The organism is Streptomyces sp. NBC_00285, assembly GCF_036174265.1.
Lineage (GTDB): Bacteria > Actinomycetota > Actinomycetes > Streptomycetales > Streptomycetaceae > Streptomyces.
Genome location: NZ_CP108055.1, coordinates 6,157,261 through 6,385,325, shown reverse-complemented (window position 1 = coordinate 6,385,325; position 228,065 = coordinate 6,157,261). Strand labels below are relative to the sequence as shown.

The window sequence follows — 228,065 nt, the reverse complement described above, 5'->3', positions numbered from 1 at the left end:
TGCGGCCCGCCGGGGCCACCAGGAGGTAGCGGAGGGTGCCGGCGTTGGCCTCGCCCGCGATCGCGTCGCCCGCGATGACGCCGATGGCCATCGGGAGGAAGAAGGGCAGGGTCGCTGCGAGGGCGGTGAAGACCAGGAACAGGCCGTTGTTGGTGATCTGGGAGATGAAGGCGGGGCCACCACCGCCTCCGGCGCCGGAGGAGCCGTCGTCGGTCTCGATCTTGACCGCGAACCCTACGAGGACGGGGACGGCCGCCAGCACGCCGAGCAGAGCCAGGGTGCGCCAGCGGCGGAACGTGGTGAGCAGTTCGTTGCGCAGGAGGGTGGCTCGGAAGGTCGTACGACGGCTGCGGGCCGTTTGTTGGGGCCGGTCGGGCCCGCACCCCTTGAACGTCTTCAGCTCAGCCTGCGACATCGAAGCCCTCCCCTGTCAGGGCCACGAAAGCGTCCTCCAGGGACGGGCGCTGCACCGCGAAGCCTCTTACTCGCACTCCTGCCTTCACCAATGCCGTGTTGATGTCGGCCAGTTCGCGGTCCGGGGGCTCGGCGGTCACTCGGTCCTCCGACACCACCACGTCTGCGAGGCCCTGCTCCTTCAGAATGCGGGCCGCGTCCGACGGATCCGGTGTCGTCACGACCAGCCGCCCCCTGGCGCCCGCCGCCAGGTCCGCCACCGGGCCCTGGGTGATCAGACGGCCCTGGGTCATGACCGCGGCGTGGGTGCAGACCTGTTCGATCTCGTCCAGGAGGTGGGAGGAGAGGAAGACGGTGGTGCCCTCGGAGGCCAACTCCCTCACCAGGGAACGGATTTCCCGCATGCCCTGAGGGTCGAGGCCGTTGGTCGGTTCGTCCAGGACCAGGAGTTCACGGGGCTGGAGCAGGGCCGCCGCCAGGCCCAGCCGCTGTTTCATGCCCAGCGAGTACGCCTTCGCCTTCTTGGCCGCGGCGGCCGCCAGACCGACCCTCTCCAGTGCCGCCGCCACCCGGACGCGCCGGGTGCGTGGGTCGGCGGTCGGGTCCGCCGCGTCGTAGCGGACGAGGTTGTCGCGGCCGGAGAGGAAGCCGTACAGGGCGGGGCCCTCGATGAGCGCGCCGACGTGCGGGAGTACGGTCCGGGCGGCGCGCGGCATCGGGCGGCCGAGCACTCGGGCCGAGCCGGAGGTCGGCTCGATGAGGCCCATCAGCATGCGGATGGTGGTGGTCTTGCCCGAGCCGTTCGGCCCGAGGAAGCCGAAGACGCTGCCCGCCGGGACGGTCAGGTCGAGACCGTCCACAGCGAGCTGTCCGCCGCGGTACCGCTTGGTGAGGGCGCGAGTGTGGATGACACTGTCACCCGCCTCGCTCGGCTCCGGCTCCTCGGCGGACCCTTCGTCCATCGGCTCCCTCAATTCGTGCTCACGCGACGACTACGTACAGTTACTACGTGCGGCCGCCGCGCAAGGTTCCCGGTTCAGCCCGCGTTCGCCGCCTTCACCAGAACGTCCTTGGTGACCGCACCGACGTAGACCTTGCCGTCGTCCGTGATCAGGGCGTTGATCAGACGGGTCTTGAAGACGGTGCCCGTGCCGAACTTGCCGGAGACCTTGTCGCCGAGCGAGTCCAGGAAGCCGCCGATGTCACCGCCGGCCTCGGCGCCGGACGGGACGCCCTTGCCGCCGGTGTCGAAGGTGGCGACGGAGTCCCAGCCGTCCCCGATGACGTTCAGTCCGTCGAGGCCGCCGGAGCCGCCGGGGCCCTTCGTGCCGCGCTCATGGGTGGAGCCCTTGCCGAGGTCCTTGGAGTCCTTGAAGTCCTTGGAGTGGTCGGGTGCCTCGGCGGCGTCCTTCTCCGTGACCTTCGCGCCCTTCGGCGGGGTGAAGTCGAAGGTCGAGGCGGCCGGCTTGGCGAAGGTGACCTGGGTGAAGCCGGCGTCCACGACAGCGGCACCGCCGCTCGCGGGCGTCAGCGTGAACTTCAGCGGCAGTCCGGTCTTCGAGTCCACGGCCACGGTGATCTGGCCGACCGTCGATCCCTCGTCCTTGGGCTTGATGACGAGCCGGTACGCGTCCCGCCCCGCGACCTGCGCGGTGCCCTCGACCGTCACCGATGTGGTCTTGTCGGCGGCCTTGAGGGCGTCCTCTGCGAGGTCCTTGGGCGTGGCCGGGAGCTCTTCCTTCTGCTTGCCGTCGCTCTCGGAAGCCGTGCTGTGGAAGACCGAGTTGGACTTGCTGTCGTAGCCCCAGACGTCCTTGCCGTCGTGGATGAGGCTGTACTCGGCGGCGTCCTCCAGGAGGGAGACCTTCTGCTTGTTCTCACCGTCGGCCGCGACGCGCAGCGTGTGCGTGCCGGAGGCGAGTTCGGTGAGCTTGGTGGTCGGGTCGGCGGACGAGCCGTCGCCCGAGCCGGAGGAACCGGCGGCGGAGCCCAGCGAGCTCTCCAGACCCCCGAGGTCCGGCAGTCCCAGGTCCGTGGTGATCTTCACCGTGCCGGACAGCTGCTCCACGTCGGACGCGGCGATCTTCTCGATGAGTTGCTGTGCGCTGATCTTCGGCAGGTCCGGGTCGCCGGAGTCGGCGAGCGCCGGGACGAGCCCGATGGTCGCCGCCGCGATTCCCACCACCGTGGCCGGCACGACGTACCTAGCGGCCTTGCGTCGGCGCGCCGCGCGCAGTTCCTCGGCGTCGGCGGTCGCGCTGTCGTCGGATTCGTACGGTGCCATGTGTGCCTTACCTCCGTCGTCGGCGGCGGCCGTCAACTCCCCCTGCGTCCACCCCGTAGCCGCCATTCTCACCCGAATCGGTGAGGAGTGGTGTTTTCCGTGGTGTCCATCTGACCAAATCGGCCATGACCATGCGTCAACCCTCGGGGCCAACTCCGCGTACACCTGGGGTATGACACGACACGGCCGCACCCCCTACGACCCGTAGGGGATGCGGCTCCGGGAGACCGTCAGCTGCACAAGAAAAGGCAGTCGGCACGGGACGGTGACGGCCCTGGACGGCGCAGGAGCCGACGGTCGTGCCGCGTTGCCGGAGCCGACCGGGGCCCACGGATCCCGCTCGTGACCTGCGTCACGCGGGAGGGCGCGGTTCAGCCCGCGCGGTGGACCACCGCGTCGCACAGCTCCATCAGTGCCGCCCTCGCGTCGCACTCCCGCAGCGGGGCCAGCGCCGCGCGCGCGTCCTTCGCGTAGCGCACGGTGTCGCGGCGGGCCTGTTCCAGCGCCGGATGCTCCCGCAGCGCGGCCAGTGCCTCGGCGTGCCGGGCGTCGTCCGTGAGGTCGGAGTCGAGCAGCTCGCACAGGGCGATGTCCTCGGCCAGGCCGAGCCGGGCGGCCCGCTCGCGCAGCCGCAGCACCGGCATCGTGGGGATGCCCTCACGCAGGTCGGTGCCGGGGGTCTTGCCGGACTCATGAGAGTCGGAGGCGATGTCCAGGACGTCGTCCGCGAGCTGGAAGGCGACGCCCAGGCGCTCGCCGTACTGGGTCAGGACGTCCACGACCGTCTCGTCGGCGCCGGACATCATCGCCCCGAAACGGCACGACACCGCCACCAGAGAGCCGGTCTTGCCGCCGAGCACGTCGAGGTAGTGCTCGACCGGGTCCCGGCCGTCCATCGGACCGGCCGTCTCCAGGATCTGCCCGGTGACCAGGCGCTCGAACGCCTCCGCCTGTACCCGGACGGCCTCGGGACCGAGGTCGGCCAGGATGTGCGAGGCGCGGGCGAACAGGAAGTCGCCGGTGAGTACGGCCACCGAGTTGCCCCAGCGGGTGTTGGCGCTGTCGACACCGCGGCGTACTGCGGCCTCGTCCATGACGTCGTCGTGGTACAGCGTCGCGAGGTGGGTCAGCTCCACCACGACGGCCGACGGCACGACGCCCGGCGCATAGGGATCCCCGAACTGGGCGGCGAGCATCACGAGGAGTGGACGGAAGCGCTTTCCGCCCGCGCGCACAAGGTGTTGGGCGGCCTCCGTGATGAAGGGGACCTCGCTTTTGGTGGCCTCGAGCAGTCCCTCCTCGACAGCCGTCATTCCGGCCTGGACATCGGCTTCCAGAGCCTGGTCCCGCACGCTCAGCCCGAACGGCCCGACGACGGTCACGAGGGGTCTCCTGTCTGCTGGTGTCTACTGGCGGTTACACGGAATGTCGATAGGTCGCTGCCCTCACTCAAGTCAGCGTATCCGGTCACCTTTGGATCACCGATAGCGCCCGCCCTGTCCATGCCGGGCGGTATCGGATCACGGCCGGTATGTTTTTGATCATGCGAAAAGAATAGATATCTATCGACTTGTAGGGAATTAGCCGTCGGTGCCCTGATTCGTCGACCCCCTCCGGCCCCCGGCCTCAGCAACGCTGCTCGTTCAACACGTGCCCTGCGCGACTCCACCCACGCGTGAGCGCGCGAGCTTCCTGCGAGGCCGACCCGGCCCACTCGGTGACCGGACAGCGGCGGTCCGCCGAGCTCGACGGAGACGGATCCCACGAGCGGTCGGTTGACTACGAGTTGGGCATACATGACCGTTTCACCCCTCTTGCGTACCGGCGTGACTTGGCTCACTCGATCCGGCGGTCCGTCAGATATCCGGAATGCATGGATCCACCTTTTCCCGCGCGCCAGTTGAGGCTTGCTGCCGCAAAGGATCAAGTGCCTCAAATACCCCAGACCAAGGTCAATAGGCACGGCATGTGAATTCGCCACTTGTTCCGGACATGTGCTCTCGCATACGTTCCCGGCCTGTCGGGCGGACGCCGAATCCTGCCACCGCCCGTACACCCACCGAGAACCGCGGCAGGAGCGGGGGACCCAGGTAAGTCGCCGGATCGGGATGTCTTCGGACATACCGGTACGGCTAGGGGTTAAGTCATGCCTTTTGCGGGCGTGACCGGGCAACTCCCCGCCCGAACCCGACAGCTCACCTCGCAGGCGAAGGAGAGGACTTCACCATGCCTGCTGCCGCTCAGCACCGCGCCCCCCGTAAGAGCCGTCTCGTCCGCAAGCTCGCCGTACTCGGCACCGGAGCCGCCGTACTGGCGCTCCCCCTCGTCGGCGCGACCAGCGCGTCCGCGGCCACCCCGACCGTGCAGACCGCGACCACGCTCGGGTACGCCAACACCCTCGACGGCTGGATCCGGGCCTCCCTGGCCGTCATGGCGGAGCACGGGATCCCCGGCTCCTACGACGGCATCTACCGCAACGTCATCCGCGAGTCCTCCGGCAACCCCTGGGCCATCAACAACTGGGACTCCAACGCGGCGGCCGGCACCCCGTCCAAGGGCCTGCTCCAGGTGATCGACCCGACGTTCAACGCCTACCACGTGTCCAACACGCTGTGGGACCCGTACGACCCGGTCGCGAACATCACCGCGGCCTGCAACTACGCGGCCCAGCGGTACGGATCCATCGACAACGTGTGGGGCGCGTACTAGGAACTACGCCTCACTGAACAGTCTTTCGAGGACGACGGCGATGCCGTCGTCCTCGTTCGACATGGTCACCTCGTCGGCCACGGCCTTGAGTTCGGGGTGGGCGTTGGCCATCGCGACCCCGTGGGCCGCCCAGTCGAACATGGGGATGTCGTTGGGCATGTCCCCGAAGGCGATCGTCACCTCGGGCCCCAGGCCCAGGTGTTCGGCGGCCAGCGCGAGGCCGGTCGCCTTGGTGATGCCGCATGGCTGGAGTTCGACGGTCCCGGGCCCCGACATGGTGACGGTGGCCAGCGAGCCCACCACCGAGCGCGCCGTCAGCGCCAACTCGTCGTCGGACAGGTAGGGGTGTCGCAGCAGCACCTTGCTGATCGGCTCGCACCAAAGGTCGTCGCGCCGCTCCACCCGCACGGCGGGCAGCGTCGGATGGGGCATCAGATATCCCGGCTCGATGAGCGTCAGCCCGTCCACGCCGTCCTGGTCCACGGCCGCGTACACCTGCCCGACCTCGGCCTCGATCTTCCCGAGGGCGGTCTCGGCCAGCTCCCGGTCCAGGGTCACCGACCACAGCAGACGGTCCGCGCCGGCGTCGTACACCTGCGCGCCCTGCCCGCACACCGCGAGCCCCGTACTGCCCAGGTCGTCGAGGAGCGGCCGCACTCTGGGCGCCGGCCGTCCCGTCACGACGAGATGCCTGGCCCCGCCCGCCGCCACCCGCGCGAGCGCGGCCAACGACCGGTCCGAGAGGGTGTCGTCGGCGCGGAGCAGCGTGCCGTCCAGGTCGGTGGCGACGAGTGAATATGCGGTGGAGGCGGCCATGATCAGAGAATACGGATGGTTGGCCCCTGCGACTCGACGCGAACCGGACGGCTGCTGCTTTCACATACGTTGACGGCAGTTCCGGTTCCGGGGGCACGGCACGGCCCATGGAGCGCCACCGCCCCATGCAGCGCTACGCCGAGTCCCGGACGACCAGTTCCGTCGGGAGGATCACGCCGGCCGTGTCCTCGCCGGCGATCTGGGCGAGGAGCATGCGGACCATCTCGGCGCTGATGCGGTCGAAGGGCTGGCGCATGGTGGTGAGGGCGGGGGCGGCGGCGGTGGCCGCCGGGGAGTCGTCGAAGCCGCCGACAGCGATGTCACCGGGGACCGAGCGCCCGGACTGCTGCAGCACACCCACGACACCGAGGGCCATGAGGTCGGAGGCGACGAACACGGCGTCCATGTCGGGGGCTTGGGCCAGCAGCCGCCGGGCCGCCCGCTCACCGCCGCTGCGCCGGAAGTCGCCCTCCACCACGAGCGCCGGGTCGTAGGGCAGGCCCGCCTCGGCGAGCACGTCCCGGTAGCCGGCCAGCCGGTCGGGACCGCCCGGCATGTCCAGGGGCCCGGTGACCATGCCGACGCGGCGCCGGCCGCCCTCGATCAGATGGCGGACCATCTCCTGCGCGCCGTCGCGGTCGGCGGCGGCCACGTAGCTCACCTTGGAGCCGAGCCCTATCGGCTTGCCGCAGACCACCAACGGGATCCCGGCCTCGTGCAGTTCGGCGGCGACCGGGTCCCCGCTGTGGTTGGAGAGCAGCAGGACGCCGTCGACGTGGCCCGACGTGATGTACCGGGTCAGCCGGCGCCGGTCGTCGTCGCTCTCGGCCAGCATCAGCAGCAGCGGGATGTCGAACTGGGCGAGCCGTTCGGTGCAACCGCGCAGCAGGACGTTGAAGTTGGGGTCCTCGAAGAACTTCTCCTGCGGTTCCGTCAGCAGGAACGCCACCGAGTCCGACCGGCCCGTACTCAGGCTGCGCGCATGCCGGTTGACCACGTACCCGGTCTTCCTGATGGCGGCCTCCACGGCCCGCCGGGCGGTCGGCGAGACGTAGTGGCCGCCGTTCAGGAAGCGGGAGACGGTGCCCCGCGACACGCCTGCCTCCCTGGCCACGTCGTGGATGGTGGGAGGCCTGCGGCGGCCGTTCGCACTGGTGGTCATGTTCCTCGTCAGTTGGAGAAGGGTCGTTCAGGCCTTGACCGAGCCGCTCAGCAGGTCCAGGGACCAGAACCGCTGGATCACCAGAAAGAGCCCGATCAACGGCAGGATCGCCAGCAGACACCCGGTGATGACCAGGGTGTACAGGGCGGGCTGCGAGGCGCCCTGGGCGAGCAGCGTGTAGAGGCCGAGGGTGATCGGGAACTTCTCGTCGTCGGCCAACATCACGTACGGCAGCAGGAAGTTGTTCCAGATGCCGACGAACTGGAAGAGGAACACCGTGATCAGGCCCGGCATCATCATCGGTACGGCGATCCGCGAGAAGATCCTCCACTCGCTCGCGCCGTCCATGCGGGCCGCCTCCATCAGCTCGGTGGGTACCGAGGCGGCCGCGTAGATGCGGACCAGGTAGACGCCGTACGGCGAGAGGATCGACGGCAGCAGCATCGACCAGTACGAGTCGGCCATGCCCAGCTTCGACAGCAGTAGGTACTGCGGTACGGCGAGCACGATGGACGGCACCAGGACGCCGGCCAGGATCATCTTGAAGACGGCCTCACGGCCGCGGAAGGCGAACCGGCCGAGCGCGTAGCCGCCGGCTGCGGAGACCGCGGCGGACAGCAGGGCGCCGAAACCGGCGTAGAAGGCGGAGTTGGCCATCCAGCGCCAGAAGATGCCGTCCCGGTAGTCGGTCAGGTCCCTGATGTTGTCGAGGAAGCCGGAGCCGGGCGCGAAGGTGAAGGTGGAGAAGAGCTCCGACCGGTCCTTGGTCGCCGCGATGACCACCCAGGCGATGGGGATCAGGCAGTACAGGGCGCCGAGGAGCAGCACGATCGTCGGCACCCAGGCCGTACGCCGCGCCTTGGCGGTCCTGCCGGTGGTGTCGGCGGTGAGGGTGAGGGGGGTCATGCCCGGTCCTCCCGGGTGTAGCGGTCGGAGATGCGCAGCAGGGTGAAGGAGAGGACGAACGTGGCCAGGGCCAGGACGACCGCGGTGGCGGAGGCGCCGTAGATGTCGGACTGCAGGAAGGCCTTGTCGTAGATGGCCATCAGGGGGCTCCACGAGCTGGGCAGGCCGTTGGTGAGCGGCTTGAGGGCCATCGGCTCGGTGAAGACCTGGAGGGTGGCGATCACCGAGAAGAAGAAGGTGAGCACGAGGGAGGGCATCACGATCGGGATCTTGATCCTGAGGGCGATGTGCAGGTCGCTCGCGCCGTCGATCCTGGCCGCCTCGTAGATGTCCGGCGGGATCGCCCTGAGCGCGGTGTAGATGACGATCATGTTGAAGCCGGTGCCGCCCCAGACCGCGATGTTCGCGAAGGAGAGGTAGAGGTTGCCGCCGTCGAACAGGTCGGGCTGCGGGAGGCCGAACTTGTCGAGCAGGTAGTAGAAGGGGCTGACGTCCGGCAGGTAGAGGAAGCCCCACATGAGGGCGGCGATGATGCCGGGGACCGCGTACGGCAGGAAGATCATCAGCCGCGCGAAGGGCGCGCTGCGCGCCTTCGGGGTGTCCAGCATCAGCGCGAACAGCAGTGCGAGGCCCAGCATGGTCGGGATGACGATGAGGCCGTAGCCGGAGGCGCGCAGCACGCTGTCGCCGAACTCGGAGTCCTTCAGGACGTCGGTGTAGTTGCCGATGCCGTTCCAGACCTGTGAGCGGGCGCCCTTGCCGAGGCCGATGCCCTTGACCTGGACCCTGTGCAGGCTCAGCCAGATCGCGTACCCGATGGGCACCACGGTGAAGGCGGCGAAGAGGGTCAGGGTGGGCGCCAGGAACCAGTACGGTGCGCTGCGGCCACGACCACGGCGGCGGGGGCGGCTGGGGCGGACGGACTGGGCGGTGCCGGTGCCGTCCGCCAAGGGCCCGACCTCGGTGAGGTCGGAGCCCTTGAGCGGAGCGCTGGTCATGCCTCGGTCACCTCGAAGCCCTGCTTCTTCATGTCGGCGAAGGCCTTCGACTGCACGGTGGCGAGGGCGGAGTCGAACTGGGACTCCTTCTTCGCCTTGCTGGCCTTGCCGAACGCGTCCTGGAAGGTGGTGTACGCCGTGTTGACGTTGGGGCCCCAGGCCGCGGTGGCCGTGGTCGCGGCGATCTGGCCGGCCGTCGTGTAGAAGTCCGCCTGGTTGGAGAAGAACTCCGGCGTGGTCAGGACGTTCCCGGACTGGCCCTTCGTCGCGGCCGGGTAGATCGCGACCTCCTTGACCAGGGCGGCCAGCGCCTCCGGGTCGGTGTTCAGCCAGGTGGCGAACTTGGCGGCGGCCTCGGCGTGCTTGGAGTCGGTGGAGACTCCGGTGGAGGAACCGCCCCAGCTGCCGGTGACGTTCTCGCCGGACTTCCACTGCGGCAGCGGGGCCATGCGCCACTTGCCCTTGGTGTCGGGGGCGGAGGAGACCAGCACACCGGGCGCCCAGACGGCGGAGACCCAGGCCAGGTGGGTGCCCTTGTTGAGGGCGTTGTTCCAGGCCGGGGTGTACATCGGCTGGTTGTCGATGACGCCCTCCTGCACCAGGCCGCCCCAGAACTCGGCGACCTGCTTGGTGGCCGCGTCGTCGATGCCGACGGTCCACTTGCCGGCCGAGTCGACGGTCCACCACTTGCCGCCGGCCTGCTGGGCGAGGCCCGCGAACAGACCGGGGTCGTTGGAGGAGAACGTGGTCAAGTAGGCGTCCGGGACGGCCTTCTTGGCGGCACGGGCGGTCTCGGCGAACTCCGTCCAGGTCTTCGGGACGCTGAGTCCGTGCTTCTTGAAGAGGTCCTCGCGGTAGTAGAACATCAGCGGCCCGGCGTCCTGCGGGATCGCGTAGAGCGCGTCCGTGCCGAGGGTGACCATGCCCCACAGGCCCTCGGCGAACTCCGACTTGGTGTCGCCCGCGTACTTGGTGATGTCGGCCAGGACATCGTTGGAGACCAGGGTCGGCAGGGACTGGTACTCGACCTGGATGAGGTCGGGGGCGTTGCCGGCCTTCTTCGCGGTGATCAGCTTGGAGACGATCTCGCCGCCGCTGGCCTGCTTGGACACGGTCACCGTGATGTCCGGGTTCTTCTTGTTCCAGATCGCGGCGACCTTCTCCATGTTCGGCGCCCACGACCAGTAGGTCAGCTTGACCGGCCCGCTGCTCGCGCCCGAGTCCTTGTCGTCGGAACCGCCGCAGGCGGCGAGGGTGCCCGTGAGACCGAGGGCCGTGGCCCCGGCAAGAATGCTGCGCCTGCTGATCTGGCGGCGGTTGAGCGACATCTTCATCTCCCCTGACTTTGAACCAGCCCACCCCGGATATCCCGCTGTCCCGCACGTCCCGCGTACGCGGCAACCGCCGTGGGGGGAGGTTCTGCGGACGTGACCGAGAGGCTGTGCGCGAGGGCCGCGCGGCTCTGTGATCGTGCACAGTAGAGAATTGTTTCAGCCCCTTGTCAATGGCGAGAGCGTGGGGTTATCTACTTGTTGCCCGCCGATGACAGGGGTGAGGGGCACTGTGCACGATCACAGAAAATGAGGGTTTTCTTGGTCGTCAGGCGTTACGCCGGCTCCCCTCACCCCGCTCTCCGGCCCTCCCTCGGGCCTCCTCCGGGCCTGCCCCCCGGCCGCAGCCCGGCCGCCGAAGTCACCGCAGAGCCGGTATCCCCGTGACCGTCCGCGAAAGGACCCTTTGAGATGCGCAGACGCAGTGTTCTCACCGCTGCCGGAGCCGCCGCGCTGGCCGTTCCCGTACTGGGGGCGGCGCCGGCCGCTGCTTCGGCGGGTGCCTCTTCGGCGGGCGGCCGGAGCCGGCTGGAGATCCGTGGCGTGGACATCTCCTCGCTGCCGAAGAACGAGGACCACGGCGCCGTGTACCGCACCGCCGACGGCCGGCGTGCCGACCCGATCCGCCTGATCGCGCAGGCCGGCGTCACCCACGCCCGCCTCAAGGTGTGGGTGAACCCGGCCGACGGCTACAACAACAAGGCGCACGTCCTGCCGCTCGCCCGGCGCCTGAAGCGGGCCGGGGTCGGCATCTGGATCGACTTCCACTACTCCGACAGCTGGGCCGACCCCGCCCACCAGACCAAGCCGGCCGCCTGGGCGGAGCTGGACGTGGCGGGCCTGACGCGCGCGGTGTACGACCACACGGCCGACGTCCTCGGAGCACTGAAGCGGCAGGGCACCCCGGCTCAACTCGTGCAGATCGGCAATGAGTTGAACGGCGGGCTGATCTGGCCCGAGGGCAACTGGGAGCACTTCGACACCATGACCGCCTTCCTCAAGGCCGGTCTGAGCGCGGCACGTGACACCACCCCGCGCGTCCGCACGATCCTGCACCTGGCGAACGGCGGCGACAACGGGCTGTACCGCTGGTGGTTCGACAACGTCGTGTCGTACGGCGTCGACTTCGACATCATCGGGCTGTCCTACTACCCGTTCTGGCACGGGCCGATCGCGAACGCCGCCGCCAACATGGCGGACATCACGGCGCGTTACGGCAAGCCGTGCGTGATCGCCGAGACGGCGTACCCGTTCACGCTGGAGAGCGAGGACGACGTCAACGACATCATGAACAGCCCTTCACAGCTGACCGACGGCTTCCCCGCCACGCCCGCGGGCCAGGCCGCATGGCTGCGCACGGTGGCCGACCTCGCCGCCGGCGTCCCGGGCGGGCAGGGGCTGGGCTACTGCTACTGGGAAGGCCTGTGGACCTACCGCGCGGGCAGCGGCTGGGACTCGACGGACCCCGCCTCGGGTAACGCCTGGGAGAACCTCGCCCTGTTCGACTTCGAGGACAGGGCGCTGCCGGGGTTGCGGACGTTGGGGTGTTATCGGGGGTAGGTGTTGTCGGGGGGTGGGCGTTGTCGGGGGCTGCGGGGTGCGTTGGCGTGGGTGGCGTGCGTTGGAGTGCTCGGGGTGGGGATGCGGGCACCTGCTGACACCCGCGCCCCCGGACTCACGGGCGGGCACAGCTAGCCATGCGCCGCCGCGAGGTGCCTGGCCAGCCTCGGGGAGGCGAACTCCGTGCCGCACACGAAGCGCATCACCGGGCCGTAGGACGCCGCCGCCGGGAGACCCGTGAAGTACAGGCCCGGTACGGAGGAGACGTATCCGGCGCCGAGCCTGGGCGTGCCACGGCTGACCGCGAGCGTGGTGCGCAGTTCGTGGCCGAGGAAGTCCATCGCGGCGAGGTCGACGCGGTAGCCGGTGGCCGCGATGACGTGGTCGGCCGGCAGACGGTCCGTGCCTCCCGTGTGCGTGCGGACCGTGAGCGCCGGGTACCCGTCCGAGATGTTCGCGGTGAGGACGCGTTCCACCTCGCTGACCTGCACCTTGCCCTCGAAGCGGTCGCGCAGCCACCACGCGCCGAGGGGGCCGAGGACGCGCCGGACCAGGTAGTGGCGGGCACCGACCGGGAGACGGCGGTACGGGTGCGGGTAGTAGCTCAGGGCCCACAGCGACCAGGCGCGGCCGAAGGGCGACTCGGGGCGCAGCCTCGGCTGCTTCCACGGCGGCGCGCCGAAGGCCACGCTGCCCCGGCCGCGCGCGACCACCCGGACCTGCGCACCCGCCTCCGCCGCGAGGGCGGCCGTCTCCAGCGCGGACTGGCCGGCGCCGACGACGATCAGCTCCTTGCCGGAGTAGCGGGAGAGGTCGTGGTGCTGGGAGCTGTGGGAGAACGCACCGGTGGGGGCGGGACCGTCGGGTGCGGCGGCGGCCAGTTCCGGGGGCAGGTGGGCCAGCCCGGACAGCCCGGTGGCGACCACCACCGCCCGCGCGGTGAACGTCTCCCCCGAGTCGAGCTTGAGCTGGAAGCCGCCCCGCTCGCTGCGGTCCACGGACACCACCCGCACCTGCTCCAGTTCGGGCACCAGCTTCTCCTGGAACCACTGGCCGTAGGCGATGAAGGTCTCCACGGGGATGATGTCCTCGTCGGTCACCAGCCGGGCGATCCCCGCCGCGTCGCAGTAGTCGGCGAGCGTGTGCCCGCGCTGTGGCGCGTCGAGGCTGGAGGCGGCCGGGGTCGACTTGAGGAGCATGCCGACGGGCATGTGGTCGCGCCAGCTGATCATGGGGTCGCCGAAGACGCGCACGGGTATGCCGCGCGCCCGCAGATGGGCCGCGGTCGACAGGCCGAAGGGCCCGGCACCGATGACTGCTACCGGATGGATCACGAAGTCCCTCCCCAGGACGTCACTTCGTCACTTCGTGGTGGTGCCGCTGTTCAACTGGTCGAATTGCCACGTCGGTTGGTCTGCCACAGCTGGTACAGATGCTTGGCGCCGGGTCGCACGAAACGCCCGAGCATCGTGAGGAACGGCAGCGGGTCGTCACCCGCGAGCCAGGCCAGCTCGGTCCCGCTGGGCCGCTCGGGCGCGTGCGGGGTCGTATAGCCACTGCGGCGGTAGGCGAGCAGGGCGGGCAGGTCGATGTTCTCGACCACATAGCGGTGGCCGGCCCGCTGTTCGCCCTCCGGCACGGCACGCCCCGTGAGATCCAGGTGCATGGCCCGGACGACGTCCACCCCCGACTCGCTCTCGAAGAGCCGGAACTGGGCGCCCATGCGTGGGTTGAAGTCGAGCAGTTTGTACTGACCGTCGCGCCGGTCGAAGCGCAGGTCGAGGTCGATGATGCCGGTGTAGCCGATCTGTTTGATGAAACGTGCGGCGAGGTCCGCGAGTTCCGGGTTGTCGACGACGTACGCGTTCGCCGTCATGCCCGCGTGCGGCGGCCAGGAACGCACCTTGACGCCGGTGAACAGGGCCAGCGGCGTGGAGTTGGCGTCGAAGTAGGCGTGCACGATCCAGTCCTCGGCCTCCTCTCGTGGCAGGTACTCCTGGAGGATCACCCCGGGCCGCTCGCCCCAGTCACGGGCGAGAGCGAGCAGCCCTTCGCGGGTGGTGATGCGGGTGGTCCCGTTGACCGCGGGCCGCCGACGCCGTACGAACGCCTCGCGGTTCTTGGCCACCACCGGGAAGCGGGCCTTCTCGGCGAAGGTCACGATGTCGTCGTACGACTGTGGGAAGACGGCTTCCGGGCTCGCTATCCCGTGCTCCACGCACAGTTCGTGCAGGCCCTGTTTGCTGGCCAGGCGCCGCGGCAGCGCGGGCTCCACGCGCGGGAAGAGGAAACGGCCCAGAAGGTCGCTCTGATACTCCGCGATCAGCACCGCCGCTTCCTCGTCGGTCGGTACGAGGACGGTGGGGCGGCCGATGCGGCGCCCGATCCGGATGAGCCCCTCGACCAGCCGGCCCGGGTCCTCGGTGCCGGTCGTCGGCCAGACGAACGCGCGCGTGAGGTACCGGGAGGCGGCCGCGGGTGTGTAACGGTCCTCCGTGATGGCGTACATGGGCACACCGAGGCGGCCCAGACTGCGGATCGCGCCCACACCGCCGTGGTGCAGCGGGTAGTCGCCGAACTTGACGATCAAGGCCGGTACGTCCTGGTCCGCCCTGAATGGCACACTGCTCGCACTCCTGGCCACGGTCCCCCCACGCGTCCCCCAACGGACGCGGTCCCACCCACCCCGTCCGTGCTCGCAAAGGACGCTAAGCCGGAATGGAAGCCTCCGACTATCCCGTAACAGGACATTGCGAACTCTTTAGTCGCATTGCCGTCCCTTCAGGCACTCCCGCGACGGACGGCTCAGACGTAACGTGTGGCGCGACCACCTGCACCGCACGGCATGCGTGAGAGCGAGGCAGCACCCCATGCCCCCCTTCGATGTCCCCTTCGACGTGCCCGAGGGCGACCCCTTCGGTCCGCACAACCTTCCGTACGGAGTCTTCTCCACCGCGTCCTCCGGGCGGACCGTCGGCGTCCGTCTCGGCGACCACGTCCTCGACGCGGGCGCGGCGGCCGCCGCCCTCGGCTCCCCCTACGTCTCCCTGCTCGCCCAGCCCTCGCTCGGGCCGTTGCTGGCCGCGGGCCGCACGGCCTGGTCGGACGTCCGGCGCGCGCTGACCGCGTGGGTGACGGTGCCGGCGCACCAGGAGACGATCGCGGGCTTCTTCCACCCGCTGTCCTCCGTAGCCCTCCATCTCCCCTTCGAGGTCGCGGACTACGTCGACTTCTACGCCTCCGAGAATCATGCGCGCAACGTCGGCCAGATCTTCCGCCCCGACGCCGCCGACTCCCTGACCCCCAACTGGAAGCACCTCCCGATCGGTTACCACGGCCGCGCGGGAACGGTGGTGGTGTCGGGGACCGATGTCGTACGACCGTCAGGGCAGCGCAAGGCCCCCTCCGACGCCGTTCCCGTCTTCGGCCCGTCCGTGCGGCTCGACATCGAGGCCGAGGTCGGATTCGTCGTCGGCGTGCCGTCGCAGCTCGGGCGGCCCGTCGGGCTCGGGGACTTCCGGGAGCACGTCTTCGGGCTGTGCCTGCTCAACGACTGGTCGGCGCGGGACGTCCAGGCCTGGGAGTACGTCCCCCTCGGCCCGTTCCTCGGCAAGTCCTTCGCCACGTCGGTGTCGGCGTGGATCACCCCGCTGGACGCGCTGGACGAGGCCCGGGTGGCGCCGCCGGAGCGGACGCACGAACTGCTGCCGTATCTGGACGACACCGCGTCCGATGTGGAGCCGGGCGGGTACGACCTGCGGATCTCCGTCGCGGTCAACGGCCACGTGGTGTCGGAGCCGCCCTTCTCCACCATGTACTGGACGGCGGCCCAGCAACTGGCGCACATGACGGTGAACGGCGCGTCCCTCAGGACCGGTGACCTGTACGGGTCGGGGACGGTGAGCGGGCCCTCCGCCGGCGAGCGGGGGTCGCTGCTGGAGCTGACCTGGAACGGACGGGACGCGCTGGAACTCCCCGACGGGAAGCGGACGTTCCTTGAGGACGGGGACGTGGTGACGATGTCGGCGTGGGCTCCCGGGCCGGACGGGGTCCGGGTGGGGCTCGGGGAGGTGGCGGGCCGGGTGGTTTCCGGGGGTGCCTGAGCGGCGCCGGGGGCATGTGAGAGCTCCGGGGTTGTCCGAGTCCTGCCGCAATCCGTCCGCTCCCGGCATACTGGCGGCGGGCGGCATGCGTGGGACGACGTAACGCCGCCGCTTCGAAGCCGCCCCACCCCTGTACGCCTCCTCCCCTTCCTTCGACCAGGATCCGGAGCCCATGGCATGATCCTCTGCCTGCTCCTGCTCAGCACCGTCGCCGCAGCGGCCGCCGTGCCGGTTCCGCGTGCGCTCACGCGGTCCGCATGGCCCGAACGGGAACCGGTGGTCGGCCTGTGGGTGTGGCAGTGCCTGGTCGCCACAGTTCTGCTGTGCTGCCTCACGGCCCTTGTCCTCGGGGCGGCGGCGGTCTTCCATACGGTCCGCGACCATGTGTTCGCCCCGGCGCCGCCGGCCGTGACCGCGGCGTACGACCTCTCGGCCGCGCCGGTCTGGGCCGCCGCGCTGACCCTGCTGCTGGCGAGCGGGGCCGCGTGGACCACGGCGATGCTGGGCCGTGAACTGGCCGAGGCCCGTCGGCGGCACGGTGTCGCCCGCGCGCATCTGCGCGAGCGTGCGCCGGACCTGCCCGCCGGGCTGGGTGCGGGGCCCCGCGGTCCGCTGCTCGTCCTGGAGGACGAGTACCCGGACGCCTGGTGGATGCCGGGCAACCCGCCGCAGCTGATCGTGACGACCGGTGCGCTGCACCGCCTCACCGACCACCAGCTGGACGCGGTCCTCGCCCACGAGCGCGGACATGCGCGCGCCCGCCACGACTGGCTGCTGTATCTCTCCACAGCGTTGGCCACGGGGTTCCCGCGGGTGCCGCTCTTCGCGCACTTCTGCGACCAGACGCACCGCCTGGTGGAACTGGCGGCGGACGACACGGCGTCCCGCCGGTGCGGCCATCTGACCACCGCGCTGGCCTTGATCGAGCTGAACCAGCACCGGGGGGTGCTGTCGTGTGCGTCCAGCCATCGGCTGCTGGGTGAGCGGGTGGACCGGCTGCTGGAGCCTCCGCCGCGGTTGCTGCGCCGACAGCGGGCGCTGACCACGGCGACGGCTGCGCTGGTGCCGTTGCTGCCGCTGCTGATCGTCTTCGGACCGGGGTTGTCGGCGCTGGCGTAGGGGGGCGGGGTTCGGCGCTGGCGTAGACGGTCGGATTCCAACGCGGGACCAGGCGGTCGGATTCCAGCGCCGGCCCAGACGGTCGGATCTCGGCTGCGAGCCGGTGAGGGCTGGGCGCGCAGTTCCCCGCGCCCCTGAGTGGGTGACGGTCGGATTCCGCTGCCGGCCCAGACGGTCGGATCTCGGCTGCGGGCCGGTGGGGGCTGGGCGCGCAGTTCCCCGCGCCCCTGAGTGGGTGACGGTCGCGACTGTCCTGCTCGCCAGGTGGGTGCGGTCACGTGGCTGGTTCCTTCGCCAGGTGGCACATGTCACGCATCTGCTGCAGAAACTGCAGGTCAGCAGCGGATCTGGCGCTGCGTCAGGTGGCGCAACAATCCCGCAACACTGGTATTCCTACCATCTCGGTATGGTTCCAGCCATGCCATCCACCGACCGCATCCGGGACCACGCCGGGCAAGGCGCGACCACCGTCGCCGCCCGTGCCCGGCGCCGGCTGCGCGCGGACCAGGCACGGCAGCTCGCCGACCTCCTCCGTCACCAGCTCCTCACCGACGGCTTCCCGGACGGCGCCCTGCCCCACGAGACTACCCTCGCCGTCGACTACCGCGCCTCGCGCAACACGGTCCGCCAAGCCCTGGACCTGCTCCGCGCCGAAGGCCTGGTCGAACGCCTCCCCGGCGTCGGCACCGTGGTCGTGGGCCACAAGTACCCCCACGGCCTGGACCGTCTGATGGGCCTCGCGGAAACCCTCCACGAACACGGCACGGTCACCAACGAGGTCCGCACCATGGGCCCCGCCCCCGCACCGCACCCGGTGGCCCGGCGCCTCCAGGTCGACCCCGGCACCGACGTCCTCTACATAGAGCGCCTGCGCCGCCTGAACGGCCTTCCCCTCTCCCTCGACCTCACCTACGTCCCCCTCGACATCGGCACCGCCCTGCTCGGCGCCGACCTGGAGAACACCGATGTCTTCCGGCTCCTGGAGACGATCACCGGCCAGGGCCTGGGCCACGCCGAGATCACCCTGGAGGCGGTGAACGCGGACGCCCACTCCGCCGCCGTACTGGAAGCCCCGCGCGGCGCGGCCGTCCTGATGCTGGAACGCCTCACCCACCTCTCCGACGGCCGCCCGGTGGATCTGGAGTTCATCCGCTTCCGCGGCGACCGCATCACGATGAGCGGCCTGCTGCACCGCTCGCTCTGACCTCCTCCTTTTCCTTTCCGCCCCGTTTCCCGGAGACAACCATGCCCTTGGTGCCCCAGCGGACCGACGTGCCCGTGACCATCGACGAGTCGAAGTGCATCGACGGCTGCACGCTCTGCGTGGACATGTGCCCGCTGGATTCCCTGGCCATCGACACCAGCAGCGGCAAGGCCTACATGCACGTCGACGAGTGCTGGTACTGCGGCCCGTGCGCGGCCCGCTGTCCCACCGGAGCCGTCACGGTCAACATGCCCTATCTGCTCCGGTGAGAGGCCCCGAACTCCCATGAGACACAAACCAGTTGCCGTCCTTGCCGCCGTCCTTCTGTTCCCCCTGTCCGGCTGCGGCGGCAGCGCCCGGGCGGGCGACGACCCCACGGTCACCGTCACCGTCGGCTACCAGTCCAAGACCATCAACACGGTCACCGCCGGCACCCTGCTGCGCTCCCTCGGCTACTTCGAGAAGGAGCTGAACTCGCTGCACGACGGCAAGACCTACAAGGTCGACTGGCAGGACTACGCCACCGGCGCCCCGATCACCGCCCAGATGACCGCAGGGAAGATCGACATCGGCTCGATGGGCGACTTCCCGCTCCTCATCAACGCGGCCCGCGGCAGGCAGCTCGGCAAGCCCACCCGCCTGGTCTCGGTCACCGGCTACAACCTCCGCGGCGGTCTGAACACCATCGTCACCGCCCCCGGCTCGAAGCTCTCCTCCCTGACCGACCTCAAGGGCAGGAAGGTCTCGACGAGCATCGGCTCCGCCGCCGACGGCACCCTCGTACGGGCCCTCCAACGCGCCGGCATCGATCCCGACAAGGGCATCGAGAAGCTCAACCAGCAGCCCGCGGTGGGCGCTTCGGCCCTGTCGGCGGGCAGCACGGACGCGCTGTCGCAGTTCGTCGCCTGGCCGGGTCTGCTCGCCTACCAGGGCAAGGCGAAGGCCCTGTACGACGGAGCCGAGCTCAACCTCCCCACCTTCCACGGTGTCACCGCCCGCGAGGACTTCGCCAAGGAGCGCCCCGCTGTCCTGGAGGCCTTCCTCAAGGCCCAGGCCGAGGCCACGGACTATCTGAACGACCACCCCGTCGCCGCCGCCGAGAAGGTCGCGAAGGCCACCTCCCTGCCCGCCGAGGTCGTCTACCTCTACAACGGCGCACACGGCATCGCCACCTTCGACCCGGCGATCAAGCCCCAGTTGGTCTCCGCCCTGAAGGAGGACGTCTCGGTCCTGAAGGCGGCCCAGCTGACCGGTGACGTGGATGTGGACTCCTTCGTCGACGACCAGTACGTCAGGAAGGCCCTCGGCGCGGACTACGCCAAGCGCCTGTCCGCCTCGCCCGCCGCCCCGGCGAGCGAGGTCTGGCCCAAGGGTGCCTCCGAGACCCGGAGCTTCGGTACTCCCGCCGAGCTCCTGGCGTACGTCTCCGCACACCGGGACGGCATCCGTGCCGCCTACGTCCCCGACGCCACCACCGGCACCCTGTGGTTCGCGGACAAGGCGGTCTGGGTGTCCGACGGCGGCCGGCTCCTCCCCTTCGTCGCCCCGGAGACCGCGAAGACCTACGTCTCCGCACACGCCGGCGCCCGGATCGTCCCGTACGCCGACGCCCTGGAGCAGGCCTCGTGAACGGGCCGACGCCACGGGCCGGCGGGTTCCTGCCCCGGTATCCGCGACGCGCGGGCCGGTTCGTGATCCGGCTGGCCGCGCTCGCCGCCGCCCTCGGCCTGTGGCAGCTGCTGACCAGCCTGGACATCGATCTGTGGCTGCGCTTCTCGCAGTTCCCGACGGTCGCCGACGTGGCCCGCACCTTCGCCGACCGGCTGTCCGGGCCCGACTACTGGACGGACCTCACCGACAGCCTCACCCGCATCCTCACCGGCTTCCTCCTCGCCGCGGTGCTCGGCGTGGCCACGGGCGTGCTCGTGGCGCGCTCGCGTCTCGCCGAGGACCTGCTCGGTCCGGTGCTGGAGGTGATCCGCCCGATCCCGGCGATCGCCCTGGTCCCGGTCGCGATCCTGCTGTTCCCCTCCAACGAGCAGGGGATCGTCTTCATCACCTTCACCGCCGCCTTCTTCCCCGTCCTGGTCTCCACCCGGCACGCGGTCCGCGCGCTGACCCCCGTGTGGGAGGAGGCCGTGCAGACGATGGGCGGCGGCCGGTGGCGGGTCCTCGCCTCGGTCGTCCTGCCGGGCGCCCTTCCCGGCATCTTCGGCGGCCTGTCCGTCGGCATCGGCGTCTCGTGGATCTGTGTGATCTCCGCCGAGATGATCTCCGGCCAGTACGGCGTCGGCTACCGCACCTGGCAGGACTACACCGTCGTCAACTACGCGGGTGTCTTCGTCGGCATGGTCACCATCGGCGTCCTCGGCTGGCTCACCTCCACGGCCGTGGAGCTCCTGGGCCGCCGGCTGACGCGCTGGCTGCCGCGGACGTCGTACGACGGCACCGGCCGCTCCCGGCCCGGCGCGGCCGGCCCGGCCGGCGCCGTCACGCGGGTGCCCGCCACCGCCGCGCGCGCCGAGTCGCCCCCGCCCGCTTCCAGGACCGAGGAGGCACACGATGAGCACCTCGTCTGACACGTCCGAAGCGATCGGCACGTCACCGGAGGTGTCCGGTACCCGTGGCGTCGGCCGCGTGGACCGGGCGGCTCCGGGAGCGGGCACCCCCGTCCGCGGTACCCGCCTCACCCTCACCGCCGCCGACCTGGGCCGTCCCGACGCGCCCGTGCTGACCGGTGTCGACCTGGACATCGCCGCCGGTGAGATCGTCACCGTCGTCGGCTCCTCCGGCTGCGGCAAGTCGACGCTGCTGCGCACCCTCGCCGGCCTCCTCCCGCTGCTCGGTGGCGAGGTCGCCCAGGACGGCCGGCCTCTCACCGGTCCCGGCGCCGAGCGCGCCCTGGTCTTCCAGGAGGACGCCCTCCTGCCCTGGCGCACCCTGCGCGCCAACGTCGAACTCCCGCTGGCCATCAAGGGGTTGCCGCGCACCGAACGGCGCTCGCAGGCCGGGTCCTGGCTCGACCGGGTCGGACTCGCCGACCGCGCCCAGCAGTTGCCGCACCGGGTCTCCGGCGGCCAGCGCCAGCGCGCCCAGCTGGCCCGCGCGCTGGCCGGCCGGCCCCGTGCCGTCCTGATGGACGAACCCTTCGGCGCGCTCGACGCCCAGACCCGCGCCGGCATGCAGGACCTGCTGGTGGAGGTGCTGCGCGGCACGGGCGCGACCGTCGTCTTCGTCACCCACGACGTGGACGAGGCCCTGTTCCTCGGCGACCGCGTGGCGCTCCTCGGCAACGGCCGGCTGACCGCCGTACGCGATGTCCCGCGCCCGCGCGACCGTACGGCGCACGACGATCCCGCGCGCGTGGCGCTGCGGCGCGACGTCCTCTCCTCGCTCGGCACGTGAAAGGCACCCTGGTGGACACCCCTCTGCAGATTCCGGCCCTCGACGAGGCCGAGGAACTCACCTGCGACGTCCTCGTCATCGGCGGCGGCACCGCCGGCACCATGGCCGCCCTGACCGCCGCCGAGCACGGCGCGAACGTCATCCTGCTGGAGAAGGCCCACGTCCGGCACTCCGGCGCCCTCGCCATGGGCATGGACGGCGTCAACAACGCGGTCATCCCCGGCCGCGCCGAGCCCGACGACTACGTCGCCGAGATCACCCGGGCCAACGACGGCATCGTCGACCAGTCCACCGTCCGCCAGACCGCCACCCGCGGCTTCGGCATGGTGCAGCGCCTCGAGTCGTACGGCGTGAAGTTCGAGAAGGACGAGCACGGCGACTACGCGGTCCGTCAGGTCCACCGCTCCGGCTCCTATGTGCTGCCGATGCCGGAGGGCAAGGACGTCAAGAAGGTCCTGTACCGGCAGCTGCGGCGGCGCGAGATGCGGGAGCGGATCCGCATCGAGAACCGGGTGATGCCGGTCCGGGTGCTCACCGCCGAAGGGCAGGCAGTGGGGGCGGTCGGCCTCAACACCCGTACGGGCGCCTTCGTGACGGTCCGCGCGGGTGCGGTCATCCTGGCGACCGGTGCCTGCGGCCGCCTCGGCCTGCCCGCCTCCGGCTACCTGTACGGCACGTACGAGAACCCGACCAACGCGGGCGACGGTTACGCCATGGCCTACCACGCGGGCGCCGAACTCACCGGCATCGAGTGCTTCCAGATCAATCCGCTGATCAAGGACTACAACGGCCCCGCCTGCGCCTACGTCGCCAATCCCTTCGGCGGCTACCAGGTCAACCGGCACGGCGAGCGCTTCGTCGACTCCGACTACTGGTCCGGCCAGATGATGGCCGAGTTCGCGGCGGAGGTCGCCTCCGACCGGGGGCCGGTGTACCTGAAGCTGAGCCACCTCCCCGAGGAGTCGATCTCCTCCCTGGAGTCGATCCTGCACTCCACGGAGCGGCCCACCCGGGGGACGTTCCACGAGGGCCGCGGTCATGACTACCGCACCCATGACATCGAGATGCACATCTCCGAGATCGGCCTGTGCGGCGGCCACTCGGCCTCCGGCGTACGGGTCGACGACCACGCCCGTACGACCGTCCCCCGCCTCTACGCCGCCGGCGACCTGGCCTGCGTCCCGCACAACTACATGATCGGCGCGTTCGTCTTCGGCGACCTCGCGGGCGCGGACGCGTCCCAGTACACCCCGTACGAAGGGGAGTTGCCGCTCGACCAGCTCCGCGAGGCGCACGAACTGATCTACCGCCCGCTGCACAACCCCGACGGCCCGCCGCAGCCCCAGGTCGAGTACAAGCTCCGCCGCTTCGTGAACGACTACGTGGCCCCGCCGAAGTCGGGCGCGCGACTGTCGCTCGCCCTGGAGGCCTTCGAGCGCATGCACACCGACATCGCAGCGATGGGTGCGCAGACCCCGCACGAGCTGATGCGCTGCGCCGAGGTCTCCTTCATCCGTGACTGCGCGGAGATGGCCGCGCGCGCGTCCCTGGCCCGCACGGAGTCCCGCTGGGGTCTCTACCACGACCGTCTCGACCATCCTCATCGCGACGACGCCTCCTGGTTCCACCACCTCGATCTGCACAAGTCCCCCTCCGGAGCGATGGAGTTCACGGCTCGTCCCGTGGCTCCCTATCTGGTCCCGATCGACGAGTTCACGCCGGTCGGCGGTCCCTCCCGGCACATCGGCGAGGTGCACGCGGAGGATGTGGCGACGGCAGGCTCCCGGGACCTGGCCCCGGTCGCGACCGGACTTCCCGACGCCGGGGCGGACGGCACCGGACCGGCCGGACCCGAGCCGCTCGGTGACCCCGGCCCTTCGGCGGCCTCGGCCGAGCAGGTCTCCGGCCGGATCCTCGAACTCGTCGCCCTCGCCGAGGAGGAGCCCGAACTCGACGCCCTGCGGCCCTACTTGACCGACCCGGCGGCAGCGGTGCGCCGTGAGGCCGTCGCCGTCCTCACCGAGACGGTGCCGCCGGGAACGGGCCCCGCTCTCGCTGACGCGCTCCGCGACTCCGCCCCCGAGGTCCGGGCCGCCGCGGCCGCTTCCCTGCGGGAACTGGTCGAGACGCTCGTCCCGGAGCCCACCCTGCGCGACGGCCTCGCCGCCGCCCTCGCCGAGTCCGATCCGGTCGTCCGTGCCGCTGCCCTGGACGTCCTGCGTGCCCTGCGGCTCGGGGACGCCGCGCTGTTCGCCGGCTCCCTGACCGACTCGGACATCCCCGTCCGCATCGAGGCCGTCCGTGCCCTCGTCTCGGTGGACGCCGCCGCAGAGCTGGCCCGCGCGGCGGTCACCGATCCGTCCCGCGAGGTCCGGGTGACGATCGCCAAAGCGCTGGCGACGGTTTCGGCGGAACGCCCGCTCGATGTCGTCCTCGACGCGCTGGCCCGGCTCACCGAGGACCCCGACGCGCTGGTTCAGGGCGCCGCCTACGGAGCGCTGGGCACCACCGGCTGCCCCGCACCGCTCGCCACCCGTGCCGTGACCGCCCTGTCGGCCTCCGCGTGGCAGGTCCGCTCGGGCGCGGCGACGGCGCTGTCCGCCGCCGGCCCGGACGTGGCCGTCCCCGCCCTCGCCAAGGCTCTCGCCGACCCGAACGCCGACGTCCGCAAGGCGGCCGTCCTCGCGCTGACCCGGCACACCGGAACCGAGGACGCCCGCGCGGCCCTGGCCACGGCGACGACGGACTCGGACGCGGACGTCAGGGCGTACGCGACGAGGGGCCTGCAGTACCACTCGTAAAGGGCACCCGCATCAACGGCCCGGGGTGCCGGGGAACGCCGGCACCACCCGCGCCCGGGGCGCTATATCCAGTCCTCCGGCTCGGGCTCGGCGTCCATCTCGGGCCAGTGATCGTCCGCCGCGTCGGTCGCCGTGCCGGTCACCGCGTCGGTCGCCGTGCCGGTCACCGCGTCGGTCGCGGCCGGTGCGGTGCTCTGTGCCGGGCCGTCCTGGGAGGCCAGCACCCCGATCACGCCCTCCCCGTACGTCGCGAGCTTCTTCTCGCCGACCCCGCCGATGCTCCCGAGCTGCGTCACCGACGTGGGCCACACCGTGACGATCTCCCTGAGCGTGGCGTCGTGGAAGATGACGTACGCCGGGACGCCCTGCTCACGGGCCTGCTCGGCGCGCCAGGCCCGCAGGGCCTCGAACGCCGGGACCAGTGCCTCGGGCAGCTCGGCCACCGGGGCCTTGGCCTTGCCCCGCCCGGACGAGGAGGCCGACTTGGCGGTCGCCTGCTTCTTCGGCTCCTTGCGCAGCGGCACCTCACGCTCTCGCCGCAGCACCTCGCCGCTCGCCTCGGTGAGCACCAGCGTGCCGTACTCCCCCTCGACCGCGAGCAGCCCCTGGGCCAGCAACTGCCGTACGACGCCCCTCCATTCGCCCTCGGAGTGGTCCTCGCCGATACCGAAGACGGACAACTGGTCGTGGTCGAACTGGATCACCTTGCCGGTGCGCTTGCCGAGCAGGATGTCGACGATCTGCACCGCCCCGAACTTCTGCCCCCGCTCCCGCTGCAGCCGCACCACCGTCGACAGCACCTTCTGGGCCGCGACCGTGCCGTCCCAGGTCTCGGGCGGTACGAGGCAGGTGTCGCAGTTGCCGCAGCCCGCCCGGCCCGGCTCCTGACCGAAGTAGATGAGCAGCTGCTCGCGCCGGCACTGAGCCGTCTCGCACAGCGCCAGCATCGACTCCAGGTGGGCGGCGGCCCGGCGCTGGAACGCCTCGTCGCCGTCACTGGACTGGATCATCTTTCGCTGCTGTATGACGTCGTTGAGGCCGTACGCCATCCATGCCGTCGAGGGCAGTCCGTCGCGGCCCGCGCGGCCCGTCTCCTGGTAGTAGCCCTCGACCGACTTGGGCAGGTCGAGGTGGGCGACGAAGCGGACGTCCGGCTTGTCGATGCCCATGCCGAAGGCGATGGTCGCCACCACGACCAGGCCGTCCTCCCGCAGGAACCGGGACTGGTGGGCGGCGCGGGTGCCGGAGTCCAGACCGGCGTGGTACGGGACGGCCTCGATGCCGTTGCGGGAGAGGAACTCGGCCGTGGCCTCCACGGACTTGCGCGAGAGGCAGTACACGATGCCCGCGTCGCCCTCGTGCTCCTCCCGCAGGAAGGCGAGCAGCTGCTTCTTGGGGTCTGCCTTCGGCACGATCCGGTACTGGATGTTGGGCCGGTCGAAGCTCGCCACGAAGTGCCGGGCCGTCGGCATGCCCAGCCGCTGGGTGATCTCCTGGTGCGTCGCATGGGTGGCCGTCGCCGTCAGCGCGATCCGCGGCACGTCCGGCCAGCGCTCGCCGAGCAGGGACAGGGCCAGGTAGTCGGGCCGGAAGTCGTGGCCCCACTGGGAGACGCAGTGCGCCTCGTCGATGGCGAAGGCGGCGATCTTGCCGCGGGACAGAAGGTCCAGCGTGGAGTCGAGCCGCAGCCGCTCCGGCGCCAGGTAGAGCAGGTCCAGCTCTCCGGCCAGGAACTCGGCCTCCACCGCGCGGCGCTGGTCGAAGTCCTGCGTGGAGTTCATGAACCCGGCGCTCACGCCGAGCGCCCTGAGCGCGTCCACCTGGTCCTGCATCAGTGCGATGAGGGGTGAGACGACGATGCCCGTGCCGGGTCTCACCAGGGACGGAATCTGGTAGCACAGCGACTTGCCGCCGCCGGTCGGCATGAGGACGACGGCGTCCCCGCCGGCGACCACATGCTCGATGATCTCTTCCTGCTCGCCGCGGAAGGCCTCGTATCCGAAGACCCGGTGGAGCGTGGCCAGTGCCTCGCTGTCGGTCACCCCTGGCATCTCGCTGATCCCGCCCATCCCGCCCATTGTTCCGTCCCCCGTACGTCGTCCCTCGATCACTGCCTCCACGATAGGCGTCCCGACTGACAGCGTCGGAGTTATCCACAGGCCGGGGTGGTGCGCGGCTCCCGGCCGAACGCGCCGGGCCCCGGCTCCCTCGCGGGGAAACCGGGGCCCGGTACACACGCACCGCAGGTCAGCGCACGAACACTCCCGCCTGGTTCGCCAGGTCGAGGAAGTACTGCGGCGCCACACCCAGCACCAGCGTGACGGCCACGCCGACTCCGATCGCCGTCATCGTCAGGGGCGACGGCACGGCGACCGTCGGTCCGTCCGGCTGCGGCTCGCTGAAGAACATCAGCACGATCACGCGGATGTAGAAGAACGCCGCGATCGCCGACGAGATCACACCGACCACGACCAGCGGCGCGGCGCCGCCCTCGGCCGCCGCCTTGAACACGGCGAACTTCCCGGCGAACCCGGAGGTCAGCGGGATGCCCGCGAAGGCCAGCAGGAACACCGCGAACACGGCGGCCACCAGGGGTGAACGACGGCCCAGCCCCGCCCACTTGGACAGGTGCGTCGCCTCGCCGCCGGCGTCACGGACCAGCGTCACCACCGCGAACGCGCCGATCGTCACGAACGAGTACGCGGCGAGGTAGAAGAGGACGGACGACACCCCGTCCGGCGTGGTCGCGATGACACCCGCGAGGATGAAGCCGGCATGCGCGATCGAGGAGTACGCCAGCAGCCGCTTGATGTCGGTCTGCGTGATCGCGACGATCGCTCCGCCCAGCATGGTGACGATCGCGACGGCCCACATGACCGGCCGCCAGTCCCAGCGCAGGCCGGGCAGCACCACGTACAGGATCCTCAGCAGCGCGCCGAACGCGGCCACCTTGGTCGCCGCCGCCATGAAGCCGGTGACCGGGGTCGGTGCGCCCTGGTAGACGTCCGGCGTCCACATGTGGAACGGCACCGCGCCCACCTTGAACAGCAGGCCCATGACGATCATCGCGGCGCCGATCAGCAGCAGTGCGTCGTTGCCCATGGTGTCCGCGAGCGCCGGGTTAACCGTGGTGATCGTGCCGTCGACGACCTTCGCGATCGTGCCGTACGACACCGAGCCCGCGTAGCCGTACAGCAGGGCGATGCCGAACAGGGTGAAGGCGGAGGCGAACGAGCCGAGCAGGAAGTACTTGACCGCGGCCTCCTGCGACATGAGCCGCTTGCGGCGGGCCAGCGCGCACAGCAGGTACAGCGGGAGCGAGAAGACCTCCAGCGCCACGAAGAGCGTCAGCAGGTCGTTGGCCGCCGGGAAGATCAGCATGCCGGCGACCGCGAAGAGCAGCAGCGGGAACACCTCGGTGGTGGTGAACCCGGCCTTCACCGCGGCCTTCTCGCTGTCGCTGCCCGGCACGGAGGCGCCCTGGGCCGCGAACGAGTCGGTGTGGTTGCCGTGTGTCTCGGGGTCCAGCCGCCGCTCGGCGAAGGTGAACAGGCCGACGAGGCCCGCCAGCAGGATCGTGCCCTGGAGGAACAGGGCCGGTCCGTCGACGGCGATGGCACCCATGGCCGCGATGCCGGACTTCGTCGTGGCGTATCCGTTCGCGGCGAGTACGACGACGGCCGCGAAGGCCCCGCACAGCGCCAGGGCGGACATGATCCACTGGACGTGGTAGCGGGCTCTGCGCGGGACGAACGCCTCGACCAGCACCCCGATGAGTGCCGCGCCCAGGACGATCAGGGTGGGCGACAACTGCCCGTATTCGATCTTCGGCGCGTCGATCTTCGTGATCGGGTCGGCCGCGGTTGTCCACAGGCTGTGGACGACTGTCGCGCTCACTTGGCCGCCTCCGCCTCGGGCTGGGGGTCCTTCTTGTGTACGTCGGACATGGTCGACTTCACCGCCGGGTTGACGATGTCCGTGACGGGCTTCGGGTAGACGCCCAGGAAGATCAGCAGCGCGATCAGCGGGGCCACGACCAGGAGCTCACGCACCCTGAGGTCGGGCATCGCGGAGACCTCCGGTTTCACCGGGCCCGTCATCGTCCGCTGGTAGAGGACGAGGGTGTAGAGCGCGGCGAGCACGATGCCGAAGGTCGCGATGATGCCGATCGCCGGGTAGCGCGCGAACGTGCCGACCAGGACCAGGAACTCACTGACGAACGGTGCCAGTCCGGGCAGCGACAGGGTGGCCAGGCCGCCGATCAGGAAGGTGCCGGCGAGTACCGGGGCGACCTTCTGCACCCCGCCGTAGTCGGCGATGAGCCGCGAGCCGCGCCGCGAGATCAGGAAGCCGGCCACCAGCATCAGCACGGCCGTCGAGATCCCGTGGTTGACCATGTAGAGCGTCGCCCCGGACTGGCCCTGGCTGGTCATCGCGAAGATGCCCATGATGATGAAGCCGAAGTGTGAGATCGACGCGTACGCCACCAGCCGCTTGATGTCCCGCTGGCCGACCGCGAGCAGCGCCCCGTAGATGATGCTGATCACCGACAGGACCAGGATCGCGGGCGTCGCCCACTTGCTGGCCTCCGGGAAGAGCTGGAGGCAGAAGCGGAGCATCGCGAAGGTGCCCACCTTGTCGACGACCGCCGTGATGAGCACGGCGACCGGGGTGGTGGCCTCCCCCATCGCGTTGGGCAGCCAGGTGTGCAGCGGCCACAGGGGTGCCTTCACCGCGAAGGCGAAGAAGAAGCCGAGGAACAGCCAGCGTTCGGTGTTGGTCGCCATGTCGAGCGTGCCGTTGGCCCGCGCTTCGGCAATCTGCTGGAGGCTGAAGTTCCCGGCGACCACGTAGAGGCCGATGACCGCGGCCAGCATGATCAGGCCGCCGACCAGGTTGTACAGGAGGAACTTCACGGCGGCGTACGAGCGTTGGGTCGCCGCGTTCTCGTCGGAGCCGGCGTGGGCCCGGTCCCCGAAGCCGCCGATGAGGAAGTACATCGGGATCAGCATGGCTTCGAAGAAGATGTAGAAGAGGAAGACGTCGGTGGCCTCGAAGGAGATGATCACCATCGCCTCGACGCCCAGGATCAGGGCGAAGAAGCCCTGCGTCGGCCGCCACCGCTTGTTGCCGGTCTCCAGCGGGTCGGCGTCGTGCCAGCCCGCCAGGATGATGAACGGGATCAGCAGCGCGGTCAGCGCGACGAGCGCCACCCCGATACCGTCCACGCCCAGTTCGTACCGGACCCCGAAGTCCTTGATCCAGGCATGGGACTCGGTGAGCTGGTAACGGTCGCCGTCCGGGTCGAAGCGCACCAGGACGACGGCGGCCAGCGCGAGGGTGGCGAGCGAGACGAGCAGCGCCAGCCATTTCGCGGCGGTGCGCCGCGCGGCCGGCACGGCGGCCGTGGCGATCGCCCCGATCGCCGGGAGCGCCGCCGTCGCTGTCAGCAGAGGAAAGGACATCGGTATCAGACCGCCCTCATCAGCAGGGTCGCGGCCACGAGGATCGCCGCGCCGCCGAACATCGAGACCGCGTACGACCGCGCGTAGCCGTTCTGGAGCTTGCGCAGCCGGCCGGAGAGACCGCCGACCGAGGCCGCCGAGCCGTTGACCACGCCGTCGACCAGGGTGTGGTCGACGTAGACCAGGGACCGGGTGAGGTGCTCTCCGCCACGCACCAGGACCACGTGGTTGAAGTCGTCCTGGAGCAGGTCGCGCCGGGCGGCCCGGGTGAGCAGCGACCCGCGCGGGGCGACGACCGGGACCGGGCGCCTGCCGTACTGCAGGTAGGCGAGCCCGACACCGATGACCATCACGGCCACCGTGGATGCCGTGACCGTCGTGGCGCTGATCGGCGCGTTTCCGTGGTCGTGCCCGGTGATGGGCTCCAGCCAGTGCAGGAAGCGGTCGCCGATGCTGAACAGTCCGCCCGCGAAGACCGATCCGAAGGCCAGCACGATCATCGGGATCGTCATGGACCTGGGGGACTCGTGCGGGTGGGGCTCATGGCCCTCCGCGTCGGGCTGCCAGCGCTTCTCGCCGAAGAACGTCATCAGCATCACGCGCGTCATGTAGAAGGCGGTGATGGCCGCGCCCAGCAGGGCGCAGGCGCCGAGGATCCAGCCCTCGGTGCCGCCCTTGGCGAAGGCGGCCTCGATGATCTTGTCCTTGGAGAAGAAGCCGGACAGGCCCGGGAAGCCGATGATGGCGAGGTAGCCGAGGCCGAAGGTGACGAAGGTGACCGGCATGTACGTGCGGAGGCCGCCGTACTTGCGCATGTCGACCTCGTCGTTCATGCCGTGCATGACCGAACCGGCGCCGAGGAACAGCCCGGCCTTGAAGAAGCCGTGCGTCACCAGGTGCATGATCGCGAAGACGTAGCCGATGGGGCCGAGGCCCGCGGCGAGGACCATGTAGCCGATCTGCGACATGGTCGAGCCGGCCAGTGCCTTCTTGATGTCGTCCTTCGCGCAACCGACGATCGCACCGAACAGGAGCGTGACGGCACCGACGATGGTGACGACGAGCTGTGCGTCGGGCGCCGCGTTGAAGATGGCTCCGGAGCGGACGATCAGGTAGACGCCCGCGGTCACCATCGTCGCCGCGTGGATGAGGGCCGAGACCGGGGTCGGGCCCTCCATGGCGTCCCCGAGCCAGGACTGCAGCGGCACCTGGGCGGACTTGCCACAGGCGGCGAGCAGCAGCATCAGGGCGATGCCCGTCAGCGTGGCCTCGGATGTGCCGTCGACGAGTCCGGGCTTGTCGTGGGTGCCGAGCACCGGGCCGAAGGCGAAGGTGCCGAACGTCGTGAACATCAGCATGATCGCGATCGACAGGCCGATGTCGCCGACGCGGTTGACCAGGAAGGCCTTCTTCGCCGCGGTGGCCGCGCTGGGCTTGTGCTGCCAGAAGCCGATCAGCAGGTAGGAGGCGAGTCCGACGCCCTCCCAGCCGACGTACAGCAGAAGGTAGTTGTCGGCGAGGACGAGCAGCAGCATCGCCGCGAGGAACAGGTTCAGATAGCCGAAGAAGCGGCGGCGCCGCTCGTCGTGCTCCATGTACCCGATCGAGTACAGGTGGATCAGCGATCCGACGCCGGTGATCAGCAGCACGAACGTCATCGACAGCTGGTCGAGGCGGAAGGCGGCGTCCGCCTGGAAGCCCTCGACCGGCACCCAGCTGAACAGGTGCTGGGTGAGCGTGCGGTGTTCGGCGTCCTTGCCGAGCAGGTCGGCGAAGAGGACGGCGCCGAACACGAAGGAGGCGCCGGCCAGGGCCGTGCCGATCCAGTGGCCGACGGCGTCCAGTCTCCGGCCGCCGGTGAGCAGGACCGCCGCTCCGAGCAGAGGCGCCGCGATGAGCAGCGCAATCAGGTTCTCCACGATTCAGCGACCCCTTACAGCTTCATCAGGCTGGCGTCGTCGACCGAGGCCGAGTGGCGGGAACGGAACAACGACACGATGATCGCGAGCCCGACCACGACCTCCGCGGCGGCGACGACCATCGTGAAGAAGGCGATGATCTGGCCGTCGAGGTTGCCGTGCATCCGGGAGAAGGCGACGAACGCGAGGTTGCAGGCGTTGAGCATGAGCTCGATGCACATGAACACGACGATCGCGTTGCGCCTGATCAGTACGCCGGTGGCGCCGATCGTGAACAACAGAGCGGCGAGATAGAGGTAGTTGACCGGGTTCACTTCGACGCCTCCTCGGTCCGCCGGGCGTTGCGCTTGAGGTGGGGCGGTTCGATCGCGTCCCTCTCCAGGCGCTCCTCGGAGCGCTGCTCCAGTGCCTTGAGGTCGTTCATCGCCTCGGTGGACACGTCGCGCATCTGGCCTCGGTCGCGCAGTGTCTTGCTGACGGTGAGCTCGGAGGGGGTCCCGTCGGGCAGCAGGCCCGCGATGTCCACCGCGTTGTGCCGGGCGTACACGCCCGGGGCCGGCAGCGGCGGGAGGTGCTTGCCCTCGCGCACCCGCTCCTCGGCCAGCTCACGCTGCGTCTTGGCGCGCTCGGTGCGCTCGCGGTGCGTGAGCACCATGGCGCCGACGGCGGCCGTGATCAGCAGGGCGCCGGTGATCTCGAAGGCGAAGACGTACTTGGTGAAGATGAGGGTCGCCAGGCCCTCCACGTTGCCGCCGGCGTTCGCCTGGGTGAGGCCGTTGAAGTGGGTGAGCGAGGCGTTGCCGATGCCCGCGAACAGCAGGATGCCGAAGCCGAGCCCGCAGGCGAGGGCGAGCCAGCGCTGGCCCCTGATGGTCTCCTGCAGGGAGTCCGCCGCGGTCACGCCGACGAGCATCACCACGAACAGGAACAGCATCATGATCGCGCCGGTGTAGACGACGATCTGGACGACGCCGAGGAAGTAGGCGCCGTTGGCGAGGTAGAACACCGCCAGGATGATCATGGTGCCGGCGAGACAGAGCGCGCTGTGCACGGCCTTCTTCATGAACACGGTGCACAGGGCGCCGATCACGGCGACGGTGCCGAGGACCCAGAACTGGAAGGCCTCGCCGGTGGAGGTGGGGGTGCCGGCAGCCAGGGTGGCGGCGAGCTCCAGGGGTGCGGTCATCGCCCGATCACCTTCTCCGCCGCCGGTTCGTCCGCACCGGAGGTGGTGGCGGCCTCCTGGACGACCTCGCCCTTGGAGACGGCGACCTGGGGCACGGTGCCGGGAGCGGCCTCCGTCACCAGGCCCCGGTAGTAGTCCTGCTCGTCGGTGCCGGGGTAGATGGCGTGCGGCGCGTCGACCATGCCGTCCTCAAGTCCGGCGAGCAGCTGTTCCTTGGTGAAGATGAGGTTGGCGCGGCTGGTGTCCGCGAGCTCGAACTCGTTGGTCATCGTCAGCGCGCGCGTGGGGCACGCCTCGATGCACAGGCCGCACAGGATGCAGCGGGCGTAGTTGATCTGGTAGACGCGGCCGTACCGCTCGCCCGGCGAGTAGCGCTCCTCGTCGGTGTTGTCGGCGCCCTCCACATAGATGGCGTCGGCTGGGCAGGCCCAGGCGCACAGCTCGCAGCCGACGCACTTCTCCAGGCCGTCCGGATGGCGGTTGAGCTGGTGCCGTCCGTGGAACCGGGGAGCGGTGGTCTTCGCCTGCTCCGGGTACTGCTCGGTCAGCCGCTTCTTGAACATGGCCTTGAAGGTCACGCCGAAGCCGGCCACGGGGTTCATGAAGCCGGGCTTCAACTGCTCGGTCTCCTTGGGCTCCTCAGCCATCGGACGCCTCCTTTCCATCCGTAGAACCCGAAGATCCGTCACTCCGAGTATCGGGTCCGCCACTGACAATCAGCTCCCGCTCCTGGCGCGAGCGGCGTCGCGGCACCGGCGACAACTCCTGTCCGGGCAGTGGCGGTACGGGGAATCCGCCCGCCATCGGGTCGAATCCGACCGGCTGTTCGTCACTCTGCGCCGCTGTCTTCGACTTCTCCCGGAACATGTCGGCGACGAACGAGAGCAGCAGCAGGGCCAGGACACCGCCGCCCACGTAGAGGGCGATGTCGGCGAAGTCGTAGCCCTCGTTGCGCAGGGTCCGCATGGTCGCGACGAGCATCAGCCACACCACGGAGACCGGGATGAGCACCTTCCAGCCGAGCTTCATCAGCTGGTCGTAGCGCACGCGGGGAAGCGTGCCGCGCAGCCAGATGAAGAAGAACAGCAGCAACTGCACCTTGATCACGAACCAGAGGAGCGGCCACCAGCCGTGGTTGGCGCCCTCCCAGAAGGTGCTGATGGGCCAGGGGGCGCGCCAGCCGCCGAGGAAGAGCGTGGTCGTCACGGCCGAGACCGTCACCATGTTCACGTACTCGGCGAGCATGAACAGCGCGAACTTGATCGACGAGTACTCGGTGTTGAAGCCGCCGACCAGGTCGCCCTCGGACTCCGGCATGTCGAAGGGCGCGCGGTTGGTCTCCCCGACCATGGTGATCACGTAGATGATGAAGGAGACCGGCAACAGGACGATGTACCAGCGGTCGTGCTGGGCCTCGACGATCGCCGAGGTCGACATCGACCCGGAGTAGAGGAACACCGAGGCGAAGGCGGCGCCCATGGCGATCTCGTACGAGATCATCTGCGCGCAGGAGCGCAGGCCCCCGAGCAGCGGATAGGTGGAGCCGGAACTCCAGCCCGCGAGGACGATGCCGTAGATACCGACCGAGGCGACCGCGAGGATGTAGATCATCGCGATCGGGAGGTCGGTGAGCTGCATCGCGGTGCGGTGGCCGAAGATCGAGACCTCGTTGCCGGACGGGCCGAAGGGGATCACCGCGATCGCCATGAAGGCCGGGATGGCCGCGATGATCGGCGCGAGGACGTAGACGACCTTGTCCGCGCGTTTGACGATGACGTCTTCCTTGAGCATCAGCTTGATGCCGTCGGCGAGCGACTGGAGCATGCCCCAGGGCCCGTGCCGGTTGGGGCCGACGCGCAGCTGCATCCAGGCGACGACCTTGCGCTCCCACACGATGGAGAACAGCACGGTCACCATCAGGAAGGCGAAGCAGAAGACGGCCTTGATGACGACGAGCCACCAGGGGTCGTTGCCGAACACCGACAGGTCTTCTGCGGCGAGGTACGGGCTCATGCCTCCACCTCCTTGGGAGCTTCGGCGGCGAGTGTGGCGGGGCCGATGCGGACGAGGGAGCCAGGCAGCACTCCGGCGTCGGAGGCGACGCCCCCGCCGGTGGAGTTCAGCGGGAGCCAGACCACGCGGTCGGGCATCTCGGTGATCTGAAGCGGCAGTTCGGTGACTCCCGAGGAGCCGGTCACGGCGAGGAGGTCGCCCTCCTTGACGCCGACCTCGGCGGCCGTCGCGGCCGACACGCGTGCGCGTGCCGCGTGCCGCGTCCCGGCGAGCGCCTCGTCGCCCTGCTGGAGCAGACCCTGGTCGAGGAGCAGCCGGTGCCCGGCCAGTACGGCCTCGCCGGCGGCCGGTCGCGGCAACTGGACCGCGGTCTCCACGGGTTCACCGGCCCGGGGGCCGTCCCAGGGACCGAGCCGGTCGATCTCCGCGCGCGTGGTGCGCAGATCCGGCAGGCCCAGGTGCACGTCCATGGCGTCGGCCAGCATCTGCAGCACCCGTGCGTCGCTGGGTGCGAGGCGGCGGGTCATCTGCTCGGGCTTGAGCGCGGTCTCGAAGAACCGCACCCTGCCTTCCCAGTTGAGGAAGGTGCCTGCCTTCTCGGCGACCGCGGCCACCGGCAGGACGACGTCCGCGTGTTCGGTGACCTCACCCGGCCGCAGTTCCAGCGACACCACGAACCCGACCTCGCGCAGCGCGGCACGCGCGCGTGCCGGATCGGGCAGGTCGGCGATCTCGACTCCCGCGACCAGCAGGGCCTGGAGCTCTCCGGAGGTCGCCGCCTCGACGATCTGGCCGGTGTCCCGCCCGTAGCGGTGCGGGAGTTCGGCCACACCCCAGACCGAGGCGACCTCCTCACGCGCGCGCGGGTCGGTGGCCGGGCGCCCGCCCGGCAGGAGCGCCGGCAGCGCGCCCGCCTCGACGGCACCGCGCTCTCCGGCCCGCCGCGGGATCCACACCAGCTGTGCGCCGGTCGCGGAGGCGGCCCGTACGGCGGCGGTCAGTCCGCCCGCGACGGCGGCCAGCCGTTCGCCGACGACGATCACCGCGCCGTTGACGCGCAGCGCCTCTGCGGCCCTGCTGCCGTCGCCCTCCAGGCCGGCTCCGTCGGCGAGCGCGTCCAGCCACTCGGTCTCGGTGCCGGGAGCGGCGGGCAGCAGCGTGCCGCCTGCCTTCTCCAGGCCGCGCGTCGCGTGGGTGGCGAGCGAGAAGACCTTCTGGCCGTGCGCCCGCCAGGCCTTGCGCAGCCTCAGGAAGACGCCGGGCGCCTCCTCCTCGGCCTCGAACCCGACCAGCAGGACGGCGGGCGCCTTCTCCAGAGCGGAGTACGTGACGCCCGTACCGTCGAGGTCGCGGCCGCGGCCCGCGACCCGCGCGGCCAGGAAGTCGGTCTCCTCACTGCTGTGCACGCGCGCGCGGAAGTCGATGTCGTTGGTGTCGAGCGCCACGCGCGCGAACTTGCTGTACGCGTAGGCGTCCTCGATGGTGAGGCGGCCGCCCGTGAGGACGCCGGCCCGGCTGCGTGAGGCGAGCAGTCCCTGGGCCGCGATCTGGAGTGCCTCCGGCCAGGAAGCCGGCACCAGTTCGCCCTCGGGGTTGCGCACGAGGGGGGTCTGGAGCCGGTCGCGCTGCTGCGCGTACCGGAAGCCGAACCGTCCCTTGTCGCAGATCCACTCCTCGTTGACCTCGGGGTCGTTCGCCGCGAGCTTGCGCATGACCTTGCCGCGCCGGTGGTCGGTACGGGTGGCGCAGCCTCCGGAGCAGTGCTCGCACACGCTCGGGGAGGACACCAGGTCGAAGGGGCGGGAGCGGAATCGGTACGCCGCAGAGGTGAGCGCGCCGACCGGGCAGATCTGGATGGTGTTGCCGGAGAAGTACGACTCGAAGGGGTCGCCCTCACCGGTGCCGACCTGCTGGAGCGCGCCCCGCTCGATCAGTTCGATCATCGGGTCGCCCGCGATCTGGTTGGAGAAGCGGGTGCAGCGGGCGCACAGCACGCACCGCTCGCGGTCGAGCAGCACCTGGGTGGAGATCGGCACGGGCTTCTCGTAGGTCCGCTTCTTGCCCTCGAAGCGGGACTCCGACTGGCCGTGCGACATGGCCTGGTTCTGCAGGGGGCACTCGCCGCCCTTGTCGCAGACGGGACAGTCCAGCGGGTGGTTGATGAGGAGGAGCTCCATCACCCCGTGCTGGGCCTTCTCGGCGGCCGGCGAGGTGAGGTGCGTCTTCACCACCATGCCGTCGGTGCAGGTGATGGTGCAGGACGCCATCGGCTTGCGCTGGCCCTCGACGTCGACGATGCACTGGCGGCAGGCGCCGGCCGGGTCGAGGAGGGGGTGGTCGCAGAACCGGGGGATCTCGATGCCGAGTTGCTCGGCGGCCCGGATGACCAGGGTGCCCTTGGGCACGCTGATCTCGGCGCCGTCGATCGTCAGCGAGACGAGATCCTCCGGCGGGACCGCCGCCTCTCCCCCGCCCGAGGGAGTGCTGGTGGTCACGGTCATGCGTTCACCTCCGTGCGGTCGGCCCAGGCCGTCGACTTGGCCGGGTCGAAGGGGCAGCCGCGGCCCGTGATGTGCTCCTCGTACTCCTCGCGGAAGTACTTGAGCGAGGAGAAGATCGGCGAGGCGGCGCCGTCGCCGAGAGCGCAGAAGGACTTGCCGTTGATGTTGTCGGCGATGTCGTTCAGCTTGTCGAGGTCGGACATGACGCCCTTGCCGGCCTCGATGTCGCGCAGCAACTGCACGAGCCAGTACGTCCCTTCGCGGCACGGGGTGCACTTGCCGCAGGACTCGTGGGCGTAGAACTCGGTCCAGCGGGTCACGGCGCGCACGACGCAGGTCGTCTCGTCGAAGCACTGCAGGGCCTTGGTGCCGAGCATGGAACCGGCGGCGCCGACTCCCTCGTAGTCGAGGGGGACGTCGAGGTGCTCGTCGGTGAACATCGGGGTGGAGGAGCCGCCCGGCGTCCAGAACTTGAGCCGGTGACCGGGCCGCATGCCGCCGCTCATCTCCAGGAGCTGGCGCAGGGTGATGCCGAGCGGGGCCTCGAACTGGCCGGGGCTCGCGACGTGGCCGCTGAGCGAGTAGAGCGTGAAGCCCGGGGACTTCTCGCTGCCCATCGACCGGAACCATTCCTTGCCCCGGGTCAGAATCGCGGGAACCGACGCGATCGACTCCACGTTGTTCACAACAGTCGGGCATGCGTAGAGGCCCGCGACCGCGGGGAAGGGGGGACGGAGCCGCGGTTGGCCACGGCGGCCTTCGAGCGAGTCGAGCAGTGCGGTCTCCTCACCGCAGATGTACGCGCCGGCGCCCGCGTGCACGGTGATGTCGAGATCGAGGCCGCTGCCCTGGATGTTCTGTCCGAGGTAACCGGCCGCGTAGGCCTCGTTCACGGCCGAGTGCAACCGCCGCAGCACGGGGACGACTTCACCGCGCAGATAGATGAACGCATGCGAAGACCTGATGGCGTAACACGCGATGATCATGCCCTCGATGAGGCTGTGCGGGTTCGCGAAGAGGAGCGGGATGTCCTTGCAGGTTCCCGGTTCCGACTCGTCGGCGTTGACAACCAGATAGTGCGGCTTTCCATCTCCCTGCGGAATGAACTGCCATTTCATTCCGGTGGGGAATCCGGCGCCGCCGCGGCCGCGCAGACCTGAGTCCTTGACGTAGGCGATCAGGTCGTCCGGCGACATGGCGAGCGCCTTGCGGAGCCCCTCGTACCCTTCGTGCCTCTTGTAGACGTCCAGCGTCCAGGACTTGTCCTCGTCCCAGAAGGCCGACAGCACGGGTGCGAGCAGCTTCTCGGGGCTGGTGTCCTTCAGTTCGGGTGCCAAGGTCATCACTCCCCCTCCTCGGCAGCGGGCCCGGCCGGGTGGGCCGGGTCGGAGGCCGACGTGTCCTGTGGCGCGTCGTGCGAGCTGAGGTGCTCCGACGGGGACGGCTCGTGGACGTCCTTGTTCTGCGGTGCGCCGTGGCGCGGATGGACCACGCGCGCGGGTGCGGTCTCTCCCTTGGCCAGGCGGAGGCCCACCAGCGACGCGGGTCCCGCTGCGCCGCTCGCCTCGACGGCCCCTGCCCGCTCGTCGGGGAAGCCGGCGAGGATCCGCGCGGTCTCCTTGAAGGTGCACATCGGCGCCCCGCGCGTGGGCTCGACCTCGCGGCCCGCACGCAGGTCGTCGACGAGCCGCTTGGCGCCGGCCGGGGTCTGGTTGTCGAAGAACTCCCAGTTGACCATCACCACCGGCGCGAAGTCACAGGCCGCGTTGCACTCGATGTGCTCCAGGGTGATCTTGCCGTCGTCGGTGGTCTCGCCGTTGCCGACGCCCAGGTGCTCCTGGAGGGACTCGAAGATCTCGTCACCGCCCATCACCGCGCAGAGGGTGTTCGTGCAGACACCCACCTGGTAGTCGCCCGACGGCCTGCGCCGGTACATGGTGTAGAAGGTGGCCACCGCGGTGACCTCGGCCGTGGTGAGGCCGAGGACGTCGGCGCAGAACCGCATCCCGGTGCGCGTGACATGGCCCTCCTCCGACTGCACGAGGTGCAGCAGCGGCAGGAGCGCCGAGCGGGAGTCCGGGTAGCGGGCGATGATCTCGCGCGCGTCCGTCTCCAGCCGGGCCCTCACGTCGTCCGGGTAAGCGGGTGCGGGCAGTTCGGGCATGCCCAGGCTGACGCCCCGCTCGGAAGAACTGGTGGTCACCGGTCGACGCCTCCCATCACGGGGTCGATGGACGCGACGGCGACGATGACGTCAGCGACCTGGCCGCCCTCGCACATCGCCGCCATGGCCTGAAGGTTGGTGAAGGACGGGTCGCGGAAGTGGACCCGGAAGGGGCGGGTGCCGCCGTCGGACACGGCGTGCACCCCGAGTTCGCCCTTGGGCGACTCGACGGCCGCGTAGGCCTGTCCCGGCGGGACGCGGAAACCCTCGGTCACCAGCTTGAAGTGGTGGATCAGGGCCTCCATGGAGGTGCCCATGATCTTCTTGATGTGGTCGAGGGAGTTGCCGAGCCCGTCGGGTCCCAGGGCGAGCTGGGCCGGCCAGGCGATCTTCTTGTCGGTGACCATGACCGGGCCGGGCTGGAGCCGGTCCAGGCACTGCTCGACGATCCTGAGCGACTGGCGCATCTCCTCCAGGCGGATCAGGAAGCGGCCGTAGGAGTCGCAGGTGTCGGCGGTCGGGACGTCGAAGTCGAACGTCTCGTAGCCGCAGTACGGCTGGCTCTTGCGCAGGTCGTGCGGCAGGCCGGTGGAGCGCAGGATCGGGCCGGTGGCGCCGAGCGCCATGCAGCCGGACAGGTCGAGGTAGCCGACGTCCTGCATACGGGCCTTGAAGATGGGGTTCCCGGTGGCGAGCTTGTCGTACTCCGGGAGGTTCTTCTTCATCTTCTTCACGAACTCGCGGATGTGGTCCACCGCACCGGGCGGCAGGTCCTGGGCGAGTCCGCCGGGGCGGATGTACGCGTGGTTCATCCTGAGGCCCGTGATGAGCTCGTAGATGTCGAGAATCATTTCACGATCACGGAATCCGTAGATCATGATCGTGGTGGCGCCGAGTTCCATACCGCCGGTGGCGATGCACACGAGGTGCGAGGACAGCCGGTTGAGCTCCATCAGGAGCACGCGGATGAGCGTGGCGCGGTCGGGAATCTGGTCCTCGATACCGAGAAGCTTCTCGACGGCGAGGCAGTAAGCGGTCTCGTTGAAGAACGACGTCAGGTAGTCCATGCGCGTCACGAACGTGGTGCCCTGCGTCCACGTGCGGAACTCGAGGTTCTTCTCGATGCCGGTGTGCAGGTAGCCGATGCCGCAGCGGGCCTCGGTGACCCTCTCGCCGTCGATCTCCAGGATCAGGCGGAGCACACCGTGCGTGGAGGGGTGCTGCGGGCCCATGTTGAGGACGATGCGTTCGTCGTCGGCGCGGGCCGCGGCCTGGACGATCTCGTCCCAGTCGCCGCCGGTGACCGTGTAGACGGTGCCCTCTGTGGTCTCCCGAGGGGAGGCATGGGAAGTGCTCACGAGTACGACCTCCGCTGGTCCGGAGCCGGGATCTGGGCGCCCTTGTACTCGACGGGGATGCCGCCGAGGGGGTAGTCCTTGCGCTGCGGGTGGCCCTGCCAGTCGTCCGGCATCATGATCCGCGTCAGGGCCGGGTGATCGTCGAAGACGATCCCGAAGAAGTCGTAGGTCTCGCGCTCGTGCCAGTCGTTGGTCGGATAGACGGAGACCAGGGACGGGATGTGCGGGTCGGCGTCGGGGGCGCTGACCTCCAGGCGGATCAGCCGGTTGTGGGTGATCGAGCGCAGGTGGTAGACGGCGTGCAGCTCGCGGCCCTTGTCGTGGAGGTAGTGGACTCCACTGACGCCGGTGCACAGTTCGAAGCGCAGGGCCGGGTCGTCGCGCAGGGTGCGGGCGACGCGGAGCAGGTGCTCGCGCTCGATGTGGAAGGTGATCTCGCCGCGGTCGACGACCGTCTTCTCGATCGCGTTGTCGGGCAGGAGACCCTGCTCCTCCAGGGCGCCTTCGAGTTCGTCGGCGACCTCGTCGAACCAGCCCCCATAGGGGCGGCCCGTCGGTCCCGGGAGGCGGATCGAGCGCACCAGGCCGCCGTAACCGGAGGTGTCGCCGCCGTTGTCGGCGCCGAACATGCCGCGCTGGACGCGGATCTCCTCGCCGCCCTCGCCGCGCTGACCGGGGAGGTTGGAGGCGCCGAGGTCCTTCTCGGGATTGACGCCGTTGCTCGCGCCGTTCGCGTCGCTCACCGCAGCAGCCCCTTCATCTCGATCGTGGGCAGGGCCTTGAGCGCCGCTTCCTCCGCCTCACGGGCCGCTTCCTCGGCGTTCACGCCGAGCTTGGAGGTCTGGATCTTGTGGTGGAGCTTGAGAATGGCGTCGATCAGCATCTCGGGCCGCGGCGGGCAGCCGGGCAGATAGATGTCGACCGGCACGATGTGGTCGACGCCCTGCACGATCGCGTAGTTGTTGAACATGCCGCCCGAGGAGGCGCAGACCCCCATGGAGATGACCCACTTGGGGTTCGGCATCTGGTCGTAGACCTGCCGCAGCACCGGCGCCATCTTCTGGCTGACCCGGCCGGCGACGATCATGAGGTCCGCCTGGCGGGGTGAGCCGCGGAAGACCTCCATGCCGAAGCGGGCCAGGTCGTAGCGTCCGGCACCCGTGGTCATCATCTCGATGGCACAGCAGGCAAGGCCGAAGGTGGCCGGGAAGACGGACGCCTTGCGCACCCAGCCCGCGGCCTGCTCGACGGTGGTCAGCAGGAAACCGCTCGGCAGCTTTTCTTCGAGTCCCATGAGTTAAAGGCCCCTCAGTCCCATTCCAGACCGCCCCGCCGCCATACGTACGCGTAGGCGACGAAGACGGTGAGCACGAAGAGCAGCATCTCCACGAGCCCGAAAACACCCAGGGCGTCGAAGGTGACGGCCCAGGGGTAGAGGAAGACGATCTCGATGTCGAAGACGATGAAGAGCATCGCCGTCAGGTAGTACTTGATGGGGAATCGTCCGCCGCCGGCCGGCGTGGGGGTCGGCTCGATCCCGCACTCGTAGGCCTCGAGCTTGGCCCGGTTGTAGCGCTTCGGACCGATCAGCGTGGCCATGACCACGGAGAAGATCGCAAAGCCTGCCCCGAGTGCTCCCAGTACGAGGATGGGCGCATAAGCGTTCACCGCTCCTCGCTCCTCTCAGTCGGCACTGACTGCTGGCGATGGCATCGGACTCACACCCGACTCTCACGTCCTTCTGACCTCCGCCCGTTCCGACGAAGATCGCGAACATGTGAAGCAGGTCACAAGCCCAACTGACCCGCATCTTATGCCCGCCGGTCTGTGATCTGCGACACGGGGTATTGCACAAGCTTTGTGATCTCCACCACCCGACGAAGGATCATGAAGCCGGATCAGCGGTGATCTTCACACGTGAAGCGTCCGAGTGATCACCAGAGGTGACATTTTCGCCAGTCGGCGCAGGTAAGAGAGGCGTCTCAATATCAAGAGGCTTCCTCTGCATGCAAATTGGTGCTGGACGCATGCGCTTGGTAGTGGACCGCGTTCACACATCAGGGCGAGACGTGAGGACGGATGTGGACGCGTGCACACATTCACGAGCGCCGGCCGCGTCGGACGCAGCCGCTGCCGTAACCGTTGCGTGACCTCCGCCACATGCGTGAGGGCTCCCTAAGAGCGGGGCTTGGCCATCCGTCTCAACCGATGGTAGGTGCCGGGCAATTCGGGCGTAACAGCGAAAGACCATGATCACGGGCTTGATCACCCGCGTCCGCAATGTCCGTTACGGCGTCAATAAAGAGACACACACCGGAGATTGGGGCCACCCGTTGAACAATTGTGGCGCAGCACACGTTTCTTGAAGGTATGGAGGAGCCCCTGATACCGCTTGTTCTCATGTCCCACACCGCTCACATACGCAGCCACCGGAAACCCCGCCGCAGCGCGACGACTTCCATCGCCGTGCGCGCCGGCGTCGCCGGTGGCGTACTCAGCATGGCGGCGGCGGGCGCGTCGGCTTCGGCGTTCGCCGCCGAGTCGACGACGCAGACCCTCGAACTGCCCGCCCTGTCGGCCGATCTGGGAAGCCAGGTCGCCGAGTCCGCCGACGCGATGCAGCAGGCAGCCGCCAACTACCAGCTGCAGGCCGAGCGCGACACGGCTGCCGCGAATGCCGCGAAGCAGGCCAAGGCGGACCTCGCCCAGGCCAAGAAGAAGGCTGAGGCCAAGAAGAAGGCCGAGGCGGCACGCAAGGCCGCCGCCGAGGAAGCCGCCTCGCGCAGCTCCGCCCGGTCCACCCTGTCCGCCTCGGCGAGCACCAGTGTCTCCACGAGCTCGTCCACGGCCACCGGTTCGGCCGCGGCCGTCCTCGCCTTCGTGAAGGCACAGGTCGGTGACGCCTACGTCTCCGGCGGCACGGGCCCCAACTCGTGGGACTGCTCCGGGCTCGTCCAGGCCGCGTTCGCCCAGATCGGGGTCGACCTGCCCCGCGTCTCGCAGGACCAGTCGACCGCCGGCACCCAGGTCTCGCTGAGCAACCTGCAGCCGGGCGACATCCTGTACTGGGGCAGCGCGGGCAGCGCGTACCACGTGGCGGTGTACGTCGGTGACGGCATGTTCGTCGGCGCGCAGAACCCCTCGACGGGTGTCGCCGAGAAGCCGCTGTCCTACGACCCGCCGACCGGCGCGGTGCGGGTGCTCTGACACCGGTAGTCCAGCTCGGTAAGGGCCGCAGCCGCTCGGGGGCAGCGGCCCTTCCGGCACATACCGGCCGAAACCAACCCCGGTTCGGCCGTGTTGGGCGAAGCCGGCCCGCGAACCGGCCCGCGCCGAGCCGGGATCGCTGTGCGCGCCGTGGAGCGGTTGTGGAGTGACGCGCGGGGTGGACGAGGCGGTAGGCCGCGGTCGCGCGGAGCGGGGCCGCCCAGGCCCCTCGTCGCCGGGCCCATGAGCCGGCCGGGGCGATTCCTCGCCCCGCGAGGGCGTCCCGCCGTACGTAATGCCGGACTTGCCCCCTTCGGGGTCGGTCACGAAGAGGCCACACCGGGCGCACCCGTCGCCGTCGCCGCGCGGGAGATCCCCCGTGCCCCCGGAACTGCGCCTGCGCAACGCCGCCGCGCACGGCCGGGCTTCACTCCCCGACCCCACCTGGCGGAGCCGTCCGCGAGTGTGGTCTGTCTGTCGCCGGGGTTGTTGGATGTGTTCTGTTGTCATGGGCGGCGGAGGGCAGGGAGGGGCCCGGTGGCCGGAAGCGTCACGGGCCCGGCGTCCTGCTCGCCGCGCCCATGTTCCCCGGCAGACAGGAGAAGTCACCATGCCCAGTGTGTTCGTCCAGGGCAGGCCCACCGACTCGTATCCGCGGCTCGCGCCCGAGGCCCGGCGTGGGCGGGTCCGGCGTGTCACCGAGGTCGGCGAGGAGGTCCTGCACAAGCCGTGCCGGGACGTGACCGAGTTCGGGCCCGATCTCGCCGCGCTGATCGACGACATGTTCCTGACGATGTACATCGCGGAAGGGGCGGGCCTCGCGGCCAACCAAGTCGACGTCGGCCTGCGGCTGTTCGTCTACGACTGCCCGGACGACGACGGCGTCCGGCATGTCGGGCATGTCGTGAACCCGGTGCTGGAACAGCTCGCCCCGGCCGGGCGCAGGCTGCTCGACGAGAGCGAGGGGTGCCTGTCGGTGCCGGGCGCCGTGATGGACGTACCGCGTCCGGACCGGGCCGTGGTGCGCGGGGTCGACAGGGACGGCGAGCCGCTCGTGATCGAGGGGACCGGGTATTTCGCGCGCTGTCTGGCGCACGAGACCGACCATGTGAACGGGCACGTGTATCTGGACCGGCTGTCCAAGCGCGAGCGGAAGGAGGCGCTGCGGCAGGTGGCGGACCGGCGGGACGAGGTGTTCGCCCGCCGGGCGGCCAACATCGAGGCGCTGAACGGCAGTCAGGGCAGCCAGGGCACCGTCAGCGCCTGAGGGAGCGGACCAGCGCCCACACGGACACCGCGATGAGGATGACGAAGACGGGTAGAGCGACCCCTGCGTCCATCTCTCCAGGGTGCTCCCGCGCAGGGGCTCACGTCACGCCTTCGGCGCCACCTTGCTCAGCCCGTTGATGATCCGGTCCATCGCGTCGCCGCCCGTGGGGTCGGTGAGGTTGGCGAGCATCTTCAGCGTGAACTTCATGAGCAGCGGGTGGGTCAGGCCGCGCTGGGCCGCGATCTTCATGACCTTCGGGTTGCCGATGAGCTTCACGAAGGCGCGGCCCAGCGTGTAGTAACCGCCGTAGGTGTCCTTCAGCACGCGCGGATAGCGCTGCAGGGCCATCTCACGCCCCGCGGGAGTGGACCGCGCCTGGGCCTGGACGATGACGTCGGCGGCGATCTGGCCGGACTCCATGGCGTAGGCGATGCCCTCGCCGTTGAAGGGGTTCACCAGGCCGCCGGCGTCGCCGACCAACAACAACCCCTTCGTGTAGTGGGGCTGGCGGTTGAAGGCCATCGGCAGGGCGGCACCGCGGATCGGTCCTGTCATGTTCTCGGGGGTGTAGCCCCAGTCCTCCGGCATGGACGCGCACCAGGCCTTCAGCACCTCGCGCCAGTCGAGCTCCTTGAAGGAGCCGGAGGTGTTCAGCACGCCGAGGCCGACGTTGGACGTGCCGTCGCCCATACCGAAGATCCAGCCGTAGCCGGGCAGGAGGCGGTCCTCGCCAGGGCCGCGGCGGTCCCACAGCTCCAGCCAGGACTCCAGGTAGTCGTCCTCGTGGCGGGGGCTCTCGAAGTACGTCCGTACGGCGACGCCCATCGGGCGGTCCTCGCGGCGGTGCAGGCCCATCGCGAGGGAGAGCCGGGTCGAGTTGCCGTCGGCGGCGACCACGAGGGGCGCGGTGAAGGTGACTTCGCGCTTGTCCTCGCCCAGTTTCGCGTGGACGCCCGTGATGCGGCCGGTGCGGTCGTCGATGATCGGGGCACCGACGTTGCAGCGCTCGAACAGCCTGGCCCCCGCCTTCTGGGCCTGGCGGGCGAGCTGCTCGTCGAAGTCGTCGCGCTTGCGGACGAGGCCGTAGTCGGGGAAGGAGGCGAGAACCGGCCAGTCGAGCTGGAGGCGCACCCCTCCGCCGATGATGCGAAGGCCCTTGTTCCGGAGCCAGCCGGCCTCTTCCGAGATGTCGATGCCCATGGCCACGAGCTGTTTGGTGGCGCGCGGGGTGAGGCCGTCGCCGCAGACCTTCTCGCGCGGGAACTCGGTCTTCTCCAGCAGGAGTACGTCGAGTCCGGCCTTGGCGAGGTAGTACGCGGTCGTGGAGCCGGCCGGCCCCGCGCCGACGACGATGACATCGGCGGTGTTCTCGGACAGGGGCTCGGTCACGACGGGATCTCCCCAAGCTCGGAATCAAGTTCGGAATCAAGTTCGGAATCTGCGTGCCGACCGGCACTGGACATGGGCAGTCTATTCAGCAGAATTGATCACCCGGCTGAAGGGCTGCCCCAGTGAACCGAGCTCTGCCCGTGGTACGGCTGCGTGTCCCCACCGACGAGGACGCGATCGCCTGGCACCGGCTCTTCGACGACCCGGACGTCATGGAGTTCCACGGCGGCCGGTCCGCGGAGCTGTCCGTCTACGAGGAGCTCACCGCGCGGCAGCGCCGGCACGACGCCGAGCGGGGTTTCTGTCTGTGGAGCATGGTCGACGAGACCGGACGGGTCATCGGCTTCACCGGTGCCCAGCCGTGGCCGCGGGACTGGGGACCCACGGGCGAGATCGAGATCGGCTGGCGGCTCGGGCGGGAGTACTGGGGCAGGGGGTACGCCACCACGGCCGCGCAGATGACGCTGGAACGGGTCAGGGCGGCCGGGGTGCCGGAGGTGGTGGCGATGGTCCTCGCCGGCAACGCACGGTCGATCGCGGTGACCGAACGGCTGGGGATGCGGCTCGCGGAGGTGTTCACGACGCCCGGCGGTGCGCGGGACGGCCACTGCTACCGGCTCGATCTCCGAAGAGGTCACGCACGGTAGCCGTCTGCTACAGAAGAGCACCCGGCGCTTCCGGCCGGTACGGAGCCGGAGTTACCCTGCCAGTACCGCTGGGGGTGACATCTGTGCGCATAACACCCAAGAAGCCCGAGGTGCGCGTACCTCGTCTGGTCGGTCTGATGGCCATGGACGCGCGCGAGGCGGCCCAGGCGCAGGGTCTGTTCGTCAGCGCGCCGGATCGCAAGGACTTCCACCTGGCCGTCGTCGACTATGTCGTACGCCAGTACCCGCAGGCCGGTGCGGAGGTGCCGCGGGACTCGGTGGTGTACGTCTGGTTCGAGCTCGGTCCCGGTGAGGGCGGCGGAGGCATCCGCGAGCCGCGCGTTCCGAGGCCTCCGAGCGGCGGCTTCCAGCGCGAACTGGACGAGCCGGGCGACCCGTACGCCGTACGCTGCACGACGGGCTTCGGCTGACGCGGACGGCTGACACCGACCGGACCGCGGCGGGGGCTCAGCTGTCCTTGACGCCCCGGTGCAGCGCCACGATTCCGCCCGTCAGGTTCCGCCACGCCACCTTCGACCAGCCCGCCTTCTGGAGTCGCTCCGCCAGGGCCGGCTGGTTCGGCCAGGCGCGGATGGACTCGGCGAGGTAGACGTACGCGTCGGGGTTGGAGGACACGCTCCGGGCGACCGGCGGCAGGGCGCGCATCAGGTACTCGGTGTAGACGGTCCTGAAGGGCGCCCAGGTCGGGTGCGAGAACTCGCAGATCACGACGCGGCCGCCGGGCTTGGTCACCCGGTACATCTCGCGCAGCGCGGCGTCGGTGTCCTGGACGTTGCGCAGCCCGAAGGAGATCGTGACCGCGTCGAAGACGTCGTTCCGGAAGGGCAGCCGTGTCGCGTCGCCCGCGGTGAACGGCAGCCAGGTCTGCTTCCGCTTGCCGACCTGGAGCATGCCGAGGGAGAAGTCGCAGGGCACGACGTAGGCGCCGGTGCGGGCGAAGGGCAGCGACGAGGTGGCCGTGCCCGCCGCCAGGTCCAGGATCTTCTGGGCGGGGCGGGCGTCGACGGCACGGGCGACCTCCTTGCGCCACACCCGGTCCTGGCCGAGCGAGAGCACGTCGTTCGTCAGGTCGTACCGTTCCGCCACGTCGTCGAACATCGAGGCGACTTCGTGCGGCTGCTTGTTCAGGGAGGCGCGGGTCACGGGCCCATTCTTGCAGGCCGCCCTCCCGGAAGAAGCTGCGGCTTCTTCTTCCCGGCCACGTCCTCCACCCACCCGCACACCAGCACGAACACGGCGATCAGGATCCAGCCGATCCCGAACATGAACCACTGGCTCTCCAGCGGCAGCCACTTCTCGAACGCGGGCACGTTCCAGAACTGGTCGATCAGCGGCACGGCGAGGATCAGCGCGATCTCGTGCCACAGGTAGATCGTCACCGCGCGGGAGTTGAAGACCGTGACGACCCGGTCGGTCCGCCGGAAGCGGGTGAGCCACGCGAAGTCGATCCCGAAGTACGACTTGGCCCACATCAGGAGCGTCACGTACCCGGCCGACCAGAAGGCCTGCGCGAGCGGGATGTCGTCGAGGTCGTACGACCCGGTCTCGGCCTGGTGCGTGAAGGCGTACCAGCCGCCGTACCCGATCGCGGCGAGCGAGAGCACGACGATCGCCGCCGGTTTCAGCCGCTCCAGGACCCCGTCGCGGTGGGCGAAGCCGAGGATCCAGCAGAACAGGAAGGTGGCGAGGTCGGTCAGCGCGCTGCCGAGGCGGCCCTCCGGCGGCTCCCAGAGGAAGTGGAAGGCCACGATCGGGGCCAGGGACAGCAGCAGGACCGGTACCGGGGCGAGCCGGAACACCTTCAGCAGGAGCGGCGAGAGCAGGACGAACCAGAGGTACGTCCGCAGGTACCAGAGGATCTCCCAGGCCTGCATGCCCCACTGGTTGCCCGGCGGATCGCCGAGCGGCACGACCCAGAAGACGATCTGCCAGCCCGGCATCCAGTCGTGGACCAGCATCGCGAGGACCACGAAGACGCCCCAGAACCAGAACGGCGGCAGCAGCCTGCGCATCCGGCTCCTGACCACCGTGAGCGCCGGCCGCTCCAGGGACTTCGCCATCAGCGAGCCGGCCAGGCCGAACATGACCCCCATGGAGGGGAACACCATGCCGGCCCAGGCCCACCCGAAGGTGTGATAGCCGACGACCCTGATCAGGGCGACGGCCCGCAGGGTGTCGAAGTAGCGGTCACGGCCCGGGGGCCGAGGCGGAGGCTTCTCCTCCTCCACCTCGGCGTCAGCGGGGGCAACGGGAACCGGTGGCTCCGGCTCCGGCTCCACCACCGGCAGGGGGTGCACGTAGGAGCCGTGGTCTACGTACTCCTGCGGATACGGCTCTTGCGGATACAGCTCCTGCGGATACGGCTGGGGTGCGTACGGCTGCGGTGCGTACCCCGGGTACCCGTACTCCTGGGCGTACCCCTGGTGCCGATGGCCCTGCTCCTCCCAGCTCATCGGCCGGCCCCCGCCGGGGTGCCGACCTCGCCGGTCCGCTTCAGTTTCTGCCAGCGCAGCCGGCCGCCGGTGAGGGCGGTGATGCAGGAGTGGATGAGGACGAGGTACATCATCTGGCGGTAGGCCAGCTGCTGGAGCGGCATCATCAGCAGATAGCGGTACTTCTCCTTGTCCAGCTTGAAGGCGTACGCCGCGCACACGAGCTGGATTCCGAGGACCGCCAGCCACGCGTACAGCGCCGCCTGGAAGTCGACGAAGATCATCGAGTAGGCGGTGAACACGTCGATCAGCGGTGCGAAGACCGGCGTGACGATCTGGAAGATCACCACCAGCGGCATGCCGACCCGCCCGAAGCGGCCCGAAGGACCCTTGTCGGTGAGGGACTTGCGGTGCTTCCACAGCGCCTGCATGGTGCCGTACGACCACCGGTACCGCTGTGACCACAGCTGCTTGAGGGAGCCGGGCGCCTCGGTCCACGCGCGCGCGTGCTCCTGGTAGACGACCCGCCAGCCCGCGCGGTGCATCGCGATGGTGATGTCGGTGTCCTCGGCGAGGGTGTCCTCGCTCATGCCGCCGACCTGGAGGACCGCCTCGCGGCGGAACGCGCCGATCGCGCCCGGGATGGTGGGCATGCAGCGCAGCAGGTCGTACATCCGGCGGTCGAGGTTGAAGCCCATCACGTACTCGATGTGCTGCCAGGCCCCGATGACCGTGTCGCGGTTGCCGACCTTGGCGTTGCCGGCGACCGCGCCGATCCCGGGGTCGGCGAAGGGCTGCACCAGCTGGTGCACGGCGTCCGGTTCGAAGACGGTGTCGCCGTCCATCATGATGACGATGTCGTAACTGGCGTTGCGGACACCGTTGTTGAGGGCGGCCGGCTTGCCCGCGTTCTCCTGGCGGATGACCCGCACGTTCGTCATGCCGAGGGCCCGGGCCGCCTCACGCGAGATCTCGGAGGTGCCGTCCGAGGAGCCGTCGTCGACGACGATGATCTCGATCGGGTGGGTGCTCCTCGACAACGACTCCAGGGTGTTGGCGATGCACTCCTTCTCGTTGTACGCCGGGACGATCACCGTCACCGGCCGGGTGACCGTGGGCCCCCAGCTGAAGCGGCGTCTGTTGCGCTGTCCGTAGTGACGGCGGGCGAGGATCAGCATCATCCCGAACCGGCCCATGACGGCCACGCCCACGATCACGAGTCCGACCGACAGCGCGGGCACCGTCCACTCGGCCACGGCGACGGCGGCGACGAGCGCCTTGCCCTCGTAGAGGGTCGTGCCGGTGGCCTCGCGGTGCGCGGCCTGGAGGCGGTCGGTGCCGTTCTGGTTCACGCCCTGGAGCTGCCCGCCTGTGGCGCCGGCCGGGGCGTTCGCCTGCCGTCCCGCCCGCGCGGCCGTGTTCTGCGTTTCCAGGACACCGCTGACGGTGGTGAAGGTGTAGCCCTTCGCCTTCATCTTCTCGATGTACGCGGGCAGCGCCTTCATCGTCTGGTCGCGGTTGCCTCCGGCGTCGTGCATCAGCACGGCGGCCCCCGAAGTCCCGGACGGCGTGGCCCACTTGACGATCTTCGAGACGCCCGGCTTCTTCCAGTCGTCGCTGTCGGTGTCGACGAAAACGCTGATGTAGCCCTCCTCGCCGAGCTTCTCGTAGACGGGCCAGCTGTAGTTGTCGATGGCGTCCGTCTCCGAGGAGTACGGCGCCCGGAACAGCGTGGTGGTGATGCCGGCCGCGCCCGCGAGGGCGAGCTGCGTCTGGGTCATCTCCCGCCGGATACGGGCGTCGCTCTGGTAGGAGAGGTCGACGTGGGTGAAGGTGTGGATGCCCACCTCGTTGCCCTGGTCGACCATGTCGGCCACGATCGACGGGTAGCGCGAGACCATCGAGCCCACCACGAAGAAGGTGGCCGGGACGTCGTACTTCTCCAGGATCTTCAGGACCTGGGGGGTGTACGTCGGGTTCGGGCCGTCGTCGAAGGTGAGGGCGATCGTCTTGGCCGGGACGGAGGTCGTGGTGGCCTGACCGCCGCGGAAGCTGATGATCGGCCCGCCGTTGAGGATCTTGTCGGGGACCTTGCTGCCGCTGGCGCCGTCGCGCACGCGCTGGTCGCCGCCGACCTCGGCGCGCAGATAACCGTCGAGCAGCATGACGCTGGTCAGCCCGAGCAGGAGAAGCAGGGCGAGGATGACCCGCGGTTTCTGCAGCGCCGCGGCTTTGCCCGCGGCCCGCTCCATGCGGGTGGGGGCGCGCCGGCGGCCGCGTGAGGACGTCGTCGTGGACATGAGGTGGCCTTCGGTCAGTTGGAGGCCGCGGAGGCGGTCGGGGAAGCGGTCGGGGCGGCGCCCGTGGGCGGAGTACCGGTGGGCAGGGCCCGGGGGGTGCCGATCCCGCCCTGCGGCCGGATGCCGCGGGGGCCGGAGTCCGAGGACCCGCCGGGCCCGCCGGGCCCTCCGTTGCCGAAGGGCACCAGCGACGTGGTGGACACGCCGATGCCCATGAAGGCCAGGCCCAGCACGACGGCGTAGCCGAGGGACAGGACGCCGAGGAGAAGGCCGATCCGGCGCAGCGTCCTGGAGCGGCGCCCGGAGTTGTCAACGAACACGGGACCGTCGGCGGACTCGTTACCGCGTTTGCGGCGGCGACCGCGCACGTCGGCGCGGCTTTCGATGGCAGGCTCGGAATGCATTCCGCAGACGTTAAGGAGTCTTTATGTGACCGAAACCGTTCTTCTTGTGAGAGGCATATGAGAAACGCCTTAACCTGTCATTTCCCTGAGAGATTTTCCGAACACCTGCGCAGGTCACCATGGAGGGAAGTGTGCCGAATACCCTATTCAGTTCGCCCGGTTGGCCGGATTCGCGCGATGCCTCCCATGGATTCGCTATGTATCGACTGTCGCTTTGAACACCGGCCTTGTATGAGACGTTCTCCCTTTGAATGAGGCCTTGTTTCCGTCCTGAGACGAACATCACGAGAGCTGGTGCATGAGCAATGCGGCGTTTCCTGAGGCCGACGTTCGGGCTCATTTGTCTGTTTGCCCTGGCCACCACGGGGTGTTCCGCGAAGTCCGAGCCCGAACGGCAAAGCGGCGCGAGTCCCTCCGGGCAGGCGTCGGCGACCGCCTCGCAGGAGGCGTCGTCCAGCACCTCGTACGCCCCGTACGTGAGCGCCGACGAGGCCTCCGGCAACGACTCCGCCGGCTCACCCTCGGTGTACAACCTCGCGTTCGTGATCGCCAAGGGCAGCGCCTGCACGCCCCAGTGGAACGACTCGAACGCCATCGGCGACTCCTCCGTCGCGTCCCGCATCAGCGCGCTGAAGAAGGACGGCGCGCAGGTCCGGGTCTCCTTCGGCGGGGCCTCGGGGAAGGAACTGGCCGAGACGTGCTCCAGTGTGACGAAGCTGGCCGCGGCGTACGGCACCGCCCTGGACGCGGCCGGGTCCTCCCTCGCCGACTTCGACATCGAGGGGGACACGCTCACCGACTCCGACTCGGTGGAGCTGCGGTCCGAGGCGATCGCGCTGCTGCAGAAGCAACGCACCGACCTCACCGTCTCGTTCACGCTGCCCGTGATGCCCTCCGGGCTCGACGACGACAGCGTGGCGCTGCTGGAGTCCGCGAACGACAAGTCGGTCCAGGTGTCGACCGTCAACATCATGACGATGAACTACGGGGAGTCGTACGACGGGGACATGGGGGACTACGCGATCACCTCCGCGAAGGCGGCGCAGGCTCAGCTGAAATCGGTCTTCGGCACGTCGGACGCCGTCGCGTGGCGGGCTCTGGCGCTCACCTCGATGATCGGGACGAACGACGTGGCCGGGGAGACGTTCACGTTGTCCGACGCGGCGCAGATGCGGGAGTTCGCGGAGTCGAAGGAGGTGGCGTGGGTGTCGATGTGGTCGACGTTCCGGGATCAGCAGTGCCAGAAGGGAGACGCCGACGAGGACGACGCGCTGACCAACTGCAGCGGGGTCTCTCAGGACGCCGGGGCGTTCGGGGTGGCATTGTCCGGTTGAGTTCCGGACACCTACTTGCGCCGGTGCACCAGGCGACCCTTGATCACCGTGGCCACGCAGGCCTTCGTCTCCGCAGTTTCGAAGACCGCGAACGTCGCCTCGGTCCGGGGCTGCAGAGCGATTGCGAAGGCCCCCGGGGCAGCGAGTGAAGGCGGGCCCGCCGGATCCGCGAACCGCTGCTCGACAGTCAGGCCCGACCGGCGTACGGCGTCGATCACCATGGGGCGCCACAGCGCACCCGCCACCGCGACGCACCCGTGCGCCAGCATCCGCTGCACGCCCCGCCGCGCACTCGCGCCCCACCTGACGTCGGTCATGCCGAGAGCCGCGAGGGCTTCGCCCGAGATCGGCTCGCTGCCCAGCTCCTCGCGCGGGTCCGGGTGGTAGGCCTGTTCGAGGAGTTCGGGGCCGTAGGGGTTCACCAGGCCCGGGGTGAGAACTCCCGGCCAGCGACGCACCCGTGCCGTCGGGTGGGCGGCCGCCAGGTCCTCGTACGCCGCGACGGCCGCGATCTCGCGCCCCTCGACCAGGACCGCCCCGCCGGGCAGCGACGGCTGTCCGCCTCCCGGGATCAGGAGGTCGGCGGCGTGAATGGTGGTCAAGGCGGGCCTAGTTGGAGGCGAGGATCTTCAGCTCGGGGTGGGCCGTGCCGCCCGCGATCGCCGTGGAGGAGATGTGGGACATGACCCGCTCGTCCACCGGGTCGTTCGCCGGGTCGTCGTGCACGACGATGTGCTCGTACGTCGTGGTCCGCTGGGCCGGGACACGGTCCGCCTTGCGGATGAGGTCGATGATCTCCATACGGTTGGAGCGGTGCTTGGCACCCGCGCTGGAGACGACGTTCTCCTCCAGCATGATCGAGCCGAGGTCGTCCGCGCCGTAGTGCAGGGAGAGTTGGCCGACCTCCTTGCCGGTGGTCAGCCAGGAGCCCTGGATGTGGGCGATGTTGTCCATGAACAGACGGGCGATCGCGATCATCCGGAGGTACTCGAAGAGCGTGGCCTGGGTGCGGCCCTTCAGGTGGTTGTTCTCCGGCTGGTAGGTGTACGGGATGAACGCGCGGAAGCCGCCCGTCCGGTCCTGTACGTCGCGGATCATCCGCAGGTGTTCGATGCGCTCGGCGTTGGTCTCGCCGGTGCCCATCAGCATGGTGGAGGTCGATTCCACGCCCAGGTTGTGCGCGGCCTCCATGATCTCCAGCCAGCGCTCGCCGGACTCCTTCAGCGGGGCGATGGCCTTGCGGGGGCGCGCGGGAAGGAGCTCCGCGCCGGCGCCCGCGAAGGAGTCCAGGCCGGCGGCGTGGATCCGCTGGATCGCCTCCTCGACCGAGACCTTCGAGATCCTCGCCATGTGCTCGACCTCGGACGCGCCCAGCGAGTGGATCACCAGCTGCGGGAAGTCCTTCTTGATGGCGGAGAAGTGCTGTTCGTAGTACTCGACGCCGAAGTCCGGGTGGTGTCCGCCCTGGAACATGATCTGCGTGCCGCCGAGTTCGACGGTCTCCGCGCACCGGCGCAGGATGTCGTCGAGCTCGCGGGTCCAGCCCTTGGCCTTATCCTTGGGCGCGGCGTAGAAGGCACAGAACTTGCACGCCGTGACGCATACGTTCGTGTAGTTGATGTTCCGCTCGATGATGTACGTCGCGATGTGCTCCGTACCCGCGTACCGACGGCGGCGCACGGCGTCGGCTGCGGCGCCCAGCGCGTGCAGCGGGGCGTCGCGGTAGAGGTCGAGCGCCTCCTCCGCCGTGATGCGCCCGCCCTCGGCGGCACGGTCGAGGACGGACTGAAGGTCGGCCTTCTCGGTCACCGGGGCGTGCCTTTCGTCAAGGGTTCGGACGGACCACGCCAGCCTACGCCAGCGCTCCGACAACCCCGCCGTCAGGCCGTGTACGCGCCGACCAGCAGCCCCGCGTACGCCCCCGCGATCAGGAACGGCCCGAACGGGATCGCCGTCTTGCGGCCAGCCTTCCCCACGAGGACGAGGACACCGCCGCAGAGCGCGCCGAGCAGGAACCCGGCGAAGGTCCCCAACAGCAGGGTGTCCCAGCCGTACCACCCCAGGACCGCCCCTGCCCCGAGGGCCAGTTTCACGTCGCCGAAGCCCATTCCGCCGGGGTTCAGCCGCCACAGCACGTAGTAGAAGGCGCCGAGCACGAGTGCGGCCCACAGTGCTCTCGGCCAGTCCCCCGTGTGCTCGGGGACCAGCGCGACCGCCCCGAGCAGTGCGAGGGCGGCACCCGCGAGGGGCAGCGTCAGCAGGTCCGGCAACCGGCGCACCCGCAGGTCGACGAGGGCGAGCAGCACACCGACAGGGGTGAGCAGCAGCCAGACGGCGAGCTCGGGCCGGGTGTCCGTGGCGAGGGCGAGCACCGCGCAGAGGAGGGCGGTGGCGAGGGAGACCAGGGGGGTGCGAGGGCCGTACACCGGGGGCGGCGGCACTTCGGCGTCTTCGGTCACGACCGCCCCCGCCGTCCGTGCCGCGCATCGCGCGCACCGCCCCCGTCCGAGCCACCCGGGCAGGGGATGCCCACCGGGGCAGAGGGCGCGCCAGTCCTCCTCCTGCGGAACGGAGAACCGGTACGCCGCCCTCGGCAGAAGCGCCCCCGCGCCCGCACCCCACACCGCGGCCAGGGCGACGAGCAGCGCGGTCACGTGTGCGCGGTACGGCGTCGGGGTCGCGGCATGGCGAGAGCGTACCCAGCCACGGCTCCACGCGGGTTCGCGCGCTATCCCACCTTGGACATCCGCGCCTCGGGATACCCCTCCGCCTCGCTCTCCGACGTGTACTTCAGGTCGTCGCCGGCCGCGGTGAGGCGGACGGTGTGGGCGGTGGGGTTGCAGCCCGCGTGGTTGTCCTTCGCACCGACGGCCGTGGTGACGAGCTCGGTGTCCGTGACCTTCTTCAGCGTGAGGACGTCGGTGCAGATCGCGCCGATCACGTCGGTCTGCCGCAGTCGGCCCAACTCCTCACCGACACCGACCTGTTTGACGGTGATCCGGAAGGTCCCCATGGGCAGGGCTCCGTCGAGGCCGCTGCCCTGGCCCTCCCAGGTGCCGAGATAGCGGGCGGGAACCGCGGCGGGCCCGCCCGCCGACGCGCTGGACGGGACGGTCGAGGGGACGGGCACCGAAGTGGAGGAATCCGAGGGCGCGGAGGCCGTGGACGAGGAGGTCGGCGCCGAGGAGTAGGAGTCGTTGCCGGGTGCGGAACTCGCCGAGTCGTCGTCCCCCCGGCCCGGCAGCAGATCGAACACGAACACCGACCCCACGGTCACCGCGGCCAGCGCCCCCGCGACCGCGAGCGCCACGGTGCAACTCAGCCGACGGCCACGGCCGTTGTCACCGGCAGTGGAGGTGGCGGCCACGGACACGGAGAGCTTTCCGGGACCGGAGCCGAGACCGGAGCCGGAGCCGGAGCCGGGGTGCCGGTCGGAGGGCACCACCGTCTCGTGCGCCACGCCTTCCTGCGGCGCCGCGTCCCTGGGCTCGGGCACGAAGGACCCAGCCGTGAAGGCCGGCGGCGTGACCGGATACGCCGGAGGCCCGGCGGCCGGGGCCGGAGGCGCCCCCGCGGACACCACCGGCATCACGGGCGGCGGCCCGAACGCGCCGGACGACCCGAACGAACCGGACGCCCCGAACGCGTCCGAGGTTCCCGCCGAACCCCCGCCCACCGAGGGACTGCTGAACCCCACCGGCCCCGAAGGCTGTTCGCCCACCGCCTCCAGATTCAGCAGCTGTACGGCACTGCGTCCCACCTGCTCGACCAGCGCCCCCGGCAGCCACCCCGCCGCCACCAGACGTGCCGCCCCCTCCGGAGCGAGCCGCCGGGCCACCTCGCCCGGAGTCGGCCGGTCCTGCGGCGACTTGACCAGGCAGGCCTCCACGACCTCCCGCAACTCCCCGCTCAGCGATCCGAGTTCGGGCTCCTCGTGCACCACCTTGTAGAGGAGGGAGGCCGAGGAGTCCCCCGGGAAGGGCGGTGTCCCCGCCGCCGCGAACGCCAGTACCGCACCCAGCGAGAAGACGTCCGCCGCGCCCGACACACCCCGGCTCAGGATCTGCTCGGGGGACATGTAGCCGGGCGAGCCGATGGAGACGCCGGTCGAGGTCAGGGACGCGGTGCCGTCCGTGGCGCGGGCGATGCCGAAGTCGATGAGGAGGGGGCCGTCGACCGTGAGCAGGACGTTGGAGGGCTTGACGTCCCGGTGGACGAGTCCCAGGTCGTGGACGGCCGTCAGCGCCTCGGCGAGGCCGGCCCCCAGGACCCGTACGGAATGCTCGGGCAGCGGTCCCCCGTCCGCGACCGCGGCTGCCAGCGAGGGCCCCGCCGCGTACCCCGTGGCGACCCAGGGCACCGCCGCCTCCGGGTCCGCGTCCAGGACGGGCGCCGTCCACGCGCCGCCCACCCTGCGTGCCGCGTCGACCTCGCGCCGGAAACGGGCGCGGAACTCCTCGTCGAGCGCGAAGTGCGGGTGCACGATCTTGACGGCGACCGTGCGGCCCCCGGCGCTGCGGCCGAGGTAGACCCGGCCCATGCCGCCGGAACCCAGCCGGCCGAGCAGCCGGTAGGGCCCCACGACGGTGGGCTCGTCGATGCCCAGCGGCTGCATGCTGCCTCCCCCATCATCAGTTTCAGATGCAGGTTAGGGCCGGAGCAGTTCCACCTTCACGTCCCCGGGGAAACCCGTCGTCGGCCCGACCCGCCGCGCGAACTCGGTGACGGCGGCCAGCTGCGGCTCACCGAAGCGGAAGTCCAGCGTCGTGAAGTACTTCTCCAGGACCTTCTCGTCGAAGGCCTCCCAGCGGGCCGCCTGCTCGGCGACCTTGCCGACCTCCTCCAGGGAGAGGTTGCGGGAGGCGAGGAAGGCCTCGTGGACGCGTCGGGTGATCACCGGTTCGCGTTCCAGGTAGTCCCGCCGGGCCGCCCACACCGCGAAGACGAACGGCAACCCGGTCCACTCCTTCCAGAGCGAGCCGAGGTCGTGCACCTCCAGGCCGAAGCGCGGGCCGTCGAGCAGGTTCGCCCGCAGGGCCGCGTCTCCGATGAGTACGGCCGCCTCCGCCTCCTGCATCATCAGGCTGAGGTCGGGCGGGCACGCGTAGTAGTCGGGCCGGACGCCGTAGCGGTCGGCGAGGAGGAGCTGGGCGAGGCGGACCGAGGTGCGCGAGGTCGACCCGAGGGCCACCCTGGCGCCGTCCAGCTCGTCCAGCGGGACCTTCGAGACGATGACGCAGGACATGACCGGCCCGTCGCAGCCGACGGCGATGTCGGGGAATGCGACCAGGTCGTCCGCGTTCTTGAGGAACTCGACGAGGGTGATGGGCCCGATGTCGAGATCTCCCTGCACCAGCTTCTCGCTGAGCTTCTCCGGGGTGTCCTTCGTGAGCTCGAAGTCGAGGAGCGTGCCCGTCCTCGCGAGCCCCCAGTACAGGGGCAGGCAGTTCAGGAACTGGATGTGGCCGACGCGCGGCCGGGTGCGAGAATTGTCCACATCGCGACACTAGCCCCCTTGGGGTAGGCTTCGAACTTCGACCCCGGAGTCACCTCTTCCCGATCTTCAAACATCCGGTTGACGTGATCTTGGCCTCTATTGCTTTCGGCTGCCTGCGTGCTACGCTCGCCGCAAGTTGCAGTTTGGTTTCCCTTGCAGTACAGAGCCTGCGGAGCATGTAACCGCGGGCTCTAGTCGTTTTCAGACGAATGCAGTTGTGCGGCACTGTTTTCACACTTGCAGGTTCTGGAGCAGGGCAACCCTTTTGGGCCCAAGGAGGGCTTATGGCTACCGGAACCGTGAAGTGGTTCAACGCCGAAAAGGGCTTTGGCTTCATCGCCCAGGAGGGCGGAGGACCCGACGTCTTCGTCCACTACTCCGCGATCAACGCGAGCGGCTTCCGCTCGCTGGAGGAGAACCAGGCGGTCTCCTTCGACGTGACCCAGGGGCCGAAGGGCCCGCAGGCGGAGAACGTCACCCCCGTCTGAGCGATCCCGTCTCATCGTGATCCCGACTCACAGGCGATCCTGCCTCTGATCCGGACCTGACGCAGTACCCAAGGAGCCCCGCGGCCGCACGGCAGCGGGGCTCCTGCCTTTTCCTACGCCGGACCCGTTGTCAGTGGCCCCCGCTAGGGTCCCCCGCCATGACCGACACCGACTTCGTGACCGCCACCCGCACCTTCTACGACGCCATCGCCGAGGACTACGCCGAGCGCTTCAGCGACGAGATCGCGAGCAAGCCGCTGGACCGGGCGGTGTTCGCCGGATTCGCCGGCCTCGTGGGCGAGGGCGGGGCGGTAGCCGACCTGGGCTGCGGGCCAGGGCGGGTCACCGCGCACCTCGCCTCCCTCGGGCTGTCCGTCTTCGGGCTCGACCTGTCGGAGTCGATGCTGGCGATCGCGCGGCGGGAGAACCCGGGGCTGCGGTTCGAGCGGGGGTCGATGCTGGAGCTCGACCTGCCCGACGGCGCACTGGCGGGCGTGGTGTCCTGGTACTCCTCCATCCACACGCCTGTGGATGAACTCCCTTCCCTCTTCGCCGAGTTCAGGCGGGTCCTGGCACCCGGCGGGCATCTGCTCCTCGCCTTCCAGATCGGCGACGAGCCGCGCCGCCACGAGAACCCATGGGGGCACCAGGTGACCCTGGACTTCCTGCGGCGGCAGCCGGAGGACATGGGTGGGCTGCTGACGGCGGCCGGGTTCGCGCCCGTCTCCCGGACGGTACGCGAACCCCACGCCAACGAGACGACCCGGCAGGCCGCACTGATCGTCCGCCGGGACCAAAGCGTTCCCGACTAGAGCACCCCGGCGATGTCCCGGGCCGCGATGTACCCGAACGTCATCGCCGGGCCGATCGTCGAGCCGGCGCCCGCGTAGCTGGAACCCATGACGGCGGCACTGGCGTTCCCGGCGGCGTACAGGCCGGGGATGACGGAGCCGTCGGGCCGTAGGACGCGGGCGCGGGCGTCGGTGACCAGGCCGCCCTTGGTGCCCAGGTCTCCCGGCACGAGCCGGAAGGCGTAGTAGGGCGGCAGCCACAGGGGTGCCAGGCAGGAGTTGGGGAGGACGGACGGGTCCGTGTAGTAGTGGTCGTAGGCGCTGTCGCCCCGCCCGAAGTCCGTGTCGTCGCCCTTCAGTGCGAGGGAGTTGAAGCGGTCGACGGTGGAGCGCAGGGCGGCGGCGGGGACGCCGATGGAGGTGGCGAGGGCGTCGACCGTCCAGGCCTTGTGGGCGGCACCCGAGCTGTACCAGTCGTCGGGGAGGACGAAGGTCGGCGCGACGTCCTTGAAGAGGTACCGGTTGCGGTAGTTCTGGTCGACGACCAGCCAGGACGGGATGTCGGGGTCGGTCGGGTTGCGGTCGTACATCGTGTGGACGACGTCGCTGTAGGGGGCGGCCTCGTTGACGAAGCGCCGCCCGGCCGCGTTCACGACGAGCCCGCCGGGCAGGGTGCGTTCGGCGAGGCAGAAGTACGGCTCGTCGGGCAGCGGGATGGCCGGGCCCCACCACGCGTCGTCCATCAACGCCAGGTCGCCGCCGACGTGTTGGCCCGCCCGGATGCCGTCGCCCGTGTTCTCCTTCGCGCCGACGGTCCACTCCGTGCCGATGGGCTGCCGCTGGTACTGGGCCCGCATCGCCGCGTTGTGCTCGAAGCCGCCGGACCCGACGATCACGCCTCGCCGCGCGCGGTAGAGGCCGCCAGGGGTCACCGCACCGGTGACGGTCCCGCTCTCGACGTACAGCTCGGTGAGCGGGGTGTTGAGCCGGACGGGCACGCCGGCGTCCAGGAGCCCCTTGCGCAGCCCGGCTGCCAGCGACTGTCCCATGGTGAGCGGCTTCTGCCCGAGTACGGCCGCCTTCGTGCCCCGCGCCAGGCACTCGGCGGCGACGGCGGCGCCCTTGACGCTCACGGCGGACAGGGCGAGCCACTTGTAGTCGGTGCTGAACACGACGAGCCCTGCGGGGACTGCGAGGTACGGCGGGTTCAGGTGGGCGAGTTCGGCGCCGAGGATGTTGCCGTCGAGCTGGTCGGGCTCGATGGAGCGGCCGTTGGGGAGGCCGCCGGGCAGCTCGGGGTAGTAGTCGCTGTACCCCTCCATCCAGCGGAACCGGAGCGGGCTGTTGGCGAGGACGAAGGAGATCATCGCGGGGCCGTGCGCGAGGAAGGACTGCCGACGGGCGGCGGGGACGCCCGGTCCGACGACGGCGGTGAGATAGGCGGCCGCCTTGGCCGGGGTGTCCGGGACTCCGGCGGCCAGGATGACGGGGTTGTTGGGGATCCAGATCCCGGCGCCGGATCGGGCGGCGGACCCCCCGAAGGTGGGCGCCTTCTCCAGGACCACGACGCTGAGCCCCTGCTTGGCCGCGGTGAGCGCGGCGGTCATGCCGGCGGCACCGGAGCCTATGACGACGACGTCGTAGGTGCCGAGCAACGGCAAGTCGGCGGCACTGACGCCCTGTTGGACTCCGGCGGCGACTGCCAGTCCGGCGCCGGTCGCCAGCAGGTGTCTTCGGGTCACGCTCATGGTCGGGTCCCCCCTGCGGTTGGTATGGACGAAGGGTCCGGAACGTCGCGCGGGGGTCTTGAGAAGTCAATATGCGTGCAGGACGACAAGGGTGTCCCGCCAGGCGAGTTGACTGAGGAACGGTCTGAACCGGGTGAGTAAAGCGAGGAGTTCGGGTCCCCACCGCTCCCGGAAGGCGGGGTCCCGGCGGGCGAGGTCGAGCTCGTTGGCGGCGGTGAGCTCGGCGAAGTCCCTGCACAGGAGGGGGTCGGGGGCGTACGTCCGTCCGGTGAACCGGTCCCGGAATCGCGGCTCCAGGAAATGGGGGTACGTCGCCTTGCGGTCGCAGCTCGCGTAGAAGTGCACGATCGCTTCGGCGTCCGGGCCGATCACGGCCGCGAGTTCGGAGCGCCGATCGAGCGGGAGTAAGCCGGCGGGGAAGCCGTCGGTGCCGTAGAAGGCATGGCAGAGGCCGGCGACCTGGAGGTCGAAGCGGGCGTCCCAGAGGGCGAGTTGGACGCGGACGCGTTCGAGGTGGGCGAGGAGGGTGCCGCCGGGGTGGGGAGTGCGGTCGGCGCCGAGCCGCCGTAACAGGGCTCTGGCTTCGTCGGTGGTGATCGCCTGCACGGGCACCGAACTCCTCGGCAGAAGGGGTGGGTTGGGTCGGCACCCGCTCCTCCCGGGTTGGGAGCGGGTTGCCGCCCGGGCCCTGAGGAGATCGTCGTACGGGCGCTCACCCCAGTCAATCCTAAAGATTTGCCGCAGGACCCAAGTGTTAGCTTGGGTGTCATGACCCTCGACGACCTGCGTGTCTTCGTGGCCGTGTGCCGCGCCGGAAGCCTCAGTGCGGTGGCCCGTGAGCTGGACTGCACGCAGTCCGCGGTGAGCCAGCACGTGAAGCGGCTGGAGCGGGAGACGGGGGTCGGTCTGCTAGAGCGGCAGCCTCGGGGAGTCGTACCGACGCAGGCAGGGCGGGTGTTGGAGGCGGCCGCGGCGGACGGCATCGCGGGTCTTGATCTCGCCCTGCGCCGTCTGCGTGAGTTGGTCGACGGCGAGAGCGGGTCGGTCCGGGTGGCGACGGGCGCGACGACCGTACGGCACTTCATGTCGGACGCGGTGGTGGCCTTCCGGCGGCAACGCCCCGACGTCAGGCTGGAGTTCAGGACCGAGAGCTCCAGCCGGGCCTGCTTCGACGCGCTGGCCGACAGCAGCCTCGACCTGGCGTGGATCACGCTGGGCCCGTCGGTGCGGGGCATCGAGCAGCGGCCGGTCATGGAGCTGCCGTGGGTCCTGGCGGTGCGGGCCGACGACCCTCTCGCGTCCCGGACGTGCGTCGAGGCGGCCGAGTTGGGGGACGTACGCCTGATCCGTCTTCCCCCGGACTCCACCTCCGCGGCCCATCTGGACTCGGCCTGCGCGGAGTTGGGGGTACAGCTCGCTTTCGACACCAGCGTGGCCGACTGGGACACAGCACTGTTGCTGGCCGAACTGGGGCTGGGGCGGGCGGTGGTGCCCGCGTTGCCGGGGCTGGACGTACCGGGCCGGGGTGACCTGCGTCTGGTTCCCGTCCCCGCCCTGCGTCCGCTCTCCGTCGGCTGGGCGGTACGCCGTTGGGACGCGCTGTCGCCGCCGGCGCGCGCGTTCGCGGACACCGTGGCGGAATCTCGCTGAACCACCGGTCGACGTTTCGGTGGCGTGGATGATGAAGGCGATGCCCAAGAGCACAGCCGCCGCGAAAGCCGACATCAGTTCTGTTCCATCGGTCGTGGGCGGCCCACGACCGATCGCGGTGGCTGGGCCGTTGCCGGGCGCCTTGCCTGTCGGCGACCGACTGTTCGTACGGAGGCCCGGGGCCGGCTGCCCGGACGGGTTCAGACAGGCCCTTGTCAGCAATCTGACAGGACCCTCATATCGTTCGGCGACAGTGGCCGCCATGACGAACCCCTCTCATCACAGCCGGCCGGTTCCCGGCCTCTCCGCGCGGGCAGCCCTGTTCACCGCCATCGGCGCAACGGGCCTCGTCGTCCTCACCGCGTGCGGTGGCGGCGGCTCGGGCAGCGGGAGTGACACAGGCATTGCCGGCGACAGCGATGTCGCCTCGATCGCGAGCCCGGGCAAGGCAGTTGGGACACCGACGCGGACAACGGACCCCGACGCCGGCCGCCCCGTCATCCGGCTGGACAGCTCCACCGAGGACACCAACCGGATGTGGGACAGCTGGAACGCCTGCCTGAGGGCGAAGGGCGGGCCGCTGAAGGGGGCGCCGACCACCCCGGCCGAGAAGGCCGGAGCGAAGGCCTGCGCGTCGAAGCAGCCGATTACGCCGCCGGAGCTGGACCCGGCCCAGAATCCGGACTACTCCGACGACCTGCGGGTCATGGTGAAGTGCCTCAACGCCCACGGCATCAGGGCCACCATGGTCGGCGGCTCCGACTACTCCTACGACCAGAGCCAGCCGAATCCTCCGCACTTCAATGAGATCGAAACCGCCTGCCAGGTGAAGGCCTTCCAGAAGTAGGCGCATACGCAAGGGCGTTGGGCCGTCCGACGGCCCAACGCCCTTCTTCCATGTGGGTCGGTTCGTTCATGCTGACGCGAGGGCCTCGGTGGGGGTGAGGCGGGCGGCCCTGATGGACGGGTAGACACCGGCGATCATGCCGACGAGTACGGCGCCACCGAACCCTTCCGCCACCGAGGTGAGCGGGACGACCGGCGGCCAGTGCTGGTAGGTGGCGTAGCCGACGGTGGCCAGGACGCCGAGGACCGTACCGGCCACGCCGCCGAGCGCGGACAGTACGACGGACTCGGTGAGGAACTGGCCGCGGATCTGGCCCCGGTTGGCGCCCAGCGCGCGGCGCAGGCCGATCTCACGGCGGCGTTCGAGGACCGAGATGACCATGGTGTTGGCCACTCCGATACCGCCGACCAGCAGCGCGACTCCGGCGAGTCCCAGGAAGAGGGCGGAGAAGGTGGTCTGGGTGGCGCGCTTCGCGGCCAGCGCGTCGGACGGGCGGCTGATCTGGACCATGCCGGGCAGTTCCGGGTAGACCGTGGCGGGCAGCACGCCCCGGACCGCCTCCATGGCGGATTCCCTGGCCTTGATGTAGATCACCGTGGGGTGTCCGTCGAACTTCAACTGGGTGCGGGCGGCGTCCCATCCGACGAGTACCGAGCGGTCGATGTCGGGGGAGAGCGGGGTCCGGGCAAGGATGCCGACGACCGTGAACCAGCGATCGTTGATGTAGATCTGCGGGGTGGGTCCCCGGTCGTTCAGCTTCGCGAAGCCGAGCCGGGTGGCGGCGACCGAACCGAGCACCGCGGTGGGGAACCTCTCGGTGGCGGCGTTGAGGAAGCGGCCCGACCGCACCTCGGCGTTGATGGCCGGGAGCAGGTTGACCTCGCTGGCCAGGATGGTGAGTCCGGCGTAGTCGCTGGGGTCGACACGGTCCGAACGGTGCACGGTGGCATGGGTGTTGGCGACGGCACTGGCCATGGTGACCGGACCGATACGGCGGACCATGTCCACCGATTCCGGCGGGAGCAGCACCGGTGAGTTCGGATTGGGGACCGGCTGCGCCTGGAGCATGTTGGTGCCCATCGCCGAGAGCTCGTTCAGCAGCGCCTTCTGGCTGGAGGCCGGGATCCCGGTGACGACGATCATGGTGGCGATGCCGATCGAGATGCCCAGGGCCGACAGCGCGGCCCGCATCTTCCGGGTACGGATGCCGAGCAGACCCAGCCCCAGAAGATCCAGCGGGGCCAGCCGTACCGGCCTGCTGTTCGCTTCGGTGACGGTGGTGTTCCCGGTGGTGTTCATGGCCCCTCATACGTGTCGGCGACGAGGCGCCCGTCGAGGATCTCCACCCGGCGGGGCAGCCGCTCGGCGATGTCCCGGTCGTGGGTGATGATCGCGATGGTGGTGCCCTCGTCGTTCAGCTCGGTCAGCAGTTCGAGGACGGCCCGTCCGTTGGCGGTGTCCAGCGCGCCGGTGGGCTCGTCGGCGAGCACCAGCGCGGGGTTGTTGACCAGAGCCCGGGCGATGGCGACGCGCTGGCGTTCACCGCCGGAGAGCTGGTGCGAGAGGTGTCCGGCCCGGTGGCCCAGGCCGACCCGGGCCAGCGCCTCCAGCGCCAGCGGACGGCGCCGGCCGCGTGGCACACCCGCGTAGAGCAGACCGGTGGCGACGTTCTCGGCTGCGGTCAGCCCCTCGGTGAGATGGAACTGCTGGAAGACGAAGCCGAGCCAGCGGCCACGCAGCGCGGACAACCGCCGGTCGGAGAGCGAGGAGACGTCCCGGCCGCCGATCTCCACGGTGCCGCTCGTCGGCCGGTCCAGGGTGCCCATGATGTTCAGCAGAGTGGACTTGCCGGACCCGGAAGGTCCGACGATGGCCAGCAGTTCACCGGTCCCGATGGCCAGCGAGACATCGTCCAGCGCGTTGACCCCGCCGGGATACGCCATGCTCGCGTTGCGGACGGTGAGTACCGGAGGTGTGCGGTCGGTCATGAGGCCGTTGCCACCTTGGTGCCCGCGGTGATGCCGGTGCCGCTCACTTCCACCAGTCCCTTGGCGAACATCCCCGTCTCGACGGCCAGCAGACGGCCGCCGGGGAGCTGGAGCGCGTAACCGCCGCCGCTCAGCGCGAGCAGTGCGCCGACCGGCACGGCCAGTACGCCCTTCTTGGTCTCCCCGGTGAACTGCACTTGTACGGGTGCGGAGTTGAGGCGGCGCAGCGCCGCCGTACTGTCCAGCGAGACGGTCACCACCAGCTGCGCTGTGCCGCCGGAGTCACCACCTGCCTGGTCGGAGGCCTGGGCATCCGTGCTGATGGCGGAGACGGCGCCATGGGCCTCGGAGTTGTCGGGCAGCGTCACGGTCGCCTTGTCACCCTGCTGGATGGAGTCGACGTCGGTCGCGGCCATCGGCACCGACACCGACTTGGCGGTACCGGTGACCGACATCAGCGTTCCGGTGGCCGGGTCGCCGGGCTGCGCCTGTACGGCACCGACCCGTACCTCGCCCGGCAGCACCGCCACGTCGCCGGCGCCGAGGACCCCGGTGGAGGGCATACCGACCTGGGTCTGCCACCGCCCGACCGCCGCGATCAGGGAGGCGGTGAGCACCCCCTCGCCGGGCTTGACCCGGACATAGGACGGCGACGGGGAGGGGGAGGGGGACGCCGAGGGCGACGGGGACGGCGAGGCGCTCGCGGCGCCGGTCGGCTCCGGCCGCTGCGCGACCCAACTGCCCGACGCCGGCTGGGCGCCGATGTCGTAGCCGAGCGCCCTGAGGTTGTCCGCGACCACCTTGACGTCCCTGCCCATGAGACCCCTGGTGTCCAGGGGGCGGAACAGCGGTGTGGTCCCGTAGAACACCGGCACCGGACGATCGTCCAGCCGGTACAGCGACCTGCCCCTGGACACCTTGGCCCCCACCGCCGGCAGCTGGGTGACCAGGCCCTCCTTGCCGCCCTTCACCGATACGGCCCTGCCGTAGCCCAGGGTTCCGTGCAGCGAGAGGGTGCTGGACAGGTCGGTCCTGACCACCGCGACGGTGCTCACCCGGGGCGCACCGCTCGCCGCGGCGCCCGACGGCTTCCCAGCACTCCTCACCCCGGCCAGGCTGACCCCCACCACGCCTGCCGTGAGCAGTGCGGCCACCGCGATGACGACCCGTTTCCGCGCTTTCCCCGGCGTCGCGCTGCCGGGCGGCTCGTCGGCCTGAGCGTGCTCACTTCCTCGCACTGCATGCCTCCAGCCGGCAACTGCTCTCGATTTCATCCGAATTGATCGGCTGGTCGTTGGACGCGTAGTTCCAGCCCGCATTGTCGGGCAGCCCGACAACCTTGAGCCCCTCGGAGTTCATGCACCTGATCCATTCGCGGAAGTCATCCGCGCAATGCGGGTTCTTCAAGGCCTGGCCGGTCATTGATGTTCGGCATGGCGGCCACCATGGCCGAGCGATATGAGGATCCCGTCAGGCTGCCATCAAAAACCTGTCTGAATCGCAGCGCCCCGCCCTATGGTCGGCAGCATGTGCGCACATGTCCTGGTGGCCGAGGACGACGTCAGACAGGCCACGGTGATCCGGCGCTATCTGGAACGCGAGGGCCACACCGCCCTGGTGGTGCACGACGGACGTGCCGCGATCGACGAGGCCCGCCGCCGACCGCCCGATCTGCTCGTCCTCGACGTGATGATGCCGGTGGTCGACGGCCTGGACGTCTGCCGCATTCTGCGGGGGGAGTCGTCCGGCCTCCCGGTGCTGATGCTGACCGCCCGCGCCACCGAGGAGGACCTGCTGCTCGGCCTCGACCTCGGCGCCGACGACTACATGACCAAGCCCTACAGCCCCCGTGAGCTGATGGCCCGTATCCGCACCCTGCTGAGGCGCAGTCGGCGTACCGGCGACAGCGCCGCCGTACCGGACGACCGCCGGCAGACCGACCCGGTCCTGCGGGCCGGCGCCCTCTCGGTGGATCCGGTCCGGCACACCGTCCACCTCGGCGGGCGGCAGGTGGAATGCACCCCCGGGGAGTTCGAGGTCCTGGCGGCCATGGCCGCCGAGCCCGAACGGGTCTTCACCCGGCGGCAGTTGCTGACCCGGACCCGCGGGTCCGACCGCTTCATCACCGAGCGCTCCATCGACGTGCACATCCTGAACCTGCGCAAGAAGCTCGAAGCCGACCCGAAGCAGCCGGTCCTCCTGCTGACCGTCTTCGGGGTCGGCTACAAGATCGCTGACGGCCCCGAGAGCCACCGTGCGCACTGAGCCCGCGGTGTACGCCGAGACCCCCGAGACCAGGGTGCCGCTGCGCAGGAGTCTGCTGGTCAGGCTGCTGGCTTCCTCGCTTCTCATCGCCCTCTGCGCGATCACCGCCACCGCCTGGCTCGCGGTACGGACCACCACCAGCGCGATCCGCCAGGAGCAGGGGCAGGTCCTCTCCGACGACACGGACATCTACAAGGTGCTCACCGACTACGCCGCCGTCCACCCGAGTTGGGACGGAGTCACACGGACGGTCAGCCGGCTCGCCGACCGGACCAACCGGCGTATCACCCTCACCGCCCAGGACCACGGCCGCCGGACGATCGCGGACTCCGCGCCCGGCACATCGCCGCTGCCCGACCGTGCGTTCGCGGTCATCGACCCGCTCCAGGTCGACCCCGCGCTGTTCCCCGACGCCGGCGCCGACCGTATCGACCCCCGTGTCCTCGGCCCGTTCCGGCTTTCCGCCGCACAGCGCCAGGATCTCCTCAGGAACGCGAACACGCTCAGGGACTGCGTGATCAAATACGGCTTCCCCGCCAAGGTCTCCGTCTCGCTCAGCGGTCACCCCAGCATCGAGACCGGCGACGACACCAAGCAGGCCTACGCCCTGGGCAGGTGCGAATCCACGCTCCAGCTCGCACTCGCGACACCGGGCGAGCTGAAGGCTCTCGACAGCCTCAACAAGCTGATCAAGACCTGTCTGGCGCATCAGGGCCGGCCGACCGTGGTGCTCGATCTGACGCTCTCCCCCAAGCCGGGCGCCGCCGAGGCCCCGGCCGCGCAGAACTGTGTCAACTCCAGCCGCCGGGAACAGCTCGCCTCCTACGTCGCCCCGGCGGCACAGCTGTTCGTCAGTGAACCGGCCGGATCGGCGGTTCCGGGCTTCGACCTGTCGCAGGCCAACACCATCCGCATCGTCGGGGTCGTCGCCCTCGTCCTCGTGCTCACCATGACGGTGACCGTGGTGATCGGCGTCCGCCTGGTCAGACCGCTGCGCGCGCTCACCAGCGCCGTACGGAACCCGGGCCGCCCGCAGCTCCGCGTCCCGGTGACCACCGGCGACGAGATCGGCCACCTCACCGCCGCCTTCAACGACCTCTTCGAGCACCGGGAACGCACCGAGGAGCAGCGCAAGGCCATGGTCAGCGACATCGCCCACGAACTGCGGACACCGCTCAGCACCATCCGCAGCTGGCTGGAAGCCACCCAGGACGGTGTGCTCACCCCGGACGACGACGTGACCTCGGTACTGCTGGAGGAGACCCTGCTGCTCCAGCACATCATCGACGACCTCCGGGACCTGGCGGCGGCCGAGGCCGGCACGCTCCAGCTGCACCGTGAGCTCCTGGACGCGGGCGACCTCCTGCACCACGTCGCCACCGCCCACGGCGGCCAGGCCCAGAGCGCGCGCATCACCCTGGACGTCCGCACCGACGGTGACACCGAGCTGTACGCCGACCCCATGCGGCTGCGCCAGGCCGTCGGCAACCTGGTGTCCAACGCCGTACGCCACACTCCCCCCGGCGGCAGTGTCACCGTGCGGTCCCGCCGGACCGGGAACACCGTCCTGATCCAGGTCAGCGACACCGGTTCCGGCATCGGCCCGGAGGATCTGCCGCATGTCTTCGACCGGTTCTGGCGCGCCGAGAAGTCCCGCAACCGGCACACCGGCGGCAGCGGCCTCGGCCTCTCCATCGCCCGCCGGTTCACCGAGGCCCACGGCGGCAGCCTCAGCGTCACCAGCTCCCCCGGAACCGAGACGGTCTTCACTCTCCAACTGCCCGGCTGAACAAGGCGGTTCAGGGCGTCAGTACTCTTCCGGACTAAGGAATCGATCACCGGGTGGGAGGCCATGTAGCTGCAACAGTTGACCCTGACGCAGGGGCAACCTCTCAGCATGGTCGGCATGACGACAAGAACCAGTGCGATCGAGGTCGCCGGGCTGCGCAAGTCGTACGGCGACCACGAGGTGGTCGCCGGGGTCGACCTCACCGTCCCCGCAGGCACCGTCTACGCCCTGCTCGGACCCAACGGGGCCGGCAAGACCACCACAGTCCGGATCCTGTCCACGTTGCTCCCTGCGGACGCCGGTGAAACTCGGGTCGCCGGGTACGACTTGCGCCGCGAGGCAGACCAGGTTCGTGCGTCGATCGGAGTGACCGGGCAGTTCTCCGCCGTGGACGAGTTACTGACCGGGCGGGAAAATCTGCGGCTGATGGCCGACCTCGGTCACCTCGAACGGCGCCATGCGGAAAGCGTGGCGGAGCAACTGCTGGAGCGGTTCCACCTGGTTGATGCCGCCGACCGGCGCGCGGTGACGTACTCCGGCGGTATGAAGCGGCGGCTGGACCTGGCCATGACCCTGGTGGGCGGGCCTCGGCTGATCTTTCTCGACGAGCCGACCACCGGCCTCGACCCGCGCAGCCGCCGTGACCTGTGGGGGATCGTGCGGGAGCTGGTGGCCGACGGGGTGACCGTCTTTCTCACCACCCAGTACCTGGAGGAGGCCGACCAGCTTGCCGACCGGATCGGTGTGCTCGACGGGGGCCGACTGGTCGCCGAGGGCACCGCGGCCGAGCTGAAGCGGCTGGTCCCCGGCGGTCATGTCGCGCTTCAGGCCACCGACAGTGAGCGGCTGGCCGAGTTGGCGCGCCAGTTCCCCGGGGCGAACGCGAACGCCGCGGGGCTCACCCTGACCCTGCCGCACGACGGCCGCCTCACCACTTTGCGACGGCTGTTGGCCGGGATCGACGACGACGCCGTCACCGGGCTCGCTGTGCACACCGCGGACCTGGATGACGTATTCCTGGCTCTGACCGACCACTCCACCGCCGACGAGTCTCCCGAGGAGGTGTCGGCATGAATAGCGCGACGTATGCCGTCCGCGATTCGGCGACCATGCTGCGCCGCAACCTGAAGCACATGGCCCGGTACCCATCGCAGACGCTGATGCTGATCGGCCTGCCGCTGTTGTTCCTGCTGCTGTTCGTCTACGTCTTCGGAGGCGCCATGGGCGCCGGTCTGCCCGGAGCCCCGGCGGGGGACCGCGGCGACTACCTGACGTTCATCACTCCGGGGATCTTGGTGATGGCGGTGGCGAGCGTGTCCATCAGCACCGCGGTCTCGGTCGCCACCGACATGACAGGCGGAATCATCGACCGGTTCCGAACCATGGCCATCGCCAAGGTCTCGGTGCTCACCGGCCATGTGCTGGGCGCGATGGTCCAGACTGCGCTGGCACTCGCAACGGTCTTCGGGGTGGCGTTCCTGCTGGGTCTGGAGACAGCCGCCTCGGCGATGCAGTGGTTGGGCCTTGTCGGGCTGCTTGCGCTGCTGTCGTTCGCGATGACCTGGTTCACCGTGGCGTTGGGGCTGGTCAGCCCGAACCCGGAGGCCGCGAGTAACTGGCCGATGATCTTCATCATTCTGCCGTTCGTGGGCAGCGGGTTCGTGCCGGTGGAGTCGATGCCGACCGGGCTGCGGTGGTTCGCCGAGTACCAGCCGTTCACGCCGATCATGAACGCTTTCCGCGGTCTGCTGGCCGGATCGCCCGATGGTTCGGACGTGCTCTGGGCCATCGGCTGGTGTGTGGTGATCGGGCTGGTCGGCTACCTCTGGTCGCGGCGTCTCTACCGGACCCGGGCTGCGAGCTAGGAGACTGGTCTGATGCTGACTATCGGCGAGCTGGCGACGTATGCCGGAGTGACGGTGCGCGCGGTGCGGCACTATCACGCCAAGGGGCTGCGGGCGGAACCGGAGCGGGACCACTCCGGCTATCGGAGGTACGGCGCCGACGCCGTGGTCGAGTTGGTCAAGATCCGGACCCTCGCCGAGGCCGGGGTCCCTCTGGCGCGCGTGCGGGAGCTGCTCCAGGCAAACGAGGAGGAGTTCGCCGCGGCAGTCGCAGATATCGACAAGCGGCTGCGGGCGGAGATCAGGGAACGGCAGCGACACCGCGAGCGGATCGCCCGTCTCGCCGCCGGGGACAGCCTGGCACTGCCCCAGGAGGTGGTCGACTACCTTGACCGGCTGCGGGCGCTCGGAGTCGACGAACGGATTGTCCAAGTCGAGCGCGACGGCTGGATCCCGCTGGCCGCGCGCTCACCCGAGCGAGTCCCGGAGTGGATGGCACGCAAGCGGGAGCAGATAGCCAACCCGCAGATCATCGACTTCTATCTCACCCTGGGCAAAGCTCTCGACGGCACCGACGACGACCCACGGCTCGTCGAACTGGCCGACAAGCTGGCCGCCTACATCACCCAGATGGCCAACGCGCAGGGCGAGTTCTACGTCGACGACACCGGCATCGAGCCACCGTTCGCCGAGCTGCTGGATACACATGTGTTTGACACCCTGCCGCCGGCCCGTCGGCTGATCGAGCTGCTGACGAAGCGAGGCTGGACCGGCTGGACCAAGCTTGAGCGCGTGAACCCAACCCAGGGTGCGGCCGGAACACGGTAGGAAGACGCTGCGGTGCGGCGTTCTTACCGAGTGGGCCCTGCGGGTGTTCACCGCCCCAGCTGGCATCTGCGACGTCCCAACGCCACGTGCACCTGAGGTTCAGTGTGCTGAACCTCAGGGCCCGTACGTCGCATACGTCACGGACTTGGAGTGTCGGTGAAGATGGGCATGCCGAGGTCGACCAGTTGGGGGCGGCCGTCGGTGGGGGTCCGGTTGAGGCTCGTGAGCTTGGCCATGGCGGCGTTGAGGCTGACCTGGAGTCCTTCGACCTCGCCGAGCCAGCCGTTGGCGCGGGCCTCGGTGATGCGCTCACGGAGGTTGCGGATGATCTCGATTAGGCGGGGCCGCTGCTGCGGATCGAGCGGATTGTGGTGGGCGTGGGGACGGCGACGCTCGGAGCGCGCCAGCGGCACCGGGCTGATCAGCGGGCCTTCGCCGGTCTCGATCCAGAAGGTGTAAAAGCTGCGGATCACCTCGTTGCTGTGCCGGATGGTGCGGGGCTTGTAGCGGTCGTCCAGGTAGGGCTTCTTGGTGATCGGATTGATGGTGCCCGCTGTCGCGGTGGAAATCGTCCGCGCAGGGTTGGGGACCTTGACCGTCGCCCCCAGCCACAACGCGAAGTCCCGCCCTTCAGCAGGAGTGGCCTGGTCCCACGGAACATCAACCACCCGCAGCCACCGCCACCGCCACCGCCACCGCAGCAGGTCGAATGCGTAGCTGCGGACGCTGCCGGGCCGGTTGTACCGGGCGACGAAATCGATCAGGTACCGACGCTCGACAGCCCGCCCCTCCTCATCGAAGACCAGCCACGGCACCACGCCCGGGTTCGCGGACACATGCCCCCACCGTGGCAGGCGAATCGATCGGACATCGCGCGAGAACTCGTCCAACTTTGCTGCGCTCCTTGCTCGTTCGGATGCGCAACATCTACCGACTAGACCAACCGGGGGATGCGCCGTGGCCCGGAGCGTCGCTCGGTAGTCCGGTCAACACCTCGGTGATACGCCGCCCCGCATCCCCGAGCTACCCATGGGCGGCTCGTAGCAGTGCTCCCCGAGCCACCGCAGACCGTCGTTCATCGTCGGCCTCCGGCCATGAAGGGTCCCGAGCTCCATCGGACGCGGAGGGTGGCGTACGGAGTGTCATACCTCTGCCCTACGCTTCACTCTCCGGCCAGGGGGCCGGTACGGGCCGCTGACAGCGGCCACAGTCTTGGGGGGTTTCCATCACCGTGCGCATCCGCACACTTCCTGCTGCCGTCGCGACGGCAGCTCTCTTCGGTTCGCTGCTGCTCGCCGCCTCACCCGCGGTCGCCGACACGAACGTGCCGATCGGCGTCGGCAACGTCAATGACACCGTCGTCGACGGCGCCCACCAGCACCTGTACATGAGCACCGGCGACGGAATAGCCGTCGTCGACTACGTCGGCAAGGTCGTCACCACACTCACCGGCCTGCCCCAGGTCTCGGATCTTCAGCTGAGCGCGGACGGCAGCACCCTGTACGCCGCCGTGACCGGCGCCGACAAGATCGTCGCCTTCGACACAGCGACGCTCGGCCAGACCGCCGCATACCCGACCGGCGCGGGCACGGCACCGCGTCACATCGCCCTGACACAGGGCCGGATCTGGTTCGGCTACGGCGACCAGTGGGACTCCGGGCTCGGCGAGATCGACCTGACCGCCGACCCGGCCACCGTGCGGCTCGACCTCGCGGGCGACCACGACTTCGCCAGCACGCCCATGCTGTACGCCGACCCGGCCAACCCCGACACCCTGGTCGCGCTGGACGGCGGTATCAGCTCCGGGCCGATCGTCGTCTACGACATCGCCTCCGGCACCCCGGTCATCCGCGTCACCGCGGACGAGGGCGGCTTCTACAGCGACGCCGCGTTCACTCCCGGCGGACAGTCGATCGTCGTGGTCGGGCAGGGCCGCCGGGCCGCCGAGGAATACCGGCTCTCCGACCTCGCCAAGGTGCACGACTACCCGGTCAACGACCAGACCGAGACCGTCACCGTCGCGCCGGACGGCACGATCGCGGCCACCTCGCTGGACACCGACAACACCGGCGACACCTACGTCTTCCCCGGCGGCGCCGACGCCCCGGCCAGCGTCCGCAACCTGTCGGACTCCTGGATGCCGTGGGGCGGCCACACGACGGCCTGGTCGGCGGACGGCACGAAGCTGTACGTGCTGACCGGATCGTCCGGCTCCATGCAGTTCCAGACGGTGAGCGAGCCACGCAAGTACGTCGCGAAGCTCGCCGTCAACGCCCCGGCCACCGCCACCCGCGCCAAGACGCTCACCGTCAAGGGCACCCTCACCACCGGTCTCAAGCCGCCCGCCGGGACCCCGGTGAACATCGTCCGCACCGACATGCTCTCCCCGTCGGGCAAGTCCCTGGGCACCACGAAGCTGGGCGCGAACGGCGCGTTCTCCTTCACCGACGCACCCCCGGCCGGCGGCAAGGTCCGCTACACGGTCACGTATCCCGGGGACGCCGCACACACCTCGGCGTCCGCCTCGGACACCGTCGCCGTCTCCCGGGCCACGCCCGCCCTGACCCTCACCAACAACAAGAAGACCTACGCCTACGGCAAGAAGGTCACCTTCACCGCCCACCTCGGCACCACCTACAGCAACCGCACGGTGGAGATCTGGGCCGACCCCTACGGCGCGGACAAGCCGAACAAGCTGCTGAAGTCCGCCAAGGTCGACGCGCACGGCAACCTGTCGACGAGCGTCACCATGTCCCGTGACACCGCCGTGAAGGCCGTCTACAAGGGCGACTCCCGCTACGCCCCGCGGACCGTCAAGTCCAACGCGTACGCACACGTGAAGATCGCCGCCTCGCTGTCCAAGTACTACAAGACCGGCACGATCGGCTCCACCCGCTACCGCTACTTCCACAAGAACACCGACGCCATCCTGACCACCACGATGACGTACTACACGGGCCGCAAGCAGCGCCTGGACCTCCAGGTCTACTCCGAGGGCAGGTGGTACACCACCGGCTCCGAGTACTTCGCCCTCGGCACGAACGGCAAATCCGTCGTCAACCTCGGCCACGCCGGAACGTCGGGTATCCGCGCCCGGGTACGCGCCGTGTACGTGGACCCGTCCTCGGGCGACAGCGTCAACACCAACACCATCGGCGCCTGGCAGTACTTCTACTTCAGCAACTGACGCCGGTAACGGCTCGGGAGAACGGCGGCACGGGCAGACCGTGCCGCCGTTCTCATGCCCTCCCGAGCCCGATCTCGGCCCATACCGTCTTGCCTACGTCCCGCTCCGTGACGCCCCAGGTACGGGCGAGCAGCGCGACGAGGATCAGGCCTCTCCCCCGCTCCCCGTCCTCGTCGTTGACGAACCGGAGCGGGCGATCGCCCCTCGGGTCGCTCACCTCACCCTCTCCCCTACTGCGGGAACACGGGCGCCACGTTCAGTTCGCGGGCACCGGTCGCCGTGATGCCGGAACCCGTGCCGGGAAGCAGCAGGCTCGGGCCGTAGTAGTCGTTCGACACCACCAGGTCCTTGTCGCCGTCGCGGTCGATGTCGCGCAGGCGGACGAGGGAACCGAAGTTCTCGTACTGGGTGGGGCTCCCGGGGACGCCCGCGCTCGCACGGGTGAACCACTGGGAGTTCTTGCCGGTCAGGCCGGACTTTCCGCCGCGCAGGATGTGGACGCCACCCGCGTCCTCCACCGAGCCGACGTTCTCGTACGGCACGCCGACCGCCAGGTCCGGGTAGCCGTCGCCGTTGGTGTCCCCGGCGGAGAGGTCGGAGCCGAAGTACTCGCGCGCCGCGGCGGCCGTGGCCACGCCCGAAGTGGACTGCGTGAGGCGGTACTTCGTCGTCGGGCCGGTGCTGCCGCCGCGCCAGACGACCACCGAGCCCGCCTTGTTGTTGGACCGGGTGTCGCTGACCGCGAGGTCACCGTAGCCGTCCTTGTCGAAGTCGGCGACGACACCGGTGGGGCTGTAGTCGGGGGTCGAGCTGTTGACGACCGTGACCTTGCCGGGCTTGATCGTGGAGCCGCCCCGCAGGAACCACGCGTCCTGGGTCATCTTGTCGCTGTGGTAGCCCTGGCCCAGGACGTAGAGGTCGGTCGCCTTGTCCTTGGTGACCTTGCCGGCGACCATGCCGGTGTTCTCGAACGTGGCGTCGAGGGTGTGCTTGGTGACCTTGCCCGTCGTACCGGACTTGGCGAAGCCGCCGCGGTAGACGTAGACGGACGAGAAGGCGTCGGCGATGGCGAGATCGGCCTTGCCGTCGCCGTTGAAGTCGCCGGTCTCGATCTCCTTGCCGAAGCCCTGGTCGGAGCGGGCGGTGACCTTGAGACGGGTGGCGTCGGTGCCGGTGAGGCCGGTCTTCCTGCCCCACAGGATGGTGACCGCGCCGGAGCTCACCTTGCCGCTCACCTTCTCGGTGAAGTCGGCGACGGCGAGGTCGGCGTACCCGTCGCGGTTGAGGTCGGCGGCGGCGACGTCCAGTCCGAACATGTCGCCGTACCCGCCCGCGTCACCGGCGGTTCCCGGGATACCCGCACTGGACTGGGTGAACGTCTTCGTGGTGGTTCCGGTGCCGGTGGCCGTCCCGTACGTGACGGTGAAGTCACCGCCGAGGCCGGCGACGGCGTAGTCGCGGAAACCGTCCCCGTTGAAGTCGTCGGCGTACTTCGCCGGGGTGGCCGCACTCGCGGCGCCGACGGAGAGGGTGAGCAGTCCGCCGGTCAGGGACACGGCGGTGGCCGTGGCCAGTGCCAGGCGGAAGCTGGTGCGCGTGGACATGTGTCTCCTGCGATGATCATGGGTCGGGCAAGAAGGAGACTCGCCGCGGCGGGTAATGGTTGCACCAAGTCGGCGCTCTCCTCGCCGGTCCCGGCAATGACCGCGATGGTCAGCAAACTGGCTGGAATTGGTCAAGACCTCTTATGGCCCCCTGGTCACACGCGCGGTAGCCGGGTTCACTGCGCCGCATGAGACGAACTCTCCCCCACTCCCTACGGCGCACCGCCGCCGTCCTCACCGCCGTTCTCGCCTCGCTGGCCCTCGCGGCGAGCACGGCGTCCGCCACCACGGTCCCCGTCGAGTTCGGCACCGACTACCACGACCCCGTCACCGCGGCCCCGCCGATCAGCACCCCGCACACCAAGGCCTGCGAAGTCACCGTCGCCGAGGCGAAGTTCAAGGACTTCACGCCGTACACGGGGACGTACACACCGCCGACCGGGTGCGGGACACCCGGGCGCTGGTCGAAGGTCGTGCTGCGGATGGACGGGAACGTGAAGGGGCGGCAGTACGACCGGCTCGGGTATCTGGACATCGGTGGCGTGCAGGTCCTCCGGACCTCGACGCCCGAGCCCTCGCAGGACGGGATCAACTGGTCCGTCGAGAAGGACGTCACCGAGTACACGAAGACGCTGAGCAGCGCGCAGTCCGTCGACATGCTCATCAGCAACGTTGTCAACGACACCTACACGGGCATCCTCGACGTCAAGGTGACGCTCACCTTCTACGCGCCCGAGCGCCGGCGACCCGCGGATGCTCCCGACCAGGTCATCCCCCTCAGCTCCGGCAACGGCGTGACCGCCGGCGCCTCCCTCACCACCCCGCGCAACTCCGAGCGCATCCTCGCCGAGGTGTACGCGACCGGGTCGGGCGGCGGCTGCGAGGAGTTCTGGTACTCGGCCACGACGCCGTCCGCGTCGTACTCCTGCCAGGCCGGGGACGACGGGCCGTACCGCGAGGTGCAGGTGAGCGTCGACGGGAAGGTCGCGGGGATAGCGTCCCCGTACCCGAACGTGTGGACCGGCGGCTGGTCGCCCTATCTGTGGTCGGTGATTCCCTCCCCCACCGCCTTCGACGTACGGCCGTTGACCTTCGACCTGACGCCGTTCGCGGGGCTCCTCAACGACGGCAAGGCGCACACCGTGGACGTGTCGGTGCTCGGGGTGCCGGCCGGGCAGACCGGGTGGAGCGCGCCGACCAACATCCTGGTGTGGCAGGACGCGCACAAGTCGGTGGTGACGGGGGCTGTCACGTCGTACCGGAAGGCAGACCCGGCCGTCGGCAACACCTTCACGGACGGCTCGCTGCGGCACCTGGTGACCGGCGGCAAGGACCGGCTCAAGGTCTCCGGCTATCTGAACACCTCGCACGGCCGCGTCACCACGACCGTCGAGCGGACGCTCACCGCGGCCGTCGACCATCAGTGGACGCCCGACGAGAACACCGACAACCTGACCGGTAAGTGGACCGATCACCAAGTCGTCGCCACCGACGGGCACTTGTCCCGCACCGACCGCGACTACACCCTGGACGGCCGGGCCACCGTCGACAGCGCCAACCGGCTGCGGGTCGTCATGTCCCTTGGTGACCACGCCGTAGCGGGCGCCACCCGCGTCGACGACACCTACCGCGGCGACGCCACCTTCACCCTCGGGGTGGCCCGCGAGGAGCGGCACGCGGTCGCGACGACGAGTGAGCGGTACCGGCTGTACGGGCCCGGCGAGTGCTACGACCACACGCTCGCGACCGAGCAGGGGGTGCTGACGAAGGACGTACGCCGCTGCTGAGGCGTCACTTCTTCACGTACAGTCCCTCGATCTCCGCCGCGAAGTCCCGCATCACGGCTTCGCGGCGGAGTTTGAGAGACGGGGTCAGGTGCCCGGCCGCCTCGGTGAGGTCGGTCGGCAGGACGGTGAAGCGGCGGATGGACTCGGGGCGGGAGACCAGCTTGTTCGCGTCGTCCACCGCTCTCTGGAGGATCTGGTGCAACTCCTCGTCGCTCAGCAGGAGTTCGGCGGGAACCGGGTGCTTGCCGTTCATCTGGCGCCAGTGGTTGACGCCGTCCATGTCGAGGGTGATCAGCGCCGAGATGTAGGGGCGGCGGTCGCCGAGGACCATGCACTGGGAGATCAGGGGGTGCGAGCGGAGCCAGTTCTCCAGGGGGGCCGGGGCGACGTTCTTGCCGCCCGCCGTGATCAGGATCTCCTTCTTGCGGCCCGTGATCGTCAGATAGCCCTCGTCGTCCAGCTTGCCGATGTCGCCCGTCGGGAACCAGCCGTCGGCGGAGGCGGGGGCCACCCCCTCGCCGTAGGGGTCCCAGTAGCCGCGGAAGACCTGGCCGCCGGCCAGCAGGATCTCGCCGTCCGCCGCTATGCGGACCCTCGTGCCGGGCATGGGCCAGCCGACCGTGTCCAGGCGGGGTTTGAGGGGCGGGGTGACCGTCGCGGCTCCCGTGGACTCCGTCAGGCCGTAGCCCTCGTAGATCTCCATGCCCGCGCCCGCGTAGAACGCGGCGAGGCGGCGGCCGAGGGGGGAGCCGCCGGAGATGATGTGGCGGATGCGGCCGCCCATGGCGTTGCGGATGCGCTTGTAGACCAGCTGGTCGTAGAAGGTGCGGGACGTCTTGAGGGCCGCGCCCGGGCCGGATCCGGTGCCCGCGTGGCGGGTCTCCATGGCCTCGCCGTAGCGGACGGCGACGCTCACCGCGCGGTCGAACGCGCCGACCCGGCCGCCGCTCTCCGCCTTGGCGCGGGCGTTGTTGAAGACCTTCTCCAGCATGTAGGGGATGACGAGGAGAAAGGTCGGCTTGAAGCTGCCGAGCGCCTCCAGCAGGTCCTCCGCCTGGAGGCTCGGCGCGTGCCCGAGGCGGACGCCGGAGCGGACGCAGGCGATGGCGACCATCCGGCCGAAGACGTGCGAGATGGGCAGGAAGAGGAGCGTTGCCGGGTCCTCGTCCGACTTCGCCTTGAAGACGGGGTAGAGGAGCTCGATCGCGTTGTCGACCTCGGCGAGGAAGTTGCCGTGGCTCAGCACACAGCCCTTGGGGCGGCCGGTGGTGCCGGACGTGTAGACGATGGTGGCGACCGTGGCCGGGCCGAGCATCCCGCGCCGTACGCCGATCTCCTGCTCGGGGACCGACTGGCCGAGCTCGCCCAGCCGCGCCACATGCCCCTTCTCCATGATCCACATGTGGCGGAGGTCGGGCAGCCGGCTCAGCTCGGGGCCGAGGGCGGTGGCCTGGCCCGCGGTCTCCGTGATCAGGGCGACCGCGCCGGAGTCCTGGAGGATGAAGCGGGTCTGGAAGACGGAGGACGTGGGGTAGACGGGCACGGTGACCAGGCCCGCGGCCCAGGCGGCGAAGTCGAGGAGGGTCCACTCGTACGTCGTACGCGCCATGATCGCGATACGGTCGCCCGGCATCAGCCCCTCGGAGATCAGGCCCTTCGCAGTCGCGAGCACCTGCTGCGCGAACTCCGCCGCCGTCAGGTCGATCCAGTCGCCGTCCTGGGTCCGGCGGCTCATCACACGCTGGTCCGGCGCCGTCTCCGCGTTGTCGAAGGGCAGGTCGGCGAGCGAACCGTGGGTCACCGGCGGGGCGAGCAGCGGGACCGACACCTCCCGGACCTCTCCGTCCAGCCGCACGATCTCGGGCTCGACAAGCACCGGTGCACCGTCGTAATCGGTACCGGAGGTGTAGGAGAGGGACATGAGCGACTCCTGGGGCGTGCAGCTGGATTCCGCACTTACTGCATGATGTACGTGCGATGCGTGCCTGGGCGTTCACGGGGGGTGCCCGAACCAGGGGTTACCGCCGGTTAACATGGCGATCCTAGGGTCCCCACATGGGGGGTACGTGCGGATTCCGGGATGTTCCGGAGACGGGCCTGTGCAGTATCGACCCCGAAGTGAACCCCTGTCAGCTCCTGCGCCGGTCTTTGTGGACCGGGATCAGCTCCTCGCGCGGTGGTGCGTGCCGAAGGCCGGGCCGGCGTACATCTCTTCGATCCACGACCCGAACTCTTCGGCGATCACGTCCCGCTTGAGCTTCATCGACGGGGTCAGGTGGCCCGCCTCCTCCGTGAGGTCCACGGGCAGGACGGTGAAGCGGCGGATCGACTCCGGGCGCGAGACCAGCTTGTTGGCCTCGTCCACCGCCCGCTGCAACGTGCTCCTCAAGTCCTCGTCGTCCAGCAGAAGTCCGGCCGGAACCGGGTGCTTGCCCCGCATTCGGCGCCAGTGCCCCACACCCTCCATGTCGAGGGTGATCAGCGCCGAGATGTAGGGGCGGGTGTCTCCGACGACCATGACCTGGGAGATCAGGGGGTGGGCGCGGAGCCAGTTCTCCAGCGGGGCCGGGGCGACGCTCTTGCCGCCCGCGGTGATCAGCATCTCCTTCTTGCGGCCGGTGATGTACAGGTACCCCTCGTCGTCCAGGTGCCCGAGGTCTCCGGTGGCGAGCCAGCCGTCACCGGCCGCGGGGGCGAGCCCGTGGCCGTGCGGGTCCCAGTAGCCGCGCAGGACGTGGGCACCGGCCAGCAGGATCTCGCCGTCCGCCGCGATCCGGACCCGGGTGCCGGGCAGGGGCCAGCCCACCGACCCCATCCGGGGCTTGAGCGGAGGCGTGACGGTGGACGCGCCGGTCGTCTCCGTCAGGCCGTAGCCCTCGTAGATCTCGATGCCCGCACCGGCGTAGAACGAGGAGAGCCGCCGGCCCAGCGGGGAGCCGCCGCAGATCATGTAACGGACCCTGCCGCCCATGGCGTTGCGGATACGGCGGTAGACCAGCGGATCGTAGAAGGTGCGGGCCGCCTTCAGCGCGGCGCCCGGGCCGGGGCCGGTGCCCGCGTGGCGGGACTCCAGCGCCTCGCCGTAGCGGCGGGCCACGCCCACCGCGCGGTCGAAGGCGGTCACCCGGCCGCCGGTCTCGGCCCGCGCGCGGGCGACGTTGAACACCTTCTCCAGCATGTACGGGATGGTGATCAGGCAGGTCGGACGGAAACTCGCCAGGTCGGGCAGGAGCTCCTCCGACTTCAGACTCGGCGCGTGCCCGAGGCGGACCCGGGCGCGGATACAGGCGACGGCGACCATCCGGCCGAAGATGTGCGACATCGGCAGGAAGTGCAGGATCGCGGCCTCCTCGTTCGTCCGCGACCGGAAGACGGGGTAGAGGAGTTCGATCGCGTTGTCGACCTCGGCGAGGAAGTTGCCGTGGGTGAGGGCGCAGCCCTTGGGGCGGCCGGTGGTGCCCGAGGTGTAGACGACGGTGGCCAGCGTGTCGGGGCTCAACATGCCCCGGCGTACGGCGACTTCCTGGTCGCCCACGTCCGTGCCGTGCTCCGCCAGCCGCTCCACATGGCCCCGCTCGATGACCCACATGTGCCGCAGGTCGGGCAGCCGGCTGAGTTCCGGGCCGAGGGACGACGCCTGTTCCGCGGTCTCCGTGACGAGGGCGACCGCGCCGGAGTTCTGGAGGATCCAACGGGCCTGGAAGACCGAGGAGGTGGGGTAGATCGGGACGGTGACCAGACCGGCGGCCCAGGCCGCGAAGTCGAGGACGGTCCACTCGTAGACCGTCCGCGCCATGACGGCGAGCCGGTCTCCGGCTGCCAGCCCGGTGGCGATCAGCCCCTTCGCCACCGCCAGTACCTCCTCGGCGAACCGGGCCGCGGTCACGTCCACCCAACGGCCGTCCCCGGTACGGCGGCTGAGGACGCGGTCCTCGGGGGCGACGCGCGCGTTGTCGAAGGGCAGCTCGGCGAGCGAGCCATGTGTCGACCACGGGACGAACGGCGGCACGGACACCTCGCGCGCCGCCCCGTCCGCGTACCGGATCTCGGGCTCCACGAGCACCGGTGTGCCGTCGTACGTCGTGGAGTGGACCGTCGCGGAGGCCGACGGGTGCGAGGTGGACACGGACGACTCCAGAGGTTCACCAAGAACGACCTGTGAAGAGTTTCCGCAGGTCAGGCAGGAGATCGTATTGCGCCCGCGTGATGGCAGGGTGAGGGTACGGCGATGGTTTGACGGGGGAGATGTGCAGCCTCGTCGGATTTCTTGCGTCCCGGACCCTACCGGACGGTATCCTGAACAATTTTCATCTTCGTCCCGGCCTGACCGTCTCGCCCGCGCCCTCTCGATATACGGGGCTTACCTCGGGTAACCTTACTTTGGAGTAAGCAAGGTGCCCAATGAGGGAGTTGGACATGGCCGACCGCTGTCTGCGCTTCACCGGCACCGCGCCCGGCCGCCTTCTCATCCGGGGGGCGTAGCGGGGATGCACTCCGACGACATGCGGGCCGAGGACGCGTGCGACGACAGCACGCGGGACGAGGGTGCGGGTGTCTCCGGTCCGGGGCGCCGTGGCCCGCGGCCGGGTGGTCTGCCGGTCGTGCTCGCCCGGCCTCCCTCCCTCGCCCCCCTCCTCGCCGCGGGCGCCCTGCGGTCCCCCTTCAAACGGCCCTCCGCCACCGCGGACTGTCCCCGGACCCGGCTGGTGCTGCCCCGGCTGCGGGTCGATCTGGCGCGGCTGGCCGCGTACGAGCGGGTGTGCGGGTTCCCGACCGGGGAGGACGCGCTGCCGGTGACGTATCCGCATGTGCTGGGCTTTCCGCTGACCATGCGGCTGATGAGCGCGCGGGACTTCCCGCTGCCGCTGCTCGGGCTCGTCCACACCTCGGTCGAGATCACCCGCTACCGGGAGCTGGCGGCGACCGGGGAGTACGAACTCACGGTGTACGTCGACGGGTTGGCACCGCACCGACGCGGTACGGAGGCCACCGTGGTCACCGAACTGCGGGCGGGCGAGGACGTCGTATGGGAGTCGGTCAGCACGTATCTGGCACGGCACCGCACGGAGACCGGGGCCGGGGCTGGGGACGGGGGCCAGGAGCAACCTCGTGAGAGGCACGGTCCGTTGCCCGGGGTCGACGAGTGGCGGCTGGCCGGGGACATCGGCAGGCGTTACGCCGCCGCGTCCGGCGACCGCAACCCGATCCACCTGTACCCGCTCACGGCCCGCCTCTTCGGCTTCCCGAGAGCCATCGCCCACGGCATGTGGACGGCGGCCCGCTGCCTGGCCGCCCACGGGACACCTCAAGCGGTGCTGATCCGGGCGGAGTTCAGGGCCCCGGTACTGCTGCCGGGGACAGTGACGTACGCGTCGGACGGGGAGCGGTTCGAACTGTGCGGCGGGGACCGCGTGCATGTGAGCGGGGGCGTGTATCCGTTCAGGCCACGGTGACCGGGGGCTCGGGGGTGTCCTGGAGGGTCCATGGCCGGCCGAGCATCAGGTTGCCCAGCCCGGCCCAGGCGAAGTTCATGAGGGTCGCGGCGGACTGCTTCGCGGTGACGCCCGGGGTGGCGTTGGCCCAGGCGGCGAGGGACTCGGCGGCGCCGACGAGGGCCTCGCCGAGGCCGGCGACCTCGCGCTCCGGCAGGTCGGGGTCACGGTGTGCCTCGCGGGCGGCGACCACGATCAGATGGGTCACGAACGCCACGATCTCCTCCCGCATCGCGGTCACCTCGGCGACGAACGCCTCACCGTGGATACGGGCCTGGAGGTGCAGCACGGACCAGCCGTGCGGGTTCTGCGCGGTGTGCGTGAAGAACGCCAGCAGCCCGTCCCAGAGTTGACGGTCGGCGGGCAGATCGGTCCGCACGCCCGTCCGGACGGCCTCGGTGAGCCTGGCCGCCTCCCGGCGGATGCACGCGGTGAACAGGTCTTCCTTGGAGTTCAGGTACAGGTAGACCAACGGTTTGGACACACCGGCGAGTTCGGCGATCTCGTCCATCGAGGCGGCCATGTACCCACGCTGCCCGAAGATCTCCACAGCGGCGTCCAGCATCTGCTGTTCCCGCACGGCACGCGGCATCCGCTTGCTCTTCACGACACCCATGCCCAAAGCGTACGGTCCGGCCCGGGGTAGGGCGCCGCACCCGGGTCAGGAGGCCTGCGGGGCCTGGCCCTGCGCGCGGGCGGCCTCGTCGACCGCCTCGTCCTCCTGGCTGCGGTTCGCCTCCAGGTTGGCCTTCATCCGGTCGACCCGCTGCACGACCTTGACGGAGGCGCGGTCACGCTCCTTGCGGAGGACCACGAAGCTGATGGGGGCCGAGATCAGCAGCGAGAGCAGGACGATCCACATGCCGTTGGAGGCGCCGAGGCCGCGGGGCGCGATGCCGGAGTAGACGAGGCCCCAGACGACCACGAGGCAGCCCACCAAGATCCCGAGGCGCATCAGCGTGTAGCGGAGCATGTCAATCCACTCTTCCGGTTCCAAAAAGGGGCACCGTCCAGTGAAGCACGCCGGACACCCGATCTTCGAAGGGGGTCAGCCCAACGGCAGCAGCATGATGACGTCGTCGCGGTCGTCACCGGGAGCGACACGGATCGCGCCGGGGATGCGGCCGACCTCCTTGTAGCCGCAGGAGCCGTAGAAACGCTCCAGGCCGAGTCCGCCGCGGCAGGTGAGCCGTACCGCCTCGATGCCCTCGAAGGTCCGGGCCTCGTCGGCCGCCGCAGCCAGCAGGTCGCGGCCGTAGCCCAGGCCCTGATGGCGGGGGTGCACCATCACCCTGTACAGCCACACCCAGTGGGTCATCAGACGGTGGGTGTTGAAGGTGAGGAACGCGGCCGCGGCGACCTGCCCGTCCTCGTCGTGGCCGACCAGGAGCCGGGCGCGGCCGTCCGCCATCGCCGCGAGGTGCTTCACCAGCTCGGGCCGGATCGCCTCCCGCTCCACCGGCGCCACGAACCCGACGGCACCGCCCGCGTTGGACACGTCCGTCCACAGGTCGAGGATCCCGTCGCGGAGCTCGGGGCCCACGGCCGGGTCGATGGTGAACGTAAGGGGCATGAATCGAGGCTAGCCATTACAACCCGGCCGCCTCAAGTCCCACCCGGCGTCACGTACGTCACCCCGACGCAGACACCTCCGAGCACCCACCCCCAGGGGCGCGGGCAACTGCGCGACCGGGCCGCAGCCGACGAACGACCACAGGCCCGTCGGCACAGACATCCTCGGCGATCTCACAGCCAACGGCCTCAGCACCCCAGGGGCACGGGGAACTGCGCACGCACCGGCCCCCGCGGCGCCGCGGCCGGCGAACGGCCTCAGAGCCGCATCGGCTGCGGCGCCTCCCGACGCCCCGCGTCCGGACCGTCGTACTCGCGGATGATCTCGTACCGCGTGTTCCGCTCCACCGGCTGGAACCCCGCGTCGCGGATCAGGTCCAGAAGGTCCTCGCGGGTCAGCTTGTTCGGGGTGCCGTAGTTGTCGGCGTCGTGGGTGATCTTGTACTCCACGACCGAGCCGTCCATGTCGTCCGCCCCGTGCTGGAGGGCCAGCTGCGCGGTCTGGACTCCGTGCATGACCCAGAAGACCTTGACGTGGGGGACGTTGTCGAACAGCAGCCTCGACACCGCGAAGGTCTTCAGGGCCTCCGCGCCCGTCGCCATCTGGGTACGCGCCTGGAGGCGGTTGCGCACCTTGCCGTCCTTCATGTCCACGAAGTCGTGCTGGTAGCGCAGCGGGATGAAGACCTGGAAGCCGCCGGTCTCGTCCTGGAGTTCACGCAGGCGCAGGACGTGGTCGACCCGGTGCCGCGGTTCCTCGATGTGGCCGTACAGCATGGTGCTCGGGGTCTTGAGCCCCTTCTCGTGCGCGAGGCGGTGGATCCGGGACCAGTCCTCCCAGTGGGTGCGGTGGTCCACGATGTGCTGCCGGATCTCCCAGTCGAAGATCTCCGCGCCGCCGCCGGTGAGGGACTCCAGGCCCGCGTCGATCAGCTCGTCGAGGATCTCCGACGCCGACATCCCGGAGATCGTCTCGAAGTGGTGGATCTCCGTCGCCGTGAACGCCTTCAGGGAGACGTCCGGGAGCGCGGCCTTCAGCTCGCGCAGCGACCGCGGGTAGTAGCGCCACGGCAGGTTCGGGTGCAGGCCGTTGACGATGTGCAGCTCGGTGAGGTTCTCGCCCTCCATCGCCTTGGCGAGCTTCACCGCCTCCTCGATGCGCATCGTGTACGCGTCCTTCTCGCCCGGTTTGCGCTGGAAGGAGCAGTAGGCGCAGGACGCCGTGCACACGTTGGTCATGTTGAGGTGGCGGTTGACGTTGAAGTGGACGACGTCGCCGTTCTTCCGCGTCCGCACCTCGTGTGCGAGACCGCCGAGCCAGGCCAGGTCGTCCGACTCGTACAGCGCGATGCCGTCCTCGCGGGTCAGGCGAACGCCCTCCCGTACCTTGTCCTCCAGCTCGCGCTTGAGCCCGACGTCCATGCCCACACCTTTCCTCGACGATCTGTCCAACCGTACGTCTACGCTTCTTCGGGCAGCTCTCCGACCCGGTTCTCCCACTTCGTGGAGAGCACGATCGTGGTACGGGTCCGGGAGACACCCTTGGTCCCGGACAGCCGCCGGATGATCTTCTCCAGGCCGTCCACGTTGTCCGCCCGCACCTTGAGCATGTACGAGTCGTCGCCCGCGATGAACCAGCAGTCCTCGATCTCGCCGAGGTCCTTCATACGGGCCGCCACGTCCTCGTGGTCGGCCGCGTCGGAGAGCGAGATGCCGATCAGCGCGGTGACGCCGAGGCCGAGCGAGGCGGCGTCGACGGTGGCACGGTAGCCGGTGATGACCCCGGCCGCCTCCAGCCGGTTGATGCGGTCGGTGACGCTGGGTCCCGACAGACCGACGAGGCGTCCCAGCTCCGCGTAGGAGGCCCGGCCGTTCTCCCTCAAGGCCTGGATGAGCTGCCTGTCCACCGCGTCCATGGGATCGAGCCTTCCGCTGAAAAAGTTCCTGAAGTGACAAGAGGTGCTGAAGTGCTGAAGTGCTGAGGTGTTGAGAGGTACTGCCGCGTGCCCTACTGACCCGCCGTGCCGCCGCCCAGTTCGCCCTGCCAGCGCCGGTACAGGCCGTGTTCGACACCCGCCGCGTCCAGCACCCGCCCGGCGACGAAGTCCACCAGGTCCTGGATGTGGGTGGCGCCCGCGTAGAAGCCGGGCGAGGCCGGGACCACGCTCGCGCCGGCGTCGTCGAGCGCGACGAGGTGCCGGAGGGTCTGGCCGTTCAGGGGGGTCTCCCGTACGGCCACGACCAGCCTGCGGCGCTCCTTGAGCGTGACGCTCGCCGCTCGCTGGAGCAGGTCCTTGGAGAGACCGAGGGCCACACCGGCGACGCAGGCGGTGGAGGCGGGGACGATCAGCATCCCCTTGCTCGGATACGACCCCGAGGACGGCCCCGCGGCCAGATCCCCGGCGTTCCAGTACCGCACGGCGTCGATGTCGACGTCGACGTCGAAGGTCGCGGGCTTGCCGTCGGCCCCCCGGGCCAGCCATTCCCGCAGGTCATCGCGCCAGTGCGCGTCCCTGAAGGAGATCCCCGTCTCGTCGAGCAGGGTGAGCCGCGAGGCACGGGAGACCACCAGGTCGACGCTCTCGCCGACGGCGAGGAGAGCGCGCAGCACGGATGCGGCATACGGGGTGCCGGAGGCGCCGGACACCCCTACGATCCAAGGCGTACGCCGCGTCTCTCCTGGCTTGGCTGGGTTCACACCCCCGAGCCTATCCGGCGTCGCAGGGCGGGAACCGGCCAAGGGGGTCCGGGCGTTCCTTGAAGGGGAAGAGTGAGTGGTGGGGGGGTGCCATGACGGGCAGGGAACTCGAGTGGTCGCACGGTGACCGTGCGAAGGCCGCGGCCAAGCTGATGGTGGGCTGGGTCGCGCTGCTGTGGCTGCTGGAAGTGGTGGACGTGGCGAGCGGTCACGCGCTCGACGGCCTCGGCATCACCCCGCGCGTCCCGTCCGAGCTGGTCGACGTCGTCCCGGCCGCCTTCATCCACTTCGGCTTCGCCCACGTGGCCGCGAACAGCGTCCCGCTGCTGGTCATGGGCTTCCTCGCGGCCCTCGGCGGCCTGCGCCGGTTCGCCGCCGTGTCCGCCCTGATCATCGTGGCCGACGGCCTGGGCGTCTGGCTCATAGCTCCGGCCCACACCAACACGGCGGGCGCGTCGGGCCTGATCTTCGGCCTGTTCGGCTACCTGCTGGTGAGCGGCTTCGTGGAGCGCCGCCCGCTGGGCGTCCTGGTCGGCCTCCTGATGGCCGCGGTCTGGGGCACATCGATCCTGGTCGGCCTGGCCCCCACCCAGACGGGCGTCAGCTGGCAGGGCCACCTGCTCGGCCTGGTGGCCGGCGTGGCGGCAGCCTTCCTATTCAAACGCCGCCCGGCCTGACCCACCCAGGGGCGCGGAACCTTCAAACACCGGTCACCCCAACCCACCCAGAGACACGGCAACCCTTCAAACACCGGTCAGCCCAACTCACCCAGGGGCGCGGGGAACTGCGCGACCAGCCACAACCCACCCGCACCCCACAACGGCCCTGCGGACCCCACGGACCCACCGGACCTCACGGTCAGACCGTCAGCCCCCGCACCAACAGATCAAGCAGCGCACACCCGAACAGGGCAATGCCGATGAACCCGTTGACACTGAAGAACGCCCTGTTCAACCGGGACAGATCATGCGGCCGCACGATCGAGTGCTCGTACACGAACGCACCCGCGACGATCATCAGGCCCACCCAGAAGAACCCCCCCGCGTCCGTCGCGACGGCGTACCAGACGAGGAGGGACATCGTCAGGAAGTGACAGACCCTGGCGCCCCAGATCGCTCCCGGGATACCGAAGCGCGCCGGGACCGACATCACCCCGACCTCCCGGTCCGCCTCCACGTCCTGGCAGGCGTAGATCAGATCGAACCCGCCGATCCAGATGCCGACCGCGAGACCGAGAATCACCGCGTCCCAGGACCAGGAACCCGTGATCGCGAGCCAGCCGCCCACCGGTCCCATCGCCTGGGCGAGACCGAGGATGGCCTGGGGGAAGTTCGTGAACCTCTTGCCGTACGGATAGACCACCATCGGGATCACCGCGACGGGGGCGAGGGCCAGGCACAGCGGGTTCAGCAGGGCCGCCGAGCCCAGGAAGACCACGACCGCGACCAGCGCGCCGGTCCACGCGTGCTTCACCGACATCGCCCCGGTGACGAGTTCACGCTGAGCCGTCCGCGGGTTCCGCGCGTCGATCTCCCGGTCGATGATCCGGTTCACGGCCATCGCGAAGGTCCGCAGACCCACCATGCAGACGGTGACCAGGAGCAGCCGCCCCCAGTGGATGTTCCCGTCCCACTCGAACATCGCGGTCAGCGCGGCGATGTAGGCGAAGGGCAGCGCGAAGACCGAGTGCTCGATCATCACCAGCCGCAGGAAGGCTTTCGTGCGTCCGGGTTGCGGGAGTGCCGCAGAGGCGCTGCTCACAGTCCGTACTCCTTCCACCGGCGGTCGACCTTCGCCGCCGTCTCCGGGTCCGGGAGGACCATGTCGGGCCAGCCGCCGTCCCGTGTGTAGCCCTCCTCGGGCCACTTCTTCGTCGCGTCGATGCCCGCCTTGCCGCCCCAGAACTGCTGGTAGGAGGCGTGGTCGAGGTGATCGACGGGTCCCTCGACCACCGAGAGGTCGCGGGCGTAGTCGGTGTTGCCCAGAGCCCGCCAGGCCACCTCGTGCAGATCGTGGACGTCGCAGTCGGAGTCGACGACCACGATCAGTTTGGTCAGGGACATCATGTGTGCCCCCCAGACCGCGTGCATCACCTTCTGCGCGTGCTTCGGGTACTTCTTGTCGATCGAGACGATCGCGCAGTTGTGGAAGCCGCCCGCCTCCGGCAGGTGGTAGTCCACGATGTCCGGCACGATGATCTTCAGCAGCGGGAGGAAGAACCGCTCCGTCGCCCGGCCGAGGGGCCCGTCCTCCGTCGGGGGGCGGCCCACGACGATCGACTGGAGCAGCGGCCGCTTGCGCATCGTCACGCAGTCGATCTTCAGCGCGGGGAACGGCTCCTGCGGGGTGTAGAACCCGGTGTGGTCGCCGAAGGGACCCTCCGGCAGCATCTCCCCCGGCTCCAGCCAGCCCTCGATCACCACCTCCGCCTGCGCCGGGACCTGGAGCGGAACCGTCTTGCAGTCCACCATCTCGATCCGCTTGCCCGCGATGAACCCGGCGAAGAGGTACTCGTCGATGTCCCCGGGGAGGGGCGCGGTGGAGGCGTACGTCACGGCGGGCGGACAGCCGAAGGCAATCGCGACCGGCAGGCGTTCGCCCCGCCGGGCCGCCACCTGGTAGTGGTTGCGGCTGTCCTTGTGGATCTGCCAGTGCATGCCGATGGTGCGCTTGTCGTGGCGCTGCAGCCGGTACAGGCCGAGGTTGCGGATCCCGCTCTCCGGGTCCCTGGTGTGGGTGAGCCCCAGGTTGAAGAAGGAGCCGCCGTCCTGCGGCCAGGTGAACAGGGCGGGCAGCTGGTCGAGGTCTACGTCGTCGCCGTGCAGCACGACTTCCTGGACCGGGGCGTTGTCGGACTTCACCTTCTTCGGCGGGACGTGCACCATCGAGCCGAGCTTCCCGAAGGCCTCGCGCACGCCCACGAAGCCGTGCGGCAGTTCGGGGCGCAGCAGCCCGCCGATCTTCTCGGAGATCTCGCCGTACGACTTCAGGCCCAGGGCCTTCAGCAGCCGCCGGTCGGTCCCGAAGACGTTCATCGCGAGCGGCATGGCGGCCCCGCGGACGTTCTCGAAGAGCAGCGCGGGACCACCCGCCTTCTGCACCCGGTCGACGATCTCCCCGACCTCCAGGTACGGGTCCACCTCGGCCTTGATCCGCTTGAGGTCTCCCTCGCGTTCCAGTGCCCTGAGCAGGGAGCGAAGATCGTCGTAAGCCATGCCCCCCAGTATCGCCGAGGCGCACCGGGGCCCGACGCCCGCCCCACCGCCCGCGCTCAGCTCCGGGCCCGCTCCAGCTCCGACTCCCGTCGCCGCAGACGGTCGCCTGCCAGGCCCGTGGCGAGGAGCGCGCCGCCGGCGGTGGCGAGGGGGACAGCGAGCACGAGGGCGGTCACGGGGCGCGGCCAGTCGCGGGCGGCAGCGCAGTGCCGCGCGTCGGCGTCGCGGTCGACGTACACGTCGTCCCGGTCGGCGAAGGCCGGGGCGGTGCAGTCCGCCTTGCCGTACTTCCCGTAGTGCACCTCGTACGGCGTGAACAGCTGCCAGGCGGCGTAGCCCCACAGGAGTACGGCCAGGCCGAGCAGCCCGATCCCCCAGCCCCGGAGCCGGTCGGTGCCTGCGCGGAAGCGTTCTTCGACGATGGCCGGATGCAAGGAGTCCTCCCCCCGTGAGTTCGCCGACGACGACCGCCGGCGATGTGTCGTGGGTATTTTGCCAAGCCGCTACCCTGACCCGTCAGGGGGCGGTCACAGGCTCCCCACAACGTTCCCAGGGGGATTTCGCGCATGCTCAGGCTGTTGATGTACCTGGTGCCGCTGGCGCTGACGATCTACGCGTTCATCGACTGTCTGAACACCCCCGAGGACGAGGCGAAGCACCTTCCCAAGATCGCCTGGGTCTTCATCATCCTGCTGTTCTGGATCGTGGGACCGATCGCCTGGCTCGCCGCGGGCAGACTGCGCACCCCGCCGGGCGGCGGCCGCACCCCGTCCGAGTGGCACCGCAACCACCGCATGGAGTACGTCGCCCCCGACGACAACCCCGAGTTCCTGAACTCCCTCAAGGCCGACAACAAGAAGGACGAGGCCCTGCTGAAGGACTGGGAGGCGGACCTGCGCCGCCGCGAGGAGGAGCTGAAGCGCCGGGAGCAGGGCGAGGGCTCCGAGGACAAGTGACCCGGACGCCATACACCTTGTAAGCCGCCGAGCCGCCCGAAGCGGACAATGCGCCCCTGGGCGGATCGGGACGCGGGCCGGACACTTACCTCGCATGACGACAGTTCCCGCCGACTCCACGACCGGCGCCCTCGCCCCCGCTTACGGTGACAAGGTCATCGCCGTCGAGACGGCGGGCTCGGAGCCCATCCCCGAGGCCGAACGCCACGGCACCCCGCTCCAGCTCCTGTGGACCTGGGCCTCCCCGAACATCGAGTTCGCGACCGTTTTCATCGGCGTGATCGCGGTCCTCTTCTTCGGCCTGAGCTTCTGGCAGGCCACGGCCGCCATCGTGCTCGGCACCGCGCTCGGCGCGCTCACCCAGGGTGTGCTGTCCCTGGACGGGCCGCGGTTCGGGGTGCCGCAGATGGTGATCGGCCGGCTCTCCTTCGGCCATCGCGGCAACATCCTGCCCGCCGCGGCCAACGGCCTGGTGGCGGGCGTCGGCTGGTTCGCGGTGAACAGCGTGAGCGCGGCCTTCGCGCTGAACACCCTGACGGGTCTGCGGCCGCTGCCGTCCCTGCTCCTCGTGGTGGCCGCCGAGATCGTGATCGGCTTCATCGGCCACAACTTCGTCCACGTCTTCGAGAAGTACGCCTTCCCGGCCCTCGCTCTGGTCTTCCTGCTGGCCGGGGTGTGGACCTTCAAGGACGCGGACCTCGGCAGCGGCGGTTCGGGCGGCGGCATCGGCGGCTTCCTGCTGGCGTTCAGCGCGGCCTGGGGCTACGCGGCGGGCTGGAACCCGTACGCCACGGACTACTCGCGCTATCTCCCCCGCACGGCGAACAGGGTCCGGACCATCGTCTACCCCGCCCTCGGTCTGTTCCTGTCCGTGTCGGTGGTCGCCGTGATCGGCGCGGCCTCGGCGACGATCGTGTCCCCGAAGGACGCCACCCCGACGGCGGCCTTCACCGGCCATCTCCCTGGCTGGCTGGGCGACTTGGTGCTGCTCGCGATCATCCTGGGCGCGGTGTCGGCGAACGCCCTCAACGTGTACTCCGGTGCGATCTCGATCGCGTCCTTCGGCCTGAACCTTCCCGCGTGGCTGAGCCGCAGCGTGCTGGTCGTGGTGTCCGGGGTCGCGGGTACGGCGGCGGCGTGGGCGTCACTCTCGGACGCGGGGGCGGCCTACGAGGCGTTCCTGCTGGTGATCGCGTACTGGGTGGCGCCGTGGCTGGGCGTGGTCCTGGTCGAACGCCTCCTGCGCTCCCGCACCCCCGACGACACCGTCGCCGCCCGCCTCACCGACCGCACCTTCACCAACTGGACCGGTCTCGCGGCCCTGTTGATCGGCGTGGCGGTCTCGGTCCCGCTCTTCTCCAACCAGGAGGACTACGTCGGCTATGTGCCGAAGCACTGGCCGTCGTTCGGCGACATCACGCCGGTGGTCGGCTTCGTGGTGAGCGCGGCGCTGTACGCGGCGCTGCGGTGGCGTTCGCCGGCGCGGAGGCCGTGACGGCCTGCTGCGCGTCGCAGGTCCCCGGCCGGGGCGAGGATTCCCTCGCCCCGGCCCTGGTCGCCTCAGTCCACCGTGATGGAGTCCAGCTTCTCCCTCAGGTACAGGTGGGAGTCGACGGGTTCGTGTGCCACCCGGCCGATCGGTGCCGGGACGGACTCGACGGTCGTGCCCGGGGTGCACTCGCCGAAGTAGACCAGGGACATCAGTTCCTCGGCGGGTGCGTCGGCCGGGGGCGGGAGTACCCGGTGTCGTCCGGAGCGCCACCGGTCTCCGGTCCAACGGGCCATCAGGTCACCGATGTTGATGGTGAAGGCGTCGGGGTCGAAGGGTGCGTCCTCCCAGCCGCCCTCGTCGGTGAAGACCTGGAGGCCGCCCTTGCCGGCCTGCCGGTCGAGGATGGTGACGGTCCCGAAGTCGGTGTGCGGGCCGATGCGGAACTGCCCCGGCTGCGGCTCGCCGACGACCTCGGTGCCCGGATACCAGTTGATGTTGAAGCCGTACGTCGGATGGTCCATGTGCCGGGAGAAGAAGTCGGGTTCGAGCCCGAGCGCCTCGCCGAGGAGGGACAGCAGCCCCTTCTCCAGCTCGCCCATCCGCTCCAGGTACTCCTCGCACAGCGACCGGAGTTCCGGCACCTCGGCAGGCCAGACGTTCGGCGCGTACCACTCGGCGTTGACGACCGGGTCCTCGAAGGGCTCGTGCGTGGCGAAGGTCAGGGACTCCTTGAGGTCGGGCGGGGTCTCCGTGCCCTCCGAGTAGCCGTTGGCCTCCGCCCCGGGGCCGAGCCAGCCGCGGCCTCCGACCTTCGCGGTGTACGGCTGCTTGACGTCCGCCGGCATCCGGAAGAAGGTCCGCGCGGCCTCCCGGATGCGGGAGCGCAGGGCGGGGTCGACGCCGTGCCCGGTGACCAGGAAGAACCCGGCCGTCTGGAGGGCCTCGTCGAGGGTGCGGGCGATGCCGGCGCGGGCCTCGGGGTCCCCGGAGAGCCAGGGGCGCAGATCGATGGTGGGGATGCGGGGCTTACTCACCAATGTCCTCATTCCACAGTTCCGGCTTCTTCTCGATGAAGTCGGTCATCATCCGGACGCACTCGGGATCGTCGAGGAGCACGATCTCCACCCCGTGCCCGGCCAGCCAGTCGTGCCCGCCGTGGAAGGTGGCGGCCTCTCCGACCACGACCCGCCCGATCCCGAACTGGCGGACCAGCCCGGAGCAGTACCAGCACGGGGAGAGGGTGGTCACCATCGTCGTACCGCGATACGACCGCTGTCGTCCCGCCGCCCGGAAGGCGGCCGTCTCCGCGTGCATGGAGGGGTCGTCGTCCTGGACGCGCCGGTTGTGGCCGCGTCCGAGGAGGGTGCCGTCGGCGCCGTAGAGCGCGGCCCCGATCGGGATGCCGCCCTCGGCGAGCCCGGTGCGGGCCTCCGCGACGGCGGTGGCGAGCCACCGCTGAGCCTGTGCCTGATCCATGTCTCCCACTCTCCTGTGGCCGAAACACGAGGGCAACGTGCGGAAAGTACTCTCCCGGCAGCCCACATCCGGACGAACTGTCGGGAGGCACGCGTGCCCGCACTCACCCTTCGCGAGATCCTTGCCCTCGATCCGGTCCGCGCCTGTGAGCCCGAGCTGCTGGCCGGACACACCGCCCTGGACCGCCCGGTCCGCTGGGTGCACTCCAGCGAGGTGTACGAGGGCGCGAACTTCCTGGACGGCGGCGAGCTGCTGCTCACCAATGGTTTCGGGCTGATGGACGCCGCCGAGGAGGTCCGCCGCCGTTACGTCCGCGAGCTGGCCGCACGGGGCGCCACCGGGCTCGCGGTGGAGGTCGGCCGGTCGCTGCCGGCGATGCCCCCCGAGGTCGTCGACGAGGCCCGCCGCCGTGAGCTGCCGCTGCTGGCCCTGCACCGGGTCGTGCCCTTCGTACGGATCACGGAGGCCGCCAACCGGGCGATCGTGGCCCGCGGTCTGTCGGGGCGTGCGGTCGTACGGCCCTGGGGCGACGACCATACGGCGGCCCTGCTCGCCGACCTCGCCGACCGGGCGGCGCTGAACCAGCCGGAGGTGGAGGCGCGGGCCGCGCTCGCGGGCTTCCACCCCGGCCCCGGCGCCCGGCTGATCGGGGTCTCCCTGCACGGCACCCGGGACGTGAGCACGGTCGACCGCGCGGTACGGCTGCTGGGCGGGGCGGGTGTGCTGCGGGCCGCGTTCCCCGGGGACGTCCTGGCGCTGCTGTCGCTGCCGGGCGCGCGCCCCGGCGACCCCGTGAAAGCGGTGCGGGAAGTCTTCCGCGAGGCCGCCGACCCCGGCCTCACGGTGGCGGTGGGTCATGCCGTCTCCGCGACCGACGGCGGCTGGCTGCGCTGGAGCGACACGCTGCGGGCGGCCCGTACGACTCTGGAACTGGCGTTGACCGTCCCGACCGCCGAGCCGGCCGTCCCCGACGGCCCCGTGGTGACCTCGTCACGGGCGCTGGCGCTGGAGCGGGAGCTGACCAGGGGTGGCCTGGACGCCAACCGGGAACGCCTGTCGGCCCTGGTCCACCACACTCTGGGCCCCCTCCTGGCCTGGGAGGCGGCCCACCCCAGCGACCTGGTCCGCACCCTGGAGACCCACCTCCGCAACGGCTGCTCCCCCACCCGCACGGCGGCCCTGCTCCACATCGGCCGCCAGTCCCTGTACCAGCGCCTGGAGCGCATCGAGTCGCTGCTGGACCTGGACATCGACGACCCGGACCTGCTCGGCGAACTCCTGACGGCGACCTGCGCCCACCGGGTGGTCCGGGGCACGGGAACCGTCGTACGGGGCGGGCTGCGGACGGTGGCGTAGGGCCCTTCTGGTCGATCTCGGTAGGAGGAGGAGCGGCGTTCGGGGTCGCGACGCCACGGAGATCCAACACAAGGGCTCTAGCGAAGGGTGACGTCGCTCGGTCCGTTGAAGGGCGCGTAGGACGTCACCGTCCTCGGGGTGCGCAGGACGTCCTCCTCGTCGAACAGCCTGCGCGCGGCCTCGAAGGACACCTCGCCGCTGACGACCGGGGCGACACGGTCGTAGAACAGGCGCGAAGGCTCCGGCAGGGGATCCCCGGGCTCGCCCTCGTCCTCGCCCCACACGTCCCACAACAACGTCTCCACCTTGTTGAGCGCGGCCAGGTCGAGCCGGATGTTCCCGGCCACGAACCGCTCCCCGTGGAAGGGGCCTTCCTGCGGTGGATGCAGGCCGAAGGTCCTCTCGTCGGCCCCGTCCTCCCGGATCGCCCGCCAGGCCTCGCCCGCGACCAGGAAGCGTGAGCGCGGGACGTCCATCGGGTCGAAGTCCGCCGGCCAGTGGGCGGTGATCCCGGGATCGGCCAGCTGGGCGTCCGCCAGCGTCCAGCCGCGTTCCTCGTCCCAGTACTCGGTGACGACGTGGTCGTGGTGGAAGCCGGTGGATCCGAAGTAGTCGGCGAAGCCGGACCGCAGCCGCGCCGGGATGCCGACGTGCCGCAGGAACGAGACGTGCAGCAGCGCGAAGTCGCGGCAGATCCCGACGAACCGGTCGCCGGGCTCGCGCCGCACGGTCAGCGGGGCGGCGTTCCGGTCGACGACGATCCGAAGGATGTCGTCGACGTAGCGGGACTCGGCGTCGTGGTGGAGGCGGTCGGCCGGATGGGTGTGGCCGAAGAGTTCGCCCTCGCCACGATGGATCATCACATCCCTTACGACGCGGGCGAGTCGGGCGGGGTCGCGTGGCAAGTCGTCGTAGAGGTGGGCGAGTTCACCGGGGTTGGAGAACGTGCTCTGGACGGCGTGGAAAGAACGGGACACGGGGGCCTCCCCAAGGCCTCAATCGACCGCGCGTTCGATTACGGGCCGGTGCGTCCCACCGTGTCAAAATTCACGGCCCCGTGTCCAGAAGGCGGCCCGTCCGGTCAGGCGTTGACCCTCAGCAGGAGCTTTCCCGTGCTCGTCCGTGCCCCCATCAGCCGGTGTGCCTCCGCCGCCTCCTCCAGGGTGAACTCGGCGGTGACCGGCAGGGTCACCGTCCCGTCGGCCACCGTCGCGAAGGCGCGCTCGGACAGGGAGCGCAGTTCGGCGGGGGCGGCCTGGGCGAGGGTGAGGATGGAGAAGCCTCCGACGGAGAGGCCCCGCGGGTAGAGCTCGGGCTGACCCACCTGCCACGGCGGGGCCCCGCTCGCGTTGCCGAAGGAGATCAGGCGGCCGTACACCGCGAGGGAGGCCAGGGAGGAGCGGAGGGTGTCGCCGCCGACCGGGTCCAGGGCGAGGTCGACCCCGCGGCCGCCGGTCGCCGCCCGCACCGGCTCCTCGAAGTCGCCGACGAACACCTCGTCGTAGCCGTGCTCGCGCGCGTGCGCCACCTTGGCCTCGCCGGACACCACGCCGTACACCGTGGCCCCGGCCCGCTTCGCCAACTGGCCCACCGCCGTGCCGATCCCGCCCGCCGCGCCCTGCACCAGGACCGTCTCCCCCGGCTGGAGCCGGCCGACGGTGTGCACGAGGGCGTACGCCGTCGGGAGAACCGACGGCAGGGTGGCCGCCGTGCGCAGGCCGAGGCCGGCCGGGAGCGCGAAGACGTTGTCCGTGCCGGCGACGACCACGTCCGCGTAGCCGCCGCCCTCGGTCAGTACGGCGCTCACCTCCTGGCCGACGCTCAGCCCGGTCACGCCCTCGCCGAGCGCCCGCACCCGCCCGGACACCTCCAGACCGGGTACGAACGGCAGCGCCGGCACCCGGTAGCCCTCCGCACGCGCCTTGAGGTCGGCGAAGTTCACCCCGGTGTACGCGACGTCGATGCTCACCCGGCCGGGGCCGGGCTCGGGCACGTCGGCCTCGACCATCTTCAGTACTTCCGGGCCGCCGTACTCCTGGATCTCGATCGCGCGCATGTCCCCACCTCAATTGTTCAACGAAAACCGAACACTCGCCAGTGTATGGTTTTCATCGAACACTCGGCAAGTGGACCAGCGGAACAGAAGGCATCCATGAGCACCCCCCGGCACCGAGCCGCCCCCGAGCACGCCCACCCGGACGATGTCCCGGTGCTCACCGCGCTCGCCGCGCTCGCCGACCCCGTCCGCCTCGCGATCGTGCGCGAGCTGGCGGCCCGGCCCGAGTGGGCCCTGGCCTGCGGCAGCTTCGACGTACCCGTGGGCAAGGCGGGCCTCAGCCATCACCTGGCGGTGCTGCGCGCGGCCGGACTCCTGGAGCAGCGGGACGAGGGGCCGAGGCGCGTCAACCGGCTCCGGCGTCCGGAGTTCGACGACCGCTTTCCAGGACTGCTGGAACTCGTGCTGCGAACAGACTCCTGACCGCTCACCTATCAACATTTTCGTAACCGAACGGACATCACGCGATCTAGTCCGAACCAACTCCCCCTCCTTACCCTGGTCTTGATACACAGCGCGCATGGGGGGAATGCGGGTGCACAGACAGCTGCACGGGCGCGGGGCACTGTTCGACACGGATCCGGCGGGGCTCGCGCCCCGGCTCGTGGGGTTACGGCCCCACCGGCACCGGGCCACGGCGGTGGAGCATCCGCAGGAGCTCCCCTTCGTCGTCCTCACCGGCAGCCGCGGCCGCGGCAAGAGCGCGGTGCTCGGCGAACTGCGGGACGCCTACAAGGGGCACACCCCGGTCGCCCTGATCGACTGCGAGGCCGCCGAGTTCACGGCACCGCCCGCGGGCCGGGACACCGAGGCCTGGTCGCCGGTGTCACAGGCACTGCTGGTGATCGCCGAGCAGCTCGCGGAACCGGTGACCGGCGCGGGCCGGATCACCTTCCCCCGGCTGATGTCGGGCCTGGTCGCGGTCGCCGCGGGCGGCTGGCGGGACGCCGACTCGGAGCGGATCCGGCGCGAGGTCGAGCGGATCCTGCTGCTGAACGAGAGCGGGTCGTGGATCGCCGGGTTCGCCGGACGCTGGGCCGGGCGGGTCGCCGCCAACGTGGCGGCGGCGGCCACCGGGACCGGGCCGCTGCTGTCCTCCGCCATCGAGGCCACCCTGGAGTCCATCTCCGACAGCTTCGTGCACCGGCGTCAGCAGCGGGCCGCGACCTGGTGGCGGGACTACCCCAACGCGAGCCGCAACGCCCGGCGCGGACTCATGCTGCTGTCCGGGCACTTCAGGGCCGGCGGCACCTCACGCGAGCACGCCGAGCGCCATCTGGTCCGCGCCCTGCTCGCCGACCTCACCGACGCCTACACCGGCATGATGCCCCGCATGCAGCGCCTGGGCCGCCCGCTCGTCCTCGTCGACAACGCGCAGTGCGCGCCGGGACCCGGCCTCACCGACCCCGTCCTCAGAGACCGCTCCGAGGGCATCGCCGACCAGGTCGTCTTCATCACCGCGCTGCGCGGCTCCGGCCGGCCCGCCCTGCGCAACGCCGTACGGCACACCCTTCCCGAGGTCGCCCGGCGCAGCGACTGGACGCCCGACCCCGCGTCCCCCTCCTCCCGCGCCCTGCTGGTCTCGCTGCCGCCCCTGACCGCCGACGACACCCTGCACATCGTCGACGAGCACCAGGTGCCGCCTCAACTCCCGTACGCCATCCACCGGTTGACCGGCGGCAACCCGCTGGGCATCGTGCTGCTCACCGAGTCCGCCGCGCAGAACAGCACAGCGTCCCTCGGGGAGCTGCTCACCTCGGACGTACGGCTGCACGAGGACCGCGACGGGCGGTCCGCCTACGTCGAACTCCTGGACCGGCTGGTGCCCGCCGACCGGCTGGAGGAGCTGACGGTGCTGGCCGCCGCCCACGACCACGACTCCGCCACCGCGCTCGCCGAGGCTCTCCTGCCCGACGACTTCGGCCCGGCGGACGTACGGGCCCTGCAGACCCGGCTCGTCCAGGAGGGGCTGCCCGAGGAGCCGGGCCGGTTCGTCGGCGACCCCTTCGTGCGGACGCTGCTGCTGCTCCGGCTGCACCACCGGGCCGCCGACCACGGACAGTGGCGCGAGGCGCACGAGACACTGATCGCGCACTACGCTCCCACGGACCCCGCCGGGGCCCGCTACCGCCTGCACCACGAACTCGCCCTGGGCACCACGGAGTCGGCCGTCTCCCACCTGCGCGACACGTTCACCGACCTGGACACCCGCAGCTGGCTGCGCACCCTGCGGTTCATCGCCTCGGCGCCCTACTTCCACGCGCACGACGCCGACGGCCACGACTTCGACGCCCGCGACGACCGGCGCGCGGCGATCGCGCTCGGCCGCACGGACGCCGCGCAGCGGGTGCCGGACGGCGTGAACCCCGTACTGCATCTGCGGATACGGCGGCTGCTGCACGCCGTGTGGCAGCTGACCGATCCGCTGGCGCTGCCCGACCCGAAGGTCTGCGACCGGCTGCGTTTCGAGCTGGAGCAGCTGTCCAACCTGCGCCCGGCCGGCAACGCGCTGCTGTGGCGGGCCTCCCGGGACTGGCCCGAGGACGCGCTCGCCGGGCGCGCGCTCAGGGTCCCGGACGACGACGAGGGGGAGGCGTGATGGCCGGCAGGGGCTTCGGAACGTGGCTGCGTGAGGGCGTGTGGGAGATTCCGCTGCGCCGCTACCTCGCGATCGTGCTCGGCGTGGCGGTGCTGGCGGGCCTGGTCGTCGGCGTCCGCACCCTCGCCCACGACGACCGCTCCTGCGCGGCCGGCGTCGTGCGGCCCGAGGGCAGCGACGAGTGCGTGGGCGTCTCGGCCACCGCCTACGACTGGGGCCGGGCCCCGCTTCGGCCGGTGGCGCGGGCGATCGACCGCGAGAACAGGTCCATCAAGGGCCCCTACGTCACGGTCGCGCTCCTGGAGCCCTTCACCGCGACCGACGCCGACAACCTCGGTGACGTCCTGCACGAGATGCAGGGCGCGTACCTGGCGCAGTACCAGGCCAACCACCAGTCCAACGGCACCGTCCCGGCGATCCGGCTGGTGCTCGCCAACCCCGGTGCCACAGGCGCCCATTGGGAGCACACGGTCGACCAGCTGGAGGGCATGACCGGGGCGAAGGACCGGCTGCGGGCGGTCGCCGGCGTCGGCCTGAGCACCGCCAACAACAAGCGGGCCGTGACCGCCCTGACCGCCCGCGGCATCGCGGTCGTCGGCACCTCCATCACCGCCGACAACCTCGCCAACGGGCAGAACGGCAAGGACCCCTTCCCCGGACTCGCCCGGGTCTCCCCCACCAACACCGACGAGGCCCGCGCGCTGACCTCCTTCGCCCAGGTCGCGGCCGACAAGGCGGTCCTGGTCCACGACGAGAAGGCCGACGACCAGGACAACGGCGACCCCTACTCGCTGACCCTGCAGCGCTCGTTCGAGAAAATGCTCAAGGGGTCGCCGTACGCCCCCTGGTCGTTCAACCCGCCCGACGACCGCAGCCAGGACGGTTCCACCGCCAACGACTTCGAGCAGATCACGCACCTGGTCTGCGACACGGACGCCGGCACCGACACCATCCTGTTCGCCGGACGGCACACCCAGCTGCGCCAGTTCATCAACGCGCTCGGCGAACGCGGCTGCCAGAAACGGAAGTTCACCCTGCTCACCGGCGACGAGGCGTCCTACCTCACCGGCGACAAGGACCTGCACCGGGACGCCCTGAACCGCAACCTCACCGTCCGCTACACCGCCCTCGCCCACCCGGACGCCTTGGTCAAGTCACCGCCCGCGACCGGGGGTTCGGCCGCCGACGCGAAGGTCCTGCAGGAACTGGTGCGCGCGGGCCAGGGCAACAAGGTGGGCCCGATCGGCACGGTCGACCTGGAGGACGGCCAGCTGATCATCGCCTACGACGCGATGCGCCTGACGTACCAGGGCATCCGGTTCGCGAAGGGCACCAAGGACATCCCCACGCTCGAAGAGGTCCGCAACGAGTGGCGGCTCATCAAGGGCACCCAGCAGCGGGTCGACGGAGCGAGCGGCTGGATCTGCCTCGACAACCACGGCAACCCGTACGACAAGGCCGTACCGGTCGTGGAACTGACCCCGCAGGGCACCGCCCGCTTCGTGAAGATCGCCTGGCCCGAGAAGAAGCCGCCTGCGAAGGAGTGCCTGCCGCCGTCGTAGCGCATGACGCGCGCGCGTACGGCGAAGGCCGGTTCCGGCGACGAGCGTCGCCGGAACCGGCCTTCGGCGGTACGGGGCTCAGACGCCCGCGTAGGAGTGCTTGCCGGTGACGAAGATGTTGACGCCGTAGTAGTTGAACAGCCAGCAGCCGAAGGCGATCATCGCCAGGTAGGCGGCCTTGCGGCCCTTCCAGCCGGCGGTGGCACGGGCGTGCAGGTAGCAGGCGTAGGCGACCCAGGTGATGAACGCCCAGGTCTCCTTCGGGTCCCAGCCCCAGTAGCGGCCCCAGGCCGACTCGGCCCAGATCGCGCCCGCGATGATCGTGAACGTCCACAGCGGGAAGACGGCCGCGTTGACCCGGTAGGAGAACTTGTCCAGGGTCGCGGAGGCGGGCAGCCGCTCCAGGAACGAGGTGGCGAACCGGCCCGGTGTGCCACCACTCGCCAGCTTGCTCTCGTACGAGTCCTTGAACAGGTACAGGATCGTGCCGACGGCGCCCACGTAGAAGACCGCGCCGCACAGGATCGCGGTCGAGACGTGGATGTACAGCCAGTACGAGTGAAGAGCGGGAACCAACTGGTCACTGGCGGTGTACAAGACAGTGACGGCGATGCCGAGATCGAGGAGGACCGTCGTGATCAGGAACAGGCCGAGCCAGCGGACGTTCTTCTTCAGCGCGAGCAGCGCGAGGTACACGCCGACGGCGACCGTGGAGAAGGTGATGTTGAACTCGTACATGTTGCCCCAGGGGGCCCGCTCCACCGAGGCCGCACGGGCGACGACCCCGGCGAGCTCGACGAGAAAGGCGAGCACGGTGAGGGACACGGCGATACGGCCGTAGAGATCGCCCTGCTCGTCCCCGCCGTGCGCCCCGGGCCCGTCGGGCACGTCCCGCGCCCCGGCCGCCGCCCGCACCACGACCTGCGGCCGCTCCAGTACGGCGGTGCTGCCGCCCTGGCTCACGGTGACGGCCGGCGCCTTGGCCTTGCCGGCGGTGCCGGTGAGCGCGGCGGCGGTCCGGGCGACCTTGCTGCGGCTGCCGAGGAGCCATTCGGCGATGTACGTGAAGAAGGCCAGGGTGTAGACGGCCATCGAGGAGTAGATCAGCGTGTTGCTGATGTTGGCGAGGTGTTCGTTGGTCGCGGTGGCCAACTCGGTTGCGGCGGCGAGAGTCACTTCGTCTCAGCCCCTTCGGAAGGTACGACTCGGGGTTCGGGGGTGGTGTCGTCGTGCGGTGGGTCTTCGTCGGGGCCGGGCGCACCCGGTGCCTGGTCGTACAGGATTGCAGCGAGGTCGCCCAGCTCCTCGGGGAGCTTGGCCGACTCGCTGCGGCCGAGGCCCGCCATCTCGACGACCGTGACGCCGTCGGCGCCGCGCACCGCGCGGACCCAGACCCGGCGGCGCTGGATGAAGAGGGAGGCGGCGAGGCCGAAGATCGCGGTGAGGGACCCGGCGAGGGCCCAGTCGGTGCCGGGCTGCTGGACGACCTGGAAGTTCGCCCACTGCTTGGTGCTCTCGTAGGTGACCGACCCGGCGCCGTCGGGAAGCTGCATGGTCTGGCCGGGCTTCAGGTTCTCCCTGAGCTGGGCGCCCTTGGAGTCCTTGAACCCCTTCACATGCGACTTGTCGAGCTGGTACACGCTCTGCGGGATGCCCGAGTCCACACCTAGGTCACCGTGGTACGGCGTCAGGTTGAGCACCGGGTTGTTCAGCGCGGGAAAGGTGGACGCCGTCTCGCTGCCCTTGGTGTAGGTCGGCAGGAAGAAGGCCGAGATGCCCAGCTGTTCGCTGAGGCCCTTGGCGTTCTTGTAGCCGTCGAGGACCTTGACCACACCGGTGGAGGTGACGTTGGAGTCGAGCGGCAGCATCGCCACGGCGTCGCTGTAGACGACGTTGCCCTTGCCGTCTCGGACCGTGATGACGGGCGCGTAGCCGTGGGCGGTGAGGTAGACCTTCGCGTCGCCGATCTCCAGCGGCTCGTTGACCTTGACGAGGGTCTTGCGGTCCTTGCCGTAGGCGCCGTCGCTGTAGGTGAGGGCGGCCTGGTAGAGGCGCGGGGTGCCCGTGTTGGGGCCGCTGGTCTCGTAGGTGCCGGTGAACTTGTTCAGGGTGAAGCTGAACGGCACCAGGTCGTCGGTGCTGAAGAGGTTCCCGGACTTGAAGTCGTCGTACTGGGTGAGGGTGTTGGCGAAGCCGTCGCCCTCGACGACGAGTTTGTTGCCCTCGGACTTGAAGAGCTGGCCCCAGGCGAAGGCGGTCAGCATCACGATGAGCGCGATGTGGAAGGCGAGGTTGCCGATCTCGCGGAGGTAGCCCTTCTCGGCGGCGACGTTGTCACCGGCGAGGTGGGCGCGGAAGCGGCGCTTCGTCAGCAGGGTGAGCGCGGCCTCGCGGACCTGCTCGGGCTCGGCCCCGGTGCGCCAGGTGGTGTAGGCGGGCAGCCGGGTCAGCCGCTTGGGGGCGCCCGGCGGGCGGCTGCGGATCTGGCCGACGAACTGCCAGGTGCGGGGGATGATGCAGCCGATGAGGGAGACGAACAGCAGGATGTAGATCGCGCCGAACCACACCGAGCTGTAGACGTGGAAGAGGCCGAGCTTGTCGTAGACGTCCCCGAGGGTGGGGTTGTTCTTGACGAAGTCGGCGACCTTCGTGGCGTCGGTGCCGCTCTGCGGGATCAGCGAGCCGGGGATCGCGCCGAGCGCCACCAGCAGGAGCAGCAGCAGCGCGACCCGCATCGAGGTCAGCTGGCGCCAGAACCAGCGGGCCCAGCCGATCACCCCGAGGGCGGGCATGTTCAGGGACTCCGCGGGCGCGGTGGACAGCTGGGAGCCGGCGGCACCGAGGTCCTGGTCACCGACGGGAGCGTCAGGGGCGTCGGGTGTGGTCTTGCTCATGGATCAGATCCCCACAATGAAGCCGGCGGACCAGGACTGGACGTCCTGCACGAGGCGGTCCCAGACGCCGGTCAGCAGCAGCAGCCCGGTCACGATCATCATGGTGCCGCCGATGCGCATGACCCAGACGTAGTGGCGCTTGACCCAGCCGAAGGCGCCGAGCGCCTTGCGGAAGGCGACCGCGGCGAGCACGAAGGGCAAGCCGAGGCCGAGGCAGTAGGCGACGGTCAGTATGGCACCGCGGCCCGCGCTCGACTGCTGGGCGGACAGGGTCAGCACCGAGGCGAGGGTCGGGCCGATGCAGGGGGTCCAGCCGATGCCGAACAGGGCGCCGAGCAGCGGGGCGCCGATCAGGCCGGTGGCGGGCTTGCGGTGGAAGCGGAACTCCCGCTGGGTCATCCAGGGCATCAGGCCCATGAAGAAGACGCCCATGAGGATCATGAGCACGCCGAGCACCTTGGACAGCACGCTCTGGTTCTCCTGGAGCGTCTGGCCGAAGTAGCCGAACAGCGCGCCGCTGGAGACGAACACCGCGGTGAAGCCGAGCACGAACAGCGAGGCACCGGCGACCATCCGGCCGCGCCGGGCCTCGGCCAGGTCGGTGCCGGTGACGCCGGTGACGTACGACAGATAACCGGGGACCAGGGGCAGGACGCAGGGGGAGAAGAAGGAGACGAGGCCGCCGAGGACCGCGACGGGCAGGGCGACCAGCAACGCGCCGTTGAGGACGGTGCCGTTGTAGCCGGTGTCGGCGGCGAGCGTGATGACTGCGCTCACGTCACTTCTCCGCGAGGACCGGGTCGATCATCTTGCGCAGCTTGCTCTCGCTGAGCGCGGCCAGGGAGCGGGCGGCGATCTTGCCGTCCCGGTCGATGACGAGCGTGGAGGGGACGGCCTGCGGGTTGAGCGTGCCCTTCTTGAAGCGGAGCATCAGCTTGCCCGTCGGGTCGTAGAGGCTGGGGAAGGTGATGCCCATGTCCTTCTCGAAGGCGCGGGCGTTCTGGATGCTGGTGTCGCGGGTGTTGACCCCGACGAACTGCACGTCCTTGGCCTTGAGGTCCTTGGAGACGGCTTCCAGGTTGGGTGCCTCGGCCCGGCAGGGGGCGCACCAGGAGCCCCACATGTTCAGGACGACGACCTTGCCCTTGTAGTCGGCGACGTCGAGCTGTCCTCCGTCGACGGTCTTGCCCGACAGGTCGGGGGCGGTGCCCCGCTCGCCCTTGTCGGCGGTGGAGATGCCGTCCGTCCCCATGACGAAGTTGGTGTCACCGCCACCCCCGGAGGTGCCCCCCGAACCGCACGCGGAAAGGGTCAGCGCGGCTGCCGCGGTACCTGCGACGAGCAGGGCGGCACGGATTCGGGAGCGGCTACGCCTGGCGGCACTCATGTGAAAAGTTTCGCATGCCCGTTCTGGGGATCTTGCGCACCCCCCTTGCGGGCGGAAATCCGCATTTCAGGCGGCGTTCGAGGACGGCGAGGCGGTGTTCGCGGAGGGGGCCTTGAGGAACCCGTTCCAGCCACCCGCGGGCTGCTGGCCGACATCGAGTGTGCGGAGTTTGGCGAGCACCTCCGGCTTCTGTACGTCCATCCAGTCGACGTACTGCCGGAAGGAGACCATCCGCACGTCGGCGCCCTTCTCCTTCTCCCGCGCGATGTGCGTGAAGGCCCGCTCGACGGCGTCCATGTAGATACCGCCGTTCCAGTGCTCGAAGTGGTTGCCGACGAAGAAGGGCGCGCGGTTGGTCTCGTAGGCCCGCTTGAAGCCGTCGATGTAGGCGCCCGCGGACTGCTCGCGCCAGGCCGGGTAGTTGTACGCGGGCGCGTTGGTCGAGTTGATCGACTGGTTGGCGAGCATGTTGTAGTCCATCGACAGGACCTCGAAGCTGCGGCCGGGGAAAGGTATCGCCTGCAGGGGCAGGTCCCATACGCCGTTCTTCTTGTCGGGCCAGACCTGGCGGCCGCCGGGCGAGGAGGCGTCGTAGCGCCAGCCGAGTTCGCGGGCGGTGGGCAGCAGGTTGTCCTGGCCCAGGAGGCAGGGGGTGCGGCCGCCGACGAGTTCCTTCTCGTAGTCGAAGGGGAGAGCGGGCAGATCGGTCCACCCGGTGTTGGTCCGCCACTCCTTGACGAAGGACTTGGCCTGTGTGATCTCCGAGCGCCACTGGGCGGGCGTCCAGTTGCCGACGGTGCCGTGGCCGGAGCAGAAGTGGCCGTTGAAGTGGGTGCCTATCTCGTGGCCCTCCAGCCAGGCGCGGCGCACGTTGGTCAGGGTCGCCTTGACGTGCTCGTCGGTGAGGTAGCCGATGTCGGAGGCGCCGCGGGGGTTGTTCGGGGGGTCGTAGAGCCGCTTCTTCGACTCGGGCAGCAGATACAGCCCGGAGAGGAAGAAGGTCATGTGCGCGTCGTGCTTCCTGGCGAGGTCGAGGAAGCGCGGGAAGAGTCCGTTGCCGACCTCCCCGGCCCCGTCCCAGGAGAAGATGACGAACTGCGGCGGGGTCTGACCGGGCTCCAGCGGCACGGGCCTGCCGGGCTGGCGGGGCTGCTTGCCGGTGAAGGAGGTCGACCCGTCACCGATGGGGCGGACGAGGGGCGGGCTCTTCGACGCGCTCGGCCCGGAACCGGCGGCGTGCGTCGTCCCGTGCGACGGGGTGGAGGTTGCGCACCCCGCGAGTCCTGCGGCGGCCGCGGCGCCCGCGCCGATTCCTATTGCTCCCCTGCGGGTGAGATCGCGCATGGCATCCCCGTTCGTCACGTTCCTTGGGTGGTCACCCAGTCAGAGGTGGCGACGAACGGGGAGGTTCCTCGGGTACTTCCTGATTCCGTAACAGGCGCCCCTGGAGGGGACTTACGCCCCGAAGGCCTTGCTCTTGCCCTTCGCCGGCTTGGCGCCGGCCCGCAGATGCGCGGGCACGAGGTCGATCGCGGGCTCGCTGTAGCCGACGGAGACGATCCTGTCGCCCCGGTAGGTGAAGGACGTGAGGGACGCGAGCGTGCACTGCCGCTTGCGCGGGTCGTGCCACAGCCGCCGCTTCTCGACCCAGGACCGCACGATCCAGATCGGCAGCTGATGGCTGACGAGTACGGCCTCGTGCCCGCGCGCCCGGTCCCTGGCCGCGTCGAGCGCGCCCTTCATCCGGACGACCTGGTCGACGTACGGCTCGCCCCACGACGGCTTGAACGGGTTGACGAGGTGCTTCCAGTTGTCCGGGTTCTTCAGCGCCCCGTCGCCCACGCCGAAGGTCTTGCCCTGGAAGACGTTCTCGGCCTCGATGAGCCGCTCGTCGGTCGCGATGTCGAGGCCGTGCGCCTTGGCGATCGGCGTGGCGGTCTCCTGCGCCCGCTCCAGCGGGGAGGCGACGACATGCGTGACGTCCCGCGGGGCGAGGTGCTCGGCGACCCGGTCGGCCATCTGCCGCCCGAGCTCGGAGAGGTGATAGCCCGCGAGCCGGCCGTAGAGCACCCCGTCGGGGTTGGCGACCTCGCCGTGCCGCATGAGGTGGACGACGGTGATGTCGCTGTCGTTGTCGGAGGTGCTGGGGATGCTGCTCATGCTGCCGTGGCCTCCGCCGCCGCTCGGGCCGCCGCCGGAAGGGCGTCGGCGATCCGCTGAACCGCCTGCTCGTCATGGGCCGTGGACACGAACCACGACTCGAAGGAGGACGGCGGCAGGTAGACGCCGTTCTCCAGAAGGGAGTGGAAGAACGCCGTGAACCGGAAGGACTCCTGCGCCCTGGCGTCCTCGTAGGTGCGCACCGGCCGGTCGGTGAAGAACACGGAGAACATGTTGGAGGCGTTCTGGATCGTGTGCGCGACGCCCTCCTTGCCGAGCGCCTCGGCGACCAGCGACCGGATCTGCTCGGACACGGCGTCGATCCTGTCGTAGGCCGCGTCGTCGAGCAGCCGCAGCTGGGCGAGCCCGGCGGCGGTGGCGACGGGGTTACCGGAGAGGGTGCCGGCCTGGTAGACGGGCCCGGCGGGCGCGAGGTGCGCCATCACGTCGGCGCGTCCCCCGAAGGCAGCGGCGGGGAACCCGCCTCCCATGACCTTCCCGAAGGTCATCAGGTCGGGCCGGACGCCGTCGATGCCGTACCAACCGCTCTTGCTGGTACGGAAGCCGGTCATGACCTCGTCGGAGACGTAGAGGGCGCCGTTCTGCGCGCAGGCGTCCTTGAGTCCCTGGTTGAAGCCGGGCAGGGGCGGTACGACGCCCATGTTGCCGGGCGAGGCCTCGGTGATCAGACAGGCGATTTCACCGGGGTGCCGGTGGAACGCCTCGTGGACCGCTTCGAGGTCGTTGTACGGCAGCACGATGGTGTCGCCGGCCTGGGCGCCGGTGACGCCCGGGGTGTCGGGAAGGGCGAAGGTGGCCACACCGCTGCCCGCGGCGGCGAGCAGCGAGTCGACGTGACCGTGGTAACACCCGGCGAACTTGATGACCTTGGTGCGCCGGGTGAAGCCGCGGGCCAGCCGGATCGCGGACATGGTGGCCTCGGTGCCACTGGAGACGAGCCGGACCTGGTCGACGGGCTCGACCCGGGAGACGATCTCCTCGGCGAGCGCCACTTCGCCCTCACCGGGGGTGCCGAAGGAGGTGCCTTTCGACACCGCCTCCTGGACGGCGGCGATCACCTCGGGGTGCGAGTGCCCGAGGATCATGGGGCCCCAGGAGCAGACCAGGTCGACGTACTCGCGCCCGTCGGCGTCCGTCAGATACGGTCCGGTGCCCGACACCATGAAACGGGGGGTGCCGCCCACGGCACGGAAGGCGCGCACCGGGGAGTTCACGCCGCCGGGCGTGACAACTGAGGCGCGGTCGAACAGGGCCTGCGAGACAGGCGCGTCGTATGAATAGGGCAATTCACTCATGTCCTGCGACTTCTCCGACCTTCTGCGACGTTCTCTGGCGTTCTGCGACGTTCTCTGACTTCGTTGCCTGTGACTACCTCAGGGTAGGCCAGGCCTCGGAACCCCCCGGCGCCCGACGATCTGCGAAACTGGATGCAGATACACACAGCTCACGGAGACGATGGCACGGAGCCGTTCGTTCAGAGGCTGCGAAGATCCTGCGGACAGGTGTTTCAGCGCACGTTTCGGCGGGCGGCCGTGGGGGAGGTCACTGACACGATGATCGGGTTGCGCGGCGGGGGCCACGCGTCCTAGAAAAGCAGTCGGGTGGAGATATGCATCGCGGTGGCGGACTGGGCGAGGGGACCGATGACCTGGGTCCTCGACGTTCCCAACGGGGGAAGCACCGGCGCGAGGCGGAAGAGGCCAACGAAACCCGACAGGGACATGGCGCACCCGGTGCGCCGAGCACAGCCGGTGAGTCGGAACGCGACGAGCGACGTATCGAACGTCGGATCGATCGGTTGAGGGCGGGAAGCAGGAATGGTGGTCGGGTGGGGGTGACGTACAAGTACTTCGGCGCGCCCGACGGCGCGACCGCAGCCCGCGTCCCGATCTCGATGCGCCCCGAGGAACTCGGCGGCGACGAGCTCGGCATGAACGGCATGTTCACGAAGATCAAGCCGGAGACCATGGCGGCGATGGTCCTCACCGGCATAGAAGGCGTCCCCCTCAGCAAGGTCCCCCCGCTCGAACTGGTCGTCCTCCACCCCGACTACGCGGTGGTCAAACTCCCCATGACGGTCGTGGACCCGCTGCGCGGGATAGGCGAGGAAGCGGTCGGCGCGGCGGCCTTCATCTGGTCGACGGTCCCGGACCGGGGCGGCCCCCGGGACGCGTTCAATGTGTACCAACTGCTGCACGAGTGGCAGGACTTCAGCCATCGGCTGCATGAGGCGGGGCATCAGCCGTATTGCCTTGTGTGGCCCTGACTTGGGGTTCTGGTGACAGCGGGCGGGGTCTTCGGGCCTCGCCCTTTTCAGTGCCGGGGAAGGGCCGTCCGACGGTCAGCGCAGCAGCCGGTCGACCAGGCCGTCCACATACTCCGGGGTGAGCGGGCCCGCGCCGAACAGGACGCGGATGTACATCGGGGCCATGACGTGGTCGACGACGGCCAGCGCGTCGAGGGTCTGCTCCCCGCGCTCGCTCGCCCGGTCGAGCATGGACTGCAACTGCCGGGCGCGTTCGGCGAGGAAGCCGTCGCGCAGGCGCAGGCCCTCGGGTCCGGAGCCGGACAGGACGACGGCCAGGCGGAGCACGGCCAGACCGTCGGGTCCGGTGATCTCGCGGGCCACGGCGGCCGCGTAGGTGCGCAGGTCGCCGACCAGGTCCCCGGTGTCGGGCATCGGTGACCGCGCGTTGAGGCGGGTCAGTGTCACGTCGGTGAGCAGCGCTTCGAGGCTGCCCCAGCGCCGGTAGACGGTGGTGTCGGCGACGCCCGCGCGGGCCGCGACCTCGCTGATGGTGAATCCGCCGTAGCCGCGTTCGCCCACCAGGTCGGTGACGGCCTGATGCACCGCGGCGCCGACCCGGGCGCTGCGTCCGCCGGGCCGCCGGGTCCGCTGTTGCTCGTCCATGCCTCCCACCTTAAAGCAGCCAGCACTTGCGTTTGCATGCCAAGCCGCTCTACGGTCTCCCCTAATGCAGCTTCTGGCTGCTTTAGGGGAGAGGGAGGGGACGTCATGCTCGTGGTGACCTGCCTGGGGCAGTTCATGGTGCTGCTCGACAACACGATCGTCGGCGCGGCACTGCCCGACATGCAGCACCGCCTGGACGCGGGGCTGACCGGCCTGCAGTGGATCGTCGACGCCTATGTCCTGCTGGTCGCCATGCTGCTGCTGTCCGGCGGAGTCTTCGCCGACCGTTTCGGCCGCAAGCGCGTGTACCTGAGCGGTGTCGCGGTGTTCACCGCCGCGTCCGTGCTGTGCAGCGTCGCCCCCTCGGTCGGCTGGCTGGTGGCCGGGCGGGTGCTGCAGGGGGTCGGGGCCGCGGCCCTGAGCCCCGCCTCGCTCGCCCTGCTGGTGGCCGCGTATCCCGCCCCGCAGGAACGGGTCAGGGCGATCGGGCTGTGGGCAGGGCTCAGCGGCATCGGCCTGGCCGCCGGACCCGTGGCCGGAGGCGTCCTGGCGCAGGCGTTCGGCTGGCCCGCGATCTTCCTGGTCAACGTGCCCATCGGTGTGGTCCTGCTGGTGGTCGGCCGGCGCGTCCTCAAGGAGTCCCGCAACCCGGATGCCCGCGCCCTCGACATCCCGGGCACGATCCTGTCCGTCCTCGGGGTCGGCACCCTCGCCTACGCCCTGATCGAAGGCGGCTCGCGCGGCTGGACCTCACCGGTGATCCTCGGTGGCTTCGCCGTGGCGGCCGTCCTCCTCGCCGTGTTCGTCGCCGTCGAGCGGCGTCACCCCGCACCGATGCTGCCCCTGGGCCTGTTCCGCCGGCGGCTGTTCACCGTCTCCAACTCCGCCATGGTCGTGGTGGGGTTCGCGCTCATGGGCTCGTCGTTCTTCTTCTCGCAGTTCTTCGTGTACGTCCAGGGCAGCTCGATCCTGCGGGCCGGACTGCAGACCCTGCCCGCGACCCTCGCCATGGTCGTCGTCAGCCCCTTCGCGGGCCGCCTCGCCGCCGCATACGGCTACCGGTCCGTCGTCACCGGCGGCCTGGCGCTGGCCGGGCTCGGGCTCCTCGCGCTGGGCGGGGTGCACGCCGACACCGGTTACGCCAACGTGTGGTGGCGGCTCACCGTGGTCGGCGTCGGCTTCGCCCTGACCATGTCCCCGCTGACCGGCGCCGCCATCCAGGCGGTCGACCCTCAGGAGGGCGGCCTCGCTTCGGGCATCAGCAGCACCACGCGGCAGATCGGCGCGGTGCTCGGTGTGGCGGTGCTCGGAGCCGTGGTCCGCGCCCGGCAGTCCGGCGGCGCCTCCTTCGAGACCGGTCTCGACAACGCCTTCGCCGTGGCCGGAGCCGTCACCCTGGCCGCCGCGGTGTGCACCGGCCTGTGGCTGGCGGGGTCCCGGCCGACGTCCGCGCCCCCACCCGCGCCGCAGCAGCGCCCCGACCTCAGGGCGCGGCGAACTCCGTGAACTGCCTCAAGACGTCCGCCGACAACGCCGACGGCGCGCTCGCCGGGCGCCTCGAACCGCGTGACGTCCCGGTCCGGCGACTGCGGCCCGCTGCGCCGGCACGACCCACTTCAGCAAGTCCGTCCACCACCGCGCCGGCCGGACCCCGCCTTCGTCATGTCCCGGAGGCGGGCGGGGCGCCGATGCCGATCCGGAGAGTGGCCGGGGCGGCGCAGCAGCCGCCGTTGTCGCCGTCGTCCTGGAGAGTGTCGGGGGTGTCGAACAGCCCTGCGCCGCCGCAGACTCCGGTCTCCGGGAGGGTCAACTCCACGCGTTCCGCGGCCTCCTGGTCGCCGGCGATCGCGGCGGCGACGGAGCGGACCTGCTCGTAGCCGGTCATCGCGAGGAACGTGGGCGCGCGGCCGTAGGACTTCATACCGACCAGGTAGACGTCCTTCTCCGGGTGGGAGAGCTCCTTCACACCGTGCGGGTAGACCGTGCCGCAGGAGTGCACGTTCGGGTCGATCAGCGGGGCGAGGGCGGTCGCGGCCTGGAGTCGCTCGTCCAGGCCGAGGCGGAGCTCGGCGAGGAAGGAGAGGTCGGGGCGGAAACCGGTCAGGACGATGATCTCGTCGACCGGGTCCAGTCGGCGGCCGTCCTCCGCGACGAGCACGAGCCGGTTGCCGTCACGTTCCACAGCCTGTGTACGGAATCCGGTGACCGCGCTCGCGTGACCCGCCTCGACGGCCGCCTTGGCACGCAGGCCGAGGGCGCCCCGGGCAGGGAGTTGATCGGCCTCGCCTCCGCCGTACGTCGAACCGGTGATCCCCCGGCGCAGGACCCACACTGCGTGCGTGGCACCGCCTTCGCCCTCGGCGAGGTCGGCGAGAGACGCGAGTGCCGTGAAGGCGGAGGCGCCGGAGCCCACGACCGCGGTGCGCCTGCCCTCGTAGCGGGCGCGGACGGACGGGTCCCTGAGATCCGGGACCCGGTAGGCGATGTGGTCGGCGACGGCCCGCTCGCCGAGCGCGGGCAGGCCGTTCGCGCCCGCCGGGCCGGGTGTGGACCAGGTGCCGGAGGCGTCGACGACCGCGCGGGCGGTGATCCGTTCCTCGTGGCCGTCCGCGGTGGCGAGGTGCACGGTGAAGGGCTGCTCGTCGCGGCCGGCGTCCACGATCCGGTCGCGGCCCGCACGGGCGACGCCGGTCACCGTGACGCCGTAGCGGACCCTGTCGCCGAGGACGTCGGCGAGCGGCTGGAGATACCGCTCGGCCCAGTCGCCCCCGGTCGGGTAGGCGGACCCGTCAGGGCGTGCCCAGCCGGTGGGCGCCAGGAGCTTTTCGGCGGCCGGGTCGGTGACCTCGGACCAGGGGGAGAACAGCCGGACGTGCGCCCAGGCGCGTACGGCGGTCGCGGCCGACGGTCCGGCTTCGAGGACCAGCGGTTCCAGGTCGCGCTCGATGAGGTGGGCGGCTGCGGCGAGGCCGATCGGGCCTGCTCCGATGACGACGACGGGCAACTGGTCGGTGGTGGACTCGCTCACTGGATTCCCCTTTGTTTCGACGCCTGTCGATGGTCCGCCCGACCAGAATGGCATCTGATTCGGTGAGCGTCAATATAGACATTTATCAAATCAACGATCGGGCAACCCTTCCTTGCTGATTCGACGCATGTCAACATAGGCGCATGCCGAACACCCAGGTGCTGCCCCTGCTGGACTCCGCCCCCGGCGAGGCCGTGACGCCGTGCTGCCCGCCGCTCACCGAGCGCCCGTTCACCGCGGAGGAGGCCGAGACGGCCGCGCGGATGTTCAAAGCACTGGGCGATCCGGTACGGCTGCGGCTGTTCTCGGCGGTCGCCTCGCACGAGGGCGGCGAGGCGTGCGTGTGCGACATCTCCGACGTGGGCGTCTCCCAGCCGACCGTCTCGCACCACCTGAAGAAGCTGAAGGACGCCGGTCTGCTGACCTCGCAGCGGCGCGGGACCTGGGTGTACTACCGGGTCGAGCCGTCCGTCCTCACGGCCATGGGACACCTGCTGACCACGGCGCCGACCACCGGCTGAGACGGGACGCCGGACAGGGGCAGAGGCGGCGCCTGTGCCGGGGGCGGGGTCGGATCGGTACCGGATCGAGGTCGGCACCGATGCCGGCGTCGGTCTCAGCCCGTGGGCTTGCGGACCGCCGGGAAGATGAGGCCCACCAGCGCCAACCCGGCCGCCGCACCGACCAGTTGCATGCCGACGAACCCCGCGACCGAGCCGGGCGCGATGCCCGCGAACGTGTCGGTGAAGGCGCGGCCGACCGTCACCGCCGGGTTGGCGAAGGACGTGGACGACGTGAACCAGTAGGCGGCACCGATGTACGAGGCGACCGCGACGGGGGCGAACCGCAGACGGTCGGTGCGGGCCAGGCCGAAGATCAGCAGGATCAGCCCGGCCGTGGCGACGACCTCGCCCAGGAGCAGGTGCCCGTCGGAGCGGTCGTGGGTCGACCACTTCACCAACGGTTCACCGAACATCGCGTCCGCCAGGATCGCGCCCAGGATCGCGCCGACGGTCTGCGCGGGGACGTAGACCGCCACCTCACGTGCGGTGACACCCGATCCCCCGCGGCGGGCGGTCCACCATTCGGCCAGGGTGACGGCCGGGTTGAAGTGCGCACCGGAGACCGGACCGAGCAGCAGGATGAGGACGCCGAGGCCGAAGACGGTCGCGGTGGAGTTGGCGAGCAGCTGCAGGCCGACGTCCTTGGTCAGGTCGGTGGCCTGGATGCCGGAGCCGACCACGACGGTCACCAGGGCGGCGGTGCCGACCAGTTCGGCCGCGGCCCTGGCGAGCAGCGGGGGCGTCCGGGGCGAGGTGGCACCCGGCGCGGGCTGCGGCTCGACACCGACAGGGATGGGGGCGGTGGGCACCCCGACTCGGACGTGCCCGATGGCTTCGTTCGCCTCGGTGGCGGTCAACAGGACTCCTTGGTGCGGGTCTCCGTGGGGGCGGTGATCAGGGGCAGGACCGCTTGACGTTGCCCTCGGCGGTGGCGCGTGCGATCTGGGCGAGGGCTGCGAACCCGTCCGCGAGCGAGGCGATGACGTCGGGCCTGAGCCGGTAGTAGGTGAACCGGCCGCACGGCTCCGTCTCCACGATCCCGGCCTCGCGCAGCACCTTCAGATGGTTGGAGAGGTTGGTCTGCCTGGCCCCCGTCTCCTCGATCAGGTGCGTGGTGCAGAGCGTCTCCTCGGCGAGGAGGGTGACGATCCGGAGGCGGAGCGGATCGGCCAGGACCCGCAACAGATCAGTGTCGACTGACGTCAGCATGGGCTGATACTTTCACATCAGCGGCGACTGACACCATCAGACGCTGATACGTCATCCCCGTCGCGAGACAGGAGAGACCCCTGATGCCCGACAAGCCCTCCGTGCTGTTCGTCTGCGTCCACAACGCGGGCCGTTCCCAGATGGCCGCCGCGTGGCTGACCCACCTGGCCGGGGACCGTGTCGAGGTCCGTTCCGCCGGCTCCGCCCCGGGCGACCGTGTCAACCCGGCCGCCGTGCAGGCCATGCGCGAGGTCGGCATCGACATCTCCGCTGAGGTCCCGAAGACGCTCACCGTGGACGCGGTACGGGAGTCGGACGTCTGCATCACCATGGGCTGCGGCGACACCTGCCCCGTCTTCCCCGGCAAGCGGTACCTGGACTGGCAGCTCGACGACCCGGCGGGCCAGGGCGTCGAGGCCGTCCGGCCGATCCGGGACGAGATCAGGACGCTCGTCGAGGGTCTGATCGAGGAGATCGCCCCGGCGAAGTCGGCGTGAGCACCTGGACGGTCCCACCGGATCCCGCGTCGCCCTCGCCCCCCCGTCACGCCACTCCGGCAGCACCCGGCCCACCTCCCCGCCCCGGCGGACGCCGCCGTGGAACCGTGAGAGATGGGCCGGCCGTGCGCGATGGGCGGTCCGTGCGCGATGGGCGGTCCGTGCGCGATGGGCGGTCCGTCAGCCCACCCGCCCCGGAACCTCCTTCATCTCGTCCACCACCGCCCGCCGCGTGATCGCGATGGTGAAGGGCACCATGCCCTTCTTGTAGGTCTCGTTCGATTCGACCTGGACACTGCGCTCACCGAGGAACGCGTACGTCTTCTTGTCGAAGATCCACTCCGTGCGCTGCCCGCTCTGCTCGTCCAGCCGTGCGATGGCGACCCCGTGGCGGCCGACGGCGTCGACCGCGTCGTCCACCGCGACCACTCCGGGGATGCCGGCGGCGGCCTTGTAGAGCGCGGCGGTGAGGTTCGCGGGCGGGTAGCTCTCGACCAGGAGATCGCCGATCGCGACGAAGGCGGCCTGGTCGCGGGGGACTTCGGGGTCCCGGACGGCGTCCGACTCCTTGTAGATCTGTCGCAGCAGGACCTTGGGGTCGGTGGGCAGTTGGGTCAGCCTGTTGTAGGCCGAGCTGACCGGATTCGGCCCGGCCAGGGTCATGCCGCCCTCGTCGGTGTTGCCGGGCTCGATCAGCCAGCCGTCCTTGCCGTCGGGGGACTCCCAGACCTGGCGGGAGTGCAGCTCCTGGCTGACCATCGTGGTCTTGTCGTCGATGGTCCTGGGGTGGGTGCTGGCGACCTTCGAGGCGATGTAGAGGAACTGGTCGTCGCGCACGGTCGGTTCGGAGGTGTCCGCGGCGGCCAGGGAGATGTGGTCGAGCAGCTGTCCGGCGCCCTGGGTGTCGGCGGTGCCGATCCGGGTCGTCAGCGCGGGGCCGGTGGCCAGGGATGTCGTGCCGTCACCGCCGCCGGTCAGGGCGAGGCCGCCCACCACCGCGCCGGCCAGGGCGCAGGCCATCGCGGGCAGCAGGATCACCCGGCGCAGGAACGGGTTCCGACGGCGCGGCTCGACAGCCGCACGCGGGTGCTCGTTCGTACGCAGGCCGTCAGTCGAACGCAGGTCTTCGCGGATCTGGACCATCATCTGCTCCTTGTGGAACTGGTGGCGGCCCGCCGGCAGATCCCGTTCAACGGAGGGCAGGAGACTCCGGGTCTCCGTCCACTCGGCCGGGTGCGGCTGGGAGGGGGTGGCGTTCATCGGTTTCCTTCCTGTGCGGACCGGATCACGAACTCGCGATCACCTGTTATCTGCCGGTTCGTGTGGGTGAGTTCCCTTTTTTTCGGAGCCGGTCGAGTTTTTTTCGGATCCTGTTGAGCCAGCTCCGCTTCCGCGAGCCTGCGCAGCCTCCCGCGGGCCCGGGACAGCCGGGAGCGGACGGTTCCGACGGGGATGCCGAGGGCGCGGGCGGCGTCGGCGTACTCCAGGCCCTCCCACAGGCACAGGACGAGCACCTCGCGTTCGGGGCGTCTCAGGGAGCCGAGCGCGGTCAGCGTGGCGGCGATCCGGCGCCGGTCGTCCACCCGTCCGGCCGTCTCCTCGGCATGGTCGGCGACCTCCACCACCCCGGCCGCGGCCGCCGCACCCGCCGCCGCCCGGTAGCGCCGGTTGCCGCGGCAGTGGGAGCGGGCGACGTTCGTGGCGATGCCGAGGAGCCACGGCCGCAGCGAGCCGCCGTCGGCCTCGATCGATGTCCGGCGCCGCCAGGCCTCCATGAACGTCGCCGACATGACGTCCTCGGCCACGGACCAGTCGGCGGTCAGCCGGAAGGCGTGGTTGTACACCGAGCGGGCGCACGCGTCGTAGAGCTCCGCGAAGGCGTCCGGATCCCCGGCCCGTATCCGGGTTCGCATATCTGTGGTCACGTTCTCAACTGCCCGACTGGATCGCCGAGTTCCAGTGACGCGCGTCACACACCCCTGTCGCGACGCTATCAATGTTGTGCACTTTATTGACGGCAGTCACCAGACAGCCTAATTTCGCGGTGTCCTTCCTCCGCTCAAGGGAGACCGCGATGCCCCCGTCCCCCCATGTGTCCGAACGCGTCCGCCAACTCCGCCGGGTCGCCCTCTCCGGCCTACTCGGCACCGCCGTGGAGTTCTACGACTTCCTCGTCTACGGCACCGTCGCCGCGCTCGTCTTCGGCGAACTGTTCTTCCCCGGCGCCGACCCCGCCGTCGGCACGATCGCCGCGTTCGGCACCTTCGCCGCCGGTTACGTCGCCCGCCCCATCGGCGGCATCGTCTTCGGACACTTCGGCGACCGTCTCGGCCGCAAGAACATGCTGCTGCTCACCATGGGCCTGATGGGCGGCGCCAGCTTCCTCATCGGCCTGCTGCCCACCTACGACACCATCGGCGTCTGGGCGCCGGTCCTGCTGATCACCCTGCGCGTGGTGCAGGGCATCGCCATCGGCGGTGAGTGGGGCGGCGCGACCCTGATGGTCGTGGAACACGCGGGCGAACACCGCCGTGGCCTCTGGTCGAGCTTCACGCAGATGGGCGCCCCGCTCGGCTCCCTGATCTCCGCCACCGTCGTCGCCCTGGTCTCCACCCTCCCCAAGGACCAGTTCGCGGCGTGGGGCTGGCGCGTGCCGTTCCTGCTGAGCGTGCTACTGCTCGGCGTCGGCCTGTTCGTCCGCCTCAAGGTGGTCGAGAGCCCGCTGTTCGCCGAGGTGAAGAAGGACCGCGCCGAGTCGAGGCTCCCCGTCCTCGACGTCCTGCGCCGCCCGAAGCCTGTGCTGCTGGCCTGCTGTGTCGGCATCGGCGCCTTCACCGCCCAGTCCCTGCTGACCAGTTACCTGATCGCGTACGCCACCGGCATCGGCTACGCCCGCCCGCAGGTGCTCACCGCGCTCAGCGTCTCCGCCGCCGTGGCCCTGGTGGTGCTGCCCTGCGCCTCCGCGCTCTCCGACCGGGTCGGCCGCCGCCCGGTCGTCCTCACCGGCGCCCTCCTCTCGGCCGCCACCGCCTTCCCGGTCCTCGCCCTGATCGACTCCAAGTCCCCAGGAGCCCTGATCCTGGCCGTCGTCATCGGCCACGGCATCGCCCAGTCGCTGATGTACGGCCCCCTGGGCGCCCTGTTCAGCGAGATGTTCGGCACCAAGGTCCGCTACACCGGCGCCTCCCTCGGCTACCAGGGCGCCACCCTCGTCGGCGCCGGCTTCTCCCCCATGATCGCCGGCAGCCTGGTCGCGAGCAGCGGCAACGGCACCCCCGTCGCCCTCCTGCTGTGCGGCGGCTCGCTGATCACCGCGCTGACGGTGTGGTTCGTCCGCGAGACGAACCGCACCTCGCTCGGCGACGACAGCACCGAACAGCCCACCGCCCCCCACACCGAGGAGATCACCGCATGAGGCACGGCACCCGCATCGCCTGCACGGCGGCCTTCCTGCTCACCCTCACCGCCGCACCCGCCGCCACTGCGGCCGACGCGGACACCACCCACGTGGACGGTCAACTCCCCTCCGGCGCCACGTACATGATGGACGTCCCCACCAACTGGAACGGCACCGTCCTCCTGTTCAGCCACGGCTACAACGCGGGCCCCGCCAACCCCGCCCAGGACGCTCCGGACGCGGCCACCAAGCCCCTCCTCCTCCAGCAGGGTTACGCCCTCATCGGCTCCTCGTACGCGTCCACCGGCTGGGCCGTCACCGACGCGGTCCCCGACCAGATGGCCACCCTGAAGGCCTTCACCACCCGCTTCGGCCAGGCCTCCCTCACCCTCGCCTGGGGACGGTCGTACGGCGGCCTGGTCACCACGGCGATAGCCGAACGCCACCCGGACGCGATCGACGGCTCGCTGTCCATGTGCGGCCTGGTCCACGGCGGCGTCGCCAACTGGAACAACACCCTCGACCCGGTGTTCGCCCTCAAGACGCTCCTCGGCTCCGACGTCCCGCTGGTGAACCTCCCGACCCAGCAGGCAGCCACCGACGCGGCGAACACCCTGACCGCCACGGTCGACTCCGCCCAGTCGACGGCCCAGGGCCGGGCCCGTGTCGCCCTCGCCGCCGCCCTCCACAACATCCCCGTCTGGAACGCGCCGACCCAGACCCGCCCCGCCGCGACCGACTGGGACGCACAGCAGGCCAACCAGTACGACGCCGTCAAGGGCCTGCTGAAGATCGCCGCCTTCAACCGGCGCCAGGAGGCCGAGGTCCGCGCGGGCGGCAACATGTCCTGGAACACCGGCGTCGACTACGCGCGGCTGCTCGGGAAGTCCTCCGTCCGCAAGGAGGTCACCGAGCTGTACAAGAAGGCCGGCCTGTCCCTCGGCAAGGACCTCGCCGCGCTGAACAAGGCCCCCCGCATCAGCGCCGACCCGGCCGCCGTCGCCTGGATGAGCAGCACCAGCAGCTTCACCGGCAAGCTCGCCAAGCCCCAGCTCTCCATCCACACGATCGGCGACCCCCTGGTCCCCGTCCAGACGGAGAGCGCCCTGCGCCGCGCGGTCACCGCCGCCGGTTCCGCTCCCCTGCTCCGCCAGGCCTACGTCGACAACGCCGGCCACTGCACCTTCAGCCCCGCCGAACAACTCGCCGCCCTCCACACCCTGGAGGACCGCGTGGCCACCGGCGGCTGGCACGGCACCGACCCGGCGTCCCTCAACACCCGCGCCACCGAGGCCGACCCCACCACCCCCACCCGCTACGTCACGTACCACCCGACCCCCTACCTGCGGCCGTACGACCTTGCCCACCCCGCCGACCGCCGGTGACCTCGGACGACCGCCCGCCGCACGACCGGCGGGCGGTCGTACCCTTGCCCCCGTGGACGACGACATCCTGGACACCGCGGACGGGCCGCAGCCGCGCCCGCAGTCGCTCATGCTCGCCTTCTTCGGCAACCACGTCCTCGAAGAGGGCGAACTGGGCGTCTACTCGGGCAGCATCATCGACGTACTGGGCCGCGTCGGCGTCGGCGAACAGGCCGTGCGTTCCACGCTGACCCGCATGGTCAACCGGGGTCTGCTGCAGCGTCAGCGCGAGGGCCGCAAGATGTTCTTCGGCCTGACCCCGCAGGCCACCCGCGTCCTGATCGACGGCCGTACCCGCATCTGGGAGCAGGGCGCCGTCAACGACGACTGGGACGGTTCCTGGACCCTGCTCGGCTTCTCCCTGCCCGACTCCTGGAAGCGCCAGCGCCACGACCTGCGCTCACGGCTCGCCTGGTCGGGATTCGGCGCGCTGTACAGCGGGCTGTGGATCGCCCCGGGTCATGTCGACGTCTCCGCGGTCGTGGCCGAACTGAGCCTCACCGCCCACGTGAAGATCTTCCACGCGCAGGCCGCCGAGGTGACCGACATCGCGCAGATGATCCGCGACACCTGGGACCTGGAGTCCATCGCCGCCCGCTACGTCGCCTTCGACAAGCGCTGGAGCGCCCACCTGGGCAACGGCCCCGACACCGACCCGATCGGCACCCGCCTGCGCCTGGTCAGCGAGTGGCTGTGGACCATCCGCACGGACCCGCGACTGCCCGCCCGCCATCTGCCACCGGCCTGGCCGGCCCGCACCGCGCAGGAGACCTTCCGCCGGGTCGCGCAACAGACCCACCCGGCCCTGACGGCGGCACGCGCGGCGCTGGAGACGAGGCCCCTGCACCTGCGGCCCGAACCCGACCCGGCCGCCACGGACCCGGCTCCCACGGACCCGGTTCCCACGGCCGCTTCACGCCCGTAGGCGATGAACACCCGGGTGCCGCCCCACGGTCATCCGTCGTTCACGTCCCCCGCAAACGATGCGCACATGATGAGACGTGTCACCCCCGCCCTGGCCACCGCAGGGCTCGCCGCCCTCCTCGCGACCGCCGCGTTCCCCGCCCAGGCCGTGTCCGAGCACCGCAGCGACAGCGACAGCTACGGGACGAAGGCTCCCTACGAGCCCGGCCAGAACCCCCGCACCTACCAGAAGGCGCCCGCCGGTTTCGTCCCCGTGTTCACGGAGAACGTCTCCCGGCACGGCTCCCGCGCCGCGACCGACAGCGACGACGGCGACCTGGTCCTCGCCCTGCTGGAGAAGGCGCGGGCGGCCGACGGACTCACCGCGAAGGGCCGGGAGTTCGGCCCGAAGGTGCAGGCGCTCCAGAGCGCCATGAGCGCGGTCGGCTACGGCGACCTCAGCGGCCGCGGCAAGCAGGAACTCCGCGACACCGCCACCCGCCTGGCACAGCGACTGCCCGGCCTCTTCGCCACGATCGCGAAGACGGGCGAGAAGATCGACGTCGTCAGCTCCGGCCAGGGCCGGGCCGTGGACAGCGCGAACATCTACGCCGGGACCCTCGCCGAGAAGGACCCGGAGCTCAAGCCGCTCATCGGCGCAACCCGCACGGACGTCGACCTGCTGTACTTCCACAAGGCCGCCGGCGGCAAGGCGTACCGCGACTACATAGCGAACGACCAGCGCCTCGCGGACACCCTGAAGAGCGTCACCGACCAGCCGAGGACCCACAGCGCGGCCCGCGGCGTACTGAAGAAGCTCTTCCGTACGTCCTTCGTCGACACCCTCGCCCCCGACGACCAGGTGGCAGCGGCCCAGGCCGTCTACAACCTGTACGCCATCGCCCCGGCCATGCGCGAGGAGAGCCCCGGCGGCAGGGGCTGGGGCCTGGAGAAGTTCATCGCGAAGCGGGACGCCGACTGGTTCGGCTACCTCAGTGACGCCGAGGACTTCTACGAGAAGGGCCCCGGATTCGCCGACAGCGACATCACGTACAAGATGGCGGGCGTCCTGCTCGACGACCTGTTCAAGCAGGTGGAGGCCAAGCGCGCCGGCACCGGCGACCTGGGCGCCGAACTCCGCTTCACCCACGCCGAGGAGATCATCCCGCTGGCCGCGCTGATGGGCCTGCCGGGCAGCACGCAGGGCGTCACGACGGCCACGCCGTACACGTACGCCACCAACCCCTGGCGGGGCGCCGCCGTGGCCCCGCTCGGCGCGAACATCCAGTGGGACCTGTACCGCAAGGGCAACGCCTTCCTGGTCCGCATGCTCTACAACGAGAAGGAGACGGCCTTCAAGGCGGCCTGCAGGCCCGTCTCGAAGGGCAGCAAGTTCTACGACCTGAACGAGCTGGAACGCTGCTTCGGCAGGACGGCGAACTGACCGGGCGAGCTTGCAGAGGCCCGACGAGGAACGGCAGCGCCCTGAAGAGGCGCTGCCGTACGGGCGGGTGGATCGGCCGCGGGTCCACGTCGAGCCGCCGCCGGCGGCGGGAGGCTCAGCGGCCGGGGGCGTCCCCGCCGACCGTGAATCCGATGACCGTGCCGCCCCCGTCGCGGGGGAACGCGAACGGTGCTCCCCCGTGGGACAACGCCACCTCCCGCACGATCGAAAGGCCGAGCCCCGACCCCGGCAACGACCGAGCGTCCGCCGCCCGGTAGAAGCGGTCGAAGACCCGCACCAGGTCGACGTCGGTGATACCCGGCCCCCGGTCCAGCACCTCCACCCGCACCGGCCCGGCCGCAGTGATCCCGGAGACGGAGATCTCGATCGGCGCGGTGCCGTCCCGGTCGAACTTCGCCGCGTTCTCCACGAGGTTCGAGATCGCCCGCTGAAGCATCCCCGGCCGCCCGTCGGTGGTCGTGAAATCACCGGCGTGCACCACGACCTCCCGGCCGGTGCGCCGCCGGGCCAGCCCTGCCACCTCCTCGGCGACGTCGGCGAGGTCCACCCGCTGGGGCGGCTCGTTGTCCGCCTGCCCCGCCGCGAGGTCGACCAGCTCGTTCACCAGATCGGTCAACTCCCTGGCTTCCTGGGTGAGATCGGCGACCAGGTCGTCACGGGTGGCGGGCGGCAGCTCGTCGATCCGGCGCAGCAGCGAGATGTTCGTGCGCAGCGACGTCAACGGCGTCCGCAGCTCGTGCCCCGCGTCCTGCACGAGCCTGCGCTGGTCCTCCTCGGACTGCGCGAGCCGGCCCAGCATCCGGTCGAACGCACGCCCGAGCCGCCCCACCTCGTCGTAGCCGGTGACCGGCACCTCGATACCGAGCCGCCGGGTCCGCGCGACATCCTCGGCGGCGGACGTCAGGATCACCAGCCGCCGCGTGATCCGCCGGGCCAGCCACCATCCGAACAGCCCGGCCCCCACCACCACCGCGACCATGAGCAGAAACGTCCGCTGCTGCAGCGCCCGCAGCAGATCCTCGGTGTCACTGAACTCCTGGGCCACCTGCACGGCCCCCCGCCCGCCGCCGAGCGAGACGGTGGCGATCCGGTAGGCGTCGCTGCCGACCGAGACCTCCTTGTGCAGCGCCATCCGCCCCGCGGAGCCGTCGGCCGCGATCCGCCGGTCGGCGGAGATCACCGGCAGCGCGGGACGCCCCGGGTCGGCGACGGCCCCGGAGGGCCCCAGCACCTGCACGTCCGTACGGGCGGGCCGCACGAGGTCATGGCCCGGTGCCGAGGACGAGAAGTCCTCCGGCGTCATCCGGTGCTGGCTCACCTCGTCCCGCAGATCCTGCACGACCTGGTCGAACACGGACTCCTGGTCCACCCGCACCAGCCGGGCGGCGGCGCTGTAGGACAGCACACCGACGAGGACGGTCACCGCGGCCGTCACCGCGGCGAAGGACACGGCGAACGTGGTCCGCAGGGACAGCAGCCGGGGCCGGGGCCGGGCCCACAGCCGGTCCAGCCGCCCCACTCAGTCCTCCCGGAGCACGTAACCCACGCCACGCACCGTGTGGATCAGCTGGGGCGCGCCGGGGTCGTCGAGCTTGCGGCGCAGGTAGCCGACGTACACGGCGAGGTTCTTGGAGCCGGGCCCGAAGTCGTAGCCCCAGATCCGGTCGTAGATGGTCGAGTGGTCCAGCACGATGCCCGCGTTGCGCACGAGCAACTCCAGCAGCTCGAACTCGGTACGGGTCAGTTCCAGCTCGCGCGTCCCGCGCCAGGCCCGCCTGGCCTGGATGTCCATGCGCAGTCCCGCCGCCTCGATCCGGCCCTGGGGCAGCTCGGGAAGGGCCGTCTTCGGCGCGGCGCCGGCCGGGGCCATTCCCTCCGCGCTGGTACGCCGCAGCAGGGCGCGCAGCCGGGCGAAGACCTCCTCGACGTCGAACGGCTTGACCACGTAGTCGTCGGCGCCCGCGTCCAGGCCGGCGATCCGGTCCTGGGTCTCCACGAGCGCCGTCAGCATGAGGATCGGCGTCCGGTCGCCCTCGGCGCGCAGCACCCTGCAGACCTGGAGTCCGTCGATCCCGGGCATCATCACGTCGAGGACGAGCACGTCCGGCGGCGTCTTGTGGGCCTGCGCCAGCGCCTCGACGCCGTCGGCGACCGCGGTGACCTGGTAGCCCTCCAGGGTCAGGGCGCGTTCCAGGGCGTGACGGATGGCGCGGTCGTCTTCGGCGAGCAGCAGATTTGGGGGCACGGACCCAGTCTGCCAAGGCCTGTGGCAGTTGGCCGAGGTGAGCAGTCCCGCAGTCGTCCTTCTTACTGGCCTCTCACCGTGTCGGCCCGGTACCGGGGGGTGTTTTCCCTCAGTACCGGGCCGCCGCGCGAAGAGCCTGTGCCCAGTCGCCGGACAGGCCGGTCGGCGTGGGTCCCGTCGGGCTCAGACCCGCAGCGCCGCCAGCCGCTCCTCGAACGGCACCACCCCGGCGAACCCGCCGACCGCGCCGGTCTCCGGACCTCGCCCGGCGGACGGCCGCCCTGCCGACAGCCCGGACATCAGCCTCGCCAGTTCCCCCGCGGCCCGCTCGATCCGCCCGTCCAGCCCCTCGGCGCCCCAGTCCTCCGACGCGGCGTACACACCGGTCGGCACGACGACGGCCTTCAGGTGGGCGAAGAGCGGCCGCAGCGCGTGCTCCAGCACGAGAGAGTGCCGGGCCGTGCCGCCGGTCGCCGCGATCAGCACGGGCTTCCCGGCCAGCGCCTCCGGCTCCAGCACGTCGAAGAACGACTTGAACAGTCCGCTGTACGACGCCGAGAACACGGGCGTGACGACGATCAGCCCGTCGGCCCCGGTCACCGCCTCCTGAGCGGCGGCCAGCGCACGGCCCGCGAACCCGTTGGTGAAGTGGTGCGCGATGTCCACGGCGAGTTCCCGCAGCTCCACGACACGCACCTCCACCGGGCCCTCGGCCGTCCGGCCCACGGCCGCGGCCAGCCGGTCCCCCAGCAGCCGCGTGGACGAGGGCACGCTCAGCCCCGCGGAAACGACGACGAGCTTCATACGGCGGCCTCCTTGCGGGCGGTGGTGAGCAGCGACGCGTGCGTGGGAGCGTCCGGCACCCCGGCCGGCCGGCCCACCGCGAACTCCTTGCGCAGCACCGGCACGACCTCCTCGCCGAGCATGTCGAGCTGCTCCAGGACGGTCTTCAGGGGCAGCCCGGCGTGGTCCACGAGGAACAGCTGGCGCTGGTAGTCCCCGGCGTACTCGCGGAACTTCAGCGTCTTCTCGATGACCTGCTCGGGGGAGCCCACGGTCAGCGGGGTCTGGTCGGTGAAGTCCTCAAGGGAGGGTCCGTGTCCGTACACGGGGGCAACGTCGAAGTAGGGGCGGAACTCACGCACGGCGTCCTGCGAGTTCCGGCGCATGAACACCTGCCCACCCAGCCCCACGATCGCCTGCTCGGCCGTCCCGTGCCCGTAGTGGGCGTACCGGGCGCGGTACAGCTCGACCATCTGCTTGGTGTGGTCGGCCGGCCAGAAGATGTTGTTGTGGAAGAACCCGTCGCCGTAGTAGGCGGCCTGCTCGGCGATCTCGGGAGACCGGATCGACCCGTGCCAGACGAACGGCGCGACCCCGTCCAGCGGCCGGGGCGTGGACGTGAAGCCCTGGAGCGGCGTCCGGAACTTCCCCTCCCAGTTCACGACGTCCTCGCGCCACAGCCGCCGCAGCAGGGCGTAGTTCTCGATGGCGAGGTTGATGCCCTCGCGGATGTCCTTGCCGAACCACGGATACACCGGCCCGGTGTTGCCGCGGCCCATCATCAGGTCGACGCGCCCGTCGGCCAGGTGCTGGAGCATCGCGAAGTCCTCGGCGATCTTCACCGGGTCGTTGGTGGTGATCAGCGTGGTGGAGGTGGAGAGGATCAGCTTCTCGGTCCGCGCCGCGATGTACCCGAGCATGGTCGTCGGCGACGACGGCACGAAGGGCGGGTTGTGGTGCTCACCGGTCGCGAAGACGTCGAGCCCGACCTCCTCGGCCTTCAGCGCGATGGCGACCATGGCCTTGATCCGCTCGCGCTCGGTCGGCGTACGGCCCGTCGTCGGGTCCGGCGTGACATCGCCGACGCTGAAGATCCCGAACTGCATGGTCTCTCACCCTCCAGGTTGTTGACGGTTAAACTATAACCGCACGCCTGGAGAACGACGACCTGCCCGCCCCTATTCCCACGGCCCCAGGTCCCCCCACCCAGGGACACGGGACAGCGCCAACCCACGGCGCCACCCCCCACCCACGGACACGGGACAACCTCGACCCACGGCTCCACCACCCACCCAGGGGCGCGGGGAACTGCGCGACCAGCCCCCACCGGCCCGCACCCGACGAACGACCGCATTCACCCCCACCCAGGATCCCTCCCGGTCCGCCCCAACAGCCGCTCAAAAGCCGACGCATCCCCCGCCACCCCCACCGGCTCCCCGAACACCCCCATCTTCCGAGCCGTCGGCTCCAGCTGAGCCACCGCACCCGCCAGCTCCTCCACGACCACCGCGTCGGCCTCCCCGTACCCCCGCCCCGTCGCCCGCGCCAAGTCCCACACATGCACGGTCAGATCGAGCAGCGCCATCGAGCCGACCAGCCGCGCCGGCATGTCCATCGCCCCGGTCACCCCCTCCTCCGCACCGGGCGCGGACCACGCCACCACCAACCGGTCCGCCTCGGCCACGAACCGCTCCCGCCAGTCCGAGCCCTCCGCCACCCGGTCGGGAGCGCTCGCACCGAAGTCCGACGCCTCCTTCGCAGCCAGCCGCTGGAACTGCACCACCACCTGGAAGAGATGGTTGACCAGCGCCTTCACGTCGTACTCCGCACAGGGCGTGGGGGCGTCGAGGGCCGTGTCCGGGATCCCCCGGACCACCGGAACCGCCCGCTCGCGCGCCAGATCCAGCAGCTCACCGATGCCGTACGTCTTCGCCTCGTTCGTGTCCATGCTCCGACCGTACGAAGACCGCCCCCGTCCTTCTTGAAGAAACGCGACGCCTGGGCGAGACGTACGATCCGCTCATGGCCCAGGCCGAACCGCGCCGCGACACCCGAGGGATCGTCGACCCCGCCGGACTGCTGACCCGGGTGCGGTTCCGCCGCCACGACCCCGCCGAACCGCTGCGCCGGTACGTCGAGCACTACTGGCTGATCGACTGGGACCTGCCCGAGCCCTACGTCTCCCACGTGGTCCCGCACCCGTCCGTGCACCTCACCTTCCAGTGGGACGAGGAGGAGGGCCCGCCCTACGCCGAGCTCACCGGCATCCCGGGCGGCCTCTACATCAGGAAGCTCGCCGGCCGGGGTCGGGTCTGCGGGGTGAAGTTCCGCCCCGGCGGCTTCCGGCCGTACGCCCCCGAGCACCCGGTGTCGCACTGGACGGGCGAGACGCACCCCGCCCAGGACGTGTTCCCGCAGGCCGGCGCCGAGAGCGCACGCACCGTGGTGAGCCCCGCCGCCGACACGGCCCGCGTCGCCGCACTCGACGCCTTCCTCAGGCCCCTCGCCCCGACCGCCGACCCGCAGGCCGACCTGGCCGTGCACCTCGTCGACTGTGCCCGCACCGACCGCACCCTGCGCCGCGTCGACGACTTCGCCGAGGCGGCCGGACTCTCGGTACGGGCGCTGCAACGTCTCTTCTCCGCATACGTCGGCGTCAGCCCGAAGTGGGTCATCCTCCGCTACCGCATCCACGAGGCCCTCGAACTCGCCGGCACCCGCAGCGAGGTCGACTGGGCCGCCCTCGCCGCCGACCTCGGCTACGCCGACCAGGCCCACCTGGTCCGGGACTTCACGGCGACGGTGGGGGTACCGCCGACGGCGTACGCCCAGGCGGCGACAGGCTGACCGCCCCGCCAGGACCCCTCTCCGGAGCACCAGGAATCACGGCACCAGCACGAGCCGCCCCCGCACCCCGCCTTCCTCCAGCCGGGCGTGCGCCTTGGACGCGGCGTCCAGCGGGTACGTCTCGGCCACCCGGAGCGTCAGTACGCCCTCGTCCACCAGTGCGGCCAGCTCGGCGAGGCGCGCCCCGTCGGCGGCCACCGCGACCGACGTGGTCCGCACCCCGCGCACCGACTCGGGGTGCGCCCCCGGCTGTACCCCGGCATAGGTGCCGCCGTCCCGCACCCACTCCAGGGCCGCCTCCCCGAGCACCGCCGTGTCCAGCACCGCGTCGAAGGCACCGGCAGCACCGGTGGTCGTGAACTCCGCGGCCCCCAGCGACCGTACGAACTCCTCGTCGCCCTCCCGGGCCAGCCCGGTCACCGACACCCCCCGGCGCGCGGCGAGCTGGACGGCGAACCCGCCGACCGCACCCGCCGCCCCGGTGACCAGAAGGGTCTGCCCGGGGGCCAACTCCAGCAGATCCAGGGCCTGTACGGCGGTCAGCGCGTTGAGCGGCAGGGTCGCCGCGTGCACCGCGTCGACCGTGGCCGGCGCCTTGGCGACCGCGTCCGTGCCGACGACGACGTACTCGGCGTGCGCGCCCAGCGGCTTCACCAGACCCTCGTGGAGCGCCACCACCTCGTCCCCGACCTCCCAGGCGCTCGCCACGCCCACCGCGTCCACGGTCCCCGCGACATCCCAGCCGAGACCGATCTGCTTGCCCGCCCCGCCGAAGAAACCGGCCCGGACCCCGAGGTCCACCGGATTCAGCGCGGCACCGGCGGTCTTGATCCGCACCTGCCGGGCCCCCGGCCGGGGAAGCTCGCTCTCCACCAGCTCCACGGCCTCGGGCCCGCCGAACGTCCTCACCACAGCAGCACGCATGACTGTGTACTCCCTATTCGTCACTGTTCGCGTCGGTATCCCCGCCGCCGACAGCAACCCTAGGAAGAGTTACTATCTATTGGTAAGTAGTTACCCACAGGTGCGTACCTACCCCGGAGGTGAGCCATGCCGACCACGACGGCGGCCCAGCGGCGCGAGCAGGCCCGCGTGGAGTACGACGCGTTCATCCGGGGCTGCCCCACCAACCAGCTCCTGGAGCGGCTCAGCGACAAGTGGGTCAGCCTCGTCGTCGCGGCCCTCTCCACCGGACCGATGCGCTACAGCGACCTCGGCCGCAAGATCGCCGGCGTCAGCCCCAAGATGCTCACCCAGACCCTGCGCAGCCTGGAACGCGACGGCATCCTCACCCGCACGGTCACCCCGTCCGTCCCCGTGCGCGTCGACTACGACCTCACGCTCCTCGGCCGCAGCCTGGCCGGTCTGCTCACCGCGGTGAAGGACTGGGCGGAGACCCACATCGAGGAGGTCCACGAGGCCCGGGACCGCTACGACACCTCGACCGACTGACGCCAGAAGAACCGACGCGCGTCAGAAGCACCGCGACGCACGTCAGAAGCGGCAACGGACGTCAGAAGTAGTACTCGTCGCCGCTGTCCAGGACCAGCACCCGCTGCCGGTCGTTCTCCCGGTTCCGGTCCACCGTGCCGCCGTTCCACACCGTGTCGATCTCCAGCAGCACCTCCGACGGCACCCCCAGCAACCGCACCCGCATCTCCACCCGCTCCCCCACCTCGTCCGCGGCCAGCGCCCCCACCCGGCACAGCACCACCCGCTCCTCCGCCCGCGCACACCCGTCCGGCAGCGTCTGCCGGTCCACGAGCGGCTCGGACCACCGCAACCTCACGGTCGCGTCCGGAACGGCGGCGGGCCCGTGGTTGCGCGGCGTGAACCGTACGTCCACCCGCCCGCCGGACATGGACGCGGCCCCGTGATACGCCAGATCCGCCTCGGGCCCACCGACGGCGACCGCCGTACCCCCACCCGCCAGCCCCACAACCACCGCACCCCACACCGCAAGCACCCGCAGACCCCGCATGCCACCCACTCCTCGTTCCAGCCGCCCGAACCGCCGTGGTCGCATGGATGTATCCCACGTACGGCGAACGACAGGCGCCCTCCATCAGGTGACACACGACCCGGCGAGCCGCCGTGCCAAGCTGACCGGCATGTTCGTCGCCCGCTCCGCCGCCCTCTTCGTCGTAGCCGCCCTCTTCGAGATCGGCGGCGCCTGGCTGGTCTGGCAGGGCGTCCGGGAACACCGCGGCTGGTTGTGGACCGCGGGCGGCGTCCTCGCCCTCGGCGCCTACGGCTTCGTCGCCACCTTCCAGCCCGACGCCCACTTCGGCCGCATCCTCGCCGCGTACGGCGGCATCTTCGTGGCCGGCTCGATCCTCTGGGGCATGGCGGCCGACGGCTACCGCCCGGACCGCTGGGACATCGCGGGCGCGCTGATCTGCCTCGCGGGCATGGCCGTGATCATGTACGCCCCGAGGGGCGACTGACGAGCCCGCCGGGCCCGCGCCACGGACCGCCTCGGAGCGCGGCCACAAGCCCGCCTATCCTGGCGGGGAGCCCGTCACCCGAACGTCCGAGGAGCAGTCCATGGCCCCCGCCGCACCCTCCGCCGCCTCCCGCATCGCCGTCGTCACCGGTGCGAGCAGCGGGATCGGCGCGGCGACCGCCCGGCAGCTCGCCGCGGCCGGCTACCGCGTCGTCCTGACCGCCCGCCGCAAGGACCGTATCGAGGCGCTCGCCGAGGAGATCAACACGGCGGGCCACCAGGCGACGGCCTACCCGCTGGACGTGACGGACCGGGCCGCGGTCGACGAGTTCGCCTCCGCCTTCAAGACGATCGGCGTCCTCGTCAACAACGCCGGCGGAGCCCTCGGCGCCGACCCGGTCGCCACCGGCGACCCGGCCGACTGGCGCACGATGTACGAGACGAACGTCATCGGCACCCTGAACCTCACCCAGGCCCTGCTCCCCAAGCTCGACGCGAGCGGCGACGGCACGATCGTCGTCGTCTCCTCCACCGCCGGCCACGGCACCTACGAGGGCGGCGGCGGCTATGTCGCCGCCAAGCACGGCACCCACGTCCTCGCCGAGACCCTCCGCCTGGAGATCGTCGGCCGCCCGGTCCGCGTCATCGAGATCGCACCCGGCATGGTCAGGACCGACGAGTTCGCCCTCACCCGCTTCGGCGGCGACCAGGAGAAGGCGGACAAGGTCTACCAGGGGGTCGCCGAACCCCTCACCGCCGACGACGTGGCCGACACCATCACCTGGGCGATCACCCGCCCCAGCCACGTCAACGTCGACCTCCTGGTCCTGCGCCCCCGCGCCCAGGCCTCCAACACGAAGGTCCACCGCGAACTGTGACCCCCGACCGCAAAGATCCCCACGACGAACGCCACATGTGGTGGTGGCTCGCCTACTTCCTCTTCGGCATCCACATCGTGGCGTTCGTGATGATCTACGCGGTGATGCACGCCCCCAAGTGAGCGGAAAAAGAAGGGCGTTGCAACGCCCTCGCTGCTAACTTACGAGCGAGACCGTGACGACACCGCGAGGAGGTGAGACCCATGAACGCTGTATCCCTGTGGGTGCTCCCCCCGGCTTCACGGTCCGGCGACTGACATCAGGTGTCGCCGGGAGCGCCTCGACAAAGGCACTCCCGAAAGGCCACACCAATGAACAACGACATCCGCGAACGCGACTTCACCGTAGGTGAGGTCCCCGGCGTTCTCTGGTCCCCCGCATCCGCCCCCGAAGGCGCCCCCCTGATCCTGATGGGCCACGGCGGCGGCAACCACAAGAAGTCCCCGGCGATGACGGGCCGAGCCGGCCTCCTGGTGACCGCCGGCTTCCACGTCGCCGTCATCGACGCCCCCGGCCACGGCGACCGCCCCCGCAGCGCACACGACGACCAGGAAATCGCCGAGCTCTACCGGGCCCGCGAGGCGGGCGAACCGGAAGGCCCGATCGTCGTCCGCTACAACGCCCACCTGGCGGAACTCGCCGTACCGGAATGGCAGTCGACCCTGGACACACTGCAGAAGTTCCCGGAGATCGACCCCGGGGCCCCGGTCGGCTACTACGGCATCAACATGGCCACGGCGATCGGAGTCCCCTTCGTCGCGGCCGAACCCCGCATCAAGGCAGCGGTCTTCGGCCAGCACTGGCCCGACGCCCTGACCGAACACGCGCGACGGATCACCGTCCCGGTCGAGTTCGCCATGCAATGGCACGACGAACACATCCCCCGCGAATCCGCCCTCGCCCTGTTCGACGCCTTCGCCTCAAAGGAGAAAACCCTCCACGCCAACGCAGGCACCCACAAGGAACTCCCCCGCTTCGAGGCGGACAGCGCGGTCCGCTTCTTCGTCCGCCATCTCTGTCCGAAGTAACCCACAGGGATGAACCTCATCGATCACCCGAACGGCCCCTGAACTGGCGATCTAGGCTCACGCCACAACATCAACACGACGGCCCTCGGCTGGGAGGCAACCCGGCCGAGGGCCTGACCGACAAGGAAGTAGAGCCTTCCCTGTGGCTGACCCCGACACTAACCTGCGTCCATACGCGTCGATCGAACGACGTGCAAAGACAAAACCCCCGGCCCACGAAGTAGAGCTCCTACTGAACGAGCTCCGTGGTGTCCCACACGACACACCCTCGCTGCTCGAGTCACTGGCCCTCCGAGACATCGGTTGGCGCCTGATCGTCGTCTACTGCCGCATCTCCAACGACAGGCACAGGAGAGACGGGCATGGCGTCGAAGACCAGGCGAAGCACTGCGCACGCATCGCAGCGCAGCGTCGCATGATCGTCGTTCACCGCTACGTCGACAACGACAGGACCGCTTCCAAAGTCGGCGTCAAGCGCCCAGGGTTCGACGCGATGCTTGACGATCTCAAGCGCGGAACCACCGCAGTCGGATTCCCGATCGACGGTGTGGTGTGCGTCTCCGATGACCGGCTCTACCGGGACGTGCACACATATCAGCAATTCCTCAAGTGCTTCACCGCGCACCCCTCCCGGGTGTACGCCGACGGGCTCGGCTCGTACGACCTCTACAACGAAGAAGCGGCACGACGCGGCCTCATCGGCGCAGCCGCCGCACACGCTGAGAGCAGGAAGCAAGAGCACCGGGCGACACTCAACCATCGCGCCCGCGCGGAGCGGGGTGAACCAGTAGCTGTGCGCCGTCCGTTCGGCTGGAATGCCGACCTGCTCACGCTGCATCCCGGTGAATCGGAAGTGGTTCGGCGTGGACTACAGAGCTTCCTGGAGGGAAAGACACTGACTGCCGTCACTCAGGATTTCGTCACCTCTGGCTTCACGACCACCCTTGGAAACTCTTGGCAACGTCAGACAGTCAAACAGATCCTGCGCAACCCACGGATCTGCGGGTACCGCAAGCTCAACGGCACACTCGTCCTCGACACTGACGGAAATCCTGTAGTCGGCCGTTGGGAATCCATCGCGTCACCGGAGGAGTGGCGACTGGCCGCAGAGTCGTTGGAGAGGAAGCGCCATCCCGGAGGCTGGCAGAAAAACGGTGCAGCCTCGCCAGAGGGCACGTATCTGCTCACCGGGCTGGTGCGCTGCGGGCGCCCCCTTACCGGCGGACGACAGTGTGGCGCTGCCCTGCATGGGTGTCCTACCGGTGACTCGTTTCTGTACCGCTGTCGTACCGCGTTGGACGGAGGCTGTGGCCGAATCAGCCGCCAAGGCCCCGCAGTGGACGATCTGATCACTCGGTACGTCCTCGCCGCGCTGGACCGCCAGGGCTCACTCAACGCGTGGTCGGCAATCCCATGGCCCAACACGTACAGGCTGGAGATCGCCAAGCATCACAAGGCCGCCCTCCAGGAGCAGTGGTACGCAGCAGAGATCAGCGATTCCGACTACTTCTCACAGCTGAGGCGAGAGGAGACCGAAATCAAACGGCTTGTGAATGAGCAGCAAGCGTGGTTGATCAGGCATCGCCCTGGCATGCCCCAGCATGCCGATGCACGCGCCTATTGGGACGGGCTGAGCGTGATCGAGAAACGTGAGATCCTCTTCGGCCTGTTGGGGTCCGTGACAATTCTCCCCGGCACCAAAGGATCGCACCATTTCGAGCCCTCCACGATCATTGCGACGTGGCGCACGCAGCTGAAAGCCCCGGCTGCGTAGCCGTACCGCATAGGGAGATCCGTGAAAAGGGAGTCCTGACCTGCTTTAGGCCAGGGCCCCCTTTCACACGTCCATGGGTCAACCCTTCACACACACGACCTGCTTCAGCTTCGCCACGACCTCCACCAGGTCCCGCTGCTGGTCGATGACCTGGTCGATCGACTTGTAGGCACCCGGGATCTCGTCCACGACGCCGGAGTCCTTACGGCACTCCACGCCCCGCGTCTGCTCCTCCAGGTCCCGCGTCGAGAACCGCCTCTTGGCCGCGCTGCGGCTCATGCGCCGGCCCGCGCCGTGGGAGGCCGAGTTGAAGGCCTTCTCGTTGCCGAGGCCCTTCACGATGTACGACCCCGTGCCCATGGAACCCGGGATGACGCCGTACTCCCCGGCCCGGGCGCTGATCGCCCCCTTGCGGGTGACGAGCAGGTCCATGCCCTCGTACCGCTCGCGGCTCACGTAGTTGTGATGGCAGCTCACCTCGGGCTCGAAGGCCACCTTCGCCTTCTTGAACTCCTTGCGGAGCACGTCCTTGAAGAGGGCCATCATGATCGACCGGTTGTACCTGGCGTACTCCTGAGCCCAGTAGAGGTCGTTCTGGTACGCCGCCATCTGCGGGGTCTCCGCGATGAAGACGGCGAGGTCCCGGTCGACCAGTCCCTGATTGTGCGAAAGCTTCTGGGCCACACCGATGTGGAACTCGGCGAGTTCCTTGCCGATGTTCCGAGAACCGGAGTGCAGCATCAACCAAACAGAACCGGTCGTATCCGTGCAGACTTCGACAAAGTGGTTGCCGGATCCCAGCGTCCCCATCTGCTTGGCCGCCCGCTCCTCACGGAACTTCACCGCCTCCGCCACCCCGTCGAACCGCCCCCAGAAGTCGTCCCACCCCCCGGTAGCGAACCCGTGGAACCGTCCCGGCTCGACGGGACTGTCGTGCATGCCCCGCCCCACGGGAATCGCCTGCTCGATCTTCGACCTGAGCCGGGACAGATCCCCCGGCAGGTCGTTCGCCGTGAGGGACGTCTTCACCGCCGACATCCCGCAGCCGATGTCCACGCCCACCGCCGCCGGGCACACCGCACCCTGCATCGCGATGACGGACCCGACCGTCGCACCCTTGCCGTAGTGGACGTCCGGCATCACGGCGAGACCCTTGATCCACGGCAGGGTCGCGACGTTGCGCAGCTGCTGCAGGGCGCCGTCCTCGACGGTGGCCGGGTCGGCCCACATCCTGATCGGAACCTGGGCGCCCGACATCTCCACGTACGACATTTCGTCCTCGATCCCCCGAAAAGCAAACAGAAGTATCAGATCGCAAAACCGGCACCAAGATCGACGTATGGGACGACGGACCGGCGTTCACGGCAGTGCGTGCGATACACATTGTCCTCAGGGGACGCCCCCATGCGGCAAGCGAATAACCTGCGGGGACACTGTGATCCCCACGAGTCGGAGATATTTCCGAGAGGAGCCCCACCGTGCAGCGGAAGGCCTACGTACCCGGCGTCGCCGCCCTCCTCGCGGCGCTGTTGGCCGGCTGCACCGGCAGTTCGGGCGGCGACGGGACGACGGACGACGCGAACCCGGGCGACGCGGGCACAGCCACCGTGGCCGCCCAGCCCGGCAAGTACCGCACACTCCCGGAAGCCTGCGGTGCGGTCGGTCAGAGCAGCCTTGACGTGCTGCTGCCCGGCATCAAGGAGATCACCGACGCGAACCAGCGCACCCTGGCCTACGAGGGCGACGCGACGCTGACCTACGACACGGACCGCAAGGTCGGCTGCCGTTGGAAGGTCGAGGCCGCGGACGCCACCGAGTACCTGTCGGTCGACTTCGAGCGTGTGGTGTCGTACGACAACGCGGTCAGCGACGACAGTCAGGCGCAGCAGCTGTTCGCGCAGGCCGAGGAGAAGGCGGACCTGCCGGTGGCGGCGACGTCGAGTGCGGCGTCGGATGTGGCGAGCGGTACGAGCAGTGCCTCGGCGAGCCCGACGGCCTCCTCGTCGCCCACGGCCGGTGGGTCGGTTTCAGCTTCTCCGAGTGGTTCGTCCTCGGTGACTCCGTCCGATCTGCAGCCCCGTCTGCTGGACGATCTCGGCGACGAGGCGTTTCTTGACGACGCGTTGAGCGGCTCCGGTTCGACGGCTCAGCAGCGCAAGGTGACTGTGGCGTTCCGCACGTCCAACGTGATCGTGACGATCGAGTACGAGGAGCAGCCGACGTCGGTCGGCGTCACGCCGGACAGCAAGGAAATGCAGGACAACGCCCGGAAACTGGCCTCTCAGCTGGCCGGGTCGCTGTCCGGTTGAGGGCTTTCCATGCTCCTTTCACCCGTGTGCGCAAAGGATTCGAAGCTGGACCGCACAGGTTCCTCACCGCGTACGGTGGCCCCTCGGACCCGATCCGACGGCAGGAACCACAAGCGTCATGAGTGAAGGAACCATGCAGCGACGAGCAGAGCGTGACCAAGGTGTGCAGCAAGCGAAGCGTCTTCACCGCGTCCTTGTTGGCGTGGCCGCAGTCCCCGTGATGCTGATCGCCTCTGGCTGCTCCTCCGACTCCGGCAGCGACAGCGGCAGCGGCAGTTCCGCGGCCGGCAAGGGCGCGGACGGTGGTGCTTCGGCGTCGGCTTCCGTGAGTGCGGCGCCCACGGTGCAGGCGGCGGCGTACGACTCGCTTCCCGAGTCGTGCGGGGTGTTGTCGGCGAAGACTCTGAAGTCGCTGGTCCCGGAGGCTCCGAAGTCGGGCAAGAAGGGCACGTCGGAGGCGGGGACGCGCGGGAGTTGTTCCTGGAGCAGCCTCGACAACAACGGTGTGAAGGGTTCCCAGTTCCGCTGGCTGAACGTGTCGTTGCTGCGCTTCGAGTCGGACACCTCGCGCGGCACGGGTGAGGCGCAGGCGCAGAAGTACTACGAGCAACAGATCCAGGATGCCCAGTCGGTGGCCGGTGCGAAGAACACCAAGTCGCAGGCGGTCTCGGGCAAGGGTGATGCGGCGACGCTGGTGCGCTACGACCTGAAGAAGAAGGAAGGCGCCTTCAAGCAGCAGACGGTCGTCACGCGCGTGGAGAACGTCGTCGTGACCGTCGACTACAACGGCGCGGGTCTGGCGGGCGAGAAGGCGCCGGGTGCGGATGCTCTGGCGAAGCTCGCGGAGAAGGCCTCGAACGAGGTGGTGGCCTCGGTGTCGGCGGCGAACGGCGAGGGTGCGGTGAGTCCTGCGCCGTCCACGTCGCCTTCCAAGTCGGCGCCCACGTCCCCTTCGGCGGCCCCGTCGAAGTCGGCTTCGAAGTCCGCGTCTCCGTCCAAGTCGGTCGCGAAGACGAGCTGAAGCAGAGCTGACGGCCCGTACCGGCCACCCGTGCGCAGCACACATGTGCCAGTCTGTTGCGCGCAACAACACGTACAGCGAGGGGAGTACGGGTGTCCGCGCCCATGCAGCTGACTCGAACACACCGCTTGCTCATCGGCGTGGTCGTGTTCGGTGCCGTGATCATCGCCGGCATCGGCTTCGCGGGGTCCTATGCGGCCGTCCGTGAGCTCGCCCTCAAGAAGGGCTTCGGGAACTTCAGTTACGTCTTCCCGATCGGTATCGACGCGGGTATCTGTGTCCTGCTGGCCCTGGACCTTCTCCTGACGTGGATCCGCATACCGTTCCCGCTGCTGCGTCAGACGGCCTGGCTGCTGACGGCGGCGACGATCGCCTTCAACGGTGCGGCGGCCTGGCCGGATCCGCTGGGTACGGGCATGCACGCGGTGATCCCGGTGCTGTTCGTGGTGGCGGTGGAGGCGGCTCGCCACGCGATCGGCCGGATGGCGGACATCACGGCGGACAAGCACATGGAGGGGGTCCGGCTCACTCGCTGGCTCCTGTCTCCCGTCCCCACGTTTCTGCTGTGGCGCCGGATGAAGCTGTGGGAGCTGCGTTCCTACGAGCAGGTCATCAAGCTGGAGCAGGAGCGTCTGGTCTACCGGGCCCGTCTGCACTCCCGCTTCGGCCGTGCCTGGCGCCGCAAGGCTCCGGTGGAGAGCCTGATGCCGCTCCGTCTGGCCCGCTACGGAGTCCCGCTGGCGGAGACGGCGCCCGCGGGTCTGGCGGCGGCGGGTATCGAGCCGGCGCTGTTGCCTCCGGTGTCCCGGGTCGCCGTGGACGCGTCCGGAAACGCGGGTCAGCGGGCCGTGGAGGCGTCGCCCGTCCCTCGGAGGGTGGCGCCCTCCGACGAGCAGCGCCCCGGGTTCGACCACGCGCCCGAGGCGTTCGACCCGGAGCAGAGCCCCTGGTTCGAGGCTCCCAAGCAGGTCGAGTACCAGGGGGGCTACAACCCCAACTACGACCCGCAGGAGCAGTACGAGAGCTGGTACGAGGAGCAGCTGGAGGCGGAGCAGTACGAGCTCCAGCAGATCCAGTACGAGGAGCCGCCCCGGCAGCCGGAGCCGAACCCGATTCCCTCCATGGAGGAGACGGGCAGTTTCCGCATCCCGGTGGCCGGTGGCCGTACCCGCGAGATGGGTGAGGGCGGCGGCCCTCCGGAGCCGACCGAGGAGGACTTCTACCAGGTCTTCAAGAAGTCGATAGACGGCAGCTATCCCTCTCCCGGCCAGCTCAGGGGTGACGTGGAGGCGACGTTCGGCACGGCGCTTCCCCAGCGTGAGGCCGAGCGCATGGTCAAGCGGTTCACCAACCGTCACACGGCGGAACTGCAGGAGGACCACATCGCCTGAGGCAGGCGCAGCAGACAGCCGAGAGGGGCCCCCGTCCGCGGACGGGGGCCCCTCTCACATGCGGTCCGTCACTCCCCGAGCAGGGCCCGGACCCGCTCCTGTCCCACGGCGAGCAGCAGCGTGGGCAGTCGCGGTCCGGTGTCCCGCGAGACCAGCAGCTGGTAGAGCAGGGCGAAGAACGTCCGCTGGGCGGTCTTGATCTCGGCCGGCAGTTCCTTGGGTGTGGCGTCGGCGGGGAACCCGGCCTGCACCTTGGGCACGCCGTAGACGAGGTGGGTCAGCCCGTCGAGCGACCAGTTCGGGGCGAGCCCGTCCAGCAGCAGCCGCAGTGACTGCTGGGAGGCCTCGTCCAGGGACTTCAACAGCTCGGCGTCGGCCTCTTCGCGCACAATGGTCCGCTGGTCGGCGGGTACCTGCGTGTTGATCCACGCCTCGGCCTTGTCGTACCGCGGCCGGACCTCGTCCAGTGCGCCCAGCGGGTGCGAGGGGTCCAGCTCGCTGAGGATCCGCAGCGCCTGGTCGCCGTGCCCTGCGGTGATGTCGGCGACGGAGGCGAGGGTCCGGTACGGCAGGGGGCGGGCCGTGGTCGGCAGCTCGCCGCCCGCGGTCCGTACCGCGCGGGCGTGCGCGGCGATGTCGGCGGGCAGCGCGGATCCGTCAGCGACCTTGACGTCGAGCTTGTCCCACTCGTCGTAGAGGCGCTGGATCTCCTGGTCGAAGGCGATCTTGAAGGACTGGTTGGGCCTGCGGCGGGCGTAGAGCCAGCGCAGCAGCTGCGGTTCCATGATCTTCAGGGCATCGCCGGGGGTGGGCACACCGCCCTTCGACGACGACATCTTCGCCATCCCGGAGATGCCGACGAAGGCGTACATCGGGCCGATGGGCTGCTTCCCGCCGAAGATCCCGACGATCTGCCCGCCGACCTGGAACGAGGACCCGGGTGAGGAGTGGTCGACACCGGAGGGCTCGAAGACGACGCCCTCGTAGGCCCACCGCATGGGCCAGTCGACCTTCCAGACGAGCTTGCCGCGGTTGAACTCGTTCAGCCGGACGGTCTCGGCGTACCCGCAGGCGTTGCAGGTGTACGACAGCTCGGTCGTGGCGTCGTCGTAGGAGGTGACGGTGGTGAGGTCCTTCTCGCAGTTGCCGCAGTAGGGCTTGTACGGGAAGTACCCGGCGGAACCGGAGGACCCGTCGTCCTCGGCGGCCGCGCCGGACCCCTCGGCGGCCTCGACCTCGGCGTCGTCCTGGGGCTTCTGCTGCTGCTTCTTGGCCGGGGCCTTCTTGGTCCGGTACTGGTCGAGGATCGCGTCGATGTCCCCGCGGTGCGTCATGGCGTGCAGGATCTGCTCGCGGTAGACGCCCGAGGTGTACTGCGCGGTCTGACTGATCCCGTCGAACTCGACGCCGAGTTCGGCGAGCGCGTCGACCATGGCGGCCTTGAAGTGCTCGGCCCAGTTCGGATACGGCGATCCCTCGGGCGCGGGCACGGAGGTGAGGGGCTTGCCGATGTGCTCGGCCCACGAGTCGTCGATCCCGGCGATCCCGGCGGGCACCTTGCGGTACCGGTCGTAGTCGTCCCAGGAGATGAGGTGCCGCACCTGGAGTCCCCGGCGCCGGATCTCGTCGGCGACGAGGTGGGGCGTCATGACCTCGCGCAGGTTGCCCAGGTGGATCGGGCCGGACGGGGACAGCCCGGAGGCGACGACCACGGGTTTGCCGGGGGCCCGACGCTCCGACTCCTCGATGACCTCATCCGCGAAACGGGAGACCCAGTCGGTGGTCTCGGTGCTCTGACCCACGATCGGCACGTCCTTCTTTCTGGCTTGGGCAGCGTGAAAGGGCTGCGCCCTCAGTCTAGGCGGCGCAGCCGCCTGCCTGGGGGCGCGGGGAACTGCGCGACCGGCCCCCACCGGCCCGCGGCCAAAAAACCGCTACACCCCCCATGGGATACTGACCGTGTCCATCTGATCCCCCGAGGAGAACGGCACCCTTTCCCATGGCCCCGGTCACGCCCCTCAGCGACAACGTCAACCAGCAGCTCGCCTCCGCCATCTCCGCCACCCTGCCGGAGGCATCCGCGGACCCCCTGCTGCGACGTAGCGACCGGGCCGACTTCCAGGCGAACGGCATCCTGGCGCTCGCGAAGAAGGCCAAGGCGAACCCGAGGGAGCTTGCGGCGCAGGTCGTCTCCCGGATCACCACCGGTGACGTGATCAAGGACATCGAGGTCTCCGGCCCCGGCTTCCTGAACGTGACGCTGACCGACAAGGCGATCACGGAGAACCTGGCCGCCCGGTACGCCGACGAGGCGGGCCGCCTGGGCGTGCCGCTCGCCGAGCAGCCCGGCACCACGGTCGTCGACTACGCCCAGCCGAACGTGGCGAAGGAGATGCACGTCGGCCATCTGCGGTCCGCCGTGATCGGGGACGCGCTGCGGGCGATGCTCGACTTCACCGGTGAGAAGACGATCGGCCGGCATCACATCGGCGACTGGGGCACCCAGTTCGGCATGCTGATCCAGTACCTGTTCGAGAACCCCGGCGAGCTGGCCCCGGCGCAGGACGTCGACGGCGAGCAGGCCATGTCGAACCTGAACCGGGTCTACAAGGCGTCCCGCACGGTCTTCGACTCGGACGAGGAGTTCAAGGAGCGGGCGCGGAAGAGGGTCGTCGCCCTCCAGTCCGGGGACAAGGAGACGCTCGAACTCTGGCAGCAGTTCGTGGACGAGTCGAAGGTCTACTTCTACTCCGTCTTCGAGAAGCTGGACATGGAGATCCGTGACGAGGAGATCGTCGGCGAGTCCGCGTACAACGAGGGCATGCCCGAGACCGCCCGCCTCCTGGAGGAGATGGGCGTCGCGGTCCGCTCCGAGGGCGCGCTGGTCGTCTTCTTCGACGAGATCCGCGGCAAGGACGACCAGCCGGTCCCGCTGATCGTGCAGAAGGCCGACGGCGGCTTCGGCTACGCGGCCTCCGACCTGACGGCGATCCGCAACCGTGTCACCGACCTGCACGCGACGACGCTGCTGTACGTCGTGGACGTACGCCAGTCGCTCCACTTCAAGATGGTCTTCGAGGCGGCTCGCCGGGCCGGCTGGCTGACCGACGGCGTCACCGCGCACAACATGGGTTACGGCACGGTGCTCGGCGCGGACGGCAAGCCGTTCAAGACGCGTGAGGGCGCGACGGTACGGCTTGAGGACCTGCTGGACGAGGCCGTGCAGCGGGCCGCCGAGGTCGTACGGGAGAAGGCGCGGGACCTCACCGAGGACGAGATCCAGGAGCGGGCCACGCAGGTGGGCATCGGCGCGGTGAAGTACGCCGACCTGTCGACGTCCCCGAGCCGCGACTACAAGTTCGACCTGGACCAGATGGTCTCGCTGAACGGCGACACGTCCGTGTACCTGCAGTACGCGTACGCGCGTATCCAGTCGATCCTGCGCAAGGCGGGAGAGGTACGGCCGGCCGCCCACCCGGAGCTGGAACTGGCCGAGGCGGAGCGGGCGTTGGGCATGCACCTGGACGCGTTCGGCGCCACGGTCTTCGAGGCGTCCGCGGAGTACGCCCCGCACAAGCTGGCGGCGTACCTCTACCAGCTGGCCTCCCTCTTCACGTCGTTCTACGACAAGTGCCCGGTGATCAAGCCGGCACCGCCGAAGGACATCGCGGAGAACCGCCTGCTCCTGTGCGACCTCACGGCCCGGACCCTGCACCAGGGAATGGCCCTGCTGGGAATCAGGACGCCGGCGAAGCTCTGACCGAGGTGATCCTCCGAAGGCGCCGCACTCACGAGTACGGCGCCTTCAGGGTCCGTTCGAGCTGCCCGAGCTGCCGTACGACCCACCCGCCGAGCGCCGCAGCCGTCGTTCCTCCTCCTCCACGCGGCCGGCGACTTCTCCGATGCCTGTGCTCTCCTCCAGGCCGCTGGCGCGGAGTTGGGCTGCGAGGCCGGTGAGGTAGTGGGCGGTGGTGAGGAGGTAGTCGTCCACGTCGACGCCGACCGATGACGCGGCGCCGGGCGGGATGCCGTTGACCTCGTCCAGCAGTCGGCTGATCTGGACGGTGATCTCGTCGCGGATGTCCCGCGTCAGCCCGACCGCCCGTCCCACCTGCGCGAGGATCGAGTGGCAGGAGCGGGCGAGCTGCATGAGCAGCCGGTCGTCGCGGTTGAGGGAGGACGAACCCGCGGCGCCGGAGCCGAAGTTGCCCGAGGAGACGCGTGCGTCCACATACTGGGGCTCGTAGCGCCGCAGGTCGAAGGCGGTGGTCGCGCCGAGCGCCGCCCGGAAGCAGGGGTGGACCTGGAACTCCGTCTCGTGCGGCTGGACCGGCAGCCTGTCCTCGCCCGCGTAGACCACGTCGTTGCCGCGCCGTACCCCGAGGAACCCGGCCCCGAACAACACGTCGATGACTCCGGGGAGCGTCAAGGCGTTGGCGTACGCCGGGAAGTCGTGGTGGAGCGTCTCCGCGGCCGCCTCGAAGCGGCGGGTGAGCGCGGCGCGTGTGACGACGTACCCGGTGTTCTGGAAGAGCGGGAAGAGGTTGCGCAGGAAGGGGTGCGCGACCAGGTACTCCGAGGTCAGGTCCTTGAGTTTCCACTCCGAGAACTGCCGGCCCGCCTGCGTCACGTCCGCCTCGGTGATCCGGTCCCGCTCATGGTCCAGCCAGGCCTTCTCCTGGCACAGGTTGAGGAACTGGATGGCGTCACGGGGCCTCGGCAGACAGCGGCCGAAGAGATGCCCGGTGATCTCCTCCCCGCCCACCGTCTGCGGGAACAGCTCCTTCCACAGCTGTTCCTCGGTCAGCTCCTCGCCGACCGACGCCTGGGCCCGCGCCAACGCGAGGTCCCGCAGGGCCTGTTCCGTCCAGGCGATCCTGAGCTCGTCGCCGTGGAACTTGTCGCCCTCCCCGAAAGACAGCGAGTCGTAGATGTCGGCGCGCAGGAACAACAGGAACCGCAGCGAACGGCCGTACAGGCTCGCCGCGTGCTTGGCCGCCAGCAGCAGCCCGATCACCATGGAGTTGCTGTCGGGCTCGGCGGACCACACCTGTTCGAGCTGGTCGACCATGAGGAGAAGCGGCGGGTGGACGACGCCGTCGCACCCCAGGTCGGCGAAGGCCTGCGCCACGCCCAGCTCGACGATCTCCAACTGCCGTGCCGCGCGCGCCCCTTCCGACGGCGACTGGGCGAGATCCACGCTCGCCTTGACCCCGAACGCCTCAAGGGACAGGGAGGTCTGCAATCCGCGTGCCCCCTGCGCGAGCCGCTCCACGAGCCGGCCGCCCCCGCCGGGCGCCTCGCCGTTCTGCTTGAGGAACCGCCCGAGCGCCTTCACCGAGTCGGTCCTGTGGCCGCCGTCGTGCGCACCCTTTGCGTGGTCGACGAGGTACCTGGCCGCGTGCACAGCGAACACGTACCGCCAGATCAGCGCCTTCGCCGAGTCTCCCGGCAGCCCCTGCAACTCGAACCGCCGGATCTCCTCCCCGGCGGCCTCGTCGGGCGTGACGAGCACCTTCCCGCCCGCGTGCCCCGCATCCGACATCAACCGCATGCAGATGGCGCTCTTCCCGGACCCCTTGCGCCCGATGATCAGCATCTTGCGCCCGCTGAGCGCGCCCCGGTAAGCGGCGTTCGACAGGAACCCCCCGCGCAGCAACAGCCCCTCGGTCACGTCCCGTTCGGCGTCCTCACGTCCGAAGTGCAAGCGTGCGAGCAGCGGCTCGTCGACCATGCCGTCCCCCTGTGTCGAGCGAACACCCACGTTAGCGGGAGCGACTGACACCGAGGCCGGGAACGCTGTCAGGTACCACGTTCAGGATCTCGGCACGGTGAGCCGGAGGGCAGGATCCCGCCATGCCCCGGCGACCGGGCCGCCTTCGACATGCGCATGCCACAGAAGCGCAGAGTGACCAGGAAGGAAGCCACTCGCTTCTCAGGGCTCCCAGGTGTGACCGGTCGTCCGCTGCCACCCCGGCTGCGATCGGATACCGGTTGCCACGCCCTCGGGGAACTCCCCTGCTCAGATGCCCGCGACGCCGTTGCCGACCATGCGTAGCGGAACGCCATCTCCCAGTACGGCATTGGCGAGTACATGCCTAACTAGGCCGACTGGTGCCGGTTAGCGTCTCTTTCACGCTGGATATCCCAGCAGACCGATTTCAGCAGGGGGATTCTTTTCATGCACATGAGAGCCAAGGTCATAACGACGATCGCGGCAGGGCTGCTGGCCGCCGCGGGAATGTCCGCACCGACCGCCGCGGCGGCGACGTCCACCGACCGGGACGCCCGCACAGCCGCATCCGACCGGATCGCCGCCAACACGTGGGTCTACACGTGGACCAGCGCGAACATCCGCAGCTGTGCCTCGACCAACTGCAGCATCAACTACTCGGTCCCCGCCAACTACCAGCTCAGCGCCATCTGCTGGGCACACGGTCAGTATGTGAACCAGAACGGCGTCGCCCACGACAAGTGGGTCCTGCTCGGCTCGGGCTCGAGCTGGATCTGGGGCGGCCTGCTGAAGGGGAACCAGACGGGCAACGTGCCCAACGAGTGCTGAACCCCGTCTGAACCAGCAGGCGCCGAACAGGCACTTCGACACCCGGGACAAGCGACTCGTCGCATCACGTCGCATCACGAAGGCCACCAGCTGCGTCCGCACCCGACCGGGGCTCCGCTGGTGGCCTTTTCGTGTGCTCGCAGTGCTCGCACCAGGTGTCGAACCGTGCGCCGATCAAGGCGAAAGCTGACCGAACTCGCACCACACGGCCTTCCCGAGCGCCCGCTCCCGCACCCCCCACGTGTCACTCAGCGCGGCGACGAGCAGCAGCCCCCGCCCGCCCTCGTCCGCGTCGTGGACGATGCGCGGCACACCGGGCCCGCTGTCGTGCACCTCCACGACCAGCGTCCGCCCGTCGAACCGAAGACATCGCCCCCACCCTCCAGGTCACCCCCGCCACCTGGGCCGCCTTCACCGCCGCCCTGAAGTAAGGGACGTCGCCCAACTCGCCCTCGCCGACCACGTGCCCCACGCCGACGTCGACCTGTACGCCGTCGGTCTCCCCCTCGTGCCCGGCACCCAACGCCCCGCGCGGGCGGCCCTGGTGGACGGGATCGCCGTATGGCAGGACCCCGCCGGCGGGCCGTGGACGTGTCCGGTGGGCCGGTGCCCCGGCTGAACACCTGTTGTCAGTGGCGGCACTTACAGTCACTGGCATGGCGACTCTTCCCAACTCGCTGCCCACGCTGGCGACAGACCCGAGCGGGCGTTCCCTCGGACTCGGGCTCCCGCTCGGGAGACTGATCGACGCGACCGACGACGGCCCGTGGCACGAACCGCTGCTGTGGCACGCCGAGTACGGCGCGTCATCCGGCGCGTGGACCGCGCTGGGCACACCGGCCGCGCGAACCGGGCTGCTGCCCGTGCTGATAGACGTCGGCGGCACCCAGGGCGGGCCCGCGGAGTGGGAGTTGATGCCCGGGGAGATGTCGTATCCCGGGGACCACGACCCTGAGGAGGTGCTGGCGGGCTTCTGGGAGGAGTACGCCGCCGACGAGCTCGACGCCGACGAGGAGTTCCCCGGCGAGACCTGGCCCGGCCTGGCCGACGCCCCCGCCTCCCTCCCCGCCGACCCCGACACCCGGGCCGCGGAGACCGCCAACGCGCTCCTCGACGAGGGGACCTGGTTCAAGGACCCACGCCTCGCCCTGGTCCCGGCCCGGCGCAGCGCGGACATCCCGGCGGCGATCGGCTGGACGGGCCCGCTGAACCACGAGAACGACGTGGCGCGCCTGTGCGCGGTGCTCCGCTCCTGGGAGGACCGTTTCGGCATACGGGTCGTCGCCCTCGGTTTCGACCGTCTGGTGGTGTCGGTCGCCGCCCCGCCGACCACGAGGGAGGTCGCGGAGGCCGTCGCCGCCGAACACTTCGCGTTCTGCCCGGACAACATGACCGCGAGCCTGCGCGAGTACGCCGAACACCAGGTGCTGGGCCAACGCTTCTGGTCCTTCTGGTGGGACTGACCGGCCCGGGGAAGCACCCGAGGCAAGCAAGGCAAACCAGAGGTCTCCCATAAGCAAATTCCCTTTCAAGTCACGCCCTCCCGTATCGACTGACTGAATTCGCCACTAAACTCCCTTCTCGTTTGCGGTCTTTAACAGGGGGAGGGCGCTCAGCATGCCGGACGGTTTCTCCGTGGACCTCGGCGCACTGCGCAAGGCCGCCTCCGGGATCAGCACCACTCTGGACGCGATGGCCACCAAGAAGGTGAGCGACATCGACGCTCCCAAGGACGCCTTCGGACACGATGACCTGGCCTCGGCGATCGTCGACTTCACCGACCGGTGGAACATCGGCGTCTCCCACCTGGCCACCGACGGCGCCGAGGTCTCCGACCGGCTGAACCACTGCGTCCAGAACTACGAGGCGGCCGAGCAGCACATCCAGCTCTCCACCGAGGGCGTTCTACGGTCCTCGTCCGGCACCGACCCGGGGGCGTCCTGATGGCCGCCGGGCTCGGCGGGACGTCGGATCCCCGAGAGCTCGTCCCCGGTTCACCGGACGCGCTGACCACGACCGCCCAGTCCCTGCTGGCCTACGGTGACGTCCTCATCGAGGCCGGCGAAGGGCTCGCGAAGATCGACACCGAGAACGGCTGGAGCGGCCCTGCCGGCGACGCCTTCCGCGACCGTTTCCACGGCCAGCCGACCCGCTGGGTCGAGGCGGGCAACAACTTCCACGCCGCCGCGAACGCCCTGTACGACTACATCGCCACCCTGCGCGCGGCCCAGCAACACGCGGGCGATGCCATCACCCAGTACGCGCGCGGCGATTCGGCGACCGCGACCGCCAAGAACGCCCATGGCCAGCACCCCGACACCCCCTTCACGGACCCCGGCGAAGCCGACCGTGGCGCCGCCCAGGGCACCCTCGACACGGCCCGCGGCACCGTGGACACCGCCGGGCACACCGCGGCCGCGCTGGTGAAGAAGGCCACCGAGTCCGCCCCGGAGCGCCCGGGATTCTGGTCCAAGGTCGGCGACGTCCTCGGCGACGTGGGCGAGGGCCTGCTGGACGGCGGCAAGACCGTCGTCAACGACCTCGCCTCGTTCGGGAACGCCATGGTCCAGCACCCGGGCGACAGCGCGGCGATGCTCGGCGGCATGCTCCTGGCCGGGGTCAGCGCGGGCGGTGAAGGTCTCGGCGTGGCCCTGGACGCCACCGGGGTCGGTGCCATCGCCGGCGTACCCCTCAACGTCGTGTCCGCCGCCGGGATCGCCACGGGCGTCGGCCTGGCGGGCGCCGGCGCGGTGGACCTGGCCCAGCACGCGGGAAGCGACTCCGCGGTCGAACCACTGCGGATGAACAGCGAAGGGTCCGGTGCCGGCGGCTCCTCGCAGCAGCAGGCGTCCGAGCTGATCAAGAACGGCCAGAAGTACGAGGGCACGGGTACCGGCTCCGGCCGCGGCGGCCTCAAGCTTCCGAAGGACAACGGTCCCAAGAACGGGACCATGTACAAGACCGATCCGCAGACAGGCGAGGTGACCAGCTACTCCACCTACGATTCCGAAGGCCGCGCCTTGAAGCGGGTGGACTTGGAGGGGGCCTCGCACAACGGGGTGGAGACACCGCATGTCGTAGAAATGGTGCACAATACCAACCCCAAGACCGGTCAAGTCTTCGTGGGTGAGTCGAAGGACGTGCGCACCGCGTTCCCCTGGGAGATCCCGTGAGCAGCATCAAACCGTCGTGGTCCGAGCGTGTGCTGCCGGCTTTCTTCAAGAAATGGCGGACCGACTGGAAGAACGAGGATCTCGACCCGGACAACTACCTCGACTTCGAGGGCGGCCTTCGGTTCGTGCTGGCCGCGGCCTGGCTGTTCTGCCCCGAAACGGTCGAGTACCGCGGCTGCGTGTTCCTCAAGGAACGCTTCCGCCAGAGCACTGTCGACGACTGGTTCACGAAGCTGGGTGACGATCGAAATCGCATTGAAGTCGTCGTCAATCATGTCGAGTTGTGGGGCACCTTCAACAACACCGACCTGACGGACGACGACAATCTCGGTGAGGAACTGCCCCAACTCGCCTTGGCGCTCGGAGAGTGCTGGCAGGGAATCCTCTCCTCGCGCTACCCGGATCTCGAGATCACCGTCGAGGTGAGTGACGAGGAGGACGGCGCCTACGGTCCGACCGTGACCTTCTGGACCTCCCCGGCCGAATCGCCCTTCGGCTAGTACGACAGGCAAGGACAGGTAAGTCACCACCGTGGAAATGCTGCATCTGCGCTATTTCGTGGCCGTCGCCGAGGAACTGAACTTCACCGCCGCAGCGCGCAGACTGCACATGTCGACGCCGCCACTGAGCCAGCGGATCAAGGACCTCGAGCACGAGGTCGGGCACCGGCTCTTCGACCGCAGCACCCACCACGTCCGGCTCACCCCGGCCGGTACGACCCTGCTGCCGATCGCCCGGGATGTACTGGAACAGGTCAACTCCATCCCGTGGCGGCTGGGCGAGGCGACGCGGCCGCAGCGCATGACGGCGTTCCTGGGCATGCCCGAGGGCGTCCACCCCGACCTGCGGGAGCGGGTCAACGCCCTCACCGAGCGGGTGCGGGAGCGGTTCGAGATCAAGCGCTGGCCCGGCGCCACCGCCGACCTGGTCACCGCGGTGCGCGACGGCCGCCTCGCGCTGACGCTGGCCCGGCTCCCGGTGGCCGGTCCCGCGCTGGAGCAGCTGACGGTGATGTCGGAGCGGCTCGGCGCGGTCGTACCGGCGGACCGGTTCGCCGGGCGGGAGGCGATCGCGCTGGCCGAGCTGACCGACCTCCCCTACGCCGCCTCGCCCTCGGAGATCACTCCCGCGTATTTCGACCAGCTCGACCGTCAGCTGGCGGAGCTCGGGGTGAAGAAACGCATAAAGCTCACCAACACGGGATTCGGGGCGTCCGCCGAGGTGATTTCCTCCGGTCTCGCGTTCTCCATTTCGATGCTGGACGCGAAAAGCCCGATAAACGGTTATCGAATGGAGAACGTGGCCGTTCTGCCCTTCACGGATTTCCACCCGCGTCTGGAGACCGCGCTGCTCTGGAACCGTGAGCGTGCCGACGCGGACTCCGGTGACCTGGCAGAACTCGTCGATGCCGCCCGCGAGATCTTCGCTGAGCCCCTGCATAATTAGCGTCCACAAACGGTATGACCGCTGTGGTCATACCGTCGTTCGCATCATGATCATTCCGTTTCTTTCCCTTCGCTACTAGCTTCGTATTCAGGCAACGAAGCAAGTCCCGAAAGGACGAACGATGACGGACACCAACACCCCCACCGGCCCCCTGGACGGTGTGCGCGTGATCGACCTCTCGACCGTCGTGATGGGCCCCTACGCCGCCCAGATCCTCGGAGACCTCGGCGCCGACGTGATCAAGATCGAGTCGCCCGCGGACACCGTCCGCGTCGGCCAGTACCGCACCACGCCCGGCATGACCCCGCTCAACCTCAACGTCAACCGCAACAAGCGCAGCGTCTCGCTCAACCTCAAGGACGACGCCGAGCGCGCTCAGGCCCTGGACCTGATCGACACCGCGGACGTGCTCATCACCAACATGCGCCCGAACGCCCTCGGCCGCCTGGGCCTGACGTACGACGACGTCGCCTCGCGCAACCCGGGCCTGGTCTACGCACACGCCCAGGGTTTCCGCAGCGACTCCGACCGGGCCGGTGACGCCGCCTACGACGAGACCGTGCAGGCCTCCTCCGGCCTCGTCGACATCGCCGACCGCGCCCTGGGCGAGCCGGTGTACCTGCCGACCATCCTCGGCGACAAGGTGTCCTCCCTGACCATCGCCTACAGCGTGCTCGCCGCGCTGCTGCACCGGAACACCACAGGTCAGGGCCAGCACGTCGAGATCCCGATGACGGACACGCTCATCGCGTTCAACCTGGTCGAGCACCTCTCCGGGCACGTCTACGAGCCGGCGCAGGGCACCACGGGCTTCCCCCTGTCGATGACGAAGGGCCACCGGGCCGTCCGTACGAAGGACGGTCTCGCCTGTGTGATTCCCTACAACCCGCAGAACTTCCGCGACTTCTTCGCCGCCGCGGGCCGTGCCGACCTGGCCGACGACCCGCGCGTCAACGGCGAGGCCATCGCCACCGGCGACCACGAAGGCCTGGCCGCCCTGATCGAGGAGTGCGCCCCGGCGCTGACCACCGCCGAGTGGACCGAGGTGTGCTCCAAGCACAGCATCCCGATGGCCCCGGTGCTGGAGCTGGACCGCGCGCACGAGGACGAGTACGTCCGCGACGGCCATCTCCTCGACACCGTCGAGCACCCGACCGAGGGCGCGATCCGGACCGTGGGCATCCCGGTGCGCTTCTCCGCCACGCCCGGCTCGATCCGCCGTCTGGCGCCCGTCGCGGGCCAGGACACCGCCGACGTCCTCGCCGAACTGGCCACCCGATAACGGAAGACGGAAGCACCCCATGAGCACCACCGACGCACGCGCCGAAGTCCGCACCGAACGCATCGGCTCGACCCTCCTGATCACCATCGACCGCCCCAGGGCGCGCAACGCCGTGAACGCCGCCGTCGCCGCGGGCCTCGCCGCCGCCCTGGACGATCTGGAAGCCGACCCCGCACTCCGCGTGGGCGTCCTGACCGGCGCGGAGGGCACCTTCAGCGCCGGCATGGACCTCAAGGCCGCCCTGCGCGGCGAGTCCCCCGAGATCGAGGGCCGGGGCTTCGGCGGCCTCACCGAGACCACGCTGACCAAGCCGCTGATCGCCGCCGTGGAGGGCTGGGCCATGGGCGGCGGGTTCGAACTCGCCCTGGGCTGCGACCTGATCGTGGCCGCCGAGGACGCGCGGTTCGGCCTCCCCGAGGTCAAGCGCGGCCTGATCGCCGCGGGCGGCGGAGTGATCCGGCTGCCGGGACGCATCCCGTACCACCTGGCGATGGAGTTCCTGCTGACCGGCGAACCGGTCGACGGCCGCCGGGCCGGCGAACTGGGCCTGGCCAACCGGGTCACCGGCACGGGCGAGGCCGCTGCCGTGGCCCTCCGGCTCGCCGAGCAGCTCGCGCTGAACGCCCCGCTCGCACTGGCCGCGGTCAAGCAGATCGTGCGCGCCGCCGACGGTGTGCCCGAGGCCGACGCCTTCGCCGTACAGCGCGAGGAGATGGCCGACCTGACGGCCTCGGCGGACGTCCGCGAGGGCATGACCGCCTTCGCCGAGCGCCGCGCACCGCGGTGGACGGGCAAATGACATGAGGATCGAAGACGTACGGCAGCACGTGGTCACCCCGCTGACCGGCCCGGCGTTCCCGCCGGTGGTCCCGAGGTTCACCGACCGCGAGTACCTCAACATCGTCTACCGCACCGACGCCGACGCGCTGCGCGCCGTGGTCCCCGAACCCCTGCGCGTCGACGAGCCGTTGGTCCGCTTCGAGGTCATGAAGATGGGCGACGTCAGCGGCTACGGCCCCTACACCGAGTCCGGCCAGGCCATCCCGGTGACCCTCGACGGCGAACGCGGCGAGTATCTGCACGCCATGTACCTCGACAACTTCCCGGCGACCGCGTCGGGCCGCGAGGTCAGCGCGTATCCGAAGACGATCGCCGCGCCGAGCCTGTACGTCGACCACGGCACGCTGGTCGGCACCCTCGACCACGGTTCGCTGCGGGTCGCCACCGCGACCATGGGCTACAAGCACCACGAGCTGGACCGCCGCGAGGCCGAGGCGCAGATCACCGTGCCGACCTTCATGCTCAAGACGATCGTCGGCTACGACGGTTCGCCCCGGGTACAGGAACTCGTCCGCACCGAGATCACCGACATCGCGGTCAAGTGGGCCTACACCGGCCCCGCGAGGCTCCAGCTCTTCCAGCACGTCCTCGCCCCGCTGGCCGACCTGCCGGTCCTGGAGATCGTCTCCGCGAGCCACATCCTCACCGACCTGACCCTCGCCCCGGTCAAGCCGGTCTACGACTACCTGGAAGGAAGGGCGTCATGACACACGACTTCCGTACGGCCGCCGTGATCGGCGCCGGCACCATCGGCCTCTCCTGGACGACCCTCTTCGCCGCCCACGGCCTCACCGTCCACGTGACCGACCCCCGCCCCGACCTCGCCGAAGCCGTCGACGCGGCCCTGGCCGACTTCGCCCCGCACCTCGCGGCCCGGGGCCTGGACGTCGAGGGTCTCGCCGAGCGGGTGCACATCGCGGCCGACGTGAGCGAGGCGGTCCGGGACGCGGACGTCGTCCAGGAGAACGGCCCGGAGCGGGTCGAGTTCAAGAAGGACCTGTTCGCCACGCTGGTCCGCGAGGCGCCGAAGCACGCACTCCTCCTGAGCTCGTCCTCGGCGATCCCCTCGACCGACTTCACCACGGACCTGGCCCGGGAGGACGCCGGCCGGATCCTCATCGGCCACCCCTTCAACCCGCCGCACCTGATCCCCCTGGTCGAGGTCGTCCCCGGCGAACGCACCACCGAGCAAGCCGTCCAGGCCGCCGTCGACTTCTACACCCGCCTCGGCCGCACCCCGGTCGTCGAGCGCAAGGAGATCCCCGGCTTCGTCGGCAACCGCCTCCAGAACGCCCTCAACCGCGAGGCGATCTACCTCGTCGAGCAGGGCGTGGTGACCCCCGAGGGCCTCGACAAGGTGATGACGAACTCCCTCGGCATCCGCTGGTCGACGGTGGGCCCGTTCCTCGGCTCGCACCTGGGCGGCGGCCCCGGCGGCTACCGGCACCTCGTCGAGCACATCGGCGCGGCGATGGGACAGGTGTGGGCGACCCTCGGCACCCCGTCCCAGACCCCCGAGGAGAAGGAACGGCTCATCACGGCCGTAGAAGACGCCTACGGCTCCTCCACGTACTCGGAACTCACCGAGACGCGCGACCGCAGGCAACTGGCCGTCCTGGCCGCACTGGACACCGCGAACAAGGAGGAGAACTGAGATGACCACCACCGTCGAACCCCTCGAAGACCAGCTGATCTCCGACTTCTACGACTACGAGGCCCTGCTCCCCGACGAGGAGCGCAAGATCCTCCTCAAGGCCCGCACCCTCATGCGGGACGAGGTCAAGCCGCTGGTGAACGAGAACTGGGGCAACGGCACCTTCCCCAGGGAGCTCATCGGCATCTTCCGCGAGAGCGGCCTGGCCGGACTGCCCTACGAGGGCTACGGCGAACACCGCCCCGCCGTCAGCAACCTGCTCAACGGGATGCTGGCGATGGAGATGAGCCGTACCGACGCCTCGGTGGCCACCTTCTTCGGCGTCCACAACGGACTGGCGATGTACTCGATCCACTCCGGCGGCGACCAGGAGCAGCGCGACCGCTGGCTGCCCGGGATGGCCGCGATGGACAAGATCGGCGCGTTCGCCATGACCGAACCGCTCGGCGGCTCCGACGTCGCCGGCGGTATGCGCACCACCGCCGAGCGCGACGGCGACACCTGGATCCTCAACGGCGCCAAGAAGTGGATCGGCAACGCGACCTTCGCGGATTACGTCGTCGTGTGGGCCCGGGACGTCGACGACAACCACGTCAAGGGCTTCGTCGTCGAGAAGGGCACGCCGGGCTTCGTACCGACGAAGATCGAGGGCCAGGTCGCCTTCCGGATCGTGGAGAACGCCGAGATCACCCTGACCGACGTCCGCGTCCCGGAGGCGAACCGCCTCCAGAACATCAACTCGTTCCGTGACGTCGCCGAGATCCTGCGCGCCACCCGCGGCGGAGTCGCCTGGCAGGCGCTGGGCGTGATGATCGGCGCCTACGAACTCGCCCTGGACTACGCCAAGGAGCGCAGGCAGTTCGGCCGCCCGATCGCCCGGTTCCAGCTGGTGCAGGACCTGCTGGTGAAGAGCCTCGGCAACATCACCGCCTCCTGGGGCATGCTGGTCCAGCTGGCCCGCCTCCAGGACGCCGGGATCTTCCGCGACGAGCACTCCTCGCTGGCCAAGGCGTTCGTCACCTCGCGGATGCGGGAGGTCGTCGCCTGGAGCCGGGAGATCTTCGGCGGCAACGGCATCGTTCTGGACTACGACATCGCCCGCTTCTTCACCGACGCCGAGGCGATCTACTCCTTCGAGGGCACCCGCGAGATGAACACCCTGATCGTCGGCAAGGCGATCACCGGGGAGAGCGCCTTCGTCTGAGCCCCCTCGCCGCCTCCCGCACGGGCCGTGCCTCTCAGCGAGGCACGGCCCCGCCCCGCAGCCCCTCCCCCAGCCTGCGCAGTCCCTCCCCGATCTCCGGCGGCGTCTGCGTCACGAAGCACAGCCGCAGGGTCGAGCGGTCGGGCTCACCGGCGTAGAAGGGGGCGCCCGGCACGTAGGCGACATCCCGGCGCACGACCTGTGCGAGCAGCGCGGTCGTGTCGTACGACGACGGAAGGCGCGCCCAGAGGAACATGCCGCCCTCGGGCCGGGTCCAGGCCGACCCCTCGGGCAGGGCGTCGGCCAGCCCCGCGAGCATGGCGTCCCGGCGCTCCCGGTACACGGCCGCGACCCCTGCCACGTGCGCGTCGAGGTCCCGGTCCGCCAAGTACCGTGCGGCGGCGAGCTGGTTGACGGTCGGGGTGTGCAGATCGGCGGCCTGCTTGGCGACCGCGCAGGCCCGCCGCAGCTCGCCCGGGGCCCGCAGCCAGCCGAGCCGCAGCCCGGGAGCCATGACCTTGGAGAAGGACCCGAGCAGGACGACCCGGTCGTGGGCCTCCTCGTGGGAGGCGATCCACGGCACCCGCTCGCCCTCGAAGCGGAGTTCGCCGTACGGGTCGTCCTCGACGATCCACAGGCCGCACCGCGCGGCCACGGAGGCGACGGCGCTCCGGCGCTCGGCGGACATGGTCCGTCCGGTCGGGTTCTGGAAGGTGGGCACGGTGTAGAGCAGCTTGGGCCGCTCCCGCACGACGAGTTCCTCCAGTGCCTCGGGGTCCGGCCCCTCCTCGTCCCCCGGCACGGCCACCACCCGCGCCCCGGCGAACCCGAAGGCCTGAAGTGCGGCCAGATAGCAGGGGCTCTCGACGAGGACCGTGTCCCCGGGCTCCAGCAGCGCGGTGGCGAGCAGCGAAAGGGCCTGCTGCGAGCCGGTGGTGACGAGGACGTCGTCGGCGCCCGTGCTCAGCCCACGAGCGGACATCCTGGCCGCCAGGGCCGTCAGCAGCACGGGCTCGCCCTCGGTCGTCGAGTACTGGAGCGCCCGCGAGGGCGTCTCCTGCAGCACCGCCCGAAAGGCGTCCGCGATGCCCTGCGCGTCGAACAGCTCCGGCGCCGGCAGCCCGCCCGCGAAGTTGATGACCTCGGGGCGGGCGGTGACGGCGAGGATGTCCCGTACGGGCGACCCTCCGACCGCTCGGGCCCGGGCGGCGAGCGGCGGCACGGAGGCGAACGCGGGCACGGTCATGGACACGGCTCCTTCAACTGCGACGACGGGACGACTGGATGCCGCGCAGCCTAGGGAACCGAGTGCCGCCTACAAGTACCTTTCCGCGATACGGACCCCGGGCGCCCGCTCCTCAGCTCTTCGTGCCGGTGGCCGCGTAGACGTTGATGTCGTCGTCCGTGACGTCGTTGATGTCGCGGTAGCGGATCTTCTCGATGTCGTCGAGGGACTCGAAGTCCTCCGCGTCGATGGCGGGCGGCTCGGGCGCCGGGCCGGGGTGCCACAGATGGGCGGGGACGACCCCGGGCTCGTCCAGCGTGACACCGGGCGCCTCGGCGAAGAACCGCTCCACCTCCGCCCTGGACCGGAACACGAAGGTGAACCCGCGCTCGGTGTACGTCCGCTGGACCGCGCGGGTCGGCTCGGGGTGCATCTCGTCGGTCAGGTGGCTGAGCACGAGCCGGCTCCCGGCCGGCAGCGCCTCCACCAGTTCCCGCACGATCGGGAAGGCCTCCTCGTCCTCGACGAAGTGCAGGATCGCGACCAGGCACAGCGCGATGGGCCGGTCGAAGTCCAGGGTCTTGGCGGCCTGTTCGATGATCTGCGCGGGGCTCTTGAAGTCGGCGTCGATGTAGTCCGTACGCCCCTCGGGGCCGCTCGTGAGCAGCGCACGCGCGTGTGCCAGCACCACGGGGTCGTTGTCGACGTACACGACCCGGGAGTCGGGCCGGATGCGCTGGGCGATCTGGTGGACGTTCTCGGCGGTGGGCAGCCCGGTGCCGACGTCGAGGAACTGCCGGATCCCGTCCCGCTCGGCCAGCCTGTCGACGGCCCGGCGCATGAAGTCGCGGTTGTGGCGTACGTCGAGGTAGCCGCGCGGGTTGGCGGCGAGCGCGGCGGCGGCGGCCTCACGGTCGGCGGGGTAGTTGTCCTTGCCGCCGAGGAAGACGTCGTAGACGCGGGCCGGATGCGCCCTGGTGGTGTCGATCCTCTTGGCCAGTTCGGCCGGGTCCTGGCTCAGCGCGTCACCGGACATGGGCGTCTCCCCCTGTGCATCGGTCCTTCAACGGACAACCACCGCGATGGTCAACAACCTAACTCGCGGGGGCAGTTGATGGTGCCCGGTGCCCGACATGCCCTGTCCCGCGTCCCGCGCCGGACAGGTGGGACGAAAGGACCGGGCAGGTCAGGACGGCTCACGCGCGGAAGACGTCCCGAATCCGCCGCCAGGGCTGGCTCACGCCACCACCTCTCCCGCAGCCTGTTCCCATGCCCACCCGCCGCCGCAACCCCAGCCGCCGCACGACGACCGCCCTCGCCCTCGCGGCCCTCCTCGTGCTCCCCGCGCTGACGGGGTGCGACGACGGCCAGGGCGTACGCGACGAGGGCCCGGCCACGAACAGGGCGGCCGCCGTCACCGCCCCGGAACACCAGAAAGCCGCCCGGCACTGACCGGGCGGCCTCGGAGAAGAGCTACGGCGTCACGCGTACGTGGGGGCGATGGCCTTCGGGTTGGGGCCGTACTTGTTGTCGCCCGGCTCACCGTCGAGGACGGAGAACACGAACAGGGTGATACCGCCGACGAGCGGAACGAGCCCGAACAGGATCCACCAGCCACTGCGGCCCGTGTCGTGCAGACGGCGCGCGGTGACGCCCAGGCCGGGCAGCAGGAAGGCGAGGTAGGGGATGGCCACGATCCACGACTGCTTGGTGACGGCGCCGAGGATGAGGAACACGACGTAGATGATCCCGGCGAACAGGGCGAACATCCAGTATTCCTTGCGGCGCGCACGCCCGCTGAAGACCGCGTACTTCTTGAGAGCTTCGATGAACCAGGTCATGGTGGTGTCCCCCCAGAGATCGCCGTTCGGAACCATTCCGAATGGATCAGGCCAGGCGCAGAAGATATGGAGGATGTCGGGAACTCGTCAATTCGACGGATGTAAGCGATTCATCAAGTCGAACGCCCGTCACAGCCCGACAAATCCACCATATTCAGGCGCACATTCCGGACGGAACACTAGAAGATCACCGAGTGAAGCGGGCGCTGTTATCCGGACGTTGGCCGGTTCGAGCCCGGGCCGTGTCCGGACCGAGCTCGAAACGTTGCCGCAACCCGCCGTCCGGTGGTGCCGTCAGGCGAGCTTCTGAGCCACTTCGGTCGCCCAGTAGGTGAGGATGTTTCGCGCCCCGGCCCGCTTGATCCCGGTCAGCGCCTCCAAGATCGCCCGGTCGCGGTCGATCCAGCCCCGCTCTGCGGCGGCCTCGATCATCGAGTACTCACCGGAGATCTGATAGGCGACGACCGGCACGTCCACGGCGTCGGCGACCCGGGCGAGGATGTCGAGGTAGGGCCCGGCCGGCTTGACCATCACCATGTCGGCGCCCTCCTCCAGATCGAGGGCGAGCTCACGCAGCGACTCCCGTACGTTCGCGGGATCCTGCTGATAGGTCTTGCGGTCGCCCTGCAACGAGGACCCGACGGCCTCCCGGAACGGGCCGTAGAACGCGGACGCGTACTTCACCGTGTACGCGAGGATCGCGACGTCCTCCCGCCCGATCTGGTCGAGGGCGTCCCGGACGACACCGATCTGCCCGTCCATCATCCCGCTGGGCCCCACGACATGGGCGCCCGCGTCGGCCTGCACCTGCGCCATCTCGGCGTACCGCTCCAGGGTGGCGTCGTTGTCGACACGCCCCTGGTCGTCCAGCACCCCGCAGTGCCCGTGATCGGTGGTCTCGTCGAGACACAGGTCGGACATCACGAGCAACTCGTCACCGACCTCGGCCCGCACGTCCCGGATGGCGACCTGGAGAATTCCGTCGGGGTCCGTGCCCGGTGTCCCGAGCGCGTCCTTCTTCGACTCCTCCGGCACCCCGAACAGCATGATCCCGGACACCCCGGCCGCGACGGCCTCCGCGGCGGCCTTCTTCAGACTGTCCCGGGTGTGCTGCACGACCCCGGGCATCGCCGAGATCGGCACGGGCTCACTCACCCCTTCCCGTACGAACGCCGGAAGGATGAGGTCAGCGGGGTGCAGCCGGGTCTCGGCCACCATGCGCCGCATGACGGGGCTGGTCCGCAACCGCCGCGGCCGCGAGCCGGGAAAGGATCCGTACTTCGACATGCCGTCTACGCTACGCCCGCCCCCGGGGCCACTTTGCCGACGCCTCGTCGGAAGCGGCGCCCCCACCGGTGGGGGCTGGTCGCGCGGTTCCCGCGCCCCTGGGGGCTTGCAGTCACGCGCGCCACGAGGACACCCCCCACCCCGTCCCCGCCCCACCCACCGAACCGAAACAGGCCGCCGCAGGCATATAAGGGGCGCGGGGAACTGCGCAAAAAACGCCCGCCCCCGCCAACCCGCACAGGCCGCCGCAGGCACCCAAGGGGCGCGGGGAACGGCGCGACCACCCCACCGAACCCGCACCGGCCCCGGCACCCCCTACGTAGTAGACCTCCGCCGCCGAGCCCCCGGCCGCCGCTCGCTAGGCCGAGTCACCGGATCCCCGGCCTCAACCGCCGCGGCACGCCGCTTCAGCCCGAAGTCGGCCAGCGCCTCCGCCAGCTTGTGCACGGACGGCTCGGGAGCCATCACGTCCACCCGCAGCCCGTGCTCCTCGGCCGTCTTCGCGGTGGCGGGACCGATACACGCGATCACGGTCACGTTGTGCGGCTTCCCGGCGATACCGACCAGGTTGCGCACGGTGGAGGACGACGTGAAGAGCACGGCGTCGAAACCGCCTCCCTTGATCGCCTCCCGCGTCTCCGCCGGCGGCGGCGAGGCCCGCACGGTCCGGTAGGCGGTGACGTCGTCGACCTCCCACCCGAGCTCGATGAGCCCGGCGACCAGCGTCTCGGTGGCGATGTCGGCCCGCGGCAGGAACACCCGGTCGATCGGGTCGAAGACCGGGTCGTACGGCGGCCAGTCCTCAAGAAGACCCGCGGCCGACTGCTCACCGCTCGGCACCAGATCGGGCTTCACACCGAAGGCGATCAACGCCTTGGCGGTCTGCTCGCCCACCGCCGCGACCTTGATCCCGGCGAAGGCACGGGCGTCGAGCCCGTACTCCTCGAACTTCTCCCGGACGGCCTTGACGGCGTTGACCGAGGTGAAGGCGATCCACTCGTAGCGCCCGGTCACCAGCCCCTTGACCGCCCGCTCCATCTGCTGAGGCGTGCGCGGCGGCTCGACGGCGATCGTCGGCACCTCGTGCGGCACGGCCCCGTAGGACCGCAACTGGTCGGAGAGCGACGCCGACTGCTCCTTGGTGCGCGGCACGAGAACCTTCCAGCCGAACAGCGGCTTGTTCTCGAACCACGACAGCTGGTCGCGCTGCGCGGCGGCGGACCGCTCACCGACCACGGCTATCACCGGCCGGCCGCCCTCGGGCGAGGGCAGCACCTTGGCCTGCTTCAGCGTCTGGGCGATGGTCCCGAGGGTCGCGGTCCACGTCCGCTGCCGTGTGGTCGTACCGGCGACGGTGACCGTCATCGGCGTATCGGGCTTGCGCCCGGCCGCGACCAGCTCACCGGCGGCGGCGCCCACGGTGTCCAGGGTCGTCGACACGACCACGGTCCCGTCCGACGCCCCCACCTCCGTCCAGCACCGGTCGGAGGCCGTGCGCGCGTCCATGAACCGCACGTCCGCGCCCTGTGCGTCCCGCAGCGGCACACCGGCGTAGGCGGGTACACCCACGGCGGCGGCCACACCGGGCACGACCTCGAAGGGCACGCCCGCACGGACGCAGGCCAGCATCTCCTCGGCGGCGTACGCGTCGAGCCCGGGGTCCCCGGACACCGCACGTACGACCCGCCTGCCGCCCCGCGCGGCCTCCATGACAAGATGTGCGGCATCCCGCACCACGGGGACAGCAGCGGTTGTTGACGAACCGTCAACGACTGTCAGTTGGGGCGCGCCCGTGCCCGGAACCGGAGTCGGCGGATAACCCGTCGGAATCTCCGAGTCCGTGTTCACGACGGCGACGCCCGAGCGAGCGTGGCCGCGTACGACGTCGAGCACTTCGTGCCCGGCGACGAGAACGTCCGCGTTCGTGAGCGCCTCGACGGCGCGCAGAGTCAGCAGTCCCGGATCTCCGGGTCCGGCACCCAGGAAGGTGACGTGCCCGTGTTCAGGACCGGAGGGAAAGGTGGTGGGGCTCACTGTGCTCGCTCCCCCATCAGACCGGCCGCGCCCTGGGCAAGCATCTCGGCCGCTAGTTCACGGCCGAGCGCCATTGCTTGGTCGTACGTCTCGGGCACGGGACCGGTGGTGGACAACTGCACCATGCGTGAGCCGTCGGTCGTGCCGACGACGCCCCGCAGGCGCATTTCCTTGACAATCTGCCCGTCGGCCAGCAGGTCGGCGAGCGCGCCCACAGGGGCGGAGCAGCCGGCCTCCAGGGCGGCGAGCAGTGACCGTTCGGCGGTCACGGCGACCCGCGTGAACGGGTCGTCGAGCTCGCCGAGCGCTGCGATCAGGTCCGCGTTGTCCGCGGTGCACTCGATCGCCAGTGCTCCCTGGCCGGGAGCGGGCAAAACTGTGTCGACCGAAAGGAAATCGGTCACTTCGTCGATACGGCCGATGCGTTGGAGTCCTGCAGCGGCCAGCACCACCGCATCCAGTTCACCATCGCGTACGAACCGTACCCGGGTGTCGATGTTCCCCCGGATCGCAACCGTCTCGATATCAAGTCCATGTGCACGGGCATACGCATTCAGCTGCGCCATGCGCCGGGGCGAACCGGTACCGATGCGGGCACCGCGGGGCAGGTCGGTGAACTTCAGGGCGTCCCGGGCGACGAGGACATCACGCGGGTCCTCGCGCTCGGGGACCGCGACCAGTGCCAGTTCGTCCGGCTGCCCGGTCGGCAGGTCCTTCAGCGAATGGACCGCGAAGTCGATCTCGCCCTTGAGCAGGGACTCCCGCAGCGTGGTCACGAACACGCCCGTGCCGCCGATCTGCGCGAGCGCCTCCCTGGACACATCGCCGTACGTGGTGATCTCCACGAGTTCGACGGGCCGCCCGGTGAGCCGGCTCACGGCGTCCGCCACCTGCCCGGACTGGGCCATGGCGAGTCTGCTCCGCCTGGTCCCGAGCCGTAGCGTGCCTCGTTCCTGCTCCCGCGTCCGGGGCACCTCGTCCGGTGGTGAGAGCCCGATCGTGCTCAGCCCCTCGGGCCTGCGCGCGCTCGACGTCTCACCTCCGGCGCGCCCTTGCGGCTTACGCGCGACACTCATGACGAGCCTCGGTCTTTCTCATCGGTGGTGCTGTCCTCGGCGCGGGAGACGGCGGCCACCGTCTCGGGGTCGAGGTCGAACAGGGTCCGCAGCGCGTCCGCGTACCCGGCACCGCCGGGCTCGGCCGCGAGTTGCTTGACCCGTACGGTCGGCGCGTGCAGCAGCTTGTCGACCACGCGCCGTACGGTCTGCGTGATCTCGCTGCGCTGCTTGTCGTCGAGCCCGGGAAGCCGCCCGTCGAGCCGGGCGATCTCACCGGCGACGACATCGGCGGCCATGGTCCGCAGGGCCACGACGGTGGGTGTGATGTGCGCGGCCCTGAGCGCGGCCCCGAAGGCGGCGACCTCGTCGGCGACGATACGGCGGACCTCGTCGACGTCGGCCGCCATGGCGCCCGCGGACGGGGTACGCGGATCGGATCCGGTCGCCGAGGACTCGGCGAGGGACTCGATGTCGACGAGCCGCACCCCGGCCAGCCGGTGCACGGCGGCGTCGATGTCCCGGGGCATGGCGAGGTCGAGCAGGAAGAGCGAGGGGGTCGGCCGCGGGATCTCGGCGACGGGCTCGGGCCTGCGCCGCTCGGGGACCCGCCCGATGACCGCGGCGGTGGCCGCGAGCGCCGCGATGGCGTCGGCCTCCTCAACGGGGTCGAGCACGGTCACGGCAGGGCCGGAGCTCTGCGGCCGGGGGGCGTTGTCCACCCAGGCCGCGTGCTGCTCCAGCTCGGCGGCCCCCATCCCGGCGACGGCTGCTTCCCCGAGCACCGAGAAACCGGTGGTGGCCTGTATGGGGGCCAGGTCGAGCGGACAGTTCTCCTCGGCCTCGGAGCCCGCGGGCAGCCGTGTGGCCTGGGCGGTCCCGGATCCGAAGCGGGGCGGCATCTCGCCGGGCTGCGTGGCCCATCCCCGGCCCGCACCAGCCTCCAGCACGGCCTCGGCGGTCAGTACGAGCCCGGTCGCGCCCGTACAGGACACGGCGACATCGGCACGTGTCAGCTCGTCCGGCACCGAGTGCATCGGTACCGCGCGGGCCGACACGTCCCCGCCCTCGTTGAGGATCTCCGCGAGCCGCTCGGCCCGGTCGGCGGTCCGGTTGGCGATCACGATCTCCGCGACCCCGGCCCGCGCCAGCGTCGCCGCGGCCAGCGAGGACATCGACCCGGCCCCGATGACCAGCGCCCGCTTGCCCCGGGCCCAGTCCGACACCTGCGTACCGAGAGCGAGTTGCTCCAGCCCGAAGGTGACGAGCGACTGCCCGGCCCGGTCGATCCCGGTCTCGGAGTGCGCCCGCTTGCCGACCCGCAGCGCCTGCTGGAACAGGTCGTTCAGCAGCCGCCCGGCAGTGTGCAGCTCCTGTGCCCGGGCGAGCGAGTCCTTGATCTGGCCGAGGATCTGCCCCTCCCCGACGACCATGGAGTCGAGCCCGCAGGCCACGGAGAAGAGGTGGTGGACGGCCCGGTCCTCGTAGTGCACGTACAGATAGGGCGTGAGCTCGTCGAGGCCCACCCCGCTGTGCTGGGCGAGCAGCGTGGACAGCTCGGCCACGCCCGCGTGGAACTTGTCCACGTCGGCGTAGAGCTCGATGCGGTTGCAGGTGGCGAGCACCGCGGCCTCCGCGGCGGGCTCGGCGCCGACCGTGTCCTGGAGCAGCTTCACCTGCGCGTCGGCATGCAGCGCCGCCCGCTCCAGCACGCTGACCGGCGCGCTGCGGTGACTCAGCCCGACGACGAGGAGACTCATGCCGGCATCACGGCGGGTACGTCCCCGTCGGGCCCTTTGTCGGCGGACTCGTCGCGCGCCGCGGCGGCCGCGGCGGCGTTCTCGGCGGCCTCCTCACCGGCCTTGCGCTGCTCGTGGAAGGCGAGGATCTGCAGCTCGATCGAGAGGTCGACCTTACGCACGTCGACGCCGTCCGGGACGGTCAGCACGGTCGGCGCGAAGTTCAGGATGGACGTCACACCGGCGGCCACGAGGCGGTCGCAGACCGGCTGGGCGGCACCGGCGGGGGTGGCGATGACACCGATGGACACGCCGTTGTCCTCGATGATCTTTTCCAGGTCGTCCGAGTGCTGCACCGGGATCCCCGCGACCGGCTTCCCGGCCATGGCCGGATCGGCGTCGATCAGCGCGGCGACCCGGAATCCACGGGACGCGAAACCGCCGTAGTTGGCGAGCGCGGCACCGAGGTTGCCGATCCCGACGATCACGACCGGCCAGTCCTGGGTGAGCCCCAGCTCACGCGAGATCTGGTAGACGAGATACTCGACGTCGTAGCCGACACCGCGGGTTCCGTAAGAACCCAGGTAGGAGAAGTCCTTGCGCAGCTTCGCGGAGTTGACCCCCGCGGCGGCCGCGAGTTCCTCGGAGGAGACCGTGGGCACCGAGCGCTCCGACAGCGCGGTCAGGGCTCGTAGGTACAGCGGAAGCCGGGCGACGGTGGCCTCGGGAATCCCTCGGCTACGGGTCGCCGGTCGGTGAGTTCGGCCAGTTGCCACGGTGCTCCTGCGGGTAGAGCGGGGCTGTAGGCGGTCACACGTCCCCGGACCGCCCCGTCGAATGCAGGCTATGTCTTTGTGAACGCGTGCACAAAGATGGTGTCCGATTTGCCCGGCCAACGTGACCGGGGTCACGCGTGTCTCTCCTGGAGGCAAAACCGCACACTTCCCTCAATAATCCCGCCCCCAAGACCCGGTCGCCATCGATCCTAAGCGACTCGCCGGGCGGGATGGACTATTCGATCAGAGCCTTGCGCAGCCGCTCCTCGTCCACCCGCCAGAAGGTGTGCTGCTCACCGTCGACGAGTACGACCGGGATCTGCTCCCAGTACAGGTCGTGCAGTTGGGGATCCCGGGCGATGTCCTTCCCCTCCCAGGGAACCCCGAGATCCGCACACACCTTCTCGATCACCGCCTGTGCGTCATCACACAGATGACACCCCTCCTTGCGGATGAGCGTGACGATCCGGTCCTCGGGAGCGCCGGCCTGCTTACGGCGGAACAGGGGAGTCATACGGGCCATTCTCGCGCGCCGGGCGGCGACCGGGGCCGCTTCTTTAACGGTGGGGTCGCGGAGAGTTCACACCCTCCAAACCTCACGACTCCGGAACCACCGAACAAACTGGCTATGCTCACGTCATGGCCGCTCTTGGATGGCTCACTCCCCGCAGGCGCTCCGCCACGGCACGCAGCGTGTTGGCAGGCGAGGCCTCGGCGGAGGCCGCGCGCAAGTCCTCCCAGGAGGTCGAGAAGGCCTCCGGTGCGGAGCCGGAGACCCCGTTCCCGGTCCTCGGCGACGACAAGGCTGCAGCCTTCTTCGACCTGGACAACACCGTGATGCAGGGCGCCGCCATCTTCCACTTCGGCCGCGGCCTGTACAAACGGAAGTTCTTCGAGACCCGCGACCTCGCCAAGTTCGCCTGGCAGCAGGCGTGGTTCCGGCTGGCCGGCATCGAGGACCCGGAACACATGCAGGAGGCCCGCGACTCGGCGCTCTCCATCGTGCAGGGTCACCGCGTCGCCGAGCTCCAGTCCATCGGCGAGGAGATCTACGACGAGTACATGGCCGAGCGCATCTGGCCGGGTACCCGCGCGCTGGCGCAGGCGCACCTGGACGCCGGCCAGAAGGTGTGGCTGGTCACGGCAGCGCCGGTGGAGATCGCCCAGGTGATCGCGCGACGGCTGGGCCTCACGGGCGCCCTGGGCACGGTGGCGGAGTCGGTGGACGGCGTCTACACGGGCAAGCTGGTCGGCGAGCCGCTCCACGGTCCCGCGAAGGCGGAGGCTGTGCGCGCCCTGGCCGCAGCGGAGGGCCTGGACCTCTCCCGTTGCGCCGCCTACAGCGACAGCCACAACGACATCCCGATGCTCTCCCTGGTCGGCCACCCCTACGCGATCAACCCGGACACCAAACTCCGCAAGCACGCGCGGCAACTGGACTGGCGCCTGCGCGACTACCGCACCGGCAGGAAGGCCGCGAAGGTCGGCATCCCTGCGGCGGCGGGCGTGGGAGCGGTGGCGGGCGGCACTGCGGCGGCGATCGCCCTGAGCCGACGCCGCCGCTAGCGGCTCCGACGGACCTCTGACCGACCAATCCAACTGATGTACCCCCATATCCCCCTGTCCAGTCACGTTGGCTGCACACGGCCACAACACGCCCTGGACAGACACGGAACACGAACCTTTTCGATCAACAACCGGTCACTACCCGGCACTTGATCGACTCCCAATCGGTTACAGAAGCGACGTAATCGATGAATAGAGCAACTGGGCGTAGCAGGGCCTGCACTAAGCGTTATTCTCCTCAGACGCAATCCGGTACCCCTTCCGTCGCTACGACGGGTGAACGGTCCCGTACTGCACGTGATGGAAGCTCTGCCTCTGGGAGTCCCGTGTACCCACACGTCGGGGTTGACGCCTCGGGCCTGGCTACGCTGCGCGCAACGGTCCAAGACCTGCTGCGCGGCTTCGTCCCCACCGCGTACGCCGTCCCCGCCCTCGCCGTCGCCACGGCACCGATCGGCCCGTGCTACGCACTGGCCGAAGGTTCCGCGGCCGTCGGCAGACGAGGGCGCTCTACCGGCGCCGCCACCGCCCGCCGTCCGCCCGCGCACAGCGACAGCGCCCGCATGATGGACCTGGTCGAACGCGCCCAGGCCGGCGAGGCCGACGCATTCGGCCGCCTGTACGACCAGTACAGCGACACCGTGTACCGGTACATCTATTACCGGGTGGGAGGCAAGGCGACCGCTGAGGATCTGACGAGCGAGACGTTCCTGCGCGCGCTCAGAAGGATCGGCACCTTCACCTGGCAGGGCCGCGACTTCGGCGCCTGGCTGGTCACCATCGCGCGCAACCTCGTCGCCGACCACTTCAAGTCGAGCCGCTTCCGGCTGGAGGTCACGACCGGCGAGATGCTCGACGCCAACGAGGTCGCGCGCTCCCCGGAGGACTCCGTCCTGGAGTCCCTCTCCAATGCCGCGCTGCTCGACGCCGTCAAGCGGCTGAATCCACAGCAGCAGGAGTGTGTGACCCTCCGTTTCCTCCAGGGCCTCTCGGTCGCCGAGACCGCCCGGGTCATGGGCAAGAACGAGGGGGCCATCAAGACACTCCAGTACCGGGCCGTACGCACCCTGGCCCGGCTCCTCCCGGACGACGCCCGCTGACAGCGCACGTCCGGTAACCGCCAACTCGCTCTCGGTGAAAGTCCGTTGACTCCCCGATCCGATCATCCGCAGTCCGTAACCCAAGTGCCGCGCCGCTCGTTGTGCCGGATGCAGGCTCCCTGTGGTCACTCCCTGGCCGATCTCGATCACTCGATCGAGTGCTTGTGGTCAGGGTGTGCAACCCTCAGGACCCCCTGGGGAGTCGACCGTCATGACGAGAGGAGGTGCCGCCAGTGATCGCGAACGTATCGGCGCACCGGCGGGCGAACGCCTTCGCCCAGGCCCTGGAGGAGCAGTCCGACCGGGAACCGGTGGCCGAGCAGTCCGAAGGACCTGCGCCGACCGCCGGGGAACATCCCGAACCGGACCGCCTGTTGACCCTCGCGGAGTGTCTCGGCGAGCTGCCCAGGCCTGAGCTGGACCCCGAGGTCAAGATCGTCCAGCGCGCCCAGCTGGTGGCCGCGATGGAGGCCATGCTGCTGGAGGGCGGAGCGGCGGGCATCTCGGTGCCCGAACAGCGTTCCCACCGGGCCGCCAAGGGCGCGCACCGGACCAGTCCGCTCGGCAAACTCCGACCGCGTTCCCGGCTCGCCAAGGGCCTGGCCGCGGGCGGCCTGAGCGTCGGAGTCGCCGCCGGAGCCTTCGGAGGAGTGGCCGCGGCCAGCTCGGGCGCCCTGCCCGGGGACTCCTTGTACGGCCTCAAGCGCGGCATCGAGGACTTCAAACTCAACCACCTGTCCGACGGGGACGACGAGCGCGGAGTCGCCTACCTCGACCAGGCCTCCACCCGGCTGAGCGAGGCCCGCCGCCTGATGGAGCGCGGCCGGGGCGGTCACCTCGACCACGAGTCCCTGGGCGAGATCCGCCGCGCCCTGTCCGGGATGCGGCACGACGCCTCCGAGGGCCACCGCCTGCTGCACGAGGCGTACGAGCGCGACCCGAACTCCCTGGGCCCCATCCAGGCCCTCGACAGTTTCTCGCGCTCGCACCGCGAGGCCTGGGGCGCGCTCCGCGACCGGCTGCCCGTGCAGCTCGGTGACGTCAGCGACCAGGTGTCCGAGGTCTTCGAAGCCATAGACGAAGAGGTCGCTCCGCTCCAGTCCCTGCTCCCGCAGCCCCCGGCCCGGACCGACGGCAACGGAAGCGGACGGCATGGCGGACCGGGCTCGGCGTCCTCGGACACCTCGACCGGTTCCGGCCGCTCGACGGCCCCGGGCACCGGCGGTTCGTCCGACGGCGGCAGCACCGACAGCGGCGGCCCCAGCAAGTCGGCCGGCTCCAGCACGGACGACGGCCTGCTCGGCGGCAACACCGGCGGCCTCCTGGACCCGCCGAAGGACACCGGCAGCGCCACCCCGTCCTCCCCCGCCCCGTCGGCCGACGCGGACGTCACCCTCCCGCCCCTCCTCCCGGGCCTCCTGCCCGGCCTGGGAATCCACGGCGAGGACGCGAACTAGCCCTTCGAGTACGGCAGTGGGGTGCCCTTCCTGCGAAGGGCACCCCACTGCCGTACCAACGGCCAAGCTCAGAAAAAAACAGACCGCCGCTGCACCAGCAACTTGTAGAGCGTGTGCTGGATCTGCTCCCTCACCTGGTCGGTCAGGTTGAACATCAGCATCGGATCCTCGGCGGCCTCCGGCGGATAACCGTCCGTGTGGATCGGCTCACCGAACTGGATCGTCCACTTCGTCGGCAACGGAACCGCCCCCAGCGGACCCAGCCACGGGAACGTCGGCGTCAGCGGGAAGTACGGGAAGCCCAGCAGACGGGCCAGCGTCTTCGCGTTGCCGATCATCGGGTAGATCTCCTCCGCGCCGACGATCGAGCACGGAATGATCGGGGTCCGCTGGCGCAGGGCCGTGGAGACGAAGCCGCCCCGGCCGAAGCGCTGGAGCTTGTAGCGCTCGCTGAAGGGCTTGCCGATGCCCTTGAAGCCCTCCGGCATCACGCCGACCAGCTCACCGCGCCCCAGCAGCCGCTCGGCGTCCTCGGAGCAGGCGAGGGTGTGACCGGCCTTGCGGGCGAGTTCGTTGACCACGGGCAGCATGAACACCAGGTCCGCGGCCAGCAGCCGTAGATGCCGGTTCGCGGGGTGGTGGTCGTGGACGGCGACCTGCATCATCAGGCCGTCCAGCGGCAGCGTCCCGGAGTGGTTGGCGACGATCAGCGCGCCGCCCTCCGCCGGAATGTTCTCGACGCCCTTCACCTCGACCCGGAAGTACTTCTCGTACAACGGTCGCAGCAAGGACATCAGCACCTGGTCGGTGAGTTCCTCGTCGTAGCCGAAGTCGTCGACCTCGTAGTCCCCGGTGAGCCGGCGGCGCAGGAAGGCCAGGCCCCCGGCGATCCGTCGCTCCAGGCCGCCTTCGTCGTTCGCCTGCTGCGGCGGCTGTTCCTCACGCGTCACAGGAACATCATCCTGCGCGGAAGGCCTGCTGGGCAGGGGCTGGACCTCACGGACCAGCCCGGGCTCGGGGCCCTTGCGCCGGCTCCCCGCGCTCCGGCGCCGCGACGGCCGCTGTACGGCGCCTGCGCGGGACCGGTCGTCGTCGAACGGAATGACCTTGGCGTCCGCCATCGTTGATGCGCTCCTCAGTTGGCGCTCTGCGTCGGGGGGTGGCCGCTGTCCGCCAGGGACGGCAGCGCGGCGAGCCGGTCGACGGCCCCCGCGAGGGCCTCCGGCGGCAGCAGCCCGGGTCCCTGGCTGCGCGCGAAGTCCGCAAAGGTCCCCGCGGTCGTGTACTTCGACCGGAATCCGAGCGTCTCGCGCATCTGGACCGTCGACACGACCCTGCCGTGGGTGAGCAGCCGGATCTGCTCGGGCGAGAAGTCGGTCACGCCGAGCGTTCGGACCAGCGACCCGGCCCAGGTGACGGCCGGCAGCAGCAGGGGCACGGTGGGCCGCCCGAGCCGCCGGGAGCACTGCGACAGCAGCAGGACCCCGTCGCCCGCGATGTTGAAGGTGCCGCTGTTGAGCGTGCCCCGCTCCGGCTCGTGCGAGGCGATCCGCAGGACCTCGATCACGTCGTCCTCGTGCACGAACTGCAGCCGGGGGTCGTACCCGAACACGGTCGGCAGCACCGGCAGCGCGAAGTACGAGGCGAGCGGGGTGTCCGCCGTAGGCCCCAGGATGTTCGCGAACCTCAGCACGCACACCGCCACGTCCGGCCGGCGCCGAGCGAAGCCCCGCACATACCCCTCGACCTCGACCGCGTCCTTCGCGAAGCCGCCGGACGGCAGGGACTTGGGCGGCGTGGTCTCCGTGAACACGGCGGGGTCACGCGGCGCCGAGCCGTAGACGTTCGTACTGGACTTCACCACGAGCCGCTTGACGTTCGGCGACTTCTGACAGGCACCGAGCAGCTGCATGGTGCCGATGACGTTGGTCTCCTTGACCGTGGTCCGGCTCCCACTGCCGAGCGCCATCGCCGTCACCTCCAGGTGTACGACGGTGTCGGCACCCGTCTCCGCCAGGACCCGCGCGATGCCGGGCTGGCGGATGTCCGCCTGGATGAAGTCGGCGCCGCCCAGATGATGCTCCGGCTTGACCGCGTCCACGGCGATCACCCGGTCCACCTGCGGGTCACGCTGGATCCGTCGTACGAACCGGCCCCCCAGCTGTCGGGCCACCCCGGTCACGAGCACGACCTTTCCCAAGATCAGCGCCTTCCTTCCAGCCGTAGTCCCGCTCTGGCAGAGCCCCAGTCCTGTGCCGCGTTCCCCGTGTGCCGCCAACTTAGCCGGTCGATGTTGCGCTGTGATGACCGCCCACAGCATGAGGTGACGGCATCCGGCCTGTCGGTCCGCCCCGAACACGCGTGTGGCCCCCCACCGGTATTCGGGTGGGGGGCCACACACACGCTGCTTACGCGGCGTCGCCTACTTCTTGTTACGACGCTGGACGCGCGTGCGCTTGAGCAGCTTGCGGTGCTTCTTCTTAGCCATCCGCTTGCGCCGCTTCTTGATAACAGAGCCCACGACTACCCTCGCTCACTTCTCATCACTCGGCGTTGGGCGCCATGGGCCCATACGACCTACAAGGGGCTAGCCTACCCGTCCGAGCGCTGAGGTCGTAATCGAGGTGAACCGGGGAGATCGGGCAGGGGTCCGCGAGTGCCCTGAGACCCCCTCAGGACCTCCCCGAGCTCATGCCGTCAGGCCGTTTCCACCCCCACGTAACTCTCGCGAAGGTACTCGTGAACCGCGTTCTCGGGGACGCGGAAGGACCGCCCCACCCTGATCGCGGGCAGATGACCGCTGTGCACCAGCCGGTACACGGTCATCTTCGACACTCGCATCACCGAAGCGACTTCCGCCACGGTAAGGAACTGAACCTCACTCAGAGGCCTCTGCTCAGCAGCCATGACACACCTGAACCTTCCGCACTCGACGGTCACCGGCTTCCCCTTCCGGTGACTCATCGTCGTTGCGTGCTCACTCCCCAATGTAGGGGCGGGTGATGCAAGTGGGGAAGAGGTGCACCCATCGGCGGCCTACTGTGACAGACACGCTCGATTGAGTACGTAGCGGGTCAGCGGCCGGTAGTAATCAGACCGCACAGCGTCATCAACCGGAACGACTACGGACACAGCCCCCTCGGCCTCCCCCACAAAGAGTGCGGGGTCATTCGTATCCGCCAGCCCAATGGCCTCAAACCCCAGCTGACCTGCTCCGCAGACCCATCCGTGATCCCCGATCACGAGCTCGGGAAGCGGCCCGCCACTGTCCGCCGCGGCAGCCAGGGCGGTACGAACCGGGAGCGGCGAATGCGTGTGTGCGCCCGGCTCACAACCGGAGCTCTTCGCCTCCGGTTTCCGCATGAGCGCGACTCCTCGTACGTAGTGAAGGTTGTACGTGCGTAGACCGAACCGGGTCGTTATGTCGACACCGTGGCCATGCGCAGGGGTGAGAACGGTACATCCCGCCGCCGAGAGCGCGTCCGCGATGTCGGCGTAGAACCCGAGCAGTCGGTGCGGATGCCCGGTACCGAGAAGCACGGCCCCGCTGCGCTGGGCAACTGCCGCGAGCCGCTCCGCGAAGGCGTCGAGCGCCACGAGGGTCCGATCGGGATCGATCACATCATGCCCGGAAACGCATCTCGGATCGGCGGATACCCCGCACTTTTCTGCCATCAGCCCGATCAGATCCCGCTGCCCCCACGACCACTCGGGATCAAGACCGATCAACACCCTGGGATCCCGAGCCGCGAACAACCGATAGCTCCGCAGACTCTCCTCCCGGGAGGTGGCCACGGACCCGGCCAGACGAGCGGCCAGCAGATGGGCGCGTAGCGCACCGGTGCTCAACACGTGAGTGATGGTGGCGGACCACACCCGAGAGGAGCACAGAAACAGCCGAACACCGCACAGTTGGCGTAACGAGGAACCCGCCCCACACCCACCCGGGGGCGCGGGGAACTGCGCGACCAGCCACGACGAGCCTGCACCCGCCCGAAGACATGACCCGGCACATCCGATGGCGCCACGCCCAAGTCCAGCACAGCGCTACGCCAGCAACCCCCGCAACGGAAACACCGCCCGCCGAGTGGCCAGCACAGCCTGATCCAGCCGGTCCGCGGGGTCGTACCCCGTCTCCCACGAGGCGTAGGACACCGGCCACCGCCCGTCGGTCATCCGCGCCGGCGCCAACTGCCGGGTCCGGGCGAAGACTTCCTGCCGCCACCCCTCAGGGATCATCGCCTCCGGCTCGACCGGCCGCCCGGCGGCGATCCCCACCAGATGAGTCCACGACCGCGGTACGACGTCCACCACGGCGTACCCGCCGCCCCCGAGCGCGATCCACTTCCCGTCGGCGTACTCGTGCGCCAGCTCGTGACAGGCGACCTGCACCGCCCGCTGCGCGTCCAACGACACCGCGAGATGGGCCAGCGGGTCCTCGAAGTGCGTGTCCGCCCCGTGCTGCGTCACCAGCACATCCGGCCGGAAGTCCGCGATCAGTTCCGGCACCACGGCATGGAAGGCCCGCAGCCACCCCGCGTCCCCGGTCCCGGCCGGCAGCGCCACGTTCACCGCCGCACCCTCCGCGGAATCGGCCCCGGTCTCCTCCGGCCACCCGGTCTGCGGGAACAACGTCCGCGGATGCTCGTGCAGGGAGATCGTCAGAACCCGGGGATCCTCCCAGAACGCCGCCTGCACCCCGTCCCCGTGATGCACGTCGACATCCACATAGGCCACCCGCGAGGCCCCCAGCTCCAGCAGCCGGGCGATCGCGAGCGAGGCGTCGTTGTAGATGCAGAACCCCGACGCCCCACCGGGCATCGCGTGATGCAGCCCGCCCGCGAAGTTCACCGCGTGCAGCACGTCCCCGCGCCACACGGCCTCCGCGGCACCCACCGACTGCCCCGCGATCAGCGCGGACACCTCGTGCATCCGCTCGAAGGCCGGATCGTCCATGGTCCCCAGTCCGTACGACTGGTCCGCCGCTCCCGGGTCCACGGAGGCCGCCTTCACGGCCTCGACGTAGTCCCCCCGGTGCACGAGCCGCAACGTCGACTCCCCGGCCGCCTTCGCAGCCACGACCTTCAGCTCCCGGTCCAGCCCGAAGGCGTCCACCAGGCGCCGGGTCAGGTCGAGCCGGACCGGATCCATCGGATGGTCCGGACCGAAGTCATAACCCGTTACTGCCTCATCCCACATCAGCTGTGCGCGGCCGCTCATGCCCGCCACCGTATCGGTCCGGTTGAGCGGCGAACGACTTGGCGTACACCAGCGTCACCAGCACCAACACCATGGGCACGAGCATGGCCCCGCGATAGCTCCACGCGTCCCCCAGGGCCCCCACCAACGGCGAACCGACCAGGAACCCCACGTAATTGAAGACGTTGAGCCGAGCGACCGCCGCATCCGAGGCTCCCGGGAACAGCCGCCCGGCCGCCGCGAAGGTCTGCGGCACCAGCACGCACAACCCGATCCCCAGCAGCGTGAACCCGAGCATCCCCACCCACGGCCCCGGCGCCACGGCCACCACCGCGAACCCCACGGCCGCCACCAGCGCCCCGAGCCGCACGACGACCGCCGCCCCGAGCCGCCGTACCCCGAAGTCCCCGACGGTCCGTCCCAGCAGGGTCGTCACCATGTACACGTTGTACGGCACGGTCGCCAGCTGCTCCGAACTCCCCAGCACGTCCTGGAGGTACTTCGCACTCCAGTTGGAGACGGTGGAGTCCCCGATGTAGGCGAAGGTCATCACGAGGCACAGCGGCAGCAGCAGCTTGAAGGCGAGAGTCTGCCCGCCGCCCTCACCGGGCTCCTCCACGGCACCGAGGCCACCGTCGACATACCACCGGCTCCCCACCAGGCACAGCGGCAACAGCACCACCACGACCGGCAGATACGACACGAACAGCGCGAGGTGCCAGTGCGCCCCCACCCACGCCAGCGAGGCCCCCACGATCCCACCGAGGCTGAACACCGCATGGAAGCTCAGCATGATGCTGCGCCCGTACGCCCGCTGGAGGCTCACCCCGAGCATGTTCATGGACGCGTCGAGCATGCCGACGGCGAGCCCGAAGGCGGCGAGCGAGGCACCCAGCTCGACCGTCGAGTCCCCGGCGCCCACCCCGAGCAGCGCCAGGAGCACGACGGGCTGAGCGAACCGCAGCAGCCGGCTGGGCGGGATGCGTTTCACCAAATGCTCGGTCGACACACTCCCGACCCCGGCGAGGATCGGCACGGCGGCGAGGAAGGCGGGCAGGAGCGCGTCGGAAACCCCGTAGCGGTCCTGAATGGCGGGGATCCGCGTCACCAGCAGGGCAAAGGCGACGCCTTGCGCGAAGAAGCTGAACGCCAGTGAGGCCCTACCGCGCCGCAGCACATCTGTCATGGCGGCGAGCGTAGGGCCCCAACGTACTCGTGGGTAGATCCAGCCAAAGATGAGTTTCACTCATCTTTACCGAGCGAGGGCGATCTCGGGCACCGCGGGGGCGTCGGCCTTCGTCTCGGCGATCAGCATTCCGGCCATGGGCCCGGCCGCCAACGCCCCGCTGACCAGGAAACCCAGCGCCATCGCCACGACCATGATGACGGACCCGAGCCAGACCATCGTGTCCACCGGCAGCGTGTACGCCCCCACGACCCGCACCACGCACTCCGCCAGCAGTACGACACCCCAGACCACGGAGAACAGCCGCTCGGCCCGCCGGAAGCCCGCCGACCCGTCCTGCAGCCGCGCCCAGGCGGCCTCCCGCTCCGCGATCCCCTTCACCAGCCAGGGCTTCATCCCCGCGGTCATCATCGGCCTGCCCAGCACGACGGAGACGAGGATGCCGATCCCGATCACACTGCTGACCCCGCTGTCCTTGGCAAGCATCAACCGCGGGTCACCGGCGACGAAGCTGAGCAGCAGCCCCACGACGTTGACGACGAGGATGAGGGCGGCCAGACCATTGACCGTCCGCTCCTTCACCACACTCCAGCCCGTTCGCACGGCCGGCACGACACTGCTGAGGCCCAGCGCCATCAGCGTGCTCGTCCCGAGCCCTTCCTTGAGCAGGTAGTACGCCCCGATCGGCACCGCCACGTCCACGACCAGGGGAGCCAGGTTCGCACGCTTCGAGTTCGTCTTCGTCGTCATGCCCTCAGCTTGCCGCCCGGGACGAGGGCTCCGGTAGAACCGATCGTCCGGCCCTCGGCATGACAAATGTCAGACGAGCAGGTCCGCCAACTCGCCCATCCCGGAGAAGAGTTGAGTGGCTCCCGCGAGCTTGGCGGCCGGCGTCATGGCGGTGAACCCGTACACGTCCATCCCGGCCGCGACAGCCGCCTGCACCCCCAACGGACTGTCCTCGACCACCACACACCGCCCGGGCTCGACCCCCATCCGCTCAGCGGCGTACAGGAACAGGTCCGGCGCGGGCTTCCCTCGCCCCACATCCTGCGAACTGAAGATCCACTCCTCCTCGAACCACCGGTCCAGCCCGGTCGCCCGATGCCCCACCCGGATCCGCTCATGACTCCCGGAGGACGCGACGCAGTACGGCACCCCGTCCGCCGCGAGCTTCTCCAGTACGCCGCTCACGCCGGCCACGGGCTGCAACTCCCGCTCGAATGCGGCGAACACCCGCGCATGGAAGACGTCGTCGAAGTCCTCGGGCAGCCGTTGCCCGGTCCGCTCCAGGACGAGGTCATGGATCCGGTGCATGGCGGAGCCCATGTAGTCCCGGATGGAGTCCTCGTAGGAGGTCGGATGCCCGAGCTCCGTCAGATAGGCGGCGAGATGCCGATTGGAAATCGGCTCGCTGTCGACGAGGACGCCGTCGTTGTCGAAGATGACGAGGTCGTAGCGCATGAGATCGAGCCTAAACGCAGAAAACCCCCGTGCCGAATGGCACGGGGGTTTTCTCAAAGATTGTTCGGCGGTGTCCTACTCTCCCACAGGGTCCCCCCTGCAGTACCATCGGCGCTGTAAGGCTTAGCTTCCGGGTTCGGAATGTAACCGGGCGTTTCCCTCACGCTATGACCACCGAAACACTATGAAACTGTCGAACCATGCCACACCACACCCCCTCGTACACCACAGGGATGTGGGGCTGTTCGTGGTTTCAGAACCAACACAGTGGACGCGAGCAACTGAGGACAAGCCCTCGGCCTATTAGTACCGGTCACCTCCAGCGGTTACCCGCCTTCCAGATCCGGCCTATCAACCCAGTCGTCTACTGGGAGCCTTAACCCCTCAAAGGGGGTGGGAATACTCATCTCGAAGCAGGCTTCCCGCTTAGATGCTTTCAGCGGTTATCCCTCCCGAACGTAGCCAACCAGCCATGCCCTTGGCAGGACAACTGGCACACCAGAGGTTCGTCCGTCCCGGTCCTCTCGTACTAGGGACAGCCCTTCTCAATATTCCTGCGCGCGCAGCGGATAGGGACCGAACTGTCTCACGACGTTCTAAACCCAGCTCGCGTACCGCTTTAATGGGCGAACAGCCCAACCCTTGGGACCGACTCCAGCCCCAGGATGCGACGAGCCGACATCGAGGTGCCAAACCATCCCGTCGATATGGACTCTTGGGGAAGATCAGCCTGTTATCCCCGGGGTACCTTTTATCCGTTGAGCGACGGCGCTTCCACAAGCCACCGCCGGATCACTAGTCCCGACTTTCGTCCCTGCTCGACCCGTCGGTCTCACAGTCAAGCTCCCTTGTGCACTTACACTCAACACCTGATTGCCAACCAGGCTGAGGGAACCTTTGGGCGCCTCCGTTACTCTTTAGGAGGCAACCGCCCCAGTTAAACTACCCATCAGACACTGTCCCTGATCCGGATCACGGACCCAGGTTAGACATCCAGCACGACCAGACTGGTATTTCAACGACGACTCCACAGACACTGGCGTGCCCGCTTCACAGTCTCCCAGCTATCCTACACAAGCCGAACCGAACACCAATATCAAACTGTAGTAAAGGTCCCGGGGTCTTTCCGTCCTGCTGCGCGAAACGAGCATCTTTACTCGTAGTGCAATTTCACCGGGCCTATGGTTGAGACAGTCGAGAAGTCGTTACGCCATTCGTGCAGGTCGGAACTTACCCGACAAGGAATTTCGCTACCTTAGGATGGTTATAGTTACCACCGCCGTTTACTGGCGCTTAAGTTCTCAGCTTCGCCACACCGAAATGTGACTAACCGGTCCCCTTAACGTTCCAGCACCGGGCAGGCGTCAGTCCGTATACATCGCCTTACGGCTTCGCACGGACCTGTGTTTTTAGTAAACAGTCGCTTCTCGCTGGTCTCTGCGGCCACCCCCAGCTCACCGAGTAAATCGGATCACCAGTGATGGCCCCCTTCTCCCGAAGTTACGGGGGCATTTTGCCGAGTTCCTTAACCATAGTTCACCCGAACGCCTCGGTATTCTCTACCTGACCACCTGAGTCGGTTTAGGGTACGGGCCGCCATGAAACTCGCTAGAGGCTTTTCTCGACAGCATAGGATCATCCACTTCACCACAATCGGCTCGGCATCAGGTCTCAGACTATATGAACGGCGGATTTGCCTACCATTCGTCCTACACCCTTACCCCGGGACAACCACCGCCCGGGATGGACTACCTTCCTGCGTCACCCCATCACTCACCTACTACAAGTCTGGTTCGCCGGCTCCACCACTTTCCATTCCCCGAAGGGTCCGGAACGGCTTCACGGACTTAGCATCGCCTGATTCAATGTTTGACGCTTCACAGCGGGTACCGGAATATCAACCGGTTATCCATCGACTACGCCTGTCGGCCTCGCCTTAGGTCCCGACTTACCCTGGGCAGATCAGCTTGACCCAGGAACCCTTAGTCAATCGGCGCACACGTTTCCCACGTGTGTATCGCTACTCATGCCTGCATTCTCACTCGTGAACCGTCCACCACTAGCTTCCGCTGCAGCTTCACCCGGCACACGACGCTCCCCTACCCATCCCAGCCCCCGTTGGGGGTATGTGCTGGAATGACACGACTTCGGCGGTACGCTTGAGCCCCGCTACATTGTCGGCGCGGAATCACTAGACCAGTGAGCTATTACGCACTCTTTCAAGGGTGGCTGCTTCTAAGCCAACCTCCTGGTTGTCTGTGCGACTCCACATCCTTTCCCACTTAGCGTACGCTTAGGGGCCTTAGTCGATGCTCTGGGCTGTTTCCCTCTCGACCATGGAGCTTATCCCCCACAGTCTCACTGCCGCGCTCTCACTTACCGGCATTCGGAGTTTGGCTAAGGTCAGTAACCCGGTAGGGCCCATCGCCTATCCAGTGCTCTACCTCCGGCAAGAAACACACGACGCTGCACCTAAATGCATTTCGGGGAGAACCAGCTATCACGGAGTTTGATTGGCCTTTCACCCCTAACCACAGGTCATCCCCCAGGTTTTCAACCCTGGTGGGTTCGGTCCTCCACGAAGTCTTACCTCCGCTTCAACCTGCCCATGGCTAGATCACTCCGCTTCGGGTCTTGAGCGTGCTACTGAAACGCCCTATTCGGACTCGCTTTCGCTACGGCTTCCCCACACGGGTTAACCTCGCAACACACCGCAAACTCGCAGGCTCATTCTTCAAAAGGCACGCAGTCACGACGCACCAAGTAAACTTGATGCGCGACGCTCCCACGGCTTGTAGGCACACGGTTTCAGGTACTATTTCACTCCGCTCCCGCGGTACTTTTCACCATTCCCTCACGGTACTATCCGCTATCGGTCACCAGGGAATATTTAGGCTTAGCGGGTGGTCCCGCCAGATTCACACGGGATTTCTCGGGCCCCGTGCTACTTGGGTGTCTCTCAAACGAGCCGTTGACGTTTCGACTACGGGGGTCTTACCCTCTACGCCGGACCTTTCGCATGTCCTTCGTCTACATCAACGGTTTCTGACTCGCCTCACAGCCGGCAGACTGTGAAAGAGAGATCCCACAACCCCGCACACGCAACCCCTGCCGGGTCTCACACGTATACGGTTTGGCCTCATCCGGTTTCGCTCGCCACTACTCCCGGAATCACGGTTGTTTTCTCTTCCTGCGGGTACTGAGATGTTTCACTTCCCCGCGTTCCCTCCACATACCCTATGTGTTCAGGTATGGGTGACAGCCCATGACGACTGCCGGGTTTCCCCATTCGGAAACCCCCGGATCAAAGCCTGGTTGACGGCTCCCCGGGGACTATCGTGGCCTCCCACGTCCTTCATCGGTTCCTGGTGCCAAGGCATCCACCGTGCGCCCTTAAAAACTTGGCCACAGATGCTCGCGTCCACTGTGCAGTTCTCAAACAACGACCAGCCACCCATCACCCCCAACCTGAGCTGGAGTTCACTGGGGCCGGCATCGAGGGAATTTCATTCCCTCAGACACCCAACAGCGTGCCCGGCATCCCCGCCACTCATGATCAGCTTTCCACGCTCCGAAGAGCAGTACTTGCAGCCCGAGATGACTGACGATGCCGAATAATCAACGTTCCACCCGTGAGCAACCACCGTCGAACGTATGCCGACGTAATGGCCCTGGACCACCGGGCAAGCCCGGCAGCCTAGATGCTCCTTAGAAAGGAGGTGATCCAGCCGCACCTTCCGGTACGGCTACCTTGTTACGACTTCGTCCCAATCGCCAGTCCCACCTTCGACAGCTCCCTCCCCACAAGGGGGTTGGGCCACCGGCTTCGGGTGTTACCGACTTTCGTGACGTGACGGGCGGTGTGTACAAGGCCCGGGAACGTATTCACCGCAGCAATGCTGATCTGCGATTACTAGCAACTCCGACTTCATGGGGTCGAGTTGCAGACCCCAATCCGAACTGAGACAGGCTTTTTGAGATTCGCTCCACCTCACGGTATCGCAGCTCATTGTACCTGCCATTGTAGCACGTGTGCAGCCCAAGACATAAGGGGCATGATGACTTGACGTCGTCCCCACCTTCCTCCGAGTTGACCCCGGCGGTCTCCTGTGAGTCCCCGTCACCCCGAAGGGCACGCTGGCAACACAGGACAAGGGTTGCGCTCGTTGCGGGACTTAACCCAACATCTCACGACACGAGCTGACGACAGCCATGCACCACCTGTACACCGACCACAAGGGGGGCACCATCTCTGATGCTTTCCGGCGTATGTCAAGCCTTGGTAAGGTTCTTCGCGTTGCGTCGAATTAAGCCACATGCTCCGCTGCTTGTGCGGGCCCCCGTCAATTCCTTTGAGTTTTAGCCTTGCGGCCGTACTCCCCAGGCGGGGAACTTAATGCGTTAGCTGCGGCACCGACGACGTGGAATGTCGCCAACACCTAGTTCCCACCGTTTACGGCGTGGACTACCAGGGTATCTAATCCTGTTCGCTCCCCACGCTTTCGCTCCTCAGCGTCAGTAATGGCCCAGAGATCCGCCTTCGCCACCGGTGTTCCTCCTGATATCTGCGCATTTCACCGCTACACCAGGAATTCCGATCTCCCCTACCACACTCTAGCCTGCCCGTATCGAATGCAGACCCGGGGTTAAGCCCCGGGCTTTCACACCCGACGTGACAAGCCGCCTACGAGCTCTTTACGCCCAATAATTCCGGACAACGCTTGCGCCCTACGTATTACCGCGGCTGCTGGCACGTAGTTAGCCGGCGCTTCTTCTGCAGGTACCGTCACTTTCGCTTCTTCCCTGCTGAAAGAGGTTTACAACCCGAAGGCCGTCATCCCTCACGCGGCGTCGCTGCATCAGGCTTTCGCCCATTGTGCAATATTCCCCACTGCTGCCTCCCGTAGGAGTCTGGGCCGTGTCTCAGTCCCAGTGTGGCCGGTCGCCCTCTCAGGCCGGCTACCCGTCGTCGCCTTGGTGAGCCATTACCTCACCAACAAGCTGATAGGCCGCGGGCTCATCCTTCACCGCCGGAGCTTTCAACCACCACAGATGCCCGTAGCAGTGATATCCGGTATTAGACCCCGTTTCCAGGGCTTGTCCCAGAGTGAAGGGCAGATTGCCCACGTGTTACTCACCCGTTCGCCACTAATCCCCACCGAAGTGGTTCATCGTTCGACTTGCATGTGTTAAGCACGCCGCCAGCGTTCGTCCTGAGCCAGGATCAAACTCTCCGTGAATGTTTACCCGTAATCGGGTGCACACATCACGAGAGCGGAGCAACCACCGGAATAAGGCGGTCACTCACAGCGTCCTCGCTGTGTATTCTTCAAAGGAACCTCATCTACGACCATGAAGGCCGGAGATGGGGTATCAACATATCTGGCGTTGATTTTTGGCACGCTGTTGAGTTCTCAAGGAACGGACGCTTCCTTTGTACTCACCCTCTCAGGCTTTCCTCCGGGCGCTTCCCTTCGGTCTTGCGTTCCCGACTCTACCAGACCGTTTCCCGATCCGATTTCCTCGGCGCTTTCCAGGTTCCCGCTTCCGCGTTTCCCTTTCCGGCGGTTCCGACTCTATCAGATCCTTTCGGGCCTGACTCCCAGTCAGAGGGGGCTTGCCTTCCCGGCTGTTGGGCCGTTCCGACGAGTGAGACTTTAGCGGATTCCCGGCTCCCGAGCTAATCGGGGACCGTCGTCCTTTCGAACGCGGATTCCTCATTTCGCGAATACACACGCCAATGCGGCGACGGCAGACAGAGCGACTGTCGTCGTTTGTTGGCTGGTCTTGCGGAATGGCTGTCCGGGGACCGACCGGGGTCGGCGCTCACGTCGGACAACTCGGAGAACACTACGTACCGGGCTAGGGGGTGTCAACTCAGGTCCGGACGGGCCCCTGCGGGCGTAGGCTGGCCTGTATGACAACGCGTACGTGCACCCAGCAGTGGTGGGCCGCCTGACGGCGGCCGGAGTCACGTATGTACTCAACGGCCGCCGCCTCGGCGGCCGTTCTTGTATCTCCCTCCAGTACTCCTGAGGGTCGGCCGGCCGGGGCGGCGGTCTCGACCAAGAGGTGGAGAGATGACGCGGGTCTTCAGCGGGGTCAAGCCGACGGGGCATCTGACCCTGGGGAACTACCTGGGAGCGATGCAGCAGTGGGTCGCGGTCGATCAGCGCCGGGCGGAGTCGTTGTTCTGCATCGTCGACCTGCACGCCCTGACCGTCGACCATGATCCGGCTCGGGTGCGCCGGCTGAGTCGGCAGGCGGCGACGCTGCTGCTCGCGGCGGGACTGGATCCCGAGCTGTGCACCGTGTTCGTACAGAGTCATGTGGACGAGCACGCGCGGTTGTCGTACGTGCTGGAGTGCGTGGCCACGGACGGCGAGATGCGGCGGATGATCCAGTACAGGGAGAAGGCCGCTCGGGAGCGGGCACGGGGCGGGAGTGTGCGGCTGTCGCTGCTCACCTATCCCGTGCTGATGGCGGCGGACATCCTGGCGTACGGGGCCGACGAGGTGCCGGTCGGGGACGACCAGGCTCAGCATGTGGAGCTGACGCGGGATCTGGCGGTGCGGTTCAACCAGCGGTACGGCTACACGTTCGTCGTGCCACGGGCCACCGTGCCGACAGTGGGCGCGCGGGTCATGAATCTGCAGGAGCCGACCTCGAAGATGGGGAAGTCCGACGACTCCGGGCCGGGGATCGTCTATCTGCTCGACGAGCCGGACGCCGTGCGGAAGAAGATCATGCGGGCCGTGACCGACAGCGGGCGCGAGGTCGTGTACGACCGGGAGGCCCGGCCCGGTCTGGCGAACCTGCTGGAGATCCTCGCGTCCTGCACGGGTGGGAACCCATCGGAGCTGAGCGGTGTATATGAAACGTACGGCGCCTTGAAGAAGGACACCGCCGAGGCCGTGGTCGAGGTCTTGAGGCCCGTGCAGGACAGGCACAGGGAGTTGTGCGCGGATCCTGGCTATGTGGAGGGGGTGCTGCGGGATGGCGCGGAAAGGGCGCGGGCGATGGCGCGGCCGACCGTGGATGCCGCTTATCGCGCGATCGGGCTGCTGCCGGCGGCCTCTGGCGCGGAGGGTGCCGATACCGGAGCGGTCGGCGGCAGCGGGGGCGTGCTGAACGCTGCCCGGTAGGCCCGTGGGGTGGTGGTGGGGCGCGATGCGAAGTGCTGGCCGCATCGTGACCTCGCTGCCGACGCCTGTGCGGCGGGCGGGGTGGGCGCGGTGTGGTTGCCGCGCCCATGGGGTCAGTCCTTGGTGCCGGAGGCCAGTTGGCGGCTGCGGTCGCGGGCGGCTTCGAGGGCGGCGATGAGGGCGGCTCGTACGCCGTGGTTCTCGAGTTCGCGGATGGCGCTGATGGTGGTGCCCGCGGGGGACGTGACGTTCTCGCGGAGTTTCACCGGGTGTTCGCCGCTGTCGCGGAGCATCGTCGCGGCGCCGATCGCGGACTGGACGATCAGGTCGTGGGCCTTGTCGCGGGGCAGGCCGAGCAGGATGCCGGCGTCCGTCATGGCTTCGACCAGGTAGAAGAAGTATGCCGGTCCGGAGCCGGAGAGGGCGGTGCAGGCGTCCTGCTGGGACTCCGGGACGCGGAGCGTCTTGCCGACGGCGCCGAAGATCTCCTCGGTGTGCGCGAGGTGGTCACCGGTGGCGTGGGTGCCGGCGGAGATCACGGACATGGCCTCGTCGACCAGGGCGGGGGTGTTGGTCATGACACGGACGACCGGGGTGCCGGTGGCGAGGCGCCCCTCGAAGAAGGAGGTGGGGATACCGGCGGCGCCGCTGATGATCAGGCGGTCGGCGGGGACGTGCGGGGCGAGTTCGTCGAGGAGGGTGCCCATGTCCTGCGGCTTGACCGTGAGGATCAGGGTGTCGGCGGTCTTGGCGGCTTCCGGGTTGGTGACCGGGGCGACTCCGTAGCGGGTGCGGAGTTCCTCGGCTCGCTCGGGGCGGCGGGCGGTGACCAGGAGGTCGGCCGGGGCCCAGCCGGCGCGGATCATTCCGCTGAGCAGGGCTTCGCCGATCTTGCCGGTGCCGAGGACTGCGACTTTCTGGCTCATGCGGTTCAGTCTGGCACCGGTCGGACGGGTGCAGGGTCGGTGTCCGGTGGGCGGGACGTGGGTGAAGCGCACCCTCGACCAGCCCCCTACGCCGTCCTTCGCCTGAGTGTTGCCGCTCCCAGGAACAGGACCAGCAAGGCGCAGCCCGCCACGATCAGTGCGTCTCGTACGAAGGTCGCTGTCATGTTCGTGTGCTGGAGGACCTCGTTCATGCCGTCGACGGCGTAGGACATGGGGAGGACGTCGGAGATGGCTTCCAGGGCGGGGTGCATGTTGTCGCGGGGCGTGAAGAGGCCGCAGAGGAGGAGTTGGGGGAAGATCACGGCCGGCATGAACTGGACGGCCTGGAACTCGGAGGCCGCGAAGGCCGAGACGAACAGGCCGAGGGCGGTGCCGAGCAGCGCGTCGAGGAGGGCCACGAGCAGCAGGAGCCAGGGGCTGCCGGTGACGTCGAGGCCGAGGAACCAGACGGCGAGGCCGGTCGCGAGGGCGGACTGGATGATCGCGAGGGTGCCGAAGGCGAGGGCGTAGCCGGCGATGAGGTCGCCTTTGCCCAGCGGCATGGCGAGGAGCCGTTCGAGGGTGCCGGAGGTGCGTTCGCGCAGGGTGGCGATGGAGGTGACCAGGAACATCGTGATGAGCGGGAAGATCCCGAGGAGGGAGGCGCCGATGCTGTCGAAGGTGCGCGGGCTGCCGTCGAAGACGTAGCGCAGCAGGAGCAGCATCACGCAGGGGATCAGGATCAGCATCGCGATGGTGCGTGGGTCGTAGCGGAGCTGGCGCAGGGCCCGGGCTGCGGTGGCGGTGGTGCGGGAGAGGCTGAGGGCGCCGGTGGGGGCGGACGCGGGCCTGATCGGGGTCGGGGTCGTCGTGGTCATCGCGTGGGCTCCTTGGTGCGGCTTGCCTCGGCGGCCTGGTCGACGAGGTGGAGGAAGGCCTCCTCGACGGTGGCGGAGTTCGTGTGGGTGCGGAGGGCCTCGGGGGTGTCGTCGGCGAGGATCTCGCCCTGGCGCATCAGCAGGAGGCGGTGGCAGCGCTCGGCCTCGTCCATGACGTGGGAGGAGATGAGCAGGGTGGCGCCGTGGCGGGCCGCGATGTCGTGGAACAGGTTCCAGAGGTCGCGGCGCAGGACCGGGTCGAGGCCGACGGTGGGTTCGTCGAGGACGAGGAGTTCGGGGGTGCCGAGGAGGGCTACGGCGAGGGAGACGCGGCTGCGCTGGCCGCCGGAGAGGTTGCCGGCGAGGGAGTCGGCGTGGGTGGTGAGGTCGACGTCGGTGATGGCCCGGGTGACGTCGGAGTGGCGGCGGTCGGCTGCCGCGCGGCCGGGGGCGAGGATCGCGGCGAAGTAGGCGAGGTTCTGGCGGACGGTCAGGTCGTCGTAGACGGACGGTGCCTGGGTGACGTAGCCGATGCGGGTGCGGAGTGAGGGGTGTCCCGCGGGGTGGCCCAGGACGTCGAGAGTGCCGGTGACCTTCGCCTGGGTGCCGACGATCGAGCGCATCAGCGTGGACTTGCCGCATCCCGAGGGGCCGAGGAGTCCGGTGATCTGGCCTCGGGGGACGTCGAAGGCGAGGCTCTGCAGGACGGTGCGGGGGCCTCGGACGACGGTGAGGCCGTCGGCGTGGACGGCGGGGGTGGCCGGTGGTTCATCCGTGCTGTCGTCGCCGTCGTAGCTGTCGTAGCTGTCGTCGGGTGGCCGCGAGGTTTTATTCATCATTCGATGAATATTGCTCCTGCGGGTCGGAGCCGTCAAGCGGGTTGCGTTCGGCGGCGCAGGCGCACGGTGGCGCGATAGGTGCAGGGGGCGCGGTGGGTGCCGGAGGCGCGGTGGGCCGAGGTGTGTGGGCTTCGCCGTCGCTCTGCCGTGAGGGCATGCGGATGGTGCGGCGGTGGCCGTCGTTGTGACAGTGGGGCTGGAGTCGGGTGGGTCAGGCGGTGGTGACCAGCAGCTCTACGTCGTAGGTCTCCTCGACGGTTCCGTCCGGGAAGAGCTCCAGCAGGATGCGGCGCTCCTCGGCGAGGAAGGCGCCCGCCTGTTCCTCGCCCGCGACCAGGAACAGCGAGTGGCTGCCGATGTTGGCGAGGTGAGTGTCGACGGGGACGTGGCGGCTCCAGCGGACCGTGCGCTCCGCGAAGTCCAGGCCACCGGTGGGATCGGCCTGGGCGGACCGGGTGCCGCTGCCGTTCACCGGTACGGCCGGACCGGCACCGTAGGCCTTGAAGTGCTCGATGATGCGGTCCAGTTGAGCGGTGACCCACGGCACGTCGAGGGTGTGGGTGTTCCACCACAGGGCGAGCGCGCCGCCGGGGCGCAGGACGCGGAGGGCTTCCGGGACCGCGCGAGTGGGGTCGGTCCAGTGCCAGGACTGGGCGTAGGTCAGGAAGTCGACGGAGTCCGCGAGGAGGGGGAGGTCGTTGCCGTCGCCCCTGACGATCGGGATGTCCGGGTGGGCGAGGCGGAACTGTTCGGCCATACCGTCCCCGGGCTCGACGGCGACCACCTGGGCGCCCCGGCCGTGCAGCAGTGCGGTCGCGATGCCCGTACCGGCGCCGATGTCCGCGGCGCGGGCCCCGGCGAGGGGGCGGCCAGCGAGTTCCTCGATGGCGTCGAAGAGGGCCGGCGGGTAGGAGGGGCGGCTGGCTGCGTACTGGGCTGCGGCGGCGTTGAAGGAGTGGGCGCGGGTGGTGTGGAAGGAAGCCGTCATGGGGCCATGGTGGCCGGGGTGGGTGTGGAGTGCGCTGAGTTTTCGGTGAGAAACCGGGGCGAGGGACAGCGCGGGTCCCGGCACGTTCAGCGGCTGCGCTTCCTCTTCGAGGGGTCGCCGGTGCGGCGCGTACTGCGCTTCGCGTGCAGTTTCAGTGCCGCCTCGTACTCCTCGCGATGGAGTTTTTCGCCGGGCGCCTCGGTGAGGGAACGGAAGAAGTAGGCAAGCAGGGAGCCGACGAAGCCGATGGCGAGCAGGCCGCGCAGCGAGGCCTGGCGGTCGGGGTCGGGGTGCTTGCCGAAGCCGTCCCAGGTGTTGCGGAAGGCCAGTGCGCTGCAGATCGCGAACATGGCGATGACGAGGACGGTCACGAAGCTGCCGGTGTCGGCGATCTGGAGGCCCTCGTAGGCGAAGCGGAGGATCAGGCAGGAGGCGAAGGCCGCGGCGAGGGAGCCCGCGGCCGCGCCGACGCGGCGGAGGGCGTAGCCGTTGTCGTGGTTCGCCCAGGTCGTGCCAAAGAAACGGATCGGTTCGGGGCGGGGGCCGCCCGTCGGGGAGCCCGCGGGGATGTCCTGGGTGCCGGATTCGTCGCTCACGGGACGATTATGGCTCCGGGACGGGAGCGGGCTCCCTTCGGGGATCAGGAGCAGCGTGCGGCGATGCAGCCGTCGCTGCCGGTGTGGACGTAGGCGTCCGAGACGTACTCGCCGTTATCGCAGTAGATCGCCACCTGCGCGCCCTCGGGCAGGACCCGCACGAGGTGTAGCTGGAGCTGGGGCCGCTGCGGACGTTCAGCTGGATCTGCGTCTCAGAGAAGTCCTGGGTGGATCCCCCCGCCGGGATCGGTGAGCAGGATCGGTGACGAGGTCAGGCGCAGCGCGAGGCGACGTAGCCGTCGCTGCCGGTGAGGACGTACGCGTCCGAGACGAACTCGCCGTTGGCGATGTTGTCCCAGATGTTCGACGTGCCGTACGGGCCCACCACCGAGGTGCCCGGTGACTGGCAGTAGATCGCCACCTGCGCGCCCTCGGGCAGGACCCGGACGATGCCGTACTGCGTGCCGGGGCCGCGGCGGACGTTGAGGCGGTAGCCGGGTGCGACGGAGTAGTAGTGCACGGACGCGGTCGCGGCGGCTGCCGTCGTGACGGTCTCGCTCTTGCCGCCCTCGACTTCTTCGGTGTGGTCAACAGACATGAAAGGCCTCCCCCGTTGGTCCCCATGAACGCCATGGGGACCCGTTGATTCCCCTGAATCACACCATGAAACACATGTACGTAACTCGCACGCGGACACTAGCAAGCCGCCTCTGTCTCGTACGCGTCATCGACTAGGCTCCGTGCGTCGCGCGCGCGGACGATCAGCACGGGGGTGGTTCCATGGCGCCACAGGGCAACACCGGAGCGGGCGCGGAAGCGGAACTTCCCGAGTACGCCGGTCACTACCGACTGGAGTCATGCCTCGGGTCCGGCGGGATGGGCGTCGTGCATGTCGCGCGCAGCGCCTCGGGGATGAAGCTCGCGGTGAAGGTCGTCCATACCGAGTTCGCCAAGGACCCCGAGTTCAGGGGGCGTTTCCGGCAGGAGGTGGCCGCGGCCCGGAAGGTGAGCGGGGCGTTCACCGCGTCCGTCGTCGATGCCGACCCCGATGCCGGGCGGCCCTGGATGGCCACGCTGTTCATTCCCGGCCCGACGCTCTCCGACGAGGTGAAGCGGAACGGCCCCATGCCTCCTGCCGAGTTGCGCCGACTGATGGCGGGACTCGCGGAGGCGTTGCGGGACATCCACCGGGTCGGGGTGGTCCACCGGGATCTCAAGCCGAGCAATGTGCTGCTCGCCGAGGACGGCCCGAAGGTCATCGACTTCGGCATTTCTCGGCCAAAGGACAGCGAACTGCGCACCGAGACCGGGAAGTTGATCGGCACTCCGCCGTTCATGGCGCCCGAGCAGTTCCGGCGGCCCCGGGAGGTCGGGCCCGCCGCCGACATCTTCGCTCTCGGGTCCGTGATGGTGCACGCGGCCACGGGGCGGGGGCCGTTCGACTCCGACAGCCCCTACGTCGTCGCCTATCAGGTCGTGCACGACGAGCCGGACCTGACCGGCGTACCGGCGAATCTCACGCCGATCATCGTGCGGTGCCTCGCGAAGGAGCCCGAGGACCGGCCGACTCCGGACGAGTTGATGCGGGAACTGCGGTCGGTGGCGGCCTCGTACGACACGCAGGCCTTCATACCGACACAGCGCACGGGTGACGTGCCGGCACCTGCGCGGGAGGTCGCCGAGCCGGTGCGACGGCCCAGGAGGCGCCTGCGCAGGAGTGTGCTGCTCGGCGCCGGGGCGCTGGTCCTCGTCGCAGGCGGGGTGTTCGCCTCGGTCCACCTGCTCGGCGACACACAGCAGCCCGCGCCGACGGAGACCAGTACGTCCCGGGCCAGGGCGTCCGAGTTCCGCGCCTGGGCGGCGAAGCCGGTGGCCGGTGGCAAGAGCACGCCCCGATGCTCGTACGGGAAGGGCAGGCTCTTCTGCGTCCAGGCAGGACAGGTCTTCGCCCTCGACCCGGCCGACGGCAGGCTGCTGTGGCGGCACTCGGCCGACACGAACCGCTGGAGCGTTCCGCCCGCACTGTCCGGTGGCCTCGTGGTGCCGTTGGCCGACTACGGCAGCCATCTGGAGGCGTTCGATCCCGCTTCGGGCCGGCCGCGTTGGCAGCGCAAGGTGCCGGCGTACGACGGCGTCTGGTCGGCCGACGGCATGCTCCTGCTCACCGGGACGGACGGGACGGTGACCGGCGTGGCCAGCGCGTCCGGCGACACCAGGTGGAGCAAGGAGATACCGGGCCACGCAACGCCGTCGTTCTTCACGTTTCCCGGAGACCCGCTGGTGTACGCAACGAGCACGTCCGTCGACGGGTCGAGCACCCGGGTCACCGCCGTGGACGCGACCACGGGTGACGTGCGGTGGGACAAACGCCTCGACGGCGCTCTGACGCCCATCGGCTCCGAGGACGGCTCCGTCTTCTTCCTCTCCGTCGACCAGGTCTACGACTACACCAGGGCCGTGGTCCGCTACACCCCCGAGTCCGGAGCGACCCGCAAGGTGAACTTGCCCGTGCCCCGTCAGGGCGCCCAGGCCACTGTGCACGCAGGTGTCGTCTACGTACTGGCCACAGGCGGCGCCCTGGAGGCCGTCGACGTCGGCACGGGCAAGCAGCTGTGGCACCTCGAAACCTCGGTGAGCCGGGGGTCCGTCCCGGTCTCCGACGGGGGTCACGTCTTCGTCACCGCTTCCGACGGACGGCTGCTCGCCGTGGACGCACGCAAGGGGACGCTCACCGGGCAGACGCCGGCACGGCTCGGCGCGAACGCGGGCGACGTGATCGCCACGCTGCCCGAGCCCGTCCTCGCCGGCACCCACGTCTACGCCACCGCCCCCGACGGCACGGTCTTCGCGGCGGACAGCCGCAGGCCGTCGGAGTGGTGAGCCGTGGGCAGTCGGGCTGGTGAACCACAAGCCCCCGGTCCGGCAACGCCGTTGTCCCTCGCCCCGGTGGTGCCGCAGGCCGTCGGCCGGTGACGCCGCAGGTCCCCGCCCCGGTGATGCTGCAGGCCGTCGGCCGACAACGCCGTAGGTCCCCGCCCCGGTGATGCCGCAGGCCGTCGGCCGGTGACGCCGTAGGTCCCCGCCCCGGTGATACCGCAGGCCGTCGGCCGACAACGCCGTAGGTGCCGGGCCGCGAAGGAGAAAGGGGCCGCCCCCGAAGGGACGGCCCCGTGTGTCTCGGTGCTGAAAACCTCAGCCCAGCTTCGACACGTCCCGCACCGCGCCCTTGTCGGCGCTCGTGGCCATCGCCGCGTAGGCCCGGAGCGCGGCCGAGACCTTGCGCTCGCGGTTCTTCGGGGCGTACACGCCGCCCAGGGCGGCCTCGCGGCGTGCGAGTTCGGCGTCGTCGACGAGGAGCTCGATCGTCCGCCCCGGGATGTCGATGCGGATGCGGTCGCCGTCCTCGACGAGGGCGATGGTGCCGCCTGCCGCCGCCTCCGGAGAGGCGTGGCCGATGGACAGCCCGGAGGTGCCGCCGGAGAAGCGGCCGTCGGTGATCAGGGCGCACGCCTTGCCCAGACCGCGGCCCTTCAGGTACGAGGTCGGGTAGAGCATCTCCTGCATGCCGGGGCCGCCCTTGGGGCCCTCGTAGCGGATGACGACGACGTCGCCCTCCTTGACCTGCTGGGTGAGGATTTTCTGCACGGCCTCCTCCTGCGACTCGCAGACGACCGCCGGGCCCTCGAACCTCCAGATCGACTCGTCCACGCCCGCTGTCTTCACGACACAGCCGTCGACCGCGAGGTTGCCCTTGAGGACGGCGAGGCCGCCGTCCTTGGAGTACGCGTGCTCGGCGCTGCGGATGCAGCCCTCGGCGGCGTCCTCGTCCAGGGCCTCCCAGCGCTCCGACTGGGAGAACGCCTCGGCGGAGCGGACGCAGCCCGGGGCCGCGTGCCACAGTTCCAGCGCCTTGGGGGACGGGGAGCCGCCGCGGACGTCCCACGTCTTGAGCCAGTCCGCGAGGGACGGGCTGTGGACCGAGTGGACGCCCTCGTTCAGCAGGCCCGCGCGGTGCAGCTCGCCGAGCAGGGCGGGGATGCCGCCCGCGCGGTGCACGTCCTCCATGTAGTACGTGCGGTTCTTCGCGACGTTCGGGGCGACCTTCGCGAGGCACGGCACGCGGCGCGAGACCTCGTTGATCTCCTCCAGGCCGAAGGGGACCTCCGCTTCCTGGGCCGCGGCCAGCAGGTGCAGGATCGTGTTGGTGGAGCCGCCCATGGCGATGTCCAGCGCCATGGCGTTCTCGAAGGCCGCGAGGGTGGCGACGTTGCGGGGCAGGACCGTCTCGTCGTCCTGCTCGTAGTAGCGCCGGGTGACGTCCATGACCGTGTCGGCCGCGTCGACGTACAGCTGCTTGCGGGCCGTGTGCGTGGCGAGGACCGAGCCGTTGCCGGGGAGGGAGAGGCCGATGGCCTCGGTCAGGCAGTTCATCGAGTTGGCGGTGAACATGCCGGAACAGCTGCCGCAGGTCGGGCAGGCGTTCTCCTCGATACGGAGCATGTCCGCGTCCGAGATCTTCTCGTTCACGGCCTCGGACATCGCGTCGACCAGGTCGAGCGTACGGACCGTGCCGTCCACGAGGGTCGCGCGGCCGGACTCCATCGGGCCGCCGGAGACGAAGACCGTGGGGATGTTCAGCCGCAGCGCGGCGTTCAGCATGCCCGGGGTGATCTTGTCGCAGTTGGAGATGCAGATCAGGGCGTCGGCGCAGTGGGCCTCGACCATGTACTCCACCGAGTCCGCGATCAGGTCGCGGGAGGGGAGGGAGTACAGCATGCCGCCGTGGCCCATCGCGATGCCGTCGTCGACGGCGATCGTGTTGAACTCACGCGGGATGCCTCCGGCCGCTGTGATGGCCTCACTGACGATCCGGCCGACGGGCTGGAGGTGGGTGTGGCCGGGCACGAACTCCGTGAAGCTGTTGGCGACCGCGATGATCGGCTTGCGGCCGATGTCCGCACCGGGTACACCGGAGGCGCGCATAAGGGCGCGGGCGCCCGCCATGTTGCGGCCGTGGGTGACTGTGCGGGACCTCAGCTCGGGCATCGTCGCTCGCTCCTTCGCAGACGGCCGTCGGACACTCCGGGGACGGCCGTCGTATGAGACTTCTGACTTCTGACGAGCCTACGCCCGTCATCCAGGGGTCGGGACGGGGTGTCCGGAATGCGGGATGTCCGTCTCGGGGATCGGGGCCCCGTCCCGCGCGGTGTACGTGACCCAGGTCTCGTGACCCGGGCCCGGTCAGGAGCGCTCAGGGCCCGGTCAGATGGCCCTGCACCACCGGGGCCACCCGCGCGATGATCTGCTCGACGTCCGCCGACGCCAGCGGCTCCATCTTGATCACGTAGCGGAGCATGGCCGTCCCCACGAGCTGCGCGGCCGCCAGTTCGGCCCGCAGTTCCGCGTCCGGCAGGTCCAGCCGGTCGACGACACGGCGCAGCAGCTGGGTGACGACGAGCCGTCGGAAGACGGTGGCCGCGGTCTCGTTGTTCACGGCGGAGCGCACGATCGCCAGGATCGGCATGCGCGTCGCCGGGTTCTCCCAGATACCGAAGACGAAACGGGTCAGGCGCTCCCCCATGTCGTCGAGAGGACCGTCGGCGAGCGCGTCGGGTCCGCTGAGCGCGGGCGCGGCGGCGACCTCCACGGCCGCCGCGAAGACCTGCTCCTTGGTGCCGAAGTAGTGGTGGACCAGGGCCGGGTCGACTCCGGCGGCCTTGGCGATGCCGCGCACGGACGTCTTCTCGTAGCCCCGCTCGGAGAACTCCTCGCGGGCCGCACCGAGGATGCGGTCACGGGTGCCGGCCGCGTCCGATTCCGTACGACGGGGCCGACCACGCTTCCGGGCGGTGCCGTCGGCCACGGCGGGCTCGCCGGTGCGGTCACCGGGGGGCGGAGCGCTGTCAGAGGCACCGAGGGCCGAGGCACCGTCCGGGTCGCCGGCGGCCCGGGCACCCCCGCGGTTTCTCATCGTCGCGGCACCTTGACCGGCGAGGCCAGGTGGAGGCGGGCGAAGGCCAGGGCCTCGGCGAGGTCGGCCTCACGTTCGGCGCCGGACATCGCGCGGCGGGTGTTGACCTCGATGACGACATGGCCGTCGAAGCCGCTCAGCGCGAGGCCTTCGAGCAGCTCGGCGCAGGGCTGGCTGCCGCGGCCGGGCACCAGGTGCTCGTCCTTCGCGGAACCGTTGCCGTCGGCGAGGTGCACATGGCCGAGCCGGTCTCCCATCCGGCCGACCATGTCCAGCGCGTCGGTCCGGGACGTCGCCGCGTGGCTGAGGTCGATCGTGAAGTGCCGGTAGTCGTCCTTGGTGACGTCCCAGTCGGGGGCGTAGGCGAGCATTTCGCGGTCGCGGTAGCGCCAGGGGTACATGTTCTCGACGGCGAACCGTACGTCCGTCTCGTTCGCCATGCGCCAGATCCCGCTCACGAAGTCACGGGCGTACTGGCGCTGCCAGCGGAACGGCGGATGTACGACGACCGTGCTCGCGCCCAGCTTCTCGGCGGCCGCGCGGGCGCGCTGGAGCTTGACCCAGGGGTCCGTCGACCACACCCGCTGCGTGATGAGCAGACAGGGGGCGTGCACGGCGAGTATGGGGATGCCGTGATAGTCGGAGAGGCGGCGCAGGGCTTCGATGTCCTGGCTGACGGGGTCGGTCCACACCATGACCTCGACGCCGTCGTAGCCGAGGCGTGCGGCGATCTCGAAGGCCGTCGCCGTCGACTCCGGGTAGACGGAGGCCGTCGAGAGGGCGACCTTCGCGTCCGGGATCCGTACGACTGGTTCTGCCACGACGGTCAGCCTAAGGGGTTCGGTCGGGTGGGTACGGGGTGCCCATTGGCCGTTGTGGTGTTCGCCACTGGGCGGGCGGGAGCGCGTCGCGGGCGTACGCGCCCGCGCGATGGAGCCGCAGGTGTCACAGCCCCGCGCCGCTACAGGCTCTGCAGGCTCTGCGCCGAACCCATGTGGTCAAGTCTCCGCAGGATGACGCCCTCTCTGAGCGCCCACGGGCAGACGTCGACCGTTTCCACGCCGAACAGGTCCATCGCGCCCTCGGCCACCAGGGCGCCCGCCAGGAGCTGGTTGGCCCTGCCCTCGGAGACCCCCGGCAACTCGGTCCGCTGTTCCGTCGTCATACCGGCCAGCCTCGGAACCCAGGCCTCCAGGGACTCGCGCTTGAGTTCGCGTTGGACGTAGAGGCCCTCCGTGGAGCGGGCCGCGCCTGCGAGGCGGGCGAGCTGCTTGAAGGTCTTCGACGTGGCGACCACGTGGTCCGGGGCACCGAAGCGCCTGAACTCGCCGACCGTGCGGGCGATCTGGGCCCTTACGTGCCGTCGCAGGGCCCTGACGGCGTCCGGGTCCGGGGGATCGCCGGGGAGCCAGCCCGCGGTGAGGCGGCCCGCGCCGAGCGGCAGGGACACCGCCGCGTCCGGTTCCTCGTCGATGCCGAAGGCGATCTCCAGGGAGCCGCCGCCGATGTCGAGGACGAGGAGCTTGCCCACCGACCAGCCGAACCAGCGGCGGGCGGCGAGGAAGGTCAGCCGGGCCTCCTCCGCGCCGGTGAGGACCTTGAGCTCGACGCCGGTCTCGGCCTTCACGCGCGCGAGGACGTCATCGGCGTTGCTGGCCTCGCGGACGGCGGAGGTGGCGAACGGGAGCAGGTCCTCGACGCCCTTGTCCTCGGCGGCCTGACGCGCCTCCTGGATGACGGAGACCAGCTTCTCGACCCCTTCGGGACCGATCGCTCCGTCCTCGTCGAGGAGTTGGGCGAGGCGCAGCTCCGCCTTGTGCGAGTGCGCGGACAGCGGGCGCGCGCCACGGTGTGCGTCCACCACCAGCAGATGCACTGTGTTCGATCCCACGTCGAGGACACCGAGTCTCATATAGGGAACGCTACTGCCAGCCGGGCGTTCGGCTGTCTCCGGAGGGGCCTCGGGCGACTTACCCTGGACGCGTGCCAAAGACGAAAAAGGCGAAGGACGACAAAGCGGCCACAACTGGCGCCGGTTCTTCCCAGGTGAAGCCGCCGAAGCAGTCGCGGAAGGCCAGGAAAGTTCTGGAGGCCGACGAGAAGGGACTCGACTTCGCGCGCGCGTGGGTGGAGTTCCCGGATCCCGGGGACGACGAGCAGGTCTTCCGATGCGATCTGACATGGCTGACCTCCCGTTGGAACTGCATCTTCGGCAGCGGCTGCCAGGGCATCCAGGCGGGCCGGGCGGACGACGGGTGCTGCACGCTGGGTGCCCACTTCTCCGACGAGGATGACGAGAAGCGGGTCGCCGAGCATGTGGCGCGGCTCACTCCGGACGTGTGGCAGCACCATGCCGAGGGCACGGCGGGCGGCTGGGTCTCGGAGGACGAGGACGGCGACCGGCAGACCCGGCCCTTCCAGGGCTCCTGCATCTTCCAGAACCGGCCCGGGTTCGCGGGCGGAGCGGGCTGCTCGCTGCACATCCTGGCCGTGAAGGAGGGCCGCGAGCCGCTGGAGACCAAGCCGGACGTCTGCTGGCAGCTTCCGGTGCGGCGGACGTACGACTGGATCGACCGGCCCGACGACACGCGCGTGCTCCAGGTCTCGATCGGCGAGTACGACCGGCGCGGCTGGGGTCCGGGCGGCCACGACCTGCACTGGTGGTGCACGTCGGCGACCTCGGCGCACGGCGCGGGCGACCCGGTCTACGTGTCCTACCGGCCCGAGCTGATCGAGCTGATGGGCAAGGCGGGCTACGACCGTCTCGTCGAGCTGTGCGAGGAGCGGCTGGCCTCCCAGCTGCCCCTGCTGGCACCGCATCCGGCGGATCCGACCGGCTGAGCACTGCGGCGAGCACTGCGCGCCGGAGGGCCCTTCCGCATGGCTTCCGCATGGCCCACGTCCGCTACGGCCCCCTACGACGAGGACGGGCTCGGTTCGCCGCTGTCCGTCGGTGAAGGCGTGGTCGAGGTCGGCGGGTCGGACGGGGTGGGGTCCGTCGGGGTCGGGTCGGGGGTGGGCGACGAGGACGGCGGGTCGCTCGGTGTGGGATCCGACGGCGCCGAGGTCGTGGGGCTGGAGCCCGGGCCGGGCGGCGGCGTAGTCGCTTGGCCGGGGCCGGCCGGGGTGGGTGCCGTGCCGTAGCCCTGGATGGTGACGACCGCGCCCGCCGGGGAGATCGCCACGCGCGCGCTCCAGGGGCCGGACGGCTCGCGCAGGTGGTTGACGTACACCTTGATCGTCAACGACTCGCCGGGCTTCAGCGTGCCCGAGGACTGGCTGAAGTAGAGCCAGGAGGCCCCCGTGGTGGCCGACCAGCGGACCGGGGCGTCGCCGGTCGCGGTGAGGGTGACCAGGGTGGTGTCGCCGTTGTTGTCGGCGCCGACCTCCAGGTGTCCGGCGCCCTTCTTGCCGGCTCCGGCGATGCTCACGACCTCCACGGAGACGTCGGGGCGGCCGTCCTTGGTGAAGCGGTTGCCGGGTTTGGTGCGGGCGTTGCCGGCGTTCTGGTAGTCGCCGCTCGCGGTCTCGCCGTCCAGGCTGCCGGGGCCGTGCGCCTCGCGGGCGCTGGCGGAGTGCCCGTCGGCCCCCTCGCCGGGACCGCCCCGGTAGGCGGCCCACAGGGCGAGCACGGGGGCGGCGACCACGGTGGCGACGACGGTCGTGGTGACGGCACGCGCGCGGAGACGGTCGCGGCGGGCCGCGCGGTCCTTGGGGTCCATCGGGAAGCCGCGCCGGTCGAAGCGGGGCACGGCGGCGCCACGCGTGCGTGGCGGGTGCGCGAGCGCCATGTGCAGGGCCGTGCGCGGTGCTTCGAGCACGGGCAGCTCGGCCGGGGTGATCATGGCGCCGGGCCAGCGGCCGGGGATCGCCCGCTCGGCACTGCGGCGGCAGCGCGGGCAGTCGTCGACGTGGCGTACGAGTTCGCGGCGCAGGGCTGAGCTGAGCACGAACTGGTTGTCACCGGTGAGGCGGGCCACGCCCGGGCAGTCGCCCGTCTCGACGACGGCGAGGGCCGCGCGGGTGCGCTCGACCTCGCACGCGGCGGAGGCGAGCAGTTCGCGGGCGCCGGCCAGGTCCATGCCGAGGACGGCGGCGACCTCGTGGGCGGCCAGGTGGTGGCGTACGGCGAGTTCGAGCGCCTCGCGCTGCTCGGGGGTCGTACCGGCCGCCTCCGGCCAGGCCAGCTGGGCGAGTTCGCGGCGGCGGGTCTCCTGGAGCTCTTCGGCGACCGGGGCCTCGGTGGACTTCCGGGAGACTCCGTGGCGTCCGGCCGCGTGGGTGCTCTGACGTTTCTGCTTGGCCTCGGCCAGCTTGCGCAGACAGGCCCAGCGGGCCAGCGCGTACAGCCAGGACCTGCGGTCGCCGGTCGCGTCCGGGCCGCCGCGCTTCTCGGCGAGCGCGATGACGTCACCGAGGGCCGTGGTCGCCGTGTCGTGGTCGCACAGCACGGACAGGCAGTAGGTGAACAGTCCGTCCAGGAACGGCTCGTAGCGCGCAGGCGGCCGCTGCGCCAGCGTGCGCGCGGCACCGCGGTCACGCTCCTCCCGCTGCGCCCGGTGCGCGCCGGTGGTGCGGGTCGAGGTCTCCGGACTGCTGCTCATCATCCGTGGACCGTAGGGGGCGGAAGATGGCCCCTTCCTGCACCTTGAGCACTTTTACTCCGTACGGGTGAAACGATCCCTCAATAGGGGACGCGAGCCCCCGAATGCGTGGCTCGTTCCTGACGGGACGTGGCCGGTTCCCGCGCCGGCGTGCAGGTCGGGCGGCGGTCGGCGGCGGTGTTGTCAGTGGCGGCGGTTACGGTTCGTGCATGGCTGCCCGTACGAAGTCCGCCAAGGAGCGCCCGTCCTACCGCTGCACCGAGTGCGGCTGGCAGGCGGCCAAGTGGCTCGGTCGCTGCCCCGAGTGCCAGGCCTGGGGGACGGTCGAGGAGTACGGCACGCCCGCGGTGCGTACGACGGCCCCGGGCCGTGTCACCACCTCCGCCGTGCCCATCGGCGAGGTGGACGGGCGTCAGGCCACGGCCCGTTCGACCGGGGTGCCCGAGCTGGACCGGGTGCTCGGCGGTGGTCTCGTGCCCGGCGCGGTGGCGCTCCTCGCGGGCGAACCCGGCGTCGGCAAGTCCACGCTGCTGCTCGACGTGGCCGCCAAGTCGGCGAGCGAAGAGCACCGCACGCTCTATGTGACCGGCGAGGAGTCCGCGAGCCAGGTCCGGCTGCGCGCCGACCGCATCGGCGCGATCGACGACCACCTGTATCTCGCAGCCGAGACCGACCTGTCGGCCGTCCTCGGACATCTGGACGCGGTGAAGCCGTCCCTGCTGATCCTCGACTCGGTGCAGACGGTGGCCTCCCCCGAGATCGACGGCGCCCCCGGCGGCATGGCCCAGGTGCGCGAGGTGGCCGGGGCGCTGATCCGGGTGTCGAAGGACCGCGGGATGTCGACCCTCCTGGTGGGCCATGTCACCAAGGACGGCGCGATCGCGGGCCCGCGCCTCCTCGAACACCTCGTGGACGTGGTCCTGAGCTTCGAGGGCGACCGGCACGCGCGCCTGAGGCTCGTCCGGGGCGTCAAGAACCGCTACGGCGCCACCGACGAGGTCGGCTGCTTCGAGCTGCACGACGAGGGCATCACAGGGCTCACCGACCCGAGTGGACTTTTCCTGACACGTCGTGACGAACCGGTCCCCGGCACCTGTCTCACCGTCACCCTGGAGGGCCGCCGCCCGCTGGTGGCCGAAGTCCAGGCGCTCACCGTCGACTCGCAGATCCCCTCGCCCCGGCGCACCACCTCGGGGCTGGAGACGTCCCGGGTCTCGATGATGCTCGCCGTCCTGGAGCAGCGCGGCCGGATCACCGCGCTCAGCAAGCGGGACATCTACTCCGCGACCGTCGGTGGCGTAAAGCTTTCGGAACCTGCCGCGGACCTGGCGATCGCCCTCGCGCTGGCGTCGGCGGCCAGCGACACCCCGCTGCCCAAAAACCTCGTCGCGATCGGCGAAGTCGGCCTCGCGGGCGAGGTCAGACGGGTTACGGGCGTCCAGCGCAGGCTCTCCGAGGCACACCGTCTGGGCTTCACACATGCACTCGTACCGGGCGATCCGGGCAAGGTCCCGGCCGGTATGAAGGTCCTGGAAGTAGCCGACATAGGGGACGCCCTGAGGGTCCTTCCGCGAGGTCGTCGGCGAGAGGCCCCACGGGACGAGGAGGACCGCCGGTAGACTTTGCCCTGGTCTCGCCCGTCCGTACGAACCGAAGGTGCGGCACGTGAGCGGTCCAGACCCAGCGACCGGAGGAGAGCAGTGGCAGCCAACGACCGGGCAGCAGCTCCCGGAAAGTCCGGTGGGAGTGCCGGTTCCGATGGCCTGATGCGCGCCTCCCTGAGCGCCGTGGCCCCCGGCACCGCCATGCGCGACGGCCTTGAGAGGGTGCTGCGCGGCAACACCGGCGGACTCATCATTCTCGGCTGGGACAAGACGGTGGAGACGATGTGCACGGGCGGTTTCGTGCTGGATGTCGAGTTCGCCGCGACCCGTCTGCGTGAGCTGTGCAAGCTCGACGGCGGCATCGTGCTCTCGTCGGACCTGTCGAAGATCCTGCGGGCGGGCGTGCAGTTCGTGCCTGACGCGACGATCCCGACGGAGGAGACCGGCACCCGGCACCGCACGGCGGACCGGGTCTCGAAGCAGGTCGGCTTCCCGGTCGTCTCCGTCTCCCAGTCCATGCGTCTGATCGCCCTCTACGTCGACGGGCAGCGCCGGGTCCTGGAGGACTCGGCGGCGATCCTGTCCCGGGCGAACCAGGCCCTCGCGACCCTGGAGCGCTACAAGCTCCGCCTCGACGAGGTCGCGGGCACCCTCTCCGCGCTGGAGATCGAGGACCTGGTGACGGTCCGGGACGTCTCGGCCGTGGCCCAGCGCCTGGAGATGGTCCGCCGGATCGCCACGGAGATCGCCGAGTACGTGGTCGAACTGGGCACGGACGGCCGCCTGCTCACCCTCCAGCTGGACGAGCTGATCGCGGGCGTGGAGCCGGAACGCGAACTGGTGGTCCGGGACTACGTCCCCGAGCCCACCGCGAAGCGTTCCCGCACGGTCGACCAGGCGCTGTACGAACTGGACGCCCTGACCCACGCCGAGCTCCTGGAACTGCCCACGGTGGCCCGCGCGTTGGGCTACACCGGCTCCCCCGAGGCGATCGACTCGGGCGTGTCCCCGCGGGGCTTCCGCCTGCTGGCCAAGGTGCCGCGCCTGCCCGGCGCGATCATCGACCGCCTGGTGGAACACTTCGGCAGCCTCCAGAAACTCCTCGCGGCGAGCGTGGACGATCTGCAGACGGTCGACGGCGTGGGCGAGGCAAGGGCGCGCAGCGTCCGGGAGGGCCTGTCCAGGCTGGCGGAGAGCTCGATCCTGGAACGGTACGTGTAGGAGCTTTCAGGGATGCGGGGCCGTATCGGTTCTACGGCCCCGCCGCACGGACGCGGCCGGCCCCGCAACACCGCAGACGAACCACCGTCCGCGGCACCCCTCAGTCGTTCTCCAGCACGAACGAAGCCTGGACCGTGGCGTATCCGGGAGCCTTCAGCTCGACCAGGTACGTCCCCGCACCGGCCGACCCCGCGGAGGGCGTCGCGCACTGCGGGGCGCTCGGCTTGCGGTCCCACTTCACGGTGTACGTGATGCTGCTGCCGGCCGGCGCCCGGTAGACCAGGTTGCCCGCGGTGGCAGGGCAGTCGGCGGACGACCAGTACGTGTCGTCGGAGTCGGCCTGAGTGATCGTCAACACCGCGTTCTTCGGGCCGAGATCGACCTTGCAGTCACCGCCGGAGGAGTTCGTCGCGGTCAGCAGCAGGGTGGGCGGCTGGCCGGGTGCGTAGGCGTTGCGCTGACTGCGGACGGTCAACTTCACGGCGCCTGCCGTGCAGTTGGGGATCGAGGACCCGGCAGGGAGGATGTCGCCCTGGCCGACCCCGGTGCCCGCAGTGCCGCCCGCGCTGCCGGAGCCGCCACTCCCGGCGGAGCCGCCGGTGCCACTCTCGCCACCGGCGCCCGAGGTGGCCCCCGCACCGGCCGCGGTGCCGGAACCCGCGCTCGCCCCGGACCCGCCGGTGCCTCCGCCGGTCGTCGACTCGTCGCGTCCGCCCGGCGCTTGGCTGATGGCCGGCCCGGAACCGGACGGCCCGGGAGTGATCGTCGAGGGTGAGGGACTCTTGCCGTTGGACCCGTCGGCACCGTTGTTGCCGCCTCCGCCGCCGGAGCCGACGATCCATGCGATCAACAGCGCCAGCGCACCGAGGACGGACAGCATGACGGCCCTCCGACGCCAGTAGATGGAGGAGGGAAGCGGCCCGACCGGATTGCGCATAGATCCCACGGCGCAAACTCTACGAGAGATCGGTGAGTTCACCGTCCTCACCCGCCGCTCGGCGTCACAACTTTTCAGGATCATCATTCCGGAACCAACCGTCCCCTGAGTGCCCTTCGCCAGGCGTGACACGTGCCGACAGCGGAGTGTGACCGAACCGGCCCACCGGACACGGTCGGTGACCGTGAAGGTCGTCCCCGCGCGGGTGACGCCCCGGGGTCGCTCCATGGACAGGGTCGCGTTCGCGATCGCGTCCCTTGCAGCTCTGGCCATGGCTACGGCCTCCACCGGTTCCCGCCGACCCGTGCCCTCAGAACACCCGTCCGGCTGCTCCGGCATGGCAGGATCGGAAGGCCATGACTGCGCCCACGAAGCCCCCGCACAGCAGCCCCGCCGACGACAGCACCGATGCTCCGCTCGGAGCGGGCCTGCACTCCCCCGTCATCGACTGGTTCGACGAGCACGCCCGGGATCTGCCGTGGCGGCGGCCCGAGGCCGGACCCTGGGGGGTGATGGTCAGTGAGTTCATGCTCCAGCAGACGCCCGTGAGCCGGGTGCTGCCGGTCTACGAGCAGTGGCTCGAACGGTGGCCGCGCCCCGCAGACCTGGCCGCGGACGCGCCCGGTGAGGCCGTACGCGCCTGGGGCCGGCTCGGCTATCCGCGCCGGGCCCTGCGGCTGCACGGCGCCGCCGTCGCCATAACGGAGCGGCACGGCGGTGACGTACCGACACGGCACGCGCAGTTGCTCGCGCTGCCCGGGATCGGCGAGTACACGGCCGCAGCCGTCGCCTCGTTCGCGTACGGGCAGCGGCACGCGGTGCTGGACACCAACGTCCGGCGGGTCTTCGCGCGGGCGGTGACCGGCACGCAGTACCCGCCGAACGCCACCACCGCCGCCGAGCGCAAGCTCGCCCGCGCCCTGCTGCCCCCGGACGAGGAGACCGCCGCGCGCTGGGCCGCCGCCTCCATGGAGCTCGGCGCGCTCGTCTGCACGGCCAAGAACGAGACCTGCCCGCGCTGCCCCATCGCCGCCCAGTGCGCCTGGCGGCTCGCGGGCAAGCCCGCTCACGAAGGACCGCCCCGGCGCGGACAGACGTACGCCGGTACCGACCGGCAGGTCCGCGGCCGGCTGCTCGCCGTCCTCCGGGAGGCGCACTCACCGGTCCCGCAGGCGGTCCTCGACCGGGTGTGGCACGAGCCGGTGCAGCGGGCGCGAGCGCTCGACGGGCTCGTCGCGGACGGACTCGTGGAACCTCTGACGGGTGGTTTGTATCGGCTGCCGTTGACGTAGCCCCAGCTCGAACAGACCGACAAAACCACTGGAACCGGCGCAATCAACCGCGCCGGTTTACCCCTTTTCTGTTTCCGTTACACAACCGACGGACAGCCGATTGCCAGCCGAATGCTGGACTGGACAACCCCGTGACAACCGATCCGTAGCTTCATTGCCATGCCGCACACACAAGGCGGCGCAGACGCGATGAGAACCGGCAATGGCTGCCGGAACGGGGATCAGGAGGCGGTCGACATGGCGCAGGGCGAGGTGCTCGAGTTCGAGGAGTACGTCCGCACCCGGCAGGACGCGCTGCTGCGCAGTGCACGCCGTCTGGTCCCGGACCCGGTCGACGCGCAGGACCTGCTCCAGACGGCGCTCGTCAGGACGTACGGCCGCTGGGAGACCATCGAGGACAAGCGGCTGGCGGACGCCTACCTGCGCCGGGTGATGATCAACACCCGGACCGAGTGGTGGCGGGCGCGCAAGCTGGAGGAGGTGCCGACCGAGCAGCTCCCGGACGCCTGCGTCGACGACGCCACCGAGCAGCACGCGGACCGCGCCCTGCTCATGGACGTCATGAAGGTGCTCGCTCCCAAGCAGCGCAGTGTCGTGGTGCTGCGACACTGGGAGCAGATGTCCACGGAGGAGACCGCTGCCGCCCTCGGCATGTCGGCCGGAACGGTCAAGAGCACGCTGCACCGGGCGCTCGCCCGGCTCCGCGAGGAGCTGGAGGCCCGCGACCTGGACGCACGCGCGCTGGAGCGTGAGGAGCGGGAGCGTTGCACGGCGGCCTGACCGAACCAGGGCCCACCCGGCCGGGCCAGGACCCGGCTCCGGGGCGGGGGATCATCCAGGCGGCAAGCACGGTGGGGGTCGTGCTCGCCGCCCTCGCCCTGTTCGTCTCCGCCTGCGCCACCGGCGGTACCGGCACGCGTGACGAGGGCCCGGCGCACGCGGTCGCGGAGGAGGGTGCCTCAGCGGCGGACGCACCGTCCGTCGTGTCCTCCCCGCATCTGGACCGCACGGCCGCGGTCGCTCTGCTCAAGTCGGACCCGAAGGTCTCCGCGGCGGTCAAGCGCGATCTGAAGCCCTGCGTGGCCGACGAGTACCCTGTCGACCTGTTCTACGGCGCCCTCACCGGCGGCTCGTCCGACGACGTCGTCGTCAACGTCGTGACCTGTGCGGATCTCGTGGGCGTCGGCTCGTACGTGTATCGCGAGGAGAGCGGTTCGTACCAGAATGTCTTCCACACCGAGGAGCCTCCGGTCTACGCCGAGATAGACCGCGGCGACCTGGTGGTGACCAAGCAGGTGTACGAGAAGGGCGACCCGGTGTCGGAGCCGTCCGGCGAGAACGTGATCACGTACCGCTGGGTCTCGGGAAAGTTCACCGTGGTGTACCGGACCCACAGCGACTACAGCGATGTCCTCGGTACGGACCCGTCACCGCCGGCCGACGGCTGAACCGACGCCGTACGGCGTGAACCGATCGGGCCGTCCGGAACGATCCCTCAGTGACCGCAACGACACCGAAGAGTGAGAGCACCCGGATGGCAGACCAGACCCACGTGCTGTTCGTCGAGGACGACGACGTCATCCGCGAGGCCACCCAACTCGCCCTGGAGCGGGACGGCTTCGCGGTCACCGCCATGCCGGACGGACTGTCGGGCCTGGAGGCGTTCCGGGCGAACCGCCCCGACATCGCTCTGCTGGACGTCATGGTCCCGGGCCTGGACGGCGTCAGCCTGTGCCGCCGTATCCGCGACGACTCCACCGTGCCGGTGATCATGCTGTCGGCGCGCGCCGACTCGATCGACGTGGTGCTCGGGCTGGAGGCGGGCGCCGACGACTACGTGACCAAGCCGTTCGACGGTGCCGTCCTGGTCGCCCGGATCCGCGCGGTGCTGCGGCGCTTCGGGCACGCGGGCGGCGGGGACCGGGGCGAGGAAAGTGCCGGGGCCACCGCCGAGGCCGTGCTGACCTTCGGCGAGCTGGAGATCGACACAGGGGGCATGGAGGTGCGCAGGGCCGGGACGCCGGTGGCGCTCACCCCGACCGAGATGCGGCTGCTGCTGGAGTTCTCCTCCGCGCCGGGCACGGTCCTGTCCCGCGACAAACTCCTGGAGCGGGTGTGGGACTACGGCTGGGGCGGTGACACCCGGGTCGTGGACGTCCATGTGCAGCGGCTGCGGACGAAGATCGGCCAGGACCGGATCGAGACGGTCCGCGGCTTCGGCTACAAGTTGAAGGCCTGAGCAGGGGGACCTGGGGTTATGCGGGGGATCCTTCGGGGCCCGGTGACGGAGCGCGTGGCCGTGCGGACGGGGCTGAGGTGGAAGCTCAGCGCGGCCATCGCGCTGGTCGGCGCGCTCGTGGCGATCGCGCTCAGCCTGGTCGTGCACAACGCGGCGCGTGTCTCGATGCTGGACAACGCACGCGATCTGGCGGACGAGCGGGTGCGGATCGCCCAGCGCAACTACGAACTCACCGGACGGCCCAACTTCCCGAGCATCGTGGTCGACGACTCCCGGCTGCCGCGCGCTCTGCGCGAGAAGGTCGAGGCGGGCCGGAGGGCGACCTACGTCTCCGACCGGCGCGTCGGCGGGCCCGACATCTGGGCGGCCGTCCCGGTCAAGGGCGGGCACGTGCTGTCCCTGCACACCGGGTTCACCGACCGCAGCACCGACATCCTCAAGGACCTCGACCAGGCCCTGGTGATCGGTTCCATCGCGGTCGTCCTCGGTGGCAGCGCGCTCGGCGTGCTCATCGGCGGGCAGTTGTCACGTCGGCTGCGGAAGGCCGCGGCCGCGGCGAACCAGATGGCCAGGGGCGAGACCGACGTACGGGTTCGGGACGCGATCGGCGGCGTCGTCCGGGACGAGACCGACGACCTCGCGAGCGCGGTGGACGCCATGGCGGACGCGCTCCAGCAGCGGCTGGAGGCCGAACGCCGGGTCACGGCGGACATCGCGCACGAGCTGCGGACACCGGTGACGGGTCTGCTGACGGCGGCGGAACTGCTGCCGCCCGGCCGGCCCACCGAGCTGGTCCTGGACCGGGCGAAGGCCATGCGCACCCTCGTCGAGGACGTCCTGGAGGTGGCCCGCCTCGACGGCGCCTCCGAGCGGGCGGAACTCCAGGACATCCTGCTCGGCGAGTTCGTCGCCCGGCGGGTGGTGGCGAAGGACCCGGCGATCGAGGTCCGCGTGGTCCACGAGTCGGAGGTCACGACCGATCCCCGCCGCCTGGAACGCGTCCTGTTCAACCTCCTCGCCAACGCCGCCCGGCACGGCAGACCGCCCGTCCAGGTCACCGTCGAGGGCCGCGTCATCCGGGTCCGCGACCACGGCCCCGGTTTCCCCGAGGACCTCCTCGCCGACGGCCCGAGCCGCTTCCGCACGGGCAGCGCGGACCGGGCGGGCCAGGGGCACGGGCTCGGCCTGACGATCGCCGCCGGTCAGGCGCGGGTGCTCGGGGCGCGGCTGACCTTCCGCAACGTACGGCCGGCCGGGGCTCCGGACGGGGTACCGGCGGAAGGCGCGGTGGCAGTGCTCTGGCTACCGGAACACGCCCCCACGGCCACGGGAAGCTACCCGATGCTGCCGTAACCCAAGGCGGCTGGTCAGGACGGTGGATACCGGCGGAAGGCGCGGTGGCAGTGCTCTGGCTACCAGAACACATGCACGCGGGGAGCTACCCGATGCTGCCGAAAGCCACGGCGCCCGGGCTGTGCGGTGGATACCGGCGAAAGGTGCGGTGGCAGTGCTGCGGCTGCCGGAACACGCGCCAACGGCCACAGGGGGCCACTCGATGCTGCCGTAACGGCCCACGGCGCCCTGAGGCGGAGGCCGGGCGTGGTGCTGCTCTCCGGTTCCTGACACCAGCCCATGTCGGGCCGGTCGCGCCTGCCGTCGTCCGGAGCGGCGAGCCGCAGCCCGGTCCCGGCCTCCGGCACATGCGGCGGCGCATCTCCGTCCGGGGGCACGGACCCGCAATGGACCCGCGGCCGGGCATGAAGAAGGCCCCCGGGGCGGACACCGCCGGGGGCCTTCGGTTCAGGGCCGGCTCAGACCTCGACCAGCGGGGCCGGCGCCGGCTCGTCGGCGGACGTCTGCGGTCCCGCCCCCTTCAGCGGTACCTCCTTGACGAACACCGCCGCCACCAGCGCGGCCACGGCGACGATCGAGCCGAGCAGGAACGCCGAGTGCGTGCCGGACGACACCGCGTACTGGTACGCCTCCCGCGCCGCCGCCGGCAGCTTCGCGAGGCTCGCCGCGTCCAGCTGCGCGGACTGCTCGGTCACCTTGGAGCCCAGCGCCCCGGCCCGCTCGGACATGACGTCCTGGACCCGGTTGTTGAACAGCGCGCCCATGATGGCGACACCGAAGGAGGAGCCGAGCGTACGGAACAGGGTGGTGGACGAGGACGCGACGCCCATGTCCTTCATCTCCACGCTGTTCTGCGCGACCAGCATGGTGATCTGCATCAGGCAGCCCATGCCGAGACCGACGACGGCCATGAACACACCGGAGGTGAACCGCGTGGTTCCCGTGTCCATCGTGGACAGCAGGTACAGGCCGATGGCCATCAGGACGCTGCCGACGACCGGGAAGACGTAGTAGCGCCCGGTGTTGGTGGTGACCCGGCCCGCGACCATCGAGGTCACCAGCATCGCGCCGAGCATCGGCAGGAGCAGCAGCCCGGAGTTGGTCGCGGACGCGCCCTGCACCGACTGCTGGTAGAGCGGCAGGAAGAGGGTCGCGCCGAACATCACGAAACCGGTGATGAAGCCGATGATCGACATCAGCGTGAAGTTGCGGCTGCGGAAGATGTGCAGCGGCATGATCGGCTCGGCCGCCTTGGTCTGCCAGAACACGAACCCGATCAGCGAGGCGACGCCGATCCCGATCAGCTCCATGATCCGCGCGGACGTCCAGGCATACTGCGAGCCGCCCCAGGTGGTGACGAGGACGATGGAGGTGATGCCGACGGTCAGCAGCACGACACCGAGGTAGTCGATACCGGCCTTGGCCCGCTTCTTCGGCAGGTGCAGTACGACGCTGATCAGACCGAGCGCGACCACGCCGAGCGGCAGGTTGATGTAGAAGGACCAGCGCCAGCCCCAGTTGTCGGTGATGGTGCCGCCGACCAGCGGGCCGCCGATCATCGCGAGCGCCATGACGCCGGCCATCATGCCCTGGTACTTGCCGCGCTCCCGCGGCGGGATCAGGTCGCCGATGATGGCCATGACGCCGACCATGAGACCGCCGGCGCCGAGGCCCTGCACGGCCCGGAAACCGATGAGCTGGCCCATGTCCTGGGCCATTCCGCTGAGCGCGGACCCGATCAGGAAGATCACGATCGAGGTCATGAAGGTGGCCTTGCGGCCGTACATGTCGCCGAGCTTGCCCCAGATCGGGGTCGAGGCCGCGGTGGCCAGCGTGTACGCCGTCACGACCCACGCGAGGTGTTCGAGCCCGCCGAGTTCGCCCACGATCGTCGGCATCGCGGTGCCCACGATCATGTTGTCGAGCATCGCGAGCATCATGGTGATCATCAGCGCGAGCAGGACGACCCGTACGCTCCGCTGTGGCTTGTCCGGTTCCGTCTCCACCGTCTGTGTGTCCGCCATCGTTTCCCACTCCCCTGAGGTGCTGCGGTACTTCTCCCGCCGGGGCACTTACTTGCCGCCCGGCTAGTTGTCTACACTGGGGAAGGTAGACGCCCAACTAGCCGGGCGTCAAGTAAGTTTTACGGAAAGCCGAGAGGCACGAGGATGGGCGGCACGATGGACCGCACGAAGCAGCAGCGCCGCGGCAACACGCGCCAGCGCATCCAGGACGTGGCCATCGAACTCTTCGCCGAGCAGGGGTACGAGAAGACCTCCCTGCGGGAGATCGCCGAGCGCCTGGACGTCACGAAGGCCGCGCTCTACTACCACTTCAAGACCAAGGAAGAGATCCTCGTCAGCATCTTCGCCGACCTGACGCAGCCGATCCTCGACCTGATCGAGTGGGGCAGGAAACAGCCGCACACCCTGGAGACCAAGCAGGAGATCATCCGGCGCTACAGCGAGACGCTGGCCGGTGCGGCGCCACTGTTCCGCTTCATGCAGGAGAACCAGGCGACGGTCCGGGAACTGCGCATCGGTGAGACCTTCAAGGAGCGCATGCAGGGACTGCGCGAGATCCTCGTCGATCCGGAGGCGGACCTCGTCGACCAGGTCCGCTGTGTCAGCGCGATGTTCACCCTGCACGCCGGGATGTTCTTCCTCCAGGACCTCGAAGCCGACCCGGAGGCCAAGCGCAAGGCGGTCCTCGATGTGGCGATGGACCTGGTCACCCAGGCCCACATGGGCAGCGCGAAGGCGTAGGGCCCGGCGGGCGCGACCGACCGGCGCCCCGGACGCTCAACGCCGCACCCGCTCAACGCGTCCGGCACCCCACGCCTCAGACGCCCACGCCCACGCCTCAGACGCCGACGCCCTTGGCCCGCAGGAAGGCGACCGGGTCTATGGCCGAGCCGTAGTTCGCGGTCGTACGGATCTCGAAGTGCAGGTGCGGGCCGCTGGAGTTGCCGGTGTTGCCAGACAGGGCGATGCGCTGCCCGGTCCTGACGACCTGGCCGACCTTGACGCTGATCCGGGAGAGGTGGGCGTACTGCGAGTACGTCCCGTTGCCGTGCTTGATCACGAGGGCGTTGCCGTAGGCAGCACCGTCGCCGGCGCCGCCCGAGCCCGCCTTGACGACGGTCCCGCCGTGCGCGGCGACGACGGCCGTCCCGCTGGGCACGGCGAAGTCCTGCCCGCTGTGGGTGGACTGCCACATGCCGCCGGACTGCGCGAAGCTCGCGCTGAGCGTGTACTTCTTCACCGGGTCGACCCAGGAGGCGGAGGCCGGCGCGGCTGAGGCGACCGTGGCCCCCAGTGCGACCGACGCCCCCACGGAGGCGGCCACGAAGGCCACCCGGGTGCGCGGCAGGGACGTACGGGACGAGCGGCGGAAGACACGCAGGAACATCAGAACCTCAGGGAGCCGGGGACAGGAAACCACCCGGCGCACGACGGCGACCGGATGGTGCCTCCCTTGGTACCCCCGGGCACCACAAAGCCCAAAACCGGCAATTTACGACGGAACGTAGTAATAGTCCTGGCACTTCGGGGGGAAAGTCCGTACCTCTTCCCGAATCGCACCACTATTCCGCCTAGTAACGGACAAATCTCCTGTGCGGCACATCACCGGCAGCCCCGGCGTCCTGGTCAAGCTTTGTGACGCACACCTCTAGCCACCTACCAACCGGTAACCCTACGGTTCCCCTCGCGCCACCCCCGTCCCCGAACATGCACCTGACACCCGGCACGGACGTGAGAGGACCCCCACGAACATGACAAGCAGACGCCCCTGGGCGCGCCGCATCGTCGTCAGCACCGTCTCCGCTGCAGCCCTGGTCGCCCTGGCGGCCCCGGCGGACGCCGCGACAACCGCAACGAGCACCACCGCCACGACCAGCGCGGCTGCCGCGGCCGTCGACTACGCCACCTGGCAGACCGACTGCCAGGCCGTGATGGACCAGGCCCTCCCCTATCTGAAGTCCCGTATCGCCGCCGCCGGTTCCGGCGAGAAGCAGGCGATCGTCCTCGACATCGACAACACCGCCCTTGAGTCCGACTTCGGCTTCAGCTACCCCTCGCCGGCCAACAAGCCCGTCCTGAACGCCGCGAAGTACGCCCAGGAACACGGCGTGTCCCTGTTCTTCGTGACCGCCCGCCCCGACATCACCGGCCCCGCGACCGACTACAACCTCAAGCAGGTCGGCTACCAGGTCAGCGGTCTGTACGCGCGCAACTTCATCGACCTCTTCAAGGACGTCGCCGCCTACAAGACCGCACAGCGCGTCGCCATCGAGAACAAGGGCTACACGATCATCGCGAACATCGGCAACAGCGCCACCGACCTGTCGGGCGGCCACGCCGAGAAGACGTTCAAGCTCCCTGACTACGACGGCCAGTTGTCGTAACGGCCCATTAGGCTCCATCCGTTCACGCGATGCACGGGGGTGGCGGATGGAGCCCGCGGTACTGGGCAGCAAGCTGGCGTCCGGCCTGGTCGGCCAGCTGGTGAAGAGACTCTTCCGGCCGGACGGCCCCGGCGCCGGACTGGTCGACAAGCCCGTCCGGCTGAAGGACCTGGTGTCCTTCCGGGGCGAGAAGCGCATCCTGGGCGAGAAGGACGTGCACAAGCTCGCGGACCACCTGGTCCGGCAGGCGGTCGACTCACCCGGCGAACCGCCGTTCCGGACCGGCGAACAGACCGCCGTCGCCGACGCCCTGGCCCGTCGTCTCCTCGCCCTCGGCGACCTGGACATGGACGACGTACAGGCCGTACGCCTCGGCTTTCGCGAACTGGCCAGGAAGCTGCACCACGAGGCCCCCGCGCCCGACGGACTCTCGGCCGACGCCTGCCACTTCCTCGACTCCGCGACCGAGTGGGCGTGCCTGCAGATCCTGGAGTTCTTCACCCGCCGCTCCACCTTCGTGGCACGCACCCTCGTGGAGCAGACCCGAACACAGGCCGAACTCATCGCGAAGATCGACGGGTTGATCGCCCGCAGCCCGCGTCCCGGCGCCCAGGACCGCTCCTTCGAACGCCGCTATCTGCCCTACGTCGCCGACCGCCACAACCACATCACCATCTACGGCGTCGACCTGCGCGACTCCCCGGACCGCTGGCCCCTGGAGGTCGCCTACCTCAGCCTGGAGGCGACGACGGCGGAGGAGCTCCCGGAGGAACACCCCCGTACCACCACGCTCCCCGTCCAACTCCCCGCCGAGGAAGCCCTGTTCCTCCACGACCGGATCCTGCTGCGCGGCGACGCGGGCTCCGGCAAGACGACGCTGGTGCAGTGGCTGGCGGTCACTTCCGCGCGCGAGGGCACCCAGATCCCGTACGTCCTTCCGCTGCGCACCCTGATCCGGGCGGACGCGCTGCCCGCACCGACCGCCTTCCTCTCCGCGGTCGGCTGCCCGCTGCCGCCCCCCGACGGCTGGACCGAGCGCGTCCTCGGGGCCGGCCGGGCGCTCGTCCTGATCGACGGCCTGGACGAGATCCCCACCGCCGACCGCCACCGCACCCGCGACTGGCTCCTAGGCCTGATCCGCGCCTATCCCGGCAACCGCTGGCTCCTCACGTCCCGCCCCACCGCCGTCCGCCAGGACTGGCTGGCCACCGAGGGCTTCCGCGAGCTGGCCCTCGCCCCGATGCGCCGCACCGGGGTGGCGACGTTCGTCCACCGCTGGCACAGCGCGGCCGGGGCCTCGGAGTTCGAGGGCCCCCTCCTCGACAGCCTGCGCACCAAACGCGACCTCGCCCGCCTCGCCACCAACCCCCTGATGTGCGGCCTGATCTGCGCCCTGCACCGGGAGCGGCGCGGCTATCTCCCCACCGGCCGCAAGGAGTTGTACGACGCCGCCCTGACGATGCTGCTCGCCCGCCGTGACCGGGAGCGGGGGCTGGCGATGGCGGACGAGGTGGAGCTCGGCGAGGAGGTCCAGCTGGAGCTGCTGCAACGCCTCGCGTACGCACTGGTGTTGAGCAACCGGACGGAGATGGAGGTGGAGACGGCCGAGGCGATCGTCGACCGCGCGCTTCCGTCGATCACGCTCCCGGGCCGGGCCGGGAACGCGGCAACAGTCCTGCGGACCCTGCTCCTGCGCAGCGGACTGGTCCGCCAACCCGCGGCCGGGGTCGTGGACTTCGTCCACCGCACCTTCCAGGACTACCTGGGCGCCAGATACGCGGTCGAGGAGGGCCACCTGGACGTCCTGGCCGGTCACGCCGACGACGCCCAGTGGGAGGACGTGATCCGCATGGCGGTCGGCCACGCCCGCCCCCGCGAACGGGCGTCTCTGATACGGCAGCTGCTCGCCAGGGACGTCCCCCGGCTGACCCTGCTGGCGCTGGCATGTCTGGAGCACACGGCGGCACTGGACGCCTCGGTGCGCACCGAGGTGGAGAACCGGGCAGCGTCCCTGATCCCGCCGTGCTCGAAGGAGGACGCGAGGGCCCTGGCGGAGGCGGGTCCGCTGGTGCTGGAGCTGCTGCCGGGCCCACAGGGGCTGTCGGCCGAACAGGCGCTGGGCGTCACGATCACCGCCTCCCTGCTCGCCGCCGAGGAACCCGCGGGGGCGTTGGCGGTGCTGCGACGGTTCCGCGAGCACCCGGACCTCGAGGTACGTCGGCAGCTCGCGGGGACCTGGAGCCGCTTCGACACCCCGGAGTACGCGGCGGAGGTGCTGGATCACCTGCCCCGCCCGAGCCTCTTCCTCACCTGCGAGTCCCCCGGGCAGCGGGCCGCGCTGGCGGACATGCGGCCCTGGCGGGGCCTCGCGTTCCTCGGCGAGCACGCACCCGAGGACATCCTGTCCGCCGTACCGGATCCCGGGGACGTGACCCTCCTCGACCTGCGGGACAACCCCTTGATCACCGGCCTCGACGCGCTGCTGCCCTTCGGGTCCCTGCATGATCTGCAGCTGGCCCGCTGCCCGGGCGCACACGGCCTGGACCGGCTGGCGGAGCTTCCGCTGGCCGAACTGATCTGCGGGCGGATCGCCGGCCTCGACGGCCTCGGGTCGCTGCACTCACTGACGCGGCTCACCCTGGAGCAGGAAATCCCCGGCCGGAGCCTCACCGACGTCCTGCCGGTCGACGCGGACCTGCGGTTCCTCTTCCTCGGCCGGCACACCACGAACCGCACCGGCCTGCGCGGCCTGGAGCACTGGAGCGGTCTCACGGCACTCAGCCTCGGACCACTGACCACGGAGCTGACGGCGGAGGACTGGCGGGCGGTGGCCGCACTGCCCGCGCTGAGCCAGCTGCACCTGAACGCACGGATCCTGCGGGATCTGCCACGCTCCGTCGAGCGCATGCCGGTGCTGCCGAACATCCGCGACCTACGGCTGCCCGGCCTGCTCGGCACCGAGGACATCGCCGCACTCGCGGGCCGGCTGCCGGGACTGCGCTCGCTGGTCCTGCAGAACATGCCGGGGCATGCCTTTCCCCTGTTCCGCTTCTCCGATCACTTCCCCGGAGTGGACGTCAGCCTGCACAGGCGCTGAGAAACGGTGAGGGGCCGGCGCCCGAAGGCACCGGCCCCTCACCTGGCGAACCCCCGAAGGGTTACGCCTCCTTGCTCAGATTCGGCCCGGCTCCGCCGGCCGCCTGCTCGATCGGCGGAACGTCCGGCAGCGCCGACTTCTCCTCGCCGCGGAAGGTGAATGTCTTGGCCTCACCCTCGCCCTCCGTGCCGACGACCACGATGTGACCGGGACGCAGCTCGCCGAAGAGGATCTTCTCCGACAGGGTGTCCTCGATCTCGCGCTGGATGGTGCGACGCAGCGGACGCGCACCCAGCACCTGGTCGTAGCCCTTCGTGGACAGCAGCTCCTTGGCGGACTGGGAGAGCTCGATGCCCATGTCCCGGTCCTTGAGGCGCTCGTCGACCTTGGCGATCATCAGGTCGACGATCTGGAGGATGTCCTCCTGCGTCAGCTGCGGGAAGACGACCACGTCGTCGACGCGGTTGAGGAACTCGGGGCGGAAGTGCTGCTTGAGCTCGTCCGAGACCTTGTTCTTCATGCGCTCGTAGTTGGACTTCTTGTCACCCGAGGCCGCGAAGCCCAGGTTGAAGCCCTTGGAGATGTCCCGGGTGCCGAGGTTGGTCGTCATGATGATGACCGTGTTCTTGAAGTCGACGACCCGGCCCTGGGAGTCGGTCAGGCGACCGTCCTCCAGGATCTGCAGCAGCGAGTTGAAGATGTCCGGGTGGGCCTTCTCGACCTCGTCGAAGAGAACCACCGAGAACGGCTTGCGCCGCACCTTCTCGGTCAGCTGGCCGCCCTCTTCGTAGCCCACGTATCCGGGGGGCGAACCGAAGAGCCGCGACACCGTGTGCTTCTCGCTGAACTCCGACATGTCGAGGGAGATCAGCGCGTCCTCGTCACCGAAGAGGAACTCGGCGAGCGCCTTGGACAGCTCGGTCTTACCGACACCGGACGGACCGGCGAAGATGAACGAACCACCGGGACGCTTGGGGTCCTTGAGGCCCGCACGCGTACGACGGATCGCCTTCGACAGCGCCTTGACGGCGTCGATCTGGCCGATGACCCGCTTGTGGAGCTCGTCCTCCATGCGCAGCAGACGCGAGGACTCCTCCTCGGTCAGCTTGAAGACCGGGATGCCCGTGGCGGTCGCGAGGACCTCGGCGATCAGCTCGCCGTCGACCTCGGCGACGACGTCCATGTCGCCGGCCTTCCACTCCTTCTCCCGCTTGGCCTTGCCGGCCAGGAGCTGCTTCTCCTTGTCGCGGAGGGAGGCGGCCTTCTCGAAGTCCTGCGAGTCGATCGCGGACTCCTTGTCGCGGCGGACGCCAGCGATCTTCTCGTCGAACTCGCGCAGGTCCGGCGGCGCGGTCATGCGGCGGATGCGCATCCGGGAGCCGGCCTCGTCGATCAGGTCGATCGCCTTGTCCGGCAGGAAGCGGTCCGAGATGTACCGGTCGGCCAGGGTGGCGGCCTGGACCAGCGCCTCGTCGGTGATGGAGACGCGGTGGTGCGCCTCGTACCGGTCGCGCAGACCCTTGAGGATCTCGATCGTGTGCGGCAGCGACGGCTCCGCGACCTGGATGGGCTGGAAGCGGCGCTCGAGGGCCGCGTCCTTCTCCAGGTGCTTGCGGTACTCGTCCAGCGTCGTCGCACCGATGGTCTGCAGCTCACCGCGGGCCAGCATCGGCTTCAGGATCGAAGCGGCGTCGATGGCGCCCTCGGCGGCACCCGCACCGACCAGCGTGTGCAGCTCGTCGATGAACAGGATGATGTCGCCGCGGGTGCGGATCTCCTTGAGGACCTTCTTCAGGCGCTCCTCGAAGTCACCGCGGTAGCGGGAGCCGGCGACCAGCGCGCCGAGGTCCAGGGTGTAGAGGTGCTTGTCCTTGAGGGTCTCGGGCACCTCGCCCTTGACGATGGCCTGGGCGAGGCCCTCGACGACGGCGGTCTTGCCGACGCCGGGCTCACCGATCAGGACCGGGTTGTTCTTGGTGCGGCGGGACAGCACCTGCATGACCCGCTCGATCTCCTTCTCGCGCCCGATGACCGGGTCGAGCTTGGACTCACGAGCGGCCTGGGTGAGGTTCCGGCCGAACTGGTCGAGGACCAGGGACGTCGAGGGGGTGCCCTCGGCAGGACCGCCACTGGCGCCGGCGGTCTCCTTGCCCTGGTAACCGGAGAGCAGCTGGATGACCTGCTGCCGCACCCGGTTGAGATCGGCGCCCAGCTTGACGAGGACCTGGGCGGCGACGCCCTCACCCTCGCGGATCAGGCCGAGCAGGATGTGTTCCGTGCCGATGTAGTTGTGGCCGAGCTGAAGGGCCTCGCGGAGCGACAGCTCCAGGACCTTCTTGGCACGGGGGGTGAAGGGGATGTGCCCGGACGGGGCCTGCTGCCCCTGCCCGATGATCTCCTCCACCTGCTGGCGGACCGCCTCGAGCGAAATCCCGAGGCTCTCAAGGGCCTTGGCGGCGACACCCTCACCCTCATGGATCAGGCCCAGGAGGATGTGCTCGGTGCCGATGTAGTTGTGGTTGAGCATCCGGGCTTCTTCCTGAGCCAGGACGACAACCCGCCGCGCGCGGTCGGTGAACCTCTCGAACATCGTTAATCGCTCCTCAGAGCGGTCAGGCAGTGGGGGGAACTTCCCCTCCCTGTCCTTCCGCAGCTTAGTCCCGCAAGCGGGGACCGCTCATTCCAACTGCCGACACCGTTCTTGGCCTCCTGACCCCGAACGCCGACATCTGCTCCAACCCGATGGTGCGAGACGATGTTCCCGCAGGCCAGACAGTTACCCCACTCGCCAGTACGCCGATGGCGAACGTGAGACGGCCTTTCCTGCGTGTCGCCCCCTCCCACTAGGGATGTCTTACCCGCACGGACTGACACTCCATGCCACACGCCCCCCGTCCCTCCGCTATGGGCGAACAACCTCGCGCCGTCCCGCACCCCCGCACGCCCCTATTTCGACCACTCTTCGCACGCGTCGTCACACCCAGCGTAACTCGCACGCTTCTCCGACGGTTGCACTTGTCATGGTCGGCAGCCTCCCTCCGTCCGCCGCGGATCTCACCGCGTTTCCGCTCCCCCGTCGGCCGCTCGACGCGACCGCATCCGGCGGCGCTGCGGTGCGCCACTGGTACGAGAACGTGCTGGGCTGGCCGACAGTGCCCGCGAGCACCCCGGAACCTCCCCTGCGACTCCGCCTGGGCCTGCGCTTCGACGTCCTGGACGTACCGGTGGAGGCGGGCCGGGCGGCCCTGCGCCATCTCACCGGGGCCTCTCCTGTGGCGCTGCGGGGCAACCGGATGGAACTCCTGGTGGCCGCGGGCGGCACGGAGGAGTTGCCGGGTCTGCTGGACTGGCTGGAGTGGGGCACGCTGGCACTCGATCTACGGGCGATCGGTGCGGGCGGCGTGCTGGAGGCTCCGCTGCCGCCGGAGGGCGGGGTAGGGGCGGGCGGGCTCGTCGACCGGTCGCCGGCTGCGGAAGCGGGCCGGGAGGAAGGGACGCGGCGGCCTCTCGTACCCGGCCGCCCGGGCGCCCCGCAGGGGGCCGCCGTATGGCTGCGGCCCCCCGAGCCCGGGTGCGAGGTCGAGGCCTCGCTGCCGACGGTGTCGGCGCTGGGGGGCGGTGGGGGTGCCCCCGATCTCGTGCGCGTCGTGGACACGGTGGCCACACAGTGCCACCGGCTGCGGCTGCGGCACGCGCGGTTATAAACCTTCGCAGGCCCTGGCCCCCGTGGACCTTTCAATCAGGCGTTGGACTTGTCGTAAGCCTCGCGAATGCTCGCCGGAACACGGCCGCGGTCATTGACCTCGTAGCCGTTCTCCTTGGCCCACGCGCGAATCTGAGCGGTGTCCTGACTGCCACCGGAAGCGACTCGCGCCTTTCCGCGCCCGCCCGCGGCACGGCCTCCGGTACGGCGACCGCCCTTCACGTACGCGTCGAGAAGGCCACGGAGCTTGTCCGCATTGGCAGTCGTGAGATCGATCTCGTACGTCTTGCCGTCCAACGCGAACGTGACGGTCTCGTCCGCCTCGCCACCGTCGAGGTCATCGACAAGAAGGACCTGAACCTTCTGTGCCACCGGATTTCCTTTCATCCAATACCTGAAGGCCGGGTCTGCGGCGTTCGCCGTTTCGCCGTCCCCTGTTATATGCAGTACTGCAGTACGTCGGAAAGCAAACCGCTTTTGCCGGAAAAACACAAACCCCTGGGAGAGACCGACAGCGGTCTCCTCGTCCGGAAACATGCGCGTTTCGGACATAGGGAACCTGGGCAGGGCTGAGCGCCCGAATCCCCGGCGATCACAGATGCAGAAGCATCCGGCTGTTGCCCAAGGTGTTCGGTTTCACTCGTTCGAGACCGAGGAACTCCGCCACGCCTTCGTCATAGGAACGCAGCAGCTCCGTGTAGACATCGGTGTCGACGGGTGTCTCACCGATCTCGACGAAGCCGTGCTTGCCGAAGAAGTCCACTTCGAAGGTGAGACAGAAAACGCGGCGAACGCCGAGCCAGCGCGCTGTCTGCAACAACTTCTCCAGCAACTGATGGCCCACACCGGCGCCCTTCAGGCCCGGCTTCACCGCGAGAGTGCGCACTTCCGCGAGGTCTTCCCACATCACGTGCAGGGCGCCGAAGCCGACCAGCTCGGCGTTGTCGTCGCGCTCGGCGACCCAGAACTCCTGGAGGTCCTCGTAAAGCGTCACCGTCGCTTTGTCGAGCAGGATGCGGTCACGGACGTAGGTGTCGAGGAGACCGCGGATGCCGGCGACATCGCTGGTACGGGCCCGCCGGACGGTGATGGCTTTTGCGGTGACTTCGGGGTTCCCGGACGAGGGGCTCTCTGCGGACATGAGCGGACGCTATCGCCCGCCGCCCCGCGATGCCGAGTCGGGGTTCTCCACCGACGGTCCCTCGACGATGCGTACGGCGTCCTGGAGTGCGTGCCGCTGTTCCTCACTCATCATCCCGAAGAAGGCGACGAGAGCGGCGGCCGGGTTGTCACTCTGCGACCAGGCGTCGTTCATCAGCGCGGCGGCGTAGGCGGCCCGTGTGGAGACCGCCTCATATCGATAGGCCCGGCCTTCCGCCTCACGGCGCACCCAGCCCTTCTGATGGAGATTGTCCAAAACGGTCATCACCGTGGTGTAGGCGATGGACCGTTCCTGTCGAAGGTCTTCCAGGACTTCTCGAACCGTGACCGGGCGGTTCCACTTCCACACCCGCGTCATGACCGTGTCTTCGAGTTCTCCCAATGGGCGAGGCACAGCTCAGCACAATAGTGGGAGATCCGGCTATCGGCGTGACGGACGTGCCCTTTCAACGCCAAACAGCAACAAAAAGGGCGTACGACTCGGAAAGCGCGAGGCTCGGGGAGTCGTACGCCACAAGGGGGTCAGGCGTCGGAGCCGGAGGTCTGCCTGGCCGCCTCCGCGCGGGCGAGCGCGGCGTCGACGACCGCGTCCTCCTTGGCCTTGTTGGCCCCGCCCTGGGTCTTCACGATCACCCGGATCACACCGATGAAGAAGACGGCCATCACGACCGGGGGCACGAGCGCGGAGACATAGTCCATGCGTCCAGAGTAGCCACGGGCGGACGGACAACTCGGGCGGGGTGCGGCCAGGAGCGGGTTCAGCCCGCGGCGAGCTGCTGCGGGGGGTTCGCCGGGGGCGGGGCGGGCCTGCGGCGGGGGAAGACCTCGCCCGGGGTGGGAACGGGGCGGGAGGGCTTGGGCGCCGCGGGAGCGGGCCTCTCCGTGGGCCGCGCCGGGGACTTGGCCGGGCTCTTCGCCGGCTCCTTGGCGTCCAGCTCCGCCGGGGCGCCCCGGGTGACTGCCGAGAAACCTCCGGAGAGGCCGCCGGGCAGCGCCAGGAGGCGCGTGCGGGAAGCGGGGACCACCGGGGCCGCCGATACGCGCCGTTCGGCCGTGGCGCCCGCGAGCCGGGCCCGCACGTCCCGTTCGGCCAGCACCTGGCAGCGGTTCAGCAGGGCGGCCGCGACGGGGTTGCCGCGCAGCGCCCGGAGACCGGCGAGATCATCGGGGCCGGGCCGGTACCCGGCACCCAGCGCCTCCTCCAGAAGCGTGAGATAGCCGGCGGCGGTGCCGGGCAGCGCGGCGCGGTACCGGGCGAGGTCGGCCACCAGGAAGGCGCGCAGCCGGGCGCCCTCACGCACCGTCTCGTCGAGGGACTCGGCGAGACGGTGGCAGTCCTTGACGTCCTCGGCCGAGGCGGGGGCGGGGTGAAGGGCGAGGGCGAGAGCGCGGCGGAGCACACGCAGCTCCTCCACGCCGAACGCCATGCCGCCGCGGGATCCGTATGGCGTGGGCATGCAGCGACAGTACGCGCTAATCAGACAAATTCCACATAAGGGACGGGTGTGGCGCGCGTCGCCGGCCCGTCCGGCCTTCGTGGGCGAGGCCCCTCCCCATGCCGACCATGCCGATGGGCGGCCCGGGCGTCACATCCGCGACACGTTCCGCTCGTACACCAGCCGCAGTCCCACCAGCGTCAGCCACGGTTCGTGCTCGTCGATCACCGACGACTCCCCCAGCACCATCGGCGCCAGCCCGCCCGTGGCGATCACCGTCACGTCCTCGGGATTGTCCGCGAGCTCCCGGGCCATCCGGCCGACGACCCCGTCGACCTGGCCCGCGAACCCGTACACGATCCCGGACTGCATGGCCTCGACCGTGTTCTTCCCGATCACGCTCCGCGGCCGGGCCACCTCGATCTTCCGCAGCTGCGCCCCCTTCACGCCGAGGGCCTCCACGGAGATCTCGATGCCGGGCGCGATGACCCCGCCGACGTACTCCCCGCGCGCGGACACCGCGTCGAACGTCGTGGCCGTACCGAAGTCCACGACGATCGCCGGGCCGCCGAACAGCTCGACGGCCGCCACCGCGTTGATGATCCGGTCCGCGCCGACCTCCTTGGGGTTGTCCGTGAGGATCGGCACCCCCGTCTTCACGCCGGGCTCGACGAGCACGGCCGGCACGTCGCCGTAGTAGCGCCGCGTCACCTCACGCAGCTCGTGCAGCACGGAGGGCACGGTCGCGCAGATCGCGATCCCGTCGATGCCGTCGCCCAGTTCGTCCCCGAGGAGCGGGTGCATGCCCATGAGCCCCTGGAGCAGCACCGCCAGTTCGTCGGCCGTGCGGCGCGCGTCCGTGGAGATACGCCAGTGCTCGACGATGTCCTCGCCGTCGAACAGCCCGAGGACGGTGTGCGTGTTGCCTACGTCGATCGTGAGGAGCATCGCGGCTACTCCGCCTCGCGCAGATCGAGGCCGATGTCGAGAATCGGCGAGGAGTGGGTGAGCGCCCCCACGGCGAGGTAGTCGACGCCTGTGTCGGCGTACGCGCGGGCGGTGTCCAGCGTCAGCCGTCCGGAGGCCTCCAGCACGGCTTGCCCGCGCACGAGCGCGACGGCCGCCTCGCACTCGCCCGGCGTGAAGTTGTCCAGCAGGATCAGGTCGGCGCCCGCGTCCACGACGTCCTTCAGCTGGTACAGGTTGTCGACCTCGACCTCGATCGGCACATCCGGGAAGGCCTCCCGGACGGCCTTGAAGGCCTGCGCGACGCCACCGGCGGCGACCACGTGGTTGTCCTTGACCAGCGCCGCGTCGGACAGCGACATCCGGTGGTTGACCCCGCCCCCGCAGCGCACCGCGAACTTCTCCAGCGACCTGAGCCCCGGAGTCGTCTTCCGCGTGTCACGCACGCGTGCCTTGGTGCCCTCCAGTACGTCCGCCCACGCGCGCGTGGCGGTCGCGATGCCCGAGAGCCGGCACAGCAGGTTCAGTGCGCTGCGCTCGGCGGTGAGCAGGTCGCGCGTGCGCGTGGTGACCGACAGGAGCTTCTGCCCGGCCGCCACACGGTCGCCGTCCTCCACATGCCGTTCGACCTCGAACTCGGCCTCGCAGACCACCGAGACGACCGCCTCGGCGACCCTGAGGCCGGCCACGACGCCCGCCTCGCGCGCGACGAAGTCGGCAGTGGCGACGGCGTCCTCGGAGATGGTCGCGACGGTCGTCACGTCCACGCCGTTGGCGAGGTCCTCCTGGATCGCGACGTTGGCGATGTCCTCGACCTCCAC

206 protein-coding genes, 3 rRNA genes, 2 pseudogenes and 1 riboswitch (2 of these 212 only partly in view) are annotated in these 228,065 nt (G+C 69.7%); of the genes and pseudogenes, 83 read left to right on the top strand and 128 right to left on the bottom strand.

Annotated elements, in window-relative coordinates; genetic code table 11:
• From OHT57_RS29615 to OHT57_RS29600, 4 genes are all read right to left on the bottom strand, one after another.
• A protein-coding gene (locus tag OHT57_RS29615; RefSeq protein ID WP_328749598.1) for an ABC transporter permease crosses the window boundary here: on the bottom strand, positions 1 to 415 show its 5' end (the start). 494 nt of this gene lie to the left of the window's left edge; the window shows 415 of its 909 coding nt (coding positions 1-415); it begins with the start codon at positions 413 to 415; its stop codon lies off the left edge, out of view.
• Positions 402 to 1,376, bottom strand: a complete 975-nt coding sequence (locus tag OHT57_RS29610; RefSeq protein WP_328749597.1) for an ABC transporter ATP-binding protein — start codon at positions 1,374 to 1,376, stop codon at positions 402 to 404. Before OHT57_RS29610 ends, OHT57_RS29615 begins: the two co-directional genes overlap by 14 nt.
• A gap of 74 nt (positions 1,377 to 1,450) precedes the next feature.
• Positions 1,451 to 2,698, bottom strand: a complete 1,248-nt coding sequence (locus tag OHT57_RS29605; RefSeq protein ID WP_328749596.1) for a LolA family protein — start codon at positions 2,696 to 2,698, stop codon at positions 1,451 to 1,453.
• 371 nt (positions 2,699 to 3,069) lie between these two features.
• Positions 3,070 to 4,080: a polyprenyl synthetase family protein gene (locus OHT57_RS29600; protein ID WP_328749595.1), complete on the bottom strand. Its 1,011-nt coding sequence runs from the start codon at positions 4,078 to 4,080 to the stop codon at positions 3,070 to 3,072.
• A gap of 665 nt (positions 4,081 to 4,745) precedes the next feature.
• Positions 4,746 to 4,922, top strand: a riboswitch (cyclic di-AMP (ydaO/yuaA leader).
• A gap of 2 nt (positions 4,923 to 4,924) precedes the next feature.
• Here OHT57_RS29600 and OHT57_RS29595 point away from each other — a divergent pair.
• Positions 4,925 to 5,407 (top strand): transglycosylase SLT domain-containing protein, encoded by a 483-nt coding sequence (locus tag OHT57_RS29595; RefSeq protein ID WP_328749594.1) that lies wholly within the window; start codon positions 4,925 to 4,927, stop codon positions 5,405 to 5,407.
• Positions 5,408 to 5,410: 3 nt separating this feature from the next.
• Here the strand turns inward: OHT57_RS29595 and OHT57_RS29590 are convergent, their stop codons facing one another.
• The 5 genes from OHT57_RS29590 to OHT57_RS29570 form a co-directional block, all read right to left on the bottom strand.
• Positions 5,411 to 6,223 (bottom strand): HAD family hydrolase, encoded by an 813-nt coding sequence (locus tag OHT57_RS29590; RefSeq protein WP_328749593.1) that lies wholly within the window; start codon positions 6,221 to 6,223, stop codon positions 5,411 to 5,413.
• A 133-nt stretch (positions 6,224 to 6,356) separates the two neighbouring features.
• On the bottom strand, positions 6,357 to 7,385 hold the full coding sequence (locus OHT57_RS29585) for a LacI family DNA-binding transcriptional regulator (protein WP_328749592.1): 1,029 nt from the start codon (positions 7,383 to 7,385) through the stop codon (positions 6,357 to 6,359).
• A gap of 27 nt (positions 7,386 to 7,412) precedes the next feature.
• Positions 7,413 to 8,291: a carbohydrate ABC transporter permease gene (locus OHT57_RS29580; protein ID WP_328749591.1), complete on the bottom strand. Its 879-nt coding sequence runs from the start codon at positions 8,289 to 8,291 to the stop codon at positions 7,413 to 7,415.
• A complete protein-coding gene (locus OHT57_RS29575; protein WP_328749590.1) occupies positions 8,288 to 9,289 on the bottom strand; it encodes a carbohydrate ABC transporter permease in 1,002 nt (333 codons plus the stop codon). Before OHT57_RS29575 ends, OHT57_RS29580 begins: the two co-directional genes overlap by 4 nt.
• Positions 9,286 to 10,623, bottom strand: coding sequence for an ABC transporter substrate-binding protein (locus OHT57_RS29570; protein ID WP_328749589.1), 1,338 nt, complete (start codon positions 10,621 to 10,623; stop codon positions 9,286 to 9,288). The genes OHT57_RS29575 and OHT57_RS29570 overlap by 4 nt, the downstream gene beginning before the upstream one ends.
• 408 nt (positions 10,624 to 11,031) lie before the next feature.
• Here OHT57_RS29570 and OHT57_RS29565 point away from each other — a divergent pair, with 408 nt between their 5' ends.
• Positions 11,032 to 12,180 (top strand): glycoside hydrolase family 53 protein, encoded by a 1,149-nt coding sequence (locus tag OHT57_RS29565; RefSeq protein ID WP_328749588.1) that lies wholly within the window; start codon positions 11,032 to 11,034, stop codon positions 12,178 to 12,180.
• A 131-nt stretch (positions 12,181 to 12,311) separates the two neighbouring features.
• On the opposite strand, the gene OHT57_RS29560 is transcribed toward OHT57_RS29565, so the two are convergent.
• A complete protein-coding gene (locus tag OHT57_RS29560; protein ID WP_328749587.1) occupies positions 12,312 to 13,514 on the bottom strand; it encodes an FAD-dependent oxidoreductase in 1,203 nt (400 codons plus the stop codon).
• A 50-nt stretch (positions 13,515 to 13,564) separates the two neighbouring features.
• Positions 13,565 to 14,803 (bottom strand): carboxylate--amine ligase, encoded by a 1,239-nt coding sequence (locus tag OHT57_RS29555; protein ID WP_328749586.1) that lies wholly within the window; start codon positions 14,801 to 14,803, stop codon positions 13,565 to 13,567.
• Positions 14,804 to 15,050: 247 nt separating this feature from the next.
• Between OHT57_RS29555 and fahA the strand changes: the two genes are divergently transcribed.
• The 8 genes from fahA (at position 15,051) to OHT57_RS29515 (ending at position 24,812) form a co-directional block, all read left to right on the top strand.
• Positions 15,051 to 16,283, top strand: a complete 1,233-nt coding sequence (gene fahA / locus OHT57_RS29550) for a fumarylacetoacetase (RefSeq protein WP_328749585.1) — start codon at positions 15,051 to 15,053, stop codon at positions 16,281 to 16,283.
• A gap of 177 nt (positions 16,284 to 16,460) precedes the next feature.
• Positions 16,461 to 17,402, top strand: coding sequence for a M56 family metallopeptidase (locus tag OHT57_RS29545; protein ID WP_328749584.1), 942 nt, complete (start codon positions 16,461 to 16,463; stop codon positions 17,400 to 17,402).
• A 418-nt stretch (positions 17,403 to 17,820) separates the two neighbouring features.
• On the top strand, positions 17,821 to 18,606 hold the full coding sequence (locus OHT57_RS29540; protein WP_328749583.1) for a GntR family transcriptional regulator: 786 nt from the start codon (positions 17,821 to 17,823) through the stop codon (positions 18,604 to 18,606).
• Positions 18,607 to 18,647: 41 nt separating this feature from the next.
• Positions 18,648 to 18,875, top strand: coding sequence for a 4Fe-4S dicluster domain-containing protein (locus tag OHT57_RS29535; protein ID WP_055620051.1), 228 nt, complete (start codon positions 18,648 to 18,650; stop codon positions 18,873 to 18,875).
• A gap of 16 nt (positions 18,876 to 18,891) precedes the next feature.
• Positions 18,892 to 20,235 carry an ABC transporter substrate-binding protein gene (locus OHT57_RS29530; RefSeq protein ID WP_328749582.1) on the top strand — a complete coding sequence of 448 codons (1,344 nt, stop codon included), beginning with the start codon at positions 18,892 to 18,894 and terminating at the stop codon, positions 20,233 to 20,235.
• A 29-nt stretch (positions 20,236 to 20,264) separates the two neighbouring features.
• Complete coding sequence (locus OHT57_RS29525; RefSeq protein ID WP_328753364.1) at positions 20,265 to 21,185, top strand: ABC transporter permease; 921 nt, start codon at positions 20,265 to 20,267, stop codon at positions 21,183 to 21,185.
• Positions 21,169 to 22,011, top strand: a complete 843-nt coding sequence (locus OHT57_RS29520) for an ABC transporter ATP-binding protein (protein ID WP_328749581.1) — start codon at positions 21,169 to 21,171, stop codon at positions 22,009 to 22,011. Before OHT57_RS29525 ends, OHT57_RS29520 begins: the two co-directional genes overlap by 17 nt.
• A gap of 11 nt (positions 22,012 to 22,022) precedes the next feature.
• On the top strand, positions 22,023 to 24,812 hold the full coding sequence (locus tag OHT57_RS29515) for a fumarate reductase/succinate dehydrogenase flavoprotein subunit (RefSeq protein WP_328749580.1): 2,790 nt from the start codon (positions 22,023 to 22,025) through the stop codon (positions 24,810 to 24,812).
• Between the two features lie 62 nt (positions 24,813 to 24,874).
• Here OHT57_RS29515 and recQ read toward each other — a convergent pair whose 3' ends face one another.
• From recQ to OHT57_RS29440, 15 genes are all read right to left on the bottom strand, one after another.
• Complete coding sequence (recQ, locus tag OHT57_RS29510) at positions 24,875 to 26,890, bottom strand: DNA helicase RecQ (protein ID WP_328753363.1); 2,016 nt, start codon at positions 26,888 to 26,890, stop codon at positions 24,875 to 24,877.
• A 169-nt stretch (positions 26,891 to 27,059) separates the two neighbouring features.
• Positions 27,060 to 28,709, bottom strand: a complete 1,650-nt coding sequence (gene nuoN / locus OHT57_RS29505) for an NADH-quinone oxidoreductase subunit NuoN (protein ID WP_328749579.1) — start codon at positions 28,707 to 28,709, stop codon at positions 27,060 to 27,062.
• The gene (locus tag OHT57_RS29500; RefSeq protein ID WP_328749578.1) at positions 28,706 to 30,277 is read right to left on the bottom strand and encodes an NADH-quinone oxidoreductase subunit M; all 1,572 of its coding nucleotides are present in this window, start codon (positions 30,275 to 30,277) and stop codon (positions 28,706 to 28,708) included. Before OHT57_RS29500 ends, nuoN begins: the two co-directional genes overlap by 4 nt.
• Before the next feature lie 5 nt (positions 30,278 to 30,282).
• The gene (gene nuoL, locus OHT57_RS29495) at positions 30,283 to 32,196 is read right to left on the bottom strand and encodes an NADH-quinone oxidoreductase subunit L (protein WP_328749577.1); all 1,914 of its coding nucleotides are present in this window, start codon (positions 32,194 to 32,196) and stop codon (positions 30,283 to 30,285) included.
• Positions 32,197 to 32,210: 14 nt separating this feature from the next.
• Positions 32,211 to 32,510 (bottom strand): NADH-quinone oxidoreductase subunit NuoK, encoded by a 300-nt coding sequence (gene nuoK, locus OHT57_RS29490; RefSeq protein WP_003974374.1) that lies wholly within the window; start codon positions 32,508 to 32,510, stop codon positions 32,211 to 32,213.
• The gene (locus OHT57_RS29485; protein WP_328749576.1) at positions 32,507 to 33,382 is read right to left on the bottom strand and encodes an NADH-quinone oxidoreductase subunit J; all 876 of its coding nucleotides are present in this window, start codon (positions 33,380 to 33,382) and stop codon (positions 32,507 to 32,509) included. Before OHT57_RS29485 ends, nuoK begins: the two co-directional genes overlap by 4 nt.
• Positions 33,379 to 34,029, bottom strand: a complete 651-nt coding sequence (nuoI, locus tag OHT57_RS29480) for an NADH-quinone oxidoreductase subunit NuoI (protein ID WP_328749575.1) — start codon at positions 34,027 to 34,029, stop codon at positions 33,379 to 33,381. Before nuoI ends, OHT57_RS29485 begins: the two co-directional genes overlap by 4 nt.
• Positions 34,022 to 35,395, bottom strand: coding sequence for an NADH-quinone oxidoreductase subunit NuoH (nuoH, locus tag OHT57_RS29475; protein ID WP_328749574.1), 1,374 nt, complete (start codon positions 35,393 to 35,395; stop codon positions 34,022 to 34,024). Before nuoH ends, nuoI begins: the two co-directional genes overlap by 8 nt.
• Positions 35,392 to 37,896: an NADH-quinone oxidoreductase subunit G gene (locus tag OHT57_RS29470; protein ID WP_328749573.1), complete on the bottom strand. Its 2,505-nt coding sequence runs from the start codon at positions 37,894 to 37,896 to the stop codon at positions 35,392 to 35,394. Before OHT57_RS29470 ends, nuoH begins: the two co-directional genes overlap by 4 nt.
• On the bottom strand, positions 37,893 to 39,239 hold the full coding sequence (gene nuoF, locus OHT57_RS29465; RefSeq protein WP_443053500.1) for an NADH-quinone oxidoreductase subunit NuoF: 1,347 nt from the start codon (positions 39,237 to 39,239) through the stop codon (positions 37,893 to 37,895). Before nuoF ends, OHT57_RS29470 begins: the two co-directional genes overlap by 4 nt.
• On the bottom strand, positions 39,239 to 40,099 hold the full coding sequence (gene nuoE, locus OHT57_RS29460) for an NADH-quinone oxidoreductase subunit NuoE (RefSeq protein ID WP_328749571.1): 861 nt from the start codon (positions 40,097 to 40,099) through the stop codon (positions 39,239 to 39,241). Before nuoE ends, nuoF begins: the two co-directional genes overlap by 1 nt.
• Entirely contained in the window at positions 40,096 to 41,418 is a 1,323-nt protein-coding gene (locus OHT57_RS29455) for an NADH-quinone oxidoreductase subunit D (protein ID WP_328749569.1), read from the bottom strand. Before OHT57_RS29455 ends, nuoE begins: the two co-directional genes overlap by 4 nt.
• The gene (locus OHT57_RS29450) at positions 41,415 to 42,161 is read right to left on the bottom strand and encodes an NADH-quinone oxidoreductase subunit C (protein ID WP_328749568.1); all 747 of its coding nucleotides are present in this window, start codon (positions 42,159 to 42,161) and stop codon (positions 41,415 to 41,417) included. The genes OHT57_RS29455 and OHT57_RS29450 overlap by 4 nt, the downstream gene beginning before the upstream one ends.
• The gene (locus OHT57_RS29445) at positions 42,158 to 42,712 is read right to left on the bottom strand and encodes a NuoB/complex I 20 kDa subunit family protein (protein ID WP_033282502.1); all 555 of its coding nucleotides are present in this window, start codon (positions 42,710 to 42,712) and stop codon (positions 42,158 to 42,160) included. The genes OHT57_RS29450 and OHT57_RS29445 overlap by 4 nt, the downstream gene beginning before the upstream one ends.
• A 14-nt stretch (positions 42,713 to 42,726) precedes the next feature.
• On the bottom strand, positions 42,727 to 43,086 hold the full coding sequence (locus tag OHT57_RS29440; RefSeq protein WP_007383963.1) for an NADH-quinone oxidoreductase subunit A: 360 nt from the start codon (positions 43,084 to 43,086) through the stop codon (positions 42,727 to 42,729).
• Between the two features lie 732 nt (positions 43,087 to 43,818).
• On the opposite strand from OHT57_RS29440, the gene OHT57_RS29435 reads away from it, so the two are divergent.
• Positions 43,819 to 44,625, top strand: coding sequence for a C40 family peptidase (locus OHT57_RS29435; RefSeq protein ID WP_328749567.1), 807 nt, complete (start codon positions 43,819 to 43,821; stop codon positions 44,623 to 44,625).
• Positions 44,626 to 45,235: 610 nt separating this feature from the next.
• Positions 45,236 to 45,892: a peptide deformylase gene (def, locus tag OHT57_RS29430; RefSeq protein ID WP_328749566.1), complete on the top strand. Its 657-nt coding sequence runs from the start codon at positions 45,236 to 45,238 to the stop codon at positions 45,890 to 45,892.
• 105 nt (positions 45,893 to 45,997) lie between these two features.
• On the opposite strand, the gene OHT57_RS29425 is transcribed toward def, so the two are convergent.
• Positions 45,998 to 47,284, bottom strand: a complete 1,287-nt coding sequence (locus tag OHT57_RS29425) for a geranylgeranyl reductase family protein (protein WP_328749565.1) — start codon at positions 47,282 to 47,284, stop codon at positions 45,998 to 46,000.
• A gap of 122 nt (positions 47,285 to 47,406) precedes the next feature.
• Between OHT57_RS29425 and OHT57_RS29420 the strand changes: the two genes are divergently transcribed.
• Together OHT57_RS29420 and OHT57_RS29415 are read left to right on the top strand one after the other, a co-directional pair.
• Entirely contained in the window at positions 47,407 to 47,931 is a 525-nt protein-coding gene (locus OHT57_RS29420; protein WP_328749564.1) for a GNAT family N-acetyltransferase, read from the top strand.
• A gap of 110 nt (positions 47,932 to 48,041) precedes the next feature.
• Positions 48,042 to 48,362, top strand: a complete 321-nt coding sequence (locus OHT57_RS29415) for a PASTA domain-containing protein (protein WP_328749563.1) — start codon at positions 48,042 to 48,044, stop codon at positions 48,360 to 48,362.
• A 37-nt stretch (positions 48,363 to 48,399) separates the two neighbouring features.
• On the opposite strand, the gene OHT57_RS29410 is transcribed toward OHT57_RS29415, so the two are convergent.
• Genes OHT57_RS29410 through OHT57_RS29395 form a run of 4 tightly spaced genes read right to left on the bottom strand, consistent with a single transcriptional unit; the run spans position 48,400 to position 53,088 of the window.
• Complete coding sequence (locus tag OHT57_RS29410; protein ID WP_328749562.1) at positions 48,400 to 49,095, bottom strand: demethylmenaquinone methyltransferase; 696 nt, start codon at positions 49,093 to 49,095, stop codon at positions 48,400 to 48,402.
• Positions 49,092 to 50,405 (bottom strand): acyltransferase family protein, encoded by a 1,314-nt coding sequence (locus OHT57_RS29405; RefSeq protein ID WP_328749561.1) that lies wholly within the window; start codon positions 50,403 to 50,405, stop codon positions 49,092 to 49,094. The genes OHT57_RS29410 and OHT57_RS29405 overlap by 4 nt, the downstream gene beginning before the upstream one ends.
• A complete protein-coding gene (locus OHT57_RS29400; protein WP_328749560.1) occupies positions 50,402 to 52,684 on the bottom strand; it encodes a bifunctional polysaccharide deacetylase/glycosyltransferase family 2 protein in 2,283 nt (760 codons plus the stop codon). Before OHT57_RS29400 ends, OHT57_RS29405 begins: the two co-directional genes overlap by 4 nt.
• Positions 52,685 to 52,698: 14 nt before the next feature.
• The gene (locus tag OHT57_RS29395; protein ID WP_328749559.1) at positions 52,699 to 53,088 is read right to left on the bottom strand and encodes a hypothetical protein; all 390 of its coding nucleotides are present in this window, start codon (positions 53,086 to 53,088) and stop codon (positions 52,699 to 52,701) included.
• Positions 53,089 to 53,393: 305 nt separating this feature from the next.
• Here OHT57_RS29395 and OHT57_RS29390 point away from each other — a divergent pair, with 305 nt between their 5' ends.
• Positions 53,394 to 54,422, top strand: a complete 1,029-nt coding sequence (locus OHT57_RS29390) for a chitinase (RefSeq protein WP_328749558.1) — start codon at positions 53,394 to 53,396, stop codon at positions 54,420 to 54,422.
• An 11-nt stretch (positions 54,423 to 54,433) separates the two neighbouring features.
• On the opposite strand, the gene OHT57_RS29385 is transcribed toward OHT57_RS29390, so the two are convergent.
• The 5 genes from OHT57_RS29385 to OHT57_RS29365 form a co-directional block, all read right to left on the bottom strand.
• Positions 54,434 to 55,024: an imidazolonepropionase-like domain-containing protein gene (locus OHT57_RS29385; RefSeq protein ID WP_328749557.1), complete on the bottom strand. Its 591-nt coding sequence runs from the start codon at positions 55,022 to 55,024 to the stop codon at positions 54,434 to 54,436.
• A gap of 7 nt (positions 55,025 to 55,031) precedes the next feature.
• Positions 55,032 to 56,231 carry a cyclic dehypoxanthinyl futalosine synthase gene (gene mqnC / locus OHT57_RS29380; RefSeq protein ID WP_328749556.1) on the bottom strand — a complete coding sequence of 400 codons (1,200 nt, stop codon included), beginning with the start codon at positions 56,229 to 56,231 and terminating at the stop codon, positions 55,032 to 55,034.
• A gap of 71 nt (positions 56,232 to 56,302) precedes the next feature.
• Positions 56,303 to 57,076 (bottom strand): prepilin peptidase, encoded by a 774-nt coding sequence (locus OHT57_RS29375; protein WP_328749554.1) that lies wholly within the window; start codon positions 57,074 to 57,076, stop codon positions 56,303 to 56,305.
• 74 nt (positions 57,077 to 57,150) lie between these two features.
• On the bottom strand, positions 57,151 to 59,037 hold the full coding sequence (locus tag OHT57_RS29370; RefSeq protein ID WP_328749553.1) for a serine/threonine-protein kinase: 1,887 nt from the start codon (positions 59,035 to 59,037) through the stop codon (positions 57,151 to 57,153).
• A 33-nt stretch (positions 59,038 to 59,070) separates the two neighbouring features.
• Positions 59,071 to 59,919, bottom strand: coding sequence for a menaquinone biosynthetic enzyme MqnA/MqnD family protein (locus OHT57_RS29365; protein ID WP_328749552.1), 849 nt, complete (start codon positions 59,917 to 59,919; stop codon positions 59,071 to 59,073).
• Positions 59,920 to 60,203: 284 nt separating this feature from the next.
• Between OHT57_RS29365 and OHT57_RS29360 the strand changes: the two genes are divergently transcribed.
• Both OHT57_RS29360 and OHT57_RS29355 read left to right on the top strand, forming a co-directional pair.
• The gene (locus OHT57_RS29360; RefSeq protein WP_003998944.1) at positions 60,204 to 60,407 is read left to right on the top strand and encodes a cold-shock protein; all 204 of its coding nucleotides are present in this window, start codon (positions 60,204 to 60,206) and stop codon (positions 60,405 to 60,407) included.
• Between the two features lie 158 nt (positions 60,408 to 60,565).
• Complete coding sequence (locus tag OHT57_RS29355) at positions 60,566 to 61,219, top strand: class I SAM-dependent methyltransferase (RefSeq protein ID WP_328749551.1); 654 nt, start codon at positions 60,566 to 60,568, stop codon at positions 61,217 to 61,219.
• Here OHT57_RS29355 and kstD read toward each other — a convergent pair.
• Positions 61,216 to 62,946 (bottom strand): 3-oxosteroid 1-dehydrogenase, encoded by a 1,731-nt coding sequence (gene kstD / locus OHT57_RS29350; protein ID WP_328749550.1) that lies wholly within the window; start codon positions 62,944 to 62,946, stop codon positions 61,216 to 61,218. The two genes, OHT57_RS29355 and kstD, sit on opposite strands and share 4 nt — an antisense overlap.
• A gap of 66 nt (positions 62,947 to 63,012) precedes the next feature.
• Positions 63,013 to 63,558 (bottom strand): DUF6817 domain-containing protein, encoded by a 546-nt coding sequence (locus tag OHT57_RS29345; RefSeq protein ID WP_443053499.1) that lies wholly within the window; start codon positions 63,556 to 63,558, stop codon positions 63,013 to 63,015.
• Positions 63,559 to 63,714: 156 nt separating this feature from the next.
• On the opposite strand from OHT57_RS29345, the gene OHT57_RS29340 reads away from it, so the two are divergent.
• On the top strand, positions 63,715 to 64,596 hold the full coding sequence (locus OHT57_RS29340; protein WP_328749548.1) for a LysR family transcriptional regulator: 882 nt from the start codon (positions 63,715 to 63,717) through the stop codon (positions 64,594 to 64,596).
• A 262-nt stretch (positions 64,597 to 64,858) separates the two neighbouring features.
• A complete protein-coding gene (locus tag OHT57_RS29335; protein ID WP_328749547.1) occupies positions 64,859 to 65,443 on the top strand; it encodes a hypothetical protein in 585 nt (194 codons plus the stop codon).
• Between the two features lie 66 nt (positions 65,444 to 65,509).
• Here the strand turns inward: OHT57_RS29335 and OHT57_RS29330 are convergent, their stop codons facing one another.
• From OHT57_RS29330 to OHT57_RS29315, 4 genes are read right to left on the bottom strand one after another with little or no spacing between them, the layout of a single operon-like run.
• The gene (locus OHT57_RS29330; protein ID WP_328749546.1) at positions 65,510 to 66,742 is read right to left on the bottom strand and encodes an ABC transporter permease; all 1,233 of its coding nucleotides are present in this window, start codon (positions 66,740 to 66,742) and stop codon (positions 65,510 to 65,512) included.
• A complete protein-coding gene (locus OHT57_RS29325) occupies positions 66,739 to 67,431 on the bottom strand; it encodes an ABC transporter ATP-binding protein (protein ID WP_328749545.1) in 693 nt (230 codons plus the stop codon). The genes OHT57_RS29330 and OHT57_RS29325 overlap by 4 nt, the downstream gene beginning before the upstream one ends.
• Positions 67,428 to 68,669, bottom strand: a complete 1,242-nt coding sequence (locus OHT57_RS29320) for a hypothetical protein (RefSeq protein ID WP_328749544.1) — start codon at positions 68,667 to 68,669, stop codon at positions 67,428 to 67,430. Before OHT57_RS29320 ends, OHT57_RS29325 begins: the two co-directional genes overlap by 4 nt.
• Positions 68,656 to 68,853 carry a hypothetical protein gene (locus tag OHT57_RS29315; RefSeq protein WP_328749543.1) on the bottom strand — a complete coding sequence of 66 codons (198 nt, stop codon included), beginning with the start codon at positions 68,851 to 68,853 and terminating at the stop codon, positions 68,656 to 68,658. The genes OHT57_RS29320 and OHT57_RS29315 overlap by 14 nt, the downstream gene beginning before the upstream one ends.
• A 105-nt stretch (positions 68,854 to 68,958) precedes the next feature.
• Between OHT57_RS29315 and OHT57_RS29310 the strand changes: the two genes are divergently transcribed.
• From OHT57_RS29310 to OHT57_RS29290, 5 genes are all read left to right on the top strand, one after another.
• Entirely contained in the window at positions 68,959 to 69,696 is a 738-nt protein-coding gene (locus OHT57_RS29310) for a response regulator transcription factor (protein WP_328749542.1), read from the top strand.
• Positions 69,686 to 71,485: a sensor histidine kinase gene (locus tag OHT57_RS29305; RefSeq protein WP_328749541.1), complete on the top strand. Its 1,800-nt coding sequence runs from the start codon at positions 69,686 to 69,688 to the stop codon at positions 71,483 to 71,485. The genes OHT57_RS29310 and OHT57_RS29305 overlap by 11 nt, the downstream gene beginning before the upstream one ends.
• Before the next feature lie 117 nt (positions 71,486 to 71,602).
• Complete coding sequence (locus OHT57_RS29300) at positions 71,603 to 72,559, top strand: ABC transporter ATP-binding protein (RefSeq protein ID WP_328749540.1); 957 nt, start codon at positions 71,603 to 71,605, stop codon at positions 72,557 to 72,559.
• A complete protein-coding gene (locus tag OHT57_RS29295) occupies positions 72,556 to 73,350 on the top strand; it encodes an ABC transporter permease (protein WP_328749539.1) in 795 nt (264 codons plus the stop codon). Before OHT57_RS29300 ends, OHT57_RS29295 begins: the two co-directional genes overlap by 4 nt.
• A gap of 12 nt (positions 73,351 to 73,362) precedes the next feature.
• Positions 73,363 to 74,157, top strand: coding sequence for a MerR family transcriptional regulator (locus OHT57_RS29290; RefSeq protein ID WP_328749538.1), 795 nt, complete (start codon positions 73,363 to 73,365; stop codon positions 74,155 to 74,157).
• Positions 74,158 to 74,294: 137 nt separating this feature from the next.
• Here OHT57_RS29290 and OHT57_RS29285 read toward each other — a convergent pair whose 3' ends face one another.
• The gene (locus OHT57_RS29285; RefSeq protein WP_328749537.1) at positions 74,295 to 75,047 is read right to left on the bottom strand and encodes a hypothetical protein; all 753 of its coding nucleotides are present in this window, start codon (positions 75,045 to 75,047) and stop codon (positions 74,295 to 74,297) included.
• A gap of 341 nt (positions 75,048 to 75,388) precedes the next feature.
• On the opposite strand from OHT57_RS29285, the gene OHT57_RS29280 reads away from it, so the two are divergent.
• Positions 75,389 to 77,344, top strand: a complete 1,956-nt coding sequence (locus tag OHT57_RS29280; protein WP_328749536.1) for a YncE family protein — start codon at positions 75,389 to 75,391, stop codon at positions 77,342 to 77,344.
• Between the two features lie 52 nt (positions 77,345 to 77,396).
• Here the strand turns inward: OHT57_RS29280 and OHT57_RS29275 are convergent, their stop codons facing one another.
• Together OHT57_RS29275 and OHT57_RS29270 are read right to left on the bottom strand one after the other, a co-directional pair.
• Positions 77,397 to 77,561: a hypothetical protein gene (locus tag OHT57_RS29275; RefSeq protein WP_443053498.1), complete on the bottom strand. Its 165-nt coding sequence runs from the start codon at positions 77,559 to 77,561 to the stop codon at positions 77,397 to 77,399.
• A gap of 13 nt (positions 77,562 to 77,574) precedes the next feature.
• Positions 77,575 to 78,948, bottom strand: a complete 1,374-nt coding sequence (locus OHT57_RS29270) for an FG-GAP and VCBS repeat-containing protein (RefSeq protein WP_328749535.1) — start codon at positions 78,946 to 78,948, stop codon at positions 77,575 to 77,577.
• Between the two features lie 188 nt (positions 78,949 to 79,136).
• Between OHT57_RS29270 and OHT57_RS29265 the strand changes: the two genes are divergently transcribed.
• The gene (locus tag OHT57_RS29265; protein WP_328749534.1) at positions 79,137 to 80,735 is read left to right on the top strand and encodes a peptide-N4-asparagine amidase; all 1,599 of its coding nucleotides are present in this window, start codon (positions 79,137 to 79,139) and stop codon (positions 80,733 to 80,735) included.
• Positions 80,736 to 80,739: 4 nt separating this feature from the next.
• On the opposite strand, the gene OHT57_RS29260 is transcribed toward OHT57_RS29265, so the two are convergent.
• Entirely contained in the window at positions 80,740 to 82,656 is a 1,917-nt protein-coding gene (locus OHT57_RS29260) for an AMP-dependent synthetase/ligase (RefSeq protein WP_328749533.1), read from the bottom strand.
• Between the two features lie 240 nt (positions 82,657 to 82,896).
• Entirely contained in the window at positions 82,897 to 84,861 is a 1,965-nt protein-coding gene (locus OHT57_RS29255; RefSeq protein ID WP_328749532.1) for an AMP-dependent synthetase/ligase, read from the bottom strand.
• A gap of 361 nt (positions 84,862 to 85,222) precedes the next feature.
• Between OHT57_RS29255 and OHT57_RS29250 the strand changes: the two genes are divergently transcribed.
• Positions 85,223 to 86,188 (top strand): MaoC family dehydratase, encoded by a 966-nt coding sequence (locus tag OHT57_RS29250; RefSeq protein ID WP_443053497.1) that lies wholly within the window; start codon positions 85,223 to 85,225, stop codon positions 86,186 to 86,188.
• On the opposite strand, the gene OHT57_RS29245 is transcribed toward OHT57_RS29250, so the two are convergent.
• From OHT57_RS29245 to OHT57_RS29220, 6 genes are all read right to left on the bottom strand, one after another.
• Positions 86,175 to 86,843, bottom strand: a complete 669-nt coding sequence (locus OHT57_RS29245; protein ID WP_328749531.1) for a TetR/AcrR family transcriptional regulator — start codon at positions 86,841 to 86,843, stop codon at positions 86,175 to 86,177. The genes OHT57_RS29250 and OHT57_RS29245 overlap by 14 nt on opposite strands.
• Positions 86,844 to 86,888: 45 nt before the next feature.
• The gene (locus OHT57_RS29240; RefSeq protein WP_328749530.1) at positions 86,889 to 87,200 is read right to left on the bottom strand and encodes a DUF4229 domain-containing protein; all 312 of its coding nucleotides are present in this window, start codon (positions 87,198 to 87,200) and stop codon (positions 86,889 to 86,891) included.
• Between the two features lie 75 nt (positions 87,201 to 87,275).
• A complete protein-coding gene (locus tag OHT57_RS29235) occupies positions 87,276 to 87,800 on the bottom strand; it encodes a GNAT family N-acetyltransferase (protein WP_328749529.1) in 525 nt (174 codons plus the stop codon).
• A gap of 257 nt (positions 87,801 to 88,057) precedes the next feature.
• Positions 88,058 to 89,221 (bottom strand): aminofutalosine synthase MqnE, encoded by a 1,164-nt coding sequence (gene mqnE / locus OHT57_RS29230; RefSeq protein WP_328749527.1) that lies wholly within the window; start codon positions 89,219 to 89,221, stop codon positions 88,058 to 88,060.
• A gap of 38 nt (positions 89,222 to 89,259) precedes the next feature.
• Positions 89,260 to 89,715 (bottom strand): Lrp/AsnC family transcriptional regulator, encoded by a 456-nt coding sequence (locus OHT57_RS29225; protein ID WP_328749526.1) that lies wholly within the window; start codon positions 89,713 to 89,715, stop codon positions 89,260 to 89,262.
• Between the two features lie 92 nt (positions 89,716 to 89,807).
• Positions 89,808 to 90,497, bottom strand: a complete 690-nt coding sequence (locus tag OHT57_RS29220; protein WP_328749524.1) for a UbiX family flavin prenyltransferase — start codon at positions 90,495 to 90,497, stop codon at positions 89,808 to 89,810.
• A 92-nt stretch (positions 90,498 to 90,589) separates the two neighbouring features.
• Between OHT57_RS29220 and OHT57_RS29215 the strand changes: the two genes are divergently transcribed.
• Positions 90,590 to 91,174 (top strand): rhomboid family intramembrane serine protease, encoded by a 585-nt coding sequence (locus OHT57_RS29215; RefSeq protein ID WP_328749523.1) that lies wholly within the window; start codon positions 90,590 to 90,592, stop codon positions 91,172 to 91,174.
• Between the two features lie 181 nt (positions 91,175 to 91,355).
• On the opposite strand, the gene mqnP is transcribed toward OHT57_RS29215, so the two are convergent.
• The 3 genes from mqnP to OHT57_RS29200 are packed head-to-tail and all read right to left on the bottom strand — an operon-like array spanning position 91,356 to position 94,146.
• Positions 91,356 to 92,258: a menaquinone biosynthesis prenyltransferase MqnP gene (mqnP, locus tag OHT57_RS29210; protein WP_328749522.1), complete on the bottom strand. Its 903-nt coding sequence runs from the start codon at positions 92,256 to 92,258 to the stop codon at positions 91,356 to 91,358.
• Positions 92,255 to 93,712: a menaquinone biosynthesis decarboxylase gene (locus tag OHT57_RS29205; protein WP_328749521.1), complete on the bottom strand. Its 1,458-nt coding sequence runs from the start codon at positions 93,710 to 93,712 to the stop codon at positions 92,255 to 92,257. The genes mqnP and OHT57_RS29205 overlap by 4 nt, the downstream gene beginning before the upstream one ends.
• Positions 93,713 to 93,768: 56 nt before the next feature.
• On the bottom strand, positions 93,769 to 94,146 hold the full coding sequence (locus OHT57_RS29200) for a hypothetical protein (RefSeq protein WP_328749520.1): 378 nt from the start codon (positions 94,144 to 94,146) through the stop codon (positions 93,769 to 93,771).
• A 132-nt stretch (positions 94,147 to 94,278) separates the two neighbouring features.
• On the opposite strand from OHT57_RS29200, the gene OHT57_RS29195 reads away from it, so the two are divergent.
• Positions 94,279 to 94,668, top strand: a complete 390-nt coding sequence (locus OHT57_RS29195; RefSeq protein WP_328749519.1) for a PLD nuclease N-terminal domain-containing protein — start codon at positions 94,279 to 94,281, stop codon at positions 94,666 to 94,668.
• Between the two features lie 94 nt (positions 94,669 to 94,762).
• Positions 94,763 to 96,163 carry a purine-cytosine permease family protein gene (locus tag OHT57_RS29190; protein WP_328749518.1) on the top strand — a complete coding sequence of 467 codons (1,401 nt, stop codon included), beginning with the start codon at positions 94,763 to 94,765 and terminating at the stop codon, positions 96,161 to 96,163.
• 65 nt (positions 96,164 to 96,228) lie between these two features.
• On the opposite strand, the gene OHT57_RS29185 is transcribed toward OHT57_RS29190, so the two are convergent.
• Together OHT57_RS29185 and OHT57_RS29180 are read right to left on the bottom strand one after the other, a co-directional pair.
• Entirely contained in the window at positions 96,229 to 97,206 is a 978-nt protein-coding gene (locus OHT57_RS29185; RefSeq protein ID WP_328749517.1) for an isopenicillin N synthase family dioxygenase, read from the bottom strand.
• Positions 97,187 to 97,636 (bottom strand): nucleoside deaminase, encoded by a 450-nt coding sequence (locus OHT57_RS29180; RefSeq protein ID WP_328749516.1) that lies wholly within the window; start codon positions 97,634 to 97,636, stop codon positions 97,187 to 97,189. Before OHT57_RS29180 ends, OHT57_RS29185 begins: the two co-directional genes overlap by 20 nt.
• 93 nt (positions 97,637 to 97,729) lie before the next feature.
• On the opposite strand from OHT57_RS29180, the gene OHT57_RS29175 reads away from it, so the two are divergent.
• Complete coding sequence (locus OHT57_RS29175) at positions 97,730 to 98,992, top strand: PucR family transcriptional regulator (RefSeq protein ID WP_328749515.1); 1,263 nt, start codon at positions 97,730 to 97,732, stop codon at positions 98,990 to 98,992.
• A gap of 77 nt (positions 98,993 to 99,069) precedes the next feature.
• Here OHT57_RS29175 and OHT57_RS29170 read toward each other — a convergent pair whose 3' ends face one another.
• Complete coding sequence (locus tag OHT57_RS29170) at positions 99,070 to 99,969, bottom strand: transglutaminase-like domain-containing protein (RefSeq protein WP_328749514.1); 900 nt, start codon at positions 99,967 to 99,969, stop codon at positions 99,070 to 99,072.
• Between the two features lie 104 nt (positions 99,970 to 100,073).
• Positions 100,074 to 101,048 carry a quinone oxidoreductase family protein gene (locus OHT57_RS29165; protein ID WP_328749513.1) on the bottom strand — a complete coding sequence of 325 codons (975 nt, stop codon included), beginning with the start codon at positions 101,046 to 101,048 and terminating at the stop codon, positions 100,074 to 100,076.
• Between the two features lie 96 nt (positions 101,049 to 101,144).
• Between OHT57_RS29165 and OHT57_RS29160 the strand changes: the two genes are divergently transcribed.
• The 3 genes from OHT57_RS29160 (at position 101,145) to OHT57_RS29150 (ending at position 105,209) form a co-directional block, all read left to right on the top strand.
• Positions 101,145 to 101,471, top strand: a complete 327-nt coding sequence (locus OHT57_RS29160; RefSeq protein ID WP_328749512.1) for an ArsR/SmtB family transcription factor — start codon at positions 101,145 to 101,147, stop codon at positions 101,469 to 101,471.
• Positions 101,472 to 101,577: 106 nt separating this feature from the next.
• Positions 101,578 to 103,647 (top strand): hypothetical protein, encoded by a 2,070-nt coding sequence (locus OHT57_RS29155; RefSeq protein ID WP_328753361.1) that lies wholly within the window; start codon positions 101,578 to 101,580, stop codon positions 103,645 to 103,647.
• On the top strand, positions 103,647 to 105,209 hold the full coding sequence (locus OHT57_RS29150) for a hypothetical protein (protein WP_328749511.1): 1,563 nt from the start codon (positions 103,647 to 103,649) through the stop codon (positions 105,207 to 105,209). The genes OHT57_RS29155 and OHT57_RS29150 overlap by 1 nt, the downstream gene beginning before the upstream one ends.
• Before the next feature lie 78 nt (positions 105,210 to 105,287).
• On the opposite strand, the gene ccsB is transcribed toward OHT57_RS29150, so the two are convergent.
• From ccsB to hemL, 7 genes are all read right to left on the bottom strand, one after another.
• The gene (gene ccsB / locus OHT57_RS29145) at positions 105,288 to 106,385 is read right to left on the bottom strand and encodes a c-type cytochrome biogenesis protein CcsB (protein WP_328749509.1); all 1,098 of its coding nucleotides are present in this window, start codon (positions 106,383 to 106,385) and stop codon (positions 105,288 to 105,290) included.
• Positions 106,382 to 108,103 (bottom strand): cytochrome c biogenesis protein ResB, encoded by a 1,722-nt coding sequence (gene resB, locus OHT57_RS29140; RefSeq protein ID WP_328749508.1) that lies wholly within the window; start codon positions 108,101 to 108,103, stop codon positions 106,382 to 106,384. The genes ccsB and resB overlap by 4 nt, the downstream gene beginning before the upstream one ends.
• 3 nt (positions 108,104 to 108,106) lie before the next feature.
• Complete coding sequence (locus OHT57_RS29135; protein ID WP_328749507.1) at positions 108,107 to 108,880, bottom strand: cytochrome c biogenesis CcdA family protein; 774 nt, start codon at positions 108,878 to 108,880, stop codon at positions 108,107 to 108,109.
• Between the two features lies 1 nt (position 108,881).
• On the bottom strand, positions 108,882 to 109,490 hold the full coding sequence (locus OHT57_RS29130; protein ID WP_328749506.1) for a TlpA family protein disulfide reductase: 609 nt from the start codon (positions 109,488 to 109,490) through the stop codon (positions 108,882 to 108,884).
• 66 nt (positions 109,491 to 109,556) lie between these two features.
• On the bottom strand, positions 109,557 to 110,834 hold the full coding sequence (locus OHT57_RS29125) for a hypothetical protein (RefSeq protein WP_328753360.1): 1,278 nt from the start codon (positions 110,832 to 110,834) through the stop codon (positions 109,557 to 109,559).
• Between the two features lie 111 nt (positions 110,835 to 110,945).
• A complete protein-coding gene (locus tag OHT57_RS29120) occupies positions 110,946 to 111,650 on the bottom strand; it encodes a histidine phosphatase family protein (protein ID WP_328749505.1) in 705 nt (234 codons plus the stop codon).
• Complete coding sequence (hemL, locus tag OHT57_RS29115) at positions 111,647 to 112,966, bottom strand: glutamate-1-semialdehyde 2,1-aminomutase (protein WP_328749503.1); 1,320 nt, start codon at positions 112,964 to 112,966, stop codon at positions 111,647 to 111,649. Before hemL ends, OHT57_RS29120 begins: the two co-directional genes overlap by 4 nt.
• A 533-nt stretch (positions 112,967 to 113,499) precedes the next feature.
• On the opposite strand from hemL, the gene OHT57_RS29110 reads away from it, so the two are divergent.
• The gene (locus OHT57_RS29110) at positions 113,500 to 113,937 is read left to right on the top strand and encodes a hypothetical protein (protein ID WP_010986216.1); all 438 of its coding nucleotides are present in this window, start codon (positions 113,500 to 113,502) and stop codon (positions 113,935 to 113,937) included.
• Positions 113,938 to 114,012: 75 nt separating this feature from the next.
• On the opposite strand, the gene OHT57_RS29105 is transcribed toward OHT57_RS29110, so the two are convergent.
• Positions 114,013 to 114,582, bottom strand: a complete 570-nt coding sequence (locus OHT57_RS29105) for a TetR/AcrR family transcriptional regulator (protein ID WP_328749502.1) — start codon at positions 114,580 to 114,582, stop codon at positions 114,013 to 114,015.
• 105 nt (positions 114,583 to 114,687) lie between these two features.
• Here OHT57_RS29105 and OHT57_RS29100 point away from each other — a divergent pair, with 105 nt between their 5' ends.
• Entirely contained in the window at positions 114,688 to 116,088 is a 1,401-nt protein-coding gene (locus OHT57_RS29100) for an MFS transporter (protein WP_328749501.1), read from the top strand.
• A gap of 154 nt (positions 116,089 to 116,242) precedes the next feature.
• On the opposite strand, the gene OHT57_RS29095 is transcribed toward OHT57_RS29100, so the two are convergent.
• The gene (locus OHT57_RS29095; RefSeq protein WP_328749500.1) at positions 116,243 to 117,610 is read right to left on the bottom strand and encodes an NAD(P)-binding domain-containing protein; all 1,368 of its coding nucleotides are present in this window, start codon (positions 117,608 to 117,610) and stop codon (positions 116,243 to 116,245) included.
• Between the two features lie 143 nt (positions 117,611 to 117,753).
• Here OHT57_RS29095 and OHT57_RS29090 point away from each other — a divergent pair, with 143 nt between their 5' ends.
• Positions 117,754 to 118,131, top strand: coding sequence for an ArsR/SmtB family transcription factor (locus OHT57_RS29090; RefSeq protein WP_328749499.1), 378 nt, complete (start codon positions 117,754 to 117,756; stop codon positions 118,129 to 118,131).
• Between the two features lie 95 nt (positions 118,132 to 118,226).
• On the opposite strand, the gene OHT57_RS29085 is transcribed toward OHT57_RS29090, so the two are convergent.
• Both OHT57_RS29085 and OHT57_RS29080 read right to left on the bottom strand, forming a co-directional pair.
• Positions 118,227 to 119,030, bottom strand: a complete 804-nt coding sequence (locus tag OHT57_RS29085) for an aquaporin (protein ID WP_443053496.1) — start codon at positions 119,028 to 119,030, stop codon at positions 118,227 to 118,229.
• 37 nt (positions 119,031 to 119,067) lie between these two features.
• The gene (locus OHT57_RS29080) at positions 119,068 to 119,382 is read right to left on the bottom strand and encodes an ArsR/SmtB family transcription factor (protein ID WP_328749498.1); all 315 of its coding nucleotides are present in this window, start codon (positions 119,380 to 119,382) and stop codon (positions 119,068 to 119,070) included.
• A gap of 83 nt (positions 119,383 to 119,465) precedes the next feature.
• Between OHT57_RS29080 and OHT57_RS29075 the strand changes: the two genes are divergently transcribed.
• Positions 119,466 to 119,879, top strand: coding sequence for an arsenate reductase ArsC (locus tag OHT57_RS29075; RefSeq protein ID WP_328749497.1), 414 nt, complete (start codon positions 119,466 to 119,468; stop codon positions 119,877 to 119,879).
• 180 nt (positions 119,880 to 120,059) lie between these two features.
• Here the strand turns inward: OHT57_RS29075 and OHT57_RS29070 are convergent, their stop codons facing one another.
• Together OHT57_RS29070 and OHT57_RS29065 are read right to left on the bottom strand one after the other, a co-directional pair.
• The gene (locus OHT57_RS29070) at positions 120,060 to 121,139 is read right to left on the bottom strand and encodes a CU044_5270 family protein (RefSeq protein WP_328749496.1); all 1,080 of its coding nucleotides are present in this window, start codon (positions 121,137 to 121,139) and stop codon (positions 120,060 to 120,062) included.
• Entirely contained in the window at positions 121,136 to 121,804 is a 669-nt protein-coding gene (locus tag OHT57_RS29065) for an RNA polymerase sigma factor (RefSeq protein ID WP_328749495.1), read from the bottom strand. Before OHT57_RS29065 ends, OHT57_RS29070 begins: the two co-directional genes overlap by 4 nt.
• A 149-nt stretch (positions 121,805 to 121,953) precedes the next feature.
• Here OHT57_RS29065 and OHT57_RS29060 point away from each other — a divergent pair, with 149 nt between their 5' ends.
• The 4 genes from OHT57_RS29060 to OHT57_RS29045 all read left to right on the top strand — a co-directional run bounded on the left by OHT57_RS29060 (position 121,954) and on the right by OHT57_RS29045 (position 127,047).
• Complete coding sequence (locus OHT57_RS29060; RefSeq protein WP_328749494.1) at positions 121,954 to 123,294, top strand: MFS transporter; 1,341 nt, start codon at positions 121,954 to 121,956, stop codon at positions 123,292 to 123,294.
• Positions 123,291 to 124,661 (top strand): alpha/beta hydrolase family protein, encoded by a 1,371-nt coding sequence (locus tag OHT57_RS29055; RefSeq protein ID WP_328749493.1) that lies wholly within the window; start codon positions 123,291 to 123,293, stop codon positions 124,659 to 124,661. Before OHT57_RS29060 ends, OHT57_RS29055 begins: the two co-directional genes overlap by 4 nt.
• 109 nt (positions 124,662 to 124,770) lie before the next feature.
• Complete coding sequence (locus OHT57_RS29050; protein WP_443053631.1) at positions 124,771 to 125,625, top strand: PaaX family transcriptional regulator; 855 nt, start codon at positions 124,771 to 124,773, stop codon at positions 125,623 to 125,625.
• Positions 125,626 to 125,694: 69 nt separating this feature from the next.
• On the top strand, positions 125,695 to 127,047 hold the full coding sequence (locus tag OHT57_RS29045) for a histidine-type phosphatase (RefSeq protein WP_328753358.1): 1,353 nt from the start codon (positions 125,695 to 125,697) through the stop codon (positions 127,045 to 127,047).
• A 115-nt stretch (positions 127,048 to 127,162) separates the two neighbouring features.
• Here the strand turns inward: OHT57_RS29045 and OHT57_RS29040 are convergent, their stop codons facing one another.
• The 5 genes from OHT57_RS29040 to OHT57_RS29020 form a co-directional block, all read right to left on the bottom strand.
• Entirely contained in the window at positions 127,163 to 128,587 is a 1,425-nt protein-coding gene (locus tag OHT57_RS29040) for a sensor histidine kinase (RefSeq protein ID WP_328749490.1), read from the bottom strand.
• Positions 128,588 to 129,313 (bottom strand): response regulator transcription factor, encoded by a 726-nt coding sequence (locus OHT57_RS29035; RefSeq protein ID WP_328749489.1) that lies wholly within the window; start codon positions 129,311 to 129,313, stop codon positions 128,588 to 128,590.
• A gap of 183 nt (positions 129,314 to 129,496) precedes the next feature.
• Positions 129,497 to 130,117 (bottom strand): FMN reductase, encoded by a 621-nt coding sequence (locus OHT57_RS29030; RefSeq protein WP_328749488.1) that lies wholly within the window; start codon positions 130,115 to 130,117, stop codon positions 129,497 to 129,499.
• Positions 130,114 to 131,202, bottom strand: coding sequence for an LLM class flavin-dependent oxidoreductase (locus tag OHT57_RS29025; RefSeq protein WP_328749487.1), 1,089 nt, complete (start codon positions 131,200 to 131,202; stop codon positions 130,114 to 130,116). The genes OHT57_RS29030 and OHT57_RS29025 overlap by 4 nt, the downstream gene beginning before the upstream one ends.
• Before the next feature lie 248 nt (positions 131,203 to 131,450).
• On the bottom strand, positions 131,451 to 132,044 hold the full coding sequence (locus tag OHT57_RS29020; protein WP_328749486.1) for a TIGR03086 family metal-binding protein: 594 nt from the start codon (positions 132,042 to 132,044) through the stop codon (positions 131,451 to 131,453).
• Between the two features lie 74 nt (positions 132,045 to 132,118).
• Between OHT57_RS29020 and OHT57_RS29015 the strand changes: the two genes are divergently transcribed.
• Positions 132,119 to 132,943, top strand: coding sequence for a helix-turn-helix domain-containing protein (locus OHT57_RS29015; protein ID WP_328749485.1), 825 nt, complete (start codon positions 132,119 to 132,121; stop codon positions 132,941 to 132,943).
• Between the two features lie 36 nt (positions 132,944 to 132,979).
• Here the strand turns inward: OHT57_RS29015 and OHT57_RS29010 are convergent, their stop codons facing one another.
• Complete coding sequence (locus OHT57_RS29010; RefSeq protein WP_328749484.1) at positions 132,980 to 133,867, bottom strand: NADP-dependent oxidoreductase; 888 nt, start codon at positions 133,865 to 133,867, stop codon at positions 132,980 to 132,982.
• A 126-nt stretch (positions 133,868 to 133,993) separates the two neighbouring features.
• Here OHT57_RS29010 and OHT57_RS29005 point away from each other — a divergent pair, with 126 nt between their 5' ends.
• The gene (locus OHT57_RS29005) at positions 133,994 to 134,395 is read left to right on the top strand and encodes a winged helix-turn-helix transcriptional regulator (protein WP_328749483.1); all 402 of its coding nucleotides are present in this window, start codon (positions 133,994 to 133,996) and stop codon (positions 134,393 to 134,395) included.
• Between the two features lie 61 nt (positions 134,396 to 134,456).
• On the opposite strand, the gene OHT57_RS29000 is transcribed toward OHT57_RS29005, so the two are convergent.
• Positions 134,457 to 134,924 carry a hypothetical protein gene (locus OHT57_RS29000; protein WP_328749482.1) on the bottom strand — a complete coding sequence of 156 codons (468 nt, stop codon included), beginning with the start codon at positions 134,922 to 134,924 and terminating at the stop codon, positions 134,457 to 134,459.
• Between the two features lie 130 nt (positions 134,925 to 135,054).
• Between OHT57_RS29000 and OHT57_RS28995 the strand changes: the two genes are divergently transcribed.
• The 5 genes from OHT57_RS28995 (at position 135,055) to OHT57_RS28975 (ending at position 139,069) form a co-directional block, all read left to right on the top strand.
• Positions 135,055 to 135,390 (top strand): YnfA family protein, encoded by a 336-nt coding sequence (locus tag OHT57_RS28995; RefSeq protein ID WP_328753357.1) that lies wholly within the window; start codon positions 135,055 to 135,057, stop codon positions 135,388 to 135,390.
• Positions 135,391 to 135,490: 100 nt separating this feature from the next.
• The gene (locus tag OHT57_RS28990; RefSeq protein ID WP_328749481.1) at positions 135,491 to 136,267 is read left to right on the top strand and encodes an SDR family NAD(P)-dependent oxidoreductase; all 777 of its coding nucleotides are present in this window, start codon (positions 135,491 to 135,493) and stop codon (positions 136,265 to 136,267) included.
• Positions 136,264 to 136,389 (top strand): hypothetical protein, encoded by a 126-nt coding sequence (locus OHT57_RS28985; protein ID WP_328749480.1) that lies wholly within the window; start codon positions 136,264 to 136,266, stop codon positions 136,387 to 136,389. Before OHT57_RS28990 ends, OHT57_RS28985 begins: the two co-directional genes overlap by 4 nt.
• Before the next feature lie 189 nt (positions 136,390 to 136,578).
• Positions 136,579 to 137,295 carry an alpha/beta hydrolase gene (locus tag OHT57_RS28980; protein ID WP_328749478.1) on the top strand — a complete coding sequence of 239 codons (717 nt, stop codon included), beginning with the start codon at positions 136,579 to 136,581 and terminating at the stop codon, positions 137,293 to 137,295.
• 142 nt (positions 137,296 to 137,437) lie between these two features.
• Entirely contained in the window at positions 137,438 to 139,069 is a 1,632-nt protein-coding gene (locus tag OHT57_RS28975) for a recombinase family protein (RefSeq protein ID WP_328749477.1), read from the top strand.
• A gap of 78 nt (positions 139,070 to 139,147) precedes the next feature.
• Here the strand turns inward: OHT57_RS28975 and OHT57_RS28970 are convergent, their stop codons facing one another.
• Positions 139,148 to 140,341, bottom strand: a complete 1,194-nt coding sequence (locus OHT57_RS28970) for an RtcB family protein (RefSeq protein ID WP_328749476.1) — start codon at positions 140,339 to 140,341, stop codon at positions 139,148 to 139,150.
• A 206-nt stretch (positions 140,342 to 140,547) separates the two neighbouring features.
• Here OHT57_RS28970 and OHT57_RS28965 point away from each other — a divergent pair, with 206 nt between their 5' ends.
• From OHT57_RS28965 to OHT57_RS28955, 3 genes are all read left to right on the top strand, one after another.
• Complete coding sequence (locus tag OHT57_RS28965) at positions 140,548 to 141,378, top strand: DUF3558 domain-containing protein (protein ID WP_328749475.1); 831 nt, start codon at positions 140,548 to 140,550, stop codon at positions 141,376 to 141,378.
• Between the two features lie 118 nt (positions 141,379 to 141,496).
• Positions 141,497 to 142,399 carry a DUF3558 domain-containing protein gene (locus OHT57_RS28960; protein WP_328749474.1) on the top strand — a complete coding sequence of 301 codons (903 nt, stop codon included), beginning with the start codon at positions 141,497 to 141,499 and terminating at the stop codon, positions 142,397 to 142,399.
• A 104-nt stretch (positions 142,400 to 142,503) separates the two neighbouring features.
• A complete protein-coding gene (locus OHT57_RS28955; RefSeq protein WP_328749473.1) occupies positions 142,504 to 143,790 on the top strand; it encodes a DUF2637 domain-containing protein in 1,287 nt (428 codons plus the stop codon).
• A 68-nt stretch (positions 143,791 to 143,858) separates the two neighbouring features.
• On the opposite strand, the gene lysS is transcribed toward OHT57_RS28955, so the two are convergent.
• Positions 143,859 to 145,601 carry a lysine--tRNA ligase gene (gene lysS / locus OHT57_RS28950; RefSeq protein ID WP_328749472.1) on the bottom strand — a complete coding sequence of 581 codons (1,743 nt, stop codon included), beginning with the start codon at positions 145,599 to 145,601 and terminating at the stop codon, positions 143,859 to 143,861.
• 188 nt (positions 145,602 to 145,789) lie between these two features.
• Between lysS and argS the strand changes: the two genes are divergently transcribed.
• On the top strand, positions 145,790 to 147,550 hold the full coding sequence (argS, locus tag OHT57_RS28945) for an arginine--tRNA ligase (RefSeq protein ID WP_328749471.1): 1,761 nt from the start codon (positions 145,790 to 145,792) through the stop codon (positions 147,548 to 147,550).
• Between the two features lie 45 nt (positions 147,551 to 147,595).
• Here the strand turns inward: argS and OHT57_RS28940 are convergent, their stop codons facing one another.
• Positions 147,596 to 149,524, bottom strand: coding sequence for a P-loop ATPase, Sll1717 family (locus OHT57_RS28940; RefSeq protein WP_328749469.1), 1,929 nt, complete (start codon positions 149,522 to 149,524; stop codon positions 147,596 to 147,598).
• A gap of 447 nt (positions 149,525 to 149,971) precedes the next feature.
• Here OHT57_RS28940 and OHT57_RS28935 point away from each other — a divergent pair, with 447 nt between their 5' ends.
• Positions 149,972 to 150,352: a hypothetical protein gene (locus OHT57_RS28935; RefSeq protein ID WP_328749468.1), complete on the top strand. Its 381-nt coding sequence runs from the start codon at positions 149,972 to 149,974 to the stop codon at positions 150,350 to 150,352.
• Positions 150,353 to 150,526: 174 nt separating this feature from the next.
• Here OHT57_RS28935 and OHT57_RS28930 read toward each other — a convergent pair.
• A pseudogene (locus OHT57_RS28930) lies at positions 150,527 to 150,718 on the bottom strand (ATP-binding protein); the annotation flags it as partial.
• A gap of 97 nt (positions 150,719 to 150,815) precedes the next feature.
• Between OHT57_RS28930 and OHT57_RS28925 the strand changes: the two are divergent.
• From OHT57_RS28925 to OHT57_RS28875, 11 genes are all read left to right on the top strand, one after another.
• Complete coding sequence (locus tag OHT57_RS28925) at positions 150,816 to 150,971, top strand: hypothetical protein (protein WP_328749467.1); 156 nt, start codon at positions 150,816 to 150,818, stop codon at positions 150,969 to 150,971.
• 37 nt (positions 150,972 to 151,008) lie between these two features.
• Positions 151,009 to 151,815, top strand: coding sequence for a DUF4253 domain-containing protein (locus tag OHT57_RS28920; RefSeq protein ID WP_328749465.1), 807 nt, complete (start codon positions 151,009 to 151,011; stop codon positions 151,813 to 151,815).
• Positions 151,816 to 151,969: 154 nt separating this feature from the next.
• Entirely contained in the window at positions 151,970 to 152,296 is a 327-nt protein-coding gene (locus tag OHT57_RS28915; protein ID WP_328749464.1) for a hypothetical protein, read from the top strand.
• The gene (locus tag OHT57_RS28910) at positions 152,296 to 153,525 is read left to right on the top strand and encodes a putative T7SS-secreted protein (protein WP_328749463.1); all 1,230 of its coding nucleotides are present in this window, start codon (positions 152,296 to 152,298) and stop codon (positions 153,523 to 153,525) included. The genes OHT57_RS28915 and OHT57_RS28910 overlap by 1 nt, the downstream gene beginning before the upstream one ends.
• Positions 153,522 to 154,025 (top strand): hypothetical protein, encoded by a 504-nt coding sequence (locus OHT57_RS28905; protein WP_328749462.1) that lies wholly within the window; start codon positions 153,522 to 153,524, stop codon positions 154,023 to 154,025. Before OHT57_RS28910 ends, OHT57_RS28905 begins: the two co-directional genes overlap by 4 nt.
• Positions 154,026 to 154,062: 37 nt before the next feature.
• Positions 154,063 to 154,971, top strand: a complete 909-nt coding sequence (locus OHT57_RS28900) for a LysR family transcriptional regulator (protein WP_328753356.1) — start codon at positions 154,063 to 154,065, stop codon at positions 154,969 to 154,971.
• A gap of 121 nt (positions 154,972 to 155,092) precedes the next feature.
• A complete protein-coding gene (locus OHT57_RS28895) occupies positions 155,093 to 156,253 on the top strand; it encodes a CaiB/BaiF CoA transferase family protein (protein WP_328749461.1) in 1,161 nt (386 codons plus the stop codon).
• A gap of 19 nt (positions 156,254 to 156,272) precedes the next feature.
• Positions 156,273 to 157,052, top strand: a complete 780-nt coding sequence (locus OHT57_RS28890) for a crotonase/enoyl-CoA hydratase family protein (protein WP_328749459.1) — start codon at positions 156,273 to 156,275, stop codon at positions 157,050 to 157,052.
• A 1-nt stretch (position 157,053) separates the two neighbouring features.
• Positions 157,054 to 157,800, top strand: coding sequence for an acetoacetate decarboxylase (locus OHT57_RS28885; RefSeq protein WP_328749458.1), 747 nt, complete (start codon positions 157,054 to 157,056; stop codon positions 157,798 to 157,800).
• Entirely contained in the window at positions 157,797 to 158,747 is a 951-nt protein-coding gene (locus tag OHT57_RS28880) for a 3-hydroxyacyl-CoA dehydrogenase NAD-binding domain-containing protein (RefSeq protein ID WP_328749457.1), read from the top strand. The genes OHT57_RS28885 and OHT57_RS28880 overlap by 4 nt, the downstream gene beginning before the upstream one ends.
• A 1-nt stretch (position 158,748) precedes the next feature.
• Complete coding sequence (locus tag OHT57_RS28875; protein WP_328749455.1) at positions 158,749 to 159,951, top strand: acyl-CoA dehydrogenase family protein; 1,203 nt, start codon at positions 158,749 to 158,751, stop codon at positions 159,949 to 159,951.
• Positions 159,952 to 159,985: 34 nt separating this feature from the next.
• Here OHT57_RS28875 and OHT57_RS28870 read toward each other — a convergent pair whose 3' ends face one another.
• Both OHT57_RS28870 and OHT57_RS28865 read right to left on the bottom strand, forming a co-directional pair.
• Entirely contained in the window at positions 159,986 to 161,197 is a 1,212-nt protein-coding gene (locus OHT57_RS28870; protein ID WP_328749454.1) for an aminotransferase-like domain-containing protein, read from the bottom strand.
• Between the two features lie 112 nt (positions 161,198 to 161,309).
• A complete protein-coding gene (locus OHT57_RS28865) occupies positions 161,310 to 162,212 on the bottom strand; it encodes an SAM-dependent methyltransferase (RefSeq protein ID WP_328749453.1) in 903 nt (300 codons plus the stop codon).
• A 233-nt stretch (positions 162,213 to 162,445) separates the two neighbouring features.
• Here OHT57_RS28865 and OHT57_RS28860 point away from each other — a divergent pair, with 233 nt between their 5' ends.
• The gene (locus tag OHT57_RS28860; RefSeq protein ID WP_328749452.1) at positions 162,446 to 162,628 is read left to right on the top strand and encodes a hypothetical protein; all 183 of its coding nucleotides are present in this window, start codon (positions 162,446 to 162,448) and stop codon (positions 162,626 to 162,628) included.
• A gap of 29 nt (positions 162,629 to 162,657) precedes the next feature.
• Here OHT57_RS28860 and OHT57_RS28855 read toward each other — a convergent pair whose 3' ends face one another.
• The 7 genes from OHT57_RS28855 to OHT57_RS28825 all read right to left on the bottom strand — a co-directional run bounded on the left by OHT57_RS28855 (position 162,658) and on the right by OHT57_RS28825 (position 170,431).
• Positions 162,658 to 163,017 carry a DUF805 domain-containing protein gene (locus OHT57_RS28855; protein ID WP_328749451.1) on the bottom strand — a complete coding sequence of 120 codons (360 nt, stop codon included), beginning with the start codon at positions 163,015 to 163,017 and terminating at the stop codon, positions 162,658 to 162,660.
• Between the two features lie 294 nt (positions 163,018 to 163,311).
• Entirely contained in the window at positions 163,312 to 164,304 is a 993-nt protein-coding gene (gene hemB, locus OHT57_RS28850) for a porphobilinogen synthase (protein ID WP_328749449.1), read from the bottom strand.
• Positions 164,305 to 164,619: 315 nt separating this feature from the next.
• Positions 164,620 to 166,338 carry a bifunctional uroporphyrinogen-III C-methyltransferase/uroporphyrinogen-III synthase gene (locus OHT57_RS28845; RefSeq protein WP_328749448.1) on the bottom strand — a complete coding sequence of 573 codons (1,719 nt, stop codon included), beginning with the start codon at positions 166,336 to 166,338 and terminating at the stop codon, positions 164,620 to 164,622.
• The gene (gene hemC, locus OHT57_RS28840) at positions 166,335 to 167,414 is read right to left on the bottom strand and encodes a hydroxymethylbilane synthase (RefSeq protein WP_328749447.1); all 1,080 of its coding nucleotides are present in this window, start codon (positions 167,412 to 167,414) and stop codon (positions 166,335 to 166,337) included. The genes OHT57_RS28845 and hemC overlap by 4 nt, the downstream gene beginning before the upstream one ends.
• Complete coding sequence (locus tag OHT57_RS28835; protein ID WP_328749446.1) at positions 167,411 to 169,153, bottom strand: glutamyl-tRNA reductase; 1,743 nt, start codon at positions 169,151 to 169,153, stop codon at positions 167,411 to 167,413. The genes hemC and OHT57_RS28835 overlap by 4 nt, the downstream gene beginning before the upstream one ends.
• The gene (locus OHT57_RS28830; RefSeq protein ID WP_328749445.1) at positions 169,150 to 169,908 is read right to left on the bottom strand and encodes a redox-sensing transcriptional repressor Rex; all 759 of its coding nucleotides are present in this window, start codon (positions 169,906 to 169,908) and stop codon (positions 169,150 to 169,152) included. The genes OHT57_RS28835 and OHT57_RS28830 overlap by 4 nt, the downstream gene beginning before the upstream one ends.
• A gap of 235 nt (positions 169,909 to 170,143) precedes the next feature.
• The gene (locus tag OHT57_RS28825; RefSeq protein WP_328749444.1) at positions 170,144 to 170,431 is read right to left on the bottom strand and encodes a glutaredoxin family protein; all 288 of its coding nucleotides are present in this window, start codon (positions 170,429 to 170,431) and stop codon (positions 170,144 to 170,146) included.
• A gap of 116 nt (positions 170,432 to 170,547) precedes the next feature.
• Here OHT57_RS28825 and OHT57_RS28820 point away from each other — a divergent pair, with 116 nt between their 5' ends.
• The 3 genes from OHT57_RS28820 (at position 170,548) to OHT57_RS28810 (ending at position 174,031) form a co-directional block, all read left to right on the top strand.
• The gene (locus OHT57_RS28820; RefSeq protein ID WP_328749443.1) at positions 170,548 to 171,474 is read left to right on the top strand and encodes an HAD family hydrolase; all 927 of its coding nucleotides are present in this window, start codon (positions 170,548 to 170,550) and stop codon (positions 171,472 to 171,474) included.
• A 326-nt stretch (positions 171,475 to 171,800) separates the two neighbouring features.
• Entirely contained in the window at positions 171,801 to 172,574 is a 774-nt protein-coding gene (locus tag OHT57_RS28815) for an ECF subfamily RNA polymerase sigma factor, BldN family (protein WP_328749442.1), read from the top strand.
• A gap of 233 nt (positions 172,575 to 172,807) precedes the next feature.
• On the top strand, positions 172,808 to 174,031 hold the full coding sequence (locus OHT57_RS28810; protein ID WP_328749441.1) for a DUF5667 domain-containing protein: 1,224 nt from the start codon (positions 172,808 to 172,810) through the stop codon (positions 174,029 to 174,031).
• Positions 174,032 to 174,099: 68 nt separating this feature from the next.
• On the opposite strand, the gene OHT57_RS28805 is transcribed toward OHT57_RS28810, so the two are convergent.
• From OHT57_RS28805 to OHT57_RS28750, 12 genes are all read right to left on the bottom strand, one after another.
• The gene (locus OHT57_RS28805) at positions 174,100 to 175,152 is read right to left on the bottom strand and encodes a lysophospholipid acyltransferase family protein (RefSeq protein WP_328749440.1); all 1,053 of its coding nucleotides are present in this window, start codon (positions 175,150 to 175,152) and stop codon (positions 174,100 to 174,102) included.
• A gap of 14 nt (positions 175,153 to 175,166) precedes the next feature.
• A complete protein-coding gene (locus OHT57_RS28800; RefSeq protein WP_328749439.1) occupies positions 175,167 to 176,231 on the bottom strand; it encodes an NAD-dependent epimerase/dehydratase family protein in 1,065 nt (354 codons plus the stop codon).
• Positions 176,232 to 176,453: 222 nt separating this feature from the next.
• Positions 176,454 to 176,552: a 30S ribosomal protein bS22 gene (locus OHT57_RS28795; protein ID WP_003948845.1), complete on the bottom strand. Its 99-nt coding sequence runs from the start codon at positions 176,550 to 176,552 to the stop codon at positions 176,454 to 176,456.
• Positions 176,553 to 176,728: 176 nt separating this feature from the next.
• Positions 176,729 to 176,938 (bottom strand): helix-turn-helix domain-containing protein, encoded by a 210-nt coding sequence (locus OHT57_RS28790; protein ID WP_016437488.1) that lies wholly within the window; start codon positions 176,936 to 176,938, stop codon positions 176,729 to 176,731.
• Positions 176,939 to 177,067: 129 nt separating this feature from the next.
• A complete protein-coding gene (locus OHT57_RS28785) occupies positions 177,068 to 177,883 on the bottom strand; it encodes a phosphatase (protein ID WP_328749438.1) in 816 nt (271 codons plus the stop codon).
• A 195-nt stretch (positions 177,884 to 178,078) separates the two neighbouring features.
• Positions 178,079 to 179,251, bottom strand: a complete 1,173-nt coding sequence (locus OHT57_RS28780; protein ID WP_328749437.1) for an acetoin utilization protein AcuC — start codon at positions 179,249 to 179,251, stop codon at positions 178,079 to 178,081.
• A complete protein-coding gene (locus OHT57_RS28775; RefSeq protein ID WP_328749436.1) occupies positions 179,220 to 180,416 on the bottom strand; it encodes an MFS transporter in 1,197 nt (398 codons plus the stop codon). The genes OHT57_RS28780 and OHT57_RS28775 overlap by 32 nt, the downstream gene beginning before the upstream one ends.
• A gap of 66 nt (positions 180,417 to 180,482) precedes the next feature.
• A complete protein-coding gene (locus OHT57_RS28770; protein WP_328749435.1) occupies positions 180,483 to 181,166 on the bottom strand; it encodes a VC0807 family protein in 684 nt (227 codons plus the stop codon).
• A 69-nt stretch (positions 181,167 to 181,235) separates the two neighbouring features.
• On the bottom strand, positions 181,236 to 181,880 hold the full coding sequence (locus OHT57_RS28765; protein ID WP_328749434.1) for an HAD family hydrolase: 645 nt from the start codon (positions 181,878 to 181,880) through the stop codon (positions 181,236 to 181,238).
• A 62-nt stretch (positions 181,881 to 181,942) separates the two neighbouring features.
• Positions 181,943 to 182,059 (bottom strand): 5S ribosomal RNA (gene rrf, locus OHT57_RS28760).
• 104 nt (positions 182,060 to 182,163) lie between these two features.
• Positions 182,164 to 185,287: ribosomal RNA gene (locus OHT57_RS28755) — 23S ribosomal RNA — on the bottom strand.
• Between the two features lie 305 nt (positions 185,288 to 185,592).
• A 16S ribosomal RNA gene (locus OHT57_RS28750) occupies positions 185,593 to 187,120 on the bottom strand.
• Together the 16S, 23S and 5S rRNA genes form the textbook arrangement of a ribosomal RNA operon.
• Positions 187,121 to 187,960: 840 nt before the next feature.
• On the opposite strand from OHT57_RS28750, the gene trpS reads away from it, so the two are divergent.
• Positions 187,961 to 189,025 carry a tryptophan--tRNA ligase gene (gene trpS / locus OHT57_RS28745; protein ID WP_328749433.1) on the top strand — a complete coding sequence of 355 codons (1,065 nt, stop codon included), beginning with the start codon at positions 187,961 to 187,963 and terminating at the stop codon, positions 189,023 to 189,025.
• Between the two features lie 113 nt (positions 189,026 to 189,138).
• Here trpS and proC read toward each other — a convergent pair whose 3' ends face one another.
• The 7 genes and pseudogenes from proC to OHT57_RS28710 form a co-directional block, all read right to left on the bottom strand.
• Positions 189,139 to 189,951, bottom strand: a complete 813-nt coding sequence (proC, locus tag OHT57_RS28740) for a pyrroline-5-carboxylate reductase (RefSeq protein WP_328749432.1) — start codon at positions 189,949 to 189,951, stop codon at positions 189,139 to 189,141.
• 86 nt (positions 189,952 to 190,037) lie between these two features.
• Positions 190,038 to 190,829 carry an ABC transporter permease gene (locus tag OHT57_RS28735; protein WP_328749431.1) on the bottom strand — a complete coding sequence of 264 codons (792 nt, stop codon included), beginning with the start codon at positions 190,827 to 190,829 and terminating at the stop codon, positions 190,038 to 190,040.
• Entirely contained in the window at positions 190,826 to 191,668 is an 843-nt protein-coding gene (locus OHT57_RS28730; RefSeq protein WP_328749430.1) for an ABC transporter ATP-binding protein, read from the bottom strand. Before OHT57_RS28730 ends, OHT57_RS28735 begins: the two co-directional genes overlap by 4 nt.
• Before the next feature lie 211 nt (positions 191,669 to 191,879).
• Entirely contained in the window at positions 191,880 to 192,656 is a 777-nt protein-coding gene (locus OHT57_RS28725) for a class I SAM-dependent methyltransferase (protein WP_328749429.1), read from the bottom strand.
• Positions 192,657 to 192,742: 86 nt separating this feature from the next.
• Positions 192,743 to 193,252 (bottom strand): EamA/RhaT family transporter, encoded by a 510-nt coding sequence (locus OHT57_RS28720; RefSeq protein WP_328749428.1) that lies wholly within the window; start codon positions 193,250 to 193,252, stop codon positions 192,743 to 192,745.
• A 44-nt stretch (positions 193,253 to 193,296) separates the two neighbouring features.
• Positions 193,297 to 193,457, bottom strand: a pseudogene (locus OHT57_RS28715) (SH3 domain-containing protein); the annotation flags it as partial.
• Positions 193,458 to 193,523: 66 nt separating this feature from the next.
• Positions 193,524 to 193,850 (bottom strand): SH3 domain-containing protein, encoded by a 327-nt coding sequence (locus OHT57_RS28710; protein WP_328749427.1) that lies wholly within the window; start codon positions 193,848 to 193,850, stop codon positions 193,524 to 193,526.
• A gap of 182 nt (positions 193,851 to 194,032) precedes the next feature.
• Between OHT57_RS28710 and OHT57_RS28705 the strand changes: the two genes are divergently transcribed.
• On the top strand, positions 194,033 to 196,132 hold the full coding sequence (locus OHT57_RS28705; RefSeq protein ID WP_328749426.1) for a serine/threonine-protein kinase: 2,100 nt from the start codon (positions 194,033 to 194,035) through the stop codon (positions 196,130 to 196,132).
• Positions 196,133 to 196,444: 312 nt separating this feature from the next.
• Here OHT57_RS28705 and ilvD read toward each other — a convergent pair whose 3' ends face one another.
• The 4 genes from ilvD to OHT57_RS28685 all read right to left on the bottom strand — a co-directional run bounded on the left by ilvD (position 196,445) and on the right by OHT57_RS28685 (position 201,135).
• Complete coding sequence (gene ilvD / locus OHT57_RS28700) at positions 196,445 to 198,298, bottom strand: dihydroxy-acid dehydratase (RefSeq protein ID WP_328749425.1); 1,854 nt, start codon at positions 198,296 to 198,298, stop codon at positions 196,445 to 196,447.
• 205 nt (positions 198,299 to 198,503) lie between these two features.
• Positions 198,504 to 199,115 carry a TetR/AcrR family transcriptional regulator gene (locus tag OHT57_RS28695; protein ID WP_328753355.1) on the bottom strand — a complete coding sequence of 204 codons (612 nt, stop codon included), beginning with the start codon at positions 199,113 to 199,115 and terminating at the stop codon, positions 198,504 to 198,506.
• Positions 199,116 to 199,219: 104 nt separating this feature from the next.
• The gene (locus OHT57_RS28690; RefSeq protein WP_328749424.1) at positions 199,220 to 200,044 is read right to left on the bottom strand and encodes a sugar phosphate isomerase/epimerase family protein; all 825 of its coding nucleotides are present in this window, start codon (positions 200,042 to 200,044) and stop codon (positions 199,220 to 199,222) included.
• Positions 200,045 to 200,184: 140 nt separating this feature from the next.
• On the bottom strand, positions 200,185 to 201,135 hold the full coding sequence (locus tag OHT57_RS28685; protein ID WP_328749423.1) for a Ppx/GppA phosphatase family protein: 951 nt from the start codon (positions 201,133 to 201,135) through the stop codon (positions 200,185 to 200,187).
• 71 nt (positions 201,136 to 201,206) lie between these two features.
• Between OHT57_RS28685 and OHT57_RS28680 the strand changes: the two genes are divergently transcribed.
• Positions 201,207 to 202,064, top strand: a complete 858-nt coding sequence (locus OHT57_RS28680) for a hypothetical protein (protein ID WP_443053495.1) — start codon at positions 201,207 to 201,209, stop codon at positions 202,062 to 202,064.
• A gap of 74 nt (positions 202,065 to 202,138) precedes the next feature.
• On the opposite strand, the gene OHT57_RS28675 is transcribed toward OHT57_RS28680, so the two are convergent.
• Positions 202,139 to 203,830, bottom strand: a complete 1,692-nt coding sequence (locus tag OHT57_RS28675) for a BACON domain-containing protein (protein WP_328749422.1) — start codon at positions 203,828 to 203,830, stop codon at positions 202,139 to 202,141.
• Positions 203,831 to 204,036: 206 nt separating this feature from the next.
• Here OHT57_RS28675 and radA point away from each other — a divergent pair, with 206 nt between their 5' ends.
• Both radA and disA read left to right on the top strand, forming a co-directional pair.
• Complete coding sequence (gene radA, locus OHT57_RS28670; RefSeq protein WP_328749421.1) at positions 204,037 to 205,446, top strand: DNA repair protein RadA; 1,410 nt, start codon at positions 204,037 to 204,039, stop codon at positions 205,444 to 205,446.
• A gap of 81 nt (positions 205,447 to 205,527) precedes the next feature.
• Positions 205,528 to 206,652, top strand: a complete 1,125-nt coding sequence (gene disA / locus OHT57_RS28665) for a DNA integrity scanning diadenylate cyclase DisA (protein WP_328749420.1) — start codon at positions 205,528 to 205,530, stop codon at positions 206,650 to 206,652.
• A 100-nt stretch (positions 206,653 to 206,752) separates the two neighbouring features.
• Here disA and OHT57_RS28660 read toward each other — a convergent pair whose 3' ends face one another.
• A complete protein-coding gene (locus OHT57_RS28660) occupies positions 206,753 to 207,598 on the bottom strand; it encodes a hypothetical protein (RefSeq protein ID WP_328749419.1) in 846 nt (281 codons plus the stop codon).
• A gap of 347 nt (positions 207,599 to 207,945) precedes the next feature.
• On the opposite strand from OHT57_RS28660, the gene OHT57_RS28655 reads away from it, so the two are divergent.
• The 5 genes from OHT57_RS28655 (at position 207,946) to cseC (ending at position 212,473) form a co-directional block, all read left to right on the top strand.
• Positions 207,946 to 208,881 carry an A/G-specific adenine glycosylase gene (locus OHT57_RS28655; protein ID WP_328749418.1) on the top strand — a complete coding sequence of 312 codons (936 nt, stop codon included), beginning with the start codon at positions 207,946 to 207,948 and terminating at the stop codon, positions 208,879 to 208,881.
• 237 nt (positions 208,882 to 209,118) lie between these two features.
• Entirely contained in the window at positions 209,119 to 209,661 is a 543-nt protein-coding gene (locus tag OHT57_RS28650; protein WP_328749417.1) for a SigE family RNA polymerase sigma factor, read from the top strand.
• Entirely contained in the window at positions 209,646 to 210,329 is a 684-nt protein-coding gene (locus tag OHT57_RS28645; protein ID WP_328749416.1) for a hypothetical protein, read from the top strand. The genes OHT57_RS28650 and OHT57_RS28645 overlap by 16 nt, the downstream gene beginning before the upstream one ends.
• Positions 210,330 to 210,415: 86 nt before the next feature.
• On the top strand, positions 210,416 to 211,120 hold the full coding sequence (gene cseB / locus OHT57_RS28640; protein WP_328749415.1) for a two-component system response regulator CseB: 705 nt from the start codon (positions 210,416 to 210,418) through the stop codon (positions 211,118 to 211,120).
• 18 nt (positions 211,121 to 211,138) lie between these two features.
• On the top strand, positions 211,139 to 212,473 hold the full coding sequence (gene cseC, locus OHT57_RS28635) for a two-component system sensor histidine kinase CseC (RefSeq protein ID WP_328749414.1): 1,335 nt from the start codon (positions 211,139 to 211,141) through the stop codon (positions 212,471 to 212,473).
• A 458-nt stretch (positions 212,474 to 212,931) separates the two neighbouring features.
• Here the strand turns inward: cseC and OHT57_RS28630 are convergent, their stop codons facing one another.
• Positions 212,932 to 214,497, bottom strand: a complete 1,566-nt coding sequence (locus OHT57_RS28630; protein ID WP_328749413.1) for an MDR family MFS transporter — start codon at positions 214,495 to 214,497, stop codon at positions 212,932 to 212,934.
• Positions 214,498 to 214,641: 144 nt separating this feature from the next.
• Here OHT57_RS28630 and OHT57_RS28625 point away from each other — a divergent pair, with 144 nt between their 5' ends.
• Entirely contained in the window at positions 214,642 to 215,238 is a 597-nt protein-coding gene (locus tag OHT57_RS28625; protein WP_328749412.1) for a TetR/AcrR family transcriptional regulator, read from the top strand.
• A gap of 97 nt (positions 215,239 to 215,335) precedes the next feature.
• On the opposite strand, the gene OHT57_RS28620 is transcribed toward OHT57_RS28625, so the two are convergent.
• A complete protein-coding gene (locus OHT57_RS28620) occupies positions 215,336 to 215,884 on the bottom strand; it encodes a M23 family metallopeptidase (RefSeq protein ID WP_328749411.1) in 549 nt (182 codons plus the stop codon).
• Positions 215,885 to 216,248: 364 nt separating this feature from the next.
• Between OHT57_RS28620 and OHT57_RS28615 the strand changes: the two genes are divergently transcribed.
• Together OHT57_RS28615 and OHT57_RS28610 are read left to right on the top strand one after the other, a co-directional pair.
• Entirely contained in the window at positions 216,249 to 216,881 is a 633-nt protein-coding gene (locus OHT57_RS28615; protein WP_328749410.1) for an HAD family acid phosphatase, read from the top strand.
• Between the two features lie 46 nt (positions 216,882 to 216,927).
• Positions 216,928 to 219,978: an NACHT domain-containing protein gene (locus tag OHT57_RS28610; protein WP_328749409.1), complete on the top strand. Its 3,051-nt coding sequence runs from the start codon at positions 216,928 to 216,930 to the stop codon at positions 219,976 to 219,978.
• 61 nt (positions 219,979 to 220,039) lie between these two features.
• Here the strand turns inward: OHT57_RS28610 and OHT57_RS28605 are convergent, their stop codons facing one another.
• Positions 220,040 to 222,568, bottom strand: coding sequence for an ATP-dependent Clp protease ATP-binding subunit (locus OHT57_RS28605; protein ID WP_328749408.1), 2,529 nt, complete (start codon positions 222,566 to 222,568; stop codon positions 220,040 to 220,042).
• A 430-nt stretch (positions 222,569 to 222,998) separates the two neighbouring features.
• Here OHT57_RS28605 and OHT57_RS28600 point away from each other — a divergent pair, with 430 nt between their 5' ends.
• The gene (locus OHT57_RS28600; protein ID WP_328749407.1) at positions 222,999 to 223,682 is read left to right on the top strand and encodes an SCO3374 family protein; all 684 of its coding nucleotides are present in this window, start codon (positions 222,999 to 223,001) and stop codon (positions 223,680 to 223,682) included.
• Positions 223,683 to 223,717: 35 nt separating this feature from the next.
• Here the strand turns inward: OHT57_RS28600 and OHT57_RS28595 are convergent, their stop codons facing one another.
• From OHT57_RS28595 to nadC, 7 genes are all read right to left on the bottom strand, one after another.
• The gene (locus tag OHT57_RS28595) at positions 223,718 to 224,053 is read right to left on the bottom strand and encodes a histone-like nucleoid-structuring protein Lsr2 (protein ID WP_328753353.1); all 336 of its coding nucleotides are present in this window, start codon (positions 224,051 to 224,053) and stop codon (positions 223,718 to 223,720) included.
• Positions 224,054 to 224,273: 220 nt separating this feature from the next.
• The gene (locus tag OHT57_RS28590) at positions 224,274 to 224,822 is read right to left on the bottom strand and encodes an amino-acid N-acetyltransferase (RefSeq protein WP_328749406.1); all 549 of its coding nucleotides are present in this window, start codon (positions 224,820 to 224,822) and stop codon (positions 224,274 to 224,276) included.
• A 9-nt stretch (positions 224,823 to 224,831) separates the two neighbouring features.
• Positions 224,832 to 225,224, bottom strand: coding sequence for a BlaI/MecI/CopY family transcriptional regulator (locus OHT57_RS28585; protein WP_328749405.1), 393 nt, complete (start codon positions 225,222 to 225,224; stop codon positions 224,832 to 224,834).
• Positions 225,225 to 225,364: 140 nt separating this feature from the next.
• Positions 225,365 to 225,541, bottom strand: coding sequence for a hypothetical protein (locus OHT57_RS28580; protein ID WP_328749404.1), 177 nt, complete (start codon positions 225,539 to 225,541; stop codon positions 225,365 to 225,367).
• Between the two features lie 59 nt (positions 225,542 to 225,600).
• Positions 225,601 to 226,269: a hypothetical protein gene (locus OHT57_RS28575; RefSeq protein WP_328753352.1), complete on the bottom strand. Its 669-nt coding sequence runs from the start codon at positions 226,267 to 226,269 to the stop codon at positions 225,601 to 225,603.
• Between the two features lie 159 nt (positions 226,270 to 226,428).
• A complete protein-coding gene (locus OHT57_RS28570) occupies positions 226,429 to 227,226 on the bottom strand; it encodes a type III pantothenate kinase (RefSeq protein WP_328749403.1) in 798 nt (265 codons plus the stop codon).
• A gap of 5 nt (positions 227,227 to 227,231) precedes the next feature.
• A protein-coding gene (gene nadC, locus OHT57_RS28565; protein ID WP_328749402.1) for a carboxylating nicotinate-nucleotide diphosphorylase crosses the window boundary here: on the bottom strand, positions 227,232 to 228,065 show its 3' portion. 144 nt of this gene lie beyond the right edge of the window; only the last 834 of its 978 coding nucleotides appear in the window; its start codon lies beyond the right edge, outside the window; it ends in the stop codon at positions 227,232 to 227,234.

Bases quoted from the DNA above. Each gene is read 5' to 3' on its own strand.
- OHT57_RS29610 (WP_328749597.1), bottom strand. From the start codon at position 1,376: ATGGACGAAGGGTCCGCCGAGGAGCCGGAGCCGAGCGAGGCGGGTGAC.
- OHT57_RS29605 (WP_328749596.1), bottom strand. From the start codon at position 2,698: ATGGCACCGTACGAATCCGACGACAGCGCGACCGCCGACGCCGAGGAA.
- OHT57_RS29595 (WP_328749594.1), top strand. From the start codon at position 4,925: ATGCCTGCTGCCGCTCAGCACCGCGCCCCCCGTAAGAGCCGTCTCGTC.
- OHT57_RS29590 (WP_328749593.1), bottom strand. From the start codon at position 6,223: ATGGCCGCCTCCACCGCATATTCACTCGTCGCCACCGACCTGGACGGC.
- OHT57_RS29585 (WP_328749592.1), bottom strand. From the start codon at position 7,385: ATGACCACCAGTGCGAACGGCCGCCGCAGGCCTCCCACCATCCACGAC.
- OHT57_RS29580 (WP_328749591.1), bottom strand. From the start codon at position 8,291: ATGACCCCCCTCACCCTCACCGCCGACACCACCGGCAGGACCGCCAAG.
- OHT57_RS29575 (WP_328749590.1), bottom strand. From the start codon at position 9,289: ATGACCAGCGCTCCGCTCAAGGGCTCCGACCTCACCGAGGTCGGGCCC.
- OHT57_RS29570 (WP_328749589.1), bottom strand. From the start codon at position 10,623: ATGAAGATGTCGCTCAACCGCCGCCAGATCAGCAGGCGCAGCATTCTT.
- OHT57_RS29565 (WP_328749588.1), top strand. From the start codon at position 11,032: ATGCGCAGACGCAGTGTTCTCACCGCTGCCGGAGCCGCCGCGCTGGCC.
- fahA (WP_328749585.1), top strand. From the start codon at position 15,051: ATGCCCCCCTTCGATGTCCCCTTCGACGTGCCCGAGGGCGACCCCTTC.
- OHT57_RS29545 (WP_328749584.1), top strand. From the start codon at position 16,461: ATGATCCTCTGCCTGCTCCTGCTCAGCACCGTCGCCGCAGCGGCCGCC.
- OHT57_RS29540 (WP_328749583.1), top strand. From the start codon at position 17,821: ATGCCATCCACCGACCGCATCCGGGACCACGCCGGGCAAGGCGCGACC.
- OHT57_RS29535 (WP_055620051.1), top strand. From the start codon at position 18,648: ATGCCCTTGGTGCCCCAGCGGACCGACGTGCCCGTGACCATCGACGAG.
- OHT57_RS29530 (WP_328749582.1), top strand. From the start codon at position 18,892: ATGAGACACAAACCAGTTGCCGTCCTTGCCGCCGTCCTTCTGTTCCCC.
- OHT57_RS29520 (WP_328749581.1), top strand. From the start codon at position 21,169: ATGAGCACCTCGTCTGACACGTCCGAAGCGATCGGCACGTCACCGGAG.
- recQ (WP_328753363.1), bottom strand. From the start codon at position 26,890: ATGGGCGGGATGGGCGGGATCAGCGAGATGCCAGGGGTGACCGACAGC.
- OHT57_RS29500 (WP_328749578.1), bottom strand. From the start codon at position 30,277: ATGTCCTTTCCTCTGCTGACAGCGACGGCGGCGCTCCCGGCGATCGGG.
- OHT57_RS29485 (WP_328749576.1), bottom strand. From the start codon at position 33,382: ATGACCGCACCCCTGGAGCTCGCCGCCACCCTGGCTGCCGGCACCCCC.
- nuoI (WP_328749575.1), bottom strand. From the start codon at position 34,029: ATGGCTGAGGAGCCCAAGGAGACCGAGCAGTTGAAGCCCGGCTTCATG.
- nuoH (WP_328749574.1), bottom strand. From the start codon at position 35,395: ATGAGCCCGTACCTCGCCGCAGAAGACCTGTCGGTGTTCGGCAACGAC.
- OHT57_RS29470 (WP_328749573.1), bottom strand. From the start codon at position 37,896: ATGACCGTGACCACCAGCACTCCCTCGGGCGGGGGAGAGGCGGCGGTC.
- nuoF (WP_443053500.1), bottom strand. From the start codon at position 39,239: ATGACCTTGGCACCCGAACTGAAGGACACCAGCCCCGAGAAGCTGCTC.
- OHT57_RS29445 (WP_033282502.1), bottom strand. From the start codon at position 42,712: ATGGGACTCGAAGAAAAGCTGCCGAGCGGTTTCCTGCTGACCACCGTC.
- OHT57_RS29435 (WP_328749567.1), top strand. From the start codon at position 43,819: ATGTCCCACACCGCTCACATACGCAGCCACCGGAAACCCCGCCGCAGC.
- def (WP_328749566.1), top strand. From the start codon at position 45,236: ATGCCCAGTGTGTTCGTCCAGGGCAGGCCCACCGACTCGTATCCGCGG.
- OHT57_RS29405 (WP_328749561.1), bottom strand. From the start codon at position 50,405: ATGAGCTGGGAGGAGCAGGGCCATCGGCACCAGGGGTACGCCCAGGAG.
- OHT57_RS29400 (WP_328749560.1), bottom strand. From the start codon at position 52,684: ATGTCCACGACGACGTCCTCACGCGGCCGCCGGCGCGCCCCCACCCGC.
- OHT57_RS29395 (WP_328749559.1), bottom strand. From the start codon at position 53,088: ATGCATTCCGAGCCTGCCATCGAAAGCCGCGCCGACGTGCGCGGTCGC.
- OHT57_RS29390 (WP_328749558.1), top strand. From the start codon at position 53,394: ATGCGGCGTTTCCTGAGGCCGACGTTCGGGCTCATTTGTCTGTTTGCC.
- OHT57_RS29370 (WP_328749553.1), bottom strand. From the start codon at position 59,037: ATGCAGCCGCTGGGCATCGACGAGCCCACCGTCGTGGGGCCCTACCGG.
- OHT57_RS29360 (WP_003998944.1), top strand. From the start codon at position 60,204: ATGGCTACCGGAACCGTGAAGTGGTTCAACGCCGAAAAGGGCTTTGGC.
- OHT57_RS29355 (WP_328749551.1), top strand. From the start codon at position 60,566: ATGACCGACACCGACTTCGTGACCGCCACCCGCACCTTCTACGACGCC.
- kstD (WP_328749550.1), bottom strand. From the start codon at position 62,946: ATGAGCGTGACCCGAAGACACCTGCTGGCGACCGGCGCCGGACTGGCA.
- OHT57_RS29340 (WP_328749548.1), top strand. From the start codon at position 63,715: ATGACCCTCGACGACCTGCGTGTCTTCGTGGCCGTGTGCCGCGCCGGA.
- OHT57_RS29335 (WP_328749547.1), top strand. From the start codon at position 64,859: ATGACGAACCCCTCTCATCACAGCCGGCCGGTTCCCGGCCTCTCCGCG.
- OHT57_RS29330 (WP_328749546.1), bottom strand. From the start codon at position 66,742: ATGAACACCACCGGGAACACCACCGTCACCGAAGCGAACAGCAGGCCG.
- OHT57_RS29325 (WP_328749545.1), bottom strand. From the start codon at position 67,431: ATGACCGACCGCACACCTCCGGTACTCACCGTCCGCAACGCGAGCATG.
- OHT57_RS29315 (WP_328749543.1), bottom strand. From the start codon at position 68,853: ATGACCGGCCAGGCCTTGAAGAACCCGCATTGCGCGGATGACTTCCGC.
- OHT57_RS29310 (WP_328749542.1), top strand. From the start codon at position 68,959: ATGTGCGCACATGTCCTGGTGGCCGAGGACGACGTCAGACAGGCCACG.
- OHT57_RS29300 (WP_328749540.1), top strand. From the start codon at position 71,603: ATGACGACAAGAACCAGTGCGATCGAGGTCGCCGGGCTGCGCAAGTCG.
- OHT57_RS29295 (WP_328749539.1), top strand. From the start codon at position 72,556: ATGAATAGCGCGACGTATGCCGTCCGCGATTCGGCGACCATGCTGCGC.
- OHT57_RS29290 (WP_328749538.1), top strand. From the start codon at position 73,363: ATGCTGACTATCGGCGAGCTGGCGACGTATGCCGGAGTGACGGTGCGC.
- OHT57_RS29270 (WP_328749535.1), bottom strand. From the start codon at position 78,948: ATGTCCACGCGCACCAGCTTCCGCCTGGCACTGGCCACGGCCACCGCC.
- OHT57_RS29265 (WP_328749534.1), top strand. From the start codon at position 79,137: ATGAGACGAACTCTCCCCCACTCCCTACGGCGCACCGCCGCCGTCCTC.
- OHT57_RS29260 (WP_328749533.1), bottom strand. From the start codon at position 82,656: ATGTCCCTCTCCTACACCTCCGGTACCGATTACGACGGTGCACCGGTG.
- OHT57_RS29250 (WP_443053497.1), top strand. From the start codon at position 85,223: ATGCACTCCGACGACATGCGGGCCGAGGACGCGTGCGACGACAGCACG.
- OHT57_RS29245 (WP_328749531.1), bottom strand. From the start codon at position 86,843: ATGGGTGTCGTGAAGAGCAAGCGGATGCCGCGTGCCGTGCGGGAACAG.
- OHT57_RS29240 (WP_328749530.1), bottom strand. From the start codon at position 87,200: ATGCTCCGCTACACGCTGATGCGCCTCGGGATCTTGGTGGGCTGCCTC.
- OHT57_RS29235 (WP_328749529.1), bottom strand. From the start codon at position 87,800: ATGCCCCTTACGTTCACCATCGACCCGGCCGTGGGCCCCGAGCTCCGC.
- mqnE (WP_328749527.1), bottom strand. From the start codon at position 89,221: ATGGACGTCGGGCTCAAGCGCGAGCTGGAGGACAAGGTACGGGAGGGC.
- OHT57_RS29225 (WP_328749526.1), bottom strand. From the start codon at position 89,715: ATGGACGCGGTGGACAGGCAGCTCATCCAGGCCTTGAGGGAGAACGGC.
- OHT57_RS29215 (WP_328749523.1), top strand. From the start codon at position 90,590: ATGACGGGCAGGGAACTCGAGTGGTCGCACGGTGACCGTGCGAAGGCC.
- OHT57_RS29205 (WP_328749521.1), bottom strand. From the start codon at position 93,712: ATGGCTTACGACGATCTTCGCTCCCTGCTCAGGGCACTGGAACGCGAG.
- OHT57_RS29195 (WP_328749519.1), top strand. From the start codon at position 94,279: ATGCTCAGGCTGTTGATGTACCTGGTGCCGCTGGCGCTGACGATCTAC.
- OHT57_RS29190 (WP_328749518.1), top strand. From the start codon at position 94,763: ATGACGACAGTTCCCGCCGACTCCACGACCGGCGCCCTCGCCCCCGCT.
- OHT57_RS29185 (WP_328749517.1), bottom strand. From the start codon at position 97,206: ATGAGGACATTGGTGAGTAAGCCCCGCATCCCCACCATCGATCTGCGC.
- OHT57_RS29180 (WP_328749516.1), bottom strand. From the start codon at position 97,636: ATGGATCAGGCACAGGCTCAGCGGTGGCTCGCCACCGCCGTCGCGGAG.
- OHT57_RS29165 (WP_328749513.1), bottom strand. From the start codon at position 101,048: ATGCGCGCGATCGAGATCCAGGAGTACGGCGGCCCGGAAGTACTGAAG.
- OHT57_RS29160 (WP_328749512.1), top strand. From the start codon at position 101,145: ATGAGCACCCCCCGGCACCGAGCCGCCCCCGAGCACGCCCACCCGGAC.
- OHT57_RS29155 (WP_328753361.1), top strand. From the start codon at position 101,578: ATGCGGGTGCACAGACAGCTGCACGGGCGCGGGGCACTGTTCGACACG.
- OHT57_RS29150 (WP_328749511.1), top strand. From the start codon at position 103,647: ATGGCCGGCAGGGGCTTCGGAACGTGGCTGCGTGAGGGCGTGTGGGAG.
- resB (WP_328749508.1), bottom strand. From the start codon at position 108,103: ATGAGCAAGACCACACCCGACGCCCCTGACGCTCCCGTCGGTGACCAG.
- OHT57_RS29130 (WP_328749506.1), bottom strand. From the start codon at position 109,490: ATGAGTGCCGCCAGGCGTAGCCGCTCCCGAATCCGTGCCGCCCTGCTC.
- OHT57_RS29125 (WP_328753360.1), bottom strand. From the start codon at position 110,834: ATGCGCGATCTCACCCGCAGGGGAGCAATAGGAATCGGCGCGGGCGCC.
- OHT57_RS29120 (WP_328749505.1), bottom strand. From the start codon at position 111,650: ATGAGCAGCATCCCCAGCACCTCCGACAACGACAGCGACATCACCGTC.
- hemL (WP_328749503.1), bottom strand. From the start codon at position 112,966: ATGAGTGAATTGCCCTATTCATACGACGCGCCTGTCTCGCAGGCCCTG.
- OHT57_RS29105 (WP_328749502.1), bottom strand. From the start codon at position 114,582: ATGGACGAGCAACAGCGGACCCGGCGGCCCGGCGGACGCAGCGCCCGG.
- OHT57_RS29100 (WP_328749501.1), top strand. From the start codon at position 114,688: ATGCTCGTGGTGACCTGCCTGGGGCAGTTCATGGTGCTGCTCGACAAC.
- OHT57_RS29090 (WP_328749499.1), top strand. From the start codon at position 117,754: ATGCCGAACACCCAGGTGCTGCCCCTGCTGGACTCCGCCCCCGGCGAG.
- OHT57_RS29080 (WP_328749498.1), bottom strand. From the start codon at position 119,382: ATGCTGACGTCAGTCGACACTGATCTGTTGCGGGTCCTGGCCGATCCG.
- OHT57_RS29075 (WP_328749497.1), top strand. From the start codon at position 119,466: ATGCCCGACAAGCCCTCCGTGCTGTTCGTCTGCGTCCACAACGCGGGC.
- OHT57_RS29070 (WP_328749496.1), bottom strand. From the start codon at position 121,139: ATGAACGCCACCCCCTCCCAGCCGCACCCGGCCGAGTGGACGGAGACC.
- OHT57_RS29060 (WP_328749494.1), top strand. From the start codon at position 121,954: ATGCCCCCGTCCCCCCATGTGTCCGAACGCGTCCGCCAACTCCGCCGG.
- OHT57_RS29055 (WP_328749493.1), top strand. From the start codon at position 123,291: ATGAGGCACGGCACCCGCATCGCCTGCACGGCGGCCTTCCTGCTCACC.
- OHT57_RS29050 (WP_443053631.1), top strand. From the start codon at position 124,771: ATGCTCGCCTTCTTCGGCAACCACGTCCTCGAAGAGGGCGAACTGGGC.
- OHT57_RS29045 (WP_328753358.1), top strand. From the start codon at position 125,695: ATGAGACGTGTCACCCCCGCCCTGGCCACCGCAGGGCTCGCCGCCCTC.
- OHT57_RS29030 (WP_328749488.1), bottom strand. From the start codon at position 130,117: ATGAAGCTCGTCGTCGTTTCCGCGGGGCTGAGCGTGCCCTCGTCCACG.
- OHT57_RS29025 (WP_328749487.1), bottom strand. From the start codon at position 131,202: ATGCAGTTCGGGATCTTCAGCGTCGGCGATGTCACGCCGGACCCGACG.
- OHT57_RS29020 (WP_328749486.1), bottom strand. From the start codon at position 132,044: ATGGACACGAACGAGGCGAAGACGTACGGCATCGGTGAGCTGCTGGAT.
- OHT57_RS29015 (WP_328749485.1), top strand. From the start codon at position 132,119: ATGGCCCAGGCCGAACCGCGCCGCGACACCCGAGGGATCGTCGACCCC.
- OHT57_RS29010 (WP_328749484.1), bottom strand. From the start codon at position 133,867: ATGCGTGCTGCTGTGGTGAGGACGTTCGGCGGGCCCGAGGCCGTGGAG.
- OHT57_RS29005 (WP_328749483.1), top strand. From the start codon at position 133,994: ATGCCGACCACGACGGCGGCCCAGCGGCGCGAGCAGGCCCGCGTGGAG.
- OHT57_RS29000 (WP_328749482.1), bottom strand. From the start codon at position 134,924: ATGCGGGGTCTGCGGGTGCTTGCGGTGTGGGGTGCGGTGGTTGTGGGG.
- OHT57_RS28995 (WP_328753357.1), top strand. From the start codon at position 135,055: ATGTTCGTCGCCCGCTCCGCCGCCCTCTTCGTCGTAGCCGCCCTCTTC.
- OHT57_RS28990 (WP_328749481.1), top strand. From the start codon at position 135,491: ATGGCCCCCGCCGCACCCTCCGCCGCCTCCCGCATCGCCGTCGTCACC.
- OHT57_RS28980 (WP_328749478.1), top strand. From the start codon at position 136,579: ATGAACAACGACATCCGCGAACGCGACTTCACCGTAGGTGAGGTCCCC.
- OHT57_RS28970 (WP_328749476.1), bottom strand. From the start codon at position 140,341: ATGTCGTACGTGGAGATGTCGGGCGCCCAGGTTCCGATCAGGATGTGG.
- OHT57_RS28960 (WP_328749474.1), top strand. From the start codon at position 141,497: ATGAGTGAAGGAACCATGCAGCGACGAGCAGAGCGTGACCAAGGTGTG.
- OHT57_RS28955 (WP_328749473.1), top strand. From the start codon at position 142,504: ATGCAGCTGACTCGAACACACCGCTTGCTCATCGGCGTGGTCGTGTTC.
- argS (WP_328749471.1), top strand. From the start codon at position 145,790: ATGGCCCCGGTCACGCCCCTCAGCGACAACGTCAACCAGCAGCTCGCC.
- OHT57_RS28940 (WP_328749469.1), bottom strand. From the start codon at position 149,524: ATGGTCGACGAGCCGCTGCTCGCACGCTTGCACTTCGGACGTGAGGAC.
- OHT57_RS28935 (WP_328749468.1), top strand. From the start codon at position 149,972: ATGCACATGAGAGCCAAGGTCATAACGACGATCGCGGCAGGGCTGCTG.
- OHT57_RS28920 (WP_328749465.1), top strand. From the start codon at position 151,009: ATGGCGACTCTTCCCAACTCGCTGCCCACGCTGGCGACAGACCCGAGC.
- OHT57_RS28915 (WP_328749464.1), top strand. From the start codon at position 151,970: ATGCCGGACGGTTTCTCCGTGGACCTCGGCGCACTGCGCAAGGCCGCC.
- OHT57_RS28910 (WP_328749463.1), top strand. From the start codon at position 152,296: ATGGCCGCCGGGCTCGGCGGGACGTCGGATCCCCGAGAGCTCGTCCCC.
- OHT57_RS28900 (WP_328753356.1), top strand. From the start codon at position 154,063: ATGCTGCATCTGCGCTATTTCGTGGCCGTCGCCGAGGAACTGAACTTC.
- OHT57_RS28895 (WP_328749461.1), top strand. From the start codon at position 155,093: ATGACGGACACCAACACCCCCACCGGCCCCCTGGACGGTGTGCGCGTG.
- OHT57_RS28890 (WP_328749459.1), top strand. From the start codon at position 156,273: ATGAGCACCACCGACGCACGCGCCGAAGTCCGCACCGAACGCATCGGC.
- OHT57_RS28885 (WP_328749458.1), top strand. From the start codon at position 157,054: ATGAGGATCGAAGACGTACGGCAGCACGTGGTCACCCCGCTGACCGGC.
- OHT57_RS28880 (WP_328749457.1), top strand. From the start codon at position 157,797: ATGACACACGACTTCCGTACGGCCGCCGTGATCGGCGCCGGCACCATC.
- OHT57_RS28875 (WP_328749455.1), top strand. From the start codon at position 158,749: ATGACCACCACCGTCGAACCCCTCGAAGACCAGCTGATCTCCGACTTC.
- OHT57_RS28870 (WP_328749454.1), bottom strand. From the start codon at position 161,197: ATGACCGTGCCCGCGTTCGCCTCCGTGCCGCCGCTCGCCGCCCGGGCC.
- OHT57_RS28865 (WP_328749453.1), bottom strand. From the start codon at position 162,212: ATGTCCGGTGACGCGCTGAGCCAGGACCCGGCCGAACTGGCCAAGAGG.
- OHT57_RS28860 (WP_328749452.1), top strand. From the start codon at position 162,446: ATGCCCACCCGCCGCCGCAACCCCAGCCGCCGCACGACGACCGCCCTC.
- OHT57_RS28855 (WP_328749451.1), bottom strand. From the start codon at position 163,017: ATGACCTGGTTCATCGAAGCTCTCAAGAAGTACGCGGTCTTCAGCGGG.
- hemB (WP_328749449.1), bottom strand. From the start codon at position 164,304: ATGTCGAAGTACGGATCCTTTCCCGGCTCGCGGCCGCGGCGGTTGCGG.
- hemC (WP_328749447.1), bottom strand. From the start codon at position 167,414: ATGAGTGTCGCGCGTAAGCCGCAAGGGCGCGCCGGAGGTGAGACGTCG.
- OHT57_RS28835 (WP_328749446.1), bottom strand. From the start codon at position 169,153: ATGAGTCTCCTCGTCGTCGGGCTGAGTCACCGCAGCGCGCCGGTCAGC.
- OHT57_RS28825 (WP_328749444.1), bottom strand. From the start codon at position 170,431: ATGGCCCGTATGACTCCCCTGTTCCGCCGTAAGCAGGCCGGCGCTCCC.
- OHT57_RS28820 (WP_328749443.1), top strand. From the start codon at position 170,548: ATGGCCGCTCTTGGATGGCTCACTCCCCGCAGGCGCTCCGCCACGGCA.
- OHT57_RS28805 (WP_328749440.1), bottom strand. From the start codon at position 175,152: ATGGCGGACGCCAAGGTCATTCCGTTCGACGACGACCGGTCCCGCGCA.
- OHT57_RS28790 (WP_016437488.1), bottom strand. From the start codon at position 176,938: ATGGCTGCTGAGCAGAGGCCTCTGAGTGAGGTTCAGTTCCTTACCGTG.
- OHT57_RS28780 (WP_328749437.1), bottom strand. From the start codon at position 179,251: ATGAGCGGCCGCGCACAGCTGATGTGGGATGAGGCAGTAACGGGTTAT.
- OHT57_RS28775 (WP_328749436.1), bottom strand. From the start codon at position 180,416: ATGACAGATGTGCTGCGGCGCGGTAGGGCCTCACTGGCGTTCAGCTTC.
- OHT57_RS28770 (WP_328749435.1), bottom strand. From the start codon at position 181,166: ATGACGACGAAGACGAACTCGAAGCGTGCGAACCTGGCTCCCCTGGTC.
- OHT57_RS28765 (WP_328749434.1), bottom strand. From the start codon at position 181,880: ATGCGCTACGACCTCGTCATCTTCGACAACGACGGCGTCCTCGTCGAC.
- trpS (WP_328749433.1), top strand. From the start codon at position 187,961: ATGACGCGGGTCTTCAGCGGGGTCAAGCCGACGGGGCATCTGACCCTG.
- proC (WP_328749432.1), bottom strand. From the start codon at position 189,951: ATGAGCCAGAAAGTCGCAGTCCTCGGCACCGGCAAGATCGGCGAAGCC.
- OHT57_RS28735 (WP_328749431.1), bottom strand. From the start codon at position 190,829: ATGACCACGACGACCCCGACCCCGATCAGGCCCGCGTCCGCCCCCACC.
- OHT57_RS28730 (WP_328749430.1), bottom strand. From the start codon at position 191,668: ATGATGAATAAAACCTCGCGGCCACCCGACGACAGCTACGACAGCTAC.
- OHT57_RS28725 (WP_328749429.1), bottom strand. From the start codon at position 192,656: ATGACGGCTTCCTTCCACACCACCCGCGCCCACTCCTTCAACGCCGCC.
- OHT57_RS28710 (WP_328749427.1), bottom strand. From the start codon at position 193,850: ATGTCTGTTGACCACACCGAAGAAGTCGAGGGCGGCAAGAGCGAGACC.
- OHT57_RS28705 (WP_328749426.1), top strand. From the start codon at position 194,033: ATGGCGCCACAGGGCAACACCGGAGCGGGCGCGGAAGCGGAACTTCCC.
- ilvD (WP_328749425.1), bottom strand. From the start codon at position 198,298: ATGCCCGAGCTGAGGTCCCGCACAGTCACCCACGGCCGCAACATGGCG.
- OHT57_RS28685 (WP_328749423.1), bottom strand. From the start codon at position 201,135: ATGAGACTCGGTGTCCTCGACGTGGGATCGAACACAGTGCATCTGCTG.
- OHT57_RS28675 (WP_328749422.1), bottom strand. From the start codon at position 203,830: ATGATGAGCAGCAGTCCGGAGACCTCGACCCGCACCACCGGCGCGCAC.
- radA (WP_328749421.1), top strand. From the start codon at position 204,037: ATGGCTGCCCGTACGAAGTCCGCCAAGGAGCGCCCGTCCTACCGCTGC.
- OHT57_RS28655 (WP_328749418.1), top strand. From the start codon at position 207,946: ATGACTGCGCCCACGAAGCCCCCGCACAGCAGCCCCGCCGACGACAGC.
- OHT57_RS28650 (WP_328749417.1), top strand. From the start codon at position 209,119: ATGGCGCAGGGCGAGGTGCTCGAGTTCGAGGAGTACGTCCGCACCCGG.
- cseB (WP_328749415.1), top strand. From the start codon at position 210,416: ATGGCAGACCAGACCCACGTGCTGTTCGTCGAGGACGACGACGTCATC.
- cseC (WP_328749414.1), top strand. From the start codon at position 211,139: ATGCGGGGGATCCTTCGGGGCCCGGTGACGGAGCGCGTGGCCGTGCGG.
- OHT57_RS28630 (WP_328749413.1), bottom strand. From the start codon at position 214,497: ATGGCGGACACACAGACGGTGGAGACGGAACCGGACAAGCCACAGCGG.
- OHT57_RS28625 (WP_328749412.1), top strand. From the start codon at position 214,642: ATGGGCGGCACGATGGACCGCACGAAGCAGCAGCGCCGCGGCAACACG.
- OHT57_RS28620 (WP_328749411.1), bottom strand. From the start codon at position 215,884: ATGTTCCTGCGTGTCTTCCGCCGCTCGTCCCGTACGTCCCTGCCGCGC.
- OHT57_RS28615 (WP_328749410.1), top strand. From the start codon at position 216,249: ATGACAAGCAGACGCCCCTGGGCGCGCCGCATCGTCGTCAGCACCGTC.
- OHT57_RS28610 (WP_328749409.1), top strand. From the start codon at position 216,928: ATGGAGCCCGCGGTACTGGGCAGCAAGCTGGCGTCCGGCCTGGTCGGC.
- OHT57_RS28605 (WP_328749408.1), bottom strand. From the start codon at position 222,568: ATGTTCGAGAGGTTCACCGACCGCGCGCGGCGGGTTGTCGTCCTGGCT.
- OHT57_RS28600 (WP_328749407.1), top strand. From the start codon at position 222,999: ATGGTCGGCAGCCTCCCTCCGTCCGCCGCGGATCTCACCGCGTTTCCG.
- OHT57_RS28590 (WP_328749406.1), bottom strand. From the start codon at position 224,822: ATGTCCGCAGAGAGCCCCTCGTCCGGGAACCCCGAAGTCACCGCAAAA.
- OHT57_RS28580 (WP_328749404.1), bottom strand. From the start codon at position 225,541: ATGGACTATGTCTCCGCGCTCGTGCCCCCGGTCGTGATGGCCGTCTTC.
- OHT57_RS28575 (WP_328753352.1), bottom strand. From the start codon at position 226,269: ATGGCGTTCGGCGTGGAGGAGCTGCGTGTGCTCCGCCGCGCTCTCGCC.
- OHT57_RS28570 (WP_328749403.1), bottom strand. From the start codon at position 227,226: ATGCTCCTCACGATCGACGTAGGCAACACGCACACCGTCCTCGGGCTG.